Source organism: Streptomyces sp. NPDC048291 (assembly GCF_043201715.1).
In the GTDB taxonomy this organism is placed as follows: Bacteria; Actinomycetota; Actinomycetes; order Streptomycetales; family Streptomycetaceae; genus Streptomyces.
In genome coordinates this window covers 111580-336653 of record NZ_JBICZC010000014.1, presented here as the reverse complement: position 1 = coordinate 336653, position 225074 = coordinate 111580, and the positions used below count along the sequence as shown (strand labels likewise).

General features: G+C 73.0%; 200 protein-coding genes and 3 pseudogenes (2 of these 203 only partly in view). 84 read left to right on the top strand and 119 right to left on the bottom strand.

Annotation, left to right across the window (positions count from 1 at the left end):
• Positions 1–500: the 3' portion of a cyclase family protein gene (locus ACGF5O_RS36015; RefSeq protein ID WP_393814108.1), read on the top strand. It extends 547 nt beyond the left edge of the window; only the last 500 of its 1047 coding nucleotides appear in the window; the start codon falls outside the window, past its left edge; the stop codon is at positions 498–500.
• A 156-nt stretch (positions 501–656) separates the two neighbouring features.
• On the opposite strand, the gene ACGF5O_RS36010 is transcribed toward ACGF5O_RS36015, so the two are convergent.
• Entirely contained in the window at positions 657–2642 is a 1986-nt protein-coding gene (locus ACGF5O_RS36010) for a pyruvate dehydrogenase complex E1 component subunit beta (protein ID WP_393814107.1), read from the bottom strand.
• Positions 2643–2832: 190 nt separating this feature from the next.
• On the opposite strand from ACGF5O_RS36010, the gene ACGF5O_RS36005 reads away from it, so the two are divergent.
• Positions 2833–3540, top strand: a complete 708-nt coding sequence (locus ACGF5O_RS36005; RefSeq protein WP_393814106.1) for a TetR/AcrR family transcriptional regulator — start codon at positions 2833–2835, stop codon at positions 3538–3540.
• Positions 3541–3586: 46 nt separating this feature from the next.
• Here the strand turns inward: ACGF5O_RS36005 and ACGF5O_RS36000 are convergent, their stop codons facing one another.
• The 3 genes from ACGF5O_RS36000 to ACGF5O_RS35990 all read right to left on the bottom strand — a co-directional run bounded on the left by ACGF5O_RS36000 (position 3587) and on the right by ACGF5O_RS35990 (position 6746).
• On the bottom strand, positions 3587–4750 hold the full coding sequence (locus ACGF5O_RS36000) for an acyl-CoA dehydrogenase family protein (protein ID WP_393814105.1): 1164 nt from the start codon (positions 4748–4750) through the stop codon (positions 3587–3589).
• Entirely contained in the window at positions 4747–5802 is a 1056-nt protein-coding gene (locus tag ACGF5O_RS35995) for a 2,3-butanediol dehydrogenase (protein ID WP_393814104.1), read from the bottom strand. The genes ACGF5O_RS36000 and ACGF5O_RS35995 overlap by 4 nt, the downstream gene beginning before the upstream one ends.
• 116 nt (positions 5803–5918) lie before the next feature.
• Complete coding sequence (locus ACGF5O_RS35990) at positions 5919–6746, bottom strand: enoyl-CoA hydratase/isomerase family protein (protein ID WP_393814103.1); 828 nt, start codon at positions 6744–6746, stop codon at positions 5919–5921.
• A 224-nt stretch (positions 6747–6970) separates the two neighbouring features.
• Here ACGF5O_RS35990 and ACGF5O_RS35985 point away from each other — a divergent pair, with 224 nt between their 5' ends.
• The 3 genes from ACGF5O_RS35985 to ACGF5O_RS35975 all read left to right on the top strand — a co-directional run bounded on the left by ACGF5O_RS35985 (position 6971) and on the right by ACGF5O_RS35975 (position 9642).
• A complete protein-coding gene (locus ACGF5O_RS35985) occupies positions 6971–8500 on the top strand; it encodes a long-chain fatty acid--CoA ligase (protein WP_393814102.1) in 1530 nt (509 codons plus the stop codon).
• A 3-nt stretch (positions 8501–8503) separates the two neighbouring features.
• On the top strand, positions 8504–9274 hold the full coding sequence (locus tag ACGF5O_RS35980; RefSeq protein WP_393814101.1) for an SDR family NAD(P)-dependent oxidoreductase: 771 nt from the start codon (positions 8504–8506) through the stop codon (positions 9272–9274).
• Between the two features lie 164 nt (positions 9275–9438).
• Positions 9439–9642 carry a cold-shock protein gene (locus tag ACGF5O_RS35975; protein WP_393814100.1) on the top strand — a complete coding sequence of 68 codons (204 nt, stop codon included), beginning with the start codon at positions 9439–9441 and terminating at the stop codon, positions 9640–9642.
• Positions 9643–9693: 51 nt separating this feature from the next.
• Here ACGF5O_RS35975 and ACGF5O_RS35970 read toward each other — a convergent pair whose 3' ends face one another.
• The 5 genes from ACGF5O_RS35970 to ACGF5O_RS35950 all read right to left on the bottom strand — a co-directional run bounded on the left by ACGF5O_RS35970 (position 9694) and on the right by ACGF5O_RS35950 (position 13937).
• A complete protein-coding gene (locus ACGF5O_RS35970) occupies positions 9694–10011 on the bottom strand; it encodes a hypothetical protein (protein WP_393814099.1) in 318 nt (105 codons plus the stop codon).
• A 50-nt stretch (positions 10012–10061) separates the two neighbouring features.
• Entirely contained in the window at positions 10062–10820 is a 759-nt protein-coding gene (locus ACGF5O_RS35965; RefSeq protein ID WP_393814183.1) for an IclR family transcriptional regulator, read from the bottom strand.
• A 257-nt stretch (positions 10821–11077) separates the two neighbouring features.
• On the bottom strand, positions 11078–12088 hold the full coding sequence (gene dmpG / locus ACGF5O_RS35960; protein WP_393814098.1) for a 4-hydroxy-2-oxovalerate aldolase: 1011 nt from the start codon (positions 12086–12088) through the stop codon (positions 11078–11080).
• A complete protein-coding gene (locus ACGF5O_RS35955; RefSeq protein ID WP_393814097.1) occupies positions 12085–13038 on the bottom strand; it encodes an acetaldehyde dehydrogenase (acetylating) in 954 nt (317 codons plus the stop codon). The genes dmpG and ACGF5O_RS35955 overlap by 4 nt, the downstream gene beginning before the upstream one ends.
• Positions 13035–13937 carry a 2-keto-4-pentenoate hydratase gene (locus ACGF5O_RS35950; RefSeq protein ID WP_393814096.1) on the bottom strand — a complete coding sequence of 301 codons (903 nt, stop codon included), beginning with the start codon at positions 13935–13937 and terminating at the stop codon, positions 13035–13037. The genes ACGF5O_RS35955 and ACGF5O_RS35950 overlap by 4 nt, the downstream gene beginning before the upstream one ends.
• Before the next feature lie 397 nt (positions 13938–14334).
• Between ACGF5O_RS35950 and ACGF5O_RS35945 the strand changes: the two genes are divergently transcribed.
• Positions 14335–15933, top strand: a complete 1599-nt coding sequence (locus ACGF5O_RS35945) for an FAD-binding protein (protein ID WP_393814095.1) — start codon at positions 14335–14337, stop codon at positions 15931–15933.
• Positions 15934–15990: 57 nt separating this feature from the next.
• Here ACGF5O_RS35945 and ACGF5O_RS35940 read toward each other — a convergent pair whose 3' ends face one another.
• Positions 15991–16761 (bottom strand): TetR/AcrR family transcriptional regulator, encoded by a 771-nt coding sequence (locus tag ACGF5O_RS35940; protein WP_393814094.1) that lies wholly within the window; start codon positions 16759–16761, stop codon positions 15991–15993.
• Positions 16762–17640 (bottom strand): alpha/beta fold hydrolase, encoded by an 879-nt coding sequence (locus ACGF5O_RS35935; protein WP_362596399.1) that lies wholly within the window; start codon positions 17638–17640, stop codon positions 16762–16764.
• Positions 17641–17802: 162 nt separating this feature from the next.
• Between ACGF5O_RS35935 and ACGF5O_RS35930 the strand changes: the two genes are divergently transcribed.
• Complete coding sequence (locus ACGF5O_RS35930; RefSeq protein WP_393814093.1) at positions 17803–18672, top strand: VOC family protein; 870 nt, start codon at positions 17803–17805, stop codon at positions 18670–18672.
• 96 nt (positions 18673–18768) lie between these two features.
• On the opposite strand, the gene ACGF5O_RS35925 is transcribed toward ACGF5O_RS35930, so the two are convergent.
• The 4 genes from ACGF5O_RS35925 to ACGF5O_RS35910 are packed head-to-tail and all read right to left on the bottom strand — an operon-like array spanning position 18769 to position 21183.
• Positions 18769–18957 (bottom strand): ferredoxin, encoded by a 189-nt coding sequence (locus tag ACGF5O_RS35925; protein WP_393814092.1) that lies wholly within the window; start codon positions 18955–18957, stop codon positions 18769–18771.
• 15 nt (positions 18958–18972) lie between these two features.
• Positions 18973–19785: a mycofactocin-coupled SDR family oxidoreductase gene (locus tag ACGF5O_RS35920; RefSeq protein WP_393814182.1), complete on the bottom strand. Its 813-nt coding sequence runs from the start codon at positions 19783–19785 to the stop codon at positions 18973–18975.
• A 7-nt stretch (positions 19786–19792) separates the two neighbouring features.
• Positions 19793–20041, bottom strand: coding sequence for a hypothetical protein (locus ACGF5O_RS35915; protein ID WP_393814091.1), 249 nt, complete (start codon positions 20039–20041; stop codon positions 19793–19795).
• Positions 20038–21183 (bottom strand): amidohydrolase family protein, encoded by a 1146-nt coding sequence (locus tag ACGF5O_RS35910; RefSeq protein WP_393814090.1) that lies wholly within the window; start codon positions 21181–21183, stop codon positions 20038–20040. Before ACGF5O_RS35910 ends, ACGF5O_RS35915 begins: the two co-directional genes overlap by 4 nt.
• A 176-nt stretch (positions 21184–21359) precedes the next feature.
• Between ACGF5O_RS35910 and ACGF5O_RS35905 the strand changes: the two genes are divergently transcribed.
• Complete coding sequence (locus ACGF5O_RS35905) at positions 21360–22223, top strand: mycofactocin-coupled SDR family oxidoreductase (protein WP_393814089.1); 864 nt, start codon at positions 21360–21362, stop codon at positions 22221–22223.
• Positions 22224–22226: 3 nt separating this feature from the next.
• Here ACGF5O_RS35905 and ACGF5O_RS35900 read toward each other — a convergent pair whose 3' ends face one another.
• The 4 genes from ACGF5O_RS35900 to ACGF5O_RS35885 all read right to left on the bottom strand — a co-directional run bounded on the left by ACGF5O_RS35900 (position 22227) and on the right by ACGF5O_RS35885 (position 26839).
• A complete protein-coding gene (locus ACGF5O_RS35900; RefSeq protein WP_393814088.1) occupies positions 22227–23204 on the bottom strand; it encodes an NADPH:quinone oxidoreductase family protein in 978 nt (325 codons plus the stop codon).
• A complete protein-coding gene (locus tag ACGF5O_RS35895; RefSeq protein ID WP_393814087.1) occupies positions 23201–24442 on the bottom strand; it encodes an acyl-CoA dehydrogenase family protein in 1242 nt (413 codons plus the stop codon). Before ACGF5O_RS35895 ends, ACGF5O_RS35900 begins: the two co-directional genes overlap by 4 nt.
• Positions 24439–25206 carry an SDR family NAD(P)-dependent oxidoreductase gene (locus tag ACGF5O_RS35890; RefSeq protein ID WP_393814086.1) on the bottom strand — a complete coding sequence of 256 codons (768 nt, stop codon included), beginning with the start codon at positions 25204–25206 and terminating at the stop codon, positions 24439–24441. Before ACGF5O_RS35890 ends, ACGF5O_RS35895 begins: the two co-directional genes overlap by 4 nt.
• Before the next feature lie 160 nt (positions 25207–25366).
• Complete coding sequence (locus ACGF5O_RS35885; RefSeq protein ID WP_393814085.1) at positions 25367–26839, bottom strand: FadR/GntR family transcriptional regulator; 1473 nt, start codon at positions 26837–26839, stop codon at positions 25367–25369.
• 193 nt (positions 26840–27032) lie between these two features.
• Here ACGF5O_RS35885 and ACGF5O_RS35880 point away from each other — a divergent pair, with 193 nt between their 5' ends.
• The 3 genes from ACGF5O_RS35880 to ACGF5O_RS35870 all read left to right on the top strand — a co-directional run bounded on the left by ACGF5O_RS35880 (position 27033) and on the right by ACGF5O_RS35870 (position 30709).
• Complete coding sequence (locus tag ACGF5O_RS35880; protein ID WP_393814084.1) at positions 27033–28232, top strand: acyl-CoA dehydrogenase family protein; 1200 nt, start codon at positions 27033–27035, stop codon at positions 28230–28232.
• Positions 28233–28379: 147 nt separating this feature from the next.
• Positions 28380–29621 (top strand): cytochrome P450, encoded by a 1242-nt coding sequence (locus ACGF5O_RS35875; protein ID WP_393814083.1) that lies wholly within the window; start codon positions 28380–28382, stop codon positions 29619–29621.
• Positions 29622–29656: 35 nt separating this feature from the next.
• Positions 29657–30709 carry a zinc-binding dehydrogenase gene (locus ACGF5O_RS35870; protein ID WP_393814082.1) on the top strand — a complete coding sequence of 351 codons (1053 nt, stop codon included), beginning with the start codon at positions 29657–29659 and terminating at the stop codon, positions 30707–30709.
• A gap of 49 nt (positions 30710–30758) precedes the next feature.
• Here ACGF5O_RS35870 and ACGF5O_RS35865 read toward each other — a convergent pair whose 3' ends face one another.
• The 10 genes from ACGF5O_RS35865 to ACGF5O_RS35820 are packed head-to-tail and all read right to left on the bottom strand — an operon-like array spanning position 30759 to position 42379.
• The gene (locus ACGF5O_RS35865; RefSeq protein WP_393814081.1) at positions 30759–32396 is read right to left on the bottom strand and encodes an OB-fold domain-containing protein; all 1638 of its coding nucleotides are present in this window, start codon (positions 32394–32396) and stop codon (positions 30759–30761) included.
• Positions 32393–33535 carry a thiolase family protein gene (locus tag ACGF5O_RS35860; protein WP_393814080.1) on the bottom strand — a complete coding sequence of 381 codons (1143 nt, stop codon included), beginning with the start codon at positions 33533–33535 and terminating at the stop codon, positions 32393–32395. Before ACGF5O_RS35860 ends, ACGF5O_RS35865 begins: the two co-directional genes overlap by 4 nt.
• 22 nt (positions 33536–33557) lie before the next feature.
• On the bottom strand, positions 33558–34712 hold the full coding sequence (locus tag ACGF5O_RS35855; protein ID WP_393814079.1) for a CaiB/BaiF CoA transferase family protein: 1155 nt from the start codon (positions 34710–34712) through the stop codon (positions 33558–33560).
• 2 nt (positions 34713–34714) lie between these two features.
• Entirely contained in the window at positions 34715–35479 is a 765-nt protein-coding gene (locus tag ACGF5O_RS35850) for a crotonase/enoyl-CoA hydratase family protein (RefSeq protein ID WP_393814078.1), read from the bottom strand.
• Between the two features lie 2 nt (positions 35480–35481).
• Entirely contained in the window at positions 35482–36738 is a 1257-nt protein-coding gene (locus tag ACGF5O_RS35845; protein WP_393814077.1) for a MaoC family dehydratase N-terminal domain-containing protein, read from the bottom strand.
• Positions 36735–38234, bottom strand: a complete 1500-nt coding sequence (locus tag ACGF5O_RS35840; RefSeq protein WP_393814076.1) for a class I adenylate-forming enzyme family protein — start codon at positions 38232–38234, stop codon at positions 36735–36737. The genes ACGF5O_RS35845 and ACGF5O_RS35840 overlap by 4 nt, the downstream gene beginning before the upstream one ends.
• Positions 38221–39396, bottom strand: coding sequence for an acyl-CoA dehydrogenase family protein (locus ACGF5O_RS35835; protein WP_393814075.1), 1176 nt, complete (start codon positions 39394–39396; stop codon positions 38221–38223). Before ACGF5O_RS35835 ends, ACGF5O_RS35840 begins: the two co-directional genes overlap by 14 nt.
• A 20-nt stretch (positions 39397–39416) precedes the next feature.
• Positions 39417–39890, bottom strand: coding sequence for a VOC family protein (locus ACGF5O_RS35830; RefSeq protein ID WP_393814074.1), 474 nt, complete (start codon positions 39888–39890; stop codon positions 39417–39419).
• Between the two features lie 7 nt (positions 39891–39897).
• A complete protein-coding gene (locus ACGF5O_RS35825) occupies positions 39898–41100 on the bottom strand; it encodes a cytochrome P450 (RefSeq protein ID WP_393814073.1) in 1203 nt (400 codons plus the stop codon).
• A gap of 46 nt (positions 41101–41146) precedes the next feature.
• Entirely contained in the window at positions 41147–42379 is a 1233-nt protein-coding gene (locus ACGF5O_RS35820) for a CaiB/BaiF CoA transferase family protein (RefSeq protein WP_393814072.1), read from the bottom strand.
• Between the two features lie 98 nt (positions 42380–42477).
• On the opposite strand from ACGF5O_RS35820, the gene ACGF5O_RS35815 reads away from it, so the two are divergent.
• Positions 42478–43797: an acyl-CoA dehydrogenase family protein gene (locus tag ACGF5O_RS35815; protein ID WP_393814071.1), complete on the top strand. Its 1320-nt coding sequence runs from the start codon at positions 42478–42480 to the stop codon at positions 43795–43797.
• Positions 43794–44585, top strand: a complete 792-nt coding sequence (locus tag ACGF5O_RS35810; protein WP_393814070.1) for an SDR family NAD(P)-dependent oxidoreductase — start codon at positions 43794–43796, stop codon at positions 44583–44585. Before ACGF5O_RS35815 ends, ACGF5O_RS35810 begins: the two co-directional genes overlap by 4 nt.
• A gap of 132 nt (positions 44586–44717) precedes the next feature.
• Here ACGF5O_RS35810 and ACGF5O_RS35805 read toward each other — a convergent pair whose 3' ends face one another.
• From ACGF5O_RS35805 to ACGF5O_RS35795, 3 genes are read right to left on the bottom strand one after another with little or no spacing between them, the layout of a single operon-like run.
• On the bottom strand, positions 44718–45743 hold the full coding sequence (locus ACGF5O_RS35805; RefSeq protein WP_393814069.1) for a phosphotransferase family protein: 1026 nt from the start codon (positions 45741–45743) through the stop codon (positions 44718–44720).
• Positions 45740–47266 (bottom strand): class I adenylate-forming enzyme family protein, encoded by a 1527-nt coding sequence (locus ACGF5O_RS35800; RefSeq protein ID WP_393814068.1) that lies wholly within the window; start codon positions 47264–47266, stop codon positions 45740–45742. Before ACGF5O_RS35800 ends, ACGF5O_RS35805 begins: the two co-directional genes overlap by 4 nt.
• 15 nt (positions 47267–47281) lie before the next feature.
• Positions 47282–47617, bottom strand: coding sequence for a hypothetical protein (locus ACGF5O_RS35795; RefSeq protein ID WP_393814067.1), 336 nt, complete (start codon positions 47615–47617; stop codon positions 47282–47284).
• 102 nt (positions 47618–47719) lie between these two features.
• Here ACGF5O_RS35795 and ACGF5O_RS35790 point away from each other — a divergent pair, with 102 nt between their 5' ends.
• Both ACGF5O_RS35790 and ACGF5O_RS35785 read left to right on the top strand, forming a co-directional pair.
• Entirely contained in the window at positions 47720–48493 is a 774-nt protein-coding gene (locus ACGF5O_RS35790; protein WP_393814066.1) for an enoyl-CoA hydratase/isomerase family protein, read from the top strand.
• Positions 48494–48575: 82 nt separating this feature from the next.
• The gene (locus tag ACGF5O_RS35785; RefSeq protein ID WP_393814065.1) at positions 48576–49586 is read left to right on the top strand and encodes an LLM class flavin-dependent oxidoreductase; all 1011 of its coding nucleotides are present in this window, start codon (positions 48576–48578) and stop codon (positions 49584–49586) included.
• A gap of 134 nt (positions 49587–49720) precedes the next feature.
• On the opposite strand, the gene ACGF5O_RS35780 is transcribed toward ACGF5O_RS35785, so the two are convergent.
• Complete coding sequence (locus ACGF5O_RS35780; protein WP_393814064.1) at positions 49721–50998, bottom strand: amidohydrolase family protein; 1278 nt, start codon at positions 50996–50998, stop codon at positions 49721–49723.
• A gap of 255 nt (positions 50999–51253) precedes the next feature.
• Between ACGF5O_RS35780 and ACGF5O_RS35775 the strand changes: the two genes are divergently transcribed.
• Positions 51254–52732 carry an aldehyde dehydrogenase family protein gene (locus ACGF5O_RS35775; RefSeq protein WP_393814063.1) on the top strand — a complete coding sequence of 493 codons (1479 nt, stop codon included), beginning with the start codon at positions 51254–51256 and terminating at the stop codon, positions 52730–52732.
• Between the two features lie 48 nt (positions 52733–52780).
• On the opposite strand, the gene ACGF5O_RS35770 is transcribed toward ACGF5O_RS35775, so the two are convergent.
• On the bottom strand, positions 52781–54034 hold the full coding sequence (locus ACGF5O_RS35770) for an ABC transporter substrate-binding protein (RefSeq protein WP_393814062.1): 1254 nt from the start codon (positions 54032–54034) through the stop codon (positions 52781–52783).
• 195 nt (positions 54035–54229) lie between these two features.
• On the opposite strand from ACGF5O_RS35770, the gene ACGF5O_RS35765 reads away from it, so the two are divergent.
• The 3 genes from ACGF5O_RS35765 to ACGF5O_RS35755 are packed head-to-tail and all read left to right on the top strand — an operon-like array spanning position 54230 to position 57743.
• Complete coding sequence (locus ACGF5O_RS35765; protein ID WP_393814061.1) at positions 54230–56176, top strand: ABC transporter permease; 1947 nt, start codon at positions 54230–54232, stop codon at positions 56174–56176.
• Positions 56173–57021, top strand: coding sequence for an ABC transporter ATP-binding protein (locus ACGF5O_RS35760; RefSeq protein ID WP_393814060.1), 849 nt, complete (start codon positions 56173–56175; stop codon positions 57019–57021). The genes ACGF5O_RS35765 and ACGF5O_RS35760 overlap by 4 nt, the downstream gene beginning before the upstream one ends.
• Positions 57018–57743, top strand: coding sequence for an ABC transporter ATP-binding protein (locus tag ACGF5O_RS35755; protein ID WP_393814059.1), 726 nt, complete (start codon positions 57018–57020; stop codon positions 57741–57743). Before ACGF5O_RS35760 ends, ACGF5O_RS35755 begins: the two co-directional genes overlap by 4 nt.
• Positions 57744–57813: 70 nt before the next feature.
• On the opposite strand, the gene ACGF5O_RS35750 is transcribed toward ACGF5O_RS35755, so the two are convergent.
• From ACGF5O_RS35750 to ACGF5O_RS35740, 3 genes and pseudogenes are all read right to left on the bottom strand, one after another.
• Positions 57814–58155: an enoyl-CoA hydratase-related protein gene (locus ACGF5O_RS35750; protein WP_393814181.1), complete on the bottom strand. Its 342-nt coding sequence runs from the start codon at positions 58153–58155 to the stop codon at positions 57814–57816.
• A gap of 264 nt (positions 58156–58419) precedes the next feature.
• Positions 58420–58488, bottom strand: a pseudogene (locus ACGF5O_RS35745) (hypothetical protein); the annotation flags it as partial.
• 113 nt (positions 58489–58601) lie between these two features.
• The gene (locus ACGF5O_RS35740; RefSeq protein WP_393814058.1) at positions 58602–59774 is read right to left on the bottom strand and encodes a thiolase family protein; all 1173 of its coding nucleotides are present in this window, start codon (positions 59772–59774) and stop codon (positions 58602–58604) included.
• Between the two features lie 98 nt (positions 59775–59872).
• Between ACGF5O_RS35740 and ACGF5O_RS35735 the strand changes: the two genes are divergently transcribed.
• From ACGF5O_RS35735 to ACGF5O_RS35725, 3 genes are all read left to right on the top strand, one after another.
• A complete protein-coding gene (locus tag ACGF5O_RS35735; protein ID WP_393814057.1) occupies positions 59873–60997 on the top strand; it encodes an acyl-CoA dehydrogenase family protein in 1125 nt (374 codons plus the stop codon).
• A 23-nt stretch (positions 60998–61020) separates the two neighbouring features.
• Positions 61021–61785: an SDR family NAD(P)-dependent oxidoreductase gene (locus ACGF5O_RS35730; protein WP_393814056.1), complete on the top strand. Its 765-nt coding sequence runs from the start codon at positions 61021–61023 to the stop codon at positions 61783–61785.
• A 61-nt stretch (positions 61786–61846) separates the two neighbouring features.
• The gene (locus ACGF5O_RS35725; RefSeq protein ID WP_393814055.1) at positions 61847–62605 is read left to right on the top strand and encodes an SDR family NAD(P)-dependent oxidoreductase; all 759 of its coding nucleotides are present in this window, start codon (positions 61847–61849) and stop codon (positions 62603–62605) included.
• Positions 62606–62658: 53 nt separating this feature from the next.
• Here the strand turns inward: ACGF5O_RS35725 and ACGF5O_RS35720 are convergent, their stop codons facing one another.
• From ACGF5O_RS35720 to mftA, 9 genes are all read right to left on the bottom strand, one after another.
• Positions 62659–63396 (bottom strand): hypothetical protein, encoded by a 738-nt coding sequence (locus ACGF5O_RS35720; protein WP_393814054.1) that lies wholly within the window; start codon positions 63394–63396, stop codon positions 62659–62661.
• Between the two features lie 56 nt (positions 63397–63452).
• Complete coding sequence (locus ACGF5O_RS35715; RefSeq protein WP_393814053.1) at positions 63453–64019, bottom strand: flavin reductase family protein; 567 nt, start codon at positions 64017–64019, stop codon at positions 63453–63455.
• Complete coding sequence (locus tag ACGF5O_RS35710) at positions 64016–65197, bottom strand: hydroxylase (RefSeq protein WP_393814052.1); 1182 nt, start codon at positions 65195–65197, stop codon at positions 64016–64018. Before ACGF5O_RS35710 ends, ACGF5O_RS35715 begins: the two co-directional genes overlap by 4 nt.
• Positions 65198–65322: 125 nt before the next feature.
• Positions 65323–66708 (bottom strand): mycofactocin biosynthesis glycosyltransferase MftF, encoded by a 1386-nt coding sequence (gene mftF / locus ACGF5O_RS35705; protein WP_393814051.1) that lies wholly within the window; start codon positions 66706–66708, stop codon positions 65323–65325.
• A 31-nt stretch (positions 66709–66739) separates the two neighbouring features.
• Positions 66740–67693: a mycofactocin biosynthesis peptidyl-dipeptidase MftE gene (gene mftE / locus ACGF5O_RS35700; protein ID WP_393814050.1), complete on the bottom strand. Its 954-nt coding sequence runs from the start codon at positions 67691–67693 to the stop codon at positions 66740–66742.
• Complete coding sequence (gene mftD / locus ACGF5O_RS35695; RefSeq protein WP_393814049.1) at positions 67690–68988, bottom strand: pre-mycofactocin synthase MftD; 1299 nt, start codon at positions 68986–68988, stop codon at positions 67690–67692. Before mftD ends, mftE begins: the two co-directional genes overlap by 4 nt.
• Positions 68981–70234 carry a mycofactocin radical SAM maturase gene (gene mftC / locus ACGF5O_RS35690; protein ID WP_393814048.1) on the bottom strand — a complete coding sequence of 418 codons (1254 nt, stop codon included), beginning with the start codon at positions 70232–70234 and terminating at the stop codon, positions 68981–68983. The genes mftD and mftC overlap by 8 nt, the downstream gene beginning before the upstream one ends.
• On the bottom strand, positions 70231–70506 hold the full coding sequence (mftB, locus tag ACGF5O_RS35685; protein WP_393814047.1) for a mycofactocin biosynthesis chaperone MftB: 276 nt from the start codon (positions 70504–70506) through the stop codon (positions 70231–70233). Before mftB ends, mftC begins: the two co-directional genes overlap by 4 nt.
• Positions 70507–70516: 10 nt before the next feature.
• Positions 70517–70654 carry a mycofactocin precursor MftA gene (gene mftA, locus ACGF5O_RS35680; protein WP_393814046.1) on the bottom strand — a complete coding sequence of 46 codons (138 nt, stop codon included), beginning with the start codon at positions 70652–70654 and terminating at the stop codon, positions 70517–70519.
• 54 nt (positions 70655–70708) lie between these two features.
• Between mftA and mftG the strand changes: the two genes are divergently transcribed.
• Positions 70709–72385: a mycofactocin system GMC family oxidoreductase MftG gene (mftG, locus tag ACGF5O_RS35675; RefSeq protein ID WP_393814045.1), complete on the top strand. Its 1677-nt coding sequence runs from the start codon at positions 70709–70711 to the stop codon at positions 72383–72385.
• A 64-nt stretch (positions 72386–72449) separates the two neighbouring features.
• Here the strand turns inward: mftG and mftR are convergent, their stop codons facing one another.
• The 4 genes from mftR to ACGF5O_RS35655 all read right to left on the bottom strand — a co-directional run bounded on the left by mftR (position 72450) and on the right by ACGF5O_RS35655 (position 75761).
• On the bottom strand, positions 72450–73079 hold the full coding sequence (mftR, locus tag ACGF5O_RS35670; RefSeq protein ID WP_393814044.1) for a mycofactocin system transcriptional regulator: 630 nt from the start codon (positions 73077–73079) through the stop codon (positions 72450–72452).
• Between the two features lie 340 nt (positions 73080–73419).
• Positions 73420–74247, bottom strand: coding sequence for an SDR family oxidoreductase (locus ACGF5O_RS35665; protein WP_393814043.1), 828 nt, complete (start codon positions 74245–74247; stop codon positions 73420–73422).
• A gap of 140 nt (positions 74248–74387) precedes the next feature.
• The gene (locus tag ACGF5O_RS35660) at positions 74388–74858 is read right to left on the bottom strand and encodes a VOC family protein (RefSeq protein WP_393814042.1); all 471 of its coding nucleotides are present in this window, start codon (positions 74856–74858) and stop codon (positions 74388–74390) included.
• Positions 74859–75035: 177 nt separating this feature from the next.
• Positions 75036–75761, bottom strand: a complete 726-nt coding sequence (locus ACGF5O_RS35655) for a response regulator transcription factor (RefSeq protein WP_393814041.1) — start codon at positions 75759–75761, stop codon at positions 75036–75038.
• Between the two features lie 81 nt (positions 75762–75842).
• Between ACGF5O_RS35655 and ACGF5O_RS35650 the strand changes: the two genes are divergently transcribed.
• Positions 75843–76994: a histidine kinase gene (locus ACGF5O_RS35650; RefSeq protein WP_393814040.1), complete on the top strand. Its 1152-nt coding sequence runs from the start codon at positions 75843–75845 to the stop codon at positions 76992–76994.
• Positions 76982–77635, top strand: coding sequence for a LuxR C-terminal-related transcriptional regulator (locus tag ACGF5O_RS35645; RefSeq protein WP_393814039.1), 654 nt, complete (start codon positions 76982–76984; stop codon positions 77633–77635). The genes ACGF5O_RS35650 and ACGF5O_RS35645 overlap by 13 nt, the downstream gene beginning before the upstream one ends.
• Before the next feature lie 55 nt (positions 77636–77690).
• On the opposite strand, the gene ACGF5O_RS35640 is transcribed toward ACGF5O_RS35645, so the two are convergent.
• On the bottom strand, positions 77691–79982 hold the full coding sequence (locus ACGF5O_RS35640) for an MMPL family transporter (protein ID WP_393814038.1): 2292 nt from the start codon (positions 79980–79982) through the stop codon (positions 77691–77693).
• A 318-nt stretch (positions 79983–80300) separates the two neighbouring features.
• Positions 80301–80729: a hypothetical protein gene (locus ACGF5O_RS35635; RefSeq protein ID WP_393814037.1), complete on the bottom strand. Its 429-nt coding sequence runs from the start codon at positions 80727–80729 to the stop codon at positions 80301–80303.
• 225 nt (positions 80730–80954) lie between these two features.
• Between ACGF5O_RS35635 and ACGF5O_RS35630 the strand changes: the two are divergent.
• Positions 80955–81197: pseudogene (locus tag ACGF5O_RS35630) on the top strand (pyridoxamine 5'-phosphate oxidase family protein); the annotation flags it as partial.
• A gap of 105 nt (positions 81198–81302) precedes the next feature.
• Here the strand turns inward: ACGF5O_RS35630 and ACGF5O_RS35625 are convergent.
• From ACGF5O_RS35625 to ACGF5O_RS35605, 5 genes are all read right to left on the bottom strand, one after another.
• On the bottom strand, positions 81303–81977 hold the full coding sequence (locus ACGF5O_RS35625; protein ID WP_393814036.1) for a helix-turn-helix domain-containing protein: 675 nt from the start codon (positions 81975–81977) through the stop codon (positions 81303–81305).
• Between the two features lie 19 nt (positions 81978–81996).
• The gene (locus ACGF5O_RS35620) at positions 81997–83064 is read right to left on the bottom strand and encodes a zinc-dependent alcohol dehydrogenase family protein (protein ID WP_393814035.1); all 1068 of its coding nucleotides are present in this window, start codon (positions 83062–83064) and stop codon (positions 81997–81999) included.
• A gap of 420 nt (positions 83065–83484) precedes the next feature.
• The gene (locus ACGF5O_RS35615; RefSeq protein WP_393814180.1) at positions 83485–84342 is read right to left on the bottom strand and encodes a universal stress protein; all 858 of its coding nucleotides are present in this window, start codon (positions 84340–84342) and stop codon (positions 83485–83487) included.
• Between the two features lie 5 nt (positions 84343–84347).
• Complete coding sequence (locus tag ACGF5O_RS35610; RefSeq protein ID WP_393814034.1) at positions 84348–84470, bottom strand: hypothetical protein; 123 nt, start codon at positions 84468–84470, stop codon at positions 84348–84350.
• A gap of 27 nt (positions 84471–84497) precedes the next feature.
• On the bottom strand, positions 84498–85403 hold the full coding sequence (locus tag ACGF5O_RS35605; RefSeq protein WP_393814033.1) for a universal stress protein: 906 nt from the start codon (positions 85401–85403) through the stop codon (positions 84498–84500).
• A gap of 630 nt (positions 85404–86033) precedes the next feature.
• Here ACGF5O_RS35605 and ACGF5O_RS35600 point away from each other — a divergent pair.
• The 7 genes from ACGF5O_RS35600 to ACGF5O_RS35570 all read left to right on the top strand — a co-directional run bounded on the left by ACGF5O_RS35600 (position 86034) and on the right by ACGF5O_RS35570 (position 105325).
• Positions 86034–88001, top strand: coding sequence for a PAS domain S-box protein (locus ACGF5O_RS35600; protein WP_393814032.1), 1968 nt, complete (start codon positions 86034–86036; stop codon positions 87999–88001).
• Between the two features lie 490 nt (positions 88002–88491).
• Positions 88492–92514 (top strand): amino acid adenylation domain-containing protein, encoded by a 4023-nt coding sequence (locus tag ACGF5O_RS35595; protein WP_393814031.1) that lies wholly within the window; start codon positions 88492–88494, stop codon positions 92512–92514.
• Entirely contained in the window at positions 92511–101948 is a 9438-nt protein-coding gene (locus ACGF5O_RS35590; protein WP_393814030.1) for an amino acid adenylation domain-containing protein, read from the top strand. The genes ACGF5O_RS35595 and ACGF5O_RS35590 overlap by 4 nt, the downstream gene beginning before the upstream one ends.
• 11 nt (positions 101949–101959) lie before the next feature.
• Complete coding sequence (locus tag ACGF5O_RS35585; RefSeq protein ID WP_393814029.1) at positions 101960–103036, top strand: GSCFA domain-containing protein; 1077 nt, start codon at positions 101960–101962, stop codon at positions 103034–103036.
• Positions 102975–103679 carry a hypothetical protein gene (locus ACGF5O_RS35580; RefSeq protein ID WP_393814028.1) on the top strand — a complete coding sequence of 235 codons (705 nt, stop codon included), beginning with the start codon at positions 102975–102977 and terminating at the stop codon, positions 103677–103679. The genes ACGF5O_RS35585 and ACGF5O_RS35580 overlap by 62 nt, the downstream gene beginning before the upstream one ends.
• A 32-nt stretch (positions 103680–103711) precedes the next feature.
• Complete coding sequence (locus ACGF5O_RS35575; RefSeq protein WP_393814027.1) at positions 103712–104590, top strand: TauD/TfdA dioxygenase family protein; 879 nt, start codon at positions 103712–103714, stop codon at positions 104588–104590.
• A 24-nt stretch (positions 104591–104614) separates the two neighbouring features.
• The gene (locus ACGF5O_RS35570; RefSeq protein WP_393814026.1) at positions 104615–105325 is read left to right on the top strand and encodes a hypothetical protein; all 711 of its coding nucleotides are present in this window, start codon (positions 104615–104617) and stop codon (positions 105323–105325) included.
• A 9-nt stretch (positions 105326–105334) separates the two neighbouring features.
• On the opposite strand, the gene ACGF5O_RS35565 is transcribed toward ACGF5O_RS35570, so the two are convergent.
• The 10 genes from ACGF5O_RS35565 to ACGF5O_RS35520 all read right to left on the bottom strand — a co-directional run bounded on the left by ACGF5O_RS35565 (position 105335) and on the right by ACGF5O_RS35520 (position 118753).
• Entirely contained in the window at positions 105335–107461 is a 2127-nt protein-coding gene (locus tag ACGF5O_RS35565; RefSeq protein WP_393814025.1) for an exo-alpha-sialidase, read from the bottom strand.
• Positions 107462–107528: 67 nt separating this feature from the next.
• Positions 107529–108497, bottom strand: a complete 969-nt coding sequence (locus tag ACGF5O_RS35560; RefSeq protein WP_393814024.1) for a dihydrodipicolinate synthase family protein — start codon at positions 108495–108497, stop codon at positions 107529–107531.
• Between the two features lie 53 nt (positions 108498–108550).
• Positions 108551–110164, bottom strand: a complete 1614-nt coding sequence (locus ACGF5O_RS35555; protein WP_393814023.1) for an FAD-dependent oxidoreductase — start codon at positions 110162–110164, stop codon at positions 108551–108553.
• Positions 110161–112263: an amylo-alpha-1,6-glucosidase gene (locus ACGF5O_RS35550; protein WP_393814022.1), complete on the bottom strand. Its 2103-nt coding sequence runs from the start codon at positions 112261–112263 to the stop codon at positions 110161–110163. The genes ACGF5O_RS35555 and ACGF5O_RS35550 overlap by 4 nt, the downstream gene beginning before the upstream one ends.
• Before the next feature lie 71 nt (positions 112264–112334).
• Positions 112335–113159 (bottom strand): ATP-binding cassette domain-containing protein, encoded by an 825-nt coding sequence (locus tag ACGF5O_RS35545; RefSeq protein ID WP_393814021.1) that lies wholly within the window; start codon positions 113157–113159, stop codon positions 112335–112337.
• The gene (locus tag ACGF5O_RS35540) at positions 113156–114187 is read right to left on the bottom strand and encodes an ABC transporter ATP-binding protein (RefSeq protein WP_393814020.1); all 1032 of its coding nucleotides are present in this window, start codon (positions 114185–114187) and stop codon (positions 113156–113158) included. The genes ACGF5O_RS35545 and ACGF5O_RS35540 overlap by 4 nt, the downstream gene beginning before the upstream one ends.
• Positions 114184–115725, bottom strand: a complete 1542-nt coding sequence (locus tag ACGF5O_RS35535) for an ABC transporter substrate-binding protein (protein WP_393814019.1) — start codon at positions 115723–115725, stop codon at positions 114184–114186. The genes ACGF5O_RS35540 and ACGF5O_RS35535 overlap by 4 nt, the downstream gene beginning before the upstream one ends.
• Before the next feature lie 126 nt (positions 115726–115851).
• Positions 115852–116730: an ABC transporter permease gene (locus ACGF5O_RS35530; protein ID WP_393814018.1), complete on the bottom strand. Its 879-nt coding sequence runs from the start codon at positions 116728–116730 to the stop codon at positions 115852–115854.
• Positions 116730–117656, bottom strand: coding sequence for an ABC transporter permease (locus ACGF5O_RS35525; RefSeq protein ID WP_393814017.1), 927 nt, complete (start codon positions 117654–117656; stop codon positions 116730–116732). Before ACGF5O_RS35525 ends, ACGF5O_RS35530 begins: the two co-directional genes overlap by 1 nt.
• A complete protein-coding gene (locus ACGF5O_RS35520) occupies positions 117653–118753 on the bottom strand; it encodes a LacI family DNA-binding transcriptional regulator (protein ID WP_393814016.1) in 1101 nt (366 codons plus the stop codon). The genes ACGF5O_RS35525 and ACGF5O_RS35520 overlap by 4 nt, the downstream gene beginning before the upstream one ends.
• Before the next feature lie 198 nt (positions 118754–118951).
• On the opposite strand from ACGF5O_RS35520, the gene ACGF5O_RS35515 reads away from it, so the two are divergent.
• The 5 genes from ACGF5O_RS35515 to ACGF5O_RS35495 all read left to right on the top strand — a co-directional run bounded on the left by ACGF5O_RS35515 (position 118952) and on the right by ACGF5O_RS35495 (position 122974).
• A complete protein-coding gene (locus tag ACGF5O_RS35515) occupies positions 118952–119815 on the top strand; it encodes a phytanoyl-CoA dioxygenase family protein (RefSeq protein ID WP_393814015.1) in 864 nt (287 codons plus the stop codon).
• A 7-nt stretch (positions 119816–119822) separates the two neighbouring features.
• A complete protein-coding gene (locus tag ACGF5O_RS35510; RefSeq protein ID WP_393814014.1) occupies positions 119823–120701 on the top strand; it encodes a helix-turn-helix domain-containing protein in 879 nt (292 codons plus the stop codon).
• Positions 120702–120797: 96 nt separating this feature from the next.
• Entirely contained in the window at positions 120798–121667 is an 870-nt protein-coding gene (locus ACGF5O_RS35505) for a DUF1963 domain-containing protein (protein WP_393814013.1), read from the top strand.
• Positions 121668–121751: 84 nt separating this feature from the next.
• The gene (locus ACGF5O_RS35500; RefSeq protein WP_393814012.1) at positions 121752–122354 is read left to right on the top strand and encodes an RNA polymerase sigma factor; all 603 of its coding nucleotides are present in this window, start codon (positions 121752–121754) and stop codon (positions 122352–122354) included.
• Positions 122351–122974 carry a hypothetical protein gene (locus ACGF5O_RS35495; protein WP_393814011.1) on the top strand — a complete coding sequence of 208 codons (624 nt, stop codon included), beginning with the start codon at positions 122351–122353 and terminating at the stop codon, positions 122972–122974. Before ACGF5O_RS35500 ends, ACGF5O_RS35495 begins: the two co-directional genes overlap by 4 nt.
• 224 nt (positions 122975–123198) lie before the next feature.
• On the opposite strand, the gene ACGF5O_RS35490 is transcribed toward ACGF5O_RS35495, so the two are convergent.
• On the bottom strand, positions 123199–124620 hold the full coding sequence (locus ACGF5O_RS35490) for a DEAD/DEAH box helicase (RefSeq protein WP_393814010.1): 1422 nt from the start codon (positions 124618–124620) through the stop codon (positions 123199–123201).
• A 437-nt stretch (positions 124621–125057) separates the two neighbouring features.
• On the opposite strand from ACGF5O_RS35490, the gene dhaK reads away from it, so the two are divergent.
• From dhaK to ACGF5O_RS35475, 3 genes are read left to right on the top strand one after another with little or no spacing between them, the layout of a single operon-like run.
• Positions 125058–126050 (top strand): dihydroxyacetone kinase subunit DhaK, encoded by a 993-nt coding sequence (gene dhaK / locus ACGF5O_RS35485; protein ID WP_393814009.1) that lies wholly within the window; start codon positions 125058–125060, stop codon positions 126048–126050.
• Positions 126051–126109: 59 nt separating this feature from the next.
• Positions 126110–126709 carry a dihydroxyacetone kinase subunit DhaL gene (dhaL, locus tag ACGF5O_RS35480; RefSeq protein ID WP_393814008.1) on the top strand — a complete coding sequence of 200 codons (600 nt, stop codon included), beginning with the start codon at positions 126110–126112 and terminating at the stop codon, positions 126707–126709.
• Positions 126702–127112, top strand: coding sequence for a PTS-dependent dihydroxyacetone kinase phosphotransferase subunit DhaM (locus ACGF5O_RS35475; protein ID WP_393814007.1), 411 nt, complete (start codon positions 126702–126704; stop codon positions 127110–127112). The genes dhaL and ACGF5O_RS35475 overlap by 8 nt, the downstream gene beginning before the upstream one ends.
• 32 nt (positions 127113–127144) lie before the next feature.
• Here ACGF5O_RS35475 and ACGF5O_RS35470 read toward each other — a convergent pair whose 3' ends face one another.
• A complete protein-coding gene (locus tag ACGF5O_RS35470) occupies positions 127145–127672 on the bottom strand; it encodes a cytochrome d ubiquinol oxidase subunit II (protein WP_393814006.1) in 528 nt (175 codons plus the stop codon).
• 325 nt (positions 127673–127997) lie between these two features.
• Between ACGF5O_RS35470 and ACGF5O_RS35465 the strand changes: the two genes are divergently transcribed.
• Positions 127998–132068 (top strand): discoidin domain-containing protein, encoded by a 4071-nt coding sequence (locus ACGF5O_RS35465; protein ID WP_393814005.1) that lies wholly within the window; start codon positions 127998–128000, stop codon positions 132066–132068.
• Here ACGF5O_RS35465 and ACGF5O_RS35460 read toward each other — a convergent pair.
• Positions 132065–132700 carry a TetR family transcriptional regulator gene (locus ACGF5O_RS35460; protein ID WP_393814004.1) on the bottom strand — a complete coding sequence of 212 codons (636 nt, stop codon included), beginning with the start codon at positions 132698–132700 and terminating at the stop codon, positions 132065–132067. The genes ACGF5O_RS35465 and ACGF5O_RS35460 overlap by 4 nt on opposite strands.
• A gap of 163 nt (positions 132701–132863) precedes the next feature.
• On the opposite strand from ACGF5O_RS35460, the gene ACGF5O_RS35455 reads away from it, so the two are divergent.
• Entirely contained in the window at positions 132864–133625 is a 762-nt protein-coding gene (locus ACGF5O_RS35455) for an SDR family NAD(P)-dependent oxidoreductase (protein ID WP_393814003.1), read from the top strand.
• Between the two features lie 31 nt (positions 133626–133656).
• On the opposite strand, the gene ACGF5O_RS35450 is transcribed toward ACGF5O_RS35455, so the two are convergent.
• Positions 133657–134343 carry a glycoside hydrolase family 75 protein gene (locus ACGF5O_RS35450; RefSeq protein WP_393814002.1) on the bottom strand — a complete coding sequence of 229 codons (687 nt, stop codon included), beginning with the start codon at positions 134341–134343 and terminating at the stop codon, positions 133657–133659.
• Positions 134344–134728: 385 nt separating this feature from the next.
• On the opposite strand from ACGF5O_RS35450, the gene ACGF5O_RS35445 reads away from it, so the two are divergent.
• Both ACGF5O_RS35445 and ACGF5O_RS35440 read left to right on the top strand, forming a co-directional pair.
• Positions 134729–135691, top strand: coding sequence for a fibronectin type III domain-containing protein (locus tag ACGF5O_RS35445; RefSeq protein ID WP_393814001.1), 963 nt, complete (start codon positions 134729–134731; stop codon positions 135689–135691).
• Between the two features lie 190 nt (positions 135692–135881).
• Positions 135882–136436 (top strand): hypothetical protein, encoded by a 555-nt coding sequence (locus ACGF5O_RS35440; protein WP_393814000.1) that lies wholly within the window; start codon positions 135882–135884, stop codon positions 136434–136436.
• On the opposite strand, the gene ACGF5O_RS35435 is transcribed toward ACGF5O_RS35440, so the two are convergent.
• The 4 genes from ACGF5O_RS35435 to ACGF5O_RS35420 all read right to left on the bottom strand — a co-directional run bounded on the left by ACGF5O_RS35435 (position 136433) and on the right by ACGF5O_RS35420 (position 140479).
• On the bottom strand, positions 136433–136984 hold the full coding sequence (locus ACGF5O_RS35435; protein WP_393813999.1) for a PadR family transcriptional regulator: 552 nt from the start codon (positions 136982–136984) through the stop codon (positions 136433–136435). The two genes, ACGF5O_RS35440 and ACGF5O_RS35435, sit on opposite strands and share 4 nt — an antisense overlap.
• 22 nt (positions 136985–137006) lie before the next feature.
• Positions 137007–139022 (bottom strand): FAD-dependent oxidoreductase, encoded by a 2016-nt coding sequence (locus tag ACGF5O_RS35430; protein WP_393813998.1) that lies wholly within the window; start codon positions 139020–139022, stop codon positions 137007–137009.
• Between the two features lie 105 nt (positions 139023–139127).
• Complete coding sequence (locus ACGF5O_RS35425) at positions 139128–139496, bottom strand: hypothetical protein (RefSeq protein WP_393813997.1); 369 nt, start codon at positions 139494–139496, stop codon at positions 139128–139130.
• Between the two features lie 110 nt (positions 139497–139606).
• A complete protein-coding gene (locus ACGF5O_RS35420; protein WP_393813996.1) occupies positions 139607–140479 on the bottom strand; it encodes a hypothetical protein in 873 nt (290 codons plus the stop codon).
• Positions 140480–140753: 274 nt separating this feature from the next.
• Between ACGF5O_RS35420 and ACGF5O_RS35415 the strand changes: the two genes are divergently transcribed.
• Entirely contained in the window at positions 140754–142832 is a 2079-nt protein-coding gene (locus ACGF5O_RS35415; RefSeq protein WP_393813995.1) for a SpoIIE family protein phosphatase, read from the top strand.
• Between the two features lie 172 nt (positions 142833–143004).
• Entirely contained in the window at positions 143005–143754 is a 750-nt protein-coding gene (locus tag ACGF5O_RS35410) for a hypothetical protein (protein WP_393813994.1), read from the top strand.
• A gap of 87 nt (positions 143755–143841) precedes the next feature.
• On the opposite strand, the gene ACGF5O_RS35405 is transcribed toward ACGF5O_RS35410, so the two are convergent.
• The 4 genes from ACGF5O_RS35405 to ACGF5O_RS35390 form a co-directional block, all read right to left on the bottom strand.
• Positions 143842–144096 carry a hypothetical protein gene (locus ACGF5O_RS35405; RefSeq protein ID WP_393813993.1) on the bottom strand — a complete coding sequence of 85 codons (255 nt, stop codon included), beginning with the start codon at positions 144094–144096 and terminating at the stop codon, positions 143842–143844.
• 14 nt (positions 144097–144110) lie between these two features.
• Positions 144111–144632: a hypothetical protein gene (locus ACGF5O_RS35400; protein ID WP_393813992.1), complete on the bottom strand. Its 522-nt coding sequence runs from the start codon at positions 144630–144632 to the stop codon at positions 144111–144113.
• A gap of 244 nt (positions 144633–144876) precedes the next feature.
• Positions 144877–145662: a putative protein N(5)-glutamine methyltransferase gene (locus tag ACGF5O_RS35395; protein WP_393813991.1), complete on the bottom strand. Its 786-nt coding sequence runs from the start codon at positions 145660–145662 to the stop codon at positions 144877–144879.
• Between the two features lie 161 nt (positions 145663–145823).
• Positions 145824–146879, bottom strand: a complete 1056-nt coding sequence (locus ACGF5O_RS35390; protein ID WP_393813990.1) for a hypothetical protein — start codon at positions 146877–146879, stop codon at positions 145824–145826.
• Between the two features lie 98 nt (positions 146880–146977).
• On the opposite strand from ACGF5O_RS35390, the gene ACGF5O_RS35385 reads away from it, so the two are divergent.
• Positions 146978–147421 carry a MarR family winged helix-turn-helix transcriptional regulator gene (locus ACGF5O_RS35385; RefSeq protein WP_393813989.1) on the top strand — a complete coding sequence of 148 codons (444 nt, stop codon included), beginning with the start codon at positions 146978–146980 and terminating at the stop codon, positions 147419–147421.
• On the opposite strand, the gene ACGF5O_RS35380 is transcribed toward ACGF5O_RS35385, so the two are convergent.
• On the bottom strand, positions 147382–148131 hold the full coding sequence (locus ACGF5O_RS35380; protein ID WP_393813988.1) for a GNAT family N-acetyltransferase: 750 nt from the start codon (positions 148129–148131) through the stop codon (positions 147382–147384). The two genes, ACGF5O_RS35385 and ACGF5O_RS35380, sit on opposite strands and share 40 nt — an antisense overlap.
• Entirely contained in the window at positions 148128–149051 is a 924-nt protein-coding gene (locus ACGF5O_RS35375) for an NADP-dependent oxidoreductase (RefSeq protein ID WP_393813987.1), read from the bottom strand. Before ACGF5O_RS35375 ends, ACGF5O_RS35380 begins: the two co-directional genes overlap by 4 nt.
• A 170-nt stretch (positions 149052–149221) precedes the next feature.
• Between ACGF5O_RS35375 and ACGF5O_RS35370 the strand changes: the two genes are divergently transcribed.
• From ACGF5O_RS35370 to ACGF5O_RS35340, 7 genes are all read left to right on the top strand, one after another.
• Positions 149222–149827 (top strand): sulfite oxidase-like oxidoreductase, encoded by a 606-nt coding sequence (locus ACGF5O_RS35370; RefSeq protein ID WP_393813986.1) that lies wholly within the window; start codon positions 149222–149224, stop codon positions 149825–149827.
• The gene (locus tag ACGF5O_RS35365) at positions 149820–150593 is read left to right on the top strand and encodes a ferredoxin reductase (RefSeq protein ID WP_393813985.1); all 774 of its coding nucleotides are present in this window, start codon (positions 149820–149822) and stop codon (positions 150591–150593) included. The genes ACGF5O_RS35370 and ACGF5O_RS35365 overlap by 8 nt, the downstream gene beginning before the upstream one ends.
• Positions 150594–151000: 407 nt before the next feature.
• Positions 151001–151588, top strand: coding sequence for a hypothetical protein (locus ACGF5O_RS35360; RefSeq protein WP_393813984.1), 588 nt, complete (start codon positions 151001–151003; stop codon positions 151586–151588).
• 482 nt (positions 151589–152070) lie between these two features.
• Complete coding sequence (locus ACGF5O_RS35355) at positions 152071–153039, top strand: acetylxylan esterase (protein WP_393813983.1); 969 nt, start codon at positions 152071–152073, stop codon at positions 153037–153039.
• A 13-nt stretch (positions 153040–153052) separates the two neighbouring features.
• Entirely contained in the window at positions 153053–153457 is a 405-nt protein-coding gene (locus ACGF5O_RS35350; RefSeq protein ID WP_393813982.1) for a nuclear transport factor 2 family protein, read from the top strand.
• Between the two features lie 100 nt (positions 153458–153557).
• Positions 153558–154754 (top strand): serine hydrolase domain-containing protein, encoded by a 1197-nt coding sequence (locus ACGF5O_RS35345; protein ID WP_393813981.1) that lies wholly within the window; start codon positions 153558–153560, stop codon positions 154752–154754.
• 120 nt (positions 154755–154874) lie between these two features.
• Positions 154875–155618 carry a GntR family transcriptional regulator gene (locus tag ACGF5O_RS35340; RefSeq protein ID WP_393813980.1) on the top strand — a complete coding sequence of 248 codons (744 nt, stop codon included), beginning with the start codon at positions 154875–154877 and terminating at the stop codon, positions 155616–155618.
• Here ACGF5O_RS35340 and ACGF5O_RS35335 read toward each other — a convergent pair.
• From ACGF5O_RS35335 to ACGF5O_RS35310, 6 genes are all read right to left on the bottom strand, one after another.
• The gene (locus ACGF5O_RS35335) at positions 155588–156337 is read right to left on the bottom strand and encodes a class I SAM-dependent methyltransferase (RefSeq protein ID WP_393813979.1); all 750 of its coding nucleotides are present in this window, start codon (positions 156335–156337) and stop codon (positions 155588–155590) included. The two genes, ACGF5O_RS35340 and ACGF5O_RS35335, sit on opposite strands and share 31 nt — an antisense overlap.
• Before the next feature lie 68 nt (positions 156338–156405).
• Positions 156406–158313, bottom strand: coding sequence for a hypothetical protein (locus ACGF5O_RS35330; protein ID WP_393813978.1), 1908 nt, complete (start codon positions 158311–158313; stop codon positions 156406–156408).
• 290 nt (positions 158314–158603) lie between these two features.
• Positions 158604–159365, bottom strand: coding sequence for an SDR family NAD(P)-dependent oxidoreductase (locus ACGF5O_RS35325; protein ID WP_393813977.1), 762 nt, complete (start codon positions 159363–159365; stop codon positions 158604–158606).
• Positions 159362–160663, bottom strand: coding sequence for a histidinol dehydrogenase (gene hisD / locus ACGF5O_RS35320; protein WP_393813976.1), 1302 nt, complete (start codon positions 160661–160663; stop codon positions 159362–159364). Before hisD ends, ACGF5O_RS35325 begins: the two co-directional genes overlap by 4 nt.
• A 29-nt stretch (positions 160664–160692) precedes the next feature.
• Positions 160693–161628 (bottom strand): VOC family protein, encoded by a 936-nt coding sequence (locus ACGF5O_RS35315; RefSeq protein WP_393813975.1) that lies wholly within the window; start codon positions 161626–161628, stop codon positions 160693–160695.
• On the bottom strand, positions 161625–162590 hold the full coding sequence (locus ACGF5O_RS35310) for a fumarylacetoacetate hydrolase family protein (protein WP_393813974.1): 966 nt from the start codon (positions 162588–162590) through the stop codon (positions 161625–161627). Before ACGF5O_RS35310 ends, ACGF5O_RS35315 begins: the two co-directional genes overlap by 4 nt.
• Before the next feature lie 254 nt (positions 162591–162844).
• Here ACGF5O_RS35310 and ACGF5O_RS35305 point away from each other — a divergent pair, with 254 nt between their 5' ends.
• The 8 genes from ACGF5O_RS35305 to ACGF5O_RS35270 all read left to right on the top strand — a co-directional run bounded on the left by ACGF5O_RS35305 (position 162845) and on the right by ACGF5O_RS35270 (position 170498).
• Positions 162845–163150: an antibiotic biosynthesis monooxygenase family protein gene (locus tag ACGF5O_RS35305; RefSeq protein WP_393813973.1), complete on the top strand. Its 306-nt coding sequence runs from the start codon at positions 162845–162847 to the stop codon at positions 163148–163150.
• A 49-nt stretch (positions 163151–163199) separates the two neighbouring features.
• A complete protein-coding gene (locus ACGF5O_RS35300; RefSeq protein WP_393813972.1) occupies positions 163200–164324 on the top strand; it encodes an FAD-dependent monooxygenase in 1125 nt (374 codons plus the stop codon).
• The gene (locus tag ACGF5O_RS35295) at positions 164321–165322 is read left to right on the top strand and encodes an amidohydrolase family protein (protein WP_393813971.1); all 1002 of its coding nucleotides are present in this window, start codon (positions 164321–164323) and stop codon (positions 165320–165322) included. Before ACGF5O_RS35300 ends, ACGF5O_RS35295 begins: the two co-directional genes overlap by 4 nt.
• Complete coding sequence (locus ACGF5O_RS35290) at positions 165319–166164, top strand: cyclase family protein (protein WP_393813970.1); 846 nt, start codon at positions 165319–165321, stop codon at positions 166162–166164. The genes ACGF5O_RS35295 and ACGF5O_RS35290 overlap by 4 nt, the downstream gene beginning before the upstream one ends.
• A gap of 7 nt (positions 166165–166171) precedes the next feature.
• Positions 166172–167542, top strand: coding sequence for an FAD-binding oxidoreductase (locus ACGF5O_RS35285; protein WP_393813969.1), 1371 nt, complete (start codon positions 166172–166174; stop codon positions 167540–167542).
• A gap of 6 nt (positions 167543–167548) precedes the next feature.
• Entirely contained in the window at positions 167549–168505 is a 957-nt protein-coding gene (locus ACGF5O_RS35280; RefSeq protein WP_393813968.1) for a fumarylacetoacetate hydrolase family protein, read from the top strand.
• A gap of 184 nt (positions 168506–168689) precedes the next feature.
• A complete protein-coding gene (locus ACGF5O_RS35275) occupies positions 168690–169673 on the top strand; it encodes a LysR family transcriptional regulator (protein WP_393813967.1) in 984 nt (327 codons plus the stop codon).
• Positions 169674–169727: 54 nt separating this feature from the next.
• A complete protein-coding gene (locus tag ACGF5O_RS35270; RefSeq protein ID WP_393813966.1) occupies positions 169728–170498 on the top strand; it encodes an SDR family NAD(P)-dependent oxidoreductase in 771 nt (256 codons plus the stop codon).
• A 3-nt stretch (positions 170499–170501) separates the two neighbouring features.
• Here the strand turns inward: ACGF5O_RS35270 and ACGF5O_RS35265 are convergent, their stop codons facing one another.
• A complete protein-coding gene (locus tag ACGF5O_RS35265; RefSeq protein WP_393813965.1) occupies positions 170502–171413 on the bottom strand; it encodes a hypothetical protein in 912 nt (303 codons plus the stop codon).
• A 398-nt stretch (positions 171414–171811) separates the two neighbouring features.
• Between ACGF5O_RS35265 and ACGF5O_RS35260 the strand changes: the two genes are divergently transcribed.
• Positions 171812–173125 carry a cytochrome P450 gene (locus ACGF5O_RS35260; RefSeq protein ID WP_393813964.1) on the top strand — a complete coding sequence of 438 codons (1314 nt, stop codon included), beginning with the start codon at positions 171812–171814 and terminating at the stop codon, positions 173123–173125.
• Positions 173126–173199: 74 nt separating this feature from the next.
• On the opposite strand, the gene ACGF5O_RS35255 is transcribed toward ACGF5O_RS35260, so the two are convergent.
• The 4 genes from ACGF5O_RS35255 to ACGF5O_RS35240 all read right to left on the bottom strand — a co-directional run bounded on the left by ACGF5O_RS35255 (position 173200) and on the right by ACGF5O_RS35240 (position 177352).
• Complete coding sequence (locus ACGF5O_RS35255; RefSeq protein ID WP_393813963.1) at positions 173200–174717, bottom strand: MFS transporter; 1518 nt, start codon at positions 174715–174717, stop codon at positions 173200–173202.
• 13 nt (positions 174718–174730) lie between these two features.
• Entirely contained in the window at positions 174731–175198 is a 468-nt protein-coding gene (locus tag ACGF5O_RS35250; RefSeq protein ID WP_393813962.1) for a VOC family protein, read from the bottom strand.
• 6 nt (positions 175199–175204) lie between these two features.
• Positions 175205–175975 carry an SDR family NAD(P)-dependent oxidoreductase gene (locus ACGF5O_RS35245; protein ID WP_362578357.1) on the bottom strand — a complete coding sequence of 257 codons (771 nt, stop codon included), beginning with the start codon at positions 175973–175975 and terminating at the stop codon, positions 175205–175207.
• A 123-nt stretch (positions 175976–176098) separates the two neighbouring features.
• Positions 176099–177352 carry a cytochrome P450 gene (locus tag ACGF5O_RS35240; protein WP_393813961.1) on the bottom strand — a complete coding sequence of 418 codons (1254 nt, stop codon included), beginning with the start codon at positions 177350–177352 and terminating at the stop codon, positions 176099–176101.
• Between the two features lie 424 nt (positions 177353–177776).
• Here ACGF5O_RS35240 and rho point away from each other — a divergent pair, with 424 nt between their 5' ends.
• Both rho and ACGF5O_RS35230 read left to right on the top strand, forming a co-directional pair.
• Positions 177777–178925: a transcription termination factor Rho gene (gene rho, locus ACGF5O_RS35235; RefSeq protein ID WP_393813960.1), complete on the top strand. Its 1149-nt coding sequence runs from the start codon at positions 177777–177779 to the stop codon at positions 178923–178925.
• A 118-nt stretch (positions 178926–179043) separates the two neighbouring features.
• Positions 179044–179889 (top strand): annotated as a pseudogene (locus ACGF5O_RS35230) (D-alanyl-D-alanine carboxypeptidase family protein); the annotation flags it as partial.
• Positions 179890–179978: 89 nt separating this feature from the next.
• Here the strand turns inward: ACGF5O_RS35230 and ACGF5O_RS35225 are convergent.
• The 15 genes from ACGF5O_RS35225 to ACGF5O_RS35155 all read right to left on the bottom strand — a co-directional run bounded on the left by ACGF5O_RS35225 (position 179979) and on the right by ACGF5O_RS35155 (position 196244).
• Positions 179979–181316: a glycosyltransferase 87 family protein gene (locus tag ACGF5O_RS35225; RefSeq protein ID WP_393813959.1), complete on the bottom strand. Its 1338-nt coding sequence runs from the start codon at positions 181314–181316 to the stop codon at positions 179979–179981.
• Positions 181313–182707, bottom strand: coding sequence for a polyprenol phosphomannose-dependent alpha 1,6 mannosyltransferase MptB (gene mptB / locus ACGF5O_RS35220; protein ID WP_393813958.1), 1395 nt, complete (start codon positions 182705–182707; stop codon positions 181313–181315). Before mptB ends, ACGF5O_RS35225 begins: the two co-directional genes overlap by 4 nt.
• 211 nt (positions 182708–182918) lie before the next feature.
• The gene (locus ACGF5O_RS35215; protein WP_393813957.1) at positions 182919–183857 is read right to left on the bottom strand and encodes a glutaminase; all 939 of its coding nucleotides are present in this window, start codon (positions 183855–183857) and stop codon (positions 182919–182921) included.
• Between the two features lie 36 nt (positions 183858–183893).
• On the bottom strand, positions 183894–185297 hold the full coding sequence (aspA, locus tag ACGF5O_RS35210) for an aspartate ammonia-lyase (RefSeq protein WP_393813956.1): 1404 nt from the start codon (positions 185295–185297) through the stop codon (positions 183894–183896).
• A 110-nt stretch (positions 185298–185407) separates the two neighbouring features.
• Positions 185408–186424: an asparaginase gene (locus tag ACGF5O_RS35205; RefSeq protein WP_393813955.1), complete on the bottom strand. Its 1017-nt coding sequence runs from the start codon at positions 186422–186424 to the stop codon at positions 185408–185410.
• Between the two features lie 43 nt (positions 186425–186467).
• Positions 186468–187907, bottom strand: coding sequence for an amino acid permease (locus tag ACGF5O_RS35200; RefSeq protein ID WP_393813954.1), 1440 nt, complete (start codon positions 187905–187907; stop codon positions 186468–186470).
• A complete protein-coding gene (locus ACGF5O_RS35195) occupies positions 187904–188581 on the bottom strand; it encodes a FadR/GntR family transcriptional regulator (RefSeq protein ID WP_393814179.1) in 678 nt (225 codons plus the stop codon). Before ACGF5O_RS35195 ends, ACGF5O_RS35200 begins: the two co-directional genes overlap by 4 nt.
• Before the next feature lie 192 nt (positions 188582–188773).
• Entirely contained in the window at positions 188774–189610 is an 837-nt protein-coding gene (locus tag ACGF5O_RS35190; RefSeq protein ID WP_393813953.1) for an undecaprenyl-diphosphate phosphatase, read from the bottom strand.
• Positions 189611–189682: 72 nt separating this feature from the next.
• A complete protein-coding gene (crcB, locus tag ACGF5O_RS35185) occupies positions 189683–190057 on the bottom strand; it encodes a fluoride efflux transporter CrcB (RefSeq protein WP_393813952.1) in 375 nt (124 codons plus the stop codon).
• On the bottom strand, positions 190054–190443 hold the full coding sequence (locus ACGF5O_RS35180) for a DUF190 domain-containing protein (protein WP_393813951.1): 390 nt from the start codon (positions 190441–190443) through the stop codon (positions 190054–190056). Before ACGF5O_RS35180 ends, crcB (ACGF5O_RS35185) begins: the two co-directional genes overlap by 4 nt.
• Positions 190440–190901 (bottom strand): fluoride efflux transporter CrcB, encoded by a 462-nt coding sequence (gene crcB, locus ACGF5O_RS35175; RefSeq protein WP_393813950.1) that lies wholly within the window; start codon positions 190899–190901, stop codon positions 190440–190442. Before crcB (ACGF5O_RS35175) ends, ACGF5O_RS35180 begins: the two co-directional genes overlap by 4 nt.
• A 69-nt stretch (positions 190902–190970) precedes the next feature.
• Positions 190971–191924, bottom strand: a complete 954-nt coding sequence (locus tag ACGF5O_RS35170) for an SMP-30/gluconolactonase/LRE family protein (RefSeq protein WP_393813949.1) — start codon at positions 191922–191924, stop codon at positions 190971–190973.
• 29 nt (positions 191925–191953) lie between these two features.
• Positions 191954–192241, bottom strand: a complete 288-nt coding sequence (locus ACGF5O_RS35165) for an ArsR family transcriptional regulator (RefSeq protein WP_393813948.1) — start codon at positions 192239–192241, stop codon at positions 191954–191956.
• A 236-nt stretch (positions 192242–192477) separates the two neighbouring features.
• Positions 192478–194037: an arabinogalactan endo-beta-1,4-galactanase gene (locus ACGF5O_RS35160; protein WP_393814178.1), complete on the bottom strand. Its 1560-nt coding sequence runs from the start codon at positions 194035–194037 to the stop codon at positions 192478–192480.
• Between the two features lie 185 nt (positions 194038–194222).
• Entirely contained in the window at positions 194223–196244 is a 2022-nt protein-coding gene (locus ACGF5O_RS35155; protein ID WP_393813947.1) for a beta-galactosidase, read from the bottom strand.
• Between the two features lie 258 nt (positions 196245–196502).
• On the opposite strand from ACGF5O_RS35155, the gene ACGF5O_RS35150 reads away from it, so the two are divergent.
• From ACGF5O_RS35150 to ACGF5O_RS35125, 6 genes are all read left to right on the top strand, one after another.
• Complete coding sequence (locus ACGF5O_RS35150; RefSeq protein ID WP_393813946.1) at positions 196503–197822, top strand: ABC transporter substrate-binding protein; 1320 nt, start codon at positions 196503–196505, stop codon at positions 197820–197822.
• Positions 197819–198745 (top strand): carbohydrate ABC transporter permease, encoded by a 927-nt coding sequence (locus ACGF5O_RS35145; RefSeq protein ID WP_393813945.1) that lies wholly within the window; start codon positions 197819–197821, stop codon positions 198743–198745. The genes ACGF5O_RS35150 and ACGF5O_RS35145 overlap by 4 nt, the downstream gene beginning before the upstream one ends.
• Entirely contained in the window at positions 198742–199647 is a 906-nt protein-coding gene (locus ACGF5O_RS35140; RefSeq protein ID WP_393813944.1) for a carbohydrate ABC transporter permease, read from the top strand. Before ACGF5O_RS35145 ends, ACGF5O_RS35140 begins: the two co-directional genes overlap by 4 nt.
• Positions 199644–200678 carry a LacI family DNA-binding transcriptional regulator gene (locus ACGF5O_RS35135; RefSeq protein ID WP_393813943.1) on the top strand — a complete coding sequence of 345 codons (1035 nt, stop codon included), beginning with the start codon at positions 199644–199646 and terminating at the stop codon, positions 200676–200678. Before ACGF5O_RS35140 ends, ACGF5O_RS35135 begins: the two co-directional genes overlap by 4 nt.
• A gap of 200 nt (positions 200679–200878) precedes the next feature.
• On the top strand, positions 200879–201229 hold the full coding sequence (locus ACGF5O_RS35130) for a VOC family protein (RefSeq protein WP_393813942.1): 351 nt from the start codon (positions 200879–200881) through the stop codon (positions 201227–201229).
• A gap of 73 nt (positions 201230–201302) precedes the next feature.
• A complete protein-coding gene (locus ACGF5O_RS35125; RefSeq protein ID WP_393813941.1) occupies positions 201303–201701 on the top strand; it encodes a MarR family winged helix-turn-helix transcriptional regulator in 399 nt (132 codons plus the stop codon).
• A gap of 93 nt (positions 201702–201794) precedes the next feature.
• Here the strand turns inward: ACGF5O_RS35125 and pqqB are convergent, their stop codons facing one another.
• The 3 genes from pqqB to ACGF5O_RS35110 form a co-directional block, all read right to left on the bottom strand.
• Positions 201795–202685, bottom strand: a complete 891-nt coding sequence (gene pqqB / locus ACGF5O_RS35120; protein WP_393813940.1) for a pyrroloquinoline quinone biosynthesis protein PqqB — start codon at positions 202683–202685, stop codon at positions 201795–201797.
• Positions 202686–202747: 62 nt separating this feature from the next.
• Positions 202748–203860 (bottom strand): hypothetical protein, encoded by a 1113-nt coding sequence (locus ACGF5O_RS35115; protein WP_393813939.1) that lies wholly within the window; start codon positions 203858–203860, stop codon positions 202748–202750.
• 50 nt (positions 203861–203910) lie between these two features.
• Positions 203911–204309 carry an SseB family protein gene (locus tag ACGF5O_RS35110; RefSeq protein WP_393813938.1) on the bottom strand — a complete coding sequence of 133 codons (399 nt, stop codon included), beginning with the start codon at positions 204307–204309 and terminating at the stop codon, positions 203911–203913.
• Positions 204310–204689: 380 nt separating this feature from the next.
• On the opposite strand from ACGF5O_RS35110, the gene ACGF5O_RS35105 reads away from it, so the two are divergent.
• On the top strand, positions 204690–206105 hold the full coding sequence (locus ACGF5O_RS35105; protein WP_393813937.1) for a family 2B encapsulin nanocompartment shell protein: 1416 nt from the start codon (positions 204690–204692) through the stop codon (positions 206103–206105).
• Between the two features lie 9 nt (positions 206106–206114).
• On the opposite strand, the gene ACGF5O_RS35100 is transcribed toward ACGF5O_RS35105, so the two are convergent.
• Both ACGF5O_RS35100 and ACGF5O_RS35095 read right to left on the bottom strand, forming a co-directional pair.
• A complete protein-coding gene (locus ACGF5O_RS35100; protein WP_393813936.1) occupies positions 206115–206660 on the bottom strand; it encodes a cysteine hydrolase family protein in 546 nt (181 codons plus the stop codon).
• Positions 206657–208132 carry a purine-cytosine permease family protein gene (locus tag ACGF5O_RS35095; protein ID WP_393813935.1) on the bottom strand — a complete coding sequence of 492 codons (1476 nt, stop codon included), beginning with the start codon at positions 208130–208132 and terminating at the stop codon, positions 206657–206659. Before ACGF5O_RS35095 ends, ACGF5O_RS35100 begins: the two co-directional genes overlap by 4 nt.
• A 192-nt stretch (positions 208133–208324) precedes the next feature.
• On the opposite strand from ACGF5O_RS35095, the gene ACGF5O_RS35090 reads away from it, so the two are divergent.
• Together ACGF5O_RS35090 and ACGF5O_RS35085 are read left to right on the top strand one after the other, a co-directional pair.
• Complete coding sequence (locus ACGF5O_RS35090; protein ID WP_393813934.1) at positions 208325–209284, top strand: adenylyl-sulfate kinase; 960 nt, start codon at positions 208325–208327, stop codon at positions 209282–209284.
• Positions 209285–209359: 75 nt separating this feature from the next.
• On the top strand, positions 209360–209752 hold the full coding sequence (locus tag ACGF5O_RS35085; RefSeq protein WP_393813933.1) for an SCO5389 family protein: 393 nt from the start codon (positions 209360–209362) through the stop codon (positions 209750–209752).
• A 219-nt stretch (positions 209753–209971) separates the two neighbouring features.
• Here the strand turns inward: ACGF5O_RS35085 and ACGF5O_RS35080 are convergent, their stop codons facing one another.
• Positions 209972–210940, bottom strand: a complete 969-nt coding sequence (locus ACGF5O_RS35080) for a threo-3-hydroxy-L-aspartate ammonia-lyase (protein WP_393813932.1) — start codon at positions 210938–210940, stop codon at positions 209972–209974.
• A 109-nt stretch (positions 210941–211049) separates the two neighbouring features.
• On the opposite strand from ACGF5O_RS35080, the gene ACGF5O_RS35075 reads away from it, so the two are divergent.
• From ACGF5O_RS35075 to ACGF5O_RS35060, 4 genes are all read left to right on the top strand, one after another.
• On the top strand, positions 211050–211775 hold the full coding sequence (locus tag ACGF5O_RS35075) for a transcriptional regulator (protein WP_393813931.1): 726 nt from the start codon (positions 211050–211052) through the stop codon (positions 211773–211775).
• A gap of 153 nt (positions 211776–211928) precedes the next feature.
• Positions 211929–213059, top strand: a complete 1131-nt coding sequence (locus ACGF5O_RS35070) for an ABC transporter substrate-binding protein (protein ID WP_393813930.1) — start codon at positions 211929–211931, stop codon at positions 213057–213059.
• A gap of 30 nt (positions 213060–213089) precedes the next feature.
• Positions 213090–213284: an ATP-binding protein gene (locus tag ACGF5O_RS35065; RefSeq protein ID WP_393813929.1), complete on the top strand. Its 195-nt coding sequence runs from the start codon at positions 213090–213092 to the stop codon at positions 213282–213284.
• On the top strand, positions 213281–213934 hold the full coding sequence (locus ACGF5O_RS35060; RefSeq protein ID WP_393813928.1) for a response regulator: 654 nt from the start codon (positions 213281–213283) through the stop codon (positions 213932–213934). The genes ACGF5O_RS35065 and ACGF5O_RS35060 overlap by 4 nt, the downstream gene beginning before the upstream one ends.
• On the opposite strand, the gene ACGF5O_RS35055 is transcribed toward ACGF5O_RS35060, so the two are convergent.
• From ACGF5O_RS35055 to ACGF5O_RS35045, 3 genes are read right to left on the bottom strand one after another with little or no spacing between them, the layout of a single operon-like run.
• Positions 213931–215310 (bottom strand): VWA-like domain-containing protein, encoded by a 1380-nt coding sequence (locus ACGF5O_RS35055; protein ID WP_393813927.1) that lies wholly within the window; start codon positions 215308–215310, stop codon positions 213931–213933. The two genes, ACGF5O_RS35060 and ACGF5O_RS35055, sit on opposite strands and share 4 nt — an antisense overlap.
• On the bottom strand, positions 215307–216536 hold the full coding sequence (locus ACGF5O_RS35050) for an AAA family ATPase (RefSeq protein WP_393813926.1): 1230 nt from the start codon (positions 216534–216536) through the stop codon (positions 215307–215309). The genes ACGF5O_RS35055 and ACGF5O_RS35050 overlap by 4 nt, the downstream gene beginning before the upstream one ends.
• 42 nt (positions 216537–216578) lie before the next feature.
• Positions 216579–218015, bottom strand: coding sequence for a hypothetical protein (locus ACGF5O_RS35045; protein ID WP_393813925.1), 1437 nt, complete (start codon positions 218013–218015; stop codon positions 216579–216581).
• Positions 218016–218225: 210 nt separating this feature from the next.
• Here ACGF5O_RS35045 and ACGF5O_RS35040 point away from each other — a divergent pair, with 210 nt between their 5' ends.
• From ACGF5O_RS35040 to ACGF5O_RS35025, 4 genes are all read left to right on the top strand, one after another.
• Positions 218226–218732 carry a SigE family RNA polymerase sigma factor gene (locus ACGF5O_RS35040; RefSeq protein ID WP_393813924.1) on the top strand — a complete coding sequence of 169 codons (507 nt, stop codon included), beginning with the start codon at positions 218226–218228 and terminating at the stop codon, positions 218730–218732.
• Positions 218733–218742: 10 nt separating this feature from the next.
• Positions 218743–219300: a hypothetical protein gene (locus tag ACGF5O_RS35035; RefSeq protein ID WP_393813923.1), complete on the top strand. Its 558-nt coding sequence runs from the start codon at positions 218743–218745 to the stop codon at positions 219298–219300.
• A gap of 117 nt (positions 219301–219417) precedes the next feature.
• On the top strand, positions 219418–220581 hold the full coding sequence (locus tag ACGF5O_RS35030; RefSeq protein WP_393813922.1) for a dolichyl-phosphate beta-glucosyltransferase: 1164 nt from the start codon (positions 219418–219420) through the stop codon (positions 220579–220581).
• Entirely contained in the window at positions 220578–221834 is a 1257-nt protein-coding gene (locus tag ACGF5O_RS35025) for a hypothetical protein (RefSeq protein WP_393813921.1), read from the top strand. The genes ACGF5O_RS35030 and ACGF5O_RS35025 overlap by 4 nt, the downstream gene beginning before the upstream one ends.
• Positions 221835–221863: 29 nt before the next feature.
• Here the strand turns inward: ACGF5O_RS35025 and ACGF5O_RS35020 are convergent, their stop codons facing one another.
• On the bottom strand, positions 221864–222664 hold the full coding sequence (locus tag ACGF5O_RS35020; RefSeq protein ID WP_393813920.1) for an SAM-dependent methyltransferase: 801 nt from the start codon (positions 222662–222664) through the stop codon (positions 221864–221866).
• A gap of 204 nt (positions 222665–222868) precedes the next feature.
• On the opposite strand from ACGF5O_RS35020, the gene ACGF5O_RS35015 reads away from it, so the two are divergent.
• On the top strand, positions 222869–223258 hold the full coding sequence (locus ACGF5O_RS35015) for a cold shock domain-containing protein (RefSeq protein ID WP_391380116.1): 390 nt from the start codon (positions 222869–222871) through the stop codon (positions 223256–223258).
• A 25-nt stretch (positions 223259–223283) separates the two neighbouring features.
• On the opposite strand, the gene ACGF5O_RS35010 is transcribed toward ACGF5O_RS35015, so the two are convergent.
• Positions 223284–224060, bottom strand: a complete 777-nt coding sequence (locus ACGF5O_RS35010) for an ABC transporter permease (protein ID WP_393813919.1) — start codon at positions 224058–224060, stop codon at positions 223284–223286.
• Positions 224057–225074, bottom strand: partial view of an ABC transporter permease subunit gene (locus ACGF5O_RS35005; protein ID WP_393813918.1) — the 3' portion only. The gene runs 497 nt beyond the window's last position; the window shows 1018 of its 1515 coding nt (coding positions 498–1515); its start codon lies beyond the right edge, outside the window; the stop codon is at positions 224057–224059. The genes ACGF5O_RS35010 and ACGF5O_RS35005 overlap by 4 nt, the downstream gene beginning before the upstream one ends.

Sequence of the window (225074 nt, the reverse complement as noted above, 5' to 3'; positions counted from 1 at the left end):
TGCTCATCGACATCGCGCACCACCTGGGCACCGGCTACCAGGCCGTCGGCTACAAGCAGCTCCAGGAGATCATGGCCGCGGACAACGTGACCGTGGAGCCCGGCGACATGGTGCTGCTGCACACCGGTTTCGCCACCCAGGTGCTCGCCTGGAACAAGGACCCGGACCCGGTGGCGATCCACCAGACCGCCGCCTACCTCGACGCGGACGACCCGGACATCCTCAAGTGGATCGCCGACTCGCAGATGTCGGCGCTGATCTCCGACAACTACGCGGTCGAGGGCGTGGGTGTCACCCAGGCCCAGGGCCGCCACACCCTGCTCCCCATCCACCACCTGTGCCTGTTCAAGCTGGGCGTCCCGCTCGGCGAGCTGTGGTACCTGCACGACCTGGCGGCCTGGCTGCGCGAGCACAACCGCAGCCGCTTCCTGCTGACCGCTCCCCCGCTGAACCTGCCCGGCACCCAGGGCAGTCCGCTGACTCCGGTCGCGACCGTCTGATCCACGGTCACGGCCGGACCGCCGTCGGCCCTCCCTTGTCCTGCCGACGAAGTCGGGCCGGCGGCGGACACCACGCAGCACACACCATGACGAAGGGGTGCCCCCGGGATCCGGTCCCGGGGGCACCCCTTCGTCATGCGTCGTGCGGCCCGTGGGTCACACCGCCGCGATCCGCCGCAGCGTGTCGGCGATGGTGTCGCGCGAGGGCAGCCAGAGCCGTTCCAGCGCGGGCGTGTAGGGGGCCGGCATCGGCGGCGGGGCGACCCGCGTGACGGGCGCGTCCAGGTGCCAGAAGCCCTCGTCGACGGCGAGTGCCGCCAGTTCCGCGCCGACGCCGAAGTCCCGTACCGCCTCGTGGGCGATGACCAGCCGGTTGGTCTTGGCGAGGGAGGCGAGGACGGTCTCGCGGTCCAGCGGGGCGATCGTGCGCAGGTCGACCACCTCGACGCTCACGCCCTCGGCGGCGAGGAGTTCGGCTGCGGCCAGGGAGTCCTGGACCATCCGCGACCAGGAGACCAGGGTGATGTCGGTGCCCTCCCTGACGACCTTGGCCCGGCCCAGCGGGACCAGGTGGTCGGCCGGCGGGCGGGGGCCCTTGAAGCCGTACTGGAGGCGGTTCTCCACGAAGACCACCGGGTTGGGGTCCTGGATGGCGGCCCGCAGCAGGCCGTAGGTGTCGGCCGGGTTGGCGGGCATCACCACGGTCAGGCCGGGGATGTGCGCGAGCAGCGCCTCCAGGGACTGGGAGTGCTGGCTGCCGGAGGAGCGGCCCGCGCCGAACTGGGTGCGCACCACGAGGGGCATGGCGGCCCGGCCGCCGGTCATGAAGCGCAGCTTGGCGGCCTGGTTGAGCAGCATGTCAAGGCAGACGCCGATGAAGTCCATGTACATGACCTCCACGACCGGCTTCATGCCGGCCATGGCCGCCCCCACCGCCGTGCCGAGGATCGCGCTCTCGCTGATCGGGGTGTCGCGCACCCGGCCCGGGAAGGCCTGGGCCAGACCCCGGGTGAGCCCGAAGACGTTGCCGCCCGCGCCGACGTCGATGCCGGCGACGAACACGTCCGGGTCGGCGGTGAGTTCGTGCTCCAGGGCGAGGCGTACGGCGTCCATCGTGCGGAAAATCTCCCCCTGGGCGGGGGCGGGCTCCGGTACGGCGGGGCGCGGGGCGGAGACGAAGTCGTACAGCGTCTCGGGGGCCGGCTCGGGCAGGCTCCGGGCCCACTCCACGGCCGCCTCGATCTCCTTGCCGATCTCCTCGTCCACGGCGTCCACGAGGGCCGTCGCCACCCCGGCCGCCGCCAGGTGCCGGCGGGCGATGACCAGGGGGTCGCGCTCCTTGGCGGCCGCGACCTCCTCGGCCGGGCGGTAGCGCTCGGGGTCGCCCTCGTAGTGGCCGTGCCAGCGGTAGGTCTCGGCCTCCACCAGGACCGGGCCGCCGCCCGTCCGCAGCCGTGCCACCACGTCCGTCATGAGCGTCTTCACCGCGAGCACGTCGTTGCCGTCGACGTGCTCGTAGCCGATGCCGTAGCCGGCGGCGCGGGCGGCGAGGGTGGCGCGGTGCTGTTCGGCGGCGGGCGAGAACTCGGAGTAGTGGTTGTTCTCGCAGAGGAAGACGACCGGCAGGTCCCATACGGCGGCCAGGTTGACGGCCTCGTGGAACATGCCCTGGGCGACCGCGCCGTCCCCGAAGAACGCCACCACGACGTCGCCCCGGCCGCGCAGCTTGGCGGCCGTGGCCACTCCCCCGGCGATCGGCAGTCCGGCGCCGACGATGCCGTTGGCGCCGTAGATGCCGAGGCCGGGGTCGGCGATGTGCATCGAGCCGCCGCGGCCCCGGTTGGTGCCGGCGTCCTTGCCCATCAGCTCGGCCATCATCGGCGCGGCGTCCAGGCCCTTGGCCAGGACGTGGCCGTGGCCGCGGTGGGTGGAGGTGATGCCGTCGCGCTCGGTGAGCGGCCAGCAGGCGCCGACGGCGCTCGCCTCCTGTCCGATGGACAGATGCAGGAAGCCGGGTATCTCCGTCGCCTTGTACAGTTCGGACGCCCGTTCCTCGAAGCGCCGGATGCGCCGCATACGGCGGTACATTTCCAGGAGGTCGTCCGCCGGAGCGGAGCCGGTGTGCTGCGGTACCTGCGTCATGCGCGTCCTCGCAATGCTCACGCAGACGGCCGGGCCGTCTGTATTCCGTGTTTTAATGTACCGTTTGGTCTAGCAAACTGGAACGACGCCCTTGAGTCCGCTTCCCCCGGATGTGCCGAAGGCTGTTCGACGCGGGCCCGGGAGCCTGTTTCAATCGACACGTCGTCACATCACGCGGGGAGAGGAATCCATGCCACGTCCGCCGGGCCATGGACCGGGTTTCGAGGTCAGACGCCAGAAGATCATCGACATCGCGGCCTCGCTGTTCGCACAGCAGGGGTACGCGGCGACCTCCATCAACGACCTGGGTCGCGCGGTCGGGCTCGCCAAGGGAGCGCTGTACTACTACATCGGCTCCAAGGAGAACCTGCTGGTCGAGATCCAGTCCCGGGTGATGGGGCCGCTGCTCGCCCGCGCCCGCCAGATCGCGGATCTGGACGAGGAGCCCCTGCTGCGGCTGCGGCTGCTCTCGGAGTCGCTGCTGACGATCATCTTCCGGCGGCTCGACCACATCTGGGTCTACGAGCACGACTACCGCAGTCTCAGCGGTGACGAGCTGAAGACCCTGCTGGGGCAGCGCTCCGACTTCGAGGAGCTGATCTCCGGGCTGCTCTCGGAGGCGATGGAACAGGGCGTCTTCCGGCAGACCTCGCCGCGGCTCGCCACCCTGCAGTTCCTGAACCTGCACAACCACACCTACCAATGGGTGCGGCCGGAGGGGCAGTGGGACGCGCCGTTCCTGTCCCGGGAGTACTGCGCGACCCTGTTCCGCGGGTTCGGCGCGCCGGACCACGCCCTGCCGCGGGTCGAGGAGCAGGCCGAGGCGTTCAAGCGCGAGCGTCCCGGCCTTCCGCTCGACCCGGAGGCCGAGTGGGAGCAGGTGCCCGCCGCCGGCTGACGGACGACGGTCCCGCGGTGTACCGACGCACACCGCGGGAACCCGCTCACGCCTCGGCGACCAGCGCCCTGGCGATGACATTGCGCTGGATCTCGTTGGTGCCCTCGCCGATCTCCAGGATCTTGGCGTCGGCGTAGAAGCGGGAGATCTCCGACTCCCGGACATAGCCGTAGCCGCCGTGGATCTGCACGGCCTGGGAGGCGGCCCGGTTGGCGACCTCGGAGGCGTAGAGCTTGGCCATGGCGGACGCGGTGCTGTGCGGGCGCCCCTGGTCGGCGAGCCAGGCGGCCCGGTAGACCAGGCAGCGGGCGGCCTCCACCTCGGTGCCCATGTCGGCGATCTTGTGCCCGACGGCCTGGAAGTCCGACAGCGGACGCCCGAACTGGTGCCGTTCGGTGGCGTGCTTGACCGCGAGGCCGAGCGCCGCCTTCGCCAGGGACAGGCCGAGCGCGGCGACGCTGATCCGGCCCTTGTCGAGGACGGAGAGGAACTGCCGCAGGCCGCCGCCCTCCTCGCCGATGAGGTGGTCGTCGGGGACGAAGCAGCCGTCGAAGACCAGTTCGCGGGTGTCCATGGCGTGCCAGCCGAGCTTCTTCAGCTTGTGGCCGACGGTGTAGCCGGGGGTGCCGGTCGGGACGTAGAAGGTCGCGTACCGCTTGCGTCCCTCGTCGCCGCGGCCGGTCACGGCGAGGATGGTGACGCCCTGGCTGATGTCGGTGCCGGCGTTGGTGATGAACATCTTGGTGCCGTTGATCACCCAGCCGCCGTCCGTCCGGCGGGCGGTGGTGGCGATGCCGGCCGCGTCGGAGCCGGCCTCCGGCTCGGTGAGGCCGAAGGCGCCGATGGCCTCGCCGGCCGCGAGCGGGGCCAGCCAGCGGTGCTTCTGCTCCTCGGTGCCGTAGGCGAGCAGCGGCAGCGTGGCGATGGTCGAGTGGGCGTTCCAGGAGGAGGCCACCGACTGGTCGGCGGCGCCTAGTTCCTCCATCACCGCGACGTAGGTGACCATGTCGGAGCCGGCGCCTCCGTACTCCTCGGGCACCAGCATGCCCATCAGGCCGAGTTCGCCGAGTTTGGTGAAGACCTGGGTCGGGAACTCCTCGTTCTCCGACCACTGGGCCGCGTGCGGCGTGATCTCCTTGGCCGCGAACTCACGGACCATCTCCTTGAGGGCGAGAGTCTCCTCGGGCAGGTCGAAATCCATGTCGGTCATCCCTTCGGGGTCAGCAGAACCTTGAGGTGGCGGGCCCGGTCTGCGGCCAGGTCCGCGAAGACCCCGGCTCCCGCGGAGAGCGGGAAGCGTCCGGTGACCAGCGCCGAGGCGTCCAGGCGCCCGGTGCTCATCAGGTCGATCACGCGGGGAATGTCGAAGTTGTAGCCGAGCGTGCCGAGCACGGAACGCTCGTAGAAGACGAGTTGTCCCATGTCGAACTCGACGCTGCCGTGGCCGACTCCGGCGAGCACGACCCGGCCGCCGCGCCGTACGGTGGCGACGGCCTGGGCGGCGAGCCGGGGCACGCCGGTCGCGTCGATGACGGCGTCCGGGCCGATCCGTCCGGTGCGCAGGAACACCTCGCGGCGCACGTCGGTCTCCGTCGGGTCGAACGCCTCGGTGACTCCGAGGCCGAGCAGCATCTCGCGGCGCTCCTTGAGGGGCTCGCTCACATAGAGGCCAGCCGCGCCGGCGATCCGGGCCGCGAGGACCACGGCGACGCCGATGGGGCCGCCGCCGACGACCAGGACGTTTTCGCCGGGCCGCACTGCGGCGCGGGTCACCGCGTGCAGGCCGACGGCGAGCGGTTCGGCGACCGCCGCCATCTCGTCGGTGACGTTGTCGGGCAGCCGGGTCAGGCCGGCGATCGGCACGGTGACGCGGTCGGCGAAGCCGCCGGGCGAGGCGAGGCCGACGGAGCCGCTGGTGGGGCAGATGTGGTACTCGCCGCGCGCGCACCAGAAACAGACTCCGCAGCGCCAGACGGGGTCGGCGGTGACCCGGTCTCCGACCGCGATGCCGGGGACCTCGGTGCCGAGCGCGACGACGGTGCCGCTCAGTTCGTGGCCGAGGGCGAGGGGCGGCTCGGCGCCGGTGAGCGGGTGCGGGCCGGTGCGGATCATGTGCGGGCCTTCGAGGAACTCGTGCAGGTCGGTGCCGCAGACTCCGCACCAGGAGACCTCCACGACCGCTTCGTGCGGGGCGGGCTCGGGAGGGTCGGGGACCTCTTCGAGGCGGAGGTCCTGTGCGCCGTGCCAGCGCAGTGCCTTCATGGGGCACCCCTTTCGTGTCGTCGTGCGTTGTCGTTCGGCTGCGGCGCCGTCGTGGCTGGTCGCGCAGGTCCTCCCCCAGCCTTCGGCCGGGGGACCCCCAGCGCCCCTTGGGGGCGTTACAGCGCAGCTCTGCCGTCGTGCCCCGCATCCCCTCTGGGGCGCTCCTGTGCCGTGTCTCCGAAGCGGGCCCGCCCTGGGCCGTGCCGGAGGAAGGACTGGATGCCGGTGGCGGCGTCCGTGGTGCCGAACACGGCGGTGAACAGGGCGCGTTCGAGGGCGAGGCCGGTGGACAGGCTCGTGTCGGCGCCGTGGTCGACCGCCTCCTTGATCGCTTCCAGGGCCGCGGCCGGGCCCTCGGCGAGGCGGCGGGCGTAGGCGAGCGCGGTGTCGAGGACGCGGGCGGGCGGGACCACCTCGTCCACGAGGCCGAGGCGCAGCGCCTCCTCTGCGCCCACGCGGCGGCCGGTCATCAGGAGGTTCTTCGCGCGGGACGGGCCGATGAGGCGGGTGAGGCGCTGGGTGCCGCCCGAGCCCGGCATGATGCCGAGCTGAACCTCGGGCTGGCCGAGGAGCGCGTCGTCGGCCGCCACCCGGTAGTCGGCGGCGAGGGCCAGTTCGAGGCCCCCGCCGAGGGCGTAGCCGGTGAGGGCGGCGACGACCGGCATCGGCAGCCGAGCGACCTCGTCGAAGGTCCGCTGCAGGGCGCGGTTCCAGCCCCGCACCTCCTCGGGGCCCATCGCGGCCAGTGCCTTGACGTCCGCGCCGGCCGCGAACAGCCGCTCTCCGCCGTAGAGCACCACGGCCCGCACGCCGGGGGCGTCGGCGAGTTCGCGGACGCAGGCGGAGAGCTCCGCCCGCTGGGCGGAGTCGAAGGCGTTCATCGGCGGATTGTCCAGGCGGACCGTGACGACCGGCCCGTCGAGGTCGAAGCGGATGCGTGGCACGGGCACCTCCTCGTCGGCTCCGGCACATTCCGGCGGCTTCGGCAGCGGCAGGCGCGAGAGCGCTTGTCGAGGCCTTCATGCCGTCGTAAAGTGCGGAAACAAGTTTTATAGACCAAGGGGTACACTAAATCTTCGGTGCGGGCAACCGACCGGTCGGGATCCGGGTTGCCCTTGCGCCGGGGCGGCCGCGGTCGTCGTCGAACACCACACAGTGAGAGTGAGCCGTGCACAATTTCGCGAGCATCCTCGACTACCACCTGACCCAGCGGCCCGACGCCGTGGCGGTCGCACAGGAGGATCGGGCGCTGACGGTTCGTCAGCTGCACGAACGTGTCAACCAGTTGGCCGCCGGGCTGACCGAACTGGGCATCGGGCGCGGCGACGTCGTCGCCCTGCTCCTCTACAACCGGCCGGAGTTCCTGGAGCTGGTCTACGCGGCGAGCCGGATCGGCGCCGTGTTCCTGCCGCTCAACTACCGGCTCTCGGAGGAGGAGTGGCAGTACATCCTGGGCCACGCCCAGGCCAGGGCCGTCATCGCCGAGCCGGAGTTCGTGCCGGCGATGGAACGCAGTGCCGGCTGCCTGACGGACCTGGAGCACCGGATCCTGGTCGGCGGCACGCCCGAGGGGTCCTGGCGGGGGTACGAGGCGCTGCTCGACGGCCACCGGGGGGCCCGCGTGGATCCGGTGGACGTCGGCACCGAGGACCTGCAGCGCCTGATGTACACCTCCGGCACCACCTCACGGCCCAAGGGCGTGCGCATCACCTACGGGAACCTGCAGGCCAAGAACCTCGCGCACATCGTGCACTTCGGGCTCACCGCGGCCGACACCACCCTGGTGTGCGGCCCGCTCTACCACGTGGGCGGTCTCGACATGCCCGGCCTCGCGACCCTCTACGCGGGCGGTGCCGTGGTGCTCCAGCGCAGGTTCGACCCGGTGGGGGTCCTGGAGGCGATCCCGAGGCACCGCGTCACCAACCTGTGGCTGGCGCCCGCCATGGTCAACGCCGTCCTGGAGGTCCCCGGCCGCGACGGCTACGACACCACCTCGGTCCGCTTCGTCCTGGGCGGCGGCGAGAAGACCCCCGAGCCGGTGCTGCGCCGCATCATGACCGCGTTCCCCAACGCCTGGTACGCCGACGCCTACGGGCTGACCGAGACGGTCTCCGGCGACACCTTCCTCGACCGTGAGCACGCGCTGTCGAAACTGGGCTCGGTGGGCCGCCCGGTGCCGCACACCCGGGTCCGGATCGTCGACGACGAGGGCAAGGAGGCGCCGGCGGGCGAACTCGGCGAGATCACCCTGCGCGGCCCGAAGGTGTTCGCCGGTTACTGGCGGGACGAGCAGGCCACCGCCGCCGCCCTGCGGGACGGCTGGTTCCACACCGGGGACATCGGTCACCTCGACGAGGACGGCTTCCTCTACATCGACGACCGCAAGAAGGACATGATCGTCTCCGGTGGCGAGAACATCGCCACGCCCGAGGTGGAACGGGTGCTGTACGAACACCCGGCGGTCCTGGAGGCGGCCGTGGTCGGCCTGACGCATCCCCGCTGGGGCGAGGTCCCGCGCGCGTTCGTGGTGCTGCGGCCGGACGCGAAGGCAGGGGCCGAGGAACTCCGGGAGTTCTGCCGGGCCCGGCTGGCGAGGTTCAAGGTGCCGGCCCGCTTCGACTTCGTCGCCGAACTGCCCCGTACCCCCTCGGGCAAGGTCCTCAAGCGGACCCTGCGCGACGTCCCCGCGGAGGGCTGAGCCATGGCCGACGTCAACACCGAACTGCGCCTGGACGGCAGGACCGCGTGGGTCACGGGCGCCGGGAAGGGGCTGGGCCGGGCCATCGCCGTCGCCCTCTCCCAGGCCGGCGCCACCGTCGCCGTGACCGCGCGCACCGCCTCCGATCTCGACACCCTGGAGTCCGAACTCACCGCCCACGGCGGCAAGGTGCTGGCGCTGCCCGGATCGGTCGCCGACTCCGCCGCCGTGCGCGAGACGGTCGAGCGCGTCACCGAACGGACGGGCCGCCTTGACGTGCTGGTCAACTGTGCCGGGATCAGCCCGCACTTCACCCGCAGCGAGAAGGTCACCGACGAGGACTGGCGGCAGGTCGTCGACGTGAACCTGGCCGGCACCTTCTACTGCTGCCGCGAGGCCGGCCAGGTGATGCTGGAGCAGCGCTCCGGATCGATCGTCAACGTCTCGTCCGTGCACGCCGCCACCGGCTTCGAGCGCATCGCCGCCTACGCCGCGAGCAAGGGCGGGGTCGAGGCCCTGACCCGGGCGCTGGCCGTGGAGTGGGCCGACCGCGGGGTCCGGGTCAACACCCTGGCCCCCGGCTACTTCCACACCGACCTCAGCTCCGGCCTGCTGGACAGCCGCTGGGGCGAGCGGATCGTCCGCGGGACCCCGCTGGGCCGGGTCGGCGACGCCACGGAACTGGGCGGCGCCGCGGTCTTCCTCGCCTCGGACGCCGCCCGCTTCGTCACCGGCACCACCCTCACCGTGGACGGGGGCTGGACGGCCTGGTGAACCGGCCGCCCGGCCGACGGCCGGCGCGCACGCTCCGGCCGTCGACGGATTCCCGCCATCCGGGTGGTTCCGGCCCACGGAGGTTTCCCGTCTCGACACGAGGGGATGAATGGTCGCGGTCCGCGACGATTCGGTGTCGTGGCGATGAGACAAGGGAAACAGGCATGGCTCAGGGCAGCGTCAAATGGTTCAACGCGGAGAAGGGGTTCGGGTTCATCGAGCAGGACGGCGGCGGCCCTGACGTGTTCGTGCACTACTCGGAGGTCCAGGGCAGCGGCTACCGGAGCCTGGACGAGGGGCAGCGTGTCGAGTTCGAGATCGGGCAGGGCACCAAGGGCCCGCAGGCGCAGCAGGTCAGGTCGCTCTAGTCGGTGACTCCGCAGGTCCGCCGGGCGGTCGGGTACCGGTGGTCCCGATGGTCAGGGGCCGTCCGTCCCGGCGGCGGCCCTGCGGATCCGCGGCTCGAACTCCCGGCGCACGTAGACGTCGAACGGCTCCGACAGCGCGCCGTCGATCACGTGCCGTACCCGGTGTCCCGCCGCGAACTCCTTGATCGTCGCGCGGGAGCCGGGTCCCACGCCCCCGCCGATGATCAGCACTCCGAACTCCTCGGTCTCCAGGAGCTTCAGGGCCTCCTCGTCGGTGCTCACCCCCTCCGCGTCGAAGCCGTCCGCGTGCAGTGTGGCGAGCACCGCCGTCACCCTGGCGGGCGTCCTTCCGAGCACCAGCGTCCTCATGGTCGTTTCCTCTCCGGCGGGTCGGCATCGGCACGGCCCAGCGTAGAAACTCAACCGGACTTGAGGTCAACCCCGGCTTCCGCCCCGCGCGCGGTCGCGAAGAGTTCGTCGGACACCGCCCGGACCGCGTCGACCACCAGCGGGGCCACGAGCTCCAGCGGGGAGCGGCCGTCCCCGACCACCGATATCGCCCCGACCGGGCCCTCGGGGCCGCGCAGCGCGAGGCCGACGCACCCGAGGTCGGGGAAGCACTCGCCCCGGTCGATCGCCAGTCCGTTGCGGCGCCGCACCAGGCCGAGTTCGCGGTGCAGCTGGTCGAGGCGGCCGATGCTGTGCGCGGTGCGGGGCTCCATCACCGGCGCGCAGCGCGCGTCGATCTCCTCCGGGGTCAACCAGGCGAGCATGGCCTTGCCGAGGCCGGTGCAGTGCGCGACCGCCCGGCCGCCGACCTTCGAGGGGATGTCCACCGCCGCCCGGCCCCCCACCTTGTCCAGGTAGTAGATCTCCGGTCCGTCGAGCACGGCCAGGTGGACGACCATCCTGGTCCTGACCGCCAGGTCCAGCAGGTGCGGCGCGGCGGCGGAGCGCAGCGCGCTGTGGCCGATCTCGCGGCCTCCCAGGCCGAGCGCGCGCGACCCCAGCGTGTAGCCGGCCACCGTGTGCCGCAGCCAGTCCAGCCGGACCAGCTGGTCGAGAATCCGGTGCGTGGTCGACCGGGGCAGCTGGGTCCGACGGGACACCGCTTCGAGCGTCAGATGGGTCTGGGGACGTTCGAAGAGGTCCATGATCAGCGTGACCCGCTCCATCATCGACGGAGGCAGCGCGGGACCGTCGGCCTCGGCGGAACGCGAGCTCAGGCGAAGGGCAGACGTCATCGTCGGTGCCTCTCTGCTCAAACTGAAATCAATTCTAGTTCGGCGCCGACGTCAAGTTATCAATGCCCTCGGCCACGGAGAAAGAGTCGTGCACCGATTCATTGGAGCGTTTGGTCTATTTTACTGCGCGGGGAAAAACGTACCGCTCTCCGGAAAGGTGTTCCCGGAGAGCGGTCGCGTGCCGTCGGACGTCAGCCGTGCCGGGTGAGGTCCAGTGCGATGTCCACGATCATGTCCTCCTGCCCGCCGACCAGCCCGCGCCGGCCGACCTCCTCCAGGATGGTGCGGGCGTCGAGGCCGTACCGTTCGGCGGCGGCCTCGGCGTGCCGCAGGAAGCTGGAGTAGGCACCGGCGTAGCCGAGGGTGAGGGTCTCCCGGTCGACGCGCACCGGACGGTCCTGCAGCGGTCGTACGAGGTCCTCGGCGGCGTCCTGGAGGGCGTGCAGGTCGCAGCCGTGCTTCCAGCCGTACAGGTTGGCGACGGCGACGAACGGCTCGATCGGGCAGTTGCCGGCGCCGGCGCCCTGTCCGGCCAGGGACGCGTCGACCCGGGTGACGCCCTCCTCCACCGCCACCACGGAGTTGGCGACCGAGAGGGAGAGGTTCTCGTGGGCGTGGATGCCGATCTGGGTCTGCGGGTCGAGTACGTCCCGGTAGGCGCGGATCCGGTCGCGGACGCCGTCCATGGTGAGCCGGCCGCCGGAGTCGGTGACGTAGACGCAGTGCGCGCCGTAGGACTCCATCAGCCTGGCCTGCTCGGCGAGGACGTGCGGGGGCGCCATGTGGGCCATCATCAGGAAGCCCGCGACGTCCATGCCCAACTCCCGTGCGGTGGAGATGTGCTGGGCCGCGACGTCCGCCTCCGTGCAGTGGGTGGCGATGCGTACCGAGCGGACGCCCAGGGCGTAGGCGCGCTCGAGTTCGGCGACGGTGCCGATGCCGGGCAGCAGGAGGGAGGTCAGGACGGCGTTCTCGACGGCGTCGGCCGCCGCCTCGATCCACTCCCAGTCGGTGTTGCTGCCGGGACCGTAGTTGAGGCTGCCGCCGGCCAGTCCGTCGCCGTGGGCGACCTCGATGGCGTCCACCCCGGCCCGGTCGAGGGCGGCGGAGATCCTGGACACGAACTCGGGGGTGATGCGGTGCCGGACGGCGTGCATGCCGTCCCGGAGGGTGACGTCCTGGACGTAGAGCCTGCGGGTCACTCGGTCACCTCGGAAGTCGTGCGGTGGGCGATGCGTTCGGCGACGCGCAGGGCGGCCGAGGTCATGATGTCGAGGTTGCCGGCGTAGGCGGGCAGGTAGTGCGCGGCGCCCTCGACCTCCAGGAAGACGGTGACCTTGGTGGTCGGCCGCCCTGCGGTGCCCTCGGGCAGCAGGGTGTGCACCGGGTCGTCGTCCGCGACCGGCGTGAACTGGACCTGCTGCTTGAGGCGGTAGCCGGGCACGTACTCGGCGACCGCGGCCACCATCTCCTCGACGGAGGCACGGATCGCGTCGGGGTCGGCGTCGCCGGTCAGGCAGTACACCGTGTCCCGCATGATCAGCGGCGGTTCGGCCGGGTTGAGGACGATGATCGCCTTGCCCCGGCGGGCACCGCCCACCTTCTCGATGGCGCCGGCCGTGGTCTCGGTGAACTCGTCGATGTTGGCCCGGGTGCCGGGCCCGGCCGACCTGGAGGCGATGGAGGCGACGATCTCGGCGTAGGGCACGGGCGTGACGCGGCTGACCGCGTGGACGATCGGGATGGTCGCCTGGCCGCCGCAGGTGACGAGGTTGAGGTTCGCCACGTCGTTGGCGAGGTGCTCGTCCAGGTTGACCGGCGGTACGACGTACGGGCCGAGGGCGGCCGGGGTGAGGTCGATCAGGCGTTTGCCGTACGGGGCCAGCTTCTTGGCGTTCTCGACGTGGGCCCTGGCCGAGGTGGCGTCGAAGACGATGCCGATGTCGTCGAAGCCGGCCATGCGGATCAGGCCGTCCACTCCCTCGTGCGTGACGGGCACCTTCAGCCGGGCGGCGCGCGCCAGGCCGTCCGACTCCGGGTCGATGCCCACCAGCGCGGCCATCTCCAGGGTGTCGGAGAGGCGCAGCACCTTGATCATCAGGTCGGTGCCGATGTTGCCGGAGCCGATTACGGCCACCTTGGTCTTCGTCATCCGTGTTCCTTGGCTTCGTGGGCTTCGGGGACTTCCGGGGCTTCGGAGGTTTCAGGGGCTTCCGGGGCTTCGGAGGGCTCCTGGGGCGTGAAGGCCGCGGTCACCGAGCCCAGGCCGGACATCTCGGCCCGTACGGTCGTGCCCGGCGGTGTGGGGACGAGCGGGCCGAGGGCACCGGAGAGCACCACCTGCCCGGCGCGCAGCGGATCGCCGAACTCCCGGGCGGTGCGCGCCAGCCACAGCAGGGCGGCGAGCGGATCGCCCAGGCAGGCGGTGCCGTCGCCCTCGGAGGCGAGCTTCCCGTCGGCGTGCAGCCGCATGGTCACGTCCCTCGGCTCGAACTCGTCGAGGCCGACGGCCCGTTGCCCGAGCACGAAGAGTCCGCTGGAGGCGTTGTCGGCGACCGTGTCCGTGATCGCGATGTCCCAGCCGGCCACCCGGCTGTCCACGATCTCCAGCGCGGCCACGGCGTACCCGACCGCCGAGCGGACCCGTGGCAGGTCCAGGTCGTCGGTGTCCAGGTCGGCGGCGAGCACGAACGCGATCTCCGCCTCGGCCCTCGGCTGGAGCAGCCGGCCGCTGGGGACGGCCGGCAGCGCGGTGACGTCCATGTCGTCCAGCAGGACGCCGAAGTCGGGCCGGTCGACGCCCACCTGACGCTGCACGGACGGGGAGGTCAGCCCGATCTTGCGGCCGACGACGCGGGCGCCGGCCGCGATCCGGGCACCGACGACGCGCCGCTGGACGGCGTACGCGAGGCCGATGTCGTCCGGACCGAGCAGATCCCGGACCGGTGCACAGGGTCTGCGGTCGCTCGCCGCCCGGGCGAGGCGCGCGGCCGCCTCGGCCACGGCTGTCTCACGGTCCGCGACCGCCGTCGGTTCCCACACGTCTGTCATCGCCGTCCTCGACTCGTTCCGGCCTCCAGCCTGTGCCGACGCGCCACGGGACCGCCGGGGACTTTCCGCTCACCGGGACTCCGGGGCGGGGACCGGGAGCAGGGTCCGAGGCCGGGAGAACGAGACCGGAAGAGGGCAGCCGGAAGAAGGAGGCCGGCGGGCGGGGTCTCGGTGAGCGAGATGGCGCGGGAGTGACCTCACGCTGTCTCATTACCGTCGTCCGCGGGACCGTGGGGCGTCCTGGCGGCCGGCCGCCGCGGGCCCGTCGCTCCTCCATGGCCGTACGAGGGCGCCCTCGTTCCGGCCTCGCCCCGCGGTCCCCCGCCACGCGCACGGTCCCCACCCGTCGGCGCGGTTCCCCCCCACCAACGAGTTCGGCACCCATCAGGAGGTTCGGATGAGCATCAACGAAGATGCCTACGACGTCATCGTCGTGGGGTCGGGCGGCGGTCTGGTCGGGGCGTACGTGGCGGCGGCGCGCGGCCTGCGCACGCTCGTCGTCGAGAAGACCGACCGGGTCGGCGGCACGGTCGCGTACTCCGGCGCGGGCCTGTGGTTCCCGGGCTCGGCGCCGCTGGGCCGGGCCGGACTCGGGGACGACGTCGAGGAGGCGCGGTCGTATCTGCGCGCGGTCGTCGACGACCCGTCCCGGGAGGGGCTGCAGGACGCGTACCTGGCGGCCGGGCGCCGGCTGATCGACGAGCTGGAGCAGAACACCTGGTTCCAGTCCTTCGTGCACGGGCCGGTGCCGGACTACTACGCGGCGAGCCCGGGGTCGTCGCCCACGGGGCACACCGTCTTCCCGCCGCCGGTCGAGGTCGCGGAGCTCGGCGAGCGCCGGGCGCTGGTGCGTGACTCGCTGCCCACGGAGCGGTTCGGCTTCGACGAGGGCCCGCTGCTCAGCGGCGGGCGGGCGCTGATCGGCCGCGCCCTGTCGGCGTTCCTGGAGACCGGCCGCGGTGAACTGCGGCTGAACACCGCGCTGGAGAGCCTGGTCGTCGAGGACGGCAGGGTCGTCGGCATCGAGGCCGTGCGCGACGGCGAGCGGGTCCGGATCCGGGCCGCCCGGGGCGTGCTGCTGGCCGCCGGCGGCTTCGAGCGCGACCGCGAGCTGCGCGAGGCGCACCAGTCCCCGCTCACCGGGGAGTGGTCCGACGGCGCCCCGGCGAACACCGGTGACGCCCTGCGGGCCGGCATCGCCGTCGGCGCCGACACCGACCTGCTCGACGAGGCCTGGTTCGTGCCGGGGCTGGTCCACCCGGACGGCCTGCCGATCTTCCACACCGGGACCCGGGGCGGCATCTGGGTCAACGGCGCGGGCGAGCGCTTCGTCAACGAGACGTCCCCCTACGACCAGGCCGGGCACGAGATCTTCCGCCGGCACGGGGCCGGCGGCGTACGGCACATCCCCTGCCACTGGGTGTTCGACCAGCGCCAGCTGGACCGGGACGGCATCGGCTGGCCGCCCGCCACGCCGCCCGTCGAGGAGTGGCTGAAGTCGGGCGCGCTGCGCAAGGCCGACACCCTGGAGGAACTGGCACGGCTGATCGACGTCCCCTTCGACGCCCTGGACCGCACGGTCAAGGAGTTCAACGGGTACGCGGCCACCGGCGTCGACGAGAGCTTCCACCGGGGCGAGACGCCCTGGGACCAGATGTTCCGGCACGTCGTCGGGTTCCCGGCCGACCCCCGGCAGAACTTCCCCGCCGGGCCGTCGCCGGAGTGGCCGAACCCCCTGCTGCCGCCCCTCGACCGGGCGCCGTTCTACGCGGCGACCATCGTGCCGTCCGACATCGGCACCAAGGGCGGGCTGCGGATCGACACGCACGCGCGCGTGCTGCGGCCGGACGGCTCCCCGATCGACGGCCTGTACGCGACGGGCAACACCGCGGCCGCGATGTCGGGCCGGGTCTATCCCGGTGCCGGCACCCCGATCGGGTCGAGTCTCGCGTTCGGGTACCTGGCGGTCCTGGACATGGCCGGGGCGGCGGACTGACACCGGGAGGCGGACGGGTGCCCGGGGCACGGGGTGTCCCGGGCACCTTCGCGTGGTTCAGGACCCGGCGATCAGCCGCGCGGCCAGCCGCAGGTCCGCCTCGCCCTGCGCGGTGGAGATCTCCCGGGTCAGCATGGCCACGAACACCCCCCACCAGTCGTAGACGAGCAGCCGCACCCGGCTGCGCCCGGTCCGCGCGTCCGCCCGGTCACCGAGCAGCCGCAGCAGCCGTTGTCCCAGCGCGCCCTCCACGATGTCGATGCGGCTGCGGGCGGCGCTCGCGTACTCGGTGAACGACGACAGCGCCACCGCCGAGGCGAGCAGCCGGCTGTCCAGCAGCTTGCCGCTCAGCGCGACGAGCGTGTCGGCGACCTCGGTCACGGGATCCGCGGCCCGGTCGGAGACGGGACCGCCGTCGCGGCCGCCCAGGAACTGCTCGATGTGCCACTCGAGAACCGACAGGAAGAGATACGGCTTGGACGGGAAGTAGCGGTACAGCGTGGCGATCGCGACCCCGGCCTCCTTGGCCACGTCGTGCATCTGCACGGCGGCCAGCCCCTCGCGCGTGCCGAGGTCGGAGGCGGCGCGCAGGATGCGGATGCGGCGGTCGGACTGCCGGCTCGACGTCGGCGCGGCGGGCCGGCGGGGCCTGACCGGCCCCACCCGGTCGTCCATCACGGGGTCACCGCTCGCGGAGTCGTCGATCGCGGAGTCGCACGTCTCTGGGTCGCCCGTCTCCAGGTCGCCCATCGCCCAGTCGCCCATCGCCGGGTCGCCCGTCTCCAGGTCGTCCATCGCCGGGTCGCCGGACGCCCCCACGCCGGGCACTCAGCCGGCCTCCGGGCGGGTCAGGAAGGCCAGCACCGCGCTCTCCCAGGCCGCCTTCTGCTCGATCATCGCCCAGTGCCCACAGTCGGGGAGCACGTGCAGCTCGGCCTTGGGGATGGTCCGCATCGGCAGCAGCGCGCTCTCCAGCGGGGTGACCCGGTCGTCGCGGCCCCAGGTCAGCAGCGTGGGCGCGGCGACCTTGTGGAGCATGGCCCAGATCGGCTGGTCCGACTGGGACTGCGCGGCCTGCATCGCGGCCATCGCCTGCCGGCCGTAGATCCGGCGGGACGCCTCCAGGGTCGCCGGTTCGGTGGCGGTCGCCCAGCGTTCCTCGATCAGTTCCTCGGTGAGCAGGGCGGGGTCGTGGACCATCGAGCGCAGCCACTGGACGAGGTTGTCGCGAGTGGGGTTCTCCGCGAACTCCACCAGGAGGTTGAGCCCTTCGCTGGGGCCCGGGGAGAGGAGGTTGCGGCCGACCCCGCCGATGGTCACGACCCTGCGGAACAGGTCCTTGTGGGCCACCGCGAGCCCCACGGCGACGAACCCGCCCATCGAGTTGCCGATGACGTCGACGCGGTCGAGGCCGAGCCCTTCCAGGAAGCGCAGGACGGCCTTGGGTGCGGCGGCCATCGGGTTCTCGGCGGTCGGGTCGCTCACCCCGAAGCCGGGGAACTCCAGCGCCAGGCAGCGGAAGTGCCGGGCGAACACGGGCAGGTTGCCCCGGTAGTTGCGCCAGCCGGTCACCCCGGGACCCGAGCCGTGCAGCATCAGCAGGGGCGGCCCTTCGCCGGCCTCGTGGTAGCGCAGGACACCGTCGTCGGTGGGCAGTTCGCGCAGGGTGTCCGCGTAGTCGAGTGTGCTGGGTGTGCTCAGTGTCATGACGGTCACCGTGGCACCCGCGCGGCGGCCGTCGCCGTACGGCTCCCGATCAGTGGGACGGTCCCGGCGGGGGTGCGGCCCGGCCTTCTACCGTCGCGGACGTACCGATACCGGGGGTCCGACGGGCCGCCTGGGACCTGACCAATGTGAGGGGAGGGCCTGATGGGTGTGCGCTCACTCGGGTACCTGCGTCTGGAGTCCAACGACCTCGACCGGTGGAAGGCGTTCGGGGCCGACTTCCTCGGCCTGATGCCTGTCGAGGGCGACTCCGGGTCGCTCGCCTTCCGGATGGACGACCATCCGTCCCGGATCGTGGTCGCGCCGGGTGCCCAGCCCGCGATGACGGCGCTGGGCTTCGAGGTCCTCGACGAGCGGGAGCTGGCGCGGCTGGCCGCGGACGTCGAGAAGGCCGGGATCAAGGTGACCGCCGGCACCGAGGCCGAGGCGGCGGAGCGGAAGGTGACCGGCTTCGTCAGGTTCAGCGACCCGGGCGGCAACCCGGTCGAGCTGTTCTACGGCAGGACCCTCGACCACCTGCCGGTGCAGACCCCGCTGGTGTCGAAGTTCGTCACCGACGACATGGGCTTCGGGCACGCCATCGTCTCCGCCGAGGACGCGCGCGGGACGTTCGACTTCTACGTCAACGTGCTCGGGTTCATCGAGCGGAACACGATGCGCTCGCCGGGCGGCACGACCTGGTTCATGGGCTGCAACCCGCGCCACCACACGCTGGGCGTCACACCGATGCCGGGCCCGGGGCGGCTGCTGCACTTCATGGTCGAGGCGGCCACCCTGGACGACGTGGGGCGGGCCCTGGACCGGGCCGCCAAGTACGAGGTGCCGATGATGCACTCGCTGGGCAAGCACACCAACGACCACATGGTGTCGTTCTACGTCTGGTCGCCGGAGAACTACGCCGTCGAGTTCGGCTGGAACGGCCTGAAGGTGCCCGAGCCGGTCCCCGTGTACGAGATCACGGACGGCGCGTTCTGGGGCCACCACTTCACCCCGCCGCCGCAGCCGGCCGGCTGAGCGGACGGGTACGGGGGGAGCCCCACGGTCCTCGGACCGTGGGGCTCGGCCGTTCTCGGCGTGCGGACGTCGCTCCGAAGGGACCGGACGTCGCTGTCAGTGGAGGGTGATGGCCCGCTCCGGGCAGGCCGCGGCGCCGTCCCTGGCGGCCTGTTCGAGGCCCGCCGGGACCTCTCCGTCGAACGGCAGCGCATAGCCGTCGTCGTCGAGGCGGAAGAGCTCCGGGGACGCCGCCGCGCACCGCGCGTGCCCGGAGCACGCCGTCGTGTCGATGGTGACCTTCATTCAACCCACTCCGTTCTACGGCTTGTTGGTCGACCCCGCGTCGACGGTGAACTGCAGCCCGGTGACGTACCGCGCCTCGTCCGAGGCGAGGAAGAGGACGGCGTTCGACACGTCCCGGGGCTCGACGTACGGGGCCAGGGGGTTCATCGCGGCGAGTGCGAACAGCGGCTCGCGCGCGGCGAGTTCCTCGACCGGCACGCCCACGGTGATGCCCGTGTCGCTGACCCCGGTGGGGTGCACGGTGTTCACCCGGATGCGGTGCGGGGCGAGTTCGTTGGACAGGGCCTTCATCAGGCCCACCACGCCGTGCTTGCTGGCCACGTAGTGGGCGTACGGCACATGGCCGCGGATGCCGGCCGCGGAGCTGGTGATGACGATCGAGCCGCCCCGGCCGGCCTCGATCATCCAGGGGATCGCGGCCCGTGCCGTGTTCCAGGCGCCCTTGAGGTTGACGTCGACGACGACGTCCCAGACCTCCTCGGACAGCTCCCAGGCGGCCCCGGAGCTCATCACGCCGGCGTTGGCCACGACCGTGTCGAGCCGCCCGAACTCCGCGCGGGCCGTGTCGACCGCTGTGCGCAGCTCCGCCACCGACCGCACATCGGCCTGTACGGCGACACACCCGCGGCCGGTCTCCCGGACCAGCTCCGCGGTCTCCTCCAGCTCTTCCTTCGTCCCGAGCGGGTAGGGCAGTTCGTCGCTGATGTCGTGACAGACGTCGGTGACGACGACGTCCGCGCCCTCCTCGGCCAGCCGCACGGCGTGCGAGCGGCCCTGCCCGCGGGCCGCTCCCGTGACCAGCGCGACCTTGCCGTCCATACGCCCCATGGGCATCTCAGTTCCCCTTCGGCCGGTCGGTCAGGTCCTCGGCGGCCTCGCGCAGGGCGCGCAGCCGGGACCGGAGGAGGTCGCGCTCGGCCGCCGCGGACGGAGCGGACGCGTCGGACGCCTCGGCCGCGTCGAGTTCGGACAGGCGTACGTCCGTCTCGGCGATCTCGGCGAGGAGCCGGCCGTGGGCCTCCTCGCGGGTGAGCAGGTCCAGGTCGGTCCAGTCGGACCGCTCGGACTCGGGTCGCCGGCTCATGCGGGGAGGTTGTACAGGCGGCGGGTGTTCAGCTCCACGATCCGGTGCACCTCGTCGTCGGGTACGTCGGCCAGGACCTCGGCCGCGTAGGCGCGGGACTTGGGCCAGTAGGAGTCGGAGTGCGGGTAGTCGCACTCCCAGGTGATCCTGTCGACGCCGACGTGGTGCCGTACCTCCACGCCGAACCGGTCGTCGATGAAGCAGCCGTGGAAGTGTTTGCGGAACAGCTCCGAGGGCCGCACGCTCTGGTTGACGTTCTGGTAGAAGCGGTGCCGCTCCCAGGTGCCGTCGGCGCGTTCCAGGAGGTAGGGGATCCAGCCGATGCCGCCCTCGGACAGGCCGATCTTGAGCTTGGGGTGCTTGTGCAGCACCGGGGAGAAGAGCAGGTCGGCGGCGGCGAACATGGCGTTGCAGCCGAACAGGGTGATGGTGACCGCGAACGGGGCCTCCTCGGCGGTCTTCGGGGGCTTGCCCGAGGTGCCGAAGTGCAGGCAGACGGGCAGGTCGGCCTCCTCCGCCGCGGAGAACATGGGGTCCCAGTAGTCGGTGTGGAAGGAGGGCAGGCCGCGCGGGGCGGGGTTCTCCGGGAAGGAGATCGCCTTGGCGCCCTTGGCCGCGGTGCGGTGGATCTCGGCGACGCAGGCGTCGACGTCCCACATCGGCATGATGACCAGCGGGATCAGCCGGCCGGGTGCGGTGGCGCACCACTCGTCGAGGACGAAGTCGTTCCACGCCCGCACGCACAGCAGGGCAAGTTCGCGGTCCTGGCCGTCCAGGAAGACATGGCCGGAGAAGCCGGGGAACGACGGGAAGCACAGGGCGCCCCAGACGCCGTCCAGGTCCATGTCGCGGATCCGGGCCTTCGGGTCGTAGCAGCCCGGGATCATCTCGTCGTAGCGGGTGGGTTCAAGGCCGAACTCCTCGGGCCGCTTGCCGGCGACGGCGTTGAGGCCGATGTAGGGGTAGACCCGGTCCTCGTAGACCCAGACCTCGGCGGGGGCCTGCCCCTCACCGCGCGGCTGCTCCACGATGCGCGGCCCGGCCTCCCGGTACCTCGCCGGCAGCCGGTCGGACCACAGGTGTGGGGGCTCGATCAGGTGGTCGTCGGTCGACAGCAACTTCATCCATGGCTGCAACGGCATCGTGTGCTCCCTCGGTCTCGGGGACTCTCTAGCACCGGACACATTGTGTGCACTGAACATGTCCCAGTGGGCGGGAAAGATCGGCCAACTCCCGCATGGATCGGAGATCATCCGGTAACGATCAGCTTCCGTCACCACTATTCAGGCTACTCTTTTGCTCTACGGAAGGAGACCCCATGGGGAGAGTGCAGGACAAGGCCGTCTTCATCACCGGAGCCGCGCGCGGCCAGGGCCGGGCGCAGGCGGTCCGGCTCGCCGCGGAGGGCGCCGACATCATCGCCGTGGACCTGTGCGCGGACATCGCCACCAACGGGTACCCGCTGGCCACCGAGGCGGACCTGGAGGAGACGGTCCGGCAGGTCGAGAAGCTGGGCCGGCGCATCGTGGCCCGCCGGGCCGACGTACGCGATCCGGCCGCGCTGAAGGCGGCGGTCGCCGAGGGGGTGGCCGAGCTGGGGCGGCTCGACGCCGTGGTCGCCCAGGCCGGGATCTGCCCGCTGGGGCCCGAGCAGAGCGCGCAGGCCTTCCTGGACGCCGTGACCGTCGACTTCAACGGGGTGGTGCACGCCGTCGACGCGGCCCTGCCCCATCTGCCCGACGGGGCCTCGATCATCGCGACCGGGTCCATCGCGGGGCTGATACCGGCGACCGTCGACAACCCGGCCAACGGGCCCGGCGGGCTGGGCTACTCCTTCGCCAAGCGCCAGGTGGCCTCGTTCGTGCACGACCTGGCGACGGTCCTGCTGTCCCGCCGGATCCGGGTCAACGCGGTGCATCCCACGAACGTCAACACCGACATGCTGAACAGCGACGTCATGTACCGGTCGTTCCGGCCCGACCTGGAGAGCCCGACCCGCGAGGACGCGCTGCCCGGCTTCCCCGCGACGACCGGGTTCGGGGTCCCCTTCGTCGAGCCGGAGAACATCGCCGACATGGTGCTGTTCCTGGTGTCGGACGAGTCGAAGTACGTCACCGGCATGCAGATGCGCGTCGACGCCGGCGGCTACGTCAAGCGGCGCCCGCAGCTGCCGGCGTTCTGACGGTCAGGCCGTCATGTCGATGACGACCTTGCCGGTGGTGCGCCGCTCGGCCACGTCGGTCAGTGCGGCCGCCACGTCGGCGAGGGGGTGGACGCGGGAGACGAGCGGGCGCATCCCGTCCCGGACCATCCGGGCCAGCGCCCGGTCGCCCGCGGCCACCGCGTCCGGGGCGTACCGGCGCAGCATGCGGATCTCGAAGCCCCGCACGACGGCGTCCTTGAGCAGCACCAGGTTGAGCGGGATCCGCGGGATCTTTCCGTCGGCGTAGCCCACGGTGACGAACCGGCCGCCCCGGCGCAGCGCGCGCAGGGCGGCCTCCGCGTGGTCGCCGCCCACGGGGTCGACGACCAGGTGGGCGCCCTCGCCGCCGGTCAGTTCGCGGACGCGCGTCTTCAGGTCCTCGCGGACGTAGTCGACGCCGCCCTCGGCGCCCAGTTTCCGGGCGACCGCGAGCCGCTCCGGGCCGGACGCCGCCGCCACGACGCGCATGCCGAGCCTGGTGGCGACGTCGACGGTGGCGGAGCCGACGCCGCCGGCGGCTCCGAGCACGGTCGCCCACTCCCCCGCCGTGCCCTGCCCGACGGTGGTCAGGGCGTGGTAGGCGGTCGCGTAGGTGACGTGGAACGCGGCGGCGTGGACCAGGTCGAGGCCCTCGGGGACGGGGCGCAGTCCGGTCACCGGCACCACGACCTGCTCGGCGAAGGCGCCGGTGAGTACCGCTCCGGCCACCGGCGAGCCCACCGCGGGGCCGGTCACGCCCGGCCCCAGCGCGGCGACGACACCGGCGAACTCGCTGCCCGGGGTGAACGGCAGCGGCGCCGGCACCTGGTAGCGGTTCGCGACCAGGAGCACGTCCGGGTAGTTGACCGCGGCGGCGTGCACCCGGACCAGGACCTCCCCAGGGCCGGGCCGGGGGTCGTCCAGTTCGACGACGGTCAGGCCGTCCGGCGGCCCGTAGTCCGTGCAGCGTGCGGCTCTCATCGGGTGCTCCCGGTGGCCGGCAGCGCCGGGTCCGGGTCCCGGGGCAGTCCCAGGATCCGTTCGGCGATGGTGTTGCGCTGGATCTCCGCGGTACCGGCGCCGATCGTCGAGGCCCGGGTGCGCAGGAAACCCCACACCCAGCGCCCGCGCTGGACGGCGTGCGGGTCGCGGCGGCCCAGGATCCCGTACGGTCCCAGCAACTCCAGGGCGAACTCGTGCAGTTCCTGCTCGAAGGTCACGATGAACAGCCGTGCGGTCGAGGAGGCGGGTCCCGGCTCGCCCTTCGCGATGATGTCGGCGATGGTCCGCATCCCGGTGAGCCGCATGACCGTCACCCGGATCTCGAAGTCGGCGAGCCGGTCGCACACCGACGGGTCGGCGGTCGCCCCGCGTTCGTGGGCCAGCTCGATCAGCTCGTCGAGGACCCGCCGGTACAGGGCCGCCTGGTTCATCGCCCCGGCGGCGCGTTCGTGGCCGAGGCTGGTGCGGACCAGGGGCCAGCCTCCGTTCTCCGCGCCGATCCGGTCGGCGGCCGGGACCCGGACGTCGTCGAAGAAGATCTCGCAGAAGTGCGCGTCGCCGGTGAGGTCCCGCAGCGGGCGCACGGTCACGCCCGGGGCGTGGGCGTCGATCAGGAGGTAACTGATCCCGTCCTGGCGGGAGTCGGGGGGCCCGGTGCGGACGAGGGTGAAGAGGACGTCGGCGATGTCGGCCGAACTGTTCCACACCTTCTGGCCGTTGACGACGTACTCGGCCCGGGGGTCGTCGGCGCCGCCGTTCTCGCGACGGGCCGTGGTGCGCAGCGCGGGGAGGTCCGAGCCCGCCTCGGGTTCGGAGTACCCCTGCGCCCAGACCGTGTCGCCGCGCAGCATGGGGCGCAGGAAGCGGTCCTTCTGCTCGGGCGTGGCGTACCGGATGAGGGTGGGGGCGGCGATGCCGAGTCCGGTGCCCAGGGGGCCGGGGACCCGGGCGCGCGCGTACTCCTCCTGGTAGACGACCTGACGGGCGAAGGGCAGGTCCATGCCGCCGTACGCGCGCGGCCAGCCCGGGCCCGCGTAGCCGCCGTCGTACAGGGTGGCCAGCCACCGCTTCTGCCACGCGAGGCGTTCGGCGGGGTCCTTGGGGCGGCGGCCGGGGTGGTGCTCCGTCAGGAAGGCGCGCAGGCGGGTGCGGAACTGCTCGTCGGTCTCGGTCTCGGTCGCGGTCTCGGTCGCGGTCTCGGTCGTCGCCCCGGTCATCGCGGGGCCATGCGGATCGCGCCGTCGAGGCGGACGGTCTGGCCGTTGAGGTAGGGGTTCTCCAGCATCTCGACGGCGAGGCGGGCGAAGTCGTCGGGGTCGCCGAGGCGTTTGGGGTGGGGGACGGAGGCGGCGAGGCCGTCGCGGATGTCCTCGCGCAGACGGCCCAGCATGGGGGTGTCCATGATGCCGGGGGCGATGGTGTTCACCCGGATCTGCCAGCTCGCCAGGTCGCGGGCGGCGACGAGGGTCATGCCGTGCACGCCGGCCTTGGCGGCGGTGTAGGAGGTCTGGCCTATCTGGCCGTCGAACGCGGCGACGGAGGCGGTCAGGACGACGGCCCCGCGGTCGCCGTCCACCACGTCGTTGCCGGCGAGGCGGGCGGCGGCCAGGCGCAGCACGTTGTAGGTGCCGATCAGGTTGACCCGGATCACCTCGGCGAAGGCGGCGAGTTCGCCGGGGGTGCGCTCGCGGTCGATGATCCGGGTGCGGTCGCCGCCGCGCCCGGCGCAGTGCACGACGAAGCGCAGCGGGCCGAGTTCCCGCGCGGTGTCGAGGGCGGCGTTCACCTCGGCCTCGTCGGTGACGTCGGCGCGGACGAAGCGGGCGGCTTCGCCGAGTTCGGCGACCGCCTTGGCGCCCTGCTCCTCCGAGATGTCGGCCAGGACGACCCGGCCGCCGCGGTCGATGACCCGGCGTGCCGTGGCGAGGCCAAGACCGGAGGCGCCGCCGGTGACCAGTGCCGTGGATCCGTCGATGTTCACTCGGGTCTCCTCTACAGGCCCAGGGACGTGCTGACGAGGGTCTTCCGTCGCCGATGTCGGCCACTTCCTATTGAGTATACGTAATTACCCTTCGCTGGCACAGCAGAAAGCCCCGCACGGCGAGAAGCCGTACGGGGCATGGGCAATCAGTGTCACTAAATCAGTGCCACCAGGGGATGAGGGCGTCCAGGTGGCGGCGCATCCGGTGACGGGCCACACCGGCGTCGCCCTGCACGATCGCGTCGAGGATGCGCTGGTGGACGTGCTGGACCTCGTCGGCCGCCGTGTCGCCGGGCAGCGGCCGGTCGTGCCCGGAGGCGTGCCGGCGGAACAGTTCGGTGATGATGGCGAGGAACAGCGACAGCACCGGATTGTCGGCCAGGGCCGCCAGTTCGGAGTGGAACAGGTCGGCCTTGCGGGGGGCGTCGGCCGGGCCCTCGACGGTCCAGCGGACGGCCTTGGCCAGACGCTCTGCGACCTCCGGGTCGCCCCCGGCGTGCCGGGCGGTCACCCGGGCGACGATGCCGAGTTCGACGGCGTTGCGGACGATCCGCAGGTCGTCGGCGGTGACGCCCTGGTATTCGAGGAAGAGGGCCATCGTGTCGATGCTGGCCTGCGGCTCGGGCTCGGTGACCACCAGGCCGCCGCCGGGACCGCGCCGCATCCGGGCGACCGAGTGGTACTCCAGGAGCCGTACGGCCTCGCGCAGGACGGCCCGGCTGATCTCGTAGCGGGCCAGCAGGTCCGACTCCGAGCCGAGGACCATGCCGATCTGCCAGCCGCGCGCGGCGATGTCGTCGTGGATCCGGGAGGCCACCACCTCGGCGAGCTTGGCGCGCGGGCCCTCGACCAGTTCGGGCTCGACCACGTTCCCCGAGATGCGTCCGCCGCGGCGCACCCGGTGCTTCTCGATCCAGCCGGCCACCGACTCCAGGTGCGCCGTCAGCTCGGTCTGCGCGCGGGCCCCGTCGTCGGCGACGACGGCGTCGACGACGGCGCGGTGCTCACGGTGCGAGGTCTCCTTCGCCGCGTGCATCTCCGCCTTGGAGATCCGGCGCGAGGTGTGGGCGTAGCGGGCGGTGAGGCGGGTGAGGACGTCGATGAACAGGTGCAGCACCGGGTTGCCGGACAACTGGCCGAGGACCGGGTGCAGGGGGTCCTGCGAGTGGACCGACGGGTCGTCCCAGTGGTCGCGTTCGGAGTCGAGGGTGGCACGGAGGGTGGCGATGCCCTCCTCGGTGATGCGGTCGGCGGCGAGGCCGGCGGCGATCGGTTCGAGCAGCCGGCGGGCCTGGAGCAGGTCGGTGACGCTGGTGCCGACGTATTCGAGGTAGATCACCATGGCCCGGGTCGCCGGGCCCGCGTCGGGGGCGCAGACGAGCAGGCCGCCGCCGGGGCCGCGCCGCATCCGGGCGACCTGATGGTGCTCGACCAGGCGCACCGCCTCGCGCAGCACCGCCCGGCTCACCCCGAGCCGCTCCCGCAGGTCCACCTCGGAGCCCAGCGACTCGCCGACGGGCCAGCCCCGGCGGATCACGGTCGCCTCGATGCGCTGCGCGGTCTGCGCGGCCAGCTTGCCGACCGGGGCGTCGGTCTCGCCGTCGGCGGGCTCGCGGTCGACGGCAGTCGCCATGGGCCAACTCCTCTGCGGAAACATTGCGGATCCCCAGTCTATTCAGCACCGGGTCAGGAACCCCCGGACCGGCCGCCCGACGCCGAGATCGGGCCACTGATTTCGGTACCGGCCCTTGGCAACCAGCCCCAAGGCATGTTTAGAGTACCCTCATTTCGAGATCGCTTGCGTGAGGACCGAGGAGCCGGCGGCGATGCGACTGGAACCCACACCCGAACTGGAGGCCTTCCGCGGCAAGGTGCGCGCCTTCGTGGCCGAGCACGCGCCGGGCGTCAAGGCGCACGCCGGGGTACGCGCACCCGAACCGGAGCTGATGCCGGCGATCCGGGCCTGGACCGCACGGCTCTACGAGGCGGGACTGCTCGGCATCGACTGGCCCGCCGAGTACGGCGGCCGGCCCGACGCGCACCCGCTGGAACCGTCGGTCGTCGCCGAGGAGATCGCCCGCGCCCGCACCTGGGCCCCGGTCGGCGCCGCCTCGCTGGCCTCGGCCGCCCTCGTCGAGTTCGGCAGCGATGCCCAGCGGGCGCGGTTCCTGCCCCGCATCCGGTCCTGCGACGACGTCTGGTGCCAGCTGTTCAGCGAGCCCGAGGCGGGCAGCGACCTGGCGTCCCTGCGCACCCGGGCCCGCCGCGAGGGCGAGGGCGGCGACGCGGTGTTCGTGGTCGACGGCCAGAAGGTGTGGACGACCAACGGCCAGCACGCGGACATGGGTTACCTGCTGGCGCGCACCGACGCCGAAGCGCCGAAGCACAAGGGCATCACGGCCTTCGCGCTGGACATGCGCAGCCCGGGGGTCGAGGTGCGGCCGCTGCGGGAGCTCACCGGGACCACCGACTTCAACGAGGTCTTCCTGGACGGCGTCCGGATTCCGGCCGCGAACGTGATCGGCCGGGTGGACGACGGCTGGCGGGTGGCGATGAGCAGCCTCGCCCGGGAGCGGTCCGGGGTGGCCGCGCGCGGCGTCGAGTTGTTCGCCGCGCTGGAGGACCTGGTACGGCTCGCGGAAGAGGTGCCGGCCGGCGGCCCGCCGGCGCTCGACGACGCCGCCACCCGCCAGGAGATCGGCGGACTCGCCGCGCGGGTGCAGGTGAACGCCGCGCTGATCGCCCTCGCGCAGTCACGGATGCTGCACGGCACCGAGGGGCCCGCGGACGCTCTGCTGGGAAAGATCTTCTTCAGCGAACTCAACCATGACCTGGCCGACTTCGGCCTGCGCCTGCAGGGCACCGACGGCCTGCTCACCGAGGACGATCCGGCGGCGCTCGCGGCGGGCTGGTGGCAGGACGCCCACCTGTACTCACGGGCGTTCACGATCGCGGGCGGGGCGAACGAGGTGCTGCGGACGCAGATCGCGGAGCGGGGCCTGGGGATGCCCCGGGAACCCCGCTGACCTGGCCGGACACACGACCTCCGGTCCTGGATCCCACCGAATGGACCGCACGGTCGATATCCCGTCGGAACCTGCGCGCAATATTGATTGTACCGACCGGTCCACGTAAGGTTCCCTCAATTGTGATACCGAGAGAGCGAGGGAACCATGAGCGAGAGCATCGCCGGGACCGGTGCCGCCACGGAACTGCCGGAGTTTCCGACGCCCCGATCGGGCCAGTGCCCGTTCGCACCCCCTCCGGCCCTGCTGGCGCTGCACGAGACGGACAAGGCCGTCGTACGCGTCCGGACCTGGGACGGCACCACCCCGTGGCTCGTCACCTCGCACGCCGCGCAGCGCGAGCTGATGACCGACCCGCGGCTCAGTGCCGACATCGGCGCCCCGGGCTACCCGCACACCACCGAGGCCATGAAGGCGCACGCGGCCGAGATCCAGCCGTCGATCAACAACACCGACGGTGCCGAGCACACCCGCTGGCGCCGGATGCTGACCAATTCCTTCACCCGGCACCGGATGGAGAAACTCCGCCCGGAGATCCAGCAGATCACCGACGACCTCATCGACACAATGCTGGCGGGGCCCAACCCGGTCGACCTCAACGAGGCGCTGTCCCTGCCGCTGCCGTCGCTGATGATCTGCGCGCTCCTCGGCGTGCCGTACGAGGACCACGACTTCTTCCAGGAGCACGCCGGGGTCACCAACGCCCGCTTCAAGACCCCCGAGGAGGCGGCCCGGTCGATCGTGGAGGTCCGCCGCTACATCGCCGGGCTCATCGAGGCCAAGATGGACGACCCCGGTGAGGACGTCCTCTCCGACCTCGGCGCGCGCATCAAGGAGGGGGTGCTCTCCATGGAGGAGGCCGCCCCGCTCGGGCACATCCTGCTCGTCGCCGGCCACGACACCAGCGCCAACATGATCACCCTGGGCACCGCGCTGCTGCTCCAGCACCCCGACCAGCTGGCCGCGCTGCGGGAGAACCAGGACGACCCGAAGTACGTGACCAAGGCCGTCGAGGAACTCCTGCGCTACCTCACCATCCCGCACCTGCTGGCGCGGCGCGCGGTGCTGGACGACATCGATATCGACGGGGAGACCATCCGCGCCGGCGAGGGTGTCATCGCCTCGCTGCCCGCGGCCAACTGGGACCCCGAGGCGTTCCCGGAGCCCGGCAGGCTCGACCTGACCCGTACCGCGGCGCACCACCACGCCTTCGGCTGGGGTCCGCACCAGTGCGTCGGCCAGCAGCTGGCCCGCATCGAACTGCACGTCGTGTTCAGCACGCTGTTCCGCCGCATCCCGACCCTGCGGCTCGCGGTCGACGTCTCGGAGCTGAAGTTCAAGGAGGACTCGCAGGCGTACGGCATCTACGAGCTGCCCGTCACCTGGTGACCGGCGTCCCCGCGGAATCGGAAGGAGACAGCCCCATGGCCACGACGGCCACGATGAAATCCGTCCGGACCGGTGCGAAGAACGAGGTCGAGGTCGTGTCGGCCGAGCGTCCGGTGCCGGGCCCGAAGGACGTGGTGGTCAGGATCCGCGCCTGCGGGATCTGCGGCACCGACACCTTCTTCGTCCAGGCGGGCGGCACCCCGTACAACGCCGACGGCTCGGTGGAGCCGCTGCTGCTCGGGCACGAACCGGCAGGCGAGATAGCCGAGTTGGGCGCCGAGGTCACCGGGCTGAAGGTCGGCGACCGGGTGGTGGTCAACCCGCAGGGCGTGCCCTCGGGGATCATCGGGTGCGGCGGCGCGCACGGCGGGATGAGCGAGTACCTGCTGCTGGAGGAGGCGGAGCTCGGCCGGACCCTCGCCGTCTTCCCCGACACCGTGCCTTTCGCCGTCGCCGCGCTCAACGAGCCGATGGCGGTCGCCCGGCACTGCGTCAACCGGTCCGGGGCGCGCCCGACCGACAAGGTCGTGGTCTTCGGTGCCGGGCCCATCGGGCTGGGCGTCACCATCTGGCTGAAGCTGCGCGGGGTCGGGCACGTGGTCGTCGCCGACGTCATCCCCGAGCGGCTGGAGACCGCGCTGGCCGTCGGCGCCGACGCGGTGATCCACTCCGGCACCGAGGACGTCACCGCACGGTTGACGGCACTGCACGGCGAGGCGGCCAACGCGCTGGGCCAGCCGCGCGCCGGCACCGACATCTACATCGACGCCGCCGGTGTCGCCGCCGTCTTCAACACCACCGTCGACGCCGCCAAATGGGGCGCCAAGCTGGTGATGGTCGCCGTGCAGAAGCCGTCCGAGGCGATCGACCTCGGCGGGATGCTGCGCAGCGAGCTGACGCTCGTCGCCTCGCAGGGGTATCCGACCGAGATCTTCGAGGTGACGGCGGAACTCGCCGAGCACCAGGAGCGGTTCGCCCGGCTGATCAGTCACCGGGTGCCGTTCGCCGAGGTGGCCCGGGCCTTCGAACTGGCGCTGACTCCGGGCGCCGCCGAGAAGGTCGTCGTCACGTATGACGACGAGGCGTGAGCGGGTCGGGAGACGGGGACCGGGGGCGAGGGCAGGCGGGACGGGAGGGCTACTCCGCCTTCCGCAGCAGCATCGCCCCGGACGGCACTCCCCCGCCCGCCGTGACCACCGCGACGCGGGCGTCCTGGACCTGGCGGCCCGGGGCGTCCCCGCGCAGTTGCAGCATGGCCTCGCGGACGAAGCCGTAGCCGTGCAGGCGGCCGGCGGAGAGCTGGCCGCCGTGCGGGTTCAACGGAAGCTGACCGTCCAGGGCGATGGCCTTGCCTTCGCCGATGAAGTCGGTCGCCTCGCCCGGTCCGCAGAAACCGAGCCCCTCCATCCAGGACAGCGCGTTGAAGGTGAACCCGTCGTAGAGCAGGGCCACGTCGACGTCCGCCGGGGTGAGATCGGTGCGGGTCCAGAGGTGCGCGGCGGGGCCGCGGGACTGCGGCAGGTGGGTGAGGGTGTCCTGGTCCCAGCTGAGCCGTTCCAGGACCGCGGTGCCGACGGACTCCACCAGGACCGGCGGCCGGGGCCGGTCGTGGGCGGTCTCGATCGCGGAGACGACGACGGCCACCGCTCCGTCGCAGGGCACGTCGCAGTCGTAGAGCCCGAACGGGGTCGTGATCATGCGGGCGTCGAAGTAGTCGTCGAGGGTCATCGGATCGCGGTGCAGGGCCTCCGGGTTGCGTCCGGCGTTCGTCCGCGCGGTGACCGCGATCGCGCCGAGGGCCTCCCGGCCGACGCCGTACCGGTGCAGGTAGTGCGAGGCGTGGCAGCCGATCCACTGCGCGGCCGACATCGCTCCGAAGGGGGCCCGGAACTCGAACATGCCGGTGGCCGGGCCGCCGCCGGACTGCCAGCGCCCGGAGCGCACCAGCGCGGCGTGGGAGGACTCCCACACCGTGCGGAAGCAGAGCACGTGCCGGCAGAGCCCGGCGGCGACCGCGAGCATGCCGGCGGTGATCGAGCCGATCTGGCCCGGCACTTCGCGGGCGCCGTTGACCCAGGTGGGGCGCAGCTGGAGGGCTTCGGTGAGGGCGGTGACGCCGCCTTCGCTCATGCCGCCGGGGCTGGGCCCCGGGTAGGTGGAGAGCCCGTCGATCTCGTCGAGGTCGAGACCCGCGTCCGCGACCGCGGCCAGGCAGGCGTCGACGGTCAGGGAGAGCGGGTCGACCATCAGGCGGCGGCCCACCCGTGACTGTCCGACACCGGTCAGCGCGACCCTGTCTTCGTATTTCCGCGGGGACGCCATGGGACGGGCGCGCACCTCGCGCGGTCGCGGCAGCGGACCGGGGCCGTCGGCCTCCGGGTCCGGCTCGAACAGCGGGAGATGCACGTCGCCGTGGTGCTCGAAGCGGACGCGGACCCGCATGCCGACCCGCACCTCGTCCGGCACGCAGCCCACGATGTTGGTGGTCAGGCGGGCCCGGTCGTCCTCGGCGAGGGCGACCACCGCGACGACGTACGGCGGCGGGAAGTCGGGCAGCCAGGTCTGGTGGTTGACGCTGAAGCCGACCACGACCGCCTTGCCGGAGACCGGGGCAAGGGCCACGGCTCGGCCGCGGCACGACGGGCACACCGGCAGCGGCGGGTGGAAGTACCGGTCGCAGTCGGCGCAGTGCGGGACCCGGAGCACGCCGTCGGCGCCGGAGGCCCAGAACTCGGCGCTGGCGAGCGTGGGTTGGGGCAGTGGGCGGGTCGTCACAGCAGCTCGACGATCGTCGCGTTGGCCGTGCCGCCGCCCTCGCACATGGTCTGGAGGCCGTAGCGGAGGTTCTCGCGGCGCATCCGGGCCAGCAGCCGGGTCATCAGGATGGCGCCGGAGCCGCCGAGCGGGTGGCCGACGGCAATCGCCCCGCCGAGCGGGTTGAGCCGCTCCGGGTCGGCGCCGGTCTCGGCGAGCCACGCCAACGGCACTGGTGCGAAAGCCTCGTTGACCTCGTAGGCGCCGATGTCGTCGAGGGAGAGCCCGGAGCGTCGCAGCACCTTCTCGGTGGCGGGGACCGGACCGAGGAGCATGGTGATCGGGTCGGCGCCGCTGACCGCTCCGCTGTGGTAGCGGGCGATGGGGGTGAGGTCGAGGTCGCGGGCCCGCTCGGGGGTGGTGACGAGGAGGGCGGCGGCCCCGTCGGAGATCTGGGAGGAGTTGCCGGCGTGGATCACACCGTCCTCCTTGAACGACGGCTTGAGCCGGGCCAGGGTCTCGGGCGAGGTGCCCCGCCGCAGGCCCTCGTCCGTACCGAACCTGGTTCCCTCGGCGTCGATCGGCACGAGGTGGTCGTCGAAGACGCCCGCGTCGATCGCCGCGGCGGCCTTCGCGTGCGACTCGGAGGCGAACTCGTCGAGGCGGGCGCGGCTGAACCCGTAGCGTTCGGCGATCATCTCGGCGCCCAGGCCCTGGCTGAACTCGGCACCGCCGTAACGGGCGATGGCGGCGGGACCGTACGGCTGCCCGGTCGTCCGGTGCGAACCCAGCGGCACCCTGCTCATGGTCTCGACGCCGCCGGCGACGACCAGGTCGTACTGGCCGGCCATGACGGCGTGCGCGGCCTGGTCGACGGCCTGCTGGCTGGAACCGCAGGCCCGGTTGACCGTGACGGCCGGGACGTGTTCGGGCCAGCCCGCGGCGAGTACCGCGAACCGGCCGACGTTGCTGGACTGGTCGCCTATCTGGGTGACACAGCCCCAGACCACGTCGTCCACGGTGCCGGGGTCGATGCCGGTGCGCCGCACCAGCGCCCTGAGCACCTCGGCCGACAGGTCCGCCGCGTGCACCGACGCCAGCGAGCCGTTGCGCTTGCCGATCGGGGTGCGTACGGCGTCGACGATGACGGCGTCTCGCATGACAACTCCTAGATAGGTCAGGTCATATGGGGTACGGCACGCCCCAGTCGCGGAACACCGCGCGGGTGTCGGCACCGACGGGCGGTGCCGTGCGGCCGGGGCGGGCCGGGGTCGCCGAGAAGCGGGGGGCCGCGGCGGGCTGGAGCACGCCGTCGCGGGTGAACAGGCTGGCGCGGGCGGCCAGATGGGGGTGGGAGGCCGCCTCGGTGAGGCTCAGGACGGGCGCCACGCAGGCGTCGGTGCCCTCGAACAGCGCCGCCCACTCGTCCCGGGTGCGCTCGGCGAAGCGCTCCGCCAGCAGTGCCCGCAGACGCGGCCAGGCCGAGCGGTCGTGCTGCCGGTCCGGGTCCACGTCGAGACCGAGCAACTCGACCAGGCTGCGGTAGAACTTGCGCTCCAGCGCGCCGACGGCCACGTGGCGGCCGTCCTTCGTCTCGTACACGGCGTAGAACGGCCAGCCGCCGTCGAACCGGTTGACGCCCCGCTCGTCGCGCCACTCGTCGCGGGCGAGCTTGGCGAAGGTGCTGGCGAGCAGGTGGGCGGTGCCGTCGACGATCGCCGCGTCGACGACCTGTCCGGCGCCGGTGCGCCCTACGGCGTGCAGCGCGGCCAGTACCCCGATCACGAGGTAGCAGCCGCCGCCCCCGAAGTCGCCGACGAGGTTCAGCGGGATCCGCGGCGGGCCGCCCGCCTCGCCGATGGCACCGAGCGCGCCGGTCACCGCGATGTAGGTGAGGTCGTGTCCGGCCGCGGCGGCGAGGGGTCCGTCCTGGCCCCAGCCGGTCATCCGGCCGTAGACCAGACGGGGGTTGCGGGCGAGGCAGTCGTGCGGTCCGATGCCGAGCCGTTCGGTGACGCCGGGCCGGAACCCCTCGATCAACACGTCGGCGCACGCTACGAGTTGCAGCAGTGCGTCGGCCTCGGCGGGCCGCTTCAGGTCCAGTACGACCGACCGCTTGCCCCGGTCGAGCACGGCCGCCGGTCCACCCGCGTCCGACTCGGCCTCCCGCCCGGGCCGGTCGACCCGGACGACCTCCGCGCCCAGGTCGGCGAGGAGCATCCCGGCGAACGGTCCCGGTCCGATCCCGCCGAGTTCGAGGACCCGGCAGCCTGCGAGCGGCCCCGCCCCACTGACGGGCGTCCCGTCCGGGCCAGCGGTCTCGGCTCCGGCGGTCATCGTCAGCGGCCCTTCCAGACCGGTGGCCGCTTCTCCGCGAATGCCGCCGCCCCTTCGCGGGCGTCCTCGGACTGGAACACCGGCTCGGCGATGTCGAACTGCCTGCCCCACGCCTCGTCGAGGGTCCAGTCGGCGGTGGAGCGGGCGATCTGCTTCGTCGCCGCGACCGCCAGCGGGCCGTTCGCCGCGATGGTGGCCGCGAGTTCGAGGGCGCCCTCCAGCGCGCCGCCCTCCTCGGTGAGGCGGTTGACCAGTCCGTACGTGGCGGCGCGCGCGGCACCGATCGGCTGGCCGGTCAGCAGCAGTTCGAGGGCGATGGCGTAGGGGATGCGGCGCGGCAGGTGGAGTGCGGCGCCCGCGCGGGCGACCAGCGAGCGGGTCACCTCGGGGACGCCGAGCCGGGCGGTGCGGGCGGCGACGACGAGGTCGCAGGCCAGCAGCAGTTCGAAGCCGCCCGCCAGGGCCCAGCCCTCCACGGCGGCGACCAGCGGTTTGCGCGGCGGGGTCATGCTGATCCCGCACAGGCCGCGGCCCTCGATCGCGGGGGTCTCGCCGCGCAGCCACGCCTTGAGGTCCATGCCCGCCGAGAACGTGCCGCCCGCGCCGGTGAGCACGCCGACCCGCAGTTCGTCCGACTCGTCCAGTTCGTCGACCGCGGCCGCCACGCCCTCGGCCACCGCGGCGTCCAGGGCGTTCTTCACCGCCGGGCGGTTGATCGTGATGAGCTGCACCGCGCCGCGGCGCTCCACGAGTACCTCGTCGGACACGCCTACCTCCTCGGATGGTCGCCGGTCACGGCGAATCGGGTCAGTTCATGGGCGACCATGCCGTCGAGGTCCGCCGCGGGCGGCGCGGGGAGTTCGACGGCCCGGTCGCGGGTGGGCAGCAGGACGACGGCCGTGCCGGGCGTGGTGACCTCGCCCCGCTGGTTCTCGCAGCGCACCTCGATGTCGACCTCGGCGCGCCCGTCCGCCAGGCGTTTGCCGACGACCGTGCCGCGCACCCACGTGGTGTCGCCGCGGTAGTTGAACCTGCGGTGCTCGCAGCGCAGTCGCCACAGCCAGCCGTCGTCGCCGATCCAGTCGGTGAGCAGATGGCACAGCCAGGTCTCGCGCATGCCGCCGTAGTCGTAGGGGGCCGGCAGGCCCAGTTCCCGGGCGCGTTCCGGCTCCCAGTGCAGCCGTTGCACGGTGTCGGGGATGTTCAGCGGGTTGGGCGGGTAGAGGCCGGGCGCCTTGCGCCGGACCCTCGCCGCGATCCCGAAGGCGCCGGGCGGGGTGAGCTGCATGCCCCAGCCCAGGTGCCAGACGACCACGTCGGTGGTGGTCAGCGGTCCCTTCACGCGGGGCTGGAGCTCCTCGCCGATCTCGACGTCCTCCCAGTACCGGGGCTCGGCGCCGCGCCGGGTCTCGACCGCGTAGGCGGCGTCGATCGCGGCCAACTCCTCCTCGGTGTAGGGCTGTTGGACGAGTTGCTCCTTGGCCCGCTGTTTCGAGGTGTGCCGCTCCGCGTTGATCCAGGTGCCCCGGCGCAGTGCGTGCATCTCACCGCGTCCGTTGGCGTAGAGGTAGTCGTTGACGACGTGGGCGGTGCGGCCGCCGAAGCGGCTCGGCTTCAGGTCCACGCCCACCTGGGTCTGCAACACCCGGCAGCGGTCGCCGCGTCGCAGCGGGCGCCACCACTCGAACTCCATCACCGCCTGGTAGGAGCCGAGTCCGGCGAAGGGGTCGCCCCTGAGGAGCGCCTTGGTCTCGGCGCCGGGTGCCGGGGCGGCGTCCTCGCCCATCGTGTAGAGGAAGGTGGGCGGCGCGAGCAGGGCACGCCAGCGGGTGCCGGCCGCGTAGTCGGGGTCGCAGTACAGGGGGTTGTCGTCGCCGTAGCCGTAGGCGAAGTGGCGGGCGGCGTCCCAGGTCACCTCGTAGTTGTGCGGGGGGTTGCGCTGGGGGCGGGGGACGCCGAGGCGGCGCCGGGAGCGTTCGACGGCCTCGTCGGTCAGGACGCCGAACCGCTCCTCGGTGTCCGTCATCGCTGTTCCTCCTTGTGTCCGAGCCGGTCCCGGACCAGGCCCAGCAGCTCCACCCGGCTGACCTTGCCCGAGGGGGTCCGGGGCAGTGCGCCGAGGACGACGACGTGCGCCGGCACCTCGTAGGGGGTGAGCCTGGCTCGGCAGAGGGCGACGAGTTCGGCGGGGTCCGGTGCGGGCCGGTCCGGCTCGGGCTCGACCGCCGCGACCGGCACCTCGCCGAGCCGCGCGTCCGGCAGTCCGGCCACGGCCGCCTCCCGTACGGCCGGGTGCGACTCCAGGACGCGGCGGACCGCCTCCGGCTGCACCTTGAAGCCGCCGCGGATGATCGCGTCGTCCGCCCGTCCCTCGATCCAGACGAACCGGTCGGCGTCGATCCGGGCGAGGTCGCTGGTGCGCACCCACACCCGGCCGCCGTGCGTGCTCTGTTCGGTCCTGACCTCCAGGCGGCCGGTCCGGCCGACCGGCAGCTCGGCGCCGTCCTCGCCGGTCACCCGCAGTTCGACGCCGTCGAAGGCGCGCCCGGCGCTGCCCGCCTTGCGCCGCCACCACCGCGCGTGCAGCGGCAGCGTCCAGCCGGCCACGGCTCCCGCGAACTCGGTCGCCCCGTAGGTCATCAGGACGGGCACGCCGTACGCGCGGAAGAACGCGTCGGCGAGTTCGGCCGGGCAGGGCGCGGTACCGGAGGTGACGACCTGGAGGCTCGCCAGCCGCTCCTTCGGCACCTTCGCGTCGAGCACGGCGCGGATCGCGGCCGGTACCAGGCTCGCAGCCCGCAGCCCGTGCCGCTCCACCGCGTCGGTCCAGGCTTCGACGGCGAACCTGGGCATCAGGAGCATCCGGCGGCCGGTCGCGAGACAGGCGAGCGCCCGCCACAGACCGCCGATGTGCACGAGCGGGCTGGACACGAGCGAGGCCGACGGCGACAGCAGGCGCTCCGCCTTCGGGGTCTGCCCGCCGGAGACGAGCGCCTGGTCGAGCTGGCCGATGCGCAGGTGGACGCGTTTCGGGGGGCCGGTGGTGCCGGAGGTGAGCATCTCCACGGCGACGCCGGGGTTGGCCGGGGCGTCGGCGGGGGCGGTGCCTCCTGCGGGCTTCACCGTGCCGTCCGGGCCGAGTTCCAGCGCCGCGCCGTGGGCGGTCACCGCCTCCGGCACGCCCGCGCGGGCCAGTGGTTCGGCACCGGCGACGACGACGGGCAGCGCGCAGCGGTCGATGTCGGCCGCGAGCCGCTCGGCGGGCTGCAGCGGGCTCAGCATCACCAGGCAACGCCCGGAGGCGATCACCGCGGCGACCACGGCGACGTGCTCGGGCCGGTTCTCCAGTACGACGCCGACTCGGCCGCCGGGCGGCAGGCCCGCCTCGTCCAGCAGCGCCACGACACCGTTCGCGGTCCTGCGGACCTGTCCCCAGGTCCACCACTCGCCGTCGTACTCGATCGCCTCGGCCTCGGCGGCGGCTTCGCCGAGCAGCCGGGACAGGCGGTCACGGATTCCCACGTGCGTGGCCTTTCGTCGCCTCGGGCGCGGAGATGCCGACCAGCCCGGCCAGCCGCCGGCGGTGTGTCGCCGGGCTGCCGAGGAGCTGCTCGGAGGACTTCGCGCGTTTCAGATGGAGATGGGCGTCGTGCTCCCACGTGTAGCCGATGCCGCCGTGGATCTGGATGTTCTCCTTGGCCGCGTGGGTGTAGGCGTCCGCGCAGCAGACGGCGGCGACCGCGACGGCCGCCGCCCGCTCCGCCCACTCCGACGGGTTCGCCGCCACCACGGACAGCGCGTGGTAGACCGCCGATCGTGCCGCCTCGACCTTCACCAGCGTGTCGGCGCACTTGTGCTTGACCGCCTGGAAGGAGCCGATGGGCCGGCCGAACTGCACGCGGACCTTGGCGTACGCCACGGCCGCGTCCAGGCACGCCTGTGCTCCGCCTGCCTGCTCGGCGGCGAGGGCCACCGTCGCGAGGTCGGTCACCCGGCGCAGATATCCGGTCGCGGCCTCCGGGCCGACCGCCTGTGCCGGGGCACCGTCCAGGTCGATGCGGGCCAGGCGCCGGGTCGGGTCGAGCGTCTCCAGCCGGGTGCGGGTCACCCCGGGCGCCGTGCCCTCGACGGCGAACAGCCGGGGGCCGGTGGCCGCGCGGGCCACGACCAGGACGAGGTCGGCGCTGTGGCCGTCGACGACGAACATCTTCGTGCCCGTCACCCGCCAGCCTCGGTGGGCGTCGCCCGGTTCGGGTACGGCCCCGGCCCGCACGTCCTCGACGTGCCAGGACCCGCGCTCCTCGGCCAGCGCCAGCGTGCCGGTCAGCGAGCCGTCGGCGATGGCCGGCAGCCAGCGTGCCCTGGCCGTCTCGTCGCCGGAGACCACGAGGGCCTGGCCGGCCAGGGCCACGGTCGCGAAGTACGGGGAGGGCAGCAGGGCCCGGCCCAGTTCCTCCAGGACAAGGCCCAACTCGACCGGGCCGCCGCCGAAGCCGCCGTACTCCTCGGGCAACGCGAGCCCGAGCAGGCCCAGTTCGTCCGCCATCCGCCGCCGGAGCGCCGGGTCGTGTCCGTCCGCGGACTCCATCGAGCGGCGCACGGCCTCGCCCGGCGCCTTGTCCGCGAGGAAACGGCGCAGTGTCGCGCGGAGTTGCTCGTGCTCCTCGGTGAAGGTCGGTGCCACGGCCGTCCCGTCCCCGGCCGTCACCGGGGCGTCTTCGACCGCAGATAGGCGGCGAGGTCGGGGATCCGGGTGCGGTCCACGATCTCGATGCGGATGCCGGAGGGGGCCAGGTGGTAGGCGAAGACGGACGGTTCGCCGTCGATCACCGCGCAGGCCTCCAGGGCGAAGCCCGCCTCGGCCAGCCGTTTCGACGTCGTCGCCAGGTCGTCGCAGAAGTAACCGAGGTGGTGGGTGGCGAGGTGCGCCGACGCCGTCCAGGGGGTGCCGGGGATCTCCTGGACGAGTTCGATGTGCGGGGCGTCCAGGGAGTAGGCGTAGCGGAGGTTCAGCACCCGGTCGCCGCCGTCCGCCAGCCGCACCGGCAGGTCGGCGGACATGGTCTCGGTCCACCGGTACCCGGCGACCTCGCTCATCCGGGCCTTCCAGGCGTCCACGTCGTCGACCACGATCCCGGTGTGGTACAGGTCCGCCGCTCGCAGGGGGTGTGTCGGCACCGGGGCCTCACCACTCCAGCCGGAGCGACTTGATGCCGTACATGTTGCCGTGCTGCCACAGCTCCTGGCCGGGGGCGACCCGGTAGTCGGGGATGCGCCGGTGCCATTCCTCGACCGCCACGGTGAGTTCGAGGCGGGCGAGGTGCGAGCCGAGGCAGCGGTGCGGGCCGGAGCCGAACGCGATGTGGTTGGTGGCCTTGCGGTGCAGGTCCACCTCCAGCGGGTTCTCGTACCGCTCGGGATCACGGTTGGTGACCGCGAGCGGGAGCATCACCATCTCGCCCGCCTTCACCGGGCAGCCGCCGATCTCGACGTCCTGCGTCGCCTTGCGGGCCGGCACGACGAACGAGTAGACGCGCAGGATCTCCTCCACCCCGGTCGGGATGAGCGCGGGATCGGCGAGGATCTCGGCACGCTGCTCCGGGTGCGTGCCGAAGTGGTACAGCGCCCAGCCGATCGAGATGGGCACGGTGTCGAAGCCGGCCTGGAACATCAGGACGCAGAAGGCGTGCATGTCCCGGTCGTCGATGGGCTCGCCGTCGACGGTCCAGGTCATGGCGTGCGAGAGCAGGTCGTCCAGGGGCGTTCTGCGGCGCAGGGCGATCTGTTCCGCGAAGTACGCCGACACCTCCCGGGTGGCGGCCAGTTGGCGGGCGCCGTCCGGGTCCTCGGCGTGCGAGAGGTGCAGCAGTTCGCGGGTCCAGGCGAGGAAGGTGGGCAGGTCCTCCTCCGGCAGGCCCATCAGACGCATGAAGATCAGGGTCGGGAAGCGGCGCGCGAACTCTTCGAGCACGTCGGCGCCGGCACGCTCGCGGAGCGCGTCGATCAGCTCCGCCGCGGTCCGGCGGACCTCCGGTTCACGGGCGGCCACGGCGCCCGGGGAGAAGTAGCGGCCGAGGAGGCGCCGCCACACGCTGTGGATGGGCGGGTCCAGCATCTCGGGGATCCACAGGAACTTCGGGTCCGGTTCCAGCGCCGTCACCGACCTGCTGGAGAAGGTCCGCCAGTCCTGGAGCGCCTCCTGGACCGCGGGGCCGTCGGTGACGACCCAGAAGCCGCGTGCGACGGTGCTGCGGAACCCGGTGTGGGTGCCGGCCATCTCGTCCCAGCGCTCCTGGTGGCTGAGGACCGGCCCGCCGAGCCGGTTGTCGAAGTGGTAGGCGGGCGTGCCCTCGTACGTCCCCTCGGACTCGTCGAGTGTCGTTCCCATCACGGCTCCTTTCGTCGTACGTCGGTCGGGTCTCGTCGTACGTCCGTCACGTCGCCGCGCCGTCGATCTTGAGGGCGATGAGCTCGTCGTCACCGAGGCCGAGCGAGCGCAGAACCTCGTCGGTGTGTTCCGCGAACTGCGGTGCCCGGGTGAGGGCGGCCGGGGTCTCGTCGAACTGGACGGGGCTGGCGACCAGTTCGCGGTCGACGCCGTCGGCGTCCACGACGGGGGCGATGAGACCGTTGGCCCGCAGGGCGGGATCCTGGCCCACCTCCCAGGCGTTCTGTACGGCCGACCACTGCCCCTCGCCCCGGGAGAGGATCTCCACCCACTCCGCGTACGGACGGGAGGCGATGAGCCCGGCGACGATCCCGGCGGCCTCGGCCGCGTTCGCCATCAGCTTCTCGGTGCTGTCGAACCGTTCGTCGCCGCCGAGTTCCTCGCGGCCGGCGAGCTTGCAGAACTCGCCCCAGTACCGGCCCGGTTGGAGCATCGACAGTTCGATCCAGCGGCCGTCGGCGGTGCGGTAGGCGCCGACGAGCGGGTTGGTGGCCGAGCCGTACCGGGGCTGGGTCTTCACCGGGAGCGGGCCGCCGGTCATCAGCGCCAGGTTGACGGTGAACTGGGTCGCCCAGGCGCCGACGCCGATCAGGGACACGTCCACGACGGACGGTTCACCCGTGGTGGCCCGGGAGTAGAGGGCGGCGGCGATGCCGCCGGCGATGGTCATGCCGCCCATCGAGTCGCCGTACGCGCCGGCCGGCATCCGGGTCAGGCGGTCGGCGCCGGGCGGGGTGACACCGGCGGCGCTGCCGCCGCGCGCCCAGAAGGCCGTGCTGTCGTAGCCGCCCTTGCCCGCCTCCTCCCCGCGGATGCCGAAGCCGCTGCCCCGGACGTAGATGATGTCGGGGTTGACCGCCCGGACGTCGTCGAGGTCGATACGGAGCCTGGCCCGCGCCTCGGGCAGGAAGTTGGTGAGGAACACGTCGCTGGAGCGGATCAGTTCCTCCAGCACGGGCCGCGCCGAGGGCTTCTCCAGGGCCAGGCCGACGCTGCGCTTCCCGCGGTTGGGTCCCTCCATGATCGGGAAGAACGACGAGCCCGCGCTCGCCGCCTCGTACCCGAGCACCCGCACCAGCCCGCGCTGGGCGTCGCCGCGTTCGGCGTGCTCGATCTTGATCACGTCGGCGCCCCAGTCGGCCAGCACGGCACCCGCCGCCGGGACGAAGGTGAACTGCGCGACTTCGAGCACCCGCACGCCCTCCATCGGCCTCTGCATCCGACCAGACCTCCCGATCCGCGCCATTGCGCATACCCAATTGGCCTCTTGCGCTTCGAGTATGGACCCAGGTCGCCGAAAAAGTATACTGTTTTGCCATGCTGGATTTCGCGATCGAACCTGACTTCCAGGCCAGGCTGGACTGGGCCACCGCCTTCGTACGCGAGGAGGTCGAGCCGCTCGACCTCCTCTTCCCGCACGGCGGCGACCCGTACGACACGGGCAACGACAAGGCCCGCGCGATCCTCGGGCCGCTGCAGGAACAGGTCCGGGAGCAGGGCCTGTGGGCCTGCCATCTGGGCCCCGAACTGGGTGGACCCGGCTACGGCCAGGTGCGGCTCGCCCTCCTCAACGAGGTACTCGGCCGCTCCTACTGGGCACCCACGGTCTTCGGCACCGCCGCCCCGGACACCGGGAACGCCGAGATCCTGGCGATGTTCGGCACCGAGGAGCAGAAGGCCGCCTATCTGCGGCCGCTGCTCGACGGCGAGATCGTCTCCACCTTCTCGATGACCGAACCGCAGGCGGGCGCCGACCCCAAGGAGTTCACGTGCAGGGCCTGGCGGGACGGCGACGCATGGGTGATCGACGGGGAGAAGTGGTTCTCCTCCAACGCCCGGTACGCGGCCTTCCTCATCGTCATGGCCGTCACCGACCCGGACGCACCCCCGCACCGGCGCATGTCGATGTTCATCGTGCCGTCGGGGACTCCCGGCATCGAGATCAAGCGCAACGTCGGCACGATGGACGAGCGGGAGAGTCTCGACGAGGGCATCCACGCCTACATCCGCTACCACCAGGTCCGCGTCCCGCTCGACGCCATGCTCGGCGGCCCCGGCGAGGGCTTCGCGGTCGCCCAGGCCCGGCTCGGGGGCGGTCGCGTCCATCACGCGATGCGCACGGTGGGCAAGTGCACGCGTGCCTTCGACATGATGTGCGAGCGCGCGCTGTCCCGCCGTACCCAGGGCACCCTGCTCGCCGACAAGCAGGCGGTGCAGCAGTTCATCGCGGACTCCTGGGTGGAGTTGCAGCAGTTCCGGCTGCTCGTGCTGCACACCGCCTGGATCATCGACACCCAGCCGCACGGTGCAGCCCGCACCCAGATCGCGATGTGCAAGGTGCAGACGGCCAAGGTGCTGCACGACATCATCCAACGGGCGGTGCACCTGCACGGCTCGCTCGGCACCACCGGCGAACTCCCGCTCGCCAAATGGTGGATGGCCGCCCCGAACCTCGCCCTCGCCGACGGCCCGACCGAGGTGCACCGCACCACCATCGCCAAGCAGCTGCTCAGGAACTACTCCCCGGCCGAGGGCCTGTTCCCGAGCGAGCACATCCCGCCGAAGCTGGAGGCGGCCCGCAAGCGGTACGCCCACATCATCGCGGACGACGGCCTCGGCGGCCGGGTGAACGCATGAGCGGCAACCGGGACTTGACGGGCCGCGACGCCAAGTCCATCGCCCCGGCCGACCTGTTCGACCTGTCCGGCAGGGTCGCGCTGGTCACCGGCGGCAGCCGGGGGCTGGGCCGGGAGATGGTGCGGGCCTTCGCCACCGCGGGCGCCGACGTGGTGGTCGCGAGCCGCAAGCTCGACGCGTGCGAGACGGTCGCGGCGGAGGTCCGCGCCCTGGGCCGCCGTGCACTGCCGGTCGCGGCGCACGTGGGCCGCTGGGACGACCTCGGCCGGCTCGCGGACCTCGCGTACGAGGAGTTCGGTCACGTCGACGTCCTCGTCAACAACGCCGGGATGTCCCCGCTGGCCCCCTCCTCGGCGGAGACCAGCGAGGAGCTCTTCGACAAGGTGATCGGCGTCAACTTCAAGGGCCCGTTCCGGCTCGCCTCGCTGATCGGGCAGCGGATGGCCGAGGGCGACGGCGGCTCGGTCATCAACATCTCCTCCTCGGGGGCGTTGTTCCCCCAGCCGCGGTTCGGCCCGTACGCCGGCGCCAAGGCCGCGCTCAACGCGCTGACGACCGTCTTCGCCCTGGAGTACGGCCCGACGGTCCGGGTCAACACGATCTCGGCGGGCCCGTTCCTGACGGACATCTCGAAGTCCTGGACGGAGGAGAAGAGGCAGAGCGCGCGCAGCGCGGCGGGCCGACCGGGGCGGCCGGAGGAGATCATCAGCACGGCGCTGTATCTGGCGAGCGATGCGTCGAGTTATACGACGGGGTCGCTGATTCGGGTGGACGGCGGGTTGTACTGAACAGTGCGGGCGGGTGGGGGCTGGTCGCGCAGTTCCCCGCGCCCCCAAAGGAAGGGGCGCACTGCGGCGCCCCTTCTCTTTGGGGGCGCGGGGAACTGCGCGAGCAACCACGACGCACCCGCAGCCGACCGACTACCGAAGCAGCTCGGTCGCCTCCGCCAACAGCACGGGCAACGCCGGCCCCATCCGCCGGTGCATGTCGCTCAACCGCCCCGCCTTCCGCCCCCGTTTGATCAGCAGCGCCGTCGCCGCCGCCTCCTTGTACTTCGTGAGCGCCTCGAACCAGGCCATGTCACGCAGCGGCTCCCCGCGCGCCTCCTGGTACGCGTCGATCAGCTCGGCCTTGCCCGGCATCCCGGTCGGTTCCGCCGAAACGGACGCCGGATGACGCGCCTCGTCCGTGAAGAAGGTCAGCCAGGTGATGTCGACGCGGGGATCGCCGAGCGCCCAGATCTCCCAGTCGATGACCGCGTTGACCGAGTCACCGTCGCAGAGGGTGTTGCCGAGCCGGTAGTCGCCGTGGGTGAACACCGGCATCATCGCGGCGGGCACCGTCGCCCGCAGCCGTTCCTCGACGGTCTCGCAGCCGGCGCGCAGATCCTCGGGGACGGTCGTGAACGCACGTGCCCAGCGGTCGATCTCGGCGGCGAGAGTGACAACGGGCTCCACCGCCAGGGCCGTTCGTTTTGGATCCGCGCGGTGCAGATGCGCGAGCATCCGGGCGGCGTCGAGTGCCCGCGCCCGTACCTGTCCGGCGGGTACGGTCCCGCGGGGCACGAGCACCGGCTCCACGCACCGTCCGGGCACCAGCTCCATGGCCAGGAAGGGCTGGTGGGCCGTCGGGGCGCCCTTGTCGGAGAACAGCACCTTCGGCACGCGGACGCCGGGCACCCCGGCCAGCACCTGCATGAGCCGCGCCTGGCGCAGGACGTCCCGGTTGCGGACCGGCTCCAGGCCGGGCGGGGCCACCTTGAGGACGACACGCTCGTGACCGGCGGGGGCACCGGCCAGCGTGGCCACGTAGGTGAGGCTCGACGTGCCGCCGGCGAGCGGTTCGACCGACTCCACCGTGGCCCCGGGTGCCCAGTCGCGCAGGGCGACGGCCGTACGCCGCGTCAGCTCCGCGGTGAGGTCCGCGCTGTCGGCGACGACGCTCATGCGCCGGCCCCCGTCCGGCTCCCGGGCTCGGCGGCGAGCGCCTCGACGATGTCGCGGCGGATCAGCTTGCCGGTCGGAGTGCGGGGCAGTTCCGGCCAGCGGGTGATGCGCTCGGGTGTCTTCGAACCGCGCAGCGTGGAGCGCACCTCGGACCGCAGGGCCTCCGGGTCGACGGTCACCCCGTCGCGCACCACGACCACCGCCTCGATGCGCTGCCCCCACTCCTCGTCGGGGAGGCCGACGACGACCGCGTCGAGCACGTCCGGGTGGCCGAGCAGCACGTCCTCGATCTCGGCGGGCGCGATGTTCTCGGCGCCGCGGATGATCGTGTCGTCGGCCCGGCCCTCGATGTGGAGGTAGCCGTCGCGGTCGAGGCGGCCCCGGTCGCGGGTGTGGAAGAAGCCCCGCTCGTCGACGGCGGAGCCCCTTCCCGCGTACTCCCCCGAGACCTGTTCGCCGCGTACCCAGATCTGCCCGGTCTCGCCGGGAGCCGCCAACGCGCCGGCCGGGTCGCGGACCTCCAGTTCGACGCCGGGCACCGGCAGTCCCGCCGAGCCGAGCCTGGCCCGGACCGCGGGATCGTCGCTCGCGACGGCCGTGCGGTGCTCCCGCGGGCCGAGGACGGTGATGGTGGAGGACGTCTCGGTGAGCCCGTAGGCGTTCACGAAGTCCACGTGCGGCCAGGTCCGCAGGGCGGTCTCGACGACCCGGACCGGCATCCGGGCCCCGCCGTAGGCGAGCGTTCGCAGCGAGGGTACCGACCGGTCGAGGCCGACGGTGTCCATGATGCGGGCGAGCATCGTCGGGACGACCATCGCGTTGGTGATCCGCTGCTCACGGACCAGGCCGAGCCAGCCGTCCGGGGTGAACTGCTCCAGGGTGAGGGCCCGGCGCCCGGCGTACAGGTTCGTCAGCACGTTGGACACGGCCGCGATGTGGTACGGCGGGACGCTGACCAGCGCGGCCTCGTCGGAGCCGGCTCCGGCGAACTCCACCGTGCCGAGGACGTAGGAGACCAGGTTGTGGTGGCGCAGCAGCACACCCTTCGGCGCGGCGGTCGTGCCGCTCGTGTAGATGAGCACGGCCGGGGTGTCGGGAGCCGGGTGGTCGTCGGCCGCGCCGGCACCGGAGTCGGCGTGCCCGGCGGCCTGGGCGAGCCACTCGGCGGGGCTGCGGACCGGCAGGCCCGCACGGCGCAGCGCCGCGCCGTGGGCCGGGTCGGCGATGCCCAGCGCGCGGGGGTGGTTGGTCAGCAGGGCGTCGAGCTGGGTGTCGCCCAGGCGGTAGTTGACCGGCACCAGGGGTACTCCGGCGCGGGCCGCCGCGAAGAGCGCGACGGGGAGGGCCGGACCGTTCACCGCGAGGTACACGATGGCGTCGGCCCCGGCCGCGCGGATCGACTCCGCTCCGCCGGAGGCCAGTTCGCGCAGCCGTGCGGCGGTCAGGCCGTCGTCCGCGCGGCCGACGAGGACCCGGTCGCCGAAACCCTCGGCTGCCATGTCCAGGAGCATCGATATGTTCACGGGCCGGCCCGCCCCTCAGTCCGAGGCCGGCAGCGGCTTGGCGGACTTCATCGGCAGCGGGACACCGTTGACCGTGAGCGTGCCGGGTCCCGCCTTGGTGCACAGGAGTTCCACGCCGAGGTCGTCGTCGGCGTACCGCTTCCCGAGCAGTGAACCGGCCGTCGGTCCGGCTGTCGGTCCGGGGGCGGTCGTACCGGTGGCGGCGGCTCCCGCCGCGCTCCTGTTCCCGCCGCCCTCGACCATGGCGGCTCCGCCGCAGCCGATCTCCAGTTCCCCGTCCGGGCACCGCACGACGATCACCGCCGTCGTGTCGACCGTACTGGCGAGCAACTGCCCCACGCGTGGCCTCATCGCAGTGTCCTCCGCGGCTCTCGTGGCGCCGAACCAGCGGCGCCGAGTAACCAGAGAAAAGTATACTACTTTCCTCGATCGCGTCGAGAACGGAGCTGCCGGATGGAACTCGAGACCGTCCTGTTCGAGGTGACCGACCACGTCGCCACCGTGACCCTCAACCGGCCGGAGGTGATGAACGGCTTCAACCAGCGGATGCTGGCGGAGTTCGCCGCCCTCTGGGACACCGTCAGGAACGACGACGACGTGCGGGTCGTCGTGCTGCGCGGGGCGGGTGACCGGGCGTTCTGCACGGGGATGGACGTGAAGGAGGGGATCGACCGCCACCCCAACGTCTGGTCGCAGACGGATCCCGGCGAGTTCCTCTCGCCGAAGCAGAACCAGGTGTGGAAACCCCTGGTCTGCGCGGTGCACGGGATGGCGGCGGGGGGCGCCTTCTACTGGCTCAACGAGGCGGACATCCTGATCTGTTCGCAGGAGGCCACGTTCTTCGACCCGCATGTCAGCTACGGGCTCACGGCGGCCCTCGAACCCATCGGGCTGGCCCGGCGCGTCCCCCTCGGAGAGGCGCTGCGCATCGCCCTGCTCGGCCTGGACGAGCGCGTGTCGGCGGCCCGCGCGCTGCAGATCGGCCTGGTCAGCGAGGTGCTGCCGCGCGAGGAGCTGTGGGACCGCGCCGACGGCATCGCCCGCCTCATCGCGGCGAAACCGCCGGCCGCCGTCCAGGGCACCGTCCGCGCGATCTGGGAATCCCTCGACTCGACCCGCACCCAGGCGCTGCGCACCGGACTGTCGTACACGCAGCTCGGGAACCCCGTCGGGAAGGCCGGGATCGACCGGGCGGCGGTACCCAGGGGGAAGTGGACACTGCGCTGACGGCTTCCCGTCGGCACTTAAATAAGTGTACTTTTTTGATTGATGTCAGATGCCACGTCGAGGTGCTCAACGGGAGGCTGTCATGCGGTTCGGTATGCCCTGGCCCGGCCGGGACGTCGGACGGGAGGCCGAGCAGGCCGGCGCCGAGGCCTTCTGCGCGGGCGAGTTCGCCGACCACGACTCCTACCTCACGGTGGCCGACATCGTGGCGCACACCGAGCGGGCGATGGCGGGGCCCGCCATCGCCTACGCCTTCGCCCGCACCCCCTACGCCCACGCCACCGCCCTGCGCCAGCTGCACGCCCTGGCGCCGGGCCGGCTGTTCCTCGGGCTGGGCAGCGCGGCCTTCCGGATCAACCGGGACTGGCTGGGGGTGCCGGCGGACCGGCCGGTGGCCCGGATCGCCGAGACGGTGGGTGCCGTACGGGCCTGGCTGCACGCGGAGAACGGCGAACGGGTCCGCTACGCAGGCGAGTTCCACGACCTCGATGCCGACGTCCGGGCCCCCGTGCTCGGCCGGCTGGACATCCCCGTCCTGCTCGCCGCGTTCAACGCCCGCATGGCGGTCACCGCGGGCCGGGCCGCCGACGGCGTCATCGGGCACGGGCTGTTCACCGCTTCCTGGTGGAACGACGTCGTCCGGCCCGCGGTGGCCCGGGGGGCGGGCGACCGCGGCCCGGCGGAGCCGCGCCCGCTCGAACACGGCTGGATCATCACGGCGGTCGACGACAACGCGCCCGAACGCGCGATCGCCGACGCCCGCCGCATGATCGCCTTCTACCTCACGGTCCGGACGTACGACCCCTTTGTCGCCCACCACGGCTGGGAGGAGCCGGTCGCCCGGCTGCGCCACGCCTTCCGGGCCGGTGACACCGACGCCATGGCCCGGGCGGTCACCGACGAGATGGTCACCGAGATCGCGGTCTGCGGTACGACCGCCGACGCGAAGGACGCCCTGGCCCGGCGCGCCGGCGCGCTCCCCCGCGACATCGGCTACTTCGCCCCGCCGAGCTTCATGGTGAGCCGCGGCCGGCGCGCCGCGTACGCCCGGGCCGGACTAGCACTGATCGGGGCACTACCGGATTCGGCCTGAGCCAAGAGGACGGCCGGACGGTCGCGACCCGCCGGGTCCGGCCCGCATGCCGGTCGGCGACACGTCCGCCCCGAGGCGGTGTGCGCTCCGGGGCGGACGCGGAGCCGGTCCGGCGGGCCGTCCGGTCCGAGCCGTCAGGCCCCCTCGGGCACCGGCGCCAGCTTGCGGCTGGTGTCGAAGCCGACGACCTTCGCGAGGGTGCCGCCGAGGATCGCGGCGCGGTCCTCGGCGCCCACGCCCTCGAAGTTCTCGGCGATGCACTCCTCGCTGCTGCGGAAGGTGCCCTCGGCGTGCGGGTAGTCGTTGCCCCACATCACCGTGGACAGGCCGGTGATGTGGCGGGCCTTGACGGCCGTCGGGTCGTCGGCGAACTGGACGTGGATCTGGCGCCGGACGTACTCGGTGGGCTTGAGCGGGTAGGGCCACTTGTCGTTGACGGCGAACAGGCGGCCCATCGAGGGCTGCTCCTTGGGCCCGCGGCTGTCGTCCCAGAAGCCGAGCCACCAGTCGGGGTCCTGGCCGGTGCCGGTCTTCCACGCCTTGTCCATGTAGCCCATGAAGGAGACCAGCCAGCCGGCCGTGTACTCGATCAGGTTGAAGTGCAGGTCGGGGAAGCGCTCGCACACCCCGCCGCCGACCAGGCTGGCGATGATGCCCTGCGGGCCCGCCACGGCCGAGCCGACCGCGCTGCCCATGGTGCGGCCGGCCACCATGTCGTCGGTCAGGTTGCCCTTGCCCATGTTCATGGCCGTCATCAGGCCGCGGACAGTGAGCGCGGTCTCGGACACCTGCTCCTTGACCTTCACCCCGCCGGTGGCGACGTGGATGAAGACCGGCAGCCCGTGCGCCTGCGCGGCCGCCCAGACCGGGTCGAACTCGCGCGAGTAGTACGGCAGCGGCGGGATCTCCGGGAGGAGGAGCGCGCCGATCCCCAGCCGCGCCACCCGCTCGATCTCCGCGACCGCCTCGGGGACGTTCGTGAGCGGGATCGCGGCGGTCGGCCGCAGCCGGTCCTTGTACGGCAGGTACCGCTCGACCAGGTAGTCGTTCCACACCCGGGCGTGGGCCATGGAGAGTTCGTGGTCGTCCGTGAAGAGGACGAACAGCGAGAGGTTCGGGAACATCACCGAGGCGTCGACGCCGTCGAAGTTCATGTCCCGGATGATGTGCTCCGGGTCGCCGTCCGGGGTCTCCCCGCCGGTCTGCCGGTACTTGGAGATGGTCCAGCCGTCGAAGCCGATGGTGTGCAGCTTCTTGAACTCGGTGTGCCCGCCGTCGACGATCGGCTCGTCGAGGGTGAACTCCTCTTCCCACAGGGCGCGGTCACGCAGCCGCTTGGGCAGCCGGGTCTTGAAGAGATCGACCGGCTCGATGATGTGCGAGTCGCCGGAGACGACAAATTCCTTGAACACAGGCGGTACCTCTTTCGAACCTCGTCGTTCGTCGCAGAAATCCAACCCGCTGGTGCTGCCGAAGTTAGCTGTACCGATCGGTCCAGTCAATGATTCAGCATACGGATTGAGCAGGTGATTTCCGCGCGGAATCCTGACGCCTTGCTGACAAAGGGAACGCGGCGACCCTGCGGCCACCCTCTTCCCGCGATGCGCAAATTAAGTACACTCAACTGCGCAGGTCTGGGTATCACCGCAGGCGACCAGGAGACCGACATGACGACCGCGTACGCGTTCTCCGCGCAGCTCTACATCGACGGGCGGCGCACCGACGGACGGTCGGACACCCCGACGACCGTCCGCAATCCCGCGACGGAGGAGACGATCGCCGAGGTCCCCGGCTCCTCGCCGGACGACGTCGACGAGGCGGTACGGGCGGCCCGGCGCGCCTTCGACGAAGGACCGTGGCCGCGGATGCGGCCGGCGGAACGCGCCCGCGTCCTGCTGCGCATGGCGGACGCGATGGAGCGCCGGCTGCCCGAGCTCGTCGCCGTCAACATGGCGGAGGCCGGTTCGGTCCGGGCCCTGGCCGAGACCCTGCAGACCAGTGTCCCGGTGGCGCATCTGCGGGACATGGCCGAGCGGGTGATGCCCGGGTTCGCCTGGGAACGCCCGACGGACCCCACGATCACGCCGGGCACCGGCATCTCCCAGGGGGTGCTGCGTCGCGAGGCGTTCGGGGTGTGCGCGCTGGTCTCCGCCTACAACTTCCCCTTCTTCCTCAGCATGATGAAGGTGATCCCGGCTCTGGCGGCCGGCTGCACCGCGGTACTGAAGCCGGCGCCCGCCACGCCCCTGGAGTCCCTGCTGATCGGTGACTTCGCGGACGCCGCGGGGCTGCCGCCGGGTGTGCTGAACATCGTGACCGGTGACGTGGCGGAGGGCCGGGCGCTGACCACCCACCCCATGGTGGACCTGGTGAGCTTCACCGGCTCCGACACGGTCGGCCGCACGGTCTACGCCCAGGCCGCCGCCTCGCTGAAGAAGGTCGTCCTCGAACTCGGCGGCAAGTCGGCCAACATCGTCCGCGCCGACGGCGACCTCGACGGCGCGGTCCGTGCCGCGCTCACGGGCATCACCGCCCATGCCGGACAGGGCTGTTCGCTGCTGACCCGCACGCTGGTCCACAAGTCCGTCCACGACGAACTGGTGGCCCGGCTGACCGCGGCCCTCGCGCGGGTGCGGGTCGGCGATCCGGCCGACCCGGCCACCACCATGGGCCCGCTGATCAGCGAGGCCCAGCGGGGCAAGGTCGAGAAGCTGATCCGCGTCGGCGAGGAGGAGGGAGCCCGTCTCGTCTGCGGCGGCGGCCGGCCCCCCGGTCTTGACCGCGGCTACTTCGTCGAACCCACGCTCTTCGCCGACGTCGACAACTCCATGACCATCGCACGCACCGAGTTCTTCGGCCCGGTCGGCGTCGTCATCCCCTTCGCCGACGACGCGGAGGCGGTGCGGATCGCCAACGACAGTCCCTACGGTCTGGCCGGCGCCGTGTGGAGCGCAGACACCGTGGCCGCGTACGAGATGGCGTCCCGTATCCGGACCGGTGCGGTCGCCATCAACGCGAGCAGCGCCGGAGTGATCCCCCGGGCCGCGTTCGGCGGCTACAAGCAGAGCGGACTCGGCCGGGAGTGGGGCGAGTTCGGCCTCGACGAGTACCTGCAGACGAAGACGGTCAGCTGGGCGGCACGCTGAGAGCGGCCGCCGGGCGGCAGGTGCCCCGGCGTGCCGCCCGGCAGCCGGCTACCTGACGCTGACCTTCACGCCGGCTATCTGCTCGCCGCAGGCCGGTGACGCCGCCGGATCCGGGACGAACTGCGCGCCCTTGAGCAAGGAGACGAAGGTGCAGTCGCCGGGGCCGCCGACCGAGTAGGTGCCCTTGTGCGCGAAGTCGGCGGGCTCCGGGAAGAGTCCTCCGGCGGTCCAGCTCCGGTCGGTGCGCAGTGCGGCCATCAGCTGCTTGCGGCTCGCGGCGCAGCCGGCCTTCTCCAGCCCGTGCAGCAGCAGGTCCGCACTGATCCAGCCGACCGCCTGGGAGAAGGAGGGAATGCCGGAGGCCGACCTGGCGTACTGCTTGAGCGCCGCCGACCAGGCGGTGGTCGCCTTCGTGTCCGTCTCCACCGGCGCGTACGACGTCATGAAGCCCACCCCCTGCGCCACCTTCAGCGTGGGCGGCGACTTCAGCAGGTCCGCCCCGTAACCGGTGGCCAGCAGGACCGACTTCATCCGCACCCCGGCCCGGCGCAGGCCGGTGGCGAGCGCGAAGCCGGTCTCGGGGATCACCGGGGCGTAGAGCACGTCGGCGCCCGACTTCTTGATGCCGAGGACGATCGGCCCGACGTCGGCGCTGCCGAACGGGACCCGCTCGTTGACGTAGCCGCGGCCCAGTCCGGCGTGTTCGGCGGAGAGCGCCGCTCCCTCGGCGGCCTTGGCGGAGCTCGGCGTGTTGTAGGCGACCACGGCGACCTTGGTCCCGCCGAGTTTCTTCCAGTAGGCGCCGAGGGTGGTCGCGGCGCGGTCGTAGTCGGTGCCGGACATCGCGGGGAAGAGGTTGTCGTACTCCTGGTCGAACCACTGCTCGCCGCCGTCGAAGGCGCCGCCGAGGAAGGGGGTGCCGCCGGCCTGGGTGCCGGCGTACTGTCCGGCGCCGTAGAAGTAGGTGCTCACCGGCAGTACGGCGTACACGTTCTCCTGCTGCACCAGGCGCTGGGCCCCGGTGAGCGCTCCCTGCGGGGTGGACTGGTCGTCGGCCATGACCACGTCGAAGCCGCGCGCGGCGCACTTGCCGCCGGCCGCCTTGTAGGCCGCGAACCGGGCCTTCACCCCGCTCTCCGTGTCGGCGTAGTGCGCGGCGGCCGTGCCGCTCAGCGAGGTCAGCACGCCGACCTTCACCGGCCCGCCGGCGCTGTCCGCGTCACCCGCGGCACCGCCGCCGCAGGCGGTGAGCAGCAGTAGCGCGGCGCTGGTCCAGGTTGCGATGGCACCGGTTCTCCTCATGTGCTCTCCTCCGTCCCCGGCCCGTCGAGCGACGGTTCCGGCAGGTGGTACGCGAGGCACAGTGGAGCATATTAAGTATCCTTTGTCACCGTCTCGTGCGGCGATATGCCCCCGTAGGGTTGACGCGAACTCACTATGAGAGCACTTTAATCGGGTCCCGTCGCTCATCCGAGCACGAACTCCAGGAGGCCGTCGTTGCTCTCCTACGTTGTCGCCGGCCTCGCCCTGGGGGCCGTCTACGCCATCGCCGCGGCCTCACTGGTCGTCACCCATGTCTCGTCGGGCGTGTTCAACTTCGCGTTCGGGGCCATGGCGTTCACCGTGGCGCGCTTCTACTACTTCCTGTACGTCGGGCAGGGCTGGCCGCTGCCGCTCGCCGCCGTCGTCGCGATCGGCCTGTTCGGCCCCCTGCTGGGAGTGCTCCTGTACCTGGTGCTCTTCCGTCACCTGCGGCTGCGCTCACCGCTGGTGAAGATCGTCGCCACGATCGGTCTGTCGGTCGCGCTTCCGCCGCTGGTCGACCTCGTGCTCGGGCGCCTCGTGAACGCCACCGCGCCGGGTCTGGCGCCCCAACCCGTCGCGGTCTACCGGCCGTTCGGCGCGGTGGTCGACATGAACCAGCTGATCACCTACGCGGGGCTCGCCGTGGTCCTGGTCGCCGGTACCGTGCTGCTGCGCTTCACCGACCTCGGCCTGAAGGTCCGCGCCCTGGTCGACTCCGAGGCGCTCACCGCCATGTCGGGGGTCAGTCCGACGCGGGTGTCGCTCGGGGTGTGGGCGGTCAGTTCGCTGCTGGCGGGGCTGGCCGGGGTCCTCGTCGCGCCCACCGCCGGACTGTCCGTGGACGGGATGACGTTCCTGATGGCGGCCGCCTTCGCGGCCGTGGTGGCGGCCCGGCTGCGCAGTCTGCCGACGGCCGTCGCAGCCGCCCTGGCCATGGGCGTGGTCACCAGCGTGATCCAGCGCTACCTCGATCCGCAGAGCGCGCTGTCGGCGCAGATCGTGCCGAGCGTCCCCTTCCTCTTCATGCTCGTCTTCCTGCTGGCCCACGCGGTGCGCGGCCGGGCGGGCGACGCGTCCGCGGGCGGTGTGCTGGACCGCGCCGTCCGCGCCGAGGGGACGGGCGCGCCCGCGGTCACGACGCCCTCGGGGTTCCTGGCCCCGCTGGCGACGCTCGCCGTCGTCGGGTGTCTGCCGCTGGTCCTCGACGACTTCTGGACCGGGCTGACGGCCACCGGCATCGCGCTGGCCACGGCGCTGCTGTCCGGCACGCTCGTCACCGGTGAGGGCGGCATGATCTGGCTGTGCCAGATCACCTTCGCGGGGTTCGGCGCGCTGTTCGCCGCCGACCTGACCACGGACTCCGGGTGGCCGCCGCTCGCGGCGGTGCTGGTGAGCGCGGTGTGCGTGGTCCCGGTGGGTGTGGTGCTGGGGCTGCTGACGATCCGGCTGGGCAACCTGTACGTCGCACTGGTGACCCTGACCTTCGGACTGCTCGCCCAGAACCTGGTCTTCCTGCGCGACCGCTTCTACCGGTCCGGCCAGGGCATCTTCATGCCCCGCCCCGCCTGGGCACTGGACAACCGGACCTTCGCGCTGCTCGCCCTGGCGGTCTTCGCCGTACTGGGCCTGTTCGTCGTCAACCTGCGGCGTTCGACCGCGGGGCTCGCCGTGACGGCGGTCCGCTGGAGCGAGGCCGGGTCCCGCACGCTCGGACTCGGCGTGGTGCCGGTCAAGGTGCTGGTCTCCGCCGTGGCCACCTTCGTCGCGGCGGTCGGCGGCGGTCTCCTGGCGCTCGCCTACCAGTCGGCGCTGCCCGACTCGTTCAACCCGTTCACCGGCCTGGTCTGGCTGGCCGTCCTGGTCACCGTGGGGGCGCGGCCCGTCGTGGGGGCGCTCGTCGCCGGAGTGGCGTTCGCGGTGCTGCCCAGCGTGTTCCAGACGTATCTGCCGACCCGCTGGGCCGAGGTCCCGGTCGTCCTGTTCGGGTTCGGCGCGGTCATGCTCGCCCGCAACCCCGAGGGGATCACCGCGATGCACGCGCGGCAACTGCGCGAGCTGGGCCGCTGGCGGCAGACACGGCGAGCCCGCGCCGGGGAGCCCTCGGCGCCCGGGGCGGAACCCGAGGGAGAACTCGTATGAGCCGGGCACCGGGTACGGCACCACCGCGCATCGAGGCGCGCGGGGTCACCGTCCGTTTCGGCGGGCTGCTCGCCCTGAGCAAGGTCGACCTGGCGGTGCCGCCCGCCTCGGTGGTCGGCCTGGTGGGCCCCAACGGCGCGGGCAAGAGCACCCTGTTCGCCGTACTGTCCGGGCTGCTCGCGCCGAGCGAGGGCGCGGTCCTGATGGACGGCCGGGACGTCACCCGGGTCAGTGCGCAGGCGCGGGCCCGGCGGGGGCTGGCGCGTACCTTCCAGCATCCGGAGCTGTTCCCGGGGCTGACCGTCCGGGAACACGTGGTGCTCGCGTACCGGTTGCGGCACACCCGGCACCGGATCTGGACCGACCTGGTCACCGGGGGCGGCTTCCGGCGGGCGCCGGCCGACGAGGACCGCAGGACCGATGTGCTGCTCGCGGCGCTGGGGCTGACCGGGCTGGCGCACCGGCCGGTCGGCGGGCTGCCGCTGGGCACCAGCCGGCTGCTGGAGATCGCCCGGGCGCTCGCCGTCGACCCCGGCGTGCTGCTCCTCGACGAGCCGTCGTCCGGGCTCGACGCGCGCGAGACCGAGGAGCTGGCGGCGACGCTCACCCGGGTCGTGGCCGACCACGGGGTGTCGCTGCTGCTGGTCGAGCACGACGTCGAGCTCGTGCTGGGGATGAGCGACGTGGTCCACGTCCTCGACTTCGGCGTCGAGATCTGCGCGGGCTCCCCCGCCGAGGTGCGCCGCGACCCCGCCGTACGCGCCGCGTACCTGGGCGCGGGGCAGGGTGGGGGCCAGGGTGAGGGCCAAGTCGCCGGGCAGGGTGAGGAAAGGACTTCCGCATGAACGCCACCGGCTCGCCGCTGCTCGCCGTCCGGGATCTGACCGTCAACTACGGGGCCTCCCAGGCGCTGCGGGACGTGTCGTTCCAGGTGCGGCCGAACAGCGCGCTCGCGGTGCTGGGACCGAACGGGGCCGGCAAGAGCACGCTGGCCAGGGCCCTGTCGGGGCTCGTCCCGGCCGCCACCGGAGCCTTCGCGCTGGACGGCAGGGACCTCACCGGGCAGCCCCCCGACGCGATCCGCCGCGCCGGACTGGTCCATCTCCCCGAGGGACGTGGGGTGTTCCCCGCCCTGACGGTGCTGGAGAACCTCCGGATGGCCACCGCCTGCGACCGGCGCGGCAGGGCGGCGGCCCTGGAGCGGGCCTTCGGGATCTTTCCGGTGCTGCGGGAGCGGCGGCGGCAGGCCGCGGGCACGCTGTCGGGCGGCGAGCAGCAGATGCTGTCCCTGGCGCGGGCCCTGACGGCCGACCCTCGGCTGGTGATCGCCGACGAGCTGTCGCTGGGGCTCGCGCCGAAGATGGTCGACGTGGTCTTCGAGAGCCTGCGGCGGGCCCGGTCCGCCGGCGTGGCCGTCGTCATGATCGAGCAGTTCGCGAGCCGGGCGCTGGACTTCGCGGATCACTGCGTTGTGCTGCGGCGGGGGCGGGTCGCCTGGGCGGGGGACGCGGGGTTGGCGGGGCCGGAGTTACTGCGGCGGTACCTGGGGGAGGCTACGGCGGCTTGAACGCTCCGGCGCTGTATTGATGTGCGGCTCCGCTGCGGGACCGCCCATGCGCCCGCGGTCGTCTGCGGCGTCATCGTGGCTGGTCGCGCAGTTCCCCGCGCCCCTTTGGGGCGCTGCCGAACCGGCATGCCACCTCAGCCACGTCGGTCGCGCGTGCCTCCAGGGCGCGGGCGCGGGCGAGGCTGGTGTCCTCGCCGTCCGCGAGGAGAGCGAGGGGCTCCGCCACGGACCCGGGGTGGGCGGCGCGGATCAGGGCCGCGATCTCGCGTGCCAGGTCGAGCGGGCAGTCGTGCGGTACGACTTCGGTGACCAGGCCAGCCGCCGGGGGCCGTCGGGCGTCGATCGGCTCGCCCGTCAGCATCATCCGGTGCGCGAGCCGGGCGCCGACCGCGCGTGGCAGCAGCGCGCTCATCCTCAGCCCGCCGCCAGTCCGATCGCGGCATGGGTGTCGGCGAACCGCGCCCGGTCGGAGGCGACGAGGAACGAGCACGCCAGCTCCAGCTCCAGCTCCAACGCCCCGGTGTATCAGCGGCCGTTGACTACTCCGAGCGCCGGGGTGCGGGACGCCCGGTCCACCTCGGCGGGGGTGCGGGCGCGCACCACGCGGGGAGCCGGTGCCGTTGCCCAGCGCATCCTTGAAGCCGATGCCGGCGGCGAACGCGGGGTCGGTGCCGGTGAGCACGACCAGCCGGGTCTCCGCGTCGGCGTCGGCCGCCCGGACCGCCTCGACCAGCCCGCGACGCATGGCGATGGTCGTGGCGTTGCGTGCCTGCGGCCGGTCGAGCGTCAGCCACAGCACACCGTCCGCCCAGCGGCAGTCCAGTCCAGTCCTTCGGCCCCGACCTGGACCACCGTCGGTCACACCGTCAGGACCAGCGCGGATCCCATGCCGCCGCCCGCGCACATGGCGGCGACCGCGGTCCCGCCGCCCCGGCGGCGCAGTTCGTGCGCGAGGGTCACGACCATACGGGTGCCGGTGGTGGCGATCGGGTGCCCGAGGCTGCAGCCGCTGCCGAACGGGTTGACCCGCTCCGGGTCGAGGCCCAACGCGCGGGTGGTCGCCACGGCCACGGCCGCGAAGGCCTCGTTGACCTCGAACAGGTCGACGTCGCCGATGCCGAGCCCGGCCCGGTCGAGGGCCTTGCGGATGGCAGCGACCGGCGCGAGCCCCGTCTCGACGGGGTCCACTCCCACGCTCGCCCAGGACCGTACGGTCGCGATCGGGTTGAGCCCGTGCGCGGCGGCCAGGTCCGAGCCGGCGACGAGGACCGCGGCGGCGCCGTCGTTGACTCCGCTGGAGTTGCCGGCCGTGATGGAGAACCCCTCGATCTCGGGGTGCAGCACCTTCAGCGCGGCGAGCTTCTCGGCGCTGGTGTCGCGGCGCGGGTGCTCGTCGGTGTCGAAGACGAAGGTGGTCCCGTCCCGGCCGGTGACCGGCACGGGCACGATCTCGTCGGTGAACCGGCCCTCGTCGATGGCGCGTACGGCCCGCGCGTGGGAGCGCAGCGCCCAGGCGTCCATCTCCTCGCGGGTGAGCCCGGCCAGCCGGGCGGTGTTCCAGCCGACGAGGAACCCCATGTCGTCGTTGGGCGCCTCGGGCGTCGGCACATGGGTCGGTGCCATCCAGGGGTCCTGCCAGTCGTCGGTGCCCGGGATCCGCCGCCGGGCCAGCGGGGCGGTCGACGAGGAGTGCGTGCCGCCCGCGATCACGGCCCGGTCCATGCCGGCCCGCACCCCGGCGGCGGCGGTGGCCACGCTGGCCAGTCCGGAGGCGCAGTGCCGGTTGTGGGCCAGGCCGGGGACATGGGTCAGGCCCGCCCGGAGTGCCGCGTGGCGGGCGATGTCACCGCCACCGGCCAGGGATTCGCCGAGGACGACGTCGTCGATCGCCTCGGGTGGCAGTCCGCTGCGCCGGGCGGCCTCCCGGACTACGACGGCGGCGAGCTCGAAGGCGTCGGTGTCCCGCAGACTCCCCCGGCGGGCGGTTCCGATGGCGGTGCGGCACGCGGAGAGAAGAACGGCATCAACCATGCAATTCAGAATACTCAACTAAGCGAATGATCAACAGGTTGCCCGCAATCTGCCCCGAGGATCTCGACCGGGCAGGCAAAAGAGGATACCTTGCTCGGGTGAACTTCGAGCTCAGCGAAGAGCAGGAGCTGCTCCGCGAGGCGTCCCGGGACCTGCTGTCGGAGCGGGCTCCGATCGGGCACGTACGGGCCTGGGCGGACCGCGCGGAGGACGTCGATCCCGATGTATGGCGGCTGACGGCCGGCCTCGGCTGGCCCGGTCTCGGCCTGCCCGAGGAGTACGGCGGCGCCGGCCAGGGTCTGGTCGAACTCGCCCTCGTCGCCGAGGAGATGGGGCGCGCGCTCGGCCGGGGCCCGGTCACGCCCACCGCCGTCGCCGGGCGGGCGCTCGCCGCCACGGGGTCGGCCGCGCTGCGCGCCGAGGTGCTGCCCGCGCTCGCCGCGGGCTCGGACTGGGCCACCTGGGCCTTCGCCGAACCGCACGCCCCGTGGTCCCTGGACGGCACACGGGCCACGGCCGAGTCCGCCGGTGACACGTTCGTCCTGGACGGGGTGAAGACGGCGGTGCAGGACGCGGGCGGCGCCCGCTGGTTGCTCGTCACCGCACGCCAGGACGGAATCCCGGCATCGTTCCTCGTCGACCGTACGGCCCCCGGTGTGACCGTCCGGCGGCAGCGGGTCCTGGACCTGACCCGCTCGTTCCACGAGGTCCGGTTCGAGGGCGTGCGCGTGCCGGCGGACGGACGGCTCGATGCCGGGCCCGGCGAGATCCAGCGGCTGCTGGACGAGGCGTCGGTGCTGCGCTGCGCCGACGCGCTCGGGGTGATGGAGCGCATGCTGGAGCTCACCGTCGGACACACCACGTCCCGCGTCCAGTTCGGCCGGCCCATCGGCACCTTCCAGGCCGTCAAGCACGCCTGCGCCAACATGGCGCTGCGCGTGCACGGCGCCCGCGCCGCCACCGCCTACGCGGCGATGGCCGCCGACGCGGGCGCCGCGGACGCCGGCCGGGCCGCCTGCGCCGCCGCCGCGTACGTCGCGGTCGCGGCGGGCGAGGTCGCGGGCCAGGCCCTCCAGCTGCACGGCGGCATCGGCTTCACCTGGGAGCACGAGCTCCACCTCCACCTGCGCCGGGCCAGGGCCGACAGCCTGCTGTACGGCGATGCAGCCGTCCACCGCGACCGGCTGTGCACCCTGCTGCGTGCTTCTCCCGCATCCGTGTGAGCGGACGATCCGAAAGGTTCCCCATGGAGATCAAGGGAAAGAAGGCGGTGGTGTTCGGCGGCGCCTCCGGCATGGGCCGGGCCACCGCCGAACTCCTCGCGGCCCGCGGCGCCGACGTCGCCGTACTGGACCGTCCGGCGTCGGCCGGCGGTGAGGTCGCCGCCGCGCTCGGCGGCAGCTTCCACCCCGTCGACGTGACCGATTTCGCGGCGGCCGAGAGCGCCCTGGAGGCGGCCGTACAGGCGCTGGGCGGACTGCATGTGTCGGTCACGACGGCGGGCGGCGGCAGTGTGCGGCGCACCCTCGGCAAGGACGGTCCGCACGATCTGGAGACCTTTCGCCGGGTGCTCGACCTGAACACCGTCGCCACCTTCAACATCAGCCGGCTGGCCGCCGCGCACATGAGCCGCAACGAGCCCGAGGAACCCGACGGCGAACGCGGGGTCATCGTCAACACCTCCTCGATCGCCGCCTTCGAGGGGCAGGTCGGGCAGGTCGCCTACTCCGCCGCCAAGGCCGCCATCGCCGGCATGAGCCTGACCATGGCCCGGGATCTCGGCTCCCTCGGCATCCGGGTCGTCGCCATCGCGCCGAGCCTGTTCGAGACCGGTGCCACCGAGAAGATCCCCGCCGAGACGCGGGCCGCCCTGGTGAAGGACGCCGCGTTCCCCCGGCGCCTCGGCCGGCCCGACGAGTACGCGAAACTCGCGCTGGCGGTCGTGGACAACCCGATGCTGAACGGCCAGTGCCTGCGTCTCGACGCCGGCCAGCGGTTCGGACCGAAGTGACCGAAGTGACCGAAGAGACCGACGTGTTCGACGTGACCGACGTGATCGGAGTGAGGTTCTGATGGCGGACGACACACCGCACCAGGGCAGGGTCGCCCTGATCACCGGCGGCGGCCGGGGCTTCGGCAAGGCGTTCGGCGAGGCGCTGTCGGCGCTCGGGGCGCACGTCGTGCTCGCCGACATCGACGGCGACGCCGCGGCCGAGGCGGCCCGGGAGCTGACCGCACGGGGCCGGGGCGCGACCGGGGTCGCCTGCGACGTCGCCGACGAGGACGGCGTCGGCGCCGTGGTGGACGCCATCGCCGCACGCCACGGCGGACTCGACATCCTGGTCAACAACGCCGGTCTGCACGCCGCCTACAACAAGCCGTTCACCGAACTGGGCCTGGCCAGGGTCCGGCGTGTCGTCGACGTCAACATCATGGGCACCGTCATCTGCACGATGGCCGCCCGCGACGCCATGAAGGGCCGTACCGGCGCCTGCGTCGTCAACATCTCCTCGTCGGCGGCCTACGCGAACCGCAGCATCTACGGCGTCTCCAAGCTCGCCGTCCGCGGCCTGACGGTGTCCTTCGCGCGGGAGTTCGCCGCCGACGGCATCCGGGTCAACGCCATCGCGCCAGGTCTGATCCTCACCGACGCGGTGCGGGCCCAGCTCTCCCCCGCCGAGGCGGAACGTGTCCTCGGGGAGCAGATCCTGCCGCGGGAGGGCCGGGAGGAGGACATCGTGGAGGCGCTGCTCTACCTGGTCTCCTCGAAGGCGTCCTTCGTGACCGGTGAGACCCTGCGGGTGACGGGCGGGTTCGCGCTCTCCGTCTGACGACACGCCTGTGGCCGTGACCCTCACCGGGGGTCACGGCCACAGGCGTGTGCTCAGACGGCCACCGGCTGGGCCGCCGCCTGGCCGGCCGTTTCCTGCTCCTCCGACTTGATCGCCTTGAGCAGTACGTAAGGAGTGGCGATCTTCCAGACGAAGTACGTCAGCGAGGGGATCACGTTCGCGAGGACGCCGTTCCAGGCGAACGGCCCGCTGTGGACGACGAAGACGAAGGCTCCGGGGATGAGGAGCACGCCCAGCGCGATGCTCAGCCAGCCGTACCACTTGGGGAAGACCTGCTTGTCCCGGTGGTCGATGAACGCGGTGTAGCCGATCGACCAGACCTGGAGGACGAAGATGCACGCGTTGCCCACCAGCATGAGGTTGAAGGTGTCGGTCAGCGCGGCCAGCACGTCGGGCGAGTGGATCTCCGGCCGGTACGCGGCGGCGGAGAGGATGGCGAGGGGGAAGAAGAAGCCCAGCGGGGCGACCACACCGGTGGTCAGCTGGATCATGGACAGCAGACCCCAGCCGCCCTCGACGCGCTTCATCTGAAGGCTCGTCACGACGACGTACGGGTACTCGAAGGGCACGGCCAGCACCATGATCACGGTGCACCACAGGATCCCGGTGCGGTGGTCGTGCAGGAACGTGACGAGGTCCGCGGGGCTCATCTGCGGGTCCACCGGGGTGAGGAGGTGGCCCGCGCCGAAGGCGGCGATGAAGCCGACCAGCAGGACGACTCCGCACCAGGCCGAGATGCGTTCCAGTCTCAGATAGAGGTCTCTTCTCAACTGCGGCTCCCTTGTGGGCCGGCCGGCGTCCGCCGGCCGGCTGCTCCGACCGGTGCCTACCGACCGATCTCGTCCCAGCCGACGAGCCTGTCCAGCAGCAGCGCCGCGCTGGAGAGGTAGTCGCCGTATCCGCCGCGGAAGAACAGCAGCGGGGTCTTCAACGACTCGACGCACAGGTCGTGGACCCGGCCCACGACCAGCAGGTGGTCGCCGATCTCTACGACCTGTTCCACCGCGCAGTCCACCCAGGCGACGACCCCGTCCAGGACGGGACTGCCCAGCGGCGAGGGCCCCCAGGCCATGTCGGTGAACCGCTCGCCCGCCGGGCCGGCCGCCATCCGCCGGGAGAGCCGCTCCTGGTCGCCCGCGAGCGCGTTGGCGCAGAAGCGGCCGGCGGCCCTGATCGTCCCCAGGGTGGTGGAGGAGCGGTCGGCCAGGAAGGACACCAGCGGCGGGTCCAGGGAGACCGAGGTGAAGGTGCCGACGATCATCCCGTGCGGGCGCGATCCGGCGTCCGTGGTGGTGATCGCGACCACGCTGGTCGGGAAGTTGCCGAGCACGTCACGGAAGCGGCGGCCCTCGATCACATCCACCTCCCGGGCACGGACCGCGCCGTCCCTCATATCAGGACCCGCATCGCCTCGGGCAGTTCGAGCCCCATCTGCGCCAGGGCGTTGGCGTGGTACGCCGTGCCGGGCACGTGGATCATGTGCTGGAGTCCGACGTGCGCGTCCCGCCAGTACCGCTGGATCGGGTTGCCGCGCCGGATGGCGTTGCCGCCGGACCGCGCGAAGATCTCGTCCAGCGCGGAGACCGCCCGCCAGGCACAACGCACCTGGTTGCGCCGCACGTTCGCCCGGTCCTCGATGGTGATCGGCCGGCCCGCCTCGGCCTTGTCGTACAACCGGCTGATGCCGTCGATGAGCTGTACCCGTGAGGCGGCGATCTCGGCGGCGGCCTCCCCGGCCGCGTAGAGCACGTACGGGTCGTCGCGGACCTGGACGCCGGTCACCGCGACCCGGTCCTTCTGCTGGCCTAGGTGGACGGCGAGCGCGCCCTCGCAGATGCCGATGACGGCCGCGGTGATCCCGAGCGGGAACATCGAGGCGAACGGCAGCCGGTAGAGCGTGTCGGTGAGCCCGATCGCCTCGGCTGCCGCCCCGTCCTGGACGGCCTCCTGCCGCACGGTGCGGTATTCGGGGATGAACGCCTTGTCGACGACGACGTCCTTGCTGCCGGTGCCGGACAGGCCGACGACGTCCCAGGTGCCGTCGATGATCTCGTAGTCCGAGCGGGGCAGCACCACGTGCATCACGGTGATCGGCCCCGCGGGCCTGCCCTTGCCGTCGCCGAGGAGCGCCCCGAGGAAGTCCCAGCGGCAGTGGTCGCTGCCGGAGGAGAACGGCCAGCGGCCGCTGAGGACATAGCCGCCCTCGACCGGTTCGGCGATGCCGTTGGGCATGTACGGGGAGGCGATCCAGGTGTCCGGGTCGGCGTCCCACACCTCGTGGGCGAGCCGCGGGTCCATCTGGGCCAGCTCCCACGGGTGGACCCCGACGACACCGCACACCCAGCCGGCGGCTCCGTCGTGCCGCGCGACCGCCATCACCGCCTCCGCGAAGTCCCGCGGATGCGCGCCGAAACCGCCGTACTCCTTGGGCTGCAGCAGCCGTATGACCCCGGCGGAACGCAGCAGTTCGACGGTACGGTCGCTCAACTTGCCCAGTGACTCGTTCTCGTCGGCGAGTGCGGCCAGTTCCGGACCCGACTCCTCGACACGGCCGACCACTTCATGCGTCACTCCGCCCACCTCCTGGTGACTGGTCCATCGCCCGCGCGGCGTGGCGCCGGCGGCGGGATGTCTCAGTGTCGGGGCAGGGTGCGGGCGGCGGCCGGGCGCTTTCCGCTGACCGGGACTGGGCCGTCTCAGCGGGTGACGCGGGGCCGCAGCGCGGCGCCTGACCCGGCCCGCAGGGCTGCGAACCAGACGCCGGCCCCGTAGGCGAGGTCGTCGAGACGGCGGGCGACGCCGTAGCGGAGCGGGTCGAGAGTGGCTTGATCCCGACGGTATTCGAGGGCGATGTCGGCCAGCGCGGCGACGGCGGTGGTCCGGCGCACCCGGCCGGAGAGCACGCAGCCGACGGCCGTCAGCGGCCACCAGTGGCGGGTCAGCAGCGCACCGGTCTGCGCGAGGGTGGCGAGGGTCCCGTTGCCGGTGAGCCGCACGGCCAGCCGGTAGGGGTGCTCGGTGCCGTCGAGCTTGCGGGCGATGCGCACGGTGACGATGCCGAGGACGGCCGCGGCGGCCGGTGCCGACCAGCGCCGCCCGGCGAGCAGCGCGGCGGCGAACGCCGTGCTCCACGGGGCGAACACGACGGGGGCGACGGACTCGGGGTGCCGTTCGGCGAGGGGCTGCGCCCCGGTGCCGTAGAAGGCCTTGCGCCGCAGCCAGTCCCCCAGCCGCGCCCGGTGCTCGTGGGCGGCCCGGACGGCGGGTTCGTACCGCACCCGGCGGCCGGCCGCCACCAGCCGCCAGCACAGGTCGACGTCCTCCCCGACCCGCATGCCGGCGTCGAAGCCCTCGCCCAGCGCGTCGACGCGGGCCACCACGCAGGCGGAGGAGGCCCAGGAGACGGGCGTGCCGGGCCGTACCGGGGCCGGGTGCGCGCCGAGGTCGAGCGAGGACCGGGAGTTCTCGTACCGTTCGATCCAGGTCGTGGCCGGGGCGGGCAGGCCGGTGATGCGGGGTACGGCCATCGCGACCTGCGGGTCCGCGAAGTGCCGGAGCAGGGTCGGGACCGTGTCGGGGTCGAGCACGATGTCGGAGTCGGCGAAGACCACGTACGGGGTGCTGACCAGGCGCAGTCCGGCGTTGCGCGCCCCTGCGGGGCCGACGTTGACGGCCAGGGCGACCAGTCGGGCGCCGTGCCGGGCCGCCACGGCGGCCACGGCGGACGGCTGCCGGGAGGCGTCGTCGACCACGATCACCGGGCGGCCCGGGCCGATGCTCCGCAGCAGGCGGTCCAGTTGGCGCGGGCGGTCGCGGACCGGCACGACCACCGTGTACCGGGGGTCCGCAGGCGCCGGCAGCGAGCCGACGACGGGATGCGCCATGCCGGTCGCCAGCAACCGGTCCGCGAGCAGCGCCCCCGCCGCGTCCCGTACGACCAGCACCCGCCCGGTGAACAGCCGCCGCGCCTTCGGGGTCAGCTTGAGCAGCCGGGTCGGGAATCCGCCGAGCAGCGCCCGGCCGCCGTCGACCACCCGCGTGTGCCGGTCGAACTCGACGACGAAGCCGAGGGGAAGGGTCATCGGCGGGCACCTTTCGCAGCGGTGGGGGACGTCAGCGGCCGGTGAGCCGGCCCCGGGCGTCGGGGGTCCAGGCGGTGATGCGGCGGACCGTGCCGGAGACCAGCGCGGCCATGGCACGGCCACCCTCCTCGGCCGTGGCGCCGGCCGGGTCGCCGAGGACGCCGGATGCCGACACCGCGCGGACGCCTCGGGCCATCAGTTCCGGGAGGAGGACGGGCAGGGGGCGGGTGTCGCCCGCGACGGCGGCGTCGAGGTGGACGCGTCCGGGTTCCAGGTGCAGCAGCAGGGAGGTCTCCGTGCGGCCGGCGTGCGCGTCGCCGCCGGGCACCTCGCAGGCGGTCCAGGCGGCGTCGTGGCCCTCGGAGCGGAGCAGGGCGAGGGCCCCGTCGAGCGTGGCCGTGTTGCCGCCGTGACCGTTGACGAACACGATCCGGCCCGCCCACAGGGCGAGCGAGCGGGTCAGTTCCACGACGACCGCGCGCAGCGCCTCGTGCCCGATCGAGACGGTCCCGGGAAAGCCGGCGTGCTCGCCGCTCGCGCCGAAGGCCACGGCCGGTGCCACCAGCGGCGGACCGTACGGCCCGGTCGCGAGGGCATCGGCCGCCCGCCGGGCGACGGCACGCGCGACGACGGTGTCGGTGTCCAGCGGCAGATGCGGACCGTGCTGCTCGGTGGACCCGACCGGCACCAGGACGAGCCCCCCGGAGGGCACAGCCGGCCAGACGGCGTCGGCCAGGACGGGTGACGGGGCGTCGGCCGGGACTGGCGACGGGGCGTCGGCCCGGATCGGTGACGGGGCGTCGGCACGAACCGACGACAGGGCGTCGGCCGGGACCGGCGACAGGGCGTCGGCACGAACCGACGACAGGGCGTCGGCCGGGACCGGCGACAGGGCGTCGGCACGAACCGGCGACAGAGTCTGGTCCGGGGCCGGCGGCACTGCGTCGGCCAGTTCGGTCGCAACGGCATCCCCGGTCACGGTCACGCGGCCGTGGACCCGGCGTCGGCTGTCGCAGGCCCGGATTCGGCGGCTGCGGGCCCCGAGTCGGCAACCGCAGAACCGGAGTCGGCATCGGCCGCCGTGAGCGTCGACGCCATGTCCGTGTCGCCGCCCAGCGTCAGCCGGAAGCCGGGCGGTATCGCCAGGTCGTCGGGGGTCAGTTCGCGCACGGTGGCATGGCCGAGGCCGAGGACGGCCGAGTCCAGGCCGCCGCGCATGATGTCCAGGACGTTCTCGACTCCGGCCTGGCCGTTCGCGGCGAGGCCCCAGAGATAGGCGCGGCCGATCAGGACGGCGCGGGCGCCGAGGGCGAGTGCCTTGGCCACGTCGCCGCCCCGGCGGACGCCGCCGTCGAGCAGGACCTCGATCTGGTCGCCGACGGCCTCCGCGATGGCCGGCAGCAGCCGGATGGTGGCCGGGGTGGTGTCGAGGTTGTTGCCGCCGTGGTTGGACACGGACAGCGCCGAGACACCGGCGTCGACCGCCCGCCTGGCGTCGTCCACGCGGGAGACGCCCTTGAGGAGGAAGAGGCCGCCCCACTCCTCACGCAGCCACGCGACGTCCTCCCAGGTGGGCGGTGGGGTCCGCATCCACTCGCCGTAGGCGCCGAAGAAGGTGGGGGCCTCGCCGCCGGGGGCGGTCAGGTTGGGGACGGTGAGGTCGGGGACGCGGCCCGATCTTGCGTAGCGCCACAGCCATCCGGGCCGGGGCAGGACCTCGGGGGCGAACCGCAGCATGGTCCTGAGGTCGAGCTTGTCCGGGATGGCGGGGCTGCCCCAGTCGCGGCCGTGGGAGAACGACCAGTCGAGGGTGACGATGAGCGCCCTGGCGCCGGCGGCCCTGGCCCGGTCCATGCGCTGCGCCATGGTGTCGCGGCTGCCGCTCCAGTACAGCTGGAAGAAGAAGTCGGGCTGGGCGGCGGCCACTTCCTCCACGGGCTTGCTCGCGAACGAGCTGAGCCCCATGATCACGCCCCGGTTCGCGGCGGCCCGGGCCACGGCCACCTCCCCGTCCGGGTCGACGGCCTGCACCCCGGTCGGCGAGATGAGCACGGGCAGCGCGGTGGGCACGCCGAGGACCGTCGTGGACAGGTCGCGCTGGGCATGGTGGCCCACCACGCGCGGCGCGAAGCCCAGTTCGGCGAAGGCCTCCGTGTTGGCGTCGATCGTGCGGCCACGCTCCGAGCCCGCGACGAGCGCGCCGTAGACGGAGCCGGGCAGCCGCCGTTTCGCCCGGCGCCTGGCTTCGGCGACCGACTCGAACCAGGGGTTCCTAGGCATGTGTCCCGCCCTTTCCGGTGGGTGTCGGGTCCAGCCCGGCCAGCGGACTCTCGGCGCACTCGCTCACCGGAGGGCGGCGGCGGGTGAGCACCAGGTCCACGGGTCCCCGCGAGTGGTCGCCGGACGGCTTGGGCAGCCGGGCCGTGTCACGCCGGGCGAGCCGCTCCGCGCCGTACCCCTGCACGCACTCGGGGTCGGGTCCGTCCAGGGGCAGGCCGGTGAAGAACTTGGCCGCCATGCAGCCGCCCTTGCAGCTGTCGTAGAACGCGCAGGAGGCGCAGGCGCCGCCGTGCTGCGGGGTGCGCAGCCGCCGGAACAGCTCCGAGTCGCGCCACACCCCCGAAAACCCGCCGGGCCCGCGGACGTTGCCGGCCAGGAACTCGTCGTGGATGGCGAACGGGCAGGCGTAGACGTCGCCGACCGGGTCGATCAGGCAGACGACGCGGCCGGCCCCGCACAGGTTGAGGCCGGGCAGCGCCTGGCCGTAGGCGGAGAGGTGGAAGAAGGAGTCGCCGGTCAGCACGTGCTCGCCGTGTGCCAGCAGCCAGTCGTACAGCTCGCGTTGCTGTGCGGCCGTCGGGTGCAGGTCGTCCCAGACGTCGGCGCCTCGCCCGGAGGGGCGCAGCCGGGTCAGGCGCAGTTGGGCGCCGTAGCGGTCGGCGAGCGCCTTGAAGGCGTCCAGCTGCGGGATGTTGTGCCGGGTGCAGACCACGGAGATCTTGAAGTTCTTCATGCCGGCGGCGGCGAGGCGCTCCAGTGCCCGGACGGCCGTGGCGTACGAACCGGGGCCGCGTACCGCGTCGTTGACGTCGGCGGTCGCGCCGTCGAGTGAGATCTGGACGTCCACGTAGTCGTTGCGGGCGAGGCGCCCTGCGGCCTCGGGGGTGATCCTGACGCCGTTGGTGGAGAACTTCACGCCCACGTGATGGGCGGTGGCGTAGTCCAGGAGCTCCCAGAAGTCGGGGCGGACCGTGGGCTCGCCGCCGCCGATGTTGACGTAGAAGACCTGCATGGCCTCCAGTTCGTCGATGACGGCCTCGGCCTCGGCGGTGCTCAGTTCGCGCGGGTCGCGGCGGCCGGAGCTGGACAGGCAGTGGGTGCAGGCGAGGTTGCAGGCGTAGGTGAGTTCCCAGGTGAGGCAGATCGGCGCGTCGAGCCCGTACTCGAACAGGTCGACCAGCCGGGACGCGGAAGTGGGCGGGGACGTGGACAGGGACGTGGACAGGGACGTGGACGGGGTGGTCATGAGGTCCTCCCGACGACCATCGAGGACTGCGCGAGTACGGCCAGGGCCCGGCCGTAGCGGGGCAGTTCGACCTCCGCGAGACCCGCGGCCAGGCAGGCGGCACGGGCGGTGGGCGCGTCCGCGAGCGCCTGGACGACGGCCAGTAGCCGCCGGTCCTTGAGGAACGACAGCTTGCGGGTGCCGAAGTGGTACAGCAGCGCACCGAAGGGTTCCGGCCGCACCGAGACCTGCGGATGCAGGTCCCAGGCGCGGTCGAGGTCCATGGCGGTCATCCGGCGGCGCCTAGTAGACGCCGCACATGCCGTCGATGGAGACCTCCTCGATCAGTTCGTCGGCCTCGATCAGCGAGTCTTCGGCCGGGGTCCTCCCGTCCTGGATCTCGCTGTCCGGGACGGGCTGCGTGACTGGCGATTCGTTCATGCGACTCTCCCTGGGCATCGCTCCCATCGGACATCCGGAGAATAATGACACCGGGTGCCGAAAGTGAAGACGCCGGAGGCACAGAGCTTCGAAGCGGGCGACGAGGACGACAAGGACGCAGAGGACCATGACCCCACCGCACGGGTACTTGACGCCGCGTCACTCCTGGACGCGGGGCGGACTCCGGTGACGCGGCCGGACGTCATAGTGGTCGGGGCCGGTGGCAGCGGCGCCGTGCTCGCGGCGCGGCTCAGCGAGGATCCCGGCCGCAGGGTGCTGCTGCTGGAGGCCGGCCCGGTACCGTCCCGTCCGGCCGCGTTCGCACCGGAGTTGCTGGACGCCCGGCTCGTGCCCGGCGCACAGCCCGGACACCCCGCCGTCCAGCCGTACGCCGTTCACCTCACTCCCCGGCACCCGTACACGGTCGTGCGGGGACGCGTCCTCGGCGGCTCGACGACCGTCAACGGCGGGTACTTCGTCCGGGCCCGGCGGGAGGACTTCGACCGCTGGTCGGCCGCGGCCGGGCCGGCGTGGTCCTACGACCGGATGCTGCCGTTCCTCCGTGCGCTGGAGACCGACCTCGACGAGGGTGGCAGCGCACTGCACGGCGACCGGGGGCCGGTGCGCGTCCGGCGTACCGGGCTCGGTCATCCCGCCACCGCGGCGTTCCGGGCGGCGGCCCGACGGCTCGGCCTCCCGGCCGAGCCGGACAAGAACGCCCAGGACGCGCCGGGTTTCGGCCCGGTCCCCTGCAACGTCGTGGACGGGGTACGCCTCAACACGGGCATCGGCTACCTGTCGGCCGCGTCCGGACGCCCCAACCTCCGTGTGGAGGGGGACAGTACGGTCCTCAGGGTCGTCGTCGAGCGCGGTCGCGCGACCGGCGTGGTGGTCGAGCGGGACGGGCACCGCGGCACGGTGTACGGCGGTGAAGTGGTGCTCTGCGCCGGGGCGTTGCGCTCCCCGCACCTGCTGCACCTGTCGGGCATCGGACCGCGCCGCGTGCTGGTGTCGCTCGGCATTCCCGTCGTCAGGGACGCCCCGGCCGTCGGGGCGCGGTTCGGCGACCATCCGCAGGTGGTGCTGGAGTGGGCGCCCCGGCGGCCGTTGCCGGCACCCGTCGGCTCCTGGCTCGGCGGCGCGCTGCACCTCTCCTCGTCGGACGGGGCGCACCCTGGCGACCTGGAGATCCTGCAGTCCCTGGTCCCGGCGGCCGGCCTGACCGGCGGCCGGGCGTCCGTGCCCGGCGCCCCGCTCGCGTTCCTCGCCTCCGTCCAGACTCCGCGGCCGACGGGCCGGATGCGCACCCGTTCCGCCGACCCCGCGACGCCCCCGAGCTTCGACTACGGGTACCTGGCGACGGCGGCGGACCGGCGGCGGATGCGCGAAGTGGTCCGTGCCACGGCCGAGTTGGTGGCCACGACCGACTTCGCGGAGGTCTCCGCGGGGCTCGCGGAACCGGGCGCCGGAGTGCTGGGCGACGACCGCCTGCTCGACGAGTGGGTCCTCGGGCACCTGGGCACGTCCCACCACACCTGCGGCACGGTTCCGATGGGCCCCGCCGGGGATGCCCGAGCCGCCGTCGACGGCTTCGGCGCGGTGCACGGTGTGGCCGGCCTGCGCGTCGCGGACACGTCCATCCTGCCGACGCCGCCGCTCAGGGGCCCGGCGGCCACCGCCGTCCTCATCGGCGAGGTCGTCGCCGACGCGCTGCGGCGCGGCCTGACCTGACCTGACCCGACCTGACCAGCGTCCGGTGGGACTGCGGGGCCGCGGGGCCCTGGGCGGGCGGCGGCTACCCGTGCAGGTCCCGGTACCCGTCCGCGAGTTGCCGCACGGCCAGGTCCAGCAGTTCGCCCAGGTCGGCGTCCTCGTCGGCCAGCCACTGCTCGTACGCGGTGACGCACGCGGCCAGGGTGGTGCTGCCGACCAGTCGGGGCAGCAGGTCGGACGCGGGGCGGCCCAGCCGCCGGGCGGCGAACGCCGTGACGAGGGCCCGCCACGACGCGTACCGCACGGCCGAGTCCGCCTGGAGCGTCGGCACGCGCAGGATGAGGGTCATGCGCTGCCGGTGCCAGGGCACCATCTCCGGGTCGAACCGGTTGAACTCGACGACCGCCTCGCGCAGCGCGTCCATCATCGGCGTCTCGGGGTCGGCCGCCGCGAGCAGGGCGTCGAGCCTGGTCAGCTGTTCCTCGAAGTCGCCCCACACGAGGTCGTTCTTGGAGGCGAAGTAGCGGAAGAAGGTGCGCCGCCCGATGCCCGCGGCGGCGGCGATGCCGTCGACCGTGGTGTCGTCGAAGCCATGCTCGGCGAACAGTTCGAAACCCAGCCGTTCGAGCGCGGCCCGTGAGGTGGCGCGCGGCCGGCCCGACGGCCGGGCGGGTCCCGTGCAGACCGCCGTGTCACCCCGTGGCGGCTTCATCCGCGATCCCCTCCTTCGGCCCCGACCACCTGCCGACGGCGGGCGGCCGTACGGGCCCGTGCCGTCAGCCGACATCCTCGCACCGCTCGTGAGGCGCGGTCCGCCGGGTCCGCACATCGGCCGGACGGACGGGCGGACGGGCGGACGGGCGGACGGGCGGACGGGCGGACGACGGTCGGACGGACGACGGTCGGACGGACGACGGTTGGGCGGACGACGGTTGGGCGGACGACGGTTGGGCGGACGGACGACGGCCGGGTGCGCCGGCCCGACTCCGGCGCGCGTCGCGCGTCGCGCGTCGCGCGGGAAAGGGGTCTCCCGAACCGGTCCCGGGAGTGCGTCAGCGGTCGCGGACGGCCGCGTAGACACCGCCGTCGACGAGGATGTCGACACCGTTCAGGAAGCTCGCCCCGTCCGACAGCATGAAGGCGACGACGTCCGCGACCTCTTCCGAACTGCCGGTGCGGCCGAGCGGCGTCGCGTCGATGAGTTTCTGCATGGACGACTGCTTGGCCGCCTCCTGCCGGCCCTGCGGGGTGTCGATGATGCCCGGGGCGAGCGAGCACACGCGGGCGCCGACAGGGCCGAGCCGCACGGCCTCCTTGCGGGCGAACCGGGCGACGCCGTGCTTGGCCCACGGGTAGGCCAGGGTGGACTGTTCGAGGTCCGGTCCGACGGCCTCGCGGATCCGGTCGAGGAAGTCCTCGCGCAGCGGCTCGTCCAGGATCGCGCCGATGGCCGGGTCGGGGCTGTCGACGCGGGCGAGCAGGGGGGACATCGAGGAGAAGTAGACGTGCGCGGTGCCGTCGGTGGCGAGCGGGCGGAGCGCCTCGGCGAGCAGGGCGGTGCCAATGAGGTCGACCTCGAAGATGCGGCGCCAGTCGGCCATGGTGGGCGAGATGCCGGCCGCGTGGGCGACGGAGCGCAGCGTGCCGAGTTCCGCGACCCGTGCGGCGAGCCGGGCCAGGCCCTCGCGGTCGGTGACGTCGAGGCCGAACGCCTCGGCCCGGGTGCGCCCGGCCGGGTCGTCGAGGCTCTTCGCGACGGTGTCCGCGCCGTCCGCGTCCCGGTCGACGAGCAGCAGCACGTCCACCGTGCCGGCGAGCCGCCGCGCACAGGCCTCTCCCATGCCGCGTCCGGCTCCGGTGACTATTCCTACGGTCGTCATGTCTCGCTCCTTGGCGACGTCAATGAGATGGGTGAAAGGGATGAAAGGGGTCACAGGGGTGACAGGGGGTGGTGTCGGTGCCGTGGTGTCGGCGCCGTGGCGTGCTCGGCAGGGACGACCCGGCCCCGGCCGGCGTGCGTCTACCGGGCCCAGGCCCGTTCCATCGCCGGCTGGGCGGCCCTGCTCACCAGCTCGACCCGGAAGCCCGTCTCGCCGGCGCTGCGCAGGAACGCGAAGAACAGGGCGCCGTCGGGGCCCTTGCGGGTCGCCTCGGTCACGTAGCCGTGCCGTTCGAGTGCGGCGACGTCGGCCGCGACGTCGTCGGACCAGTAGCCGAGGTGGTGGATGCCGGAGCCGTCGGTCGGCTCCCAGAAGGTCCCGGGCACCTTCCGGACGATCTCCAGCCGGGTCCCGGCGCCGGACGACCGGGCGTAGGCGCACCGGAAGTCGACGGCACTTTCGCCGTCGGCCAGCCGGACGTCGACCGGCCCGCCCATGTCCTCGGACCAGTCGAACCCGAAGTGTTCCGAGAGCTGTTTCTTCGTGGCGTCGAAATCCTCGGCGACGATGCCGATGTGGAACTGGTCCGCGGGCCTGAGGTTGCCGGTCATGGTGTCTCCTGGTGCGTCGGGATCGGGCTCCGTACCCGCATGCAAACGGGACGGTCTGACACCTCCCGGACGACTTCCCGACAATTTCCGGACGTGACGGCCGTCACCCGCGCCACAACCAGTGCTCCAGACCGGTGTTCGAGACCGGTGCTCCAGACCGGTGCTCGGGGCCGCGGCTCAGTCGCGCGGGTGTCCCAGCCAGTAGCCGAAGCCGCGCCGGGTGTGGATCAGCGCGGGCTCGCCCCGGTCGACCTTGTGCCGCAGGCGGGAGACGAGCTTCTCGATGGCGTCGGTCGCCCGGAACTCGCCCCAGACGTACCTGCCGATCTGCTCCTTCGACAGCACGCGTCCGGCGTTGGCGAGCAGGTGGCGCAGCAGCCGGTACTCGGCGGGGCTCAGATCCAGCGGCCTGCTGCCGCGCCAGGCCTCGCAGACGGTGTCGTCGAGGACGAGGTCGCCGTAGCCGAGCTCCCCGGGGCGGCCCTCCCGCTGGGCGCCGCGCAGCAGGAGCTGGGCCCGGGCCAGGACCTCGGTGGTGCGGACGGGCTTGGTGACGTAGTCCTCCCGGCCGCGGCCCAGCACGGGCAGGAGGGTGTACAGGTACTCGCAGGTGATCAGGTAGAGCAGCGGCGGGCGGTCCTCGGGCCCGATGCGGCCGCCCCGGGCGACCTCTTTCAGGTCCGGCAGCGTGGCGTCCCAGACGACCAGGTCGAAACGGCGGCGCGTGATCCGCTCGACGCCCTCGGCGCCGGTGCCCGCCACACCCGCGACGCGGTAGCCGGCCAGCTCCAGCGTGGTGGTCAGCAGATCGGTCTCGGCGGAGTCATGGCCGACGATCAGGACGTCCCGTCCGCCGCCGCGCGACGGTGGCGGCGACGGCCGCTCCTCGAGGTTCGCTCGCACGACAGGTCCCTCTCATGGTGACGCGGGCACACACCCTATCAGAAACTTGCGTGAGTCAAGCAAAACATCTAGCTTCGTCCCATGTGGAAATCGATGCGGCGTGCCGGGCGGGCCACGGCCCACCTCTTTCTGGCCGCCGCGATGGCCTTCGGCATGTGGATCTTCGTCACCGTCCTGCTGATCACCGTGGGCGGCACCGTGGCAGTCGTCGGTATCTGGCTGCTGCCCGAGACGGTGCTGCTGATCCGGCGGATCGCGGGAGCCAAGCGGAGCCTGACCGCCGACTGGTCCGGGGTGAAGATCCCCGAGGTGTACCAGCCGCTGACCGGTACGGTGCGCGAGCGCGTGATGAAGGCCGTACGCGACCCCGGCACCCGGACCGACGCGCGCTGGATGGTCGCGTACTGGTTGTACGGAACGCTGCTCGCCTTCGCCCTGCCGCTGTGGCCGGTGGGGCTGGTCGTCGACGGAGTGTGGTGCGGACTGCTGCACCGCGAGGCCGTCGTCCTGCCGCTGATCGTGCGGCTCGCGGACCTGGAGGCCGACTGGTCGACCGCGTTGCTCAAGCCGTCCCCGCAGGCGCAGCTGACGGCCCGGGTCGAGGAACTGGCCGCGACCCGCGCCGACGCCATCGCCGCGCACGAGGCGGAGCTGCGCCGGATCGAGCGCGACCTGCACGACGGGGCGCAGGCGCAGCTGGTGGCGCTGTCCATGCGCATCGGGCTCGCCCGGCGCGCCTACGGCGGTGATCCGGAGACCGGCCGGCGGCTCCTCGACGAAGCCCAGGAACAGGCCGAGAAGGCGCTCACGGAGCTGCGGCAGGTCGTGCGCGGCATCCATCCGCCGATCCTGAGCGACCGCGGCCTGGCCGGCGCCGTACGGGCGCTGGCGGCGGGCAGCGGCCTCGACGTGTCGGTGGACGACGGCGGCCTCGACCAGGGGGTGCGGGCGCCCGCGGCAGTGGAGGCGGCCGCCTACTTCGCGGTGGCCGAATCGCTGACCAACGTCGCCAAGTACAGCGGGGTCTCCCGTGCCGAGGTGCGGCTCGTCCGGGTCCGCCGCGGCCTCCGGGTGCGGGTCCGCGACGAGGGGTGCGGCGGAGCGGACGAGACCGGCGGCTCGGGGCTGCTCGGCATGCGGCGGCGGGTCGCCGCGCTCGACGGAACCATGGAAGTGTCCAGCCCGGTCGGAGGACCGACCGTGATCGAAGTGGAGTTGCCGTGCGTGTGGTGATCGCCGAGGACAACGCCCTCCTGCGGGAGGGCCTGGTCCTGCTGCTGACCTCGGCCGGGCATGAGGTGGTGGCCGTCGCCGGGAGCGGGCCCGAGATCATGCCCGCGCTCCTGGAGCACCGCCCGGACGCGGCCGTGCTCGACGTGCGGATGCCCCCGGGCTTCCGCGACGAGGGGCTGCGGGCGGCGCTGGAGGCCAGGGAGCGGATCCCCGGGCTGCCGGTGCTGGTGCTCTCGCAGTACGTCGAGGAGTCGTACGCCAGCGAGCTGCTGGGCGGCGGGACCAGCGGCATCGGGTATCTGCTCAAGGACCGGATCGGGCGGGTCGACGAGTTCCTCGACGCGCTGGAGCGGGTGGCCGCCGGCGGGACCGCGCTGGACCCCGAGGTCGTCACCGAGCTCCTCACCCGCCGCAAGGACTCGCCGCTGGACTCGCTCACGCCCCGCGAGCGCGAGGTGCTGGGGCTGATGGCCGAGGGCCACGACAACGCGACCATCGCCAGGACCCTCGTCGTCACCGAGCGCGCGGTCCACAAGCACATCGGCAACGTCTTCCTCAAGCTCAACCTGCCGCCGAGCGACAGCGGCCACCGGCGGGTGCTGGCCGTCCTCGCCTACCTGGCCCACATGCCGCAGGCCTGAGCGGGACCCGACAGCGGGAGGGGCCGCCCCGGCCGGGGCGGCCCCTCCCGTGTTCTCAGCGGGCCGGGGCGGGCTCCGCCTCGCTCGGCTCCCCGGCGGCCGGGCCGGCCGCGGCGGGCTCGGCCGCCGGAGCGGACTCGGCGGTCTGGGCGGACTCGGCGGTCGCTGCGGTCGGGGCCGGTACCTTGCGGCTCAGCCTCTCGCCCTCGACGTCGATGTCCGGCAGCAGCCGGGCCAGCCACTTCGGCAGGTACCAGGCCTTGTGGCCGAGCAGGGCGAGGATGGCCGGCACGATGGCCATCCGGACGACGAAGGCGTCGAAGAGGACCGCGATGGCGAGCCCGAAACCGATCATCTTGATCATCGACTCACCGGCGCCGATGAACCCGGAGAACACCGCGGTCATGATCAGCGCGGCGGCCACCACCACCCGGGCACTGTGCCGGAAGCCGGAGACGACCGCCTGCTTGGGCGCCTCGCCGTGGACGTACGCCTCCCGCATCCGGGAGACCAGGAACACCTCGTAGTCCATGGCCAGTCCGAAGACGATGCCCACCAGGAAGATCGGCATCATGCTCATGATCGGGCCGGTGGACTCCACGCCCAGCAGCGAGGCGCCGTGTCCCTGCTGGAAGACCGCGACGACGGCGCCGAGGGCCGCGAGGACGGAGAGCAGGAACCCGAAGGCGGCCTTGAGCGGCACCAGCAGCGAGCGGAAGACCAGCAGCAGGAGCACGACCGCCAGGCCGACCACGACCGCGAGGTACGGGACCAGCGAGTCCTGCACCTTCTGCGCGACGTCGATGTCCAGCGCGGTCTTGCCGGTCACCTCGTAGGAGACACCGGCGTCCCGTTCGATGCCGGAGCGTTCCCCGCGGATGGTCCTGACCAGGTCCTTGGTCTTCTCGTCGGTCGGGCTGGTGGCCGGGGTGGCGGCGAAGACCGCGGTGTCCCCCGCCTTGTTGAAGCGGGCCGGCGACACGGAGACGACGCCCTCGGTGGCGCCGATGTCCTTCGCGACCGCCGCCACGGCCGACTTGGCGTCGTCGGCCCCCTTCGCGTCGACGACGATGGTCAGGGGCCCGTTGAAGCCGGGGCCGAAGCCGTCGGCGAGCGCGTCGTAGGCGCGCCGCTCGGTGGTGGAGGTGGGCTTGGCCTCGTCGCCCGGCATGCCGAGCTGAAGGTCGAGGACGGGGGTGGCGACCGCGCCGAGTCCGACCACGCCGAGCAGGAGCACGGGCAGGGGCAGCCGTACGACCAGCTTGGCCCACCGCGAGCCGCCGTTCTCCGTCTTCAGCTGCTTCCTGCGGTGGCGCCGGGAGTTGCGGCGGGCGCCGCGCGAAAGCACCGCGTTCGGCCAGAAGCCGAGGACCGCCGGGACCAGGGTCAGGCAGATCAGCACCGAGACGAGCACCGCGCCGGCGGCGGCCAGGCCCATCTTGGTGAGCATCGGGATGCCGACCACCGAGAGCCCGGCCAGGGCGATGACGACGGTGAGGCCGGCGAACACGACCGCGGAGCCCGCCGTGCCGACCGCCAGGCCGACGGCTTCCCGGGGTGCGTGGCCCTTGGCGCGCTCCTCACGGTAGCGGGAGACGACGAACAGGGCGTAGTCGATGCCGCAGGCCAGGCCGAGCATGGTGGCGAGGGTGCCGGTGTTCTCCGACAGGCCGAAGGTCTCGGACAGGGCCATGATGCCGGTCATGCTGGCGGCGACGCCGATGATCGCGGCGATCAGGGGCAGGCCGGCGGCGGCCAGTGAGCCGAACGTGACCAGCAGGACGAGGGCGGCGACCGCGATGCCGATCGCCTCGGCGCTGCCGCCCGCCGCGGGCTGTGTCGCGAGCGCGTCGCCGCCGACCTCGACGGTCAGACCCGCGTCCCTGGCCTGGTCGACGGCCCGTTCCAGGTGCTGCTTGCTCGCGTCGGTGAGGTCGTCGGCCTTCGCCGTGAAGGAGACGGTCGCATACGCGGTCCTGCCGTCCTTGCTGACCGCCTTCGCCTGGAAGGGGTCGACGGCGGTGGCCACCTGGGAGCCGGCGGCGGCCTCGTCGACGAGCTTCTCGACGGCCTTCTTGTGGGCGGTCGCGGTGACCTTCTCACCGCTCGGGGCGATGAACACGATTCTGGCGCTCGCCCCGTCGGCCGCAGTCCCCGGGAAGCGTTGTTCCAGCAGGTCGAACGCCTTCTGGGACTCGATCCCGGGCATCGTGAAGCCCTCGTCGGCGGCCGTGGGCGCCTTGGCGGCGGCGAATCCCACGGCGCCCAGGACGGCCACCCACAGGACGGTGACGAACCATCGCCAGCGGAAGGCCGCACGGCCCAGGTGATAAAGGACAGTTGCCATGACGGAGGAGCCTCCACAACGGGAATTCGGAACGTTCGGAACGGGCGAAGGGAGCGGGTACCGGCCCCGGTCCGGCCTGGTCGGACCGGGGCGGGGGCACGTCCGGCGCTCCGTGTCCCACTCTTTCGCGGGGCGTCGCGGGCGACGAGGGAGCTCTCTCCCGGACCCGTGGTGGAGCCAGCTCCACCATGTCGGCGGGACCCGCACGGCAAGGGCCCGGATCCAGGGGTCGGATCCGGGCCCGAGAGGGGCGGGGGAAGACCGGGGTCCGCCCCGGCACGACCGGGGCGTGGCCCACCGGCCGGTGAGAGGCGTGGCCTACCAGCCGGTGGCCGAGGTTCCGGTCGAGTCGTCCTGGGCCCGGTCGCCGCCGGCCCTGCGGCGGCCCGACACCAGACCGCCCGCCGCGCCCAGGGCCACCAGGCCCATCCCGGCGGCGGTGGCGATGCCCTTCGCGCCGTCCATCGTGAAGTACGCGACCGCGGCCACACCGCCGTTGAACAGGAACAGGAACCACAGCACCGGCCGGGTCGACAGGAACGCCTTGATCCTCGGCTTCTTCGCGATGCGGGTGCCGGTCAGCAGCGAGACGGCGATACCGGCGAGGGTCGCCGCGTTCTTCGCGGTGCCGTCGAGAACCGCGCCCGCGCCGCCCATGGCGGCGGCCAGGCCCGCCACGAAGAAGGACCAGAGCAGCAGATCGGCGAAGAACGACTTGACGGTGGCGAGCGGCGACTTGGCGGCCATCGGGCATTCCTTAGGACGAGGGGCGAGGGGGCTGGACCGCCCCGGGGATCTCTGCCGACCACGATCCCGTCGCCCCGGCTCGGCCACGAGGGAGCGCACTCCCGGACCCGTGGTGTAGCCCGCTACACCGGCCACGGCGCCCGGCGTGCGCGGGTGCCCGTGCTCACGGGGGCAGCGGTCGGACCGGGTCCGGGAGCACCAGCACACGCGTGTCCCCCGGTGCGACGCGCACCGCAGGCCGACGGCACCGGGGTCGTGGTCGCCTACGAGGCGGACGCCATCGGCCCGGACACCCGCCTGGGCTGGAGCGTGGTGGTCACCGGCTACGCCCGCCTGGTGACCGACCCGCACGAACTCGCGTGCTACGAGAGGCTGTTGCGCCCCTGGCCGGACCGGGCCATGGAGCACGCGGTGCGCATCCGCCCCCGTCTGGTGACCGGGATCGCCCTGGTCGGCGACGACGGCTGAGCGGTCACGCGGATGGGGGCATGCCAGAGGCCCGGGCCGTCAGGTCCAGGTACCCGGTGCGCCCGCCGACAGGGCCGCTCCATACCTGGTGCGCCCGCCGACACGTCAGGCCCTGATCCGGCGCCCGGTGACCGTACCGGGGACGACGCGCATCCACAGCTCGCGCCGGCCTCCCGCCCAGGGGGTGCTGTAGGCCAGTGCCGAGAGCCTGCGGATGTCGTCCGGGTCGGTCACGAGGTGCGCGCGGCCGCGGACCAGGACGCTCCACCCCTCGCTGAACGCGTCGTCGATGCGATCGGCCTCGAAGGCCACCCGGGAGCCCGCGGCCCGTGCCGGGGTCGCGCCGAGAGCCGTCCGGAAGACGATCGCGCCGTCGACGACGCTGTAGTTGACCGGCACGATCACCGGCCCGGTGGCCGTGGCGACCCCGAGCCGGCCGACCCCGTGCGTGCCGAGCAGGGCGGTGCAACGGGCGGGGTCCAGCGCCACGAACTCCGGGTCGCGCGCGGCCCGCCCGATGCCCGGCGGGACCTCGGTGTCGCCGCCGGTGAGGTGGGACAGCGTGGTGTGCAGCACCTCGGCCAGCCGGAGCAGGGCGCCCGTGCCCGGTGCGGCCAGGGGGTTCTCCTCCAGGTACTCCAGATAGCCGGGTGCGATACCGGCCCGGACGGCCGTCTCCCTCCGGGTGAGGCCGAGTTCCGTCCGGCGTGCGGCCAGCCGGCGGCCCAGGTCCCCCACCGGGGGCTTCTCCACCGTGTTCGGCCGTACCTGTTCGGCCATGACCGGTCACGTCCTCTCGTCAGGCCGCGGGAACGGCGACCTCGTGCTGCGTCCCGCCGAGCACGACCTTGAGCGCGGCGGTCTCCCCGGCCCGGCCGAAGACGTCGTACGCCTCCGCCATCCGGTTCAGCGGGAAGGTGTGGGTGACCATCCGCGCGGTGGGGAGCCGGCCTGCGGCGGCCATCCGCAGCAGGGTCGGCGTCGAGTGGGTGTCGACCAGGCCGGTGGTGATGGTCACGTCCTTGATCCACAGGTCTTCGAGGTGCAGTGTGGCCGGCCGGCCGTGCACGCCGACGTTGGCGACGCGGCCGCCGGGCCGCACCATGCGGGTGCACAGCTCGAAGCTCTCGGGCGCGCCGACGGCCTCGATCACCACGTCCGCGCCGAGCCCGTCGGTCAGGTCCGCCACCAGTTGGGCGGGGGCCTCGTGGACGTCGGCCACGGCGTCGGCGCCGAACCGGTGGGCGGCCTCCAGCCGGGCCGGGGCCAGGTCCACCGCGATGATCCGCTCGGGCGAGAACAGCCGGGCCGTGGCAATGGCGGCAAGTCCGACGGGCCCGGCGCCGACGACGGCGACGGTGTCGCCCGGCCGGACGTGCCCGTTGAGGACGCCCACCTCGTAGGCGGTCGGGAAGATGTCCGCGAGCAGCACGGCGTCCCGGTTCGCGAGCGTCCCGGGCAGCGCGTGCACGGACAGGTCGGCGTGCGGGACCCGGACGTACTCGGCCTGGGTGCCGTCGATCAGATGGCCGAGGATCCAGCCTCCGCCGCCCCGGCACTGGCCGTACATCCGCTCACGGCAGAAGCGGCAACGGCCGCAGGACGTGATGCAGGAGACCAGCACCCGGTCGCCCGGCCGTACGGACCGTACGTCGCCGCCGGCCTCGACGATCTCGCCGACGGCCTCGTGCCCGAGAACCGTGCCGGGCGGCACCTCGGGGACGTCCCCCTTCAGGATGTGCAGGTCCGTCCCGCAGATCGTGACGGCGTCCACGCGCACGACGGCGTCGGTGGGCTCCTTGACGGCGGGATCGGGGACTTCCTCCCAGGCGGACTGCCCTGGGCCGTGGAAGACGAAGGCCTTCATGACGCGCTCACCGTCCTTGGTCCGCGTGTCCGTTGCGGGGCCGGGATCGACGGTCGCCGGCAGGACGCCGGACTCGCCCCGTGGATCCGCGGATCTGTGGATTCGTGGATCTGGATCCATCCTCTCCCGGCCCGGCGGACCGCGCTTGGGCCGTCCGGCCCCGGGTGCCCGCCGGACGGGTCCTGCCGGCCCGCCAACCCGGCGGGCCGGGGCGCTGTCCGACGCCCGCTGAGGGCCCGTCCGCCGCGGGCACCGGCCTCCTCCGCCGACCTCGGAGACGTCACCGAGCCGCCCCGGTACGGCGACGTGGAGAGCGAGCGCAGGCGCCGCGCCCGGCCGGACACGACGGCGGCGCACCGGCGGCCCGCCTCCTGTGCCCGGCCTCTCGGCGAGCCTTCGGGCGGCAGCCGGTCGGTCGGCTCACACCCACTCGGGTACGACGGCGACCGGGCAGGCGGAGTGGTGCAGGACGCCGTGGGCGGTCCGGCCGAGCCGGAGGCCCCGGTGCCCCGACTTGCGCAGGGCGCCCACGACCAGCAGATCGGCGTCGTGGGAGGCGGCCGGCAGCACCTCTCGGGCGTGGCCCTCGACGGTCCGCCGCCGCACCGGCACGCCCTCGGGGGCCTCACGGAGCGCCTCCTGGAGTCGCCGGGCGGCCTGCTGCTCGTACAGCCGGGCGGAGTCCGCGGGAAGGCGGTCGGCGGACTCGTGCGCCGGGCAGGGCCAGGCGCGTACGGCCGCCACCTCGGCACCCCGCAGCGCCGCCTCGCGCAGCGCGAAGCGCACCGCCTCCTGCCGGTCCCCGACGCCCAGGACGATCCGGCCGTGCCGACTCGCGCCGCCCCGGTCGTCCTGGCCGGCGCGGAGCACGATCACCGGGCAGTGCGCGTGCGCGGCGACGGTGAGGCAGACGGAGCCGAGCAGCGCCTCGGCGAGGCCGGTGCGGCCACGGCTGCCCAGCACCAGCAGGCCTGCGCTGCGGCTCTCCCGCACCAGCGCGAACTCGGGTTCCTCGGGCAGCACCTCGGTGGACACCTTCACGTCCGGCTGCCGGCGCCGGGCACGCTGCGCGGCGACGTCGACGATGTCCTCGGCCATCACCTGGTCGGACGGCTCGGTGAGGTCCTCCACGGGCGAGACGCCCTCGTAGCGCTCCCAGAGGCAGCCGTGGACCAGACGCAGCGGTACCCGGCGCAGCGCGGCCTCGTCGGCCGCCCAGTCCACGGCGCGCAGGCTGGGCTCGGAGCCGTCGACGCCGACGACGAGGGGCAGGTCCACGTCGGTCACCGTCCCGAGCCGAGGTCGCACACGTTCCGGACCGCGACCCGGCCGTGCCGGACCTCGTCGCCGGGCCGGTCCTCGATGACCGGGGGACCGCCGAGTCGTCGTACGAGCGCTGCCTTCATGGTCCTTCTCTTCTCCTGGGGCTCGGGTCAGGCGTGGGGGACGACGGCGACGGGGGCGTGGGCGTGGTGCAGGACGGCGTGGGTGACATGGCCGAGGTGCGGGCCCGGGGCGCCGTCGCGGATCCGGCGGCCCACGACCACCAGCGACGCGTCGTCGGCCGCCTCGACGAGGGCCGAGGCCGGGGTACGGTTCCGGCCGGCCTCGATCACCTCGACGTCCGGGTGCTTCTGCCGCCAGGGCCGCAGGACCTCTGCGAGTCCGGCCGCCATGTGCCGGCCGAAGGTGTCCCGGGGGTCGTAGCCGACGGCGACGGCGTACTCGTAGGTCGGGGGCAGGCTCCAGCCGTGCACGACGCGCAGCGGCGCCGCACGTCGCGCGGCGCTGTCGAAGGCGAAGCCGAGCAGCGTCTCGTCCGGGTCCTCGGCGTCGAGCCCGAGCACGACGGGCTTGAAGGGCGCCGCAGCGGAGGGCACGCCCGCCGGGTCCATCCGGTGTTCGTCGGCGGCCTGTTCACCCGCCCTGACCAGCACCACGGGACGCCGGGTGCGGGCCAGGACGCGCAGGCCGACGGAGCCGAGCAGGAAACCTCGGACGCCGCCGAGGCCGCGCGAGCCGAGGACGAGCAGTTCACAGGCGTCGGCCTGCTCGGTCAGCAGGTCCGCGGGGCGTCCGGTGAGCAGTTCGCCGGTCACCTCCACGCCGGGGTGGCGCAGGGCGATGCCTTCGGCCGACTCCCGCGGGAGGTTCTCCGCCCAGCTCTGCAGGGTCTCGGTGCCGACCAGCGGCGCCTGCGCGACGGGCACCGGGAGCGGTTCCCGGACGTGGACGATCTTCAGGGGCAGGCCGCGCAACCGCGCCTCGCGGGCAGCCCATTCGGCGGCGGCCCGGCTCTCGGGTGAGCCGTCGAGGCCTGCGGTGACGGTACGGAGCATGCTCTCCACCTCCTGGGGAGCGGGATCCTCGGGCGGACGGTCCCCTGGCGCGACGGGGCAGACGGTTCTGATTCCGGCGTCGGGTCCGGTTCCAGCGTCGGGTCCGGGCCGGTCGGGGGGCAGGGGCCAGGGGGCCCGGACGGGGGCCATTGGTCCCGAACGGGGGGGACAGCGGCTTCGCTCGAAAGGCCACGGCGCCGGGCAGGGCCGGTGCGCCCGGTGGGCCCGGTGTTTCCAGCGGTCGGAGCGGCGGTCACGCACGTTCGCGGAGCAGCGTCCGATCCGGGTCTCCCCGCTGGACGACCACGAAAGGCGGCCGGGCGTGGCAGCACCGACGGCCGACGTGGAACCGGCCGCCTCGGCCGTCGGTGACGCGAGCGCACGCAGTCCGGCACGCGGTCCGGCACGCGCTCGCCGCGCCGAGCCCGACGGCCGTCGATCACCCCGGTCCGGCGCGGGCGCCCCGTCGCCGCCGCGCCCCGCTCCCGACCCCGGACGCGCGGTGGGCAACGAGTGCGCCGCAGCGGACAGGTTCGGGCGGTCACGGCCAGTAAACGACTTCTCCCTGCCCCGGCGCGCCGGAAGCGCTGAGATAACCGCATCCATCGGCGGGAAAGGGGTGGAGCGGACATGGCCGGCTCCCTCAGAAGCGAACGGACGCGCGTGGCCGTCACCGCGGAGGCGGCGGCGACTCTCTGCCGGTGCGGCGGCGCGCCGGCATCCGGCCAGGGGTCGGGGGCCGCGGAGGAACGCTTCCGCGGCCTGCTGGAGGCCGCGCCGGACGCGATGGTCATCGTCGACGGCCAGGGCATCATGAAGCTGGTCAACGCGCAGACCGAGGCACTCTTCGGCTACCGGCGCGAGGAACTCCTCGGCCACCCGGTCGAGTTGCTGATACCGACCCGGTTCCGCACCCAGCACACCCGGCATCGCGGCGGCTACTCGGCCAACCGGCAGGTCCGTCCGATGGGCGCCGGACTGGAACTGCACGGACTGCGCAAGGACGGCACCGAGTTCCCGGTGGAGATCAGCCTCAGCCCGATGGAGACCGCGGACGGGCTGCTGGTGTCGGCCGCCGTCCGCGACGTCAGCGACCGCAAGGCCGCCGAGGCCCGGATCAACGAGCTCGCCGCCCTCGTCGAGTCCTCCCAGGACGCCATCCTCGCCAAGACCCTCGACGGGTACATCACCTACTGGAACGCGGCGGCGCAGGACCTCTACGGCTACACCGCCGAGGAGGCCATCGGCCAGCACGTGTCCATGCTCGCCCCGCCCGAACTCCGCACGGAGGTCAGCGCGCTGCTGACCCGGCTGCGCCAGGGCGAGAAGGTCGAGCACTTCGAGACGCTGCGCGTCACCCGCTCCGGGGCGCTGCTCGACGTGGACGTCACCCTGTGGCCGACGCGCGACACCCGCGGCCGGGTCGTCGGCGCCTGCGCCATCGTCCGGGACATCAGCGACCGCAAGCGCGCCGAGGCCGAGCTGACCGCGCTGTACGAGCAGCAGCGGCACATCGCCCTGACGCTGCAGCGCAGCCTTATGGGCACCCCGCCCGCGCTGCCCGGTCTGGCCACCGCGAGCCGCTACCGGCCCGCCACCCAGGGCGCCGGGGTGGGCGGCGACTGGTTCGACCTGATACCGCTGGGCGCCGACCGGGTGGGCGTGCTGATCGGTGACGTGATGGGCCGCGGGCTGGAGGCCGCCGCCGTCATGGGCCAACTGCGCTCGGCGGCACACGCGCTGGCGAAGACGGGGATGGAGCCGCGGCTGCTGATGCAGGCGCTGGACTCCTGCGTGGCCGATCTCGACGTCCCCGACCAGCTCGTCACCTGCTGCTACCTGGTCATCGCCCCCGACTCAGGGACCGTGACCGTCTGCTCGGCCGGTCACCTGCCGACGCTCGTCGCGAGTGCCGACGACGGCGCGGTCGGCATCCTCGACTCGCCCGTCAACGCCCCGCTCGGGGTGGGCGGCGTCCTCTACGAACAGTCCCGTACGGCCGTTCCGCCCGGGGCGACCCTGGTGCTCTACACGGACGGCCTGATCGAGACGCCGGGCAGCGACATCGAGGAGCGGATCGCCGAACTCACCGTCGTCCTGGAGAAGTTCTTCGCCGGCACACCGTGCCTGGAGACCGCCGCCGACCATGTGCTGGCGAGTCTGCTGCCCGACGCCGAGAGCCACAACGACGACGTCACCCTGCTGCTCGCGCAGCTCCCGGCCGCGCCGCTGGCGGCCCTGACCACCGATCTGCCGGCCTGCCCCTCCTCGGTGCCGGCGGGGCGGGCGTTCCTGCACAAGGCGCTCACCGCCTGGGACTGTGCCGCGGGCGCGGACGAGGCGCTCCTGCTGCTGTCGGAGACCCTGACCAACGCCGTCCAGCACGGCGAAGGTCCCATCGGTCTGCATCTGCACCGCACGGCCACCGACCTCACCGTGGAGATCAGCGACCGCAGCCCGCAACTGCCCCGGCCGCGCCGGGCCGCCGAGGACGAGGAGTCCGGCCGGGGTCTGCTGCTCGTCCGTACGCTCGCCGACAGCTGGGGAGTACGGCCCACGGACGAGGGCAAGACCACCTGGTTCACCCTCCGGCTGTGAGGGCCGCCCGGCCCGCCCCCGGGACCTGACGGACGCTGCCTCGCGCGGTCCCGGGGCGCGGTCCCCGGGGCGGTGGCCCGGGGCGGTGACGCCGGTGGCGCGCCGCAGACGGTGACGCGCGCGGGAACATCCGATGCTCCGCGTCCGGGCCTGCCGGGACGCCGAGGGCATCGAGAACGTCGAGGACGCCCGGGAGAACGTCCCGGTTAGGTCAACTCCCTCTGGAATGTCAAGTGTTGACATGCCCTCAACGCGTGACTGATGATCACAGCTAAGTCACGGAGCCCCCTCAGAAACTCCGCACAGCTGACGCCTCAGCGTGCGCAGCTGCACCACGCGTATCCCCCGTCGGTCCTCCCCCACTCGCCGATATCTACGCATCCCATTCCCCCCATCCCCTTACGCCACTTCGCGCGATGCCGTCGTCCGCCGCGCCCCTGTTCCGTTGTTCCGTCACCCCGGTCCCGTCCCCCGACAGGAAGGCCAGGCCTTGCCGGTGCAGAACACTCCCCGCCCCACCCCCACCTCCCCGGCCCACCGGATCCGGCCTGCCTCCTTCGCTCAGCAGCGGCTGTGGTTCCTCGCCCAGCTCCCGGGCGGGAGCACCGCCTACAACGAGGCCCTCGCCTTCCTGCTCACCGGCCCGCTCGACCGGGACATCCTGGCGGCCGCCTTCGACGCGCTGACCGACCGGCACGAGACCCTGCGGACCCGGCTGGTGGCGGAGGCGGGCGGAGTGTGCCAGCACATCGACCCGCCGGGCTCGGGTACCCCCCTGGAGGTCGAGGACCTCGGCGCCGCGGCCGACCCCGACGGGCGCGTGACCGCGTGTCAACGGGAAGAGGCGGCACAGGAGTTCGACCTGGCGGCCGGTCCGCTCTGGCGGGGCCGGCTGCTCGCCCTCGGCGCCGCACGTCACGTGCTGCTGCTGACGTTCCATCACAGCATCTACGACGGCGCCTCGATGAACGTGATGATGCGGGAAGTCGCGGTCGTCTACGAGGCGTTGGCGGCGGGCGTGCCGGACGGGCTGCCGGAGCCGCGGCTCCAGTACGCGGACTACGCCGACGCCCAGCGGGAGTCCGTGCTCGGCGGTGCCCTCGCCGTTCAAGAGGCCTACTGGAAGGATGTGTTGGCCGACGCCCCGCCCGTCCTCGAACTGCCGGTGCCGGGACCGCGGCCCGCCGAGCAGGGCTACGACGGCGGTCGCGTCGCATTCGAGCTGGACGCGGAGGTCACGGCCGCGCTGCGCGGCCTGGCCCGGGAACACGGGGCCACCCTGTTCGTGGCGGTGCTGACCGGCTGGACGGTGCTGCTGTCACGGCTCTCCGGGCAGCAGGACATCGTTGTCGGCAGCCCGGTCGCGGGCCGCCGCGGCCCCGGGACCGCCGGGCTCATCGGCTTCCTCGTCAACTCGCTGCCGCTGCGCGTCGACCTGTCCGGATCCCCGACGGCGGCCGAGGCCCTGGCCCGGACCCGGGCGGTGGTCCGCGATGCCCTGGCCCACCAGGACCTGCCGTTCGAGCGGATCGTCGAGGTGGTCAACCCGCCCCGCAGCGCGGCCCACACCCCGCTGTTCCAGACCATGCTGGCCTGGGTGCCGGACCGGCACGACCTGCTGAAGCTGCCCGGGGTCGAGGCCGCGCCGCTGCCGATCGCGCACGCCCCGGCCAAGTTCGACCTCGCCCTGTCGGCGACCGAGTCGGAGGGCCGCGTCACCGGACACCTCGACTACGCGACCGCGCTGCTGGACACCGCCACCGCCGAACGCTGGGCCGGACACCTCCGCCGTCTGCTCACCGACATGGCCCGGCATCCGCACCGTGCCGTCAACACCCTGGAGTTGATGGACCCGCGCGAGCGGCTTGAGCTGATCGGCGCGGGCGACGCCACGCAGGGCCCGGACGTGGCCCGCGACCCGTCCGACGCGACCGCGACCGCCCTGCGCTCGGCGTCCGGCCTCACCGCGCTCTTCGAGGCCCGGGCCCGCGCGCACCCGGCCGCCACCGCCGTCACCGACGGCGGGCGGACCCTGGACTACGCGACGCTCGACCGGCGTGCCAACCGGCTCGCGCACGCCCTCGTCGCCCGTGCCGTCCGCCCGGGCGACGTCGTCGGGCTGCACGCGCGCCGCAGCTGCGACCTGGCGGTCGGCATCCTCGGCATCCTCAAGGCGGGTGCCGCCTACCTCCCGCTCGACCCGGGGCAGCCCCGGGAACGGCTGGCCGCCATGGTCGAGGACGCCGCGTGCCCCGTGGTCCTCAGCGACCACCGCGGTGCGGACCGGCCACCGGACTGGCTCGACCTCGGCACGGTCGAGGCCGAGGGAACAGCCGGGGGAACGACCGGGGCCTCGCCGGGCCTCGACGGCCCGCCCGCCGGGATCCCGCGGACTCCGGACCAGCTCGCGTACGTGATCTTCACCTCCGGGTCCACGGGGCGGCCCAAGGGCGTCGCCGTCGAGCACCGCAGCGTCCTCAACCTCTTCTCGGTCTGGCACGAGCGGATGGGCACCGCACCCGGCGAGGCGGGCTCGGCCTGGTCCAGCATCGGCTTCGACGCCTCCGTCCACGAACTCCTGCTGCCCCTCACCACCGGCGGTGTGCTGCACATCGTCCCCGAGGAACTGCGCGGCGACCCGGAGGAGTTCTTCGCCTGGCTGGGTGCGCACGAGATCGTCCAGGCCTTCCTGCCGCCCGCCTACGTCAGGTGGGCCGACGAGGACCCGGACCGGCGGCTGCGCGGCCTGCGCCTGCGCAAGCTGCTGACCGGGGTCGAGTCGCTGACCGAGGCCGCCCTGCACCGCATGGCCGAACGCCTGCCCGGCCTGCGGGTCTGCTTCGGGTACGGCCCCACCGAGGCGACCCTCTACAGCACCGCCCACTACGAGCCCCGCCCGCTGGACCGCCCGTGCCCCATCGGCCGCCCGCTGCCCGGCACCCGCTGCTACGTCCTGGACGCCCGGATGCAGCCGGTGCCGCCCGGTGTCGTCGGCGAGATCCACCTCGGCGGGGCGGGCCTCGCCCGTGGCTACCTGGGCAGCCCGGACCTCACCGAGGAACGCTTCCTGCCCGACCCGTTCGTGCCCGGCGCCCGCGTCTACCGCACCGGCGACCTGGCCCGGTGGGGCGACGACGGCCTGCTCCACTACGCGGGCCGCGCCGACGACCAGGTGAAGCTGCGCGGCTTCCGCATCGAACCGGGCGAGATAGCGGCGGCGCTGACGCGGCTGCCCGGCGTCCGCGAGGCCGTCGTCCTCGCCGACCAGGACCCGGCGGGCCGGCCCTGGCTGGTGGCCGCCGTCGGCCGGGGCGCCGCCCCGGCCCGCGCCGGCGCCGACTGGCGCACCGCGCTCGCCCGCAGCCTGCCGGACTACATGGTCCCCGCCGTCGTCCTCGACCTGGAGTCCCTGCCGCTGGGCCGCAGCGGCAAACTCGACCGGGCCGCCCTGCTGCGCCTCGTCCACGAGCAGACGAACGACCAGGTCAACACGGCGAGCCCGCGCGACCACGTGGAACACGCCCTGTACCGGATATGGCAGGGCGTGCTGCTCCACCCCTCGATCGGCGTCGGCGACAACTTCTTCGACGTCGGCGGCACCTCGCTGTCCGCCATCAAGATGGCCCACGAGGTCACCGAGGCCTTCGGCCGCCGGCTGCCGGTCGCCGAGGTCATGGTGCGGCCGACGATCGAGTCCCTGGCGGCGCTGCTGCGCGAGGACGGCGCGGACCGCGCGCCGGGCAGCCTGATCGAGTTCCGCCGGGGCACCGGCCCCCGGGTGGTCTGCGTCCACCCGGCCGGCGGCACCGCCTTCTGCTACCTGCCCCTCGCCGCCCACCTGCCCGCGCACACCGGCCTGTACGGCATCCAGTCCCCCGGCGTGAACCCGGGAGAGGAGGTGCTGCCCAGCGTGGAGGCCATGGCCGAGGCCTACCTGCGCCTCCTCGAACCCCTCGGCACGGGTCCGCTCGTCCTGACCGGGCTCTCCTACGGCGGACTCGTCGCCCACGAGATGGGCCGGCTGCTCGGCGCCGCCGGACGGAACGACGTGAGCGTGGTCCTGCTCGACACGCAGGCGACGGACGACACCGAGGCCCGCGCGGCGATCACCGCCGTCGACGCGGCGGAGTTCCGGGACAAGCTCGTGCGGTTCAACGGGATGTACCCCGGCATCGACGACGCCCAGGTCGACCGCTACTTCCGGATCTACAACCACAACCGGCTCACCGCCCGCGCGCACGTCCCGGCCCCCTCCCCGGCCCGGCTGGTCCTCGCCGAGGCAGTGCCGGAGGGCGCCGACACCGCCTTCCACGCCGAGGTCCGCGCTTTCTGGCGGCGGCGTGCGCAGGGCGGGTTCCGGGTCGAGACGATGGCCTGCGACCACTGGGAGATCCTGGAGGGCTCCGAGACCGCCCGGGTCGCCGCGCTGCTCGCCGCCGAACTCGCCCATCACGAGGGGCGGTCCGCACCCGCGGCGCGCTCCGTCGCCGTACCGGCGGGAGACCCGCGATGACCGACCGCACCCCGCCTTCCGGACCGGCCGAGACCCGACCGGCCGAGACCCGAACGGTCGAAACCGAGCCCGCCAGGACCAGGCTCGCTGGGACCGGGTCTGCCGAGACCGAGCCCGCCGGGAACGGACCCGCCGAGACCGGGCTCGCCGAAGCCGTGCTCGCCCAGGCCCGCCGCACGCCCTCCGCCGTGGCCGTCGAGGACGGTGACCGGCTGCTCGACTACGCGGAACTCGACCTGCTCAGCGGCCGGGTCGCCGCGCGGCTGCGGGAACGGGGCGTGGCGGCCGGGCAGTCCGTCGCGGTCTGCCTGCCCCGCTCCTGGCGACTGGTCTGCGTCATGCTCGGCATCCGCCGCGCGGGGGCCACCGTCGTCCCCCTCGACCGGCTCAGCCCGCCCGACCGGCAGCGGCACATCCTCGACGACTCCGGCGCCGTCGCGGTCGTCCACGACGGTACGACCGGGCACGCCCACGGGATCGACACCGCCCTGCTCCTCGCCCCGACCGCACCCCCCACCACGCACGCACCCGCCACCGCCACCGCCACCGCCACCGCCACCGCCACCGCCACCGCCACCGCCACCGCCATCGCTCCGACGACCGTACCCGCCGGGTCCGACACCACGGCCTTCGTCTTCTACACCTCCGGCAGCACCGGCCGCCCCAAGGGCGTCGAGGTCGCCGACGCGGGAGTGCTGCGGCTGGCCCGGCCCGGCTGGCTCGACCCGCGACCCGGCGCCCGCTACGCGTGCATGTCCAACCCGGCCTTCGACGCGCTCAGTTTCGAGGTCTGGGCACCGCTGCTCACCGGCGGCGTCTGCGTCGTACTGGACGACGCCGAGGTGCACAGCCCGCACCGGCTGGCGGCCGTACTGCGCGAACGGCGTGTCGACACCGTGTTCATCACGGTCGCGCTCTTCAACACGGTCGTCGACAGGGTCCCCGGCTGTTTCGCCGCCGCCGACCAGGTCCTCGTCGGCGGTGAACGGCTCGACCCGCGGGCGATCCGCGCCTGGTACGACGCCAACCCGCATGCCCCGACCGTCCTGCACAACGTGTACGGACCGACGGAGGCCACGACGTTCGCCCTGTGCCACCCGATCCCCCGCGACTTCGACGGCGACGCGATCCCGATCGGCACGGCGCTGCCGGGGACCGGGCTGCTGCTGCGCACCCTGGACGGGCGCACCGAGGAGGACGGCGAGGTGGCCGAACTCCTGCTCTCGGGACCCGCGTTGGCGAACGGCTACCGCAACCTGCCGGAGCTGACCGCGCGTTGCTTCGTCCAGTTGACCGACGAGGACGGCACCCCGCGCCGCTGGTACCGGACCGGTGACCTGGTACGCCGGGACGCCGACGGGCGCGTGGTCTACGTCGGACGCGCCGACCGGCAGGTCAAGGTGCGCGGTTTCCGCATCGAACCGGGCGAGGTGGAGCAGCGGATCCTGGCCCTGCCCGCCGTGCGCCGCGCCCACGTCTGCACCCGGCGCGACACGGCCGACCGCCACGAACTGCTGGCCTTCCTCGTCCTCGGCGACGAGCTCTCCTTCGCCGACTACGAACGTCACCTCGGCGCCGCGCTGCCGCCGTACATGCGCCCCCACCACACCCACCTCGTCACGGAGCTCCCGCTGACCGCCAACGGCAAGGTCGACCAGGCCGCGCTGGTGCGCGACGCGGTGACGCCGTGGCGGGGCACCCGTGCGGACGCGGTGGCCGTCAGCGCGGAGCAGCGTCCCGTCCTGGAGATCGCCGAGGAGATCCTCGCCGTCGGCGGCCTGCGCCCCGACGACCGCTGGATCGCGAGCGGCGGCGACTCCCTGAAGGCGCTCCGGTTCCGCTTCGAGATCCTGGAGCGGTACGGCGTCGACATCTCCCAGGACCTGGTCCTGCGGGCCGACTTCGCCGCCCTCGCGGACGCCGTGCACTCCGCCGGGGCGGATCCCCGGCCGCCGGTGCCGCCCGCCCCTGACACCACGGCAGCGCCCGCCACCAGCGAACAGGAGCGGCTCTTCCTCCTGCACCGGCGCGATCCCGGGGACCGTTCCTACGACGTGCCGCTCGCCTTCCGGGTCCGGGGCGCCGTCGACCCGCGGTCGCTGCGCCGCGCGCTGCGCTCGCTGGTGGAGCGGCACGCCGCCCTGCGCACCCGGCTGGTGCCCGCCCCGGACGGCCTGCTCCAGCGGACCGAGGCGCCGTACGACCCCTGGCAGCCGCTGGACGCCCGCGAGGGGGAGCCCTGGCGGGAGATCGCCGACCGCTTCTTCGCCCACCGCTTCGACCTGACCGAGCCCCGTCTGCTGCGGGCCGCCTGGGCGGAGCGGGCCGACGGCGGTCTGCTGTTGCTGCATCTGCACCACGCGGCCGTGGACGGCTGGTCGCTCAACCTGCTCTTCCGCGATCTCTCCGACGCCTACGCGGGCGACGCGGAGCGTCCGGCCCCGGCCGCGGGCCCTCTCGATCTCGCCCGCTGGCAGCGCGACTGGCGCGCGGCGCCCGCCTACGAAGGCCACCGCACCCGTCTGCGCGACCACTACGCCGACGCGCCGGAGCCGTCCCCGGCCCTGCCCGCGCCCCGCTCCGAGTCGCAGGCCGCCCGGCCGCGGGCGCGGCTGCTGCGGACCTCCCTCGACCTGGTGCGCCGTACCGCACTGGACCGGCGCGCCGGGGAACTCGGCCTGACCAGGTTCCAGTTGCTGGTGTCGGCGTTCGCCGCGTGCCTGTACGGCGTGACCGGGCAGGCCCGGCCGCTCGTCGCCGCTCCGGTGGCGAACCGGCCGCGCCCCGAGTTCGCCGAGAGCGTCGGCATGTTCGCGAACACCGTCCTCCTCGACCTGGCCGTGCGGCCCGACGACTCGCTGCGCACCCACCTCGCCGCGCACGCCGACACCGTGCGCCGGGTTCTGGAAGGGCAGGAGGTCCTCCTCGCCGACGTGCTCGCCGACCCGGTGTTCCGGGAGCGCTCCCCGCTCTTCGACTACATGTTCGTGCTGGAGAACACGGAGTCCTCCGCGCTGCGCCTGCCGGGCTGCACGGTCGAGCCCCGGTGGCCCGAGCCCGCGGACGCCAAGTGCGCGCTGACGCTGTCGGTGGTGGAGGACGAGTCGGGGTTCGGCTGCCTGTGGGAGTACCGGGACGACTTCGGCGCCGAACGGGCGGAAGCCGCGGCCCGGTTGTTCCGGCTGGCCCTGGACCGGCTGACCGGCGACGGTGACCTCGCCCTGCGCGAACTCGTCGCCCCGCACCGCACGGCGGGGACGGCCCACGGCACCCCCGTCGCGGCGGACTTCACGACGGTGGCCGAGGGCTTCGCCCGCCAGGTGGCCCGTACCCCGGACGCGCCGGCCGTCACCCTCGGCCACACCACCCTCACGTACGCCGAACTCGACGTCCAGGCGAACGAGTTGGCGTCGCTCCTGAGCGTGCCCGGGGATCCCGCCGCCCCGGCTTCCGTGGCCCTCTACCTGCAGCCGTCCGTCGAGCACGTCGTCGCCCTGCTCGCGGCGGCCCGCCGGAACCTGACCGTCGTCCCCCTCGACCCCGCCTACCCGCCGGCGCTGCTGCGTCACGTGCTGGACCACACGGCCCCGCTGTGCGTGCTGACCGGCGCCCAGGACCTCGACGTCCTGGCCACGATCGCCCCGCCGGACCTGCCCCGGCACGTCGTCACGCTCACCCGCACGCCCACCGCGCCGCACGTGCCGTACCGGCACCTCGGACTCCGGCCGCTCTACACCCTGTTCACGTCGGGCTCCACCGGCACCCCCAAGGGCGTCCAGGTCCCGGACCGCACCCTGTGCAATCTGCTCACCTGGCAGCGGGCGGCAGGAGGGCTCGAACGGCCTGCCGTCACCCAGCAGTTCTCCATGCTCTCCTTCGACGTCTCCTTCCAGGAGATCCTCAGCACGCTCTGCTCCGGCGGCGAGCTGCGTCTGGTGAGACCGGTCTGGCGGCAGGACATGCCCACGCTGCTGCGGCAGTTGGAGACGGGCGGGGCGGAGCGGATCTTCCTGCCGTACGTGGCGTTGCAGCTGCTCGCGGAACACGGCGTGCGGGCGGGGCTGTTCCCGTCCCGGCTGCGGGACGTCGTCACCGCCGGCGAGCAGCTGGTGTGCACGGACGCCATCCGGCGCTGGTTCGCGGGACTGCCGGACGGCGCCCGGCTCTTCAACCACTACGGCCCGACCGAGACCCATGTCGTCAGCGCCCTGTGCCTGGCAGGCGACCCGGCCCGCTGGCCGGCGCGCCCCGCGATCGGGCGCCCGGTGGCGGGGGCCGTGCTGCGGGTCGTCGACGAGGGCGGGCTGCCGGTGCCGCCGGGCGTGACGGGCGACCTCCTCATCGGCGGTCCCATGGCGGGCCGCTGCTACCTGGGCGCCCCCGCCACGCACGGGGACCGGTTCGTCGACGACCCCGAGCTGGGCACCCTCTACCGGACCGGGGACCGCGCCCGCTTCGACGAGCACGGCCTGCTGCACTACGCGGGGCGCGACGACGGCCAGGTCAAACTGGGCGGTCACCGCCTGGAACTGGGCCAGGTGGAGGCCGCGCTGCTCGGGTCTCCCGGAGTGGTCAACGCGGTCGCGGGCGTGCTGGACGGCCGACTGGTCGCCGTCCTCCAGTGCCGGGGCGAGGACCCCGACCCGGCGGACCTGACCCGACGGCTGGCAAGCCTGCTGCCCGCCTACGTCCGGGTCACCGCCTTCCGGCGGGTGACGGAGCTGCCGCGCACACCCAGCGGCAAACTGGACCGCCGGGCGGCGCTCGCCGCGCCAGGACACGAACTGCGGGCGATGCACGAACCGCGGCCGGGCGACCGGGCGGACATCGGCCTGTCACCGAGGCTGTCGGCGGGCCTGTCACCGGACGACCGGGCGGACACCGGACCGTCGCCGCTCGTACTGCGGCTGGCCGACCTGTTCCGGGCGGCGACCGGGCGGACCGTGGACGTGGACGAGCGGTTCTTCGACGCCGGGGCCACCAGCCTGGACCTGATGCGTTTCCAGCTCAGATGCGCGGGCGAGGGCGATCTCCCCTTCTCCGTACCCGACCTGTTCGAGCACGTCACCCTGCGCGCACTGGCCCGGCTGGTGACGAACGACGGCACCGCGCGCGAGACACCGGCCGGGCGTCCGGAGGCGTCCGGCGCCTCCCGCCCCGGTCCGGCCCGGCGGGCGGACGAGCCGGTCGCCGTCGTCGGCATGGCCGTACGGCTGCCGGGCGCGCCCGACCTGGCCGCGTTCTGGGACCTGGTCGTCTCCGGCCGACGCGGTATCGAGCACTTCGCCACGGCCGACGGCACCCGCGTCGGCGCCCGCTCCCAGGCGGCGGGACTGCTGGCGTTCGACGCGGGCCGGTTCACGGTCAGCCCGCACGAGGCCCGGCTGATGGACCCCCAGCAGCGCCACCTGCTGATGAACTGCGCCGAGGCCCTCGCCCACGCCGGCATCGGCGACCCGGCGCGGCTGCGGGTCGGTCTGGTCGCCTCCTGCGGCGAGAACACCTACTTCCAGCGCATGCTCCGGGACGGCGACCCGGACCTGCTGCCCGACTCCTTCCGGCTCGCCCTGCACCACGAGAAGGACTTCCTCGCCACCAAGGCCGCCTACCATCTCGGGCTCACCGGACCGGCGTTCACGCTCCAGTCCGCCTGCTCCAGCTCGCTCGCCGGGGTGCACGTCGCGGCCGGGATGCTGCGGCAGGGCGACGCCGACGTGATGCTCGTCGGCGGGGTCCTCGTCGACACGGAGCTGACCGACGGCTACACCTACCGGCCGCAGCACATCTTCTCGCCCGACGGGCACTGCCGGCCGTTCAGCGCGGACGCCGAGGGCACCGTGGGGGCCAGCGGCAGCGGTGTGGTCGTCCTCAAGCCGCTGGCGGCGGCCCGCCGGGACGGCGACACGGTGTACGCGGTCGTCACCGGCTCGGGGCTGAACAACGACGGCTCCGGCAAGCTCGGTTACAGCGCCCCGTCGCTGCCCGGGCAGCGGGCAGCGATCCGCGCGGCGCTGGACCGCAGTGGCCGCCGTGGTGGCCATGTGGGGTATGTCGAGGCGCACGGCACCGGTACCCGGCTCGGCGACCCGGTGGAGGCGGCCGCGTTGCGGCAGGCGTACGGGCTGGCGGAGGACGCGCGGGTGGCGCTGTCGTCCGTGAAGAGCCAGATCGGGCACCTGGGCGCGGCGGCGGGCGTCGTCGGCCTGGTGCGGGCGGTGCTCGCCGTGCACCACGGGGTCGTGCCGCCGACGGCGGACTTCGACCGGCTCAACCCGGAGATCGCCGACGGTCCGTTCCGGATCCCGGTCGCCGCCGAGCCCTGGCCGGCCGGCCCGCTCAGGGTGGCCGGGGTGAGCAGTTTCGGCATCGGCGGCACCAACGCCCATGTGCTGCTGGAGCAGCCGGAGCCGGTCGCGATCCCGGTGCCGGATCCGGCGGAACCGCTCCCGTGCCTGGTGCTGTCCGGCGCCTCCGAGGCCGCGGTCCGCGCGGACGGGCGCCGTATCGCCGACTACCTCACGGCCGCTCCCGACGCCTACCCCCAGGTGCTGCGCCACCTCCAGGCAGGACGCCCCGTCCTCGCCCACCGCGCGGCGGCCGTCTGCCCCGACGCAACTTCGGCGATCGCCTGGCTGCGGGCGCTGCCGACCGTCACCGCGCCCCCGGCGCAGGACGCCCCCGCGGTCGGGGACGTCGACCCGCACGCTCTCGCCGAGGCGTGGACGGCCGGCCGCGCCGTCGTACGGCCGTCGGGCCCGGCGCCCGCGCCCTGGGACTTTCCGCCGCCCGCGTTCGACACGGCCGAGTACGACTTTCCCCGCGCTCCCGAAGAGCCGTCGGGTACGTCCCGGCTGCCGGCCGCCGAGTGGCTGCACCAGCCCCTGTGGACCCGCTCGCGGCGGGCCCGCACCGGCGCACCGGTGTCCCCTCGTACCGCCGTGGTGGTGATCGGTCCCGGGCAGGACGGCGAGAGCTGGCGGTTCCTGGAGCGTCACTACGCCCGGGTCGTGACCGTGCGCGCCGGACAGGGTCTGACCCGGCTCGGGGACGACCGTTACGAGGCCGACGTCGCCGACGCCGGGCAGCTCGCCGCCCTGCTGGACCGCCTGACCGGCGCGGACGGCCCGGCCGTCGACTGGCTGCACGCGCTTCCGCTCGCTCTCGACGGCAGCCCGACCGTGTCCGCCCTGGAGACGGCCGAGTGGGCCTGCCTCGACACGGTCGCCGCCCTCGCCCTGGCCCTCGCCGCCCGCCCGGAGGCGGAACGACCCCGGGCCTGGCTGCTGTCCCAGCGGGCGCAACCGGTGACGGGGACCGTGCACACCCCCGAGGCCGGTCTGCTCGCGGCGGCCCTGGAGGTCCCCCGGCAGGAACTCGGCGTCACCCTGCGCTGGACCGACCTGCCCGGCCCGCACCCGGCCGGCTGGGCCGCCCAACTGCCCGACCTGCTCCTCGACGACTCGGTCCCCGACACCGACACCGACAGCGGCACCGGCACCGGCACCGGCACCGGCACCGACCGGGCGACGGCCCTGCGGGACGGCTTCTGGTGGCGCCGCACCACCGTGCCGGTACCCGTCGGCGAGGCGGCCCGGCCCGCCGCCGCGCCGGGTACCCATCTGATCCTCGGCGGCACGGGCGGCATCGGCACCACCCTGGCCGCGAGCCTCCTCCGACACCCCGGGAACCGCGTCGTCCTGGTCGCGCGCGGCGCCGAAGTACCCGCCGTGCTGAGGCCGTTCGGCGAGCGGGTCACCCTGGTCACGGCCGACCTGGCGGCCGAGGACCCCGTGGTCGTCGCGGACCGGCTGGCCCCGCTGCTCGACGGTCTGGCCGGCATCGTGCACGCCGCAGGTGCCGCGGCGGGCGGCCTGCTGGCCCGCCGCGAGCCGGCCGCGGCCCGCGGCGTCACGGCCGCCAAGCTGCGCGGCGCCCTGCTGGTCGAGCTGCTCGCCGACGAGCACGCCCCCGACTACGTTCTGTACTGCTCCTCGATGGCGGCCCGGTTCGGCGGTGTCGGCCAGTTCGACTACGCCGCCGCCAACGCCTGCCTGGACGCCTACGCCCACCGCAGCGCGCCCGGCGGCGACGCCACGGCACGCACGAGCGTCGGCTGGGACGCGTGGCGGGGCGTCGGCATGGCCGAGCGGCACGCCCCCCGGGCGGACACCCGGCACCGGGACCACCTGACCGTGGCGCTCACCCCCGAGGAGGGAACCGCCGTCTTCGAGCGCGCGCTCCGTCTCCAACTCCCGCATCTCGTCGTCGGCACCACGGACCTGACGGCCGCCCGGGACTTCTACGAACCCGTCACCCCCGCCCGCCCCACGGCTCCCGTGCGGAGCGACGCGACCGCGGAGATCACCGAGATCCTCCTGGACCTGCTCGGCGTGGACACCGTCGACCCGCAGGCCGCCCTCTACGACCTGGGCGCCGACTCGCTGACCCTGCTGGAGCTCCTCGACGAGATCAAACGCCGGCACGGCACCGACATCGAGCTGTCCCGGCTCAGCCACCGGGTGAGCCTCGCGGAGATCCTCGGCCACCTCGGCGGCGATCTCCGCGCTCAGGGCACGGTGGACGTCGAGGTGTGGCAGCGCGGCCCGGGGCCGGAGGTGCTGTGCCTGGTGCATCCGGTGGGCGGGGACATCCAGGCCTACCGGCCCCTGGTCTCCGCCCTGCCCGCCGACCTCACCGTCTGCCTGATCGCCGACCCCGGACTGCGCGCCGCCGACGCCGAACTGCCCGACGCGCTCTCCATCGACGAACGCGCCGCACGGTATCTGGCCTCCGTGCGGCGGGAGTTCCCGGAACCGGGGCGGCAACTGACGCTCACCGGCTGGTCGTTCGGGGCGTGGACCGCGCTGTCGATGGCCGCGCTCGCCGAGGCCCAGGACCGGCCGGTGACCGCCCTCCACCTCCTCGACCCGCCGCCGCCCGGAGCCGGACAGCGCCTCGCCGGCTACGACGAGGAACAGATACAGGCCGTCTTCGCCCGCGAGTTGAGCGGAAACGGCACGGCACGGCCCGCGGACCGGGCCCACGGCACCGCCGAACGAGCCGACGACACCGCAGAACCCGGAACGGGCACCGCGGCCCCCCTCGCGGAGTCCGGCCGCCGCTACGCCGAGCGGCTCGGGCGCTGCTGCCGGGCCAACCTGGCGGCCATGGCGGGACACCGGCTGCCGCGGCTGCACCGGACGCCCGCCGCGGTGTGGCTGGCGGCCAGCCCCGTGGCCGAGGCCGTGCTCGCGCCCGAACCGACAGCCCCCGGCGCCTGGGACCCGCACCTGCCCGCGCCGTACCGGCTGCACCACGTCGACGCCGACCACTACCAGATCGTCGCCGAACCCCACGTCCGGGAGATCGCCGCCGCCCTCGCCGTGACCGGGTCGCCGTCCGGCGCCCGGCCGCAGCCCGCCGGACGGACCTGAGGAGACCAGCCGTGCAGCATCCGTACACCCGCCTGCCCACGCGGTCGTTCTGGCGCACCGCGGTCGCCGAGCGCGACCCCGCGGACATCGACGACTTGTGGACGCCGAAGTTCGCGATCGGCCAGGACGACGCCGTCGTCACCGCGGGCTCCTGCTTCGCCGCGCACATCGGCCGGGCCCTGCTGGCGGAGGGCATGCACTGGTACGACGCCGAACTCCCGCCGCCGGGGCTGACGGCCGCCGAACAGGCGGCGCGCGGCTACCGCCGCTTCTCCTTCCGCACCGGCAACGTCTACACGGCCGCCGCGCTGCGCCAGTGGGTCGCCTGGGCGCTGGAGGAGGAGAAGCCGCCGACGGAGGTGTGGGAGGAGGACGGGGTCTTCCACGACCCGTACCGGCCGGCCGTGGAACGGGACGGCCACCGCTCGGCGGACGACGTGCTGCGCGCCCGCGCGGTCACGCTGGACGCGATCCGCACCGCGCTCACCCGGGCCGACGTACTGGTGTTCACCCTCGGCCTGACCGAGGCCTGGCACGACGTCCGTACCGGCACCGTGCTGCCGGTGTGCCCGGGTACCGTGCGCGGCCGTTACGACCCCGGCAGGCACGTCCTGCACCAGCACACGGTGGACAGGGTGCACCGGGACCTCACGGACGTGCTCGCGATGGCGCGCGGCGTCAACTCCCGGCTGCGCACGGTCCTCACGGTGTCGCCGGTGCCGCTGACGGCGACCGCCACCGGCCGTCACGCCCTGGTCGCCACCACCCACTCCAAGTCGGTGCTGCGCGCGGCGGCCGGTCAGCTCGCCGACGCGTCGGACGACGTCGACTACTTCCCGTCGTACGAGATCGTCACGGGTTTCCCGTACCGGGCGGCGTCGTACGGGCCGAACCTGCGGACGGTCACCCCCGACGGGGTGGCGTTCGTGATGCGGCACTTCTTCCGGGCCCTGCGGCCGGAGGCGGACACGGCACCGCCCGTGCCCGCGCGGACCACCCCCGTCGCCGGCGGAGAGGACCACTGGTGTGACGATGCCGTACTCGACTACTACGCTCCCCGGTCCCGCGCGGTTCCTCCTGCTCGGTGACTCCCACGCCGGCTGTGTGGGGAAGGCCGCGCGGCAGGCGGGGCTGCCCTTCGTGGGCGGCCCGGTCGGCTCGGGGCGGGACTTCCTCGGGCCGTTCCTCGACGACGAGGGCGACGGTGGCCCGGTCTTCCGGGACGCGGCGGCGCGGCGGCTGGTCCAGGGGTTCCTGGCGGAGCTCGGCGTGACCGGGTTCGCGGGGCTCGGGGTGCCGCTCGTGTGCACGTTCGGGCTGAGCGCCCACTCGGTGGCCACCCGGCAGAACTGGGACGTCCACCGCGACCGGCACGGCGCCGTGCCCGAACGGTTCCTGCGCAGCGGCCTGTTCGCCGACCTGGTCCGGGCGAGTGTCCGCGGCGCGCTCGCCTTCTACGAGCGGACGGCCGACCTCGGACTGCGGGTGCTGGCCCCGCTGCCGCCGCAACGCGTCCCCGGCTTGTCCGACCCGTCCGTCTTCTTCGCCGCCCAGGACGTCGTCGGCGCCGAACTCGCCGCGCGCGGCGTGGAGATCGTCGACCTGCGCGAGCGTGTCACCGACGGCTCCGGACGGCAGCGGTCCGTCTTCTGCGAGCCCGACGACACGATCCACGGCAACCTCGCCTTCGGCCGCCTGGTGGTCGCCGAACTCCTCGACCGCGCCCTGTGACCCCGCCAACCCCGATTCCCAGGAGGTCCCTCATGGAGGACTACGCACTGGCCGCCGTCGAACGGCTCACCACCCGCCCGGTCGAGCCGTACGACACCTTCGCACTCGCCCCGATCACCCCGGTGCTGGGCGCCGAGGTCACCGGCCTCGACCTCTCCCGTGAGCTGACACCGCAGCAGGAGAAGGAGCTCAGGCACGCGTTCCACACCCACCACGTGCTGGTCTTCCGCGACCAGGACCTCACCCCCGAGGAACACAAGCGGTTCGCGGGCGTCTTCGGCGAGCTGCACCCCGTCGCCCTCGCCGCCGAGGGGTCGGACCCGCACATCCTGGAGATCAAGGCGGACAAGGACTCCAAGGCCGTCGCCGGCAACGGCTGGCACTCCGACGGCACCGCCGACGCCGAGCCCTCCCTCGGGTCGATGCTGTACATCACCACGATCCCGGAGGGCGGCAGCGGCGGCGACACCCTGTTCGCCAACATGCACCTCGCCTACGACCTGCTCTCCCCCGCCCTGCGCGGCTTCCTGGACGGTCTGACCGCCCTCCACGACGGCGCCAAGCCCTGGACGGACGCCGGGCTGACCCCGCCGCCCGAGTACGACGTGCCGCGCACCGAACAGCCGGTCGTCGCCCGCCATCCGGAGAACGGCCGCAAACTGCTGTTCGTCAACGCCCCCTACACCTCGCACATCACCCAGCTGTCGCGCGCCGAGAGCGACGCCCTGCTGGGGATGCTGTACGGGCACATCGCCCGTACCCCGCTGCTGCACTGCCGGGTCCGCTGGCAGGAGCGCACGCTGGTGTTCTGGGACAACCGCAGTGTGCAGCACCACGCGGTGTGGGACTACTTCCCGCACACCAGGGAGGGCCGCCGGGTGGCGATCGACGGCACGTCCCTGACCGCCTGAGCCGCCGCCGCAGGGAGGGTGCACATGGGCACGACCACGGCCGCCCCGGCGGCTTTCCTCGCCGCGCTGCGGACCGGGGCCGCCGAGCCGCCCGCGGCAGGCGCGCCGGCCTGGCTGTGGCAGCTCGCCACCGCCCTGCACGGCGAACTGCCGCCGCCCGCCGCGGACGTCTGGGCGACGCGTCTGCACGCCCTGCTCGGCACGGCGCGGCTTCCGGCCGGGCTGCGGGCCGTGCACGTCTGGCAGGCGGACACCGTGCTGCCGCTGCTCGCGGGCACCGCGGACACGGCCGCGCCGACGGCCCTGCACCGCGCGGCGGCCCGGGGCGCGGCGGCCGACCGGACCGCCTGGCGGTCCGCTCTCGGCCCGTTCCTGCTGCGGCTGCACGACGCCGCCTACGACCGGGCCGCCGTCTACGCGGAGGGCCACACGGGCGCCCGCGACCACGCCCTGGCCAACGGGTACTCCGTGCCCGAGGCCGACACCTACGGCCACGCATACGCCCGGCTCGCCACCGAGGCGAACGCCCGCGCCTGTGCCGAGGCCCACGCTCGGGCCCTCGGCACGGCGCTCGCGGCGGCCTACGCGGCCGACGACGCCCGGGCCTACGCCGGGACGTTCCCCGAGGCGCAGCTGCGGGCCGTGCTGCGTGCCACGGTGGCGGCGGGCGGCACGACCGGGGCGGAGCACCTGGCCGACGGCCTCCTCACGGCGCTCACGGCCGCCCGGCGCTGAGAGCGGAGCTCAGGTCAGCGGGCCCAGCAGGCGGACGGCGTCGGCGGCCACCACGCCGTCGGCGTCGTTGGTCAGCTCGACGGTCGTGCCGAGTCCGGCCCCGAGCCGGAACTCGCCGAGCGACACCCAGGTACCGCCGCGCGGATCGGTGGTGCCCGCGGCCCGCTGGTCGATCCGTACGGTCGTGGTGGTGCCGTCCGCGTCGAGGACGCTGTAGGGGGCGTTGCTCGCCCGGGCGGCGGCCGGGGGGTAGGACACCTGGATCTCGTAGCGGCCGTCCTGGGGCACGGCAGGCTGCCAGCGCACCTTGCGCTCGCCCGAACCGGCGGGCGCCGTGCGGTAGTTGCCCGACCAGTAGCCGGGGTCGGCCGTCGCCGTCGGCCAGCTGCCGCTGACGACGGCGAAGCCCAGCCGGTCGTTGTCCACGACCACCTCGGCGCGGACGTCGGCGGAGCCCGGCGCGTCGATCAGGCTGAGCGAGTCGAGGCCGAGCCGGGTGCCGCCGCCCCGGCCCGGTGCGGTCACCGCGCAGCGCAGGGTGTGCCGTCCGGCGCGCAGCCGGGTGGACCCGAGGCGGGCGAGGTCGAAGCCGTCGGCCGTCTGCGCGGTGGTGTCGGTCGCGTGGGCGGGCAGCCGGGTGCCGTCGACCGTGACCGTGGCGAGCGCGCCGTCCGCCGAGCGGTAGTGGCGCAGAAGCAGTTCGTAGTCGGCGGTGTGCGGCACTCTGAAGGTGAACTCCACTGCGTCGCCGACCTGTTCGGGAGTGAGGACCAGCCGCTCGCCGCGGCGCGCGAGCGGATCCGTGACGGTCTGCACGGAGCCGCCGGTGACCTCGCGGTCCGCTTCGGCCAGCCCGATGACCGTCTCCCGGTAGTGGGGGCCGCCGTGCAGGCTGTCGCGGCCCCGGGTCAGCCAGTCGAGCGAGAAACAGCAGACGGCCACCCGCTGCGGAACGCTCGCCATGTCGCCGTCGCAGCCGTACAGCAGCACGATGGTGCCGTCGGACAGCCGGGCGAGATCCGAGTAGAAGGAGCGGTGCTCGTTGACGACCCGCTGGTAGCGGTAGGAGAAGCCCTCGTCGTAGCTGACCGCGACCGTCATGTTGTACCGGACGGGCGAGTCGGGGCGGCTGAACAGCACGCGCCCGGGCTGCCGGCTGCCCGGGCCGCCGGTGTAGCGCAGCAGACTGGCGTCCACCGCGTTGAACGAGCCGGTGCCGCCGTCGAGCGCCGGCTGCGACCAGGTCGTGCCGTCGTCGGTGCTGACGGAGACGATGCGCTGGTTCTCGCCGCCGGAAGCGAAGCGGCCGTTGACGAGCACGGTGCCGTCGTCGCGCTGCACCGTCCGCGCCTCGTTGATGGGGTAGGCGACCTGTACCGGCACCTCGCCGGTCGCCTGCCAGGTGGCGCCGTGGTCGTCGCTGTAGAGCGGCGCGACGCCGTAGTACCGCTGGGCCACCGTGTTGCCGACGATCACCCTGCGGTGCAGGCAGTTGAGCAGCAGGCGTCCTGAGCGCAGCTGGATGCCGTGGCCCGGACCGGGGCCGTGCAGCGCCCAGTTGTAGGGGAAGCCGTCGAAGAGGCCCGCCAGGCTCCGTGGTTCGGCCCACGTCTGCCCGCTGTCCCGGCTGGAGATGACGTACAGCTCGCCGGAGTCGCCCGAGCAGGAGGTGTTCTGCGGGAGCCGGAGCGAGAGCATGTAGAAGAGGAAGACCTCCCGGGTCCGGCGGTCCACGACCAGCGCCGGGTTGCCCCAGGACTCGCCGTCGACGGAGGCGACCAGGGTGCGGCTCGCCTCCCAGGTCCGGCCGCCGTCGGTGCTGCGGCGCAGCAGCAGGTCACGCGGGCCCGCGTCGCACACCTCGTGGCGGCCCTCGGTCACGGCCAGGATCGTGTCGTCGGGCAGCACGGCGAGGGCGTGCACGTGGTAGCTCACCAGCGGGCCCTCGACGGAGTCCCAGAGGGTCTGCTCCTCGAAGAAGGCACCGTGCCGGTCCGGTGCGGACGACCGGTCGGCGGCCTGTGCCGTGCTTGCGAGGGCCACGGGTCCCCACGCGGCGGTCGCCGTGGCGCCGACGACGCCGAGGGCGAAGGATCTGCGGTTCATGGCGGTGCGGTTCGGTCTGTCGTCGGACATGGGGCCACCCCTTTCGGGCGGGACGGAGGGAGTGCAGAGGGGAGGGGGCACCGGCGCGGACGCGGGATCAGGCGTGTATGAGCTGCGCGTCGAACGGGTCGAGCAGGTCGAGCAGCGCCTTGCGCTCTCCGTCGGAGCACGGCGTGAAGGGCGCCGCGGCGTACGGCGGGCACAGTCCGCGCGCGGCCAGCACGGCCTTCACCGCCGGGACTCCGGGGCGCACGGTGTGCAACGCCAGTACCTGGTCGAGCAGTTGCTGTGCGCGCCGCGCGTCCTCGGCGCGGCCCTCGTGGTGGGCCCGGCACAGCTCGACGGTCACCGCGGGCGCCAGATTGGCCACCCCGAGGACGACCCCGTCGGCCCCGAGCCGCAGCGCGTCGAGTGCCTGCCGCTCCGCGCCCTGGCTGACGCCGAAACCGTCGCGCCGCCGGGCCGCCGCGAGGGCGTGGCCGAACAGCGCGGGGTCGCCCGAGCTGTCCTTGATGCCCACCAGGTGCGGAAGGGCGGTCAGTTCGTCGAGCAGGGCGGGGGTCAGCGGGTTGCCGTAGCGGGGGGCGTGGTAGGCGACGACGGGAACGCCGAGGCCGGCGAAGGCGGCGTAGTGGGCGACGATCTCGTCGTGCCGGTGATGGAAGTAGATCGGCGGGCTGAGCACCAGCGCGTCCGGCACGGCGGGGCGGACGGCCGCCGCCCGCGCCAGCGCCTCGGCGGTGCCGGGGGCCGTGACGTTCACCAAGACCGGTCCGCCGTCGGTGAGTTCACGCCAGCGTCCGGCCACCCCGACGGCGAACTCGCCCAGTTCCGCCGTGGGCAGCAGCGGTCCCTCGCCGTTGCTGCCGAAGAGCATGAGGCCGCGGGTGCCTGCGGCGGCGAGCGCGCGGAGCAGGGCGTCGGCGGCCGGGGCCGAGGGGTGTCCGGGGCGGTCCATCGGGGTGACCAGAGGGACGATGGCGCCTGCCAGCAGGGCACGTCCGTCGACGTGTCGTTGTTCGGCTGCGGCGCCGTCGTGGCTGGTCGCGCCCTGCGGCGGAGCCACACATTGATGCAGCCCCGCGCCCCTTTGGGGCGCGCCGATGTCCTGACCGCCCATCAGTACCCCTTGACCTCGGGCCAGGCCAGTTCGACGCCGGCGCGGGTGAGTTCGTCCTGGAAGCGGCGCAACTCCTCGCCGTCCTCGTGCACCTGCTCGACGTCCAGACGATGGTCGAGGCAGTACGCCGCGAGTGATCCGGCCGCCTCGCCGATGTTCCACTCGACGGGGTGCAGCCGGTAGCAGCCGTTGGTGATGTGGGTGGTGCCGATGTTCTTGCACACCGGCAGCAGGTTCCGCACCCGTACCGGGAGCAGAGCGCCCAGCGGGATCTGGAAGGGGCTGCTGGCGACGTCGATGTAGGTGTCGCCGCCGGTGGAGGGGTGCAGGTCGATCCGGTACATCCCGATGCCGACGGAGTCCTGGTAGCGCACCGCGCCCTGCTCGCCGCGGACGGCGAGGGACAGGTCCTGTTCGACGATCCGGCGCCGGGCGACGATCCGGCGCGACTCCCGGATGTACGGGGCCTTGGCCAGCCCGTCGGCCGTGCCCAGGACGTCGCCGCGGAGCCGCAGGCCGGGCCAGCCGGTGCCGCCGTCCGGGCGGGGGGCCTCGGTCTGCAGCCAGTAGAGCATGCTCAGGCTCAGCTCGCGGGCCCCTGCCAGGTGCCGGTCCCGCTCCTTGTCGTCCACCCCGACGAGCGGGCCGGGCAGGTAGTCGATCATGGGCCAGTTGACGATGGTCACGTCGCTCGCGGCGAACCCCGGCCGGTACAGCTTCCGGGAGAACACCCGGCGGAACTCCCACAGTTCCTTGTCGCCCGCGTCCTTGCTCTGGTCGGCGACGACCGGCCCCGAGTCGGCGTTCGGGGTGAAGCCGCGCGGTACTGTCTCCAGCGTCCTCGGGTCGGGCGCGCTCAGGCTCAGCAGCCGGTTCGGCCACTGCGGGGGGTGGTAGGCGGCCCAGCGGTCGTAACCGGCCGGACGGTCGATGGTGTGGTCCGCTCCGGCCACGTGGTCGACGGCGAACACCCAGGAGAAGGCCTGCATGTTGGCCGGCTGCGCCGCGTCGGGTGCGCTCGGCTCCCCGGTGTCCCGGCGGGACTCGAAGCCGGTCACGTGCTCGGTGCCGGTCAGCGGCAGCAGGTCGCCGAGTTCCGTGGCGTCCAGGACGTACGGCGCGGACACCTCGACCCGGGTGCCGTCGGGGCCTTCGACGACCACGGACCGTACCCGGTCGCCGTCGACGGAGGCGGCCACCGGCCGGTGCCGGTACAGGATCCGCAGCCGCCCTGCGGCCACGTACGGCGCGACCATGGCGTCCAGGACGGCGGCGCCGACCCGCGGTTCGTGGCACAGCGGGCTCACCCGGCCCTCGCCCGGGTTGAGATACCGGCGCCGCCTGGCCTCCTCGGTGAGCGGGTACCAGGTCCGGTAGTGGTCGCGGACCGCCTCGCGCAGCGCGCGGTAGGTGCGGGTGGCGCCGAACTGCTCGATCCAGGCGTGCTCGTCGGGCGGTACGCCCTGGCTGGTGAGCTGGCCGCCGATCCAGTCGGTCTCCTCGGTGAGCAGGACCGTCCGGCCCCGGTCGAGGGCGGCCAGTGCGGCGGCCACCCCGCCGAGTCCCCCGCCGACGACGAGAATGTCCGTGGCCGCCGACGTCGGCGCGCTCATAGACCGCTCCCTTCCTGTACGTCACCCGCGCCGTCCGGACCGAACGTGAAGCTCCGGGGTGCGCCCCGGACGTCCACCGGCACGGGCGGGCCGCCGTCCGGCGGGGTGACGAGCAGGTCGCCGACGCCTTCGGCGGTCCCGGTGACACGGTCGCGGGTCCGCCGGTAGCGGCGTACGACGACGCCGGGCGCCACGTCGAGCAGGACGCCTCCGTCGAGGCGGACGGTGAGCCGGCCGGCCGCCCGGACGTCGAGGCGGCCGTCGCCCAGCGGCAGGTTGCGCAGTTCGGCCGGCTCGCCCGGGTGGGCGAACCGCCAGCCGTCCGGGCGTGCGTCGGCCAGTTCGCCGAAGGCCAGATACGCCAGCAGCCCGCCCCAGGCCATCAGCCCGTCCGATCGTTTCCGAAAGCCCGTCAAGTTCTCGCCGTCGACGGCCGGATAGTTCTCCCGGACGTGGCCGTGCTCGTGCCACTCGTGGAGGAACAGCCGCAGCAGGTCCCCCACCACGGGCCTGCTCAGGTCGGTCAGCCCGTACCGCCGCAGCCCGCGTACGGCGAGATACGCCATCGGCGCCCAGATCCGGCCGCGCCAGTAGGTCGCGGCGAAACCGGGATCGTTGCGGGCCACGCTGGGCAAGGGCCGTACGCCGCCCAGCACTTCGGGCCGCAGCAGGTCGGCGGCCACCGTCGCCGCCCGGCCGGGGTCGGGCAGTCCGCCCAGCAGCGCGTACAGCATCGTCGGCGAGACGTGCGGGTCGTGGGTGCCGGCCGAGGTGAGGTTGCGGTAGCCGCCGCGCTCGTCGTCCCAGAGCAGCCGGTCGGCGACCTCCCTGGCCGCGGCGGCCTCGGCGTGCAACCGGTCGGCCGTGGTGCGCTCCCCGAGCAGGCCCGCGATGTCCGCCAGCGCCTCGGCGTCCGCGATGTGCAGGGCGTTCAGGCCGACGTCGGCGAGGTCCATGGTGCGGGTCGCAGGGTCGTACCGGGCCTCGTCGTACATCGGCGAGTCGTCCAGGCCCGATTCGCGTCTGGCCCGGTCCAGGGTCGCCGACGCGGAGTCGCCCGCGACCGGGTCGGAGCCCCAGGCGAGCAGTCCGTGCGGTCCGCGGCGGGCCCGGGGCCACCAGTCGTGCCAGGCCAGCAGCGCCGGGAAGGTGGTGCCGAGCAGCGCCGTGTCGCGGGTCTCCGGCGAGAGACCGCCCGCCAGATAGGCCTGGTACACCGTCAGCGCGCCGACCGGCGGCTGCGAGCGGTCGTCGGTGCGGCCCCTGTCGTCCGAGACCCGGTTCGGGATCATGCCGGTCCCGTCCGCGTACGGGAGGATCTGCTGGAAGATGCCGCGCGCGTAGTCCCGGTCGACGGCCGAGGCGGTGAGTCCGGTGAAGAACGTGTCCCAGGCGTGCAGCGCCCAGGTGCCGTAGAAGCCCTTCCGTTCGGCGCACACGAAGTCCCGTGAGGTGGGCGTCAGGACGCGGCCGATGGCAGGGGCGTAGACGGTGTTCCAGGTCACGGCCCGGGTCAGGGCGTCGGCGGCGTCGCCCAGCCAGCCGGTGGAACGCAGCGAGGTGCGTTCCGCCGTGCGGGCCGCACTGTGTCGTCTTTCGTCTGCCGCGGCGTTGTGGCCGGTCGCGCCCCGCGGCGAAGCCGCACAGTGATGCAGCCCCGCGCCCCTTCGGGGCGCTGACGCGGCCGGCGCGATCCGCAGATCCACGTCGGCTTCGGTGTCGAACGCCAGCACCAGCGCAGTCGCCGGGCCCTCGATTCTGCGGCCCGGTGCCGAAGTGGCGACCGTCCAGCGGATGCCGCCCACCCGGACGGTGGCGGCCAGGTCGGTCTGCTGCTCGATGTCGTCCAGGCCCTCCACCGACAGCACGATCACCCCCGTGCTCTCGGCCAGGGCATCCAGCACGTCCCCGGGGCCGCCCGCGAACTCCAGCCGCAACCGGTGGCCGGCCGCCCGTACCGTCACCTCGGCGTAGCTGCCGTCCACGGTGTGCGGGCCGAGCCGTTCGAGTCCGTCGCGCCAGGTGAACCCGTCCAGTACCGGGCCTTCGGGGCCGAGGACGCCGAACCGTACCCGGGGCCCGTCCGGCAGTCTGTTCATGCCGGTGTGCGTTCGGACGTCCCACGTGTTCCAGCCGGTCGGTACCGGAGTCACGGCACGCCGCCCCTCGTTCATACGACCGCCTCGCCGTCGGCGGCGCCGTCGCCCGGCACCGAGTCGTCCAGGTCCAGGGCCGCGTCCAGCAGCGCCTGCGTGTATGCGTGCCGCGGCGCGGTCAGCACCTCGCCGGTCAGTCCCTCCTCCACGATCACCCCCCGGCGCATCACCGCCACCCGGTCGGCGATCTGGTGCACCACGCCCAGGTCGTGCGAGATGAACAGCATCGCGAGCCGGTGCCGGGCGCGCAGGTCGGCCAGCAGCCGCAGGATCTGGGCCTGGACGGAGACGTCGAGCGCCGACACCGCCTCGTCGCACACCAGCAGCCGGGGCCGTACCGCCAGCGCCCTGGCGATGCTGACCCGCTGGCACTGGCCGCCCGACAGGTCCCCGGCGCGCCGCGCCGCCACCTCGGGGTCGAGCCCCATGTCGGCGAGGAGCCGGTGCAGCGCCTCGGTGCGGTCGCCCTCGGGTGCGGTGACCGGGTGGGTGCGCCAGACCTCGCCGATGACGGCGGCGACCGTCATCCGCGGGTTCAGCGAGGACCGCGGGTCCTGGAACACCATCTGCACCGCCCGTTGCAGTTCGGGCGGCCGGTGTCCCGCGCGGCCGAGCGGGCGTCCCCCGAAGGTGACGGTCCCGGCGCCGGGCCGCAGCAGTCCGGCCACGCACCGGGCGACGGTCGTCTTGCCGGAGCCCGACTCGCCGACCAGACCGAGCGTCTCCTCGGGCGCCACCGACAGGCTCACTCCGTCCACGGCGACCTGGCCGCTCCGCCGTCCTCCGTAACGGACCCGCAGGTCACGCACGTCGAGGAGGGCGCTGTCGCTCGTGCTCACGACCGCGGCACCTCCTCGGCGAAGTGGCAGGCGCTCCAGCGGCCCTGCACCACCTCCCGCACCTGCGGCCGCTCGGCGCGGCAGCGGGCGCGGGCCAGCGGGCAGCGGGGGTGGAAGGCGCAGCCGGCCGGCCGGTTCGCGGGGGTCGCCGGGGCCCCGGGCAGCGGGTCGGCCAGGGCGGTACGGGTGCGGACGGCGGGCACGCTGCGCACCAGGGCGGCGGTGTACGGATGGGCGGGCCGCCGCAGGACGTCACGGGCGGGCCCGTGCTCGCAGACCCGTCCCGCGTACATCACCACGACCTGTTCGCCGACGTGCGACACGACCCGCAGGTCATGGCTGACCAGCAGCATCGCCAGGCCGTCGGCCGCCTGGATGTCGGCGAGGAGCCGCAGGATCCGGGACTGGACGGTGACGTCGAGCGCCGTCGTGGGCTCGTCGGCGAGGAGCAGCGCGGGGTTTCCGGCCAGGGCCATCGCGATCACGGCGCGCTGGCGCAGGCCTCCGGAGAGCTCGTGCGGGTAGGCCCGCGTCCGCCGTTCCGGTTCCGGTACGCCGACCCGGTCGAGGAGTTCGACGACCCGGCGGTTCACCTCGGCCCGCGGCAGCCGGTCGCGGCGCGGTATCTCGCCGACCTGACGGCCGATGCGCTGGGTCGGGTTGAGGGCGGCGAGCGGGTCCTGGAAGATCATCGCGATCTCCCGGCCGCGTACCGCACGGCGCCGTGCCGGGTCGGCGGCGAGCAGGTCCTCGCCGTGCCACAGCAGCCGGCCGGTCAGGGTGGCGCCCTCGGGCGGCAGGCCCAGGATCGCCTGGGCGGTCATGGTCTTCCCGCTGCCGGACTCGCCGATCAGCCCCACGGTAGTGGCGCGTGGCACGTCGAAGGAGACGCCGTCAAGGACCCGGGTCCGGGTGCCGCGCGGACCGGGGAGTTCCACCACCAGGTCCTCGATCCGCAGGACCGGCCCGTCCGTCGCGGCCACCGCCTTCCCGGCGCCGTGTTCGCGTGCGGTTCCGGCGGGGGTCACGAGCCGCCGGTCCGTACGCCGGCGAAGTCCGGCAGTCCGCTGGCGTCCGGGACGAAGCCCCTGAGGTCGCTGTTCCAGGCGTAGGCGATGCTCACGGACATCGGGTACATGCCGACCGCGTCCTGCCAGATGATCTTGCTGGCCCGGCCGTAGAGGTCGGTGCGCTTCGCCTTGTCGGCCGTCGCGCCGGCCGCCGCCAGCAGACCGTCCAGCGTCTTGTTGCAGTAGCCCATGCGCTTGGCCGCGCAGGTGTAGAGACGGCCGAGGTTGCTGGCCGCGTCGTAGCTGGGGGTGGCCAGCTGCTGGAAGTTGATGTCCCACTTGAGTGCGAGCAGGTCCTCCGTGAAGACGGCCTGCTCCTTCTCCAGCGGGTCCACCTGAACGCCGGCCTTCTGCAGGTCGGAGACGACGGCCTCGATGAAGGGCTTGAACTCGTCGTTGGCGAACTGGAGCCGGAGCTTCTTCGAGAAGTCGAACCCGGCGGCGGTGAGGGCGGCCTTGGCAGCCGTCGGGTCGTAGGCGACGGCGGGCTGCGCCACGTGGCCGAGGACGACGCTCGTCACGGGCGCGTCGGCGGCCTTGCCGGTGTCGGGGTAGAGCTTGTCGATGATGGTCTTGAAGTCGACGGCCTGCCAGATGGCCCGGCGGACCTTCGCGTCCTTGAGGGCGGGGATCGAGGAGTTGAACCACATGGTGAACTCGGCGCTGCTCGGCACGGTCCGCACGGTGAGACCCTTCTGGCCCTTCAGGGAGGCCAGTTGGTCGTCGGGGATGCCCCAGACGACGTCCACCTCGCCGGTGCGCAGCGCGGTCATGCGGGACGCGAGTTCGGGGATGTTCCGGATGGTGACCCTGCCGAGCGTGGGTTTCGTGCCCCGGTACTTCTTGTTGGGCACCAGGACCAGCGACCCGCTCGGGGTGAACGCGTTCACGGTGAACGGCCCCGAGCCCACGGGGTGGTTGAAGAAGGCGGTGTCGTCCTTGCCGATGCCCGACGGGAGGACGTAGAAGGTGCCGAGCTTGCCGGGGACGGACGCGTCGGGCGCCGGGCTGTGCAGGACCACCTCGGTGGCGGAGACCTTGGTCATCGTGTCGCCCGGGAAGTTGCCCGCGTTGGGGCCGTTCAGGCTGATCATCCGCTGGAAGGAGGCGACCACGTCGTCGGCGTCGAGGGCGGAGCCGTCGGAGAAGGTGACGCCGGAGCGCAGGGTGAACGTCCAGGCGGTGACGTCCTTGTTGGGCTTCCAGGACGCGGCGAGGTCGCCTTCGAGGGTGCCGTCCGCGGTGGGTTTCACCAGTCTGCTGAAGATCTCCTGGGCGGCCAACTGGGTGCCCGTGGAGGCGCCTTGGGCCCCGTGCGGGTCCAGGCTCTCGATCGGATAGGTGCCGGCGACCGTCACGTCGCCCGAGGCGGAGCCGCCCCCGTTGTCGTCGCCGCCGGTGGTGGTCGAGCAGGCGGCGAGGAGCGCCGCGCCCGCCGTGGCGGTGGCGGCGAGCCGGATCAGCCGGCTCCGCCCGTGCTCACGCGTGCTGGTCATGATGGTGCTCCTCTCGATCGAGGGTCGGTCGGAGTCAGCCGGTGGGTTCGGAGTCGGTCGGTGGGTTCGGAGTCAGCCGGTGGAGTCGGAGTCAGCCGGTGGGTGAGGCGCCGTACCTGGTGTGGTTCAGCCGGGGCGGCCACGCCCGTAGCGGGCGGTGAGCTGGTCGCCGAGGATGCCCACGTTGACGATCAGGAGAGACAGGGCGATGCCGGGCAGGGTGGAGATCCACCATTGCGTTTCGAGGTACTCCTTGCCGTTGGCGATGGTCTGCCCCCACGACACGGTCGACGGGGGCAGCCCGATGCCGAGGAAGCTGAGCCCCGCCTCGGCCAGCACCACCAGCGCGAATTCGAGCGTGGCGAGGGCGACGACCGGGCCGGCCGTGAACGGGAGGACATGCCGGACGAGGATGGTCCGGCCTGACACGCCGAGCACCCGGGCGGCGTCCACCCAGGGCCGCTCCCTGAGGGAGAGCGCGATGCCCCGGGTGACCCGGGCGAAGCCGATCCACCCGGTCGCGGCGAGCGCGATCACGACCAGCAGGACACTGCGCTCGAACGCGCCCGCGATCACGATCGCCAGCAGGATCGCGGGGAAGGCCAGCAGGACGTCGAAGATCCGGGCCAGTACGGCGTCGGCGACGCCCCGGAAGTAACCGGCGACGGCACCGAGGAGGACCCCGACGAGACAGGACAGCGCGACCGTCGACACGCCGATGAGGACCGCCGTCCGGGCCCCGTAGACGATCTGGGCGAACAGGTCGCGGCCGAGTCCGTCGGTGCCGAGCCAGGCCGTACCTCCGGTGGACACCTTGGCGCCGGGGGCGAGCAGCCGGTCGTCCAGGGACGTGTGCACAGGGTCGTAGTGGATCAGCAGCGGCCCGACGACGGCCACCAGCAGATAGCAGCCCACGACCACCGCGGGGAGCCGGGACAGGAGCGAGCGCGGTGCCCGCCGCGGGGCCGCCAGCGGCTTCTCGACGGCGACGGTGAGGTCGGCCATCAGGCGGCTCCCGTCCGGATCCGCGGATCCAGTTGGGCGATGAGCAGATCGGCCGTCAGATTGAGTACGACGACGATTCCGGCGATGAGCAGAGTGGCGCCCTGGACCACCGAGTAGTCGCGGTTGGCCACCGCCTCCACCACCAGCGATCCCAGACCGGGCCAGGCGAACACGTTCTCCACGATCACGGCGCCGCCGACCAGCGCCCCGACCTGGACGCCCACCACGGTCACCACCGGGATCAGCGAGTTGCGCAGGGCGTGCCCGAACAGCACCTGACGCTCGGTCAGCCCCTTGGCGCGCGCGGTCTGGATATAGCTCTCGCCCATCGTCTCCGCGACGCTGGTCCGGGTCAGCCGGGCGATGATCGCGACGAACGGGAACGAGAGGGTGACGGCGGGCAGCACCAGGTGCTGGGGGGTGCCGACCCCGGAACTGGGCAGGAGGCGCAGGGTCAGGGCGAAGACCAGGACCAGCATGATGCCGATCCAGAACGTCGGGAACGACTGGAGAGCGATCGTGCAGGCCGAGACCACCCGGTCCACCAGGCTGCCCGGCCGCGCCCCGGCCAGCATGCCGAGCGTCAGTCCCACCACCACCGCGATCACGGTGGCCGTCACGGTGAGGTCGATCGTGGCGGGCAGCCGGTCGAGGACCGCGCCCATCGCGGACCTGCCGAGCCAGTGCGACAGGCCGAAGTCGAGGCGGCAGACGTCGCCGAGATAGCTGAGGTACTGCGCGCCGAGCGGCCGGTCCAGGCCTAGCGAGGAGCGCAGCTGGTCGATCTGGCTCCGGGTGGCGTCCGGGCCGAGCAGGACCGTCGCGGGGTCGCCGGGCGCGGCCCGGACGATGAGGAAGATCAGGGAGGCGGCGCCCCACATCACGAACACCCCGATGAGCAGCCGGCGCACGATCATCCGGATCATGACCGCGGCCTCCCGCCACCGGCGGGCACCGGTCCGATCGAGTCACCCGGAACGAAGGCGCAGGGCACCGTCAGCCGGCGCGGTTCGGGGGTCTCCTGGTCGAGCAGTTCGACCAGCACCCGGACGGCCTCCCCCGCCATCCGGGCGCGGGGCAGCGAGAACCGCGTCCAGTTCCGCGACTCCGGCGTCCAGGACGGCGGATCGCCGAGCAGGGCCAGCGAGCAGTCCTCCGGGAACCGGACCCGCCGGGTGCCCGCCATCGTCGCCAGCGCCTCGGTGAGCCGGTTGTCCTCCGTCGGCTCGACCAGCAGCGCGGAGATCCCCAGCTCGCCGATCCACCCGGCCAGCCGATCGGCCGTCAGCTCCGCCGGATCGGTCAGGCTCCGGATCAGCGCCTCGTCCACGACCAGGCCGGCCTCGGCCAGCCCCCGCCGGTAGCCCTCCTCGCGGTCCCTGGTGGGCTCGCTGTCCTCCAGGGCGCGCAGGTACAGGATGCGTTGGTGGCCGAGGCGCGCCAGCTCCGCGACGAGCGCCGCGGTCGCCGAGACGTAGTCGGCCGCCACATAGGAAAGTTCACCGTCGTCCACCTCGCGGCGTCCGACGAACACGATGGGGAAGTCCTCCCGGACCAGCGCCGACAGCTCCTCGCGGCGGACGTTCCGGCCGAGCAGCACGCAACCATCCGCGATCTTCAGCCGGTTGGTCCCGCCGACGTAGATCGACCGCTCGGCCCCCGGCGCCCCGGACGCGGCCCCGCCGGAGCAGAACAGCAGCAGGTCGTAGCCCTGCCGTGCGGTCTCCTCCTCCACGCCGAGCAGGAACGGGTAGTAGAAGTCGCGCTGGTCGGTCGGGAACACCGACTCGAAGGTGTAGAGCCCCAGCAGCCGGTTCCGGCCGCCCTTCAGGCTGCGCGCGGCGACATTGGCCGCATAGCCGAGCTCCTCGGCCGCCGCCAGCACGGCCCGCCGGGTCGGTTCCGCGATCTGGTCACTCGCCGCACCGCCGCTGATCACCAGCGACACCGTCGCCTGGGAGACACCGGCGCGCCGGGCGATGTCCCGTTGGGTGGAGCGTCTACGTCGTTCGGGAGGGGCCATGAGCACTCCCAGCTAATACGTATTAGCAAGTGCCGAACGACGCTACTCGGATGCGACGAAAGGCGTCAAGACGCGTGAACACCCTTTGTCGGGCTTGTTTCTGACAGATGATCCGATCTTGCGCCGTGATCGGATTCGCCATCCCTGTGCACGGGTGAGCCATGGCACGCGGACGCGATGTCCAGGACCATCGGGACCATGGCCGAGAACACCGTCGACGACGACCTCGCGTCCCGCTTCGGCCGGGACGGCTACGCGGTGCTGCCGGGCGCCCTGACACCGGAGGAGGTGGCGGAGCTGCGGGCGGAGACCGCACGGATCTGCCGCGGCCGGCGGGGCGCCGTCGAGGGGGCGCCGCCACCGGTCGCGGGCGAGAGCGACGACGAGACGGTGCGGCGGTTCCTGTGCGTGCACTATCCGCACAAGCTGTCGGCGCTCATGCTCGACACCATGCGCCATCCCGCCGTCGTCGGACCGCTGACCGAGGTGATCGGTCCGGACGTCAAGGCGATGCAGTCGATGCTGTTCGTCAAGTCCGAGGGGAAGCCCGGTCAGGCGTGGCACCAGGACGAGATGTTCATCCCCACCCGGGACCGGTCGCTGACCGCCGCCTGGCTCGCCCTCGACGACGCCACCGTCGACAACGGCTGCCTCTGGGTCCTGCCGGGCTCGCACCGCCCCGGCGTCATCTACCCCAACCGGGAGCACGACGACGCCCGTTACGACTGCACGGTCGAGTCCTACGGTTTCCCGTACGACGAGGCCCACGCCCGGCCGGTCGAGATCTCCGCCGGATCGGTGCTGCTCTTCAACGGCTATCTGCTGCACAAGTCACTGCCCAACACCGGCCGGCCGGGCTTCCGCCGAGCCCTGGTCAACCACTACATGAGCGCCTCGTCCCTCCTGCCCTGGGCACCCCCCGACGCCGAAGTCCCCATGGCCCAGGCCGACTTCCGGGACATCGTGCTGGTCGCGGGCCGGGACCCGTACGCCTACAAGGGCACCGCCGACGTGCGCAGGCCCCGGGTGCGGCGCGACCGGTCCGGGGGCTGCGACCGGTGAGACGGCCGTGACGGAACGCGTCCCGCCACCGACCCCCGCACTGCTGTCCCGGCTCGGCCCCGCCGTCGCCGACTACCCGCCCGGTTCGGTCTTCGGCCCCAGGGACGCCGGATCGTACGAATTCGTCTGGCTGCTGAGGGGCAGCGCCCGCTGGGTCTGCGGTGACCTGAGCGTGCCGCTGAAGCCCGGCGAACTGCTGCTGGTCCGCCCCGGAATGCGCGACACCTTCCACTGGGACGCCCACCGGCCCACCCGGCACGCCTACACGCACTTCCGGCTCCACCCCGCCCCCGCCGACACCGGCTGGCCGGTGATCCGGGACCTCACCGGCCGGGACGACCCGATGACCGCGCTCTGCCGGCACCTCCTGACGCTCGGCACGACCCGCCCGCGGGCCTGGGAGCGGCACGCCGAGGAGACCCTGCGGCTGCTCGTCTTCACCTTCGTGCACGGCACCGGCCCGGGAAGCGGCACCCAGACGCTCCCCGAGCCGCTGCTCGCCATGATGGCCGCGGTCCGCTCCCGCTGGTCGGACGGCGTCGCCCGCCCGCTCACCCTGGAGCGGCTGGCGGAGGCGGCCGGAGTCTCCCCGAGCACCCTGTCCCGCGTCTGCCGTCGCCACCTCGGCGTCAGCCCCGTGGCGGGCCTCGAACTGCTCCGCCTCGCGCGCGCCGAACCGCTGCTCTGGCTGAGCAACCTCTCGCTGCGCGCCATAGCCCTCCAGTGCGGCTTCGCCGACGCCTACCACTTCTCCCGCCGCTTCCGCGCCGTCTACGGCATGTCCCCGACCGCCTTCCGCAGGCTCCTGCCCGAGTCGGCACCCCCGTCCCCGGTCACCGCCGGCGCCCTGTCCGCACTCCAGTCCCTGGCACCGCCCTCGCACTAGCCGGAGAAACAGGGCGACGGTAGCCGCACCGGGATGCGTCGCCGCGGACAGCGGCGCAATGGCAGCTGTGTCGGTCCCTCCCTCTACGGTGTGCGCATGACTCCAGAGATGTGCGACCGGTTAGACCCCTTCCGTGCCGAAGCGGTCGAGCGCGGCGTCCCCGCCGACGGCATGGACCGATGGCTGACCACCGCCGCCCGCCCCTGCGTAACCCTGCGGCGAGACGGGGACGGGGACGGCCCGGTCGTGGGCCGGTTCGGCGGTCCGCTCCTGCTTCCCGCAGACATCCCTGACCCCGCCCACCCCTTCGTCGCCTCCATCGACCTCGCGGCCCTGCCCGCCGACGCCACGGACCTGCCCCTGCCTCCCGACGGCCACCTGCTGCTCTTCGCCTACCCCGAGACCGCCGACGACTACGAGACCATGGGCAGCGCGGTGTACGTCCCCGCCGGTTCGCCCGTGGTCGAACGGGACAGGCACGCCTGGAACCCCTTCGACATCGACGATGACGAGGCGATGTTCGAGGAGTTCCCGCAGGGACCGCTGCGAGCGACGCCCCAGGTGTCGCTGCCCTGCCACCACACGGTCGAACTCCCCGGCGAGCCGGGGAACGGACCGCTTCCCGAGCATCCTCTCTCCGAGCAACTCGTCGCCCTCTGGGCGAGCACCCGTGACCGCATGGCCCCCGAGGGACCATTGCAGATCGGGGGATACGCCGACGAGGAGGCCATCGACACCGACCCGGTCGCCACCGCCGTGTCCTGGGCCGTGAAGGCCGTGGAAGCGGGCCGCTGGGAGGGACCGGTTTCGGCTGACGTCTCGGACTGGGTGCTCCTGGCCGACTGGCAGGCCGGCATGGACGTGGAGGGCTGGGAGAGCGCCACCGTCCACTGGGTGATCCAGCGCGACGACCTGGCCGCGCGACACTTCGACCGCGCGTTCACCTCGGTCTTCTGGAACCCCTGACCGCCCATCAGCGGCGACACCCTCCTGTCACCGTGTCGTTGAAAGGAACCGGCCGGTGCCGGACACGGACGGGGCGTGGAATCCATGACAGATCAGGAGACCCGCCACCGGCAGCGGCGGGCACGCTTCGAAAGCCTGGCGCACGTCGTGACGGAGTCTCTGCACCGGTATCTGGTGCGACGGACGTCCCCCGACATGGTCGAGGACGTCCTGTCGGAGACGATGCTGGTGCTCTGGCGCCGCATGGACGAAGTGCCCGGGCTCGGAACCGGGTCCGGGCCCGGACGCGGACCCGGAACCCTGCCCGACCGCGACGCAGTGCTCCCCTGGTGCTACGGCGTGGCACGGCACTGCCTGGCCAACGCCCGGCGGGCCGACGGACGCAGGCTCCGCCTGGTGGAGCGGCTGATCGGGGCTCGGCAGGAGTCTCCGGCCGTGGCCGCCGACCACAGCGACCTGCACGCCGCGCTCGGCACTCTCTCGGAACTGGACCGCGAGGTGGTGCGGCTGTGGGCGTGGGAGGGACTGGCGCCGCGGCAGATCGCGGAGGCGACCGGGATGACGCCCAATGCCGTGAGCATGCGACTTCACCGGGCGAAAAAGAAACTCGCCGAAAAGCTTCGGCCGGTGCGAAAGAATGCCGAGCTCCCCGGACACGAGATGAGCGAAGGAAGGAGCAGTCAGTGAACGACGACGAGTTGCTGACCCTGCTGAGGGCGGCGGACCCGGCACTGACCTCACGCGCTCCGCTGCCCGACATCGATCGTCTTGTGGAGGACGCCTTGAGCACCGAATCCGTAGCCCTGTCCGACAACAACGCCACCGGAATCGGCACTCCCGCCGCGAAGGCCACCGCGGTAAAGGGGCGCCGACGCGTCTTCGGGCTCGCGGCGGCTGCCGCGCTGCTTCTCGGCGGCGGTGTCACCGCGGGGATCGCGGCGCACTCCGGCAACGGTGGCGCGACCGCGGCCGGCACCCCGCTGCAGCTCACCGGTGCGCACAGCACCACCCCCGCGAAGTGCGCGGAGATCGTTCCCGACCGGCTGGCCGGGTACCCGACGGTCTTCTACGGGCGGGTCACGTCCGTCAAGGGCCCCCTCACCACCTTCCACGTCGACCACTGGCTGCGCGGCGGCGGCCCGCGGACCGTCCTGCTGAACTACGACGCCGACGTCGAGCACCTGACCTTCTCGGTCGGCGAGCACTACATCGTGGCCGCCGACGACAGGGACACCGTTCCCATGTGCGGCGCGAACTGGATGTCGGGCAGGGACTGGAAGAAGTTCAGCCAGGAATTCGGAAAGTAGCCCGACGGATTCAGCCATATTCCGCGGCAGCACCATGCGGGAATTCCCGGGTACCGCGACGAAACGGTCGTGGCACCCGGGAATTCCGTGAGCACATCTCGCCGCGGGAAAATGTCACCCGCGACACACGCCCCCTCGCGCCCGCTGCTCCCCTCGAACTCCGGGAGGACGGCCTCGTTCACGGCCGGGGCCCGGCTGCCGCGTCGGCCACCGGGCGGCGGGGATCAGCCGCCGCGCCGGGTCCTGGCCGCCTCGCGGGCCTCCGCGAGCTTGCGGGCCTCGCTGGTCCTGCGGGAGGGCCTGCCGCCGGAGCCGCCCCGCGCGTCCTTGGTGCTGCCGAGGCCGCGGAACGGGGTGTTGGGGTTCTTGGGGCGCGGTACGGCCGGCGCGCCGTCCAGAGGCTTTCCGGAGGGGGCCCTGGCGCCGGTGATACGGCTCAGCTCCGCCTCGCCCGACCGCACCTTGGTGACCTTGGGGGTGACGTCGGCGTCGGCCATGACCTGGCTCGTCTCGCGGCGCTGTCCCGACAGGACGAGGGTCACGACGGTGCCGGAGCGGCCGGCCCGGGCCGTGCGGCCCGCGCGGTGCAGATAGTCCTTGGGGTCGGTGGCGGGGTCGACGTTGACCACCAGGTCCAGGTCGTCGATGTGCAGGCCGCGTGCGGCGACGTTCGTCGCCACCAGGGCGGTGACCTGCCCGTTCTTGAACTGGGCCAGGGTCCGGGTGCGCTGCGGCTGGGCCTTCCCGCTGTGCAGGGCGGCGGCGGCCACACCGCTGGCCCGCAGGTGCCGGGTGAGCAGGTCGACGCCGTGCCTGGTGTCCAGGAACAGCAGGACGCGGCCGTCGCGGGCGGCGATCTCCGTGGTCACGGCGTACCGGTCCGGGCCGTGCACGACGAGGACGTGGTGCTGGATCGCGGCGACCGCGCCGGACGCGGGGTCCACGGAGTGGACGGCGGGGTCGCGCAGGTAGTCCCGCACCAACTGGTCGACATCGCGGTCGAGGGTCGCGGAGAACAGCATCCGCTGCCCGTCGGGACGCACCTGGTCCAGGATCTCGGTGACCTGCGGCAGGAATCCCATGTCACACATCTGGTCGGCCTCGTCCAGGACCGCGATGCGCACCCGTCCCAGGCGGCAGGCCCTGCGCTCGACGAGGTCGTGCAGCCGGCCCGGCGTGGCGACGACGATCTCGGCGCCGTCCCGCAGTGCGGCGGCCTGCCGCCCGAGGGACATCCCGCCCACCACGGTCGCGAGCCGCAGCCGCAGCGCCTCGGCGTACGGGGTGAGCGCCTCACCGACCTGCTGCGCCAGCTCCCTGGTGGGCACCAGGACGAGCGCCAGCGGCTCCTTGGGCTGTGCGCGCCGCCCGGCCGTCCGGGCGAGCATCCCCAGGCCGAAGGCGAGCGTCTTGCCGGATCCGGTGCGCCCCCGGCCCAGGACGTCCCGTCCCGCGAGCGCGTTCGGCAGCGCCGCCGCCTGGATGGGGAAGGGCACCGTCACACCCTGCTCGTCGAGCACCCGCAGCACGGCGGCCGGCAGCCCCAGCTCCGCGAAGGACGCCGCCGGGGGCAGCGCCGCGGAGCCGCCCGACGCCTCGGACACCGCACCCTGCTGCCGGACGTCGGCACGTGCTGATTCGCTCACAGAAAGCCTTCCTTCGAAGGGACCGTACCGAGGAAGGCGCGGCGCGGACGCGGCCACCGGCCGGGAGCGTGAGCCCGGCACCCACACGGTGACGCTGCAAACGGACCAGGCTAGCACGGTGGCGCACCGCCCGGGCCTCCCGTCAGCGCGCGGTCAAGCCCGCCGCACGCACCCGCCCACGTGACCTTCGCGTCGCCAAGGTCGATACTGCGTTCAGGAGATCCACGGAGCCACACGGAGATACACGCCGCTCGCGGTCGCACCCCGCCCACACCTGACGAACCGTCATCCAAGTCCGCATCGCACCGGCCCCAGCCTCGCCGCAACCCGTTCCGGGCCGCCGGGGGGGGCGTCGGGACCAGGACCTGGAGAAACCCGCTCTCCCCCGCAAAGACGCAGGTCAGAGGCTATCCTGTTACTGTTGCCAGGAGGTTCGAATGAAGATGCTGATCAATGTTCCGGAGACCGTCGTGGCGGACGCGCTGCGGGGCATGGCGGCGGCCCATCCCGACCTCACCGTGGACGTGGAGAACCGGGTGATCGTACGGCGGGACGCGCCCGTCGCCGGGCAGGTCGCGCTGGTCTCGGGCGGCGGTTCCGGGCACGAGCCGCTGCACGGCGGATTCGTGGGTCCCGGGATGCTGTCGGCCGCCTGTCCCGGCGAGGTGTTCACGTCTCCGGTACCCGACCAGATGGCCCGGGCCGCCGCGGCCGTGGACAGCGGGGCCGGCGTGCTGTTCATCGTGAAGAACTACACCGGTGACGTGCTCAACTTCGACATGGCCGCCGAGCTCGCCGAGGACGAGGGCATCCAGGTGGCGAAGGTGCTCGTCAACGACGACGTGGCCGTCACCGACAGTCTCTACACCGCGGGCCGGCGGGGCACCGGCGCCACCCTGTTCGTCGAGAAGATCGCCGGCGCGGCCGCCGCCGAGGGGCAGCCGCTGGAGCGGGTCGAGGCCGTCGGGCGCCAGGTGAACGCTAACTCCCGCAGCTTCGGTGTCGCGCTGAGCGCCGTCACCACTCCGGCGAAGGGCAGCCCGACCTTCGATCTGCCGTCGGGCGAGCTGGAGTTGGGCATCGGCATCCACGGCGAGCCGGGCCGGGAGCGGCGGGCCATGATGACGTCCGGCGAGATCGCCGACTTCGCCGTCAACGCCGTCCTGGAGGACCTGCCGCCGCGCAATCCGGTCCTCGTCCTGGTCAACGGCATGGGCGCGACCCCGCTCCTGGAGCTGTACGGGTTCAACGCCGAGGTCCAGCGGGTGCTCGCCGAGCGCGGGGTGACCGTGGCCCGCACACTGGTCGGCAACTACGTCACCTCCCTGGACATGGCCGGTGCCTCGGTCACGCTCTGCCAGGTCGACGAGGAACTGCTGCGGCTGTGGGACGCGCCGGTGCGGACGCCGGCGCTGCGTTGGGGCATGTGAAGGAGGGCCGGGACCGACCGGCCTCGACCCGCGTCCGTACCGCTACGCAAGGAGATCCAGTGCTCGACGCCGACTTCTTCCACCGCTGGATGGCGGCGACCGCCGCCTCCGTCGACCGCGAGGCGGAGCGGCTCACCGCCCTCGACTCCCCCATCGGGGACGCCGACCACGGCAGCAACCTCCAGCGCGGGTTCAAGGCGGTGACCGCCGCGCTGGAGAAGGACGCGCCCGACACCCCCGGTGCCGTACTGGCGCTCGCCGGTCGCCGGCTGATCTCGACCGTCGGCGGTGCCTCCGGGCCGCTGTACGGCACGCTGCTGCGCAGCACCGGCAAGGCGCTCGGCGACGCGCCCGAGGTCAGCGAGGCCCAGTTCGCCGAGGCGCTGCGGGCCGGGGTGGACAAGGTCATGGCGCTCGGCGGAGCCGCGCCCGGTGACAAGACGATGATCGACGCCCTGGTGCCGGCGGTCGACGCGCTCGGCGACGGCTTCGGCGCGGCGCGGGCCGCCGCCGAGCAGGGCGCCGAGGCGACGATCCCGCTGCAGGCCCGCAAGGGCCGGGCGAGCTATCTCGGCGAGCGCAGCATCGGCCACCAGGATCCGGGCGCCACCTCGTCGGCACTCCTCGTCGCGGGACTCGCGGAGGCAGCCGGTGAGTGACGACAGGCTGGTCGGGATCGTGCTGGTGTCGCACAGCGCGGAGGTCGCGGCGTCCGTCGCGGAGCTGGCCAAGGGACTGGCGGGCGCCGGCACGGCGGTGCCGGTCGTCCCGGCGGGAGGTACCGAGGGCGGCGGGCTCGGCACCAGCGCCGAGCTGATCGCCGCAGCCGCGGCGGCCGTGGACCGGGGCGCGGGGGTCGCCGTCCTCACCGACCTGGGCAGCGCGGTGCTCACCGTGAAGGCGCTGCTCGCCGAGGGCGACGAACTCCCCGAGGGCACCCGCCTGGTGGACGCCCCGTTCGTGGAGGGCGCGGTCGCCGCGGTCGTCACGGCGTCCACCGGGGCCGGTCTGGACGCGGTGGAGGCGGCGGCAGCGGAGGCGTACACCTACCGGAAGGTCTGAGAACTTCCCGGGCACCGCGCGGTCCGCCGGGTTCAGGACTCGCGGGGCGGCGGGCCCGGGACGCTCTCCCGCGGTGCCGGCCGGAGTCGTCCCCGGCCGGCGAGCACGAAGAGGAGGGCGAGGGAGGGGAAGATGAGGAGCCCCGCGACGATCGCCACGCCGATGGTCACCTTGAGGGTCGCGGCCGGCGCCGCCGCGTCGGCGATCCGCAGGTGGGTGCCGAGGAGGTAGGGGTACTGGGCGACGCCCCAGCCGAGGACGACCAGCGCGACCGCCGCGGTGGCGAGCACGCGCAGCCCCGTCCTGCGGTCGCGCAGCAGCAGGAGCACGGTCGCGAGACCGCAGAGCGCCGCGAGCACGACCAGCGCGAGGGCACGGTGACCGAGCTGGTGGAACAGACGGGGGGCGTCCTGCCGGAGGACGAAGATGCCTGCGACGCTGACGACTCCGGTCAGCACCGAGGCGACCAGGGCCCGGTCGCGGAAGCAGCGCTCCGGAGCGGGCGAATCCTGCTGCCGGGCGGCGACGTTCAGGTAGACGGCGACGAGGTCCGCGATCACTTCTCGGCTCCCGCGGGCACGGCGGCGGGATCGGGGCCGGGTCCGTAGGGAACGGCCACGCTGTCGCCGCCCTCGGCCTCGGTTCGCTGTACCCGTTTCGCGTCCTGTCGCGCCGTCACATCCGTGACCACCACTCCATCGGACGACCCGGCGCCGCGTCCGGGCCCGGGCGGCGCCGCTGCCGGACAACCGTCGATCCGCGCATCAGGTCTTGACAGGAAGCTCACGGCATCACAGCCTTTGGCAACGTTGTCATTGTGTTCGAGGCGGGGCGCCCGGAGCCGATTCGGCCTGCTTCGCCGCTTTCTGATGGGACGTCAGAACCATGACCGATCAGTCGGATCCGTCGCGCCGTCCGTCGCGGCGTTCCATAGTCGCCACGGGCTCCACCCTGCTGGCCGGGTTCGGACTCGGCTCGGTGCTCCCGGCGCCGGCCGCGTCCGCCGCTCCCGCCGGAGCCGGGACCGAGCCCGCCGCGCCCGGTGAACTCGCGCTCCACCGGCCCGTCTCGGTCTCCTCGACCGCCTACGCCGCCACCCCGGGGTCCTTCGCCGTCGACCGGCTCTCCGCACCCGGCGTGCGGGGCAGCGGCTGGCGGGCCGGGGACGGCGACCCCCAGTGGATCGCCGTGGACCTGCAGGCGACGTGCGAGGTCACCCGGATCCGTCTGACCTTCGAAGCCGACGCCGCCGACCCGGTGTTCACCCCGCCGGCCACCGGAAACCCGGCGGACGGCACCACCGGCAAGGAGATCCTGTCGAGCTACGCGCTCGACTTCCTGGTCGAGACGTCCCTCGACCAGAAGTCGTGGACGAGCGTCCACCGCACGACCGCCGGCACCGGCGGCGTGGTGGACGTCCAGCCGCCCCGCCCGGTCCCGGCCCGCTGGGTGCGGATGACCTGCCGCAGGCGTTCCAGTCCCCTGCCGCTGGGCCTCAACGGCTTCGAGGTGTACGGCATCCCCCAGGGGCACCGCCCCGCGGCGACGGGCTGGACCGACTGGGGCACCCGGCACGGCTCGGCGCCCGAACTGACCGTGGCCGACGACGGCACCGTGCCGGTGGAGTCCGGCTGGCGGCTCACCCTCGACGACTGGGCGGGCGCGGACGGTCCCGGCCTGTCGAAGGCCGGCGTCGACACGAGCGGCTGGCTGCCCGCCACCGTCCCCGGCACGGTCCTGGGCTCCCTCGTGGACCAGGGCAGGCTGCCCGACCCGGTGTCCGGTCTGAACAACCTGCGCATCCCCGAGGCGCTGTCCCGGCACTCCTGGTGGTACAAACGGGACTTCGGGCTGCCGCGCGGCCTGCGCACGGGGTCCGGCCACCGGATCTGGCTGGAGTTCGACGGCGTCAACCACACGGCCGACATCTGGCTGAACGGCGAGCGGGTCGGCGACCTCACCTACCCGTTCGCCCGCTCCTCACACGACGTGACCCGGCTGCTCGCCGCGGACGGCGCGAACGCGCTGGCCGTGCGGATCACACCGATGCCCGTGCCCGGCAGCCCCGGCGACAAGGGCCCGCTCGGCGAGTCCTGGGTGGACGCGGGCGCCGGGCAGATGAACGTCAACTCCCCCACCTATCTGGCCTCTTCGGGCTGGGACTGGATGCCGGCCGTCCGCGACCGCGCGGCGGGCATCTGGAACCACGTCCGGCTCAGATCCACCGGGCAGGTCGTCATCGGCGACCCGCGCGTGGACACGGTCCTGCCCAACCTGCCGGACGTGTCCGTCGCCGAGCTGACCGTAGTCGTCCCCGTCCGCAACGCCGACTCCGCGGACCACTCGGCGACGGTGACCGCGGCGTTCGGCGACGTCCGGGTCTCCAAGTCGGTCACCGTGCCGGCCGGTGGCGCCGTCGACGTCGTCTTCGCCCCCGACGCCTTCGCACCACTGCGGCTGCGCGACCCCCGGCTGTGGTGGCCGAACGGCCTGGGCGAGCCGGATCTGTACGACCTCACGCTCACCGCGTCGGCCGACGGCACCGAGAGCGACCGGCGCACCGTCCGCTTCGGTATCCGGCAGTTCGGCTACGAGTACAAGGTGCCGCTGCCGTTCACCGCGACCGGCGACGCGTACACCCAGTCCGTCACCTTCGACCGGCAGCAGGCCCGGCACGTCCGCGTCGACTGCCGTACCAGGGCCACCTCCTGGGGCAGTTCGCTGTGGACCCTGGCGGTGCGGGACAGCGCCCGGCAGGCCACCGACCTCGCCCTGCACGCGACCGCCGCCGCCTCCAGCACGGACGGCGACGACCACGGCCCGGCCAACGTGACGGACGGCGACCCGGACACCCGCTGGTCCTCGGCGTACGAGGACGACCAGTGGATCAGCGTCGACCTGGGCTCGGCCCGGTCCTTCGACCGGGTCGACCTCACCTGGGAACGGGCCTACGCGAGCACCTTCGTGGTGCAGGTGTCCGCCGACGGCACCGAGTGGACCGACGTGCGGGCGGTGGACAACTCGGCGGTGCCGCTGCCGTTCAACGACGGCAACGCCAGCCTCCAGGTCGAGGACTTCGACCGGCGGACCGCCCGCTACGTCCGTATCGACTGCGGCCTGCGGAACACCAGTTGGGGCAACTCGCTGTGGTCGCTCGGCGTCGTCGACAGCACCGCTCCCGGCACCGACCTCGCGCTGCACCGGACGGCGACGGCCTCCACCGAGGAGTCCGACCACCCCGCCTCGAACGCCACCGACGGCGACCCGGGCACCCGCTGGTCCTCGCAGTACGAGGACCACCAGTGGATCCAGGTGGACCTGGGCAGCGCGCGGGACTTCGACCGGGTGGCGATCGTCTGGGAGACGGCGTACCCGAAGTCGTACGTCATCCGGGTCTCCGCCGACGGAGAGCAGTGGACCGACGTCAAGTCCGTGTCGAACGCCCCCGATCCGCTGCGGATCACGGTCAACGGCGTGCCGGTGCTGGCCCGCGGCGGCAACTGGGGCTGGGACGAACTGCTGCGCCGGATGCCGCCGGAGCGGATGGACGCGGCCGTGCGGATGCACCGCGACATGAACTTCACCATGATCCGCAACTGGGTCGGCAGCAGCGACCGGGAGAAGTTCTTCGCCGCCTGCGACCGGCACGGCATCCTCGTCTGGAACGACTTCCCGAACGCCTGGGGCATGGACCCGCCGGACCACGACGCCTTCGACGCGATCGCCCGGGACACCGTGCTGCGTTACCGCATCCATCCCTGTGTGGCCGTCTGGTGCGGGGCGAACGAGGGCAACCCGCCGGCCGCGATCGACAAGGGCATGCGCGAGGCCGTCGAGCAGCAGGTGCCCGGGCTGCTCTACCAGAACAACTCGGCGGGCGGCATCGTCACGGGCGGCGGCCCCTACGGCTGGGTGGAGCCGGAGAAGTACTTCGACCCCGCCACCTACGGCAGCAAGGACTTCGGCTTCCACACCGAGATCGGCATGCCGGTCGTCTCCACCGCGGCGAGCCTGCGCAACCTGACGGGTGACGAGCCGGAGTGGCCCGTCGGCGGCGCCTGGTACTACCACGACTGGAGCGAGCGCGGGAACCAGGCGCCGCAGAACTACAAGGCGGCCGTCGAGACCCGCCTGGGTGCGGCCACCGGCCTGGACGACTTCGCCCGCAAGGCGCAGTTCGTCAACTTCGAGAACACCCGCGCCATGTTCGAGGCCTGGAACGCCAACCTCTGGGACAACGCCACCGGTCTGATGCTGTGGATGTCCCACCCGGCCTGGCACAGCACCGTCTGGCAGACCTACGACTACGACTTCGACGTCAACGGCACCTATTACGGGGCCCGTTCGGCCTGCGAGCCGCTGCACGTCCAGGCCGATCCGGTGAAGTGGCAGGTCCTCGCGGTCAACCACACCCGTACGGACCTGCGCGGCGCCACCGTCACCGCGCGGCTGTACGACCTGTCCGGCCGGCAGCTCGGCGCCGCGAGGACGGCGAGAGTGGACGTGGCCCGGGCCGCCACCGCCGAGGCGTTCACCGCCGGCTGGACCGACGACCTGCCCGACCTGCACCTGCTCCGGCTGACGCTGGCGGACGCGGGCGGCAGGGAGCTGTCCCGGAACACGTACTGGCGCCGGCGCGACCCCGCCGCCCTCCAGGCGCTCAACCAGGCGCGGCGGGTCACCGTGTCCGTCGCGGCCGGGCGGCCGTCCCGTTCCGGGGACCGGCACACCCTGACGGCCACCGTCCGCAACCGCGGCTCGGCCGTCGCCGCCATGGTCCGGCTGTCGCTGGTGGACGCGGCGAACGGTGAGCGCGTGCTGCCGACGCTCTACAGCCACAACTACCTGTGGCTGCTGCCCGGCGAGACACAGGCCGTCAGCGTCTCCTGGCCGTCCCGGGCCCTCCCCGCGGGCCGTCCGGAACTGCGGGCGGAGGCGTACAACAGCCGCCCCTAGGCGAGCCCCTCCGCCGCCACCGCGAGGGCCGAGCGCATGGTCGCCGTGAGCTCGGCCTCCGCCGTGGCGGGGTCCGTGGCCTCGTCGGCGACGCGCCAGGCGTAGTGCTCGACGGCCGCGCGCAGGGCCGCGTTGAACATGGCCGCCTGGATGGTGGGCCGCAGGTCGTCGGCGGGCACCCCGGAGCGTTCGGCGAGGGCGCGGGCGAACGCCGGTTCGGCCTCGTCGTAGGACTGCAGCCACTCCGCGCGCAGGCCCGGCTCGACTCGGGTGAGCCGGACCAGGGCGCCCATGGTGGCGCGGTCCGGGCTGCGCACCATCCGGCTGTCCGTCGGCACGGCGTCCTCGAAGGCCTCCTCCAGCGGCTGGCCGGGGCGCCAGGCGCGCAGGCAGTCGGCGACGGCCTCGATGCCGGCCGCGAACAGCGGCCGTACGCAAGCCTCCTTGCTCGGGAAGTAGCGCCACACCGTGCGCGCCGAGACGCCGACCGCCTGCCCGATCTGCTCGCCGGTGGTCGCGGCCACGCCCTGGGCGACGAACAGGTCCACGGCGACGCGGGCGATCTCCAGTCTGGTCTCGGCCTTGCGCTCCTCGGTCAGGGGCGGGCGTCCCGTGCGTCCCCCTGCGGTCATCTGTCCCTCCCGTGCCGGTGGCTGCTGCTCCGCGATTGTCCCCGAGGCGGCGGGGTGACGGAAAATTGAGGTCGGGACTTTATGTCACTCACCGACAGTAAGTCGTATGGTGTGAGCCGCACGGGGCGCACAGCGCCCTCGAACCACCTGATGGGAGCACCACATGGCCAGCGGACTCGACGGGCGCGGCGTCATCGTCACCGGCGCGGGATCGGGGATCGGGCGCGCCGCCGCCCTGGCCTTCGCCAGGGAGGGGGCGCGGGTCCTGGTCGCCGACCTGGACGCCGAGACCGCGGGCGCGACGGTGACGGAGATCGAGAAGGCGGGCGGTACGGCCGTGGCCGTCACCGGCGACCTCGGCGAGCAGTCCGTGGTGGACCAGGTGGTGGCGACCGCGGTGGAGCGGTTCGGCGGGGTGGACGTGCTGGTGAACAACGCCGGGATCATGGACCGGATGTCGGCGCTGGCGGACGTCAGCGACACCGAGTGGGAACGGGTGATACGGGTCAACCTCACCGCGCCCTTCCTGCTCACCCGGGCCGTGCTGCCGCACATGCTGGCGGCCGGCCGCGGCGCGATCGTCAACACCGCCTCCGAGGCCGGCCTGCGCGGCAGCGCGGCGGGCGCCGCCTACACGGCCTCGAAGCACGGTGTCGTCGGCCTGACCAAGAACCTGGCGGTGATGTACCGCAACCAGGGCATCCGGGCCAACGCCATCGCCCCGGGCGGCACCAGGACCGGGATCCAGATCGACCTGGAGGACGGCGCGCACGGGCCGGCCGCGCTCGGCCCGTACTTCGGCAACGTCGGACAGGTCTCCGAGCCGGAGGAGCAGGCGGCGGCGATCGTGTTCCTGGCCTCGGACGCGGCGAGCAACATCAACGGCGCGATCCTGCCGGTGGACAACGGCTGGGCGGCCGTCTGACCCGCACCGCCGGGGGCGGCCGGCCCGCCGGTCAGCCGCCCTCGGTGAACTCCTCCGCCAGCCGCTCCCCCTCCGCCTCCGCCTCCGCGCGGTTCTCGATGGGCTCGATCGCCGAGTGCTTGAAGACGATGTAGGTGACGCCGGACGGCGCCCCGCCGACCCGTGGGTCGGGGTTCACACCGAGCGCCTTCGCGGTGGCGTAGGAGGCCTCGCCGATGATGTCGCGCGGTCCGGTGTCGCCGACGACCGCGTACTGCACGCGGCCCTTGTAGATCACCGCGGCGACCGCGCCGCCCCGGACGCCGGACTTCCGGTGGTTCCAGCGGCGGCTGGGGCCGGGTACGACGACGTAGGGCAGTTTCTCGGCGTTGAGCTGACGGCCGTTGGACTGCTGGTAGGCGGTGGCGGCGGTGAACGCCGGGTCGGTGGAGCGGTTGCAGTGGGCGGTTCGCTGGCCGTCGCAGTCGATGTCCAGATCGGCCTTCCAGAAGACGGCCTGCCGGGTGCCGCACACGGGGACGGTGGCGGCGGTGTTGGCATCGGAGCGGTAGCGGCCTCTGGAGACCTGGGTGCACTCCCGGACCCGGGCCAGCAGGTCGGCGGCGGAGATCCGGTGCCGGGCACCGGGTGCCGCGTACGAGACGGCGGGGGTGGGCAGTGTGGCCGGGGCGAGCAGGGCGGCGCCGGCCGCGGCCAGCGTCAGCGACTGGACACGCACGATGAGGGACCCTTTTCGTGGGGGACATGGAGTCACCCGGAACAAGATGGTGCGGGTCCGGCGGCCGGGCCAGCACGTGGAGGCTGTACAGGGCCGTTCGGCGCAACGAAACTGACACTTCGTGAGCGGACGCCGAGGGCCGGGGCGCTGAACCGGTGCCGGCCCAGTCCGCCCCGGCCGCCCGTGCCGGCGCGGGATCAGCGACGACAGCGTTCCGCGCCACAGGCGCGAACTCCCCACTTCTGCCGGGAAGTTCGACCGCAGGACCCTCAGCATACGTAACTCTCCCCCGGCGTCCGCAATACGGCCCTCTTGATGTCCGCATCCCGGGCAGGTCATATTGGTCCGGACCATTGTCGTGCTGCCGACCCCGGGAGGCGGAACCGTGCGCCGAGTCGCCGTCGTGGTCTGCGCCCTGCTGTTCGTGACGTCCTGCGGCCGGACCGGGGCCGCCGACGGCGACAGCGGCCGGCTGCCCGGCGCCCCGACGGGGGTGACCGCGGCGGCCGGCAGCGCCACCAGCGTGCACGTCATGTGGAACGAGCTGCCGGAGGGTTCCGGGGTCCGGGCCTACGAGGTGTACCGCGGCACCACGAAGGTCGAGGAGGTGCCCGACTCCCAGCACATGGTGGACGTCCCCAGGCTCAAGCCGTCCACGACGTACGTGTTCACCGTGCGGGCCCGGGGCGGGGACGGCAGCCTCGGGCCGCGCAGCCGTGCGGTGCGGGCGACCACCCCGGCGATGGTCGCGGCCGACCGCTCGGCACCGACCCGCCCGGCGCGCCCGGTGGGCCGCGCTGTGGGCAGCCGTATGGTGCAACTGTCCTGGGGCGCCTCCACGGACGACCGGGCCGTGGTGTCGTACGACATCTGGCAGGGCGGCGCCAAGATCCACAGTGTGGGCGGGAACCAGACCGCGGCCGTGGTCATGGGGCTGCGGCCGGGCACCCGCTACGTCTTCACCGTCCGGGCCCGGGACGCGGCCGACAACTTCTCGCCCGCGAGTACGGCGGTACGCCTCACCACGCCGGGCAGCGGCGACGGCCGGGACACCGCGCCGACCGCGTTCACGGCGCGCACCCGTGAGGAGAGCGGGGCCTGCTACCTCGATCTGGCCTGGGACCCGCCGCAGGTGGACGGTGTGGTCACCGAATACCAGATCCGGCTCGACGGCGGTACGACCACCTCCCTGGTGTGGGGCGGCACTCCACCGAAGGGACGGTCGACCTACAGCTTCTATGTGGGCCGCGACCATGGGGTCCGGCACCAGGTGCGGCTCCGGGCGCGGCTGCCCGACGGCACCTGGGGCGGCTGGTCGGCCGAACGGACCGTGACGACGGGAGCCTGACGGGAGGCGGCCGGGAGGCGGACGCGCATCCCGGCCTGGGCCGGCCGGAGGAAGAAGTCACCTGCCCGGTCGCCCTCCGGGTGCGGGACGCGGCGGGGCCCCTTTCGCTGAACCTGAGGCAGCACGGGCGTTTCCCCACCCTCGGCGGCGCATGGGACGTTCCGCCAACCGTGCCGCCGGAGGGCAGACCATGCGCACTACACGACTTCTCCTCCGCTCCGGCCTGACCCTGGCGGCGGCCGCCGCTGTCCCGACCTGGCTCGCCGGCCCGTCCGCCGCACTCTCGGGCATCTCGGTGAGCACCATCGGCACCACGGTCTCGGTGGTCACCAGCGCCTGCACCCAGTCCAACGGCAGCTGGGGCAACGCCTCGCTGCTCAACAGCGGTCAGACCGCATTCGCCCAGGGGCGCCAGGCGGCTCTGGCGGGTACCACGGTGAGCCAGTCCGCGGCCTGGTCGGGGGTGTCGCCGGGCACCTACACGGTGGTCGTCGTCTGCTCCAACGGCGGTACGGCGGGCACCCAGTCGGTGATCGTCTCGTCCGCCCCCGCCGCCCCGACGACCTCCTCCACCACCAAGGCGGCCGCGCCCGCCGCCCCCGCCCGGGGCGTGATGGGCGGTCTGGGCGGCGCCGCCCGCGACTACGGCCCGCTCACCCTGGGCATCGGCGCCGCGCTGGTCGGCTCGGGCGTCATCGCCACGGGCTGGTACCTGCGCAAGCGCTCGAAGCCCTACCGGCTCTAGGACCGGGACGGGCCCGGGAGTTCGCCGAACTCCTCCAGGGCGTGGCCGAGCCACCGGGTCCAGAAGGTCTCCAGGTCGATGCCGGCCCGCAGCACCAGGTGCCGCAGCCGGTCCTCGGGGGTGTCCGTGCCCGGCGGGAAGTCGCGGCGCTGGATCTCCTCGTACTCGGCCAACTGCCGCCGGTGCAGCTCCAGATGGCGGCGCAGGTCGGCTTCGAGTCCTTCGGTGCCGACGACCGCCGCCGCGCGCAGCCGCAGCAGGAGCACGTCCCGCTGCGGCTTGGGGTCCTGGGCGGCGGCGGTCCAGCGGGCCAGTTCGGCGCGGCCCGCGGGCAGGACCTCGTAGCTCTTCTTCTGCCCGCGGGCCGGCTGCTCGGCGGGCAGGGTGCGGATGTAGCCCTCGGCCTCCAGCTTTCCGAGCTCGCGATAGATCTGCTGGTGCGTGGCCGACCAGAAGTAGCCGATCGACCTGTCGAACCTGCGGGTCAGCTCAAGCCCCGACGACGGCCTTTCGAGCAGGGCGGTGAGGATCGCGTGCGGGAGTGACATGGGCTCATCCTAGGGACGGGCGCTACAGGGCGGCGGCCAGCTCGGTGCCCTGCTTGATGGCCCGCTTGGCGTCCAGTTCGGCGGCGACGTCCGCCCCGCCGATGAGGTGCGCGCTGCGGCCGGCGGCGACCAGCTCCTCGTACAGGCCCCGGCGCGGATCCTGCCCGGTGCACAGCACGACGGTGTCGACCTCCAGGACCGTGCTCTCGCCGTCGACGGTGACGTGCAGGCCGGCGTCGTCGATCAGGTCGTACCGCACACCCGGGACCATGGTGACGCCCCGGTGCTTGAGTTCGGTGCGGTGGATCCAGCCGGTCGTCTTGCCGAGCCCGGCGCCGACCTTGCTCGCCTTGCGCTGGAGCAGGTGCACGGTGCGCGGCGGCGCCGGGCGCTCGGGTGCCGCCAGGCCGCCGGGGCCCTGGTACTCCATGTCGACGCCCCACTGCCTGAAGTACGTCGCCGGATCCTCGCTCGCCTTGTCGCCGCCGTCGGTGAGGAACTCGGCGACGTCGAATCCGATGCCGCCGGCGCCGAGGATCGCGACCCGGTCGCCGACGGGGGCGCCGTCGCGCAGCACGTCGAGGTAGCCGAGGACACGGGGGTGGTCGATGCCCGGGATGTCGGGGGTGCGCGGGGTGACGCCGGTGGCGACCACGACCTCGTCGTAGCCGGTGACGTCCTCGGGCTCGACGGTCGTGTTCAGGCGTACGTCGACGCCGTGCGCGTCGAGCTGGTGGCGGAAGTAGCGCAGGGTCTCGTCGAACTCCTGCTTGCCGGGGACCTTGCGGGCCACGTTCAGCTGGCCGCCGATCTCGGCCCCCGCGTCGAACAGGGTGACCTGGTGGCCGCGTTCGGCGGCGGAGACCGCGCAGGCGAGGCCGGCCGGTCCGGCGCCGACCACCGCGACCCGCTTCTTCTGCCGGGTCGGGGCGAGGACCAGCTCGGTCTCGTGACAGGCGCGCGGGTTGACCAGGCAGGAGGTGATCTGCCCGCTGAAGGTGTGGTCGAGGCAGGCCTGGTTGCAGCCGATGCAGGTGTTGATGGCCTCGGGTGTGCCGGCCGCGGCCTTGTTGACGAAGTCGGGGTCGGCGAGCATCGGGCGGGCCATGGAGACCATGTCCGCGAAGCCCTCGGCGAGCAACTCCTCGGCGACTTCAGGAGTGTTGATGCGGTTGGTGGTGACCAGCGGCACGGACACGGCGCCCATCAGCTTCTTGGTGACCCAGGTGTACGCGCCGCGCGGGACGGAGGTGGCGATGGTGGGGATACGGGCCTCGTGCCAGCCGATGCCGGTGTTGATGATGGTCGCTCCGGCGGCCTCCACGGCGCGGGCGAGGGTGATCACCTCGTCGAGGGAGGAGCCGCCGGGGACCAGGTCCAGCATGGACAGCCGGTAGACGATGATGAAGTCGTCGCCGACGGCCTCGCGGACCCGGCGGACGATCTCGACGGGGAACCGCATCCGGTTCTCGTACGAGCCGCCCCAGCGGTCGGTGCGCCGGTTGGTCTGCGCGGCGACGAACTCGTTGATGAGGTAGCCCTCGGAACCCATGATCTCGACGCCGTCGTAACCGGCCTGCCGGGCGAGGCGGGCGGTACGGGCGTAGTCGTCGACGGTCCGCTCGACGTCGGCGTCGGTCAGCTCGCGGGGCGCGAAGGGGCTGATCGGGGCCTGGAGGGGGCTCGGGGCGACCAGGTCGCGGTGGTAGGCGTACCGCCCGAAGTGCAGGATCTGCAGCGCGATCCGGCCGCCCTCGCGGTGCACGGCCTCGGTGACGGTCCGGTGCCGCCCGGCCTCCTCCTCGGTGGTGAGCTTGGCGCCGCCCTCGTACGGCCGGCCCTCGTCGTTGGGCGCGATGCCGCCGGTGACGATGAGGCCCACTCCCCCGCGGGCCCGGGCCGCGTAGAACTCCGCCATCCGCTCGAAGCCGCGCTCGGCCTCCTCCAGGCCCACGTGCATGGAGCCCATGAGTACGCGGTTGGGGAGTGTGGTGAAGCCGAGGTCGAGGGGTTTCAGCAGGTGGGGGTAACGGCTCATCGGGGCCTCCGTGCGCGGTGTCGTCACCGTAGTTGTAGAGGACCGCGCACGGTTTATGCAACTAGTTGCAGAACACCTCCGGCATGCCGTGTCTCAGATCACCGGTCACCGGCTTTCGAGCAGAACGTGCAGTTCCTTCTCCTGGTCCCCCGACGCGGACGACAGGTTCCGCACGGCGAACAGGGAGTCGAGGGTCGTGTGGAGCCGGCTGATCGCCCAGTACCCGCCCTGCGCGTCGGCCTCGACCGGGGCCGAGAGCCGGGGCGGGAGGGTGCACTCGTGGGCGTCGGTGACCTCGAACGTGCCGAGCCACACCATCGGGCGGGTCTCGTGGAGCTGTTGCGGCACGTCCTCGGCGGCCCGGTCCGACTCGAAGCACTGGCACAGCGCGTCGAACACGATCCGGGCGTCCTCCTTGCTGCATCCGCTGATCTCCAGCGAGACGGGTTCCTCGTGCAGTCGCTCAGGGACCATCGTGATCGCTCCTCTCATGGCGATGGCGTGGTAGCACGGGTTCCCCCGCGAACCACGCCATGCCAACAGAAAAGCACCACTTTCGGGGCGGGCACCACTCGCGGCGGGGCTCAGCTCCGGGTGAACTTGTAGGTCTTGCTGTCCGTGAGGACGCAGAAGCCGGGCGACATCACGATGACGCGCAGGGTGCCGGTGCGCCGGTCGTAGTCGATGCCCTCGGCCTCGAAGGTGCCCGAGCAGGAGCTGCGCAGCGGGAGCTGGCGCAGTGCCGTGACGTGCCCGGTGACACTGGCGGAGCCGGGCTGGGCGGACAGGTCGATCTGGAGCAGCGGCTTGGTGTAGCCGAAGAGGCTGCCGTCCGGGTCGTCCGAGGAGCACAGCAGGGTGGTGGCGCTGGAGAAGTCGCAGCCCTGCACGTCACGCACGGCGTGGTCGAGGTTGACGACGGACGCGAGCGGGAGGTTCGCGGACGGCGAGGTGGTCTTGTTGGCGCCCGGCGTCGGGAAGACCAGGAAGCGGGTCATCGTGCCGTACTCGCCGGAGAGCATGTACTGGCTGTCGGGGGTGCTGGCGGACCAGGAGTTGTTGAGGGCCTCGCCGGAGGCGAGCGTGTGGACGTACTCCGACCAGGTGCCGTCGGGGGCCTGCACCCGGTACATCTTGGCGGTGCCGGAGTCCGCCTGGTAGGGCTCGACGTAGTAGCCGTCGTAGGACTCGTCGGGGTCGCCGACGTGGTTCCAGCCGCGGCTGGAGACGCCGATCGGGATGGTGCCGATGCCGGTGTACCGGTTGGGGCTGTTGGCCGGGACCTCGACCGAGGTCAGGCCCTGGCTCTCGGTGAGCGCATCGGCGTGGTCGGAGCCGGTCTCGGTCCAGGTGTCGGCGGCGGAGGCCGGGGCGGCGGTCGCGAGGACCAGGGTGGTGGCGAGGGCGACCAGGGCGGTCAGGCCTGCGCGACAACGTTGCCGGGTGGACGCGGGCATGGAAGCCTACTCCTCGGTATCGGGGGGTGGGACGCGCGTGCGCCGGTCAGTCTCGCGCGGGCCCGATGGACATGTACAGACCAACGGCGGGACGGGAAGGTGAACTCACGCCCCAGCCGCCCCTCTGGTCGCTTCGCCGTACGGATGTCGCCGTGTTGAGAGATGGTGGAAAAGTCGGCGGTGGCATCGGAGAGTCGGGTGTGAGCGCGATAGAACAAGGGGAGTCGGCACGGGGGACGGCGTGCCGTACGGAAGTCCGAAGGCGGTGCGTGCGATGAGTCCAGCCGAGTCCTCGGTGCCGGGGGGCCGGGAGCCCCTGCGCGGACCCGTGCGGCCGGGCGGGCTGCTGGACGTCCTGAGCGTGGCCTCGGTCGTGCTGGACGCCAAGGGCCGGATCGTGCTGTGGAGCCCGCAGGCGGAGGAGCTGTTCGGCTACTCGGCGCAGGAGGCGCTCGGCCAGTACGCCGCCCGGCTGATGGTGCACGAACGCCACATCGAACTGGTCGGCAAGCTGTTCGCGGACGTGATGAGCACCGGGCGGAGCTGGGCCGGCGGCTTCCCGATCCGCCACAAGGACGGCTCCACCCATGTGGTCGAGTTCCGCAACATGCGGCTCATGGACGACAACGGCGACGTGTTCGCGCTGGGCCTGGCCGCCGACCAGTCGACGGTGCGGCGGCTGGAGCAGGACGTGGCGCTGTCCGAACGGATCGTGCAGCAGTCGCCGATCGGGCTGGCCGTCTTCGACACGGACCTGCGGTTCGTGTCGGTCAACCCGGCGATGGAGCAGATGAACGGTGTCCCGGCCGCGGAGCACGTGGGGCGGACGATCCGCGAGGTACTGCCCTCGCTGGACGCAGACGCCCTGGAGTCGGCCTACCTGCGGGTGCTGCGGACCGGCGAGCCGGTCATCGACCAGTCCGCGGTGGGCCGTACTCCGGCCGATCCGGACGCGGAGCACATCTGGTCGGTGTCGGTCTACCGGCTGGACGACGCGCTGGACAACGTGCTGGGCGTGGCCACCTCGGTGGTGGACATCACCGAGCCGTACCGGGCCGGGGTCGAGGCCGAGCACGCGCGCCGCCGGCTGGCCGTGATCGCCGACGCCTCCGCCCGTATCGGCACCACCCTGGACCTGGGGCGCACCGCCCGGGAGCTGGCCGACGTCGCCGTGCCGGAGCTGGCCGACGTGGCGGCCGTCCAGCTGCTGGACACGGTGGTCGAGGGCCGGCGCAGCACGCTCGGCCCGGCGGAACCGGCCGTGCTCCGGGCCCTCGCCGTGCGCGCGGAGCAGCAGGCGGACGCGGTCCAGGCCGCCGACGCGCCGGGCACGGTCGCCCGGTACGCGCCGGACCGGCTGCTCACCGAGTGCGTACGGGTCGGGGAGGCCGTCGCCGTGCCGCAGGTCAAGGACGAGGACCTGGTCCGGATCGCCCCCTCCCCCGAGGCCACGGTGCTGCTGGGCCGGGCCGGGGTGCACTCGTATCTGGCGGTGCCGCTGATCGCGCGCGGCGAGGTGCTGGGCGCCCTCGATCTCAAGCGCACCCGCAATCCGGCGTCCTTCGACGACGACGACCTGCTGCTGGCCCGGGAACTGGCGGCGCGGGCGGCCGTGCAGATCGACAACGCCCGCTGGTACGAGAACGCCCGCACCACCGCGCTGACCCTCCAGCGCAGCCTGCTGCCCACGCATCCCCGGGTCACCCCCGGTCTTGAGGTCGCCTCCCGCTACCAGCCGGCGGGCGCCACCGTCGAGGTGGGCGGCGACTGGTTCGACGTGATTCCGCTGGACGGCGACCGAACGGCGCTCGTGGTGGGCGACGTGATGGGCAGCGGCATCAACGCGGCGGCGACCATGGGCCGGCTGCGCACCGCGACCACCACCCTGGCCGCGCTGGGCCTGGATCCGGCGGTCCTCCTCGAACACCTGGACAAGACCACGTCGGGCCTCGACCATTCCATCGCGACCTGCGTGTACGCCGTGTACGACCCGCGGCTGCGCCGGTGCCGGATCGCCAACGCCGGCCATCTGCCCCCGGCCCGGGTCCGCCCCGGCCGGCCGCCGGAACTCCTCGACCTGCCCACCGGGGTCCCGCTGGGCGTCGGCGGGGTCGCCTTCGCCACCACGACCGTCGACTTCGAGCCCGGCGACGAGCTGGTGTTCTACACGGACGGTCTGGTGGAGACCCGCAGGCATTCCCTGGACGAACGCCTCGACGAACTGCTGGCCCTGCTCGACGGCCCCGCCCGCCCGCTGGAGGACGTCTGCGACCTGCTGCTGCGGGAGCTGCACCACCCCGACAACCACGACGACGTGGCCCTGCTCATCGCGCGGGCCCGGGAGCTGCCGTAGCGGTGAGGGCGCCGGGGCGCCGGACGCCCCGGGTGCGGATCCACCGGATTCATCGGATCCACAGAATTCACAGGAACTGATTACCGGGTTCTTATCGGCGCACTCGCACAATTCACAGAGAGGCATGCGTCGCGCGATGCCGCGTGCCGCCGTTCGCCGATGGGAGCGAGCCGTGACGCACGAACCGGAGCAGGAACACCGCCGTGACGTCGACGGAACCGAGCCGTCGATCCCGCCGATGCCCGACCGTCCCCCGCAGGCCGCCGCGCCCGGCTGGGAAGCTGCGTCGGAGGTCCTCTCGGGACCGGGGCCGGACCGCGAGCCGGGCGCGCCGCTGCGCGACCGGTGGCGCCGCCAGTCCTTCCGCGTCCGCGCCGTGACCGTGGCCTTCGTCGCCGGGGCGCTCGCCCTGGGCGGCACGGTGGCGTTCGCCGCCGGCTCAGGCGGCAGCGGCACCGCCGCGTCCCCGGCCGCCTCCGGTGCGCCGTCGGCGCCCTCCGCGCCGGACGGCCGCGGCCCCGGCCACGGCTGGTTCGGGATGAGCGGCATGGGCGTGCACGGCGAGGCGACCGTCAAGGACCCGGACACCGGCAAGTACGTGGTGCGGGTCTGGCAGCGGGGCACGGTCGAGAAGGTGGACGGCGACCAGGTCACGGTGAAGAGCGACGACGGCACGTCGTGGACGTGGACCGTGGGCTCCGACGTCAAGGTGCGGGGCGACTCCGACACGCTGAAGAAGGACGCGACGGCCTTCCTGATCGGCACCCGCGGCGACGACGGCAAGCAGACCGCGTCCGGCGCGTTCTCGGGCGACTTCATGGGCATGGGCCGCGGCGGCATGCACGACCGCGGCGGCCCGTGGCAGCGCCCCGGTGACCGCTCGCCGTCGCCGAGCCCTTCGGGGAGCGGGGCCACCACCTAGCGCCGTGCCCTGAAGGGTTCCTGTGGCCGGCGCGCGTCGGCCGACCGGCTCCGGAACTGAGCCTTCCGGAGCCGGCGACGGCGCGTCTCAGAGCCGGCTGACCTCGACGTACTCGAACGTCAGCAGGTTGTTGGCCGCGTAGGGAAGCCGGCCCAGCCGGTCCTGCGCGTCCCGCAGGCTGTCGGCCTCCACGATGAGGAACGCGCCCGGCCGGTCGTTGCGGCGGAACGCCGAGAGCACGACGCCGTCCGCCTTCAGCTCCCGCAGCACCCGGGCCTCGCCCTCCGCGTGCGGGGCCAGTCCGCCCGGATCGGTGATCGTTCCGGTCACATACAGATACATCGGCTGTCCTCCGCTCAGGTCCGTGCCTTCGCCTCGGCCGCGCTGCGCGCCGAGATCTCCCGGAAGTCCTCCAGCGTGTTGCGCCGGATCTCGTACGCCCGTCCGTGCACCCAGCGGGCGGTGAGCTCGGCCACCCGGGCGCCGTAGCGTTCGGCGGTGACCATGTCGCCGTGCGCGCCGACCTCGTCGGGGCCCTCGTCCACGTTGGTCTGGCCCATCACGCCGAGCCAGGAGCCCAGCCGGTTGACGTCATGGACGGTGCCGCCGGTCCAGTTGTTGCCGGCCGCGTCACCGACCGAGATCCACTGCATGTTCATCTGCGCCGCGAAGACGGCCAGTTGCTGCAGCGAGAACAGCTTGTCCCCGTTCTGGGAAGCCGAGTGGGTGAAGCCGCCGGCCAGCTTGTCCTTCCACTCCTGCCCGAGGCGCGTGCCGCCGGCCGGAGCCCCGTCGAGATCCGGCGGGTCTTCGCGTCCGGTGTCACCGGCATGGCCGAGGCCCTGACCCGCCTCAGGAACCTGGACGCGCCGGGGCACGAGCAGAGCTCCGCGCCGGACTTCGCCGCACTGTCCACGATGATCGGCGCCCTCACGCTGGCGCGGGCCGTGGCGGAGGCCGATCCCGCGCTGTCCGAGACGATCCTGCGGACGGCGCGGGAGCACATCGCCTGATCAGGCCGCGGTCAGGCGCTCCACGCCGATACCGACGGGCCGGTTCCCGCCCTGGGAGTCGGCGACGGCATCGGCGGCGCTGCCGTCGCGCGCGGTCGGGCGGCCTGTCTCAGTCCCGCACCCCGATCACGACGTTCGCGTACAGCTCCTCCGAGTCCTCCAGCCGGGTGGCCAGTCCGGCGCGGCGGAAGGTCTCGACGGCGTCCTCGGCCTGGCGTTCACTCGTCTCGACCAGGACGCAGCCGCCGGGCGCGAGCCACTCGCGGGCCCCGGCGGCGACCCTGCGCAGCACGTCGAGTCCGTCGCCGCCGCCGTCCAGGGCGACCAGCGGCTCGTGTTCGCGGGCCTCGGCGGGCAGCAGCCCGACCTCGTCGCTGGGGACGTAGGGCACGTTGGCGGCGAGGATGCCGATACGGCCGCGCAGGGCGGCGGGCAGGGCGTCGAACAGGTCGCCGACGTGGGCGCGGCCGCCGTAGGGGGCGATGTTGCCGCGGGCGCAGCCGACGGCGGCCGGGTCGATGTCCGCGGCGTGCAGCTCGACGTCGCCGAGGGCCGCGGCGAGAGCCGCGCCGACCGCGCCGGAGCCGCAGCACAGGTCCACGACGACGGACGCGCCGGGGGCCTGGGCCAGGGCCTGGTCGACCAGGAACTCGGTCCGGCGGCGGGGCACGAACACGCCGGGTTCCACGAGGACGCGCAGCCCGTGGAACTCCGCCCAGCCGACGACGTGTTCGAGGGGCTGACCGGCGGCGCGCCGGTCCACCATGGCGGCCAGCTCGTCGGGGGTGCGGGCGGTGGCGAGGATCAGTTCCGCCTCGTCCTCGGCGAAGACGCAGCCGGCCGCGCGCAGCGCGGAGACGACGGCGGAGGCGGTGGTTTCGGAGAGTGAGGTCATCACCGGGGAGCCTAGCCGGACGGCTGTGCGCCGGTCAGACGGTTTACCGCCCGCCGGACCGCCACGCAGGCGGTCCGACGGGCGGCCGGGGAGACAGGCAGCCGGGGAGGCCGGGAGCCAGGCAGCCGGGAAGACAGGCAGCCGGGAGGACAGGCGGGCGGTCAGACGCCGACCGTCTCCTCGGCCTCCTCCTCGGCTTCCGCGGCCTCCTCGACCAGACCGGCAGGGGACTCCGGTACGACCACGGCGGCGGCCGGTGCCGCCTTGGCACGCTCGTGGGCCGCGGCGACGGCGGTGACCGCGAGGCCGGCCAGCAGCCAGACCGCGAGGGTCCACACGTTGCGGCTCAGGCCGTCGCTGCCGAAGTACAGCAGGCTGCGGATGCCCTCGACGAAGCCGGCGCCGTTCCAGAAGGCGTGCAGGGTGCCGAAGAAGCCGTTCTCCAGCTCGGGCCGGAACAACCCGCCGGAGCTGGTGAAGTTGAGCATCACGAAGAGCACCATCATGGTGAGCGTGGTCCACCGCTTGAGGAAGGTGTGCAGGCCGACGCCGACGAGGAGGATGCCGGCGGAGTAGAGCCAGGCCATGCCCCAGACCCCGGCCAGGTCGTGGTGGGCGAGGTGGAACACCGGTCCGGCGAGGAACGCGCCGATGCCGCCGACGACGGCGGAGACGCCGAGCGCGAGCAGGGCACGGACCCGCATGGGGAGCGCGGCACCGGCCGCGCCGAGGGCGGCCACGGAGGCGTAGGAGCCGATGCTCACGGCGATGAGCAGGAAGAAGAGGCCCTGTCCCGTGGGATCGTCGGCGACCGGCTTGGCCACGTCGGTGACCTTGAGAGCGGCGCCGTCCTTCGCGGCGATGGGGGTGAAGACCTTCTCGACGGCCGTGGCGCCCGTGTCGGAGGCGGCGCTGGCGACGATCAGCTCCGGAGTCCTGGCGCTCGGCACGTAGGCGCCGGTCACGGTGCGGGACCTGAGCAGGTCGACAGCCGCGGCGCGGGTCGGGACGGTACGGACGTCGAGCTTGTCGCCGGCGGTGTCCTTGATGGTCTGCGCCAACACCTTCGCTTCCGGTCCGGCGCCGACCACGGCCACCGGCATGTGGTTCGGCTCCGGGTGGACGAACGCTCCCATGTAGGCGAGCCCCATCCCCAGGCACATCAGCAGCGGGGTGATCAGGTGCGTGAGCACATGGCGCAGTGCCGGTGACCTCATCGCGTACGACCTCCAGAACCTACGGGCCAAACTGGTTGGCTTATACAACTCACTGTCAAGTTGTACTATACAACTAGATCCTCGGAGGAGGTATTCCCGTGACCACGGCGGAGACGGCAGTCGAGACCATCCAGCGCGAGATGACGACGTTCGCGCGCCGGGCCCGGGCGTCGGCCGGGCGCATGCACCCCGAGCTGTCGCTGGTGTCGTACACGCTGCTCGGGCACCTGGAGGAGCGCGGCGGCTGCCGGGCCACCGACCTGGCCGCGCACTACGCGCTGGACAAGTCGACGGTCAGCCGGCAGGTGGCGGCGCTGGAGCGGGCGGGGCTGGTCGAGCGGCGCCTGGACCCGGAGGACCACCGGGTCCAGGTGCTGCATCTGACGGAGGCGGGCGAGGAGATCCTGGCCCAGGTCACGCGGAGCCGCCGGGCCGCCTTCCAGGAGCGGCTCGCGGACTGGCCGGAGGCGGACCTGGTCAGGTTCGCCGGATACCTGGAGCGCTACAACGCCGGGACCCCGGCGGGCTCCGCCGACGACTGACCGAGCCGCTCCGGCACCCTGGCCGCGACGAAGGCCGTACGGCGGCGCAGGCGGAAGCCGAGCGACTCGTACAGCCGGATCGCGGTGGTGTTCTCCGCGCCGGTGTGCAGGAAGGGCGTCTCGCCGCGTTCCCGGATGCCGTACGCGACGGCGCGGATGAGGCGGGTCGCGAGGCCCTCACCGCGGTGGGCCGGGTCGGTGCAGACCGCGCTGATCTCGGTCCAGCCCGGCGGGTGCAGCCGCTCCCCCGCCATCGCGATCAGCCTGCCGTCGCGACGGATGCCCAGGTAGCTGCCGAGCTCGATGGTGCGCGGCAGGAAGGGACCGGGGCGGGTGCGCTCGACCAGGTCGAGGATCTCGGGCACGTCGGCCGGTCCGAGCCGGACCGCGGCCGGCTCCGGGACGGCCTCCATGCCCTCGTCCACCAGCTGTACGCCCGCGATGTCCATCGTGAGCTCCCAGCCCTCCGGGAGCTCACCGCGGTAGCCCGGCAGCGGCACCTCCGCGCCGGGACCGGCCAGGGCCGCGAGGTCGGCCCAGTCGTCGGCGCCGGGATCGTCGGGCAGCGCCAGCCACGGGGAGACGTCTACGGGGTAGCGCAGGATCCGCCCGCGCCGCTCGGCGAAGAGGGCGTGCGGGCCGGTGAGCGAGGCGCGGGCGGGGTTGTCCAGGACGTGCGGAGCGCCCTCGCGGGGGTGCGGGACGCTCATCCGGCGACCTCGATCACGATCTTGCCCAGGGCGTGCCCGTCCTCGATGGCCCGCAGCGCCTCGTCGGCCTTGTCCAGCGGGAAGGTCCGCGAGACGTGCGGGTCGAGTTCACCTGCCACCACCAGCTCGGCCACCTCTTCCAGGACCGCGGCGGTGCGGGCGCGGTCCACCCGGGCCCCGCCCAGCGCGGCGACGGTCTCCGGCGCGGCGCCCGCGGTGATCAGCTTGGTGCGGTCGGCGAGCAGTCCGGCGGCCTCGGTGAGCACCTCGCCGCCGACCAGGTCGTAGACGCCGTCCACACCCTCGGGCGCGGCGGCCCGCACCCGGTCGGCCAGCCCCTGGCCGGAGGGCACGTGCACGGCGCCCAGCGACTCGACGAAGTCCTTCTTGGCCTCGCCGGCCACGCCGACCACCCGCAGGCCCCAGGCGTGGGCGATCTGCAGGGCCGCCGCACCGACCCCGCCGCCCGCACCGGTGACCAGGAGGGTGGCGCCCTCGGGCAGGTCGAGCTGGCGTACGCCGTCGTAGGCGGTGGCCGCGGCGACCGGCAGGGTGGCGGCGTCGGTGAAGGACAGCGCGGCGGGCTTGTGCGCCGTCACGGACACCGTCAGCAGGGCGTACTCGGCGAACGCGCCCCCGGGCGTGTTGCCGAAGACCTCGTCGCCGGCCGCGAAGCCGGTGACACCCTCGCCGATCTCCTCGACCACACCGGCGGCCTCGCTGCCGAGGACGACCGGGAAGTGCGCCTCCCCCTCGCCCGGGCGGCGGAAGCCGCCCCGCAGTTTCCAGTCGACGGGGTTGACCCCCGCCGCGCGGACCGCGATCAGCAGCTGACCGGGACCGGGAACGGGCCGGGCCACCTCGGCGAAGGCCTCGGTCTCGGGCCCGCCGTGCCTGGTGTAGACGTACGCCTTGGGCATCGTGATTCCTCGCTCTCTGGTGCTGCCACCGGTGCCCCCGGCGGCGGCAATCAGCGGCAAGGACCACCACGCGGCAGCTATTCCCGTACTCGCGCATCGTTCACACGGCCGCAATGATCGGGTGGCTGACCTGGGCGGGAGCACCCGATCGGACGTCGTACGGTTGAACCATGAACGTCACCCGAGGCTTCGCCGGCCGCCGCCGCGTCCACAACGCCGGTCTGCCGCCCGGCCAGTACGACTCGGGTGAGGACTGGCCGGTGCTGTCCGCCGAGGTGACCCCCGAACTGGCGCCCGCCGACTGGTCGTTCCGCGTCGACGGTCTGGTGGCCGAGCCGCGCACCTGGGACTGGGACGCGGCGCGGGCGCTGCCCGCGTCGGCCTACGAGGGTGACATCCACTGCGTGACCAGCTGGTCGAAGTTCGGGGTGCGGTTCGGCGGCGTCTCACTGGATGCGTTCTTCGATGTGGTGCGCCCACATGGTTCCGCCACACATGCCGTCGCCTACTCGCACACCGGTTACACCGCCAACCTGCCGCTCGCGGACCTCACCGGCGGGCGGGCCTGGATCGCCTTCGAGTACGAGGGCGAGCCGCTGCCCGCCGAACACGGCGGCCCGGCGCGGCTGCTGGTGCCCCACCTGTATTTCTGGAAGAGCGCCAAGTGGATCGCCGGCGTCACCCTCCTCGACCACGACGAGCCCGGCTTCTGGGAACGCAACGGATACCACGCGCGGGGCAACCCGTGGGAGGAGCAGAGGTACGCCGGTGACTGAGACGACGACCACCGGGACCGCCTTCGCTCCCCCGACGCGGTTCGCGGTGCCCGGCCGCATCGAGGTCGGCGGCCAGGCCGCGGCGGCGTGGCAGACGGCCACGATCACCGGGATCCGGCGCGAGACCCCGCACGCGGCGACCTTCCGCTTCGCGGTGCCGCAGTGGGCGGGGCATCTGCCGGGCCAGCACCTGATGCTGCGGCTGACCGCCGCGGACGGCTACGTCGCCCAGCGCCACTACTCCCTCGCCTCCCCGCCGGACGACTCCGGGCACATCGAGCTGACGCTGGACCACGTCCCGGACGGCGAGGTCTCCGGCTGGTTCCACACGGTGGCCCGGCCCGGCGACACCGTCGAGGTGCGCGGCCCGCTGAGCGGCTTCTTCGCCTGGCCCGGCGACCGGCCCGCGCTGCTGGTCGGCGCCGGTTCCGGGGTCGTACCGCTGATGTCGATGGTCCGGCACCACCGGATCCGGTCCCTGCACGTGCCGCTGCGCATGGTGGTGTCGGCACGCTCCCCCGAGGAGCTGATCTACGCGCGGGAGCTGGGCCCGGAGACCACGACCGTGTTCACCCGCACCGCACCCCAGGGTGTCCCCGTGGGACGTATGTCCGCCGCACATGTGGCCCCGCTCCTGGCCGAGCAGCCCGAGGGTGGGTGGGAAGCCTATGTGTGCGGCTCCAACGGGTTCGCGGAGCATGCCTCGCGGCTGCTCGTGGCGGCCGGACAGCCGGTGGAGCGGATCCGCATCGAGCGCTTCGGCTGAGCGACGCCCCCCGGGGACGGGTGCCCCCGGGGCGGCCGACGCGGGTGCCGCGGGCGCCGCGGGCGCCGCGGGCGCCGCCGGGCCGCGGCTTGCTGTGCCGACTGGCGCCAGGCCGGACAGGGGCGGCCACGGCCACGGCGGGCAGCGAAGGGGTGCGGGCGCAGGGGCTCCGGCCGGGCGGTCCTGGGGCGTGCGGCCAGTGGGTCGCGGGGGCGCCGGGACGGGTGGGCGGCGCGCGCCGGAACCCGTGCTTCAGCCGGTCCCGCATCCGTGCCCAGGGGCGGTGGACCAGGTACTCCGTACGGGGTACCAGTCCCGTGTGGACGCTCGCATGCGAGCGGGGGCACGCTGGGAGCTGCGGACCGGCTGTCCGGCCCTCCGGCTCTTGTGGCGGCGAGGAGGTCGACATGCGTACCCGGGTGCGTGGCTGGCGCTGGCGGCAGAACCCGCTACGGCGCAAGTCCGACATGGTCGAGGCGTGGATCGCGCTGGCCGTCGCGGTCCTGCTGTGTGTGGGAGCACCCCTGGTGGGTGCGGTGGCGGGGCTCTGGGCCCATGAGCAGGCGCTGTCGGTGGCGGTCGTGGAGCGGGCCGAGCGGCACATGGTGCGGGCCGTGGTCGTCGGCGGCGCCCCGGAGCAGCTGCCGTCGGTGCAGGGCGGCGACGGGGCGCACGCCTACCAGACGAATGTCCGCTGGACCGTGCCCGGCGAGGGGACGAAGACCGCGCTGGCCCGGGTGCCGGCGGGGACCCGGACCGGTGACGTGGTGGACGTGTGGTTCGACCGGCAGGGGCACGGGGTCGCACCGCCGCCCGACGACATCGCCGTCTGGCAGCACACGGTCACCGTGGGCCTGTGCGGGGCGAGCGGCGCGGCGGCCGTGGTGCTGCTCGGCCACGGCATCGTGCGCCGGGTGGCGCTGCGCCACCGGCTCGCCGAGTGGGAGCAGGAGTGGGCACGCACCGGACCGGACTGGACCCGCGGCCGCGCCTGACGCCCCTGGCAGGCCGCCGTGCCCGACGGACCACGCGCGCGTGCGTGCGCAGTGGGCCGTCCGCCCCGGGCAGTGGGCCGTCCGCCCCGGGCCGGGCCGGGCACCGTCCGTCCCGGGCCGGACAGACCGGACGGGCCGCCGGCTTCGGCCGCCGCCCGAGCCGCCACGCCCGTCGCCCACCCCCGTCGTGTGCACCCGTCGCCCCCCGTCGTCCACGCCCGGCCCTCGGGCCCGACGCCCACCGCTACGGCCGAGGTACCCGAGGTACCCGAGGTGACCCGACCACCCACCGCGGCCGCCCGGACCCCCAGAACCTTCCGCCCGCCGTCCGCGCCCGGCAGTCCGGCCCCCTGACCAGCAGATCCACAGCCGTCGGCAGAGGACCGTCGCAACTTTCGGACTCCACGGAGGCCTGGCGATTCGTCGGACCATCCACGTACGGTGTGATCATCCGCACCTCCCCTTCTCCAAGGCGGTTGTTGATGGCCCTGTTCGACCTCCCCCTCGACGAGCTCCGGGAACACCGCAGTACGTCGGTGGCACCCAACGACTTCGACGCCTTCTGGGCCAAGACGCTCCAGGAAACGCGCGAGCACGATCTCGACGCCCGTTTCGAGCCGGTCGACGCCGGGCTGTCCACGGTCGACGTCTACGACGTGACGTTCGCCGGGTTCGGCGGGCACCCGGTCAAGGGCTGGCTGCGGCTGCCGGCCGGCACCACCGAACCGCTGCCGCTGGTCGTGGAGTTCGTCGGGTACGGCGGCGGGCGCGGGCTGGCGCACGAGAACCTGCTCTGGGCGTCGACGGGACGGGCCCACTTCACGATGGACACCCGCGGCCAGGGCAGCGCCTGGGGCGGCGGGGGCGGCACCGCGGACCCGGTGGGCGGTGCGCCGGCGTACCCCGGGTTCATGACCCGGGGCATCGACGCGCCCGAGAACTACTACTACCGCCGGGTGTTCACGGACGCCGTCCGCGCGGTGGAGGCGGCCCGCTCGCACCCGCTGACCGACGCGACGCGGACCGTGGCGCTCGGCGCCAGCCAGGGCGGCGGGATCACCATCGCGGTCGGCGGGCTGGTCCCGGACCTGGTGGCGGTCGCGCCGGACGTGCCCTTCCTGTGCGACTTCCCGCGCGCCGTCACCCTGACGGACCGTCACCCGTACCGGGAGATCGCCCTGTTCCTCAAGACCCACCGCGGCCGCTCGGCGGACGTGCAGCGCACCCTCTCGTACTTCGACGGGGTGCACTTCGCGGCGCGCGGCCGGGCCCCGGCGCTGTTCTCGGCGGCCCTGGAGGACCAGACCTGTCCGCCCTCCACGGTCTACGCGGCCTTCAACTCCTGGGCGCACGAGGACAAGACGATCGAGGTGTACGACTTCAACGACCACGAGGGCGGCGGCCCGTACCACGAGGCGGCGAAGGCGCGCTGGCTGCGCTCGTACGTCTGAGGAGGCGGCGGAGTTGGACACGCGGGAGGCCGCCGAGCGGTTCGTCCGGGTCTGGGAGCGGGGCTGGGCCGCGCACGACGTGGACGCGCTGCTCGCCCTGTACGCCGAAAACTGCGTGCACCGCTCGATGCCGTTCCGCGCCCCGCACCGGGGCCGGGACGCACTCGCCGCCTATCTGCGCTGGTCGTTCGAGGCGGAGCGGGTGACGGACGTCCGTTTCTCGGCGCCGCTGGTGGGCCCGGACGGGGTCGCGGCGGCGGAGTTCCGGGTGCGGTCGGAGGAAGGGGGTACGGCGGCCACGCTGGCGGGGTGCGTGTTCGTGCGTTTCGACGCGCGGGGCCTCGCGGTGGAGTCCCGCGACTACTGGCACTCCGCCGATGGGCATCAGGAGCCGGCCGGGGGACTCTTCCTGCTCTGATCCTGCTCCGGCCTTCCTCCCGGTCCGACCAGTCGGTATGTTCGGGATGCCCGGACCGCAGCGTCGCGGTCCGGGTTTTCCGGCGTACGACGGAGGCCGCATGTCCGAGCACGAGCCACAGCGACAGCCACAGGCACACGCACAGGCAGAGGTCCACGGCCACTGTGATCCGCGTTTCGCGGCGGTGCGGGAGGCGTTCGAGGAGAACTTCCGGGACCGGGAGGAGCTGGGCGCCGCCGTCGCGGTGACGGTCGGCGGCGAGACGGTGGTGGACCTGTGGGGCGGCTGGGCCGATCCGGCGCACAGCCGGCCGTGGCAGCGGGACACCGTGGTCAACGTGTGGTCCACCACCAAGGGCCCGGTGGCGCTGTGCGCGCACATCCTGGCCGACCGGGGGCTGCTCGACCTCGACGCGCCGGTGGCGGAGTACTGGCCCGAGTTCGCGGCGGCCGGGAAGGACGGGGTCCTGGTCCGCCACCTGCTCTCGCACCGGGCCGGGCTGTCCGGGCTGCGTGAGCCGCACTCGCTCCAGGACCTGTACGACTGGGAACTGACGACCGCACGGCTGGCGGCGACGGAGCCGTGGTGGGAGCCGGGAACCAGGTCCGGGTACCACGCGCTGACCTTCGGCTTCCTGGTCGGCGAGGTGGTACGGCGGGTGTCGGGGCTGCTGCCGGGGGCGTTCCTGGAGCGGGAGGTCACCGGGCCGCTGGGGGTCGACTTCACGGTCGGGCTGCCGGAGAAGGAGTCCGGACGGGCGGCGGAGCTGGCGCATCCCCGGGTCGTGTCGGACAGCGAACAGGCCGCGATCTTCAGCCAGTTGGCGCCGGCCGCCGTCGCCGCCCTGGCCAACCCGGGCGTGGGCGCGGGCGCGGCGAACACCCCCGAGTGGCGGGCGGCCGAGATCCCGGCGGCCAACGGCCACGGCACCGCCAGGGCGGTCGCGGCACTGTACGGGGTGTTCGCCGGCCGGGGCGAGTACGGCGGCCTGCGGGTGCTGTCGCCGGAGGCGGCCGAGCGGGTGCGGGAGGGCCAGGGCAGCTGCCGTGACCTGGTGCTGGGGGCGGGTTTCGAGCACGAGACCGAGATCGGGCTCGGACTCTGGCTGAGCGGGCCGAACGGCTCGTACGGGCCGAACCCGCGGGCCTTCGGACACGACGGGTTCGGCGGCTCCTGCGGGTTGGCCGACCCGGAAGCGGGGGTCTCCCTCGGCTACGTCATGAACCGCATGGGGCCGCGGATCGCGGACGACCCGCGGAAGACGGCCCTGGTCAGCGCCGTTTACGCGAGTCTGTGAGGTCCGCACGGTTTCGGCCGAACCCGGTGGCCGCTCTTCCCTGATGGTTTAGACCAATGCTAGATGTGGTCGCGGAACGAACCCGCACGGCTACTTCTTGTCACCCACAGGAGGAGCGGCATGGCCCGCACCACCCCCCACCATCACTCCGAGAGCGAAGGGCAGCCCCTGTACTGGCGGATCGCGACACAACTCCTCGGCGAACTGCGTGACGGCACCCTGCCGCCCGGGGAACGGCTGCCGGCGGAACGGCAGTTGGCGCGGCACTTCGGGGTCAGCCGGGAGACCGTCCGGCAGGCGCTGGAGGTGCTGCGGCACAGCGGACTGGTGGCCACGGACCGACGGGGCAGCCACGCGACGCTGCACGGCCGGCCGGTGGAGAACCCGGTCTCGCTGGCCTTCCCGGTGGGCGCCGGGCCCACGGAGCACGGCGCCGTCGACCGGGCCACGGTGACCTGGGAGGAGCCCTCGCCCGAGCACGCGGCGGCGCTGGGGCTGGCCCCGCACCGGCCGACCCTGGTGCACCGCTACGAGTCGGCCTCCCCCGACGGGCACGCCCTGCGCACCGCCGTGACCTCCTTCTCGACGGTGGCCCTGTCCGAGGTCGAGGAGCTGGGCCGGTACCGGGACCGGGCCGACGGCTGTTCCGCCGCGCAGCTGCGCCGGGCCTACGACTGGATGCGCAAGGCGGGCCTCACCCTGCACCACCGGGACTCCATCACCCAGGTCGCGGACGCGTCCTCGGTGCGGGTGACCCGCCGGGTGCACGACCAGTACGCCCGCCCGCTGGAGATCACCGACCTGGTGGTGGACGCCCAGCAGGACGCGCTGGTCTACGAGTTCACGGTGCCGGCCGCGGGCTGACCGCGCCGGGCGACGACCAGCCGGGCGCGCGGGCTGCCGTCGTCGCGCTCCCCGAACCCGGGCAGCGGGTACAGCTCCGTGCCGAATCCGGTCCGCGCCAACTCGTCCAGTACGCCGCCGAGTCGGAAGGCCCGGTAGTACATGACGAACGGCGGCCGCCACAGGGCGTTGCGGACCCGCATCACGGCGTCGAAGCCCAGCAGCATCCAGAACCCGGGGCTGGTGGGCCGCGGCGGCGCCAGCACCGGGAAGGCGAAGGTGCCGCCCGGCCGCAGCACCCCGTGGACCTGGTCGAAGAGGCCGGGCAGCTCCCGGGGCAGGAAGTGCCCGAACGCCCCGAAGCTGACGACCAGGTCGAAGCCGGGCCCGAACGGCAGGGCCCGGGCGTCACCGCGCACATAGGTGACGTCCGGGCCCTCGGGCGGGGGCTGCCGGCGGGCGATCTCCAGCATGCCGGCGCTGAAGTCGACCCCGGTGACGCTGTGCCGGCACACCTGGGCCAGCACCGCGGTACCGGCTCCCGTCCCGCAGCACAGGTCGAGGCCGTCCTCGAACGGGCCGAGCGGGGTGAGCACCTTCGCGACCGCGTCGAGGACCGGGTCGGGTGTCCGGAAGGGGGTGTGGTCGAACTTCGGGGCCAGCAGGTCGTAGCCGCGCTCGACCGAGGACAGCGCCTGGACGGTGAGTTCACGGAGGCTCGGGCCTTCGGGGCTGAACATCCGGTCAGCTTACGGGAGCGGACGGCGCGGGTGCGGCCCGGCGGGGGCCGCGCCCGCGCCGTGCGGTGTCACGCCACCGTGAGCGTGAGGGCGCCCGTGTAGGCGGAGCCCGCGGTGATCGCCGTCTCGGTGCCGTCGACCGTCAGCTTCACGGACCTGCCGCGCGGCGCCCGCACGGCGGCGTCGGCGGCGAGGGTGAGGCTGGTCAGGTACGACGTCCCGGTGACCGTCCAGGTCGAGCCGCTGTTCAGCTTGACGACCACGCCGTTGTTGACGGCGGCCTGCGCGGTGTTGGTGACGATGCCCAGCTCGTAGAAGGCGGACGAGTCGATCGAGGACACCCGGTGCTTGGCCCTGGTCGCCGAGATGACGCCCTCGACGCCGGAGCCCTCGAAGGTGAGGACCATGTTCTTGCCGCCCCGCATGCCGTTGTAGAAGTCGCCCTTCACCTTGATGGAGCTGAAGGTCGCGGCGCCGTCGGTGGAGTGGACGGCGGTGACGTCGAAGGAGGAGTTCTTCACCGGGTCGGTGGTGGGCTCGGTGTAGACGCCGATGTTCATCATCTTGCCGTTGACGGGGACCGGGCCCGGGTCGTCCAGCTCGATCATCTGGAGGATGACGCCGTCGCGCGGGTTGAGCCGGGCGCCCTGCGAGCCGTCCACCGAGATGGTCGTCTGCTGGCCCTTGTTGAGGAAGGTGGCCCGCTCGGAGTTGATGACGGTGCCGCCGTCCAGGGTGAGTTGGCCGGCGCCGAAGAACATGTAGCCGAAGTGGCCGGAGTTCACCACCGTGCTGCGCTCCGGGATGCTCCGCAACTCGCTGTTGGACAGACCGAGTTCCAGCTCGGTGTTGAGGGCCGCGACGGCGTCGCGGGTGCTGTCGCCGTAGTGCACGACGGCGGCCGGCCCGGCGATGATCGTCGCGTAGGAACCGACGTCGAAGCGGGAGCCGAGGACGCGGACGGTGGCGTCGCCGATGGCGTAGGTGCCGTAGCCGTAGTCGCCGGTGTTGCCGACGTGGCTGTTGATGGCCGTCAGCTTCAGGCCGCTGCCGCCCTCGACCGACAGTGCGCCCCAGGTCTCGGAGAACACGGTCGAGTTGAGGTAGGTGGCGACGCTGCCCGCGCCGATCAGGTTGGTGGCGCGGACGTTGCCGTCCAGGCCCAGCATCCAGGGCACCGACTCCATGTAGGGGGTCTCGACGGTGGCCTGGTAGTCGGCGGGCAGGACGCCGTTGCGGGCGCGCAGGAAGGAGTCCTTGACGAGGACGTTGGCGCCGCCGTTGGCGATGACGGTGGTGCGGACCACGCCCTTGTTGCTGATCCGGGCGCCGTCCACGACCAGCCTGGTCGCGGAGCCGTCGCCGACCACGGCCGCTCCGTACCCGGCGAAGTCGGAGCGGCCGTTGCCGTCGAGGGTGATGGTCGGGCTCTGGAGGGTGTAGCTGCCGCTCTCGACGTAGACGCCGTTGAAGCACTCGCCGGTGGAGGCGATCGACACGTTCCGGGCGGCGGTGTCGGTGATCTTGCCGCCGCGGACGGCGGAGAGCACGGACTTCGCGGAGTCGACCCCGTCCGAACCGACGTAGAGGGCCTGCCGGAACGGGAAGGTCAGGGTCTGGTAGGTGACGTCGTTGGACTCGGCGACGGTGAGGACGACGTCACCGCGGTAGGTGCCGGCCTGGATGAGGGTCCCGGTGGCGCCGGTCGCGGTGAGCAGCTGGCCGGTCTCCACGCCGTCGACGGTGAGGCTGATGTCGTATCCGTCCGGGGCGACGATCTTGCCGCCGTCGCCGACGGTCAACTGGCTCACCCGGGTGGTGGCGGCGAGTTCGTAGGTCTCCCCCGCGGCGACGGAGATCGTCCTGCCCGCCGCCTTCGGCGCGGCGGTGGCGGTGCCGGAGGCGACCGGGACGAGCACGGCCGCTGCCGTGGCGGAACCGGCGATCAGGAACGAGCGTCGGGATGTCAGCGTCATTGCAGGCCTCTCCACGGGTGGAATGCGCGGGTGCGTCATCGCGCAGAGTTACGAGTCGCCCGCCGAAACCAGGGCGACGAAAGCACCTGAGGTGTGCAGGTGGGAGTGAATCAGCCCTGGGAAACCCGGGACAGGCATTGCACACACGCATCCCGGAACCCGATGCCTCGGATCGGGCCGCCGAGTTCATGGCGCTCACACAGAGTGGCCACAGCCCTGGGTGGCGGGCACACACGACGGCGAGGCGGACGGCCTGTGCGCCGTCCACCTCGCCGATCTCGAGCATGTGCCTACGCCGGGGCGATCATCCCCGCCGACAGGTCGATGTCCGCCCCGCACAGTCCCGGCATCGCCAGCATGGCGACCAGGGCCCGCGCCACCTCGTCCTCCTCCACCAGCCGGCCGAGCGCGGCCCGGGAGGCGAAGTCCCGTTCCGCCTCCTCGACGGTGCAGCCGGTGAGTTCGGCGGTGAGCCGGAAGTTGCGGTCCATGCGGGGTCCCCGGACCGGGCCCGGGGAGAGGGAGTTGACCGCGACGCCGTGCGGGCCCACCTCGCCCGCCAGCGTCCGGGTGAGGCCGATCAGCGCCATCTTGGAGGCGGTGTACGGCGTGCGGTTGAGCAGCGGGCGTTTGCCGCTGACGGAGGCGACGTTGACGATGTCGCCCCGGCCGGCGGTGAGCATGGCCGGCAGGAAGGCCCGGCACATGAGGTAGACGCCGCGTACGTTGGCGGCGAACACGTCGTCCCACTCGTCGGGTTCGATGTCGACGAGCGGCCGCACCGGTCCCGCGACGCCGGCGTTGTTGACGAGCAACGACACGTCCTCGTCGGCGAGTCCGGCGGCCAGCGCTCGTACGGAGCCGGGGTCGGAGACGTCGCCCACGGCCGTGCGGGCCGCTTCGCCGACCTTGGCCGCCGCCTCCGTGAGGGCCTGCTCGTTCCGGCCGACCAGGATCACCCGGGCCCCGGCGTCGGCGAGCGCCAGCGCGAAGGCCCGGCCCAGCGGGCCTCCCCCGCCGGTGACCAGGGCCGTGCGGCCGTCCAGGCTCACGCTTCGTTCCACGGCAGCGCGTCGCCGGCGGCCTTCGCGGCGCGTACGTCGCCCGAGCGGGCGTGGCCCTCGAACAGCTCGACCCGGGAGGCGCGCCCGCACAGCCGGCCGAGCAGGGCCTGCGAGGCGGTGTCGGTGACCTCCTGGTAGGTGACCGTCTTGAGGTACTTCCCCACCCACAGGCCGCCGGTGTAGCGGGCGGCACCACGTGTGGGCAGCACATGGTTGGTGCCGATGACCTTGTCGCCGAACGACACACATGTGCCCTCGCCGAGGAACAGCGCGCCGTACTGGGTCATCCGCTCCAGCGCGAGGCGCGGTTCGGCGGTCAGCACCTCGACGTGTTCGAAGGCGAACGCGTCGGCGAGTTCGTACAGTTCGTCGATCGAGCCGACGACGTGCACCTGGCCGTGGTCGCGCCAGGCGGGCTCCGCGTAGTCGCGGGTCGGCATGGAGGGCAGGATCCGCTCGACCTCGGCGAGGGTCCGCTCGGCGACCTCGCGGGAGGTGGTGATCAGGACGGCCGGGGAGTCCGGGCCGTGCTCGGCCTGGGAGAGCAGGTCGACCGCGCACACGAACGGGTCGGCCTGGTCGTCGGCGAGGACCAGGATCTCGGTCGGTCCCGCGAACAGGTCGATGCCGATCTCGCCGAACAGCTGGCGCTTGGCCTCGGCGACGTAGGCGTTGCCGGGGCCCGCGATCAGGTTGACCGGCTCCATCGTGTCGGTGCCCACGGCCATCGCGGCGACCGCCTGGACGCCGCCGAGCAGCCAGATCTCGTCGGCGCCCGCGAGGTGCATGGCGGCGACGGTGGCGGCGGGGATCTCGCCGTGGATCGGCGGGGTGCAGGCGACCACACGCGGCACGCCGGCCACCTTGGCGGTGACGATGGTCATGTGGGCGGAGGCGGTCAGCGGGTAGCGGCCGCCGGGGATGTAGGCGCCGGCCGCCTGCACGGGGATGTGCTTCTGGCCGAGCCGCACGCCCGGCAGCGTCTCCACCTCGAACTCGCCCATCGAGGCGAGCTGGCGGCGGGCGAAGGTGCGGACCTGCTCCTGGACGAAGGTGATGTCGTCGATGACCTGCCGGGGCACCGAGGCGACGATCTTCTCGACCTCCTCCGTGCTCAGCCGGAAGGAGTCGGGGCTCCACTTGTCGAACTTCTCGGAGTACTCGCGGACGGCCGCGTCACCGCGCTCGCGGATGTCCGCGATGACACCGGTCACCGTCTCACGCACCTGGTCGAGGGAGGCGGCCACCTCGGCCCGGGGCACGGCGTGCTTCAGGATCTCTGCCACGACTGCGGCCTTTCTCGGAAGGATCGGGGTTACACCGGGGGCGCTTCGAAGAGCACGTCGGGATCGTTGAACTGCTCCTTGGCGACCGACTCGCTCATCGGGTCGGCGGTCCCCCACTGGTCCTGGGTGATCGGGTCGTCCACGTCGTGCCGGCCGGGGTGCCACAGGTCCTCTTCGAGGACGGCGAGCTCGGTGGTGTACTCGACGGTGTTGCCGTGCGGGTCGTGGAAGTAGGAGAAGGTGTTGTCGCCCGCCAGGTGCCGTCCCGGGCCCCAGGTGAGCCGGGTCCCGGCGCGCAGCGCACGTCCGGTGCCCCGCATGTACTCCTCCACCCCCCGCATCTCGAAGGAGGCGTGGTGCAGCGACACATGGGGGCCGCGCGCGATGGCGAAGGAGTGGTGCAGCGGGCTGCACCGCAGGAAGTACATGAGGTCACCCATGTGGGTGGAGTACAGGGTGTCGGTGAGCCGGAAGCCCAGGTTCTGGATGTAGAAGTCCCGCAGCCCCTCGGGGTCCTGGGAGTTGACCACACAGTGCGAGAGCCGTACCGGGACGGCCTCGCGCTCCTCGATCTTGCGGTGGGCGCGGGTCGCCACGTCCGCGGAGACCTCGACGGCCCGTCCGTCGGGGTCGAAGAAGCGCAGCCCGTAGCCGCCGCCGGGGGTGTCCAGCGCCCGGGGCTCGTGGACGATCCGCACCCCGGCGCGGCCCAGCCGCACCGCGAGCTCGTCGACGGCCGCCGGTGAGACCGCGCCGAAGGCGACGAGGTCCATCCGCTTCCGCTCGTCCTCGCGGATGCGCACGATGTACTGCTCGGGGCTGCCCTCGGCGGCGAAGAACGCGATGCCGCTGTCGTTGGCGACCTCGGTCAGGCCCCAGGTGGTGCCGTAGAAGGCGCGCTGGGTGGCGAAGTCCGGTACGGCCAGGTCGACATGGCGCAGATGGGTGATGGGCTGGAAGCTCATGCGTGGCTCCTGACGGTGTTGCGCTGGTGGCCGAGGCCGGTGATCTCCGCGTCGATCACGTCGCCGGGCCGGAGGAAGACCCCCCAGTGCGCGCCGTTGCCGGCCGGGGAGCCGGTGAGCAGCAGGTCGCCGGGGCGCAGGGTGGTGGTCGTGGAGGCGTAGGCGATCAGCCGGGGAATGTCGAAGATCATGTCCTTGGTGGACTCGTCCTGCCGGACCACCCCGTTGTGCCGCAGGGTGATCCGCAGGTCGCCCGGGTCGCCGACGAAGTCCGCGGGGACCAGGAACGGCCCGGTCGGCAGGAAGGTGTCGGCGTTCTTGGCGGTGAACCAGTCGGTGCCGATGGCCTTCAGGTCGGGCCGGTAGAGCCGGTCGCGGGTGGTCAGGTCGTTGCTGATCGTGTACCCGGCGACGTACGACATGGCCTCGGCGGCCGGGATGTCCCTGCCCGCCTTGCCGATGACCAGGGCGAGTTCGAGCTCCCAGTCGTGCTGTTCGCCGAGCGCGGGCAGCACGACGTCGTCGTAGGGCCCGCACAGGGCGCGCGGGGAGCCGAGGAAGATGTACGGGACGCCGCCGCGGATCCGCTCGTCCATCATCTTCTCGGCGTCGGCGCGGGCCTCCTCGGGGGTGGCGCCGTGCACGCTCTCCTTCTCGGCGGCGACCAGGTCGACCACGTGCTTGCGGTAGTTGGCGCCGCTCTGCAGGATCTGGCCCGGTTCGATCGGGGTCAGGACCCGCAGGTCCGCCAGGTCGTGCCAGTCGCCGTCGGTGGCGGCGGCCAGCTCGTGCAGCCGGGGCAGCCAGGTGTCCCAGTCCTCGACCAGCGCGCGTACCGAGGCCACCAGGCCGGACAGGTCACGGACCCGGGTGCCTGCGACCAGTCCGGGGAAGACGGCTGCGCCGTCGCTGAAGGTGCCGAGCGCGAAGGGTCCGGCGTGGGAGGGGGAAGGTTCGGGCACGGGCGGCTCTCCTCGTACGGGTGGGGGCTCGCCTTCGACGCTAGGCATCGCGCCCGGTCGGCGGAAATGGCCGTTCACGATGGCTGCCATCGCCGCCGCACCCGGCCCCCGCCTGCGCCGATGTGCGGTCGGGCCGGCCGGGACCGCCATCGCCGTCGGGGATGGATGACGTCCCCCTTGTCGATGCCTCGATCCGTTGACCCTGCACCTACCGCCGATCAGGCTCGATGCCACCCCGAACCGAGGAGCGCACCGTGGTAGTCGAGCACGCCGAGCTGACCGTCGAGGAAGGCCGGGAAGCGGAATTCGAGGAGGTCTTCGGCAAGGCCCGCGAGGTGCTCGCCGAGGCGGACGGGTTCCGCTGGGCCGAGCTGCTGCGGTGCGCGGAGCGGCCGCGGACGTTTCTCCTGCTCGTCGGCTGGGAGTCGGTCGAGGCGCACACGGTCGGCTTCCGGGAGTCGGAGCGGTTCGCCCGCTGGCGGGCCCTGGTCGGCCCGTTCTTCGCCGTCCCGCCGGCCGTGGAGCACTACCGCGAGCTGGGTCCCCGCTTCACCGGCTGAAAGCCGCTGCCCCCCACCGTCTGTCTTTCTACTTTCGCAAGGATCGCCCATGCCCGTGAACAAGGTGCTCGTCGTCGGCGGCGGCATCACCGGAAGCGTGCTGTGTCTCGCCCTCGCCCAGCGCGGGGTCGAGGCGGAGCTCGTCGAGGTCTCGCCCCAGTGGTTCGGGGTGGGCCATGGCATCACCATCCAGGGCAACGCGCTCAAGGCGCTGCGTTCGGTCGGCGTGCTGGACCGGGTGCTGGCCCGGGCGGTGCCGTTCGACCTGATGCGGCTGCGCCGGGCGGACGGCGGTCTGATCACCGAGCTGGAGACCCCGCACACCGGTGGCGCCGACCTGCCGTCCACGGCGGGCGCGCTCCGCTCGGACCTGCAGAACGCGCTGTGCGACGCGGTGTACGCGCACGGCGTCACCGTCCGTCTGGGCCTGAGCGTGCGCGCGCTCGACCAGTCCGCCGGCCATGTCGACGTGACCTTCACCGACGGCTCCACCGGCCGCTACGACCTGGTGGTCGGCGCGGACGGCATCAACTCGGCGATGCGCGCGCTCATCGGCATCCCGGCGAAGCCGCGCCCCGTCGGGATGTCGATCTTCCGGGTGGTGGCCCGGCGCCCCGCCGAGATGGACTGTGCCGAGGTGTACTACGGCGGTCCGCGCTACAAGGCCGGCTACAGCCCGATCTCCGACGACCAGTGCTACGCCTACCTCCTCGACGAGAACCTGGACGCCTCCCTGATCGGCCCGCGCGCCTCGCTGGACCTGCTGCGCGAGCGCGGCGCCGGGTACGGCGGAACCTGGGGGAAGATCCTCGCCTCGCTGCCGGACGACACGGCGGTGGACTACCGCTGGATCGAGGCGGTGCTGGTCGACGAGGACTGGCACCGGGGCCGGGCCATGGTGATCGGCGACGCGGCGCACGCCTGTCCGCCGCTGATCGCGCAGGGTGCCGCGATGTGCATGGAGGACGCGGTGCTGCTGGCCGAGCTGGTCACCGCCGACGAGCCGGTGGACCGGGCCCTGGCACGGTTCATGGCCCGGCGGCTGCCCCGCGTCCGCATGGTGCTGGCCAACTCGCTCCAGCTCGCCGAGTGGGAGATCCACCCGGACACCCCGGGCGCCGACCCGGCCCGGATCATGTCCGAGACGCTCTCCTGCCTGACGGTGGCCGCATGAGCACGCCCGTCGTCGACTGCCACGGGCATCTCGCGGTCCCCGAGGCCGACGCCCTGGTGGCCGGCACCGCGGGCTTCGCGGCCGAGCTGGCGGCGGAGCAGCGCGCCCACTCCCCCGAGTCACTGGCCGCCAACCGGGCCCAGCTCCAGCGCCTGGCCGCGAAGTTGACGGATGTCGACGTCCGGCTCGCCGACTTGGACGCGATGGGCGTCGACCTCCAGGTGGTCGGCCCGATGCCCATGCACCACTACTGGGCCGGCCCCGGCCTCGCGGTACGGCTGGCCCGTACCGTCAACGAGGCGGTGGCCGCGCACTGCGCCGCCGCGCCCGGCCGGCTGTACGGCCTCGGCACGGTACCGCTGCAGCACCCGGACCTCGCGGTCGCCCTGCTGGACAAGGCGGTCACCGAGCTGGGTCTGTACGGCATCAGCGTCTCCACCACCGTCGAGGGCCGCGAGCTGGCCGATCCCGCGCACGACGACGTCTGGCTGAAGGCCGAGGAGCTGGGCGCGGTCGTCTTCGTCCACCCCTGGGGCTGCTCGCTCGGCGAGCGGCTCGCCTCGAACTACCTCGGCAACACGGTGGGCCAGCCCGCCGAGACCGCGATCGCGCTCTCCCACCTGATCTTCACGGGGGTCCTGGACAGGTTCCCGCGCCTGAAGCTGGTGGCCGCGCACGGCGGCGGCTATCTGCCGACGTACATCGGCCGCTCCGACCACGCCTGGCGGGTGCGGCCGGACGCGCGCGGCTGTGCCGAGCCGCCCAGTTCGTATCTGCGGCGGATGTGGTTCGACGCCCTCGTCTACACCCCGCGCGCGCTGCGCCATCTGGTCGAGGAGGTGGGCGCGGACCGGGTGGTGCTCGGGACCGACCACCCCTTCGACATGGGGGTGAGCGACCCGGTGGCCCGCCTGGACGCGGCCGGCCTCGACCCGGCCGAGCGGGCCGCGATCGCCGGGGGCAACGCGCTGGACCTGCTGAAAGGACACACCCGATGAACCTGGGGCCCGTCGAGGAAGAGCTGGCCAAGGCCCGCGCCGCCTACCGCAACCGGGGCCGCTGGGGCGAGGACGACGTGCTGGGCACGCTCAACTTCGTCGACGACGCGATCCGCGCGCACGCGGCGAGTCTCATCCGGCGCGGCCGTGCGTTCTCGCTGGCCCAGGGGCCCCGGGGAATCGAGGGGTCCGGCCCCCGAGCCGCGACCCGCTGGCGCGGCCTGGGGCACGGCGACGACAACGAGCTTGCGGAGCACGGCGGTTCACGCACCACCGCCGACGACGGTGGCTCCGTGACCGGCATCGGCCACCTGGCCGGTGCCTGCACCGGCCGCGGGGTGCTGCTCGACGTCGGCCGGGCGGTCGGCGACGCGCGCGGTGAACTCCCCGACGGCTTCCCGATCCTGGAGGAGCACCTGCGGGACACCGTCGAGGCGCAGGGTGCCACCTCCAGTGTGCGCCGGGGTGACATCGTTCTCGTCCGCACCGGACAGCTCGGCCGGGTACGGCGGCTCGGCGCGTGGGACCGGTACGCGTCCGGTGCCGCGCCCGGCCTGTCCTTCACCACCCTCGGCTGGCTGCACCGCACGGAGACCGCGGCCGTCGCCACCGACACGTACGGCCTCGAAGTACGGCCGTGCGAGTTCACCGAGCCGGTGGTGTCGCCCCTGCACCGGATCGCCGTCCCCCACATGGGCCTGCCGCTGGGCGAGATGTGGGACCTGGAGACGCTCGCGGAGGACTGCGCGGCCGACGGTGTCTACGAGTTCCTGCTGGTCGCGGCACCCTTGCCGGTGACCGGCCCTGCCGGTGCCCCCGTCAACCCCATCGCAGTCAAGTGAGCCGCCCGTGAACACGAACCGTTTCTCCGGCACCCTCCACCTCCCCGGTGACGAGGACTTCGAGGAGGCCGTCTACGGCAGGGTCTTCAACGCCCGCCGCCCGGCCGACCGCGTCCCCGCCGCCGTGCTCAGGGCGGTCACCGAACAGGATGTCGTCGAAGGCGTACGGCTCGCGCTGGAGCGCGGCTGGCAGGTCGCGGTCCGCTCCGGCGGGCACAGCTGGGCCGCCTGGTCGGTGCGCCGGGACGCTCTGCTGATCGACCTCGGCGGCTTCCGCGAGTTGGCGTACGACGAGACGACCGGGATCGTGACGGCCACCCCCAGCGTCAAGGGCGGTGACGAACTCAACCCGTATCTGGGTGAGTTCGGGCGCTTCTTCAACGGCGGGCACTGTCCGTCCGTCGGCATCGGCGGCTTCCTGCTCCAGGGCGGGCAGGGGTGGAACGCGCGCGGCTGGGGCTGGGCGGCCGAGAACGTCGTGGCGATCGACGTCGTCACGGCCGACGGCGAGCTGGTCCGGGCCGACGAGGGCGAGAACAGCGACCTGTTCTGGGCGGCGCGCGGGGCGGGCCCCGGCTTCTTCGGTGTCGTCACCCGCTTCCACCTGCGCACCCGCCCCCTGCCCGGGCATCTCGCGCACACCGTGCACGCCTACCCGCTCGATCTCTTCGACGAGGTCATGACCTGGCTGCACGACGTCCACCACACGGTCTCCGACCTGGTCGAGATCGTCGCCCTCACGCAGACCCCGCCCGACCTGGACGGACCGGTGCTGCTGGTCACCGGTGTCGCGATGACGGACACCCCTCAGGAGGCGGCCGAGGCGCTCGCACCCCTGCATGCCAATCCGTACGCGGACCGGGCCCTGTTCCGAGTCGAGGCGCAACCCACCACGCTCGCCGAGCAGTTGGCGGGTCAGCGCATCGCCAACCCGGAGGGCCACCGCTACCTCGTGGACAACGCCTGGCTGACCGGCACCGCCGAGGAGGTCGTCCCGGCGATCCGCAAGGCGTTCACCGAGCACCCGACCCGGCAGACCTTCACCATCTGGTTCTCCATGGCGCCGCTGCGGCAACTCCCCGACATGGCCTTCTCGTTGCAGTCGGAGATCTACTGCGCGAGCTATGTCGTCCACGACGACGCCACGCGGGACGCGGAGCTGCGGGGCTGGCTGGACGAGGCGATGACGGCGATGCGGCCGGTGACCGCGGGCCAGTACCTCGGCGACTCCGACTTCACGGTGCGGCAACTGCGGTTCATGGGGGACGAGCAGTGGCGGCGGCTGAACGGGATCCGGGCCGACCGTGACCCCAAGGGCGTGTTCGCCGGCCATCTGAGCGCCGGGACCGTCACCAACACCAACCACTGGGAGAGTTGAGCAGCGATGCGTTTCGCGACATACGAGTACGACGGCGAGGAGCGCGCCGGTGCGGTGCGGGACGGGGTGATCCACCCGCTGCCCGAAGGGGTGGGCGTCCTGACGCTGGTCGAGGCGGGTGTGCTGTACGCGGCCGGCATCGAAGCCCTGGACTCGCCTGGCGAGTTGACGGTCGACCAGGTGCGGCTGCTGCCGCCGCTGAAGCCGCCGTCCATCCGGGACTTCGTCGGGTTCGAGGCGCACATCGAGGGCGTGTCGAAGTCGCTGGACGGCTTGGAGCACGTCCCTGAGGAGTGGTACCGGGCGCCCAACTTCTACTTCACCAACCCGCACGCCGCCTACGGTGCCCGCGACGAGGTGCCGGTGCCGGCGGGCTGCTCGGTGCTGGACTTCGAGCTGGAGGTCGGGGCGGTCATCGGCAGCAGCGGCCGGGACCTCACGCCGGAGCAGGCGCGGGACCACATCATCGGCTACCTGGTCTTCAACGACTGGTCGGCCCGGGACCTGCAGAAGCCGGAGAAGAACCTCGGCCTGGGCTTCTCCAAGGGCAAGGACTTCGCCAACACGCTCGGCCCCTACCTGGTCACCGCCGACGAGGTGGAGGACCGGCGCGATGCGGACGGGTTCCTTGACCTGGAGATGACGGTCACCCTGAACGGGGAGCTGATCGGCCGGGACACCCTCGCCAACGCCTCCTGGACCTTCGAGGAGATGATCGCCTACGCCAGCCGGGACGCCTGGGTGCGCCCCGGTGACATCCTCGGCTCGGGCACCTGCGGCTGGGGCGCGCTGGCCGAGTTCTGGGGGCGGCTCGGGGAGCGCACCCCGCCCCCGCTGAAGCCCGGCGACGAGGTGACGCTGACCGTCGAGGGGCTGGGCACGGTGTCCAACCGGATCGTGCCCGGACGGACGGACGCGTACCTTCCGCGGGCCCGCAAGCGGGGCCGCACCCCGCGCCCCTAGCACCCCAAGCTGTGGGGGGCCTGTGGTGCGCGCAGACCCCCCACCTGCGGGTATCCGGTGCCGGGATGGTTGGCATCGCATCTTCCTGAGAGTCGCCCCGACCCCCTTCCTCGACGGCCGTCCGCTGGTTAACCTCGCGTTTCACCGAAGCTTCAAGGACGTGGCCGGCCGGAAGGGGACACTCGTGGGTCTCGGAGCGATCGATCTCAATCTTCTGGTGGCACTGGAAGCGCTCCTGGAGGAGAAGAACGTCACCCATGCCGGTGTACGGCTGTCCACCAGCCAGTCCGCGATGAGCGGCTCGCTGGCCCGCCTGCGCCGGCACTTCAACGACGAGCTGCTGATCCGGGTGGGCCGCGAGTACGAGCTGACGCCGCTCGCGGAGCGGCTGCTGCCGGTCGTCCAGGGCTCGCTGCAGAAGGCCGAGGAGGCGCTGTCGCTGACCCGGCACTTCGACCCGGGCCGCAGCCGCCAGCGGTTCTCCGTGGTCATGTCGGACTACGTGATGACGGTGTTCGTGGAGCCGCTGCTGCGGGCCATCGCGGCCGAGGCGCCGGGCGTGCGGATCGACTTCCATCCGATCGTCGACGGGCAGCTGGAGACGGAGACGCACCTGCGCTGCCACGACCTGATGATCGTCCCGCTCGGCTACCAGCTCCCCGGGGTCAGCGAGGCCGTCATGCACGACCGGTTCGTGTGCATCGTCGACCCGGGCAACCCGCGCCTGGTGGACGGGCGGCTCACCCTCCGCGACCTCGCCGAGATGCCGCACGCGTCCTGCGCCATCGGCAAGAGCCACACGCCCGCCGACCGCCAGCTGGAGACCCTCGGGATCACCCCGAAGGTGCAGGTCAGCACGCCCGGCTTCAGTGTGCTGCCGTTCCTGGTGAGCGGTACGGACCTGGTGGCGATGGTCCCGGAGCGGCTGGCCCGCCGCTACGAGGGCTTCGCGCGCTGTGCGATCGTACCGGCGCCGTTCCCGGACGTGCCGCTGGTGGAGGCCATGTACTGGCACCACAACCGGCACGCGGACCCGGCGCACCGCTGGCTGCGGGACACGGTCCGCCGGGTCGGGGCGGCGCTGGGCGAGGAGGCGCCGCCGGAGATCGCCGAGGTGGATGCCACCCATCCCGAGAGCGCGTTTCCGGAGCTGTCCGCGGCTTCCTAGCGTGGACGGGAGGACATCTCCGCACGCCCCCTGGGAGGAATCACCGTGGAAGCCGTGAGCCGCACGCGCCTGGCGGGCCGTACCGTCGTCGTCACCGGAGCCGCACAGGGCCAGGGGGCCGCGGAGGCGGCCGCGGCCGCCCGGGAGGGCGCGGCGGTGGTCGCGACCGACGTGCTCGACGAGGCCGGCGAGAAGCTGGCCGCGTCCCTGCGCGCCGACGGCCTCGACGTCCGCTACGTCCACCTGGACGTGACCTCGCCGGACGACTGGGCGGCCCTGGCGGCCTCCCTGGAGACCGTGCACGGCCTCGTGAACAACGCGGGCATCCCGATGCGGGCCCGGCTCGGGCACGTGGAGCTCGCCGACTGGAACCGGGCCTTCGCCGTGAACACGACCGGCGCCCTGCTCGGCATCCAGGCCCTCGCCCCGCTGATGCCGCCCGGTTCCTCGATCGTGAACGTCGGCTCGGTCGCCGGGCTCACCGCGCACCACGCCGTGGCGTACACGACCAGCAAGTGGGCGCTGCGGGGCCTGTCCAGGGTGGCGGCCCTCGAGCTGGCGCCGCGCGGCATCCGGACGAACATCGTCCACCCCGGGTTCATCGAGACCCCCCTGATGGCCACCGCCAACCCGGTGTTCGTCGCCGCCCACCTCGCGATGACGCCGCAGGGCCGTCCGGGCACGGTCGACGAGGTGGCGCCGCTGGTCGTCTATCTCCTCTCCGACGAGGCCTCGTACGTGAACGGCGCGGAGATCACCGTCGACGGCGGCTACACGGCGCACGGCCCGGTGAAGGCGATCACCGACGCCCTCGACCAGGCCTGAGCCTCAGTCCTTGAGCTGCTCCAGCGTGGACTTGGTGTCGGTCTTCAGCCAGCCGGTCACGTCGTCGAGGGTCGGCGGGTCGGTGTCGCTGTCGTACGTGGAGAAGTACGCGCTGTAGTACATGGTGAACGTCATCCAGCCGTCCCGTACCGCGAGCGTGGCGTACCGCGAGCCGCTGGTGGTCGAGCCGTTGCTGGTGTCCTGGGTGACCAGGTAGGCCTCGTCGCCGATGCCCTGGACCGCCGTGACGTCGTAGTCGCTGTGGCTGTCGCCGTAGTTCTTCCAGGTGGCCGTGAACTCCGGTGCGGGGTCGGTCTTCTTGTGCAGGTCGACCTCCATGGAGAGGTAGGCGTCCCCGTAACTGGTGCTGGTCTTCTTGAGGCTGAGGCTGCAGTAGCTCTGGTCCAGCGCGGGGTCCTTCATCACGTTCTTCGTCGGGGACGAGTCGTCCACGGGGTACTCGTCCTTGAACGACGAGTAGTCCGCGCTGGAGCAGAGGTTCGCCGGCGCGCGGTAGCCGCGCAGGTCCGCGCTGCTCCCGAAGCCTCCGGTCAGGAAGAGTCCGGCCGCCCAGCCCGCGGAGGCGACCACCGCGCCCACGACGGCCCACAGCACGGCCTTCCCGGCCGCGTTCCCGCCGGCCGTCGGCGGTGCGGCCGGCGGCGGGTAGCCGTAACCGGGCTGCACGGCATAGGGGTTGGCCTGCGGCGGCGGGACGGGCCGGCCGACGACGGTGGGCTGGGCGTAGGGGTTCTGCGGGGGCGGCGACTGCGGGCTCGGATAGGGGTAGGCGGTCGGCTGCGGCGGGACCGCGGGCGCCTGCTGCTCGGGCGGCGGGGCGGGAGAGGGGGCGGCGGGAGGCTGTGGGGCCATCCGCTCCGGGGTGGACTCGGGCTGCTGCGGTGGCGTGGACATGTCGTGAAGATAAGGCATAACCAGACATCAAGTCCCGCACCGGTCAGGACCGTTATGGATTGCGGACATCCGCGACAACCCAGCGACTGACCCACCGTCAGATATTTTGGCCGCTGCCAGGGGAACCTCGGTCCGGCATATTGCCCGCCCCGACGGACCATGCCACGATCGGACAAATATTCGCCCAGATGGCAATGGGGGTGTTCATGAAACGGACACGACGCCTGGTGGCCCGCCTGGTGGGCAGGAAGCGGGTCAGCGGACGCTACCCGTACTGGCCCTACCAGCTCCGGTAGCCCGACCCCGCTCCTTTCAGGGCCATATCCACCGGAAACAGCGGAAGAACACCGATCGCAGGATCCCCTCCGAGGGGTCCTGCGATCTGCTGGGGGGGCTGGATGGCGCAACGCGAGACGCTCGGACGGCCGCCGGGTCCGCGCGGGCACTGGCTGACGGGCAACACCCGTGCGTACGAGGCCGACCGGATCGGATTCCTGCGTCGCTGCCACCGCGAGTACGGAGACGTCTTCTCCTACGACGAGCAGACGGTGTTCGTGATCGACCCCGACCTCACCCATGACGTCCTCACGCGCACCGGTCACAGCTTCGTGACCGAGCTGGCGCCCTTCGACATGCGGCGGGACCTCGACGAGGCCACCGCACAGGCCACCGCGTGGATGTCCGCGCGCCGCGCCACGTGGCCAGGGCTCAGTCGCGCGGCCTCGGCCGCGGCCGACGACCGGACCGTCGAGATCCTCGACACGGTGACGGCCGGCGTCGCCGGCCGCGAGGTGGACGTGCTCACCACGATGCGCGCGTTCACCGCCCGGGCGATCGCCGACTACTGCTTCGGGGCGGACGCCCCCGGCGTCCCCGGCCTGCTGCACGACCTCATCCGCGCCACCCGGCCGTTCACGGAGTCGTCCTACGAGTTCCCCGCATGGCTGCCGCTCCCCCGACACCGCCACTTCTTCCACGCCTCCCGGCGCCTGACCGACGCGCTGACCGGCATCGTCCGGCAGCGGCGCGCGTCACCCGCCGGGGAGACCCCGGGGGACCTGCTGGGGTTCCTGCTCGCCGCCGAGCCTGCCATGCCCGACGACACCGTGACGTCGACGCTGCACAGCGTCCTCATGGGCGGGCACGGCGTGCCCGCCGCCGCGCTCACCTCCGTCGTGTGGGAACTCGCGCGGCGGCCCGGGCTCGTCGGCGAGCTGCGCGACGAGGCGCAGGGCCCGGCGAGCGGCACCGCTCCCCTGCCGTCCGCCCCGTCGACGGCGGCACGGCTGCCGCTGGCCGAGGCGGTGGTACGGGAGACGCTCCGCCTGTACCCGCCCGCGTGGCTGATGACCCGCACCGCCCGTACGGCGACGCGCCTGGGCGACTGGTCGGTCGACCCGGGCGACGACCTACTGCTCAACGCCTACCTGATCCACCGGGACCCCCGGTGGTGGCAGCGGCCCGACGAGTTCGACCCCACCCGGTGGCTGCGCGGGCGGCCGGCTCCCGGTCCGGCCTACCTTCCCTTCGGTGCCGGGCCGCGGGTCTGCCTGGGTTCGACACTGGCCATGCGACAGCTCACGCTGGCCACTTCGCGGCTCGCGCAACGCTTCGCCGTCGAGTCGCCGAACGCCTCGTCGGTGGCCCTGGAGTTCATGGGCAGACTCGCACCCGCCGGCCTGCGGGCACGTTTCGCACCGCTCGGGCGGTAGCCGGCGGAGCCTTCGCGGCCGGTGCACACGTGCAGGCCGGGGCCTGGGCCCCGGCCTGCATTCCGTGCCGCGGATCAGGCGGACGCCGGCTGCACCGGCAGCTGGGCCGTCGCTCGCGCGGTGTTCTTGCGGACCAGCAGCAGGGTGACCAGCGCGCCGAGCAGCGAGGCGCAGCCGCAGATCACCACGCCCAGGGCCATGCCGTGCGCGAGGGCGTCCTGCGCGGCGGCCCTGGCACTGTCACTGCCCGCGTTGACCACCGCGAGCGGACCGGCCGCGGCCTCCATGCCGGCGTCGGACCCGCTCAGCTTGCCGACCAGCGCGGAGGAGGCCGCGCTCATCGCGATGGTGCTGATCACGGCAGGGCCGAGACCCTGGCCGAACTCGCGGACCAGGCTGGTCGCGCCGCTCGCCATGCCGGTCATCTCGATCGGCACGGCGTTGACGGCGGCCGAGGTCAGCGAGGAGACCACGCAGATGAAGCCGATGCCGAGCAGCAGCACCGGGCCGATGAAGGCCGCGAGGGAGGTGGTGGTGATGGGCAGCGCGGCGATCCAGAACTGGCCGGCGGCCATCGGCAGCAGGCCGCCCATCAGCAGCCAGCGCGGCTCGACCCGGGTGAGCATCTTGCTGAGCACCGGCGCGAGGAGCAGCGGGATCAGCTGGAGGATGACGAACGGCATGCCGGCCCGCAGGGCGCTGAGGTGCATCACCGCGCCGAGCCGGATGGAGACGCAGTAGGCGGTGCCGATGAACCCGAACATGCCGGTCAGCGCGACCACCGCGGCCGCCGCGAACGACGGGATCCTCAGCAGTTCGAGGTTGAACATCGGGGACGCGGCACGGTTCTCCGCGACCACGAAGCCGACCAGCGCCACGGCGGCGAGGACCAGCGCGAAGACGATGGAGGGGCTGCTCCACCCGCGGTCGCCGCCCTCGATGATGCCCCACAGCAGCGCGGTGAGGCCGACGGCGATGCTGATCTGGCCGGGCCAGTCCAGCGCACGGCCCTCGGGCGCCTTGGAGTCGGTGACCAGCACCCAGCAGGAGATGCCGACCACGACGCCGAGGACGACCGGCGGCACGAACGCCCAGCGGAAGTCGGCGACCGTGGCCAGGATGCCGGAGGAGAGCGGGCCCACGGCGGAGGCGAGGGAGATGCTCAGCGCCCAGGTGGAGACCGCCTTGGCGCGGTCCTTCTCCCCGGGGGTCGCGGCCGCGATCACGGCGAGGGAGCTGGGGAAGAGCGCGGCGGCGCCGACGCCGGCGAGCGCCTGCCCGATCCAGAGCATCGTGATGTTCTGGGAGGTGGCGTTGAGGAGTTCACCGATCGCCAGCACGAATCCGCCGAGGACCAGCAGCCGCTTACGGCCGAACAGGTCGCCCACCACACCGAAATTCAGTTCCAGGATCGCGGTGGGCAGAATGAACGCGGAGGTGACCCAGGCGACCTGCGATCCCGAGGCGCCGAATGCGCTCTGGATTTCCCCGTTGATGGGCGAGGGGACGGTAATGCACAGCTGCGCGGCGGCAACTGCCAGACAACAGGCTATGAGCGTGCCCACGTCCAGTTTCTTCACAGCGTTTGTCATTCCCTGCTCCATCTCACGGGTTAACGGTGGTGCCGCGCGCTTCGGCTTCGGCGAGTTCGCCGTGCTCGCCGAGTTCGCCGCGTTCTATGAGTTCGATGAGATTTCCCTCGGGGTCCTTGACCCAGGCCATCCGCACCCCGGGTTCGGGGGACGGGCCGGGGGCGAGGACCTCGCCCGCCCCGAGGGCCGTCAACGCGGCGTACACGGGGTCGAGTTCGGGGGTGGTGACCGCGAAGTGCCCGTATCCCTCGGTGAGGACGGCGGTCATCGGGTCCGGTGCCCGCAGGCCGGGCGCGGATCCGGGCCTGGCGAGCAGTTCGAGCCGCCAGCCGTGCGGGTGTTCCAGGACGACACCGGTCAGACCGGGTCCGTCGAGTCGGAACTCGAAGACGGTCTTCAGGCCGAAGGCCGTTTTGTACCAGGCGAGTTGGGCGGGCAGGTCGCGTACGTTCACGCCCACGTGGTCGAGTCGTGCGTGCATCCGCGCTCAGCCCGCCATCGCGCTGTCGCCGCCGTCGACCATGAGGTTGGCGCCGTTGACGAAGGCCGCCTCGTCGGAGCAGAGGAAGGCCGCCGCACGGGCGATGTCCTCGGGCTGCCCGACCCGGCCGACCGGGATCCGCGCCTCCAGCTGGGCCTTCGGGCCGTTCGGGTCGTCGAGGAAGGGTGCGGTGGCCGAGGTGCGGGTCATGCCGGGGGCGATGGTGTTGACGCGGATGCGGTGCGGGGCGCCGGCCGCACACAGGTGCTTGCTCATCGCGAGCACCCCGCCCTTGGCCGCGCCGTGCGGCACCATCGGCATGAACGGCGCGCCGCGCACGGCGGCCACGGAGGCGACGTTCAGGACGGCCCCGCCACCGCGGGCGACCAGGTGCGGCCAGGCCGCCTGCGTGCAGAAGTAGGGGATGTCCAGCTCGTTCCTGATGGTGAAGTACCAGTCTTCGGCGGGCATCGTCTCGAAGGGGCCGTTCCGCAGCGCGGAGGCGTTGTTGTAGAGGATGTCGATGCCGCCGAATTCCGCGATCCCGGCCTCGATCCACTCCCGCGCCCCGGCCTCGGTGGAAAGGTCGACCGGCGCCAGGGAACGCATGGCACCGCCGGCCTTCTCGACGAGTTCCACGGTTTCCGCGGCGTTCTTCTCGTCGATGTCGCAGCCGAAAACGGTGGCACCCTCCGCCGCGAACACCTGTGCCGCGGCCCGGCCGATTCCAGCCCCCGTTCCACTGATGAAAGCGATTTTCCCGGCCAGTCGACCCATGATTGCGAAGTCCCTTGTCCATGCCGCCGAAGTGCGGTGGTGGCAGCGTAGGTAGGGCCTATGGCGAGAACAAGAAATGCGTCAGCGAAACGCCATCGGGCGTTCGTATGGCTGGTATGCGCGTCAGCCGCCGGATCGGGGGCCCGGCCGTACCGGGAGGGCGTGCACGCTGTTGCTGACGAAGCTGCCCGACCGGGGGAGGCCGTTCTCGGGGGCGGCGAGGTCCAGGGCCGGGAAGCGGTCGAAGAGCCGTTCCAGGGCGACCGTGGCCTCCAGGCGGGCCAGCGGGGCCCCCAGGCAGTAGTGGGCTCCGTGGCCGAGGGAGAGGTGGCGGACGGCGTCGGCGCGGCCGGGCCGGGTGACGTCGAACCGGTCGGCGTCCGGGCCGTGCGCGGCCGGGTCGCGTCCGGCGGCGGAGTAGCCGGCCAGGACCGGGGTGCCCGCGGGGATCACCGTGCCGTCGACGGTGAGGTCCCGCACCGGGTAGCGGAAGGGGAAGTAGCTGACCGGCGCGTCCCAGCGCAGCGTCTCCTCCACCACGTCCGACCAGCTCGCGTCGCCCTTGCGGACGAGTTCGAGCTGGTCGCGGTGGCCGCACAGGGCACGCACGGCGTTGGTGATCAGGTTGAGGGTGGTCTCGTGCCCGGCGATGATCATCAGGAGCAGGGTGCCGATCAGCTCCTCCTGGCCGAGCCGGTCGCCGTCCTCGTCGCGGGCGGCGATCAGGGCGCTGGTGAGATCGTCGCCGGGGTGCTCGGCGCGGTCGGCGGCCACGGTGGCCAGGACGGCGACCAGCTCCCGGTTGGCGGCCACGGCCTCGGCCGGTCCGATGTCGGTGGCCACGACCTGGTCGGTCAGGTGGTGCAGCCGGTCGCGGAACTCCGCATCCACACCGAGGAGTTCACCGATCACCCCCATGGGCAGCGGGAGCGCGAAGTGCCGGCGCAGATCGGCGACGCCGTCACCGTCGGCCGCGGCCCGCTCCAGGTCGTCTAGGAGGCTGCCGGTCAACTCCTCGATCCTGGGCCGGAGTTCCTCGACCCGGCGTGGCGTGAAGGCCCGGCTGACGAGTCCGCGCAGCCTGCGGTGGTCGGCTCCGTCGGCGGTGGTCATGCCCCGCACGGCGGCGAAGGTGAGCAGCGGCCAGCCCGCCGGGATGCGGCCCTCCCGCAGCTGTGTGAAGTGCCGGGCGTCCTTGGCGACTTCGGGATGCTGGAGGAACTCCCTGAGCGCCTCGTGCCCGAGCACGGCCATGCCCTCGACGCCGCCGGGCAGCACGACCGGGGCGACGGCACCGCGCGCCAGCAGCCGGGCGTTGTCGGCGTGCGGGCAGCCGCCGGCTGGGTCCGGGCGGTACGGCACGGGCGAGGTCTCCACCGGGGGCTCCTGACAGCGGTAGCGATACGACGCGGACACGGCCGATCGTAGGCGCCCGCGGGCCGGTGACAAGGAGCGTTTCCCGGCCAGTGCGCCCAGCGCCGAGTGGCCGACGGCGACGGCGACGGCGGGAATACCGGTGACCGGTGCCATGTTGACGATCGCGGAACCCCGGGTATAGTGCGATCAGCACGTGTGAGCGCCCTTCCATCGGGCGCCGAGTGCCGGTTCCACCCCTCCAGCCGCATCGCCCGTCGCTTCCCGACCGGCCCGCCGGCTTCTCAGCACCACCTCGTGACCAGGGTTTTTCCGCCGTTTCCGAGGTGTCGTTCCCCGCCGCACGGAGGCCTGCGCACAGCCCCTCCCGCTCGCGGCCCACTCCCCCCTTCCTTCATGTCTTCCGTCCGCGAAAGGACCACCTCTCATGACCACCACACTCGAACCCCCAGTACAGCAGCAGGACCGGCCGGCCACCCGGCCCGTCACCGGTGTCCTCGACATCGACGCGGGCGGGAAGGGGCAGCTGCGGGCCCCGAGCTGCCTGTCCTCCCCCACCGACCCGCAGGTCTCCCCGGCGCTGATCCGCCGTCACGGCCTGCGCAAGGGCGACCTCGTCGAGGGCGTCCGCGGCGACCGGCGCACGCTGACCGAGATCACGCGCGTCAACGGCCGTACGCCCGAGGAACTGCGCGGCCGCCGTCACTTCCGCGACCTCACCCCGCTCCACCCGCACGAGCGGATCCGCCTCGAACACCCGGCCGCCGGGCTGGCCGGACGGGTCACCGACCTGCTCGCGCCGGTCGGCAAGGGGCAGCGCGGGCTGATCGTGGCCCCGCCGAAGACCGGCAAGACCGTGCTGCTCCAGCAGTTCGCGGCCGCCGTCGCCGGCAACCACCCGGAGTGCCACCTGATGGTGCTGCTGCTCGACGAGCGTCCGGAGGAAGTCACCGACATGCGGCGCTCGGTGCGCGGCGAGGTGTACGCCTCCACCTTCGACCGGCCCGCCAAGGAGCACATCGCCCTCGCCGAACTCGTCGTCGAGCGCGCCAAGCGGCTCGTCGAAGAGGGCAAGGATGTCGTCATCCTGCTCGACTCCCTGACCCGGCTGTGCCGGGCCCACAACAACGCGGCCGCCTCCAACGGCCGTACCCTCAGCGGCGGTGTCGACGCGGGCGCGCTGCTCGGCCCGAAGCGGTTCTTCGGCGCCGCCCGCAAGGCCGAGGAGGGCGGCTCGCTCACCATCCTGGCCACCGTCCTGGTGGACACCGGCTCCCGGGCCGACGGCTACTTCTTCGAGGAGCTGAAGAGCACCGGCAACATGGAGCTGCGGCTGGACCGCGAGCTCGCCTCCCGGCGGGTCTTCCCGGCCGTGGACATCGCCCCCTCCGGCACCCGGCGCGAGGAACTCCTGCTCACCCCGGCCGAGTTGACCACCGTCCGCGGACTGCGCCGGGCCCTGCAGAGCCGGGAGGGCACTCCGAACGGCCTGGAGACGCTCCTGGAGCGGCTGCGCGAGACCCCGGACAACGCGACCTTCCTGCGGCGCGTGCAGCCCACCCTGCCGACGGGCTGAGACCGGCCCCCTCCCGACAGGTACGCCCTGGGCCGGGCGTGCGGCATCCGGGTTGCTCAAGGCCCCCGACCGGCCCTGACAGCGCGCTGGACACCGCCACCGTTCCTACGTTGATCATATGACGATCGGATTCACTGGCCGATTCCCTCGGCGAGCGGCGGTGACGACCTGCTCCGTCTGCCTGGCGGGCCTGCTGGCGCTGACACCCGGCACGGCCGCCGCCGGCAGCGCGGCGCTCGACCCCGCCCCGCCCCCGAGGGCGGTGGTGCCCGGACCGTCGCTGCTCTTCCGCTCCGGCACGCAGGTCCGGCCGCACGCCGGGGCCCCGGCCCTCCCGGACCTCTCCGCGCTCTCCTGGCTGGTCGCCGACGCGGACACCGGCCAGGTGCTCGCGGCCAGCCGCGCACACCGCCGGCTGCCACCGGCCAGCACCCTCAAGACCCTGTTCGCGCTCACCGTGCTGCCCGTCCTGCCGGCCGGCCTCCAGCACCGGGTGACCTCCAGGGAGCTGGCGGACGTCCCCGAGGACAGCAGTGTGGTCGGCGTCGAGGCGGGCCGCAGCTACCAGGTCTCCGACCTGTGGCGCGGGGTCTTCCTCAGCTCCGGGAACGACGCCGTGCACGTCCTCGCCGCGCTCGACGGGGGCTGGCAGCGCACCACCGCCCGGATGCAGGCCAACGCCCGCGCCCTGGGCGCCCTCGACACCCAGGTCAGGTCCCCCGACGGCTACGACGCACCGGGGCAGGTCTCCTCCGCGTTCGACCTCGCGGTGTTCGGCCGGGAGGGGCTGCGCAACCCCGACTTCGCGCGGTACTGCTCCACCGCCGAGGCCCGCTTCCCCGACGGCGCCGGCTGGTCGTTCGGCATCGAGAACACCAACCGGCTGCTGACCGGCGAGGACGGCGTGGGACGGTATCCCGGCCTGATCGGGATCAAGAACGGCTACACCAGCAACGCCGGCAACACCCTCGTCGCCGCCGCCCGGCGCGGCGGGCACACCCTCCTCGTGACGGTGATGAACCCGCAGGACGGCGGCGTGTACGACGAGGCCCGTCAGCTGCTCGACTGGGGTTTCGAAGCGGCCGGACGGGTCGACCCGGTGGGCTCGCTGGACGCTCTGCGGACCAGACCGCGGCCCCGGCCGGGCCCGAGCACCGTACCGATGGCGGCGGCCACGGCACCCGACGACGACTGGTCGGAGACCGCCGTCGTCGCCGGGCTGGCGGCGCTCGGCGCGGGCGCCGTCACCCTGGCGATGCGGCTCAGGGGCGAGCGCTCCGGCCGGGACTGACCGGCCGGCAGCCACAGCAGCAGGCCCAGCGTGATCCAGGTGTAGATGTTGCTGCCGAGGAACCCGTCGACGCCGGACGCGTCGTCGAACCACAGCCACACCACGCTGGTGCACATCACCGCGTAGAGGGCGCCCGCGATCCGCGCGTGCCCGGCGCGTGCCAGCAGCACGAACGACGGCAGCACCCACACCAGGTGGTGCACCCAGGTGATCGGGCTGACCAGGCAGGCGGCGAGCCCGGTGAGCGCGAAGGCGGCCGTCCAGTCGGAGGCCGCCACGGCCTTGCGGGTCCGCCACGCCCACACGGCCAGCGTGAGCAGCACCACGATCGCCCACAGCGGCTTGTCCGGATGGCCGAGCCGGGCCAGGACGCCCTGCAGCGACTGGTTCGAGACGTAGTCGAGCCGCCCGACCCTGCTGGTGTCCCAGAGCGCCTGGGTCCAGTAGAACCGGGACGCCCGCGGGTCCGCCCAGGCGGCCAGCCCGGTGGCGGCGAGCGCCACGGCCGTGGCGATGCCGGCCGCCCGCCACTTGCGGCCGATCAGCAGCATGAAGATGAACAGGGCCGGCGTGAGCTTGATCGCGGCGGCGAGCCCGATCCCGGCCCCGGCCCAGCGGCCCCGCCCGCTGCGCAGCAGACAGCAGTCCGCGAGCACCAGGGCGAGCAGTATCAGGTTCACCTGGCCGAAGCTGAAGGTGTCCCGCAACGGCTCGAACAGCGCGAGCCCGCACAGCGCCAGCGCCCACCGGTACCAGCCCCAGCGCCGCCAGCCGGGCCCGGCCAGGATGCGCAGCACGAACGCCAGCGCGGCCAGGTTCAGCAGCAGCGAGGCCGCGATGGCCAGGTGCAGCCCCACCAGCGCCATGGGCAGCATGCCGACGGCGGCGAACGGCGGATACGTGAACCCGTACGTCGTCCCGGGGACCCGGTAGTCGTAGATCCGCCCGCCGTGGTGCACCCAGGTGTGCACGGTGCCGTAGTACACGCGCAGGTCGAACCAGTCGCGCAGCAGCGGCACGGTGGCCGTGAACAGGGTCACGGCGGCGACGAGGGCCAGGACGAGGAGCAGCCTCCCCCGGTCGGTACGCGGTCCTCTCATGCCGTACGTCCCACGGCCGGGGCCTGCGCGGCCTGGTGGGCCTGCCACAGCACGACCACGCCGAGCACCCCGCCGGAGACGGCGAGGACCAGCTGGCCGATGTCGGCGGGGCCGCCGCTGGGCAGCACGGCGAGGGCGAGCACGCCGGTGACGGCCGCCACCCGGTGCCGTACCGAGGTGCTGGGCGCCGCGGCCGCTATCAGGAACAGGCCCCAGATGGCGTACCAGGGACGGATCGCCGGCCCGAAGGCGGCGACCGCGGCCAGGCTCAGGCCGAGGGCGTAGACCGGACGGGGCCGCAGCCGGACCCATATCAGCAGCACGGTCACCGCGGTGAGCGCGAGCCCGAGCAGATGCCAGGCCGGGACGGCGAGCGGCGCCAGGTCGCTGCCGAAGTGTTCGAGGATCCGGCCCGTGACCCGGCCGAGCAGGCTGCTGAGCGCCCAGTTGTGCGGGGAGACGGGCGTGTCCAGCGCCCTTATCCACCCGTACCCGGTCCCGGCGACGGCGGTCGCCACCACCGTCGTCGCCCCGGAGGCGAGCGCCGTCGTCAGGGTGGCCCGCACGGGACTGCGGCCCTTGCGGGCCTGTACGACGATCACCGCGAGCAGGCCGAGCGCGGCAGGTGCCTTCACCAGCGCCGCGAGCGTGACCAGGACGGCGCCCAGGACCGGCCAGCGGCCGAGCGCCGCGACCAGGCCGAGGCCCAGCAGACCGAGCATGATGGCGTCGTTGTGGGCGCCGGCGACCAGGTGCAGCAGCACCAGCGGGTTGAGCGCGCCGAGCCAGAGCGCGGCGGCCGGGTCGGCGCCGCTGTGCCGGGCGAGCCGGGGCAGCGCGGCCGCCATCAGGCCGACGCCGAACAGGGCGACCAGCCGCATCCCGAAGAGCCCGGCCGGGAGTTCACCGCGGGTCAGCCCGGACAGCAGCGAGGCCACGCCCATGAACGCGGGCCCGTAGGGGGCGGCGGTGTTCTGCCACACCGGCGCGACCTCGTCGGCCAGCGGGCCGCCGAGCTGGGCGGGACCCGAGGTGTAGACGTCCATGTGCGCGTCGACCATGGCGCCCTGCGCGAGGTAGCTGTACACGTCGCGGCTGAACAGCGGGGGCGCCAGCAGCAGCGGGGCCGCCCAGACGGCGAGGACCAGCAACAGCTGCCGCGGGGTGGGCGGTTCGGAGCCGCGCACGAGGCGGCCCAGCAGCAGCCACGCCGCGATCAGCAGGACGACGCCGAAGTAGACGCCGACCAGTCCGAACGCCGCCTGCACGGAGCTGGGTGCGAGCAGATCCTCCACGGGCAGGGCGCCGGCTGTCTCACCTCCCAGGGCAAGGAACGCGGTGCCGGCCAGGCCGAGTACCTGGCAGCGGCGTAGATCGACGGGGAAAGCCATGGCCAACACTGGGTCAGCGTGTCAATTGCGGGTGGCCGGGAAACGACGGGGCGATTTCTTGGGAGCGGCCTACTTGTTACCTGTGTGTGGTGCGTTGTCGGGTGCGGGCGAGGTGGGGGCTGGTCGCGCGGTTCCTCCCCCAGCCTTCGGCGGGGGGACCCCCAGCGCCCCTGAAGGGGCGCTCCGGTCCCGGCGAGGAACAGATCGGTTTCTAGAACACCGACAGGCCGGTGAGTGTCGTGAATCTGTCCAGGGCCGCCACTCCCGCCACCGAGTTGCCCCGCTCGTCCAGGCCGGGGCTCCAGACACACAGCGCGCATCGGCCGGGCACCACGGCGATGATGCCGCCCCCGACCCCGCTCTTCCCGGGCAGTCCCACCCGGTACGCGAACTCGCCCGCCGCGTCGTACGTCCCGCAGGTCAGCATGACCGCGTTGACCTGCTTGGCCTGGCTCCTGGTCAGCAGGCGGGTGCCGTCGGCCCGGATTCCGTGGCGGGCCAGGAAGGTGGCGGCCAGGGCGAGGTCGGCGCAGGAGGCGGCCACCGAGCACTGGCGGAAGTACTGGTCGAGGAGGACCGGGACCTCGTTGTCGATGTTGCCGTACGACGCCATGAAGTGGGCGAGCGCGGCGTTGCGGTCGCCGTGCCGGGACTCGGAGGCGGCCACGTCCCGGTCGAAGTCCAGGGCGGCGTTGCCGCTCTCGGCGCGCAGGAAGCCCAGCAGTTCGCCGGCCGCGTCGCCGGTACGGGTCTGGAGGCGGTCGGTGACGACGAGCGCGCCCGCGTTGATGAAGGGGTTGCGCGGGATGCCGTTCTCGTACTCCAGCTGGACCAGGGAGTTGAAGGGGTTGCCGGAGGGTTCGCGGCCGACGTGTTCCCAGAGTTCGTCGCCCTCGCGGGCCAGGTCGAGGGCGAGGGTGAAGACCTTCGTGATGGACTGGGTGGAGAACGGCTGCCGCCAGTCGCCGACCCCGTAGACCGTGCCGTCCAGCTCGGCGACGGCCATGCCGAAGCTGCGGGGATCGCAGGCGGCGAGCGCCGGTATGTAGTCGGCGGGACGGCCCCGGCCGGGCGTCCGCTCCATCTCCTCGGCGATGCGCTCCAGGACCGGCAGGAAGGTTCGGGACGACGTCATTGTCATGATCACCATTGTGCCTCCGGACCGGTCCTGGTGCGTGTTCGCAGGTCAGGCCAGGGGCGAGCCGCTGCCCGCGACGACCTCGGGGCGCAGCAGGTCGGCGAGCCGTTCGGCGGGCAACAGGCCCTTCTCCAGGACGAGTTCGGCGACCCCGCGGCCGGTGACGAGGGCCTCCTTGGCGATGTCGGTGGCCGCCGTGTACCCGATGTACGGGTTGAGAGCGGTGACCAGGCCGATGGAGTTCTCGACGGTGGCCCGCAGCACCTCGGTGTTGGCGGTGATGCCGTCGACGCACCGCTCGGCCAGCGTCAGGCAGGCGTTCCGCAGGTGCGTGATGCTCTCCGACAGGGAGTGCAGGATGATCGGCTCGAAGGCGTTCAGCTGAAGCTGCCCGGCCTCGGCGGCCATCGTGATGGCGACGTCGTTGCCGATGACCTCGAAGGCGACCTGGTTGACGACCTCGGGGATCACCGGGTTGACCTTGCCGGGCATGATCGACGAACCGGCCTGCACGGGCGGCAGGTTGATCTCGCCGAGCCCCGCACGCGGCCCGGACGACAGCAGCCGCAGGTCGTTGCAGCTCTTGCTCAGCTTGACCGCGATCCGCTTGAGCACGCCGGACATCTGGACGAAGGCACCGCAGTCCTGGGTCGCCTCCACCAGGTTGGCGGCGGTGACCAGAGGCAGCCCGGTGATCTCGGCGAGGTGCCGCCGCGCCGACTCGGCGTACCCGGCGGGCGCGTTGAGCCCGGTCCCGATCGCCGTGGCGCCGAGGTTGATCTCGTGGATCAGCTCGACGGCCTCGGCGAGCCGGCTGCGGTCCTCGTCGAGCATCACGGCGAAGGTGGAGAACTCCTGCCCGAGCGTCATGGGCACCGCGTCCTGCAACTGCGTACGGCCCATCTTCAGCACGTCACGGAACTCGACGGCCTTGCGCCCGAAGGAGTCCTGCAGCACGGCCATCGCCCTGAGCAGCCCGCGCACCGCGAACACGGTCGCGACCTTGACGGCGGTCGGGTAGACGTCGTTGGTCGACTGACCGAGGTTGACGTCCTCGTTGGGGTGCAGGTGCCGGTACTCCCCCTTGCGGTGCCCCAGCAACTCCAGCGCGCGGTTGGCGACGACCTCGTTGGCGTTCATGTTCGTCGACGTCCCGGCACCGCCCTGGATGACGTCGACCACGAACTGGTCGTGCAGCTTCCCGGCCCGTATCTCCCGGCAGGCGGCCACGATGGCGGCGGCCTTCTCCGGCGCCAGCAACCCCAGTTCCTCGTTGGCGAGGGCCGCGGCCTCCTTCACGGCGGCGAGGGCGTCGATCAGATGCGGGTAGGCGGAGATCGCCGTCCCGGTGATCGGGAAGTTCTCGGTCGCCCGCAGGGTGTGCACACCCCAGTAGGCATCGGCGGGCACATCACGATCGCCGAGCAGATCGTGTTCACTACGAGTGGTCATGGGTCCCGTTTCAAAAGAGTGAGGGTGAGGCGCCCCCTCAGGGGCGCGGGGAACTGCGCGACCAGCCACAACCGGCCCGCAGCCGCCGAACAACAAGCCCACGCGGAGGACTAGGCGCAGGCCTTGACCGAAACCGGCTCCAGCGAGCGGACGGGCCGCACACGCCCGACCTCCCGCCCCCCACCGAGCAGCGCCTCCCCGGCAAACTCAGTGAGCAGCGACGGATCAACCCCGGCCCGCGCCAACGCCGCCGCGGCCACCGGCACCCGCGCCCGGTTCGCCCCGTCCGCGATCTTCACGGCCACGGCCCGCCCGTCCGGCAGCGCAGCCACCTCGACGCCCTCGAAGCCGTCCTTGGCCAGCAGCCCCGGCACGGCCGCCATCAGCGCGGCCACGTCGCGCCCCGCGCCGGACGCCATCTCGGCGTGCTCCCGCATCGCGTCGGCGACCCGCGCCTCGGGCGTACCCGGTGCGGCGGTGACGATCCGCGACACCGCCCGCGCCAGCCCGTGCAGGGAGACGGAGAACAGCGGCGCACCGCAGCCGTCCACGGTCGTACGGGCGATGCGCTGCCCGGTCAGGTCCTCGACGATCTCGGCGACGGCCTGCTGGAGCGGGTGCGCCGGCTCCAGGTACTCCTCCAGCGACCAGCCGTTCAGCTTCGAGGTCCACAGCATCGCCGCGTGCTTGCCGGAGCAGTTCTGGGCGAGCCGCGACGGCCCCCGGCCCTCGCGGATCCAGGTGTCCCGCACGGCGGGGTCGTACGGCATGTCGGGCACGTTGCGCAGGTCGGCCTCGGTCAGTCCGGCGAGGCCGAGGATGCGCCGGGTCCCGGCGAGGTGCCGTTCCTCGCCGGAGTGGCTGGCGGCGGCCAGCGAGAGCAGGTCGCCGTCGAGGGGCAGCCCGGCCCGCAGCATGGCGACGGCCTGGACGGGCTTGAGGGCCGAGCGCGGGTAGAACGCGGCCTCGATGTCGCCGAGCTGGAACTGGACCCGGCCGTCGGCATCGAGGACGACGACGGAGCCGTAGTGGATGCCCTCGACGACCCCGCCGCGGATGAGGTGGGCGACGGGGGCGTGGAGGGGTTCACGGACGATGGGTGGGTCCGCGGGGGAACTGCTGTACATCACTGCCTGGTCTCGGGTGAGGTGGGAGGAACCGGTGCGCGGTTCACGCGTCGGTTCCGGTGGACGGGCGCGGGAGGCGGCGGCGGATGGCGTACCAGCCGGCGACCAGCGCGCCGACGATCAGCGGCAGGCACAGCACGGTGGTGCGTCCGGCGCCGCCGTCGGCGTACATGAGGACCAGGACGGAGGCGAGGAACGCCAGCGTCACGATCTCGGTCCAGGGTGAGCCCGGCAGTCGGTAGCCGGGGCGGGTGAGTTCGCCGTTCTGGGTCTTCCGCCAGAACAGCAGGTGGCAGAGCATGATCATGCCCCAGGTGGCGAGGATGCCGATGGCCGCGAAGTTGAGGACGATCTCGAACGCGTCGGCGGGGACGACGAAGTTGAGGCCCACGCCGAGGACACAGATACCGCTGGTGAGCAGAATTCCGCCGTACGGGACCTGGGTTCGGCTCATCTTCGCGGTGAACTTCGGGGCGGAGCCGTTGACGGCCATGGAGCGCAGGATGCGGCCGGTGGAGTAGAGGCCGGAGTTGAGCGAGGACATCGCCGCGGTGAGGACGACGAGGTTCATCACGCCGCCGGCCGCCGGGACGCCGATGTTCGAGAGCACGGTGACGAAGGGGCTCTGGCCCGCCGTGTACTTGTTCCAGGGCAGCAGCATCGAGAGCAGGACGACCGAGCCGACGTAGAACAGGCCCACGCGCCACATGATCGAGTTGATCGCCTTGGGCATGATCTTCTCGGGGTTCTCGGTCTCGCCCGCGGCGACGCCGACCAGTTCGACCGAGGCGTAGGCGAAGACGACGCCCTGGATGATCAGCAGCATGGGCAGCAGGCCGTTGGGGAAGATGCCGCCGTTGTCGGTGATCAGGGACGGGCCGGGGGTCGCGCCGTCGACCGGGTGCTGGGTGACCAGCAGGAAGATGCCGATGACCATGAAGATGACCAGGGCGCTGACCTTGACGATCGCGAACCAGAACTCCAGTTCGCCGAAGATCTTCACCGAGATCAGGTTCACGGTCAGGACGACCGCCAGGGCTATGAGCGCGATCACCCACTGCGGGATGTCGGAGAACATGCCCCAGTAGTGGGTGTAGGTGGCGACCGCGGTGATGTCGGCGATGCCGGTGGTGGCCCAGTTCAGGAAGTACATCCAGCCCGCGGTATAGGCGCCCTTCTCGCCCATGAACTCCCGGGCGTACGAGACGAAGGCGCCGGAGGACGGGCGGTACAGGACGAGTTCGCCGAGGGCGCGCACGACGAGGAACGCGAAGACTCCGCAGACCGCGTAGGCGACGAAGAGGGAGGGGCCGGCGTCGGCGAGGCGGCCGCCGGCGCCGAGGAAGAGGCCGGTGCCGATGGCGCCGCCGATGGCGATCATGTTGACGTGCCGGTGCTTCAGCGACTTGCTGTAGCCGTGGTCCCCGGCGTCGACGTGACGGGACGAGGGGCGCGTCTCGTCTTTGAGGTGCTGTTCGCTCACGCCTCGGTTCCGCCTTCCTGGTGCTGGTCCGTGCGCGCGGGGCGCACGATGTGGGTGAGGGTGGTCTCGACGCGGTCGAGGTGGTGGCTCATGGCGTCCACGGCGTCGGGTTCGGAACCGTCGACCAGGGCCTCGACGATGGCCCGGTGCTCCCGGTTGGACTGCTCCCGGCGGCCCCCCAGCTCGTTGAGGAAGGCCGACTGACGCGCCAGTGCGTCCCGGATCTCCTCGATGACCCGGCGGAAGACCGGGTTCTGGGCGGCCTCGGCCACGGCGAGGTGGAAGAGGGTGTCCATCGCGACCCACGCGGTGGTGTCCGTCTCCCGCTCCATGCGGTCGAGGAGGTGGGCCAGGTGGTCCAGGTTCTCCGGGGTGCGGCGCAGCGCCGCGTAGCCGGCGACCGGGATCTCGATGTGCCGGCGCACTTCCAGCAGGTCGCTGGCCGCGTAGTCGCCGAAGGTGGGGTCCTCGACGGCGCTCGCGACGACGAAGGTGCCCTTGCCGGTCTTGGAGACGGTCAGACCCATCGTCTGCAGGGCCCGCAGGGCCTCGCGCAGGACGGGCCTGCTGATCTCCAGGGTGCGGCAGAGCTCCGCCTCGGAGGGGAGCTTGTCGCCCACGGCGTACTCGCCGCGCTCGATGGCGGCACGCAGGTGCGCCAGTACCGCCTCCATGGCGCTCACGCGCCGCGGGGGCTGTCCGGCTGTCGGGCTGTCTGACAGGTTCACGGGTGAGATGTTCCGGGTTGCGGGACGAGGCTGTCAAGGTGTCGCGAAAGGAAACATTCACGGGGTGCGACGCCTGAATGCAGGCATCACACCCCGTGGTGGAGCGGTGACCGGTGGGCGCGGAGCGGCCCGGGCCGGTCAGGCGTTGATGGTTCCGGCGGCGAGGAGGCCGAAGAGAGCCAGGCCGATGACGATGCGGTAGATCACGAACGCGTTGAAGGAGTGCTTCGCCACGAACTTCAGCAGCCAGGCGATGGAGCCGTAGGCGACCACGAAGGAGACGATCGTGCCGACCGCCAGCGGGGCGGCGCCGACGCCCGCACCGAGCGCGTCCTTGAGCTCGTAGATGCCGGCGCCGGTCAGGGCCGGGATGCCGAGGAAGAACGAGAGGCGGGTGGCCGCGACCCGGTCCAGGTCCAGGATGAGCGCGGTGGACATGGTGGCGCCGGAGCGGGAGAAGCCGGGGAAGAGCAGGGCGAGGATCTGCGAGCAGCCGACCAGCATCGCGTCCTTGAAGGAGGTGTCGTCCTCACCGCGCTTGTGGCGGCCCATCTGGTCCGCGCACCACATCACGACGGAGCCCGCGATCAGCGAGCCGCCGACCACCCAGAGGGAGCCGAGCGGTCCGTCGATCAGCGGCTTCGCCGCGAGGCCCACCAGGACGATCGGGATGGTCGAGTAGATGACCCACCAGGCGAACTTGTAGTCGTGGTGGTAGCGCTCGTTCTTGTTGGTCAGCCCCCGGCCCCAGGCGGAGACGATCCGCTTGATGTCCTTGAAGAAGTACACCAGCACGGCGGCGATGGCGCCGACCTGGATGACGGCGGAGAACCCGACGACGGACTGGTCGTCGACGGGGATGTTCATGAGCCCCTCGGTGATCTTGAGGTGACCGGTGGAGGACACGGGAAGGAACTCGGTCACCCCCTCGACTACCCCGAGGACGGCGGCCTGACCGACGGAGATGGCGCTCATGGGATCCAGTTCTGCAGAGTTTGGTCGACAGTGCTGTAGACAGTCTTACAGCGCGCGGGTGTGAAGCAAGTCCTAGGACCAGACGGTCTGGGCGATCGCCACCCCGGCGAAGGCCGCCCCGAGCCCCACCACGAGGCTCGCTACGACGTTGGCGGCAGCGTAGAGCCCGGCGCCGGTCTCGGTCAGCCGGAGGGTCTCGTAGGAGAACGTCGAGTACGTCGTCAGCGCCCCGCAGAGCCCGGTGCCGAGGAGCAGCTGGAGGTGCGGGCCCGCCGCGCCCGCCGTCGCCGCACCGGTCAGCAGGCCCAGGATCAGGCAGCCGGTGACGTTCACCACGAAGGTGCCCCAGGGGAAGACGGAGTCGTGCCTGGCCTGGACGGCGCGGTCGGTGAGGTAGCGGAGCGGGGCACCGACCATGGCACCGAGGACCACCAACAGCCAGTTCACAACGACTTCTTACCCTTCGCGTCCGTTTTGTCCGTGTCGTCCGGGTCGATCGTGCGGCCCACATACCTGATGACCTCACAGTCGTCCAAGGTCACCAGCCCCTCGGTCACCAGTTCGTCGAGCTGGGGCAGGAACGCCCGGACCCGCTCCTCGGTGTCCACCACGACGACCGCCACCGGCAGGTCCTCGCTCAGCGACAGCAGCCGGGAGGTGTGGATGCGGGAGGAGGCGCCGAAGCCCTCGATGCCACGGAAGACGCTGGCGCCCGCGAGACCGGCCGCGTGGGCGCGGTGCACGATCTCCGTGTAGAGGGGCCTGTGGTGCCAGATGTCGTCCTCGCCGATGTAGACGGTCAGGCGCAGGGCGCGGCCGGTCAGTCTCGTCATCGCTGCCTCCGGGTGAGGACACGGCGGGTCACGGCCGCCGCGCACCACACCGCCGCGAGGGCCGCGCACAGGGTCGCGAAGAGGTAGGCAAGGCCGGTGCCGGGGCGGCCGTGGTCGACCAGCTTCTGGATGTCGACCGCGTACGTCGAGAAGGTGGTGAAGCCGCCGAGGACGCCGGTGCCGAAGAAGGGGCGCACCAGGCGGTGGGCCGGGAGTCCCTCGGTGATCAGGACCAGGAACGCGCCGATCACCGCGCAGCCGATCACGTTCGTCCAGAAGGTCGCCCAGGGGAATCCCCCGGCCGCCGTGGGCAGGGCGAGGGCGAGGGCGTAGCGGGCCACGGCGCCGAGCGCGCCGCCGACGGCGACCACCGCGACGACCGGTGCCTGGGCACGCCACTCGGGCCGTCGCCGGGGACTCGGCTGGACGCGGAGGCTCTCGGCTTCCGGGGCTGTCATGGTCGTACGTCTCCTGTTCGGCACCGCCCCTGGCGGGTGCCTCAGGGTACCGCCGGGCGTACCCGGCGGTCACTTCGCGGTGGGGGCCGCGCAGACCGCGACGCCGGGCTCCCGGACGCTGCCGAGGACGAGGTGGCGGCCGGTGCGGCAGACGCTGGTGACCATGCGGAAGCCGGAGTTGCGGCGGGCCAGGTGGTGGACGACCCGGCCGTGGTCGTCCAGCGCCACCACGGCGATGGTCCCGACGGGACGGTAGGGGGCGTGCACGGCGGCCCGGGCGGCCGCCCGGCGGACGGCGAGGGGGCTGTGGTGGAAGGCGTCGAGCGGGGGGTTGCGCGGGCCGGCGAGGGCGACCCAGACGAGGTCGCCGTCGCGCCAGATGTTGTCGGGCATGCCGGGCAGCTCGGCGAAGAACTCGGCGCGGCCGGCCCGCGGGCCGGTGAGCCAGTAGCGGGTGAGGCGGTACCCGCCGGTCTCGGCGACGATCAGGAAGGTGCCGTCGCCGCTCACGGTCAGCCCGTTGGCGAACTGGAAGCCCTCCCAGGCCACTTCGGCGGTGCGCGCGCCCGGCGCGAGACGCAGCAGGCGGCCGGTGCCGCTGTGCTCGACGATGTCGCCGATCCACTGGCCGAGCGGGAACCGGCGGCTGGAGGCGGTGAAGTAGACCGTGCCGTCGGGCAGGGCGACCACGTTGCTCGCGAACCGCAGCGGCTCCCCCTCGGCCGTGTCGGCGAGGACGTGCACGGCGCCGTCGGCGAGGCCGACGCGCAGCAGGCCGCGCTCCGCGTCGCAGACCAGCAGGTCGCCGTCCGGAAGGAGGTCGAGGCCGAGCGGACGGCCGCCGGTCCGGGCCAGCGTCCTGACCCGGGCGGTGTCCGGGTCACCGAGCCCGTCCAGGCGCAGGATGCGGCCGTCCTCGACACCGGTCAGGATCCGGCCCTCGGGATCCGTGACCACGTCCTCCGGGCCGCGGCCGCCGATGGCGACGTAGTGGAGGGGGACGAGGCGCGTGGGTCGGTCCATGAGTCCCATGGTGGCAGGGGTAACCGCTCTCACCAGCCCTTCTCGAACATCCGGGCCACTTCGGCGATCCGGATCTCGTCGCGCCGGTAGTGCATGCGGTGCCGGATGCGCTTGGTGCGGAGCAGGCCGAGGCGGACCAGCAGGTCCAGATGGGCGCCCGCGACCCTGCGGGAGATCCCGAGCCTGGCGGCGACGGCCCGGGCGGTGACGCCGTCCTCGACCGGGTCGGCGTGGCGCCGGGGCGGGAAGTGGGCCGCCGGATCCTTGAGCAGGTCCAGAATCTCCAGGCGGCTCGCGCTGGTGGCGTTCCTCGGCATGCGACCGGCCTCCGTCCCTGCCTCCTCGCAGTGTGTGTTCCCACTGTCCCGCAGCCGAAGCCCCGTTGTGAGGGGGTCGGGCCGCGATGTCCGAGATCGAACGGCCGTACGAGATCGGCCGGTCGGGGACTTGCCCGGAGAGCAGGCCCGGGTCCGGGCGGAGTTTCGGGACCGGTCCGGGAAAAGGCGGAGGGGCCCGACCGTCCCCTTACGGCCGGGCCCCCGTCAGAGGTGGTTCAGCGGTGGCTGAACCACGCCATGGAGGACAGCGCCTTGTCGTCGTAGCCGAACAGGGCCTGGTTCTCCCAGCCGTTGCCTGAGGTGGCGTCGGTCGGGTCCCAGCCGTTGCCGGTCACGGCGGTCCAGGTCGCCTCCCAGTAGAAGACGCCGAGCCCGCGGCCGTTCGGGACGGCCTCGACGATGTTCGCGACGGCGTTCATCCAGGCCAGCTGGCCCGCGGCGGTCGCCGGGTAGCCGGTGACCAGTTCGCCGCTGGTGTCGATCTGGTTCTCCAGCGAGTCGTCCTGGGCCAGGGTGAACGGGTAGGCGGTCTCGGCGACGAACACCGGCTTGGCGTAGCGCGAGGCCACGTCGTCCAGGGTGGTCTGGGCGGCGGCCAGCGAGCCGTGCCAGTAGCCGTAATACGACAGCCCGATCACGTCGTAGTTGATGCCGTAGGTCTTGGCGTTGTCGAACCACCAGCGGACCGTGGCGTCGTCGCCCGCGTTGGCCAGGTGCAGGGCGACCTGGGTGGCGGAGGAGACCGCCTTGGCCGCGCTGTAGCCGGAGTTGATGAGCCCGTCGAGCTGGGACCAGTTGTCGGTGGAGCCCTCGGACCAGAGCATGCCACCGTTGATCTCGTTGCCGATCTGGACCATGTCGGCGGTGGTGCCCTGGGCCTTCAGCGCGTTCAGGACGTCGTACGTGTGGTTGTACACGTCGGTCTTCAGCTGGCTGTAGGAGTGGCCGGACCAGGCGGCGGGCTTGGTCTGCTTGCCCGGGTCGGCCCAGCTGTCCGAGTAGTGGAAGTCGACCAGCAGCTTCATGCCGGCGGCCTTGATCCGCTTGGCCATCGCCAGCACGTGCGCCTTGTCGTTGTAGCCGTCGGCCGGGTTGACCCAGACCTTCAGCCGCGCGTAGTTCATGCCGGCGTTCTTGAGGATGGTGACCGCGTCCCCGGTGGTGCCGGAACTGGTCTTGTAGACGCCGCCCTTGGCCTCGCTCTTGGCCAGCGACGAGATGTCGGCGCCCTTGATCGACAGGCCCGTCGAGCCGGAGGCGAACGTCACGTCGTCGACGTTGATCCAGTTGCCCGCGTTGGCGTCGGAGTAGACGCTGATCGTGCACTGGTTGTTGGTGACCGCGACCGAGGTGACGATCCGCACCCAGCTGCTGGTGGAGACGGGCAGGTCGGTCCGCTGCTCCGAACTCCCGCAGTTCTTCAGGGACATGTACGCGGAGTTCTGCCCGCCGCTGGAGCGGGTCCAGGCGGTGAGCGTGTAGTTCCCGTTGGTGAGACCCGACAGGTACTGGTAGGTCTCCACCTTGTAGGCGGAGGCCGAGTAGTGGCTCAGGCGGTAACTGCCGCTGTGGCCGCCGGACTCGGTGTACGAGGCGCCCGTGTCGCCGTACTCCGACCAGCCGGTGGGCGTGGCCACGCCCGCTCCGTCCGATTCGAAGCCGCCGTTGGTGAGCGTGCTCGCCGCCTGGGCGGTCTGGGCGGGGAGGGCGGTGAGGGCGAGCCCGGCCAGGAGCGGCAGCAGCAGGGCTCTGAGGGTGCGTCTGGGATGGAACATCATCGTCCGTCGTCCCTTCGACGTGACTGGGGGTGGGGATGCCCTCCGGTGCGACCGGACTCCGGCAGGAGCGGGGTCCGGCGGCCGGAGGAGCGCCCCTCCGCCCGCGGCTCTCGTGGCACTCGCGGACGGAGGGGAGTCTCGGCGGGCGCGGGCCGGCGGCTCGCCCGGCCCGGCGCGCGGGCTCAGCCGTCGAGCCGTACGACCCGGACGGTGCCCGCGGGGACCGCGAGCCGGCCCGCGGCGCGTTCGCCCGTCAGCAGTTCGGTGCCGTGGGCCTCCAGGGGCACCTTGGCGTCGGTGGCGGTGTGGTTGATCGCGAACAGGAACGTGCCGGACTCGCCGGTGCGGCGGACCACCTCGACGTCCCGGGGCAGTTCGGCGCGGGGCGCGATCCGGGCGTCCTCGGCGGCCCAGCCGAGCAGCGCGTCGAGGCCGTGCGCGTCCAGGCGCGTGGACACGTACCAGGCGGTGCCCTCCCCCAGCTGGTGCCGGGTGACGGCGGGCCGGCCGGCGGTGAGGCCGTCGGCGTAGCTCCAGACGGTCTCGGCGGCGCCCGGGACGACGAACTCGGTCCACACGTCGCCGGTCAGCTCGGAGCCGTCCGGGCCGGTCAGCCGCACCCGCTGTTCCTTCAGGAGGGGGGAGAACTCCTCGACCGTGAGGCCGAGGGTCTCGCGCAGCGGGCCCGGGTAGGCGCCCTCGTGCACCGCGTCGTGCTCGTCGACGATCCCGGAGAAGTACGAGACGACGAGCGTGCCACCGTTCTCGACGTACTCGCGGAGGTTGTTCCCGGCCGCCTCCGTCATCAGGTAGAGGGCCGGTACGACGACAAGGGGATAGGCCGACAAGTCGCTTTCGGGGTGGGCGAAGTCGACGGTGAGATGGCGGTCGTAGAGGGCCTCGTAGAAGGCGTCGGCGCGTTCGCGCGGGTCGTGGTCCTCGCTGGGGCGCCACTGGAGGTTCTGCGCCCACCAGGACTGCCAGTCCCACAGGACGGCGACGTCGGCCCGGGTGCGGGTGCCCCGGATCAGGCTCAACGAGTCGAGGGAGGCGCCGAGTTCGACGACCTCGCGCCAGACGCGGGTCTCGGTGCCGCCGTGCGGGAGCATCGCGGAGTGGAACTTCTCGGCGCCGCGCCGGGACTGCCGCCACTGGAAGAACATGGCGCCGTCGGAGCCACGGGCCACGTGCGCCAGGGAGTTGCGGGCCATCTGGCCGGGCGCCTTGGCCGGATTCCGCGGCTGCCAGTTGACACCCGAGGTGGAGTGTTCGAGGAGCAGCCAGGGGGCGCCGGCGGCGACCGAGCGGGTGAGGTCGGCGGCCATGGCGAGGTTGACGTGGGTGCGGCGGCCGTCGGTGATCAGGTAGTGGTCGTTGGTGACCAGGTCGACCTCGCGGCCCCAGGCCCAGTAGTCGATGGAGTCGCACTGGCTGAGCGCGGTCATGAAGTTGGTGGTCACCGGGACACCGGGCGAGAGGCGGTGCAGGATGTCCCGCTCGGCGCGGAAGTTCTCCCGGATGGTGGCGTCGGCGAACCGCTTGTAGTCGAGGGCCTGGCCGGGATTGACCACGGTCGGGGTGGCGCGCGGCGGGTTGATCTGCGCCAGGTCGGTGTAGTGCTGGCCCCAGAAGGCCGTGCCCCAGGCCTCGTTGACCGCCTCGACCGTGCCGTGGGCGGCGGCGAGCCAGCGGCGGAAGTGGGCGGCGCAGGAGTCGCAGTAGCAGGCCGAGACGGGGACGCCGTACTCGTTGTGGACGTGCCACAGCGCGAGCGCCGGGTGGTCGCCGTAGCGCTCGGCGAGGCGGGTCGTGATGTTCGCGGCGGCGGCGCGGTAGTCGGCGTTGGAGTGGCAGATGGCGCCGCGCGAGCCGAACTCGTAGCGCACGCCGTCCGCGGTGACCGGCAGGGCCTCGGGGTGGGCGCGGTAGAACCAGGCGGGCGGTGCCACGGTGGGGGTGCCGAGGTCGACGCGGATGCCGTTCTCGTGCAGCAGGTCGAGGACCCGGTCGAGCCAGCCGAAGTCGTACTCCCCCGGGGCCGGCTCCAGCAGGGCCCAGGAGAAGATCCCGACGCTCACCATCGTGACCCCGGCCTCGCGCATCAGCCGGACGTCGTCCTGCCAGACGCTTTCCGGCCACTGCTCGGGGTTGTAGTCACCGCCGAAGGCGAGCCTGGTCAGGCCCCTGGGGGTGGTGTCCGGCATGGAATCTCTCCCGTTTAATCGATCATTTGGGAACGTTCACACACAACGATCGTGGCGTGAGCCCAACATAACCGCACAGCAACAACCATTGACAAGTGTCCGGGATGTTTCTCTACTGTGAACGCTCACAGAGCATGACACGGACTCGCGACGGGCGATGGTCCGGGTCTGCGCTGTCCGGAAGAGCTGTCCGGAAAACCCACACATCTGCATGGCAGGTCCCCGCCAGGGCGGGGACCCAGGTCAGGGGAGAGATCCATGCCGCACACGAAGCGCCGCCGCCTCGTGACAACCGTCGTCGCCGTCTCGCTCGGCGCCACCGCCCTCGCCGCCTGCGGCTCGTCCGACGACGACAGCAAGGCCGACTCCGGTCCGGTCTCGCTGACGTACTGGGCCTGGGCGCCCGGTATGGACAAGGTCGTGGACCTGTGGAACAAGGGCGAGGGCAAGAAGGACCAGATCACCGTCACGGTGAAGAAGCAGGCGTCCGGCGACACGCTGGTCACCAAGATCCTCACCGCGCACAAGGCGAAGAACGGCCCCGACCTGGTGCAGGCCGAGTACCAGGCGCTGCCCACGCTGGTCAGCAACGACGCGGTCGCCGACATATCCAAGTCGGTCGGCGACGCGAAGTCGAAGTTCGCCGACGGTGTCTGGCAGCAGGTCACGCTGGGCACGGACGCGGTGTACGCGGTGCCGCAGGACATCGGCCCGATGATGTTCTACTACCGCGCGGACCTCTTCAAGAAGTACGGCCTCAAGGTGCCGACCACCTGGGACGAGTTCGCCCAGGACGCCCGTCAGCTGAAGAAGAAGGCCCCCGGCCTCGACCTGACCACGTTCTCCGCCAACGACTCCGGCCTCTTCGCGGGCCTCGCCCAGCAGGCCGGCGCCAAGTGGTGGACCACCTCCGGCGACAAGTGGAAGGTCGCCATCGACGACGCGGCCACCCAGAAGGTCGCCTCGTTCTGGGGCGGCCTGGTCAAGGAGGGCGTCATCGACAACCAGCCGATGTACACCCCGGCCTGGAACAAGGCGCTGGACACCGGCAAGCAGATCGCCTGGGTCTCCGCCGTCTGGGCGCCGGGCACACTGACCACCGCCGCGCCCGACACCAAGGGCAAGTGGGCGATGGCCCCGCTCCCCCAGTGGTCCGCGTCCGAGAACGTGACCGGCAGCTGGGGCGGCTCCTCCACCGCCGTCACCACCGACTCCAAGCACCAGGCGGCCGCCGCCAAGTTCGCGGCCTGGCTGAACACCGACGGCGAGGCGCTCAACGCGCTGGCCAAGGAGAGCGGCATCTACCCGGCCGCCACGAACGCCCAGACCAGCGGCGCCTTCGCCACCTCGCCGGCGTACTTCTCGAACCAGTCGGACTTCTACACCAAGGCCGCCGAGATCGCGAAGACCACGGCGCCCTCCGCCTGGGGCCCGAACGTGAACGTCGCCTACACGTCCTTCAACGACGCGTTCGGCACCGCCGCGAAGAACAAGTCGGACTTCACCGCCGCCCTGAAGACGATGCAGGACGACACGGTCGCCGACATGAAGAAGCAGGGCTTCGGGGTCTCTCAGTGACCAGCCCCACCAGCCGGAGGTCGTACGGGGTCAAGGGGGCCCCGTACGCCTTCCTCCTCCCCGCCGCGCTCCTCTTCTCCCTGTTCTTCGCGCTGCCCATCGGGTACGCGGTCTGGCTCAGCTTCCGCAAGGTGCACGTCTCCGGGCTCGGCCTGGGCGCCGGCGCCCGCACCGAGGTCTGGGCCGGCCTGGAGAACTACAAGGACGCCCTCACCGACAGCGAGTTCTACGACGGTGCGCTGCGCGTCGTCGGCTACGGCTGCATCGTCGTCCCGGTGATGCTGGGCCTCGCCCTGCTGTTCGCGCTGATGCTCGACTCCGAGCGGGTCCGGCTCGCCCCGTTCACCCGGCTCGCGATCTTCCTGCCGTACGCCATCCCAGGCGTGGTGGCCGCGCTGCTGTGGGGCTTCCTGTACCTGCCGGACGTCAGCCCCTTCTACTACGTGCTCGCGAAGCTGAACCTGCCGCAGCCGGACCTGCTGGACGGCGGGCCGCTGTACCTCGCCCTGTCCAACATCGCGGTGTGGGGCGGCACCGGCTTCAACATGATCGTCATCTACACCTCGCTCCGGGCCATCCCGGCCGAGGTCTACGAGGCGGCGAAGCTGGACGGCGCCACCCCGCTGCAGACCGCCCTGAAGATCAAGATCCCGATGGTGGCGCCCTCGCTGGTGCTGACCTTCTTCTTCTCGATCATCGCGACGCTCCAGGTCTTCAACGAGCCGACCACCCTCAAGCCCCTCACCAACTCGGTCAACACGACCTGGAGCCCGCTGATGAAGGTGTATGTCGACGCCTTCGCCAAGGGGGACATCTACTCCGCGGCGGCCGAGGCGACCCTCATCGCCCTCGCCACGCTGGTGCTGTCCTTCGGCTTTCTGCGGGCCGCGAACCGCCGCAACAAGCAGGAGGCACCGGCATGAGTTCTCTTGCCGTCCGCAAGGCGGCCCCGGCCGCCGGCACGACGCCCGGCACCGCCCAGGGGCCGCCGCTGCGCCGCCGTATCGCCCTGATCCCCACGGCCGTCCTGCTCCTGGGCGCGATCTACACGCTGCTGCCGGTCGCCTGGGTGGTGATCGCCTCCACCAAGTCCGGCAGCGAGCTGTTCTCCACGTTCACCTTCCTGCCCGGCTCCGGCTTCGCCCAGAACCTGAAGGACCTCAACGCCTACCGGGACGGCATCTACTGGCAGTGGATGGTCAACTCCGGTCTGTACGCCGGTCTCGGCGCACTGGTCTCGACGTGCGTGTCGGCGTTCAGCGGCTACGCCCTCGCCGTCTACCGGTTCAGGGGCCGCGAGACGATCTTCAACGTGCTGCTCGCCGGCGTGCTCATGCCCCCGGTCATCCTCGCCATCCCGCAGTACCTGCTGCTGGCCAAGGCGAACCTCACGGACTCCTACCTGTCCGTGCTGCTCCCCCAGATCCTCGCCCCGTACGGTGTCTACCTCTCGCGGATCTACGCGGCGGCGGCCGTGCCCTCCGACGTGGTGGAGGCCGGGCGGATGGACGGGGCGAGCGAGTGGCGGATCTTCACCCGGATCGCGCTGCCGATGATGATCCCCGGCATGGTGACGGTGTTCCTGTTCCAGTTCGTGGCCATCTGGAACAACTTCCTGCTGCCGTACATCATGCTCAGCGACGACGAGCGGTTCCCGCTCACGCTCGGTCTGTACACGCTCCTGATGCAGGGCGCGAACACTCCGGCCCTGTACACCCTGGTGATCACCGGCGCGTTCCTGGCCGTGCTGCCGCTGATCGCGCTCTTCCTGGTCATTCAGCGCTTCTGGAGCCTTGACCTGCTGTCCGGGGCCGTAAAGTCATGACCATGAGCAATGGTGCGGGGGGCCGGCGCAAACCGCCGACGATCCATGACGTGGCGCGCGAGGCCGGTGTCTCACGGGGCACCGTCTCGCGGGTGCTCAACGGCGGGCACTACGTCAGCCCCGCCGCCGCCGAGGCGGTCAACGACGCCATCCGCAGGACGGGTTACGTCGTGAACCGGCACGCCCGCTCGCTGATCACCGGCCGTTCGGACTCGGTCGGCTTCCTGCTGACCGAGCCGCAGGAGCGGTTCTTCGAGGATCCCAACTTCAACGTCCTGCTGAGCGGCTGCACGCAGGCGCTGGCGCGTCACGACATCCCGGTGCTGCTGATGCTGGCCGGCACGAAGGACGAACGGCGGCGGATCACCCGGTACATCACCGCGGGGCACGTCGACGGGGTGCTGCTGGTGTCGAGCCACTCCGGCGACCGGGTCGCGGAGGAGCTGCGCGAGGCGGGTGTGCCGCTCGTCCAGTGCGGCAAGCCCATGGGGCCCGGTTCCAAGGTGAGTTACGTGGCGGCGGACGACCGGGACGGCGCCCGGGACATGGTCCGGCATCTGCTGGACCTGGGGCGGCGCCGGATCGGCATGATCACCGGTCCGCTGGACACCCCGGGCGGTGTCGACCGCCTCGCCGGCTACCGGGAGGTGCTCACGGAGGCGGGCGTCGAGTTCGACGAGCGGCTCGTCGTCTCCGGCGACTACAGCAGGGCGAGCGGCGAGGCGGGCGCCGAGCGGCTGCTGGCGCAGGCCCCCGGCCTGGACGCCCTGTTCGTGGCCTCCGACCTGATGGCCCAGGGCGCCCTGGCCTCGCTGCACCGGGCGGGCCGGCGGGTGCCGGATGACATCGCTGTCGGCGGCTTCGACGACTCGGCCGCGGCGACGGAGGCCACGCCCGCCCTCACGACGATCCGGCAGCCCTACGACCGGATCAGCGCGGAGATGGTGCGGTTGCTGCTTGCGCAGATCGGCGGGGAGGACGCGGCCGCGGTGATCCTGCCGACGGAGTTGGTGGTGCGCGAGTCGGCGTGAGCGCTCTGCCGAGAGGGCCGTGCTGTGCCGTCGGGCGGCTGCGGCGCCGTCGTGGTTGCTCGCGCAGTTCCCCGCGCCCCTTCGGGGGCGCTGCTCCTCGACCGGTCAGGATCGGAGAAGCCGTCGGGGGCTTCCCCGGCCTAGCGTGGGATCACCGGCCGGAAAGTGCCGGTTCCCTTATCGCGAGGAGTGAGAGCGCCATGAGCGAAGGCATGCAGACGATCATCTACCCCGTCAAGGACGCGGCGCGGGCCAAGGCGCTGTTCGGTGCGTTGCTGGGCGTCGAGCCGTACGCCGACGAGCCGTACTACATCGGGTTCAAGGCCGCCGGGCAGGACGTCGGTCTCGACCCGAACGGGCACGCCCAGGGGCTGACCGGGCCGACGCCGTTCTGGCACGTCACCGATCTGCCGGAGCGGCTCGCGGCGCTTCTGGCGGCGGGCGCCGAGCTGGTCCAGGACGCGCGGGACGTCGGCAACGGGCGGCTGGTCGCCTCGGTGAAGGACGCCGACGGGAACATGGTGGGGCTGCTCCAGGACCCGGTGGCCTGAGGACCGTCGGACTGCTTGCACCCGCACTAGTTGCACACTCAACAATTGGCTTGATCGGTGTTACGGTGCGGGTATGGCAGCCAATACGGCCGAGGCCCGGCTCGAGGAACAGTGGCGGGACATCCTTGCGGTGCACGCGCGCACCATGTGCGAGATCGACCGGGTGCTGCATCCGCACGGGCTCGGCGCGAGCGACTTCGAGGTGCTCGACCTGCTCGCCACCGAGACCCCGGCCGAGGGTGACCACTGCCGGGTGCAGAACCTGGTGGGCCGGGTCCACCTGAGCCAGAGCGCGCTCTCCCGGCTGATCGGACGGCTGGAGAAGGACGGCCTGGTGGAACGTTCGGTCTGCGTCGAGGACCGGCGGGGGGTCTGGGTCGCGCTCACCGCGAAGGGCCGCGCCCTGCACACGGAGGTACGCCCGCTGCAGCGGGCGGTGCTGGGGCGGATGCTCGAAAGGGCGGACGGGTAGGTTCGGCAGCGCCCTGAAGGGGCGCGGGGAACTGCGCGACCAGCCACGACGATGCCGCAGCCGGCACATCACGGCACTTCCGGCGGAACCCGCTCAGAGCGCGAACTCGATGCCGTCCGGAAGGACCTCGACGCCCTCCGCGGCCACCTGGGCGCGGGCCCTGGAGGCCGGGTCGACCAGGGGGTTGGTGTTGTTCAGGTGGGTGTAGATGCGTCGCGTGCGGGGGTGGCGGGCCAGGGCGGCGAGGCTGCCGTGGGCGCCGGAGACCGGGAGGTGGCCCATCGCCGCCTGGCGGGGGCCTGAGCGGACCGTGGTGCCCATCTCGCGGGCGGTGAAGAAGGTGCCGTCGAGCAGGACGCAGTCGGCCTCCGCGCACAGGTCGTCCAGGGTGTCGCTCCAGGCGCCGACGCAGGGGGCGTAGAGCAGGACTCCCCCGGTGGCCAGGTCCTCGACGCGGTACGCCGTGACCCAGCGGCCGTCGGGCTCGGCGAGCGCGGCCGGGACGTACGTGGGGACCTTGGCGCCGACCGGGTGGGCGCTGACGACCAGGCCGCCGGCCAGCACGAAGCCGCCGTCGGCCAGGCTGTCGGCCCATTGCCAGGGGGCGTAGCGGTCGAGGGCGCCACGGGCCGGGGCCAGTACCGTCAGGACCGGCGGTGCCGCGTAGACCTTGAGGTCCGGTGCCCCGCGCAGCACGGTCAGGCCGGTGACGTGGTCGGCCTCGGCGTCGGTGAGCAGCACGCCGCGGACCGGGGTGTCCCGGGGGCCCGGTCCCGGCCAGAGCGCGGCCGTGGTGGTGAGCTGGGCGCGGATGTCCGGGGAGGCGTTGAGCAGCCACCAGTCCCGGCCGTTGCCGGTCAGCGCGACGCACTCCTGGGTGCGGGAGGGCAGCTTGCCGTCCCGGGCGGCGGCGCACAGTGCGCAGGCGCAGTTCCACTGCGGGAACCCGCCGCCCGCGGCGGTGCCCAGCAGGACGACCCTCACGACGATCCGCCCCTCTCGGTCTCCCCGGCCCCTGCTGGGATCTTCCCTCAGGATGCGCCCCGCTACCCGCGGACGGGGGGAACTTCCGGCCGTCCTTCGGGCGGCCGGCGGTCCACCGGGCGGAGCGGCGGGATCGGCTGCGCCGCGAAGTCGCGGCCACCGGTCCACAGCGCGGGTACGGCGTCGCAGCGGCGGCACAGCTCGTAGGCGACCGCCTCGTAGTTGACCCGCCAGCCGTGGAAGTGCGGCCAGGCCGCCTCGGTGCCGCGCTCGGCGTGGAAGCCCGTCTTCTCCAGCATGGTCACGGCCTCCGCGAACTCCTCGTAGGTCAGCTCGATGGGGGTGTCGGGGGCCGGGTCGGTGTCGAAGGTCGCCCGCACGGAGGCGGCGATGTCGCGCAGCGCGGTGAAGCCGGCGCGCAGCATCAGCCGGGCCTCCGGCGGGGCGGTGCGCGGGGCGAGCGCCAACTGGATGGCGGCCGCGTCCATGACGGCGATCAGGCCGACCAGCCAGCTGCGGTACGGGCGGGGCGAGCGGAACGCCAGCAGCACCGGGTAGGTGGCGTGGCTCTCCCCCATGTCGGCGGCCAGCCGCTCCCAGGAGCGGTACAGCTCGGGCAGCGCGGTCTCGGTGTCGACCAGCCACTGCCGGGCGAGGATCTCCGGGCCCCAGGCGGGCTCGCCGGCCCGGGACTGGAGGAGGGTGACCTCCAGTTCGCGGCGGTTGTAGGCGGCGTACAGGGTGGGCAGGTAGGCGATCTGCAGCGCGATGACGACCGGGCCGGTGGCGGCGGCGACGAAGTCCAGCGCGGACAGCCGCAGCCGGGCGCCGCTGGCGAACCCGAGGGTGAACAGGCTGGAGCCCGCCTCCCGGAACGCGGTGCTCCAGGAGAGCGGGGAGAAGGCGTACAGCAGCATCCCGAAGCCGAGGAACGCCCCGCCGAGCCAGGCGGCGAGCATGCCGACCAGCATGAGCGGGGCGAGCCAGGTCTGGGCGCGGTCGATGGCCCGGTAGCCGCCGCGGTGCGCGGTGAAGCAGAGCACGCGGCGCAGGCCCCACCACAGCCGGTACACCAGGACGGAGTACAGGCCCCGGGGGACCACGAGCGTGCGCAGGATGCTGCGCAGCACCAGGATCAGTACCAGTCCCCCGGCCACCCCGGAGATCCATTCCATGGCGCCATTCTGGCCCGGGCGCCGGTCTCCTGGTGACCGGAGCGCCTCGTTCAGCCCGCCGGGCGGGCCAGCAGGGTGCGTACGCCTTCCGAGGTGAGGGTCAGGGCGTGCGCGGAGCTGCCGTCTATGGCGAGCGAGAGGTTGTCCTCGGGCCACTGCGAGGCGAGTGCGCCGAGCGGCACCACGCGGTAGCGGGAGACCGTCGGCAGCAGGCCGGTCAGCTCCCCCTCCGAGGTGAACACGGGGACGACGGGGTCGCCGTCGGGGCGTTCCAGGACGGGCAGGGCGATCATCGCGGGGTCGGCCGCCTCCGCGGCGTCGTCCGGCACCGGGACCAGCACGTCACTCTGCGCGAGGGTGTCCAGGGCGTCGTGGTCCTCGGCGTTCACGGCCAGCGTGTCGAGCGCCCGCTGGGCCGGCGTCGGGAAGTCGTGTGCGGGTGTCTCCATGGCAGATCCCCAGGTAGCGGTCGGTACGGGCCGCGGGTCCGGCAGGGCGCCGGGCGGCCACGGCACGCGTACCCGGTGCGGGCCGGGGCATGCGCCGAGGATCACTCGGGCTTGCGCCGCGGCTCGCGGTTTCCGCAGGGGCGCCGCCCGGTTTCCGGCCGGAAACCGTGTGGCGCCTGCGCGGAAACCGGGGTCCGGGGGTGCCCGGGGCGGAGTGCGGGGTGGTGTGGGGGGTGGTGTGGGGGCAGTTCCCGGTGGCACGTGCCTCGCGCTCCGTCCCCCGGCATCACTCGCGGTGCGGGCGCGGGGGTAGGGGTAGCCGCGGAAGGTGACGGTCCGTGTGCGTGCCGTCACACCTGCGACGTGAGAGAGGGACAGCGATGTCGGTCGAGACCGGTACGACGCCCGCGGCGGACGCCGAGGAGCGGGAGCAGCAGAGCCTCGGTACCGCCGCGGCACGGAATCTCACCACGACGACCAAGTCCGCACCCCAGATGCAGGAGATCAGCTCACGGTGGCTGACGCGGACGCTGCCGTGGGTGGACGTGCCCGGTGGCACCTTCCGCGTCAACCGCAGACTGTCGTACCGGGTCGGCGACGGCCGGGTGACCTTCGTGCAGACCGGCGCGCAGGTCACGGTGATCCCCGCCGAGCTGGGCGAACTGCCGTTGCTGCGCGGCTTCGAGGACGGCACCGCGCTGCAGGCGCTGGCGGCGCGGTTCGAGCAGCGGGAGTACGCGCCCGGGCAGGTGATCGCGACGGCGGGGCGACCGGCCGACCACGTGTACCTGATCGCGCACGGCAAGGTGGAGCAGATCGGTGAGGGCCCCTACGGCGACGAGGCGGTCGTCGGTCTGCTCGCGGACGGCGACACCTTCGGCGGCCGGGTGCTCGCCGGACTCGACGGGGCCTGGGAGTGCACGGCCCGCGCGGCGACGGCCACCACCGTGCTGGCGCTGCCGCACACGGCGTTCCGGGAGGTGGCGGACCGGCACGCCGACCTGCGGGCGCACGTGGAACTGGCCGGTCTCGACGGGCACCGGGAGACGAACACCTTCGGCGAGGCGGAGATCGCGCTCAGCGCGGGGCATGCCGGCGAGCCGGACATCCCGCACACCTTCGTGGACTACGAGCCGGCCCCGCGCGAGTACGAACTGAGCGTCGCCCAGACCGTGTTGCGCGTCCACACCCGGGTGGCCGACCTTTACAGCCGGCCGATGGACCAGACCGAGCAGCAACTGAAGCTCACCGTGCAGGTGCTGCGGGAGCGCCAGGAGCACGAGCTGGTCAACAACCGGGACTTCGGCCTGCTGCACAACGCCGACCACGCCCAGCGGATCTCCACCCACTCGGGCCCGCCCACCCCCGACGACCTCGACGAGCTCCTCGCCATGCGGCGCGACACCACGCACCTGTTCGCCCATCCCCGGGCGATCGCCGCGTTCGGCCGGGAGTGCAACAAGCGCGGCCTGTACTTCGGGAACGTCGAGGTCGACGGCCACCACCTGCCCGCGTGGCGGGGCGTCCCGCTGCTCCCCTGCGGCAAGATCCCGGTCACCGGCGACCGTAGCTCCGCCATCATCGCGCTGCGCGCCGGCGAACAGAACCAGGGCGTGGTCGGCCTCCTCCAGACCGGCCTGCCGGACGAGAAGGAGCCGGGCCTGACCGTCCGCTTCATGGGCATCAACGAACAGGCGGTCGCCTCCTACCTGGTCACCGCCTACTACTCCGCCGCCGTCCTGGTCCCGGACGCCCTCGGCATCCTGGAGAACGTGGAGGTGTCCCGCCGGGACTAGGCGCGGGGACTAGCCGAGCAGCTCGGCGGTGGTCGTCACCCGGATCAGCGGGCGGTAGAGGTCCAGCAGGTGCAGCGCCTTCGCGTGGGAGTCGTCGTCCGCGCCCGCGCAGGCGTCCGCGACGACCAGGACCTCGATGCCGGCGTCGGCCGCCGGGAGGGCGGTGGACAGGACGCAGCAGTCGGTGCTGACACCGGCCAGGACCAGGCGGCCGTACGGGGCGGCCAGGGCGGCGAGTTCGGGGGTCCACTTGCCGAACGTCGGTGCGTCCAGGACGACTTCGGCCTGCCCCTCGAACTCGTCGGTCAGGTGCCAGAGTCCGGCGTCCGGGGGCCGGCGCGCGAAGGGCCATCGGTCGTAGTAGGCCTGCCAGGCTCCGGTGGGGTGCGCGGGGGCGACGAAGCGGGTGAAGACCGTGCGGTCGCCGAACGCCGGCAGCAGGCGTCGTACGCCCTGGGCCGCCTCGGCGTAGCGCGGGGCGGCCCAGGGGCTTGCGGGGTCGGCGAAGACCCGCTGCATGTCGATGACGGCCAGCAGGCCGGGCGGGGTCGTCATACGGTCGTCGCCGCGGTGCTTTCGGGCAGGTCCTCCTGGGTCCGGACCCGGGCGCGGCCCAGGGCCAGGGTGCCGAGGAGGCCGAGGGCCAGGGCGGCCAGGACGCCGAGGTTGGCGTAGGCCCAGGCGCCGGTCTTGCCGCCGAGGCCGAGCGGGCCCAGCAGGTAGCCCTGCCAGGTCAGCCAGCTCGCGGCGGTGTTGGTGACCAGGCCCCAGCCGAGGGCGGTGGCGGCGAGCGTGAGGAGCAGGGGCAGGAGGGGGATGTCGCCGTAGCGGCCGGCGGGGCGGTAGAGGTCGGTCTCGTCGTAGTCGCGGCGGCGCAGCGCCAGGTCGGCGAGCATGATCCCGCACCAGGCGGCGATCGGCACGCCGAGGGTGGTGAGGAAGCCCATGAACTGGCCGAGGAAGTCGTCGGCGAAGAAGACGATGTAGACCGAGCCGGCGATCATCAGGACGCCGTCGACCAGGGCGGCGAGGTAGCGGGGCACGGGCAGCCCCGCGGACAGGAGGGCCAGTCCGGAGGAGTAGATGTCCAGGACCGCGCCGCCGACCAGGCCGAGGACGGCGACGACGGCGAAGGGGACCAGGAACCAGGTGGGGAGGATGGTCGTCAGCGCGCCGATCGGGTCGGCCGCGACCGCCTTGTCCAGGGTCGCGGAGGAGCCCGCCAGCAGCAGGCCGAAGACCAGCAGGAGGAGCGGGGCGACGGAGCCGCCGAAGGCGGTCCAGCCGACCACGCCCCGGCCGGAGGAGGTGCGCGGGAGGTAACGGGAGTAGTCGGCGGCGGCGTTGACCCAGCCGAGGCCGAAGCCGGTCATCATGAACACCAGCGCGCCGATGAACTCCTGGGCGGAGCCGGACGGGATCGCGCGCACCGTCGCCCAGTGGATGTGGTCGGCGACGAGGACGACGTAGACGACGGTGAGGACGCCGGTCACCACCGTGATCAGGGTCTGCAGCCGCATGATGAGGTCGAAGCCCATCACACCGCCGAGGACGGTCAGCGCGCAGACCACGATCAGCGCGACCACCTCGGTCCCGGTGCCGCCGCCCCAGCCGAGCCGGGTGAAGACGGTCGCGGTGGCCATGGTGGCGAGGGCGATCAGGACGGTCTCCCAGCCGACGGTGAGCACCCAGGAGACGACCGACGGCAGCCGGTTGCCGCGGACGCCGTACGCGGCCCGGCTGAGCACCATGGTCGGCGCCGAGCCCCGCTTCCCGGCGACCGCGACGAAGCCGCAGAGCAGGAACGACGCGAGGATGCCGAGGACGCCGGCGGCCAGCGCCTGCCAGAAGGAGATGCCGAAGCCGAGCGCGAAGGCGCCGTAACTCAGGCCGAGGACGGAGACGTTCGCGCCGAACCAGGGCCAGAACAGGGTCCGCGGGGTGCCCTTGCGGTCGGCGTCGCCGATCACGTCGAGCCCGTGCGTCTCGACCTGGAGCTGTCTGCCGGGTTCCCGTGCGTCCGCCATCGTCGGCCCATCTGTCCAGGTGTGTTGGCTGGAGGCTAGGTCGGCCCGGTGACAGGGGTCAAGGGCTCATGATCAGCCTCCGGCCGAACGGGCCCGCAACCCGTTCGGACCAACCGATTTGACACCGCCGACGGCACCCCTACAACCTTTGCTCATGACATCCATTTTCAACAACGGGGGTGGCGGCTAGCGATGCGCGTGGCTTTCGTCGGCAAGGGCGGCAGTGGCAAGACGACGCTGTCGGCCCTCTTCACCCGTCACCTGGCACGGTCCGGCGCGCCGGTCGTCGCGATCGACGGTGACATCAACCAGCACCTGGCCCACGCCCTCGGCCTCGACGAGGACGAGCTCTTCGCGGCGCCGCCGCTGAGCGCGCGGACCGGTGAGATCAAGGACTACCTGCGCGGCACCAACCCCCTCATCGCGTCCCGGGAGGCCATGGTCAAGACGACCCCGCCGGGGCGCGGGTCACGGCTGCTGCGGCTGCTCGGCGACGACGAGGTGCACTCCCGGCACGTCCAGGAGGTCGGCGGGGTACCGCTGATGGTCACCGGGGCGTTCGCCGAGAGCGACCTCGGGGTGGCCTGCTACCACTCCAAGCTCGGCGCGGTGGAGCTGTACCTCAACCATCTGGTGGACGGCCCCGGCGAGTACCTGGTCGTCGACATGACGGCGGGCGCCGACGCCTTCGCCTCCGGGCTGTTCACCCGGTTCGACATGACCTTCCTGGTGGTCGAGCCGACCCGCAAGAGCCTCTCCGTGTACCGCCAGTACCGGGACCACGCGGCCGAGTTCGGCATCCCGGTCGCGGTGGTCGGCAACAAGGTGACCGGCGCGGACGACCTCGCCTTCCTGCGCGAGCGGGTGGGCGGCGACCTGGTGGCCCACTGCGAGCTGTCGCCGTACGTCCGCGCCCAGGAACAGGGGCGCGGCAGCGGAGCGCTGGAACCGCACAACTCCCTGGCCCTGGACCGGCTGCGGGCCGCCGTGGACGCGCGGGGCAAGGACTGGGAGTCCTTCCAGCGGCACGCCGTGCAGTTCCATCTGCGCAATGCCGCCGCCTGGGCCGACGCGGCGACGGGCCAGGATCTGGCCGCCCAGGTCGATCCGGACTTCCGGCACGGTCCGGCCGCGCTGCCCGCCTTCGCCTGAGACCCCGGTCGCCCTTCCCCTTTTCCTCATCCCTCTTTTCCCACACACGTTTTGAGAAGAACAGGACACCGTCACATGTCGCTCGACGTCTCCCCGCAGTTGCTCGCCGAAGCCGAGAACGGCGCGGTGCGGGAGGAGGACTTCATCGATACCGTCCGCGCCTCACTGCCGTACGCGTACCACCTTGTCGCCCGGCTGACCGCCGAACTGCGCGGCGGCAACGCCGAGTTCGCCGACAACCAGACCCCGCCGCCGTCGGAGAAGGAGCGCGGGCAGCTGTTGCGGGCGCTGTCCTCCGACGCGATCCGCGGCAGCCTGGAACGGCACTTCGGGGTCGCCCTGGCCTTCCAGAACTGCCACCGGGTCGCGGTGTTCCCGCCGGGGGCGCGGGGCGGCGAGACGCACACCCGCTTCACCTCGACGCGCGCGCAGATCCTGAACCAGTCGCCGGAGTTCCGCGACTGCTGAGTTCCCGGTTCTCCGCCGGGACGGAGACGCCGGGTCGGCCACCGCGGGAGCGCGGCGCCCGGCTACGGCGTACTCCGGTGTGCCGACTCGTTCCCCTGGGCGGACAGCGTCCAGAAGGTGCGTTTCGGGGGGCCCGGCCAGCAGCGAGGCGCCGGCTCGCCGTGCAGGCACGCGCGGGCTCCTGACCTCCGGCGGGGGTACCGCCGCCCCTGCTGCCGGTCAGCCGGCGATGATCTCCGCGAACCGCTCCGCGCCCACGTTGCCCCCGGACAGGACGACCCCGATCCGGCGCGGCAGCGGCGCCACCCGACGGGCCAGCAGCGCGGCCAGACCGCTGGCGCCGCTCGGCTCCACGACGGTCTTCAGCCGCTCGAAGGCGAACCGCATCGCGTCCCGGATCTGGTCGTCGGAGACCAGCGAAATGTCGTCCACCAGGCGCTGGTTGAGGGAGAAGGTCAGCTCGCCGGGGATGTCCGCGGCCTGGCCGTCGGCGATGGTCCGGGGCACCGGGATCGACACCCGGTGCCCGGCCGCCAGGGACCGCCGGGTGTCGTCGCCGGCCTCCGGCTCGACCCCGACGACCCGGATCCCGGGCAGCAGCCCCTTGGCCGCGATGGCACTGCCCGCGATCAGCCCGCCGCCCCCGACGGGCACCACGAGGGCGTCCAACTCGCCCACTTCCTCGATGAGTTCGAGAGCGGCCGTGCCCTGCCCCGCGATGACGTGCGGGTGCTCGTACGGCGGGATGAGCGCGAGCCCGCGTTCGGCGGCGAGGGCCTCGCCGATCGCGACCCGGTCGCCGGTGTAGCGGTCGTACGTCACGATCTCCGCGCCGTATCCGGCGGTCGCCTCCAGCTTGGCGCGCGGGGTGTCCTCGGGCATCACGATGACGGCGGTGGTGCCGAGTTCGCTGGCGGCGAGGGCGACGGCCTGGGCGTGGTTGCCCGAGGAGTAGGCGGCGATGCCCTTGGCCAGCTGCCCGGCGGAGAGCCGGGACGCGGCGTTGTAGGCGCCGCGGAACTTGAAGGCGCCGATGCGCTGGAGGTTCTCGCACTTCAGGAAGACCTCGGCACCGACCAGTTCGTCCAGGGTGCGCGAGCGCAGCACGGGGGTGCGGTGGGCCACTCCCTTGATCCGCGCCGCCGCGTCGTACACGTCCTGGAGGGTGACGGGCGGGGTGTCGGGCATGTTCGTCCTCCGTTCGGGCGCCGCCGGACGCGGGTTGAGCGTCGACGGTCTGGAATTATTGTCTATCATCTGGACTGGAAGTCCAGACCCGATCCCGGCGGGGGCACCGATGACACACGGACCTGCAGCACCGAGCGGCCCGGACCCGGCACGCGCCGAGCAGGACGCGATCATCGCGGCGCTCTCCCCGGTCGTCGACGGCATCGCGGCGACCTTCGGCTCCTTCTGCGAGGTCGTCGTCCACGACTTCCGCCGCCCGGAACGCTCGGTCGTCGCCCTCGCCGGGTCGGTCACCGGCCGGGGTGTCGGCGGGTCCATGAGCGAGATCGGCATGAAGCTGCTGGCGGCCGGCGACGAGGCACGCGACGAGCTGAACTACCTGACCCGCACCCAGGACGGGAAGCTGCTCAAGTCGTCCACGATGGTGCTGCGCGACTCGGCAGGTACGACGTTCGGGGCGCTCTGCGTGAACCTGGACGTCACGGCCGTACACCAGGTGCACGCGCTGGTCGGCGGCCTCGCCGGGGTCACGGCCGGGCCCGAGGCGGCGCCGACCACGACGTTCGGCGACGACATCTCGGCCGTACTGGACTCGATCGTCGACGCCCGCCGGCTCCGCCGGCCCGGGCCGTGGCCCCAACTCACGCGCGAGGAACGCCTGGAGCTGTTCCGGGACCTCGACCGGCAGGGCGTCTTCGCGGTGCGGGGCGCGGTCCAGCAGGTCGCCGGGCGCCTCGGCATCTCCCGGGCCTCCGCCTACAACTACCTGGCCGCGGCACGAACCGGCCGGGCGGCGGAACACCCGGCCGAACCGGCCGAACCGGCGGACCGGTAGCGGGGCTGGAGCGACCGCGCGTTCAACCGATCGGTTGAATCCGGGTTCCACCGCCCGCGCGCGGCCCGATCCGTCCGGCCGACGCGGAGGTCCGGTGGGGGCGACGAGACTCGGCGGGGTCACTCGCACCCCAGGCAGAGAGGTCTCCGCACCGTGTCCAGCCTCAGCAGACGACGTGTCCTCACCACCGGAGCCGGAGCGGGCGCCGCCCTCGCCCTCGGCGGACTCACCACCGACGCCTCCGCGGCGGCAGCCGCCGGCCGGGGCGGTGGGGCCGAGGAGACGCGCACGCTCGACGAGTTGTACCGGGCAGCGCTCGCCGAGGGCGGCAAGCTCGTCGTCTACGCCGGCGGCGACACCCCGACCCAGCAGGACGCCACCAAGGCGGCGTTCCTCAAGCGGTTCCCCGGCATCGACCTGACGATCGTCGTCGACTACAGCAAGTACCACGACGTCCGCATCGACAACCAGCTCGCCACCGGCACCCTCGTCCCGGACGTCGTGCAGCTCCAGACCCTCCAGGACTTCGTCCGCTGGAAGGCGCAGGGCGAGCTGCTGCCCTACCGCCCGGCCGGCTTCGGCAAGGTCCACGCTGGGTTGAAGGACCCGCAGGGCGCCTGGGTCGGGATCGCGGTGATCGCGTTCAGCTTCATGTACGGCACGGACGCGGCGGGTCCGGGCGCGCCGCGCACCCCGCTCGACCTGATCGACCCGAAGTGGAAGGGCCGGATCGCGTCGTCCTACCCCCATGACGACGACGCCGTCCTCTATCTCTACGCCCTGTACGCGCAGACGTACGGCTGGGACTGGGTGGCCGCGCTGGCCGCCCAGGACGTGCGGTTCGCGCGCGGCAGCAACTCCCCCGGTGACGCGGTCGGTTCGGGACTCAGGCCGGTCGGGATCGGTGGCGCGGGCGCCCCGCTCGGGACCGGTCCGGTCCGGTGGGTGCTGCCCGAGAAGGCGCCGTTCATGGCCTGGGGCCAGCGCGCCGCGATCCTCAGGCGCGCCGCCCGCCCGGCCGCCGCCAGGCTCTACCTCAACTGGCAGCTGTCCACCGCCCAGCAGCAGGCGTCCTTCAACGGCTGGTCGGTCCGCACCGATATCGCGCCCCCGGCCGGTCAGAAGCCGATCTGGGAGTACCCCGACGCCCATCTCGACGGCTTCCCCCGCTTCATGGCCGACCGGGCGGCGGTCGAGCGCTGGAAGCAGACCTTCGCGCTGTACTTCGGCGAGGTGAGCGGCGCCCCCACACCCGGTGCCCTGGGCCTGCACCCGGGCGCCTGACCTCGGCGGCCCTTCACACCCGACGACGGCATGGGGTTCGTCCCCGGCACGCCCGGGGCGGCGGACCGGCCGGCCCGCGGGTTCGGGCTGTCGGCGGCCCGGGCCCGGCTGCGCGAGCACGGCGGCGAACTGCATGTCTCCAGCGCACCGGGCGGCGGCACCCGGATCCGCGCCGTCGTCCCCGTCCGTTCCCTCAGCTCCGCGTCCCCGGCCGGACTCCGATGAGCGGGCTCCGGCTGCTGATCGCCGACGACCACGCCGTGGTCCGGGCCGGGTTGCGCGCCCTGCTGGAGGGCGAACCGGACCTCGCGGTGATCGCCGAGGCCGGCAGCGCGGAGGACGGGATCCGGCTGGCCGTGGCACTGCGGCCGGACGTCGTCCTGATGGACCTGCGGTTCGCGGCGGGTCCGGCGGGCCGCCTGGACGGCATCGAGGCGGCCCGCCGGCTGAGCACCGCGGCGCCGGGGGTGCCGGTGGTGATGCTGACCAGCTACTCGGGCCGCGCCGACGTGCTGCGCGCCCTGGCGGCCGGGGCCCGCGGCTACGTCCTCAAGGCCGGGCCGCCCGAGGAACTGTTCCGCGCGGTACGCGGCGCGGCCCAGGGCACGGTGGCCCTCGCCCCCGAGGTGGTCGGCGGGCTTGTGCACCAAGTGGTCAGCCCCGAGGCTGAGTTGACGGACCGTGAGGTGGAGGTGGTGACCCTGCTTGCGCAGGGGCTGGGCAACCGGGCCATCGCACGGTCGCTCTTCCTCGGCGAGGCGACCGTGAAGACCCATCTGGTGCGCATCTACCGGAAACTGGGCGTCGAGAACCGGGCAGCGGCGGTGTCGGAGGCGCTGCGGCGCGGGCTGGTCGAGGTCGGCGGGCCGCACTAGCCGATCTCGACGACCCGTGCCCAGGCGGGCGGTGCCTCCGGCACGTAGTCGTCCTCCTCCCCCTGCGCGCCGCCGTGCTGCCGGGGGAACAGGCCCACCACCGTCCGGCAGGCCGGCTGTGCCGACGGCCAGGGTGTCTGCCCGTCGGTGAGGGCCACCACGACGTCCGGGGCCGGCCGCGCCCGCAGCGCCCTGGCGAAGCCCGCGCGCAGGTCCGTCCCGCCGCCGCCGACCAGCGCGATGCCCTCCGCGCGGCACAGCGGCTGCACGGTCCGGGCGGCCGCGTCGCAGGACAGCACGGAGACCAGGTCCCGACGGCCGCCGACGGCGCGGGCCATGGCGGCCACCTCCAGCAGGGCGCTGCCCAGTTCGGCGTCGCTGACCGAGCCGGACGTGTCGATGACGACCGAGACCCTGGGCGGGCGGCGGCGCAGGCTCGGCAGGACGACACCGGGCAGACCGGCCGAGCGGCGCGACGGGCGGCCGTAGCTGTAGTCGTCGCCGGCGCCCGCGGCCGAGGCCGCCGAGCGGACCGCCGCTCCGAGCAACTCCCGCCAGGGCTGCGGCGGATGGAAGACGTCCTCGGCCCAGCGCCGCCAGCCGTCCGGGGTGCTGCCCGGGCGGCCGGTGATGGCCTGCGCCACCCGGAACCGGACCCCGTCCCGCTCCTGCTCGCTGAGGCCGTGCGCGCCGTCCGGACCCAGGTCCCACTCCCGGTCCCGGCCGTCGGCCCCGCTGCCGCAGTCCAGCCAGGTGAGGTCCTGCGTCAGCGGCCCGAGCCGGAACTGGCGCAGGTAGTCCTCCATCAGCTGTCCCTCGGACAGCCTCAGCGTGGACGGCCGGACGGCGCCCCGGGGCCGCACCAGCCCGTCCCCGTACGCGTCGTCGTTGATCTCCAGGTCCGCCGCGATGTTCATCCGCAGCCGCTCGCCGGCCCCGGTCAGCCCGCGTTCCCGCGCGACCCGGTCGCTGCGCGCGTGGTGGTCGCGCAGCAGGTGCGACACCTCGTGCACCCACACCCCGGCCAGGTCCTCCTCCGGCATCAGGTCCACGAACGCGGGCGACACGTAGCACCGCCAGTGCTTGTCGACGGCCATGGTCGGCACCTGCCGGTCCGCCACGACATGCAGGGCGAACAGGGCCGTGGCGAGGTAGGGCCGGGCCCGGGCGGCCTGGAGCCGGGCGGCGTAGAGCTTGTCCAGGTCCAGCACCCCGGCCGGAACGGCATCCGGTACGGCACTCGGCTTTGCGCCCGGTTCGCCGCCCGGTTCTGTGCCCGGGGCAGCATCCGATACGGCACTCGATTCGGCGCCCGATTCGGCGCCCGATTCGGCGCCCGGTGCGGCGCCCGGTGCGGCGCCCGGTTCGACGCTCATCGGCCGGCCTTCGCGGTGAGGCGTTCGGCGGCCCGGTCGGCGGCGCGGTCGGCACGGCGGGACACGGCCACCACTCCCGCGAGGCGTTCGACGGCTGCCGGCACGTCCCAGTCGTCCCGGCGCAGCGAGGCCAGGGTGGTGGCGGGGACGACGACGAGGTCGGGGGCTCCGGTGTCCAGGGCCCGCACCAGCAGCGCCCAGGCCGCGTCCCAGCGGGCCCGGTCCGGCCGTTCGCGGACCGCGGCGACGACGCCGTCGAGCACGGCCTGGCGCAGATCGCCGCGCTCGGGCAGGTCGGCCGCGGCCGGGTCGGCGAGCAGCGTCTCGGGGTCCGGGAGCTCCATCCGGTCGACGCTCGCCAGCAGTTCGAGCCCCGGGCCGTCCCCGACCGTTCCCCTGACCAGGAGGGAGAGCACGTCCCGGGAGGAGCCGGAGGCGTGCGCGAAGGCGACCAGGCGCAGGGTCATGTCCCAGCTGCGGGGCGACGGCCAGGCGCCGCCCCGCCGCATCTCGCCGTTCGGCAGCCGGTGCACGAGCGTGGGGCGGGTGGCGAGCAGGCCGCACACCGCGCGGCGCGCGAAGTCCACGGCGGCGGGCAGCCGGTCCGGGTCGAGCCGGGGCAGGGTGGCCCGGGGCCAGGTGCCGCCGAGGCCGCGGACGACGACCTCGTGGTCGTGGGCCCACTGGAGGTGCACGAACCGGTTGGCCAGCGGCGGGCTCAGCTCCCAGCCGTCGGCGGCCGAGGACCGCGGGTTGGCGGCGGCCACGATCCGTACGCCGGGCGGGAGCCTGAGAGCGCCCACCCGACGCTCCAGGACCAGCCGCAGCAGTGCGGCCTGCACGGCGGGGGGCGCGGTGGACAGTTCGTCGAGGAACAGCAGGCCCCGGCCGGCCCGCACCAGCCGTACCGCCCAGTCCGGCGGGGCCATCGGGACGCCCTGGACGGCGGGGTCGTCGCCCACCACGGGCAGACCGGAGAAGTCGGACGGCTCGTGGACGCTGGCGATCACCGTGGTCAGCGGCAGGTCGAGCGCCTCGGCCAGCCGGTTCAGGGCCGCGGTCTTGCCGATGCCGGGCTCGCCCCACAGGAGGACGGGCAGGTCGGCGGCGACGGCGAGGGTGAGCGCCTCCAGCTGCATGTCGGGCCGGGGTTCGGTGGTGGAGTCGCCGAGCAGTGCCGACAGGGCGTCGGCGACGGCGAGTTGGTCGGGGGCATGAAGAGGCATGGGTGATTCACCTGGGGGTGTGAGAGGGCAAGTGGGTGGGTGTCAGCGTCGGTTGGCGGAGCGTGGGCCCGGGCGCGGGTCGCGGGCGGACCGGTGCCGCCGCGTGCGGATGGGCCCGGGGCGGGATCCGACGAGGCCCGCCCGGTAGAGGCCGTACGCGATCCGGCGTCGCGCCGCCGCCTCCAGCGCGTCCTTCAACGGCCCGTCGCGCAGCACGGCTTCGGGCCCGAGCAGTCCTTCGACGACGGCCAGCGCGCCGGCGGTGTCCCCGTGGTCGAGGCGTTCACGGACGCCGGTGAGGCAGTCGGGGCGGCGGTGCGCGTCGTCGACGGCCCGCAGGCAGGGCAGCGGCGGACCGCCGAGCGCCACCAGGAGTTCCTCGCGCCGCAGTTCGTCCGGGGAGTGGTCGAGCGCGGACAGCACCCCGTCGACCAGGCCGATGCGGTGCGGGACGCCCCGGCACTCCACGACGCCCGGCTGCCGGGCCGGGTCGGGGTACGCGTCCCGGGCGGCCGACGCGTGCCCGGGGACGAGCGCCGCGGCCACCAGCGGATGCAGTCGGCCTGCGTCGACCAGCCCCGCGCGCAGCAGTTCCAGATCGGGGAGGACCCAGGTCGCCGCGTCGGGCAGCACGAGTCGGGCGCCGGCAGCGGCGTCCCGGTCGGTTGTGTGCCGGTCACCGGCGTCCCGGTCGACGGCGTCCCGGTCGACGGCGTGCCGCTCGGCGGGGTGCCGGTCAGCGGTCACGCTCCCGTCGGCCGCGAAGCGCAACACGAGCCGCTGCCCGCCGCCCAGGCGTACGACGACGGTGCCGCCGGCCCGCCCCTCGGCGCCCAGAACGATCCGCGCCTCGTCCGCCCACCGCTCCGTGGCACACAACTCTCCCTCAACGAGAGGGAGTCGGGAGCCGAACGAGAGCCGTTCACCGCCCGTCGGCCGGTCGGCGCCCGACCTGGTCCGCAGTTCGCCGGCGGCGGTCGCGTCCCACAGATGGCGGTGCAGGTCGAAGCGGAACCGCCGACTGGGGTGCGGATGCGGATGCCCCCGGGCGGCGGGGTCGCTCAGGGTGCCGTCCCACAGCGCGAGGCTGATCCGCTGTCCGGCGTCCGCCCAGGCGGGCGGCGTCCGGACCACGAGGCACAGGGGGCCTTCCCCGGTGTCGTAGCGGGCGAGCGGCATGGTCAGCCCCGGCCGCAGCAGCCCGTCGGGCGCGATCCTCGGCAGATGCCAGCGCAGCAGGTCGGGCGCCAGCCGGCGCAGGTCGGCGCGGATCCGGTCCCGGGCGTCCCGGCCCCGCGCACGGGCCAGTTCACGCAGGTCGAGGTCGACGTCGAAACCGGCGGCGGCACAGGCACCCGCCCAGTCCCCGGCGGTGCGGCGGGCGGTCGCGGTCTCGATCATGGCGGGCGGCACGGCGAACTCGCGCACGCGCCGCCACAGCGAAAGGCGGGTGTCCCCGTCCGTGAGGTGAGTGGCCATCAGCACTCACCTGGCGTGGACGGGACCCCCAATCTGACAGCAGAGTGAGTGGTCATCGCCGGGAGCATACGACGGCCCCGCCCCGGTCGGCCAGGCAATTACCGACCCGGCCCGCACGTGACGCGGATCACCCCCGACAGGTGCAGCGTTCCGCCGCCCCCAGGGCCTTTTCCCAGGTGTAGGCAGCCGGGGAGAGCGGGGACCGTGGGAATGGAGCAGGCTCGGGCCGGTGAGTACGACGAGTTCGTGGCGGCCCGCTGGTCGGGGCTGTTCCACCTGGCCCGTCTGCTCACCGGCGGCGATCGGCATCGGGCCGAGGATCTGTTGCAGGAGTCCTTGGTCCGGCTGTGGTTCGTCTGGCCGAAGATCGCCGACGAGGCGCCGGAGGCGTATGTCCGTAAGGTCCTGGCACGCGCGGCGGCCCGTTCGGCGCGCCGCCGGTGGTGGGGCGAGCGCCCCGTCGAGGAGCTGCCCGAGGTCGCGGCGGCCGGCGACATGTCGGCGCTCGTCGCCGAGCGTTCCCGGCTGGAGGCCGCGCTGGCGTTGCTGACTCCGCGTCAGCGGGCCGCGGTGGTCCTGCGCTACTACCAGGACCTGCCCGACCGGCAGGTCGCCGACGTACTGGGCTGCCCGGTGGGCACCGCCCGGTCGCACGCGGCGCGCGGGGTGGCCCGGTTGCGGGAGCTGCTGGCGGACGTCATCGAGCCGGTGGGGTGAGGGAGAGGCCATGGATCACTTCGAACGGCAGTTGACGCGGCTGATGGACGACGACCGGGAGACGGTGGCGTTCGAGCCCCGGCACCGGGACCGGCTGCGGGCCGGCGTGCAGGCGCGGCGGCGGGTCCGGGCGGCCCAGCGGGCGGCCGGCGGCGTCCTCGCCGCCGCGGGGCTCGGCCTGGGCCTGTTCCTGTGGCCCCACTCCGGCGTCCGCGGCGAGCCGAGCGCGCCGCAGCCCCGGCCCGCGACCAGTCCCACCACCGGTACGGCGCCGACGCCGAACGTCTCACCCAGCGCGCCGGCCTCCGGTGCCACGACCTCGGCGCCGCCGCCCGGGGACACCCCGTCGGCGACGATCGGGCGCACCGCCTCGTCCTCGCCGTCCTCGACCCCGACCTCGACCTCTTCCTCGACGGCGACCTCCACCCCGGACGCGGGCACGACGCAGAGTGCCACGCGCGGATCGTCCGGGAACTCGACCGTCACCACCTCCCCGCCGTCGGCACCCACGACCGAGGGTCCCGACCCGTCGAACAGCTCGTCGGCGACAGCGGGCTCGGCCGCCTAGCGGACAGCCGACCGCCGCCCGGCGACCCGCTGCCCGACGGCACTCCCAGTCCCCCACCCCACCACCGGGTGTGTCCTCGGCACGCCCCGAAATCGAGAACGAATGCGAAAAAACGCCATGAACCACCTCCAGGTCACCGTGCCCGTCCCGGCGCCGCCGCCTCCCGCGCACCGCGGCGAACCGGTCCTCGACCTGGCCGTACCGGTCTTCGACGAGGAGAAGGACCTGGAGCCCAGCGTGCGGCGGCTCCACGCCCATCTGCGGGAGACGTTCCCGTACCCCTTCCGGATCACCGTCGCCGACAACGCCAGCACCGACGCCACCCCGCTCATCGCGGCCCGGCTCGCCGCCGAACTGCCCGAGGTGGAATGGATACGGCTGGCCGAGAAGGGCCGCGGCCGCGCGCTGCGGGCCGCCTGGTCGGCGTCGTCGGCGCCGGTCGTGGGCTACCTCGACGTGGACCTGTCGACCGGGCTCACGGCGCTGCTGCCGCTCGTCGCCCCGCTGCTCTCGGGCCACTCCGACCTGGCCATCGGCACCCGGCTGGCGCCCGGCGCCCGGGTGGTGCGGGGCCCGAAGCGGGAGGCCGTCTCCCGCTGCTACAACGTCCTGCTGCGCTGCACCCTGTCCGTGGGGTTCTCGGACGCGCAGTGCGGGTTCAAGGCCGTACGACGGGACGCCGCCGCGCGGCTGCTGCCGCTCGTGCGGGACACCGGCTGGTTCTTCGACACCGAGCTGCTGGTGGTCGCGGAGCGGGCCGGGCTGCGGATCCACGAGGTGCCGGTCGACTGGGTGGACGACCCGGACAGCCGGGTCGCGCTGCTGTCCACGGCCCTCACCGATCTGCGCGGCATCGCGAGGGTCGGCCGGTCGCTGGCCCGGGGCACGCTGCCGTCGGGGCGGCCACCACGGTCGTACGCCGTCCCCGCCGCCGTGCTGGCGCTCGCCCACCTGCTGCTGTACGCGGCGCTGCGGCCGGCCGCCGCCGCCCAGGTGACCAACGCGCTCTCCCTGCTGGCCTGTTGGACCCTCGCCCAGCCGGTCCTCGGTCGCCGCCCGCGGTCCGCTGCGCCCGCCCTGACCACCCTGGGCGCCCTGGCCGCCCGGCTGGCCGTCACCGCCGGTTCGCTCGCCGTCCTGCGCCACACCGCCCCCGGCGCCGGTCTCCGCGCGGAACTCGGCGTGCTCGCCGCCGCCCACCTGTCCCTCGCCCTGTCCGTCGCCCTCGCCCGGTCGGCCGCGGGCGGGCGGCGCCGCCGGACGGAGCCCGCGCCCTCATGACCACGCCCCTGCGGAGCACGGCACCGCCCCCGCCCGCCGCCTCCGGGACCGCCGCCCCGGGCCCCGGACAGCGCCTGCGCGACACCGTCCGCCGCCACGGCCCGGTCCTCGCGATGTACGGCGTCCTGAAGCTCGTCGGCTTCGGCTCCTTCATGTACCTGCTGGACTCCGCCGGGGACTTCCGCAGGAAGAACCCCCGGTTCGGCGGCGGCGCGCACACCTGGGACGTGCTGGGTACCTGGGACGGCTGGTGGTACCAGCAGATCGCCCTGCACGGCTACCACCCCGCGCTCGTCCCGGTCCCCGGTGCCTCCGGGCTGATCACCCTCCAGGGCAACTCGGCCGCGTTCTTCCCGCTCTACCCGGCGCTGATGCGGGTGGCGATGGAGGTCACCGGACTCGGTCCGTTCGGCGCAGGGCTGCTGGTGTCGGTCCTGGCGTCGTTCGCCGCGGCGCTGGGGATCTGCGCCGTCGCCGCGTGGTTCGGCGGCCGGCGGGCGGGGCTGGCGGCGGCCGGGCTGTGGGCCGTGTGGCCGGGCTCCGGTGTGGAGTGGGCGGTCTACTCGGACTCGCTGTACGTGGCCCTGGCCGCCTGGGCGCTGTACGCCGTGCTGACCCGCCGCTGGCTGACGGCGGGGGTGCTGACGTTCGCGGCGGGGCTCAACCGGCCCACCGCGGCGGCCCTGGTCGCCGCGCTCGCCCTGGCCTCGCTCCTGGCGCTGCGCCGCCGCGAGGACGGCGTCGCCGGTCCGCTGACCGCGATGCTCGTGGCCCCGCTGGGTCTGCTCGGCTACCTGGGCTGGGTGGGCCACCGCATGGGCGACTACGGCGGCTACTTCGAGCTCCAGTCCGGCGCGTGGGGGCACGAGTTCGACTACGGCAGCCAGACCCTGGACGTCCTGACCTCCGTCCCGGTGGGTCACTTCGGCTACCTCTTCGCGCTCCCCTTCGCGGACGTCATCGGGGTCGGGGTGGTCCTGCTGGACCTCGCCCTGCTGCCGCTGCTGTTCCGGCTGCGGCCACCGGCGGTGCTCGTCGTGCACACGGTGCTCACCCTCGCCCTGGTGCTGGGCAGCCAGCAGTACTTCGCGAACGTCTCGCGCTATCTGCTGCCCGCCTTCCCGCTGTTCGTCCCCCTGGCGGTCGCACTGCGCCGGGTCGGCCTGCCCTGCCTGTGCGTTCTGCTGGGCATCGCCGCGCTGGCCTCCGGCTCGTACGCGGGCTACGCCCTGTTCGAGCTCGGAGTGCCCTGACGACGGCGCGATCCGCCGGGGACGGCGGCTCAGCCCTTCTTGAGAGCCACGCCGCCGTAGAAGCCGATCTCCTCGGAGCCGGCCGGCGGGGTGGTGTCCGGGCGCCAGAACGGGACCTGGGTCACGCCGGGTTCGACCAGCTCGAACCCCTCGAAGAACCGCTCGATCCGGGCCTTGGGGCGCAGGTTCATGGAGGCGGTCGCGTTGTTGTAGACGGCCTGGGCCTCGCTGCGGTCGTCGGCGAAGTCGTCGGTGGCGTGCGAGAGCACCAGGAAGCTGCCGGCCGGCAGCGCGTCGCGCAGGGTGGCCACGATCCGCTCGGGCTCCTCCTCGTCGCGGATGAAGTGCAGGATGGCGACGAGGAACAGCGCGACGGGCTCGCCGAAGTCGATGATCCTGCGGACCTCGGGGTGCTCCATGACGGACCGCGGGTCGCGCAGGTCGGCGAGGACGATGCTGGTGCTGCCCGCCCGGCTGAGCAGTGCGTCGCCGTGGGCCTTCACGATCGGGTCGTTGTCGACGTAGGCGACCCGGACGTCCGGCGCCAGCTCCTGGGCTATCTCGTGCACGTTCGGCGAGGTGGGCAGCCCGGTGCCGATGTCGAGGATCTGGCGGACGCCGTTGTCGATGACGTGCCGGACCGCGCGCTGCAGGAAGCCGCGGTTGGCCCGCACGGATATCCACACCTCGGGCGCGACGGAGGCGAGCTGGTCACCGGCCTTGCGGTCCACCTCGTAGTTGTCCTTGCCACCCAGCAGGTAGTCGTAGATCCGCGCGGGGTGCGGCTTGCTGGTGTCGATCTCCACGGACCCGTGGCCGTCCTGCGTCACGTGCGCTCCTCTCAACGGCCGTCCCGGCTCCCCTTGGCGCACCGACGGCTGGCGACAGCTTTCCATATCAACTTCTTTATCTGCGCACCGAGTTCCGCTCTCCGCGCCCCGGCCGGTGGGCCAGGTCGACCGACCGGGGCGGACTTGACTACCATCGGGTCCAGGTGTCCGGGCAGGTGGCCCGGTTTGGTTGGGGGTTTTCTCATGGTCAGTGGTCGTGTGGTGCGGTTCGACAGCTCGCGCGGTTACGGGTTCATCGCTCCGGACGGTGGTGGCGAGGACGTCTTCCTGCACGTGAACGACATGCAGATGTCGGAGTCGTACGTCCGCCCCGGCGTGGCGGTGGAGTTCGAGATCGAGGCCGGCGAGCGCGGCCCGAAGGCGTCCGGGGTCCGGCTGGCCCGGGGCGCCGAAGTCCGTACGCTCGGTCCGGACGACGACTCGCTGTGCGATCTGCTCAGCGCGGACGAATTCACTCGCGAGGTCACCGAGACGCTGCTGGCGTCGGCGCCCACGCTCACCGCCGAGGAGATCGTGCGGGTCCGCGGCGCGCTGGCCCAGTTCGCGAAGAACCACGGCTGGATCGAGGGCTGACCCACACCCAGGGCGGGCGGCCGGTTCACGCGTCGCGCGAGCACAGCAGCCGACCGCCCGCCGTGAGGGCGGCACCCGCCCACAGGGCCAGGACGCCCAGCCCCTGCCAGGGACCGATGGGCAGCCGACCGGTCCCGACGGTGGCCTGGACGGCCAGGCCGGCCGTCATCGGCGCGAACTGCTGGAGATGGCGCTGCCAGTCCGGGTCGGCCACGACGCGGGCGAGGATCGGGAGGACGAACAGCAGGGCCAGCACGATGCCGATCGCGGTGGCCGAGTCACGTACGACGAGGGCAACACCCAGGCTCAGCAGGCCGATCAGGGTCAGGTAGAGCACGGAACCCGCCGCGGCGCGCAGGGTGGACCCGTCGGTCAGGGACAAGGCCGGGTAGCCGTGTTCCGGGGTGAAGCCACGGCCCGGCGCGGCCAGTCGCCCGACCAGCAGCGTGCCGAGCACCGAGACCGTCGAGGCCGCCGCCGTCACGGCGGCGACCACCGCGGCCTTGGCGCACAGGACCGTCGGCCGTCGCGGGACCGCCGTGAGGGTCGTACGCATCATGCCGGTGCCGTACTCGTTGCCCACCGTCAGGACGGCGAGGACCGCGACCGCGACCTGCCCCGCCATCACCCCGGTCAGGCACAGCCGCACCGGGTCACCCCCGCAGCCGGCCGCGTCGCACCGGGAGGTCAGGGCCACCCCGGCACCCACCGCCACGGTCAGCACCAGCACGCCCAGCAGCAGCCCGAGGTTGCCGGCGTCGGTGCGCAGCTTCGTCCACTCCGCGTGCCCGGCGCGCCTCATGCGTCCCTCCGGCGCAGCAGCACGACGCCGGTGCCGAGCGCGACGGCCGCATAGCCGCACAGCACCGCGAATCCGGCCCAGGGCGAGAGCGGGAAGTAACCGGACGAGGGCGAGTAGTCGGTCACCACCTGCCCGTACCGTACGACGCTCTGCTGGACGGCGAACCCGGCGGCCGGAGTGACCCGCAGCAGCCACTCGGCAGCCCCGTCGGGCAGCACCGACGCCGTCGCGAGCAGGTAGGGCAGGACCGTGCCTGCGACCACCACGGTGATGGCGAGGGCGCCGCGTCGCAGGACCGCGCCGACGCCGAGGGCGAGGACCGCGGCGGCGGCGAGCAGCAGTCCGGTGCCGACGACGACCCGCACCTCGGTGCCGGCCGGCACGGTGAGCACCGGGAAGCCGCCGGCCCGTGAACGCCGTCCGCCGAGCGGCACCGTCACCGCGGCGGCGACCGTCCCGGCGAGGAAGGCCACCCCGCCCACCACGAGCGCCTTGGCCACGAGAACCCGGCCGCGGCGCGGGCTCGCGGCGAGGGTGAGGCCGATCAGTCCGCGCCGGTACTCGGCGGTGATGTACCCGGCGGCGACCACCACGACCACGACGAGCCCGGCGAACGCACCGACGAGGAAGTTCTCGACGGTCCGCACCCCGCTGCCGGCCGGGCCGCCGACGACCGGCGCGATGTCGCCGGCCCCGGTCACGGTGAAGCCGGAACCGGACCGGACGGCGGCCCCCTTCGTGCCCGTGGCGTAGCTGCCCGAGACCCCGGCGTCGTCGCCCACCTGCCGGTACCCCCAGCTACCCGCCGTCCAGGCCCCGTTCAGGGCGATCCGGTCGAAGGCCCCGGTGGCCACCGCGGGTGCGAGGCCGGAGCCGGTCCCGGTGGACTGCTCGGCCGCGGGCGCGGTCACGAACATCCCGGCCTGCACGGTGTCCGGGAGCCCGGCGAGCCGGGCGGTGCCGACCTCGCGCCACGCACGGCCGTCGGCCGACCCGTAGCCGGTCAGGACGTCG

Bases quoted from the DNA above. Each gene is read 5' to 3' on its own strand.
- ACGF5O_RS35250 (WP_393813962.1), bottom strand. From the start codon at position 175,198: ATGCACGCACGACTCGACCACGTGGGCGTGAACGTACGCGACCTGCCC.
- ACGF5O_RS35870 (WP_393814082.1), top strand. From the start codon at position 29,657: ATGGCCACGACGGCCACGATGAAATCCGTCCGGACCGGTGCGAAGAAC.
- ACGF5O_RS35390 (WP_393813990.1), bottom strand. From the start codon at position 146,879: ATGAGGTCACCGGCACTGCGCCATGTGCTCACGCACCTGATCACCCCG.
- ACGF5O_RS35565 (WP_393814025.1), bottom strand. From the start codon at position 107,461: ATGTCCGACGACAGACCGAACCGCACCGCCATGAACCGCAGATCCTTC.
- ACGF5O_RS35730 (WP_393814056.1), top strand. From the start codon at position 61,021: ATGGAGATCAAGGGAAAGAAGGCGGTGGTGTTCGGCGGCGCCTCCGGC.
- ACGF5O_RS35035 (WP_393813923.1), top strand. From the start codon at position 218,743: ATGGATCACTTCGAACGGCAGTTGACGCGGCTGATGGACGACGACCGG.
- ACGF5O_RS35725 (WP_393814055.1), top strand. From the start codon at position 61,847: ATGGCGGACGACACACCGCACCAGGGCAGGGTCGCCCTGATCACCGGC.
- ACGF5O_RS35225 (WP_393813959.1), bottom strand. From the start codon at position 181,316: ATGAGAGGACCGCGTACCGACCGGGGGAGGCTGCTCCTCGTCCTGGCC.
- ACGF5O_RS35605 (WP_393814033.1), bottom strand. From the start codon at position 85,403: ATGCTCCGTACCGTCACCGCAGGCCTCGACGGCTCACCCGAGAGCCGG.
- ACGF5O_RS35570 (WP_393814026.1), top strand. From the start codon at position 104,615: ATGGGCACGACCACGGCCGCCCCGGCGGCTTTCCTCGCCGCGCTGCGG.
- ACGF5O_RS35150 (WP_393813946.1), top strand. From the start codon at position 196,503: ATGCCGCACACGAAGCGCCGCCGCCTCGTGACAACCGTCGTCGCCGTC.
- ACGF5O_RS35130 (WP_393813942.1), top strand. From the start codon at position 200,879: ATGAGCGAAGGCATGCAGACGATCATCTACCCCGTCAAGGACGCGGCG.
- ACGF5O_RS35440 (WP_393814000.1), top strand. From the start codon at position 135,882: ATGCGCACTACACGACTTCTCCTCCGCTCCGGCCTGACCCTGGCGGCG.
- ACGF5O_RS35860 (WP_393814080.1), bottom strand. From the start codon at position 33,535: ATGCGAGACGCCGTCATCGTCGACGCCGTACGCACCCCGATCGGCAAG.
- ACGF5O_RS35535 (WP_393814019.1), bottom strand. From the start codon at position 115,725: ATGACCAGCACGCGTGAGCACGGGCGGAGCCGGCTGATCCGGCTCGCC.
- ACGF5O_RS36010 (WP_393814107.1), bottom strand. From the start codon at position 2,642: ATGACGCAGGTACCGCAGCACACCGGCTCCGCTCCGGCGGACGACCTC.
- ACGF5O_RS35140 (WP_393813944.1), top strand. From the start codon at position 198,742: ATGAGTTCTCTTGCCGTCCGCAAGGCGGCCCCGGCCGCCGGCACGACG.
- ACGF5O_RS35640 (WP_393814038.1), bottom strand. From the start codon at position 79,982: ATGGCAACTGTCCTTTATCACCTGGGCCGTGCGGCCTTCCGCTGGCGA.
- ACGF5O_RS35060 (WP_393813928.1), top strand. From the start codon at position 213,281: ATGAGCGGGCTCCGGCTGCTGATCGCCGACGACCACGCCGTGGTCCGG.
- ACGF5O_RS35260 (WP_393813964.1), top strand. From the start codon at position 171,812: ATGGCGCAACGCGAGACGCTCGGACGGCCGCCGGGTCCGCGCGGGCAC.
- ACGF5O_RS35965 (WP_393814183.1), bottom strand. From the start codon at position 10,820: ATGATGGAGCGGGTCACGCTGATCATGGACCTCTTCGAACGTCCCCAG.
- ACGF5O_RS35600 (WP_393814032.1), top strand. From the start codon at position 86,034: ATGGCCGGCTCCCTCAGAAGCGAACGGACGCGCGTGGCCGTCACCGCG.
- ACGF5O_RS35105 (WP_393813937.1), top strand. From the start codon at position 204,690: ATGTCGGTCGAGACCGGTACGACGCCCGCGGCGGACGCCGAGGAGCGG.
- ACGF5O_RS35935 (WP_362596399.1), bottom strand. From the start codon at position 17,640: ATGACACTGAGCACACCCAGCACACTCGACTACGCGGACACCCTGCGC.
- ACGF5O_RS35330 (WP_393813978.1), bottom strand. From the start codon at position 158,313: ATGACGCTGACATCCCGACGCTCGTTCCTGATCGCCGGTTCCGCCACG.
- mftD (WP_393814049.1), bottom strand. From the start codon at position 68,988: ATGCCTAGGAACCCCTGGTTCGAGTCGGTCGCCGAAGCCAGGCGCCGG.
- ACGF5O_RS35635 (WP_393814037.1), bottom strand. From the start codon at position 80,729: ATGGCCGCCAAGTCGCCGCTCGCCACCGTCAAGTCGTTCTTCGCCGAT.
- ACGF5O_RS35170 (WP_393813949.1), bottom strand. From the start codon at position 191,924: ATGGACCGACCCACGCGCCTCGTCCCCCTCCACTACGTCGCCATCGGC.
- ACGF5O_RS35025 (WP_393813921.1), top strand. From the start codon at position 220,578: ATGACCACGCCCCTGCGGAGCACGGCACCGCCCCCGCCCGCCGCCTCC.
- ACGF5O_RS35915 (WP_393814091.1), bottom strand. From the start codon at position 20,041: ATGAGCCGGCGACCCGAGTCCGAGCGGTCCGACTGGACCGACCTGGAC.
- ACGF5O_RS35715 (WP_393814053.1), bottom strand. From the start codon at position 64,019: ATGAGGGACGGCGCGGTCCGTGCCCGGGAGGTGGATGTGATCGAGGGC.
- ACGF5O_RS35100 (WP_393813936.1), bottom strand. From the start codon at position 206,660: ATGACGACCCCGCCCGGCCTGCTGGCCGTCATCGACATGCAGCGGGTC.
- ACGF5O_RS35970 (WP_393814099.1), bottom strand. From the start codon at position 10,011: ATGAGGACGCTGGTGCTCGGAAGGACGCCCGCCAGGGTGACGGCGGTG.
- ACGF5O_RS35530 (WP_393814018.1), bottom strand. From the start codon at position 116,730: ATGGCCGACCTCACCGTCGCCGTCGAGAAGCCGCTGGCGGCCCCGCGG.
- ACGF5O_RS35155 (WP_393813947.1), bottom strand. From the start codon at position 196,244: ATGCCGGACACCACCCCCAGGGGCCTGACCAGGCTCGCCTTCGGCGGT.
- ACGF5O_RS35465 (WP_393814005.1), top strand. From the start codon at position 127,998: ATGACCGATCAGTCGGATCCGTCGCGCCGTCCGTCGCGGCGTTCCATA.
- ACGF5O_RS35405 (WP_393813993.1), bottom strand. From the start codon at position 144,096: ATGTATCTGTATGTGACCGGAACGATCACCGATCCGGGCGGACTGGCC.
- ACGF5O_RS35755 (WP_393814059.1), top strand. From the start codon at position 57,018: ATGAACGCCACCGGCTCGCCGCTGCTCGCCGTCCGGGATCTGACCGTC.
- ACGF5O_RS35995 (WP_393814104.1), bottom strand. From the start codon at position 5,802: ATGAAGGCACTGCGCTGGCACGGCGCACAGGACCTCCGCCTCGAAGAG.
- ACGF5O_RS35340 (WP_393813980.1), top strand. From the start codon at position 154,875: ATGGCCCGCACCACCCCCCACCATCACTCCGAGAGCGAAGGGCAGCCC.
- rho (WP_393813960.1), top strand. From the start codon at position 177,777: ATGACCACCACACTCGAACCCCCAGTACAGCAGCAGGACCGGCCGGCC.
- ACGF5O_RS35785 (WP_393814065.1), top strand. From the start codon at position 48,576: ATGCGGTTCGGTATGCCCTGGCCCGGCCGGGACGTCGGACGGGAGGCC.
- ACGF5O_RS35610 (WP_393814034.1), bottom strand. From the start codon at position 84,470: ATGAAGGCAGCGCTCGTACGACGACTCGGCGGTCCCCCGGTCATCGAG.
- ACGF5O_RS35395 (WP_393813991.1), bottom strand. From the start codon at position 145,662: ATGACCTCACTCTCCGAAACCACCGCCTCCGCCGTCGTCTCCGCGCTG.
- ACGF5O_RS35625 (WP_393814036.1), bottom strand. From the start codon at position 81,977: ATGGCCGAACAGGTACGGCCGAACACGGTGGAGAAGCCCCCGGTGGGG.
- ACGF5O_RS35165 (WP_393813948.1), bottom strand. From the start codon at position 192,241: ATGCCGAGGAACGCCACCAGCGCGAGCCGCCTGGAGATTCTGGACCTG.
- ACGF5O_RS35750 (WP_393814181.1), bottom strand. From the start codon at position 58,155: ATGAGCGCGCTGCTGCCACGCGCGGTCGGCGCCCGGCTCGCGCACCGG.
- ACGF5O_RS35980 (WP_393814101.1), top strand. From the start codon at position 8,504: ATGGCCGACGTCAACACCGAACTGCGCCTGGACGGCAGGACCGCGTGG.
- ACGF5O_RS35555 (WP_393814023.1), bottom strand. From the start codon at position 110,164: ATGAGCGCGCCGACGTCGGCGGCCACGGACATTCTCGTCGTCGGCGGG.
- ACGF5O_RS35135 (WP_393813943.1), top strand. From the start codon at position 199,644: ATGACCATGAGCAATGGTGCGGGGGGCCGGCGCAAACCGCCGACGATC.
- dhaK (WP_393814009.1), top strand. From the start codon at position 125,058: ATGAAGATGCTGATCAATGTTCCGGAGACCGTCGTGGCGGACGCGCTG.
- ACGF5O_RS35090 (WP_393813934.1), top strand. From the start codon at position 208,325: ATGCGCGTGGCTTTCGTCGGCAAGGGCGGCAGTGGCAAGACGACGCTG.
- ACGF5O_RS35415 (WP_393813995.1), top strand. From the start codon at position 140,754: ATGAGTCCAGCCGAGTCCTCGGTGCCGGGGGGCCGGGAGCCCCTGCGC.
- ACGF5O_RS35160 (WP_393814178.1), bottom strand. From the start codon at position 194,037: ATGTTCCATCCCAGACGCACCCTCAGAGCCCTGCTGCTGCCGCTCCTG.
- ACGF5O_RS35520 (WP_393814016.1), bottom strand. From the start codon at position 118,753: ATGGCCCCTCCCGAACGACGTAGACGCTCCACCCAACGGGACATCGCC.
- ACGF5O_RS35370 (WP_393813986.1), top strand. From the start codon at position 149,222: ATGAACGTCACCCGAGGCTTCGCCGGCCGCCGCCGCGTCCACAACGCC.
- ACGF5O_RS35045 (WP_393813925.1), bottom strand. From the start codon at position 218,015: ATGGCCACTCACCTCACGGACGGGGACACCCGCCTTTCGCTGTGGCGG.
- ACGF5O_RS35290 (WP_393813970.1), top strand. From the start codon at position 165,319: ATGAACCTGGGGCCCGTCGAGGAAGAGCTGGCCAAGGCCCGCGCCGCC.
- ACGF5O_RS35355 (WP_393813983.1), top strand. From the start codon at position 152,071: ATGGCCCTGTTCGACCTCCCCCTCGACGAGCTCCGGGAACACCGCAGT.
- ACGF5O_RS35975 (WP_393814100.1), top strand. From the start codon at position 9,439: ATGGCTCAGGGCAGCGTCAAATGGTTCAACGCGGAGAAGGGGTTCGGG.
- ACGF5O_RS35430 (WP_393813998.1), bottom strand. From the start codon at position 139,022: ATGAGCCGTTACCCCCACCTGCTGAAACCCCTCGACCTCGGCTTCACC.
- ACGF5O_RS35255 (WP_393813963.1), bottom strand. From the start codon at position 174,717: ATGACAAACGCTGTGAAGAAACTGGACGTGGGCACGCTCATAGCCTGT.
- ACGF5O_RS35775 (WP_393814063.1), top strand. From the start codon at position 51,254: ATGACGACCGCGTACGCGTTCTCCGCGCAGCTCTACATCGACGGGCGG.
- ACGF5O_RS35125 (WP_393813941.1), top strand. From the start codon at position 201,303: ATGGCAGCCAATACGGCCGAGGCCCGGCTCGAGGAACAGTGGCGGGAC.
- ACGF5O_RS36005 (WP_393814106.1), top strand. From the start codon at position 2,833: ATGCCACGTCCGCCGGGCCATGGACCGGGTTTCGAGGTCAGACGCCAG.
- ACGF5O_RS35460 (WP_393814004.1), bottom strand. From the start codon at position 132,700: ATGACCGCAGGGGGACGCACGGGACGCCCGCCCCTGACCGAGGAGCGC.
- ACGF5O_RS35080 (WP_393813932.1), bottom strand. From the start codon at position 210,940: ATGCCCGACACCCCGCCCGTCACCCTCCAGGACGTGTACGACGCGGCG.
- ACGF5O_RS35095 (WP_393813935.1), bottom strand. From the start codon at position 208,132: ATGGCGGACGCACGGGAACCCGGCAGACAGCTCCAGGTCGAGACGCAC.
- ACGF5O_RS35360 (WP_393813984.1), top strand. From the start codon at position 151,001: ATGCGTACCCGGGTGCGTGGCTGGCGCTGGCGGCAGAACCCGCTACGG.
- ACGF5O_RS35055 (WP_393813927.1), bottom strand. From the start codon at position 215,310: ATGAGCGTCGAACCGGGCGCCGCACCGGGCGCCGCACCGGGCGCCGAA.
- ACGF5O_RS35010 (WP_393813919.1), bottom strand. From the start codon at position 224,060: ATGAGGCGCGCCGGGCACGCGGAGTGGACGAAGCTGCGCACCGACGCC.
- ACGF5O_RS35740 (WP_393814058.1), bottom strand. From the start codon at position 59,774: ATGGTTGATGCCGTTCTTCTCTCCGCGTGCCGCACCGCCATCGGAACC.
- ACGF5O_RS35110 (WP_393813938.1), bottom strand. From the start codon at position 204,309: ATGGAGACACCCGCACACGACTTCCCGACGCCGGCCCAGCGGGCGCTC.
- ACGF5O_RS35665 (WP_393814043.1), bottom strand. From the start codon at position 74,247: ATGACGACCGTAGGAATAGTCACCGGAGCCGGACGCGGCATGGGAGAG.
- ACGF5O_RS35855 (WP_393814079.1), bottom strand. From the start codon at position 34,712: ATGACCGCCGGAGCCGAGACCGCTGGCCCGGACGGGACGCCCGTCAGT.
- ACGF5O_RS35945 (WP_393814095.1), top strand. From the start codon at position 14,335: ATGAGCATCAACGAAGATGCCTACGACGTCATCGTCGTGGGGTCGGGC.
- mftB (WP_393814047.1), bottom strand. From the start codon at position 70,506: ATGACCGCCATGGACCTCGACCGCGCCTGGGACCTGCATCCGCAGGTC.
- mftA (WP_393814046.1), bottom strand. From the start codon at position 70,654: ATGAACGAATCGCCAGTCACGCAGCCCGTCCCGGACAGCGAGATCCAG.
- aspA (WP_393813956.1), bottom strand. From the start codon at position 185,297: ATGACCACTCGTAGTGAACACGATCTGCTCGGCGATCGTGATGTGCCC.
- ACGF5O_RS35955 (WP_393814097.1), bottom strand. From the start codon at position 13,038: ATGACGAAGACCAAGGTGGCCGTAATCGGCTCCGGCAACATCGGCACC.
- ACGF5O_RS35295 (WP_393813971.1), top strand. From the start codon at position 164,321: ATGAGCACGCCCGTCGTCGACTGCCACGGGCATCTCGCGGTCCCCGAG.
- ACGF5O_RS35345 (WP_393813981.1), top strand. From the start codon at position 153,558: ATGTCCGAGCACGAGCCACAGCGACAGCCACAGGCACACGCACAGGCA.
- ACGF5O_RS35895 (WP_393814087.1), bottom strand. From the start codon at position 24,442: ATGACCGGGGCGACGACCGAGACCGCGACCGAGACCGCGACCGAGACC.
- mftF (WP_393814051.1), bottom strand. From the start codon at position 66,708: ATGACCCTTCCCCTCGGCTTCGTCGTCGAGTTCGACCGGCACACGCGG.
- ACGF5O_RS35265 (WP_393813965.1), bottom strand. From the start codon at position 171,413: ATGTCCACGCCACCGCAGCAGCCCGAGTCCACCCCGGAGCGGATGGCC.
- ACGF5O_RS35795 (WP_393814067.1), bottom strand. From the start codon at position 47,617: ATGAGGCCACGCGTGGGGCAGTTGCTCGCCAGTACGGTCGACACGACG.
- ACGF5O_RS35790 (WP_393814066.1), top strand. From the start codon at position 47,720: ATGGAACTCGAGACCGTCCTGTTCGAGGTGACCGACCACGTCGCCACC.
- ACGF5O_RS35075 (WP_393813931.1), top strand. From the start codon at position 211,050: ATGACACACGGACCTGCAGCACCGAGCGGCCCGGACCCGGCACGCGCC.
- ACGF5O_RS35115 (WP_393813939.1), bottom strand. From the start codon at position 203,860: ATGGAATGGATCTCCGGGGTGGCCGGGGGACTGGTACTGATCCTGGTG.
- ACGF5O_RS35825 (WP_393814073.1), bottom strand. From the start codon at position 41,100: ATGGGAACGACACTCGACGAGTCCGAGGGGACGTACGAGGGCACGCCC.
- ACGF5O_RS35845 (WP_393814077.1), bottom strand. From the start codon at position 36,738: ATGACGGACACCGAGGAGCGGTTCGGCGTCCTGACCGACGAGGCCGTC.
- ACGF5O_RS35820 (WP_393814072.1), bottom strand. From the start codon at position 42,379: ATGCAGAGGCCGATGGAGGGCGTGCGGGTGCTCGAAGTCGCGCAGTTC.
- mptB (WP_393813958.1), bottom strand. From the start codon at position 182,707: ATGGCTTTCCCCGTCGATCTACGCCGCTGCCAGGTACTCGGCCTGGCC.
- ACGF5O_RS35085 (WP_393813933.1), top strand. From the start codon at position 209,360: ATGTCGCTCGACGTCTCCCCGCAGTTGCTCGCCGAAGCCGAGAACGGC.
- mftC (WP_393814048.1), bottom strand. From the start codon at position 70,234: ATGACCACCCCGTCCACGTCCCTGTCCACGTCCCTGTCCACGTCCCCG.
- ACGF5O_RS35040 (WP_393813924.1), top strand. From the start codon at position 218,226: ATGGAGCAGGCTCGGGCCGGTGAGTACGACGAGTTCGTGGCGGCCCGC.
- ACGF5O_RS35550 (WP_393814022.1), bottom strand. From the start codon at position 112,263: ATGAACAGACTGCCGGACGGGCCCCGGGTACGGTTCGGCGTCCTCGGC.
- mftR (WP_393814044.1), bottom strand. From the start codon at position 73,079: ATGAAGCCGCCACGGGGTGACACGGCGGTCTGCACGGGACCCGCCCGG.
- ACGF5O_RS35205 (WP_393813955.1), bottom strand. From the start codon at position 186,424: ATGTACAGCAGTTCCCCCGCGGACCCACCCATCGTCCGTGAACCCCTC.
- ACGF5O_RS35190 (WP_393813953.1), bottom strand. From the start codon at position 189,610: ATGAGCGCCATCTCCGTCGGTCAGGCCGCCGTCCTCGGGGTAGTCGAG.
- ACGF5O_RS35650 (WP_393814040.1), top strand. From the start codon at position 75,843: ATGTGGAAATCGATGCGGCGTGCCGGGCGGGCCACGGCCCACCTCTTT.
- ACGF5O_RS35030 (WP_393813922.1), top strand. From the start codon at position 219,418: ATGAACCACCTCCAGGTCACCGTGCCCGTCCCGGCGCCGCCGCCTCCC.
- ACGF5O_RS35875 (WP_393814083.1), top strand. From the start codon at position 28,380: ATGAGCGAGAGCATCGCCGGGACCGGTGCCGCCACGGAACTGCCGGAG.
- crcB (WP_393813950.1), bottom strand. From the start codon at position 190,901: ATGACAGCCCCGGAAGCCGAGAGCCTCCGCGTCCAGCCGAGTCCCCGG.
- ACGF5O_RS35180 (WP_393813951.1), bottom strand. From the start codon at position 190,443: ATGACGAGACTGACCGGCCGCGCCCTGCGCCTGACCGTCTACATCGGC.
- ACGF5O_RS35425 (WP_393813997.1), bottom strand. From the start codon at position 139,496: ATGGTCCCTGAGCGACTGCACGAGGAACCCGTCTCGCTGGAGATCAGC.
- ACGF5O_RS35420 (WP_393813996.1), bottom strand. From the start codon at position 140,479: ATGCCCGCGTCCACCCGGCAACGTTGTCGCGCAGGCCTGACCGCCCTG.
- ACGF5O_RS35660 (WP_393814042.1), bottom strand. From the start codon at position 74,858: ATGACCGGCAACCTCAGGCCCGCGGACCAGTTCCACATCGGCATCGTC.
- ACGF5O_RS35920 (WP_393814182.1), bottom strand. From the start codon at position 19,785: ATGGGGCGTATGGACGGCAAGGTCGCGCTGGTCACGGGAGCGGCCCGC.
- ACGF5O_RS35930 (WP_393814093.1), top strand. From the start codon at position 17,803: ATGGGTGTGCGCTCACTCGGGTACCTGCGTCTGGAGTCCAACGACCTC.
- ACGF5O_RS36000 (WP_393814105.1), bottom strand. From the start codon at position 4,750: ATGACCGACATGGATTTCGACCTGCCCGAGGAGACTCTCGCCCTCAAG.
- ACGF5O_RS35805 (WP_393814069.1), bottom strand. From the start codon at position 45,743: ATGAGCGTCGTCGCCGACAGCGCGGACCTCACCGCGGAGCTGACGCGG.
- ACGF5O_RS35905 (WP_393814089.1), top strand. From the start codon at position 21,360: ATGGGGAGAGTGCAGGACAAGGCCGTCTTCATCACCGGAGCCGCGCGC.
- ACGF5O_RS35300 (WP_393813972.1), top strand. From the start codon at position 163,200: ATGCCCGTGAACAAGGTGCTCGTCGTCGGCGGCGGCATCACCGGAAGC.
- ACGF5O_RS35065 (WP_393813929.1), top strand. From the start codon at position 213,090: ATGGGGTTCGTCCCCGGCACGCCCGGGGCGGCGGACCGGCCGGCCCGC.
- ACGF5O_RS35195 (WP_393814179.1), bottom strand. From the start codon at position 188,581: ATGGAGGCGGTACTGGCGCACCTGCGTGCCGCCATCGAGCGCGGCGAG.
- ACGF5O_RS35810 (WP_393814070.1), top strand. From the start codon at position 43,794: ATGAGCGGCAACCGGGACTTGACGGGCCGCGACGCCAAGTCCATCGCC.
- ACGF5O_RS35525 (WP_393814017.1), bottom strand. From the start codon at position 117,656: ATGATCCGGATGATCGTGCGCCGGCTGCTCATCGGGGTGTTCGTGATG.
- ACGF5O_RS35435 (WP_393813999.1), bottom strand. From the start codon at position 136,984: ATGTCACTCCCGCACGCGATCCTCACCGCCCTGCTCGAAAGGCCGTCG.
- ACGF5O_RS35880 (WP_393814084.1), top strand. From the start codon at position 27,033: ATGCGACTGGAACCCACACCCGAACTGGAGGCCTTCCGCGGCAAGGTG.
- ACGF5O_RS35575 (WP_393814027.1), top strand. From the start codon at position 103,712: ATGGAGGACTACGCACTGGCCGCCGTCGAACGGCTCACCACCCGCCCG.
- ACGF5O_RS35950 (WP_393814096.1), bottom strand. From the start codon at position 13,937: ATGACAGACGTGTGGGAACCGACGGCGGTCGCGGACCGTGAGACAGCC.
- ACGF5O_RS35015 (WP_391380116.1), top strand. From the start codon at position 222,869: ATGGTCAGTGGTCGTGTGGTGCGGTTCGACAGCTCGCGCGGTTACGGG.
- ACGF5O_RS35900 (WP_393814088.1), bottom strand. From the start codon at position 23,204: ATGAGAGCCGCACGCTGCACGGACTACGGGCCGCCGGACGGCCTGACC.
- ACGF5O_RS35280 (WP_393813968.1), top strand. From the start codon at position 167,549: ATGCGTTTCGCGACATACGAGTACGACGGCGAGGAGCGCGCCGGTGCG.
- ACGF5O_RS35620 (WP_393814035.1), bottom strand. From the start codon at position 83,064: ATGAAGGCCTTCGTCTTCCACGGCCCAGGGCAGTCCGCCTGGGAGGAA.
- ACGF5O_RS35050 (WP_393813926.1), bottom strand. From the start codon at position 216,536: ATGCCTCTTCATGCCCCCGACCAACTCGCCGTCGCCGACGCCCTGTCG.
- ACGF5O_RS35515 (WP_393814015.1), top strand. From the start codon at position 118,952: ATGGCCGAGAACACCGTCGACGACGACCTCGCGTCCCGCTTCGGCCGG.
- ACGF5O_RS35885 (WP_393814085.1), bottom strand. From the start codon at position 26,839: ATGGCGACTGCCGTCGACCGCGAGCCCGCCGACGGCGAGACCGACGCC.
- ACGF5O_RS35925 (WP_393814092.1), bottom strand. From the start codon at position 18,957: ATGAAGGTCACCATCGACACGACGGCGTGCTCCGGGCACGCGCGGTGC.
- ACGF5O_RS35375 (WP_393813987.1), bottom strand. From the start codon at position 149,051: ATGCCCAAGGCGTACGTCTACACCAGGCACGGCGGGCCCGAGACCGAG.
- ACGF5O_RS35335 (WP_393813979.1), bottom strand. From the start codon at position 156,337: ATGTTCAGCCCCGAAGGCCCGAGCCTCCGTGAACTCACCGTCCAGGCG.
- ACGF5O_RS35770 (WP_393814062.1), bottom strand. From the start codon at position 54,034: ATGAGGAGAACCGGTGCCATCGCAACCTGGACCAGCGCCGCGCTACTG.
- ACGF5O_RS35500 (WP_393814012.1), top strand. From the start codon at position 121,752: ATGACAGATCAGGAGACCCGCCACCGGCAGCGGCGGGCACGCTTCGAA.
- ACGF5O_RS35455 (WP_393814003.1), top strand. From the start codon at position 132,864: ATGGCCAGCGGACTCGACGGGCGCGGCGTCATCGTCACCGGCGCGGGA.
- ACGF5O_RS35315 (WP_393813975.1), bottom strand. From the start codon at position 161,628: ATGAGCTTCCAGCCCATCACCCATCTGCGCCATGTCGACCTGGCCGTA.
- ACGF5O_RS35910 (WP_393814090.1), bottom strand. From the start codon at position 21,183: ATGCCGTTGCAGCCATGGATGAAGTTGCTGTCGACCGACGACCACCTG.
- ACGF5O_RS35380 (WP_393813988.1), bottom strand. From the start codon at position 148,131: ATGAGCGTCCCGCACCCCCGCGAGGGCGCTCCGCACGTCCTGGACAAC.
- ACGF5O_RS35215 (WP_393813957.1), bottom strand. From the start codon at position 183,857: ATGGTGATCATGACAATGACGTCGTCCCGAACCTTCCTGCCGGTCCTG.
- ACGF5O_RS35760 (WP_393814060.1), top strand. From the start codon at position 56,173: ATGAGCCGGGCACCGGGTACGGCACCACCGCGCATCGAGGCGCGCGGG.
- ACGF5O_RS35245 (WP_362578357.1), bottom strand. From the start codon at position 175,975: ATGGGTCGACTGGCCGGGAAAATCGCTTTCATCAGTGGAACGGGGGCT.
- ACGF5O_RS35815 (WP_393814071.1), top strand. From the start codon at position 42,478: ATGCTGGATTTCGCGATCGAACCTGACTTCCAGGCCAGGCTGGACTGG.
- ACGF5O_RS35505 (WP_393814013.1), top strand. From the start codon at position 120,798: ATGACTCCAGAGATGTGCGACCGGTTAGACCCCTTCCGTGCCGAAGCG.
- ACGF5O_RS35590 (WP_393814030.1), top strand. From the start codon at position 92,511: ATGACCGACCGCACCCCGCCTTCCGGACCGGCCGAGACCCGACCGGCC.